181 protein-coding genes, 1 tRNA gene and 1 riboswitch (2 of these 183 cut by a window edge) are annotated in these 230,686 nt (G+C 38.0%); of the genes, 87 read left to right on the plus strand and 95 right to left on the minus strand.

All coding sequences use genetic code 11. From position 1 onward, the window contains the following. The 3 genes in view from argB to argH are tightly spaced (at most 5 nt apart) and all read left to right on the plus strand, a layout consistent with a single transcriptional unit that may run on beyond the window. Nucleotides 1-517: the 3' portion of an acetylglutamate kinase gene (gene argB / locus EWU22_RS11795; RefSeq protein ID WP_130925713.1), read on the plus strand. Its footprint begins 269 nt before the window's first position; the window shows 517 of its 786 coding nt (coding positions 270-786); its start codon lies off the left edge, out of view; it ends in the stop codon at nucleotides 515-517. Then, nucleotides 518-1,606: a M20 family metallo-hydrolase gene (locus tag EWU22_RS11800; RefSeq protein WP_130925714.1), complete on the plus strand. Its 1,089-nt coding sequence runs from the start codon at nucleotides 518-520 to the stop codon at nucleotides 1,604-1,606. Nucleotides 1,607-1,611: 5 nt separating this feature from the next. Then, nucleotides 1,612-2,955: an argininosuccinate lyase gene (argH, locus tag EWU22_RS11805; protein ID WP_130925715.1), complete on the plus strand. Its 1,344-nt coding sequence runs from the start codon at nucleotides 1,612-1,614 to the stop codon at nucleotides 2,953-2,955. Here argH and EWU22_RS11810 read toward each other — a convergent pair. Further along, nucleotides 2,941-3,528 (minus strand): riboflavin synthase, encoded by a 588-nt coding sequence (locus EWU22_RS11810; RefSeq protein ID WP_109325391.1) that lies wholly within the window; start codon nucleotides 3,526-3,528, stop codon nucleotides 2,941-2,943. The genes argH and EWU22_RS11810 overlap by 15 nt on opposite strands. 49 nt (nucleotides 3,529-3,577) lie before the next feature. Here EWU22_RS11810 and EWU22_RS11815 point away from each other — a divergent pair, with 49 nt between their 5' ends. Then, on the plus strand, nucleotides 3,578-4,186 hold the full coding sequence (locus EWU22_RS11815; RefSeq protein ID WP_161566854.1) for a DUF1684 domain-containing protein: 609 nt from the start codon (nucleotides 3,578-3,580) through the stop codon (nucleotides 4,184-4,186). On the opposite strand, the gene EWU22_RS11820 is transcribed toward EWU22_RS11815, so the two are convergent. From EWU22_RS11820 to EWU22_RS11830, 3 genes are all read right to left on the minus strand, one after another. Further along, entirely contained in the window at nucleotides 4,183-4,899 is a 717-nt protein-coding gene (locus EWU22_RS11820) for a head GIN domain-containing protein (protein ID WP_130925717.1), read from the minus strand. The two genes, EWU22_RS11815 and EWU22_RS11820, sit on opposite strands and share 4 nt — an antisense overlap. Nucleotides 4,900-4,965: 66 nt before the next feature. After that, complete coding sequence (locus tag EWU22_RS11825; RefSeq protein ID WP_130925718.1) at nucleotides 4,966-7,401, minus strand: PspC domain-containing protein; 2,436 nt, start codon at nucleotides 7,399-7,401, stop codon at nucleotides 4,966-4,968. A gap of 12 nt (nucleotides 7,402-7,413) precedes the next feature. Continuing rightward, on the minus strand, nucleotides 7,414-7,755 hold the full coding sequence (locus tag EWU22_RS11830; RefSeq protein ID WP_109323570.1) for a PadR family transcriptional regulator: 342 nt from the start codon (nucleotides 7,753-7,755) through the stop codon (nucleotides 7,414-7,416). A 141-nt stretch (nucleotides 7,756-7,896) separates the two neighbouring features. Between EWU22_RS11830 and EWU22_RS11835 the strand changes: the two genes are divergently transcribed. The 4 genes from EWU22_RS11835 to porT all read left to right on the plus strand — a co-directional run bounded on the left by EWU22_RS11835 (nucleotide 7,897) and on the right by porT (nucleotide 11,504). Beyond that, nucleotides 7,897-9,108, plus strand: a complete 1,212-nt coding sequence (locus EWU22_RS11835; RefSeq protein WP_109323575.1) for a sensor histidine kinase — start codon at nucleotides 7,897-7,899, stop codon at nucleotides 9,106-9,108. Then, nucleotides 9,105-10,031 carry an AEC family transporter gene (locus EWU22_RS11840; protein WP_130925719.1) on the plus strand — a complete coding sequence of 309 codons (927 nt, stop codon included), beginning with the start codon at nucleotides 9,105-9,107 and terminating at the stop codon, nucleotides 10,029-10,031. The genes EWU22_RS11835 and EWU22_RS11840 overlap by 4 nt, the downstream gene beginning before the upstream one ends. A 72-nt stretch (nucleotides 10,032-10,103) precedes the next feature. Continuing rightward, a complete protein-coding gene (gene ubiE / locus EWU22_RS11845; RefSeq protein ID WP_130925720.1) occupies nucleotides 10,104-10,829 on the plus strand; it encodes a bifunctional demethylmenaquinone methyltransferase/2-methoxy-6-polyprenyl-1,4-benzoquinol methylase UbiE in 726 nt (241 codons plus the stop codon). 3 nt (nucleotides 10,830-10,832) lie between these two features. After that, nucleotides 10,833-11,504: a type IX secretion/gliding motility protein PorT/SprT gene (porT, locus tag EWU22_RS11850; protein ID WP_130925721.1), complete on the plus strand. Its 672-nt coding sequence runs from the start codon at nucleotides 10,833-10,835 to the stop codon at nucleotides 11,502-11,504. Here porT and EWU22_RS11855 read toward each other — a convergent pair whose 3' ends face one another. Further along, nucleotides 11,505-12,425: a DUF4249 domain-containing protein gene (locus EWU22_RS11855; RefSeq protein WP_130925722.1), complete on the minus strand. Its 921-nt coding sequence runs from the start codon at nucleotides 12,423-12,425 to the stop codon at nucleotides 11,505-11,507. It lies immediately after the preceding gene. A 1-nt stretch (nucleotide 12,426) separates the two neighbouring features. Further along, nucleotides 12,427-14,802 carry a TonB-dependent receptor gene (locus EWU22_RS11860; RefSeq protein WP_130925723.1) on the minus strand — a complete coding sequence of 792 codons (2,376 nt, stop codon included), beginning with the start codon at nucleotides 14,800-14,802 and terminating at the stop codon, nucleotides 12,427-12,429. A gap of 196 nt (nucleotides 14,803-14,998) precedes the next feature. Between EWU22_RS11860 and EWU22_RS11865 the strand changes: the two genes are divergently transcribed. Both EWU22_RS11865 and nagB read left to right on the plus strand, forming a co-directional pair. Then, nucleotides 14,999-15,205 (plus strand): helix-turn-helix transcriptional regulator, encoded by a 207-nt coding sequence (locus EWU22_RS11865; protein ID WP_130925724.1) that lies wholly within the window; start codon nucleotides 14,999-15,001, stop codon nucleotides 15,203-15,205. Between the two features lie 10 nt (nucleotides 15,206-15,215). Next, nucleotides 15,216-17,117: a glucosamine-6-phosphate deaminase gene (nagB, locus tag EWU22_RS11870; protein WP_130925725.1), complete on the plus strand. Its 1,902-nt coding sequence runs from the start codon at nucleotides 15,216-15,218 to the stop codon at nucleotides 17,115-17,117. Between the two features lie 10 nt (nucleotides 17,118-17,127). On the opposite strand, the gene EWU22_RS11875 is transcribed toward nagB, so the two are convergent. From EWU22_RS11875 to EWU22_RS11895, 5 genes are all read right to left on the minus strand, one after another. Then, a complete protein-coding gene (locus EWU22_RS11875; protein ID WP_130925726.1) occupies nucleotides 17,128-20,052 on the minus strand; it encodes an FAD-binding and (Fe-S)-binding domain-containing protein in 2,925 nt (974 codons plus the stop codon). A 15-nt stretch (nucleotides 20,053-20,067) separates the two neighbouring features. After that, nucleotides 20,068-20,733 (minus strand): lysoplasmalogenase, encoded by a 666-nt coding sequence (locus EWU22_RS11880; protein ID WP_130925727.1) that lies wholly within the window; start codon nucleotides 20,731-20,733, stop codon nucleotides 20,068-20,070. A gap of 6 nt (nucleotides 20,734-20,739) precedes the next feature. Next, complete coding sequence (locus EWU22_RS11885; protein WP_130925896.1) at nucleotides 20,740-21,693, minus strand: glycosyltransferase family 2 protein; 954 nt, start codon at nucleotides 21,691-21,693, stop codon at nucleotides 20,740-20,742. Between the two features lie 4 nt (nucleotides 21,694-21,697). Beyond that, nucleotides 21,698-23,290 (minus strand): glycosyltransferase family 39 protein, encoded by a 1,593-nt coding sequence (locus EWU22_RS11890; RefSeq protein WP_161566855.1) that lies wholly within the window; start codon nucleotides 23,288-23,290, stop codon nucleotides 21,698-21,700. Nucleotides 23,291-23,381: 91 nt separating this feature from the next. Beyond that, nucleotides 23,382-25,829 carry a ribonucleoside-diphosphate reductase subunit alpha gene (locus tag EWU22_RS11895; protein WP_109323597.1) on the minus strand — a complete coding sequence of 816 codons (2,448 nt, stop codon included), beginning with the start codon at nucleotides 25,827-25,829 and terminating at the stop codon, nucleotides 23,382-23,384. 519 nt (nucleotides 25,830-26,348) lie between these two features. Here EWU22_RS11895 and EWU22_RS11900 point away from each other — a divergent pair. From EWU22_RS11900 to EWU22_RS11920, 5 genes are all read left to right on the plus strand, one after another. After that, complete coding sequence (locus EWU22_RS11900) at nucleotides 26,349-26,594, plus strand: type B 50S ribosomal protein L31 (RefSeq protein WP_109323601.1); 246 nt, start codon at nucleotides 26,349-26,351, stop codon at nucleotides 26,592-26,594. A 72-nt stretch (nucleotides 26,595-26,666) separates the two neighbouring features. Beyond that, nucleotides 26,667-27,809, plus strand: a complete 1,143-nt coding sequence (locus EWU22_RS11905) for a putative sugar nucleotidyl transferase (RefSeq protein WP_130925729.1) — start codon at nucleotides 26,667-26,669, stop codon at nucleotides 27,807-27,809. A 27-nt stretch (nucleotides 27,810-27,836) separates the two neighbouring features. Next, entirely contained in the window at nucleotides 27,837-28,970 is a 1,134-nt protein-coding gene (locus tag EWU22_RS11910; protein ID WP_130925730.1) for a DNA polymerase III subunit, read from the plus strand. A 2-nt stretch (nucleotides 28,971-28,972) separates the two neighbouring features. Then, entirely contained in the window at nucleotides 28,973-29,899 is a 927-nt protein-coding gene (gene hemC / locus EWU22_RS11915; protein WP_130925731.1) for a hydroxymethylbilane synthase, read from the plus strand. 17 nt (nucleotides 29,900-29,916) lie between these two features. After that, nucleotides 29,917-30,822 carry an SDR family oxidoreductase gene (locus EWU22_RS11920; RefSeq protein ID WP_130925732.1) on the plus strand — a complete coding sequence of 302 codons (906 nt, stop codon included), beginning with the start codon at nucleotides 29,917-29,919 and terminating at the stop codon, nucleotides 30,820-30,822. Here EWU22_RS11920 and obgE read toward each other — a convergent pair. Beyond that, nucleotides 30,819-31,910 (minus strand): GTPase ObgE, encoded by a 1,092-nt coding sequence (obgE, locus tag EWU22_RS11925; RefSeq protein ID WP_130925733.1) that lies wholly within the window; start codon nucleotides 31,908-31,910, stop codon nucleotides 30,819-30,821. The two genes, EWU22_RS11920 and obgE, sit on opposite strands and share 4 nt — an antisense overlap. A 19-nt stretch (nucleotides 31,911-31,929) precedes the next feature. Then, nucleotides 31,930-32,499, minus strand: coding sequence for an adenylate kinase (locus EWU22_RS11930; protein ID WP_109323631.1), 570 nt, complete (start codon nucleotides 32,497-32,499; stop codon nucleotides 31,930-31,932). Nucleotides 32,500-32,800: 301 nt separating this feature from the next. Here EWU22_RS11930 and EWU22_RS11935 point away from each other — a divergent pair, with 301 nt between their 5' ends. The 4 genes from EWU22_RS11935 to EWU22_RS11950 all read left to right on the plus strand — a co-directional run bounded on the left by EWU22_RS11935 (nucleotide 32,801) and on the right by EWU22_RS11950 (nucleotide 39,598). Then, entirely contained in the window at nucleotides 32,801-36,016 is a 3,216-nt protein-coding gene (locus EWU22_RS11935) for a SusC/RagA family TonB-linked outer membrane protein (RefSeq protein ID WP_394364568.1), read from the plus strand. 33 nt (nucleotides 36,017-36,049) lie between these two features. Continuing rightward, nucleotides 36,050-37,822, plus strand: a complete 1,773-nt coding sequence (locus EWU22_RS11940) for a RagB/SusD family nutrient uptake outer membrane protein (RefSeq protein WP_130925735.1) — start codon at nucleotides 36,050-36,052, stop codon at nucleotides 37,820-37,822. A gap of 82 nt (nucleotides 37,823-37,904) precedes the next feature. Then, a complete protein-coding gene (locus tag EWU22_RS11945) occupies nucleotides 37,905-38,831 on the plus strand; it encodes a TolB family protein (RefSeq protein ID WP_130925736.1) in 927 nt (308 codons plus the stop codon). 41 nt (nucleotides 38,832-38,872) lie between these two features. Continuing rightward, nucleotides 38,873-39,598 carry a nitroreductase family protein gene (locus EWU22_RS11950; protein ID WP_161566856.1) on the plus strand — a complete coding sequence of 242 codons (726 nt, stop codon included), beginning with the start codon at nucleotides 38,873-38,875 and terminating at the stop codon, nucleotides 39,596-39,598. On the opposite strand, the gene priA is transcribed toward EWU22_RS11950, so the two are convergent. The 13 genes from priA to sucD form a co-directional block, all read right to left on the minus strand. Further along, nucleotides 39,599-42,100 carry a replication restart helicase PriA gene (gene priA / locus EWU22_RS11955; protein ID WP_130925737.1) on the minus strand — a complete coding sequence of 834 codons (2,502 nt, stop codon included), beginning with the start codon at nucleotides 42,098-42,100 and terminating at the stop codon, nucleotides 39,599-39,601. 61 nt (nucleotides 42,101-42,161) lie between these two features. Beyond that, nucleotides 42,162-42,755 (minus strand): gliding motility lipoprotein GldD, encoded by a 594-nt coding sequence (gene gldD, locus EWU22_RS11960; RefSeq protein ID WP_226998211.1) that lies wholly within the window; start codon nucleotides 42,753-42,755, stop codon nucleotides 42,162-42,164. A gap of 8 nt (nucleotides 42,756-42,763) precedes the next feature. Next, complete coding sequence (locus tag EWU22_RS11965) at nucleotides 42,764-43,534, minus strand: lysophospholipid acyltransferase family protein (protein WP_130925738.1); 771 nt, start codon at nucleotides 43,532-43,534, stop codon at nucleotides 42,764-42,766. A gap of 40 nt (nucleotides 43,535-43,574) precedes the next feature. Beyond that, entirely contained in the window at nucleotides 43,575-45,047 is a 1,473-nt protein-coding gene (gene pyk, locus EWU22_RS11970; protein ID WP_109323640.1) for a pyruvate kinase, read from the minus strand. Nucleotides 45,048-45,145: 98 nt separating this feature from the next. Beyond that, the gene (locus tag EWU22_RS11975; protein ID WP_161566857.1) at nucleotides 45,146-45,409 is read right to left on the minus strand and encodes an HTH domain-containing protein; all 264 of its coding nucleotides are present in this window, start codon (nucleotides 45,407-45,409) and stop codon (nucleotides 45,146-45,148) included. A 137-nt stretch (nucleotides 45,410-45,546) separates the two neighbouring features. After that, the gene (gene porN / locus EWU22_RS11980; protein WP_109323644.1) at nucleotides 45,547-46,449 is read right to left on the minus strand and encodes a type IX secretion system ring subunit PorN/GldN; all 903 of its coding nucleotides are present in this window, start codon (nucleotides 46,447-46,449) and stop codon (nucleotides 45,547-45,549) included. Nucleotides 46,450-46,462: 13 nt separating this feature from the next. Beyond that, entirely contained in the window at nucleotides 46,463-48,058 is a 1,596-nt protein-coding gene (gene porM, locus EWU22_RS11985; RefSeq protein WP_130925740.1) for a type IX secretion system motor protein PorM/GldM, read from the minus strand. Between the two features lie 32 nt (nucleotides 48,059-48,090). After that, on the minus strand, nucleotides 48,091-48,843 hold the full coding sequence (gene porL / locus EWU22_RS11990) for a type IX secretion system motor protein PorL/GldL (RefSeq protein WP_109323648.1): 753 nt from the start codon (nucleotides 48,841-48,843) through the stop codon (nucleotides 48,091-48,093). A gap of 40 nt (nucleotides 48,844-48,883) precedes the next feature. Next, nucleotides 48,884-49,996, minus strand: coding sequence for a T9SS ring complex lipoprotein PorK/GldK (gene porK, locus EWU22_RS11995; protein ID WP_109323656.1), 1,113 nt, complete (start codon nucleotides 49,994-49,996; stop codon nucleotides 48,884-48,886). A gap of 160 nt (nucleotides 49,997-50,156) precedes the next feature. After that, nucleotides 50,157-51,158, minus strand: coding sequence for a PorP/SprF family type IX secretion system membrane protein (locus tag EWU22_RS12000; RefSeq protein ID WP_130925741.1), 1,002 nt, complete (start codon nucleotides 51,156-51,158; stop codon nucleotides 50,157-50,159). Between the two features lie 113 nt (nucleotides 51,159-51,271). Further along, complete coding sequence (locus EWU22_RS12005; RefSeq protein WP_109323661.1) at nucleotides 51,272-52,060, minus strand: uroporphyrinogen-III synthase; 789 nt, start codon at nucleotides 52,058-52,060, stop codon at nucleotides 51,272-51,274. Between the two features lie 91 nt (nucleotides 52,061-52,151). Next, the gene (locus EWU22_RS12010; RefSeq protein WP_130925742.1) at nucleotides 52,152-53,222 is read right to left on the minus strand and encodes a hypothetical protein; all 1,071 of its coding nucleotides are present in this window, start codon (nucleotides 53,220-53,222) and stop codon (nucleotides 52,152-52,154) included. 131 nt (nucleotides 53,223-53,353) lie between these two features. After that, the gene (gene sucD, locus EWU22_RS12015) at nucleotides 53,354-54,232 is read right to left on the minus strand and encodes a succinate--CoA ligase subunit alpha (RefSeq protein ID WP_109323665.1); all 879 of its coding nucleotides are present in this window, start codon (nucleotides 54,230-54,232) and stop codon (nucleotides 53,354-53,356) included. A 143-nt stretch (nucleotides 54,233-54,375) separates the two neighbouring features. Between sucD and recN the strand changes: the two genes are divergently transcribed. Genes recN through EWU22_RS12035 form a run of 4 tightly spaced genes read left to right on the plus strand, consistent with a single transcriptional unit; the run spans nucleotide 54,376 to nucleotide 57,494 of the window. Beyond that, nucleotides 54,376-56,040 (plus strand): DNA repair protein RecN, encoded by a 1,665-nt coding sequence (gene recN / locus EWU22_RS12020; RefSeq protein ID WP_130925743.1) that lies wholly within the window; start codon nucleotides 54,376-54,378, stop codon nucleotides 56,038-56,040. A gap of 7 nt (nucleotides 56,041-56,047) precedes the next feature. Further along, nucleotides 56,048-56,449, plus strand: a complete 402-nt coding sequence (locus EWU22_RS12025; protein ID WP_130925744.1) for a hypothetical protein — start codon at nucleotides 56,048-56,050, stop codon at nucleotides 56,447-56,449. Next, complete coding sequence (locus EWU22_RS12030) at nucleotides 56,424-57,062, plus strand: SCO family protein (RefSeq protein WP_130925745.1); 639 nt, start codon at nucleotides 56,424-56,426, stop codon at nucleotides 57,060-57,062. The genes EWU22_RS12025 and EWU22_RS12030 overlap by 26 nt, the downstream gene beginning before the upstream one ends. After that, on the plus strand, nucleotides 57,063-57,494 hold the full coding sequence (locus tag EWU22_RS12035) for a c-type cytochrome (RefSeq protein ID WP_130925746.1): 432 nt from the start codon (nucleotides 57,063-57,065) through the stop codon (nucleotides 57,492-57,494). Here the strand turns inward: EWU22_RS12035 and lptC are convergent. Next, on the minus strand, nucleotides 57,491-58,036 hold the full coding sequence (gene lptC / locus EWU22_RS12040) for an LPS export ABC transporter periplasmic protein LptC (RefSeq protein WP_109323686.1): 546 nt from the start codon (nucleotides 58,034-58,036) through the stop codon (nucleotides 57,491-57,493). The two genes, EWU22_RS12035 and lptC, sit on opposite strands and share 4 nt — an antisense overlap. A gap of 10 nt (nucleotides 58,037-58,046) precedes the next feature. Beyond that, on the minus strand, nucleotides 58,047-59,366 hold the full coding sequence (locus tag EWU22_RS12045) for a hypothetical protein (RefSeq protein WP_161566858.1): 1,320 nt from the start codon (nucleotides 59,364-59,366) through the stop codon (nucleotides 58,047-58,049). 107 nt (nucleotides 59,367-59,473) lie between these two features. Here EWU22_RS12045 and EWU22_RS12050 point away from each other — a divergent pair, with 107 nt between their 5' ends. Next, on the plus strand, nucleotides 59,474-60,562 hold the full coding sequence (locus EWU22_RS12050; protein ID WP_130925748.1) for a mechanosensitive ion channel family protein: 1,089 nt from the start codon (nucleotides 59,474-59,476) through the stop codon (nucleotides 60,560-60,562). On the opposite strand, the gene EWU22_RS12055 is transcribed toward EWU22_RS12050, so the two are convergent. From EWU22_RS12055 to lhgO, 7 genes are all read right to left on the minus strand, one after another. Further along, entirely contained in the window at nucleotides 60,559-61,698 is a 1,140-nt protein-coding gene (locus EWU22_RS12055; RefSeq protein WP_109325399.1) for a 2-isopropylmalate synthase, read from the minus strand. The genes EWU22_RS12050 and EWU22_RS12055 overlap by 4 nt on opposite strands. A gap of 471 nt (nucleotides 61,699-62,169) precedes the next feature. After that, complete coding sequence (gene ilvC / locus EWU22_RS12060) at nucleotides 62,170-63,213, minus strand: ketol-acid reductoisomerase (protein WP_109323692.1); 1,044 nt, start codon at nucleotides 63,211-63,213, stop codon at nucleotides 62,170-62,172. A gap of 56 nt (nucleotides 63,214-63,269) precedes the next feature. Beyond that, nucleotides 63,270-63,803 (minus strand): acetolactate synthase small subunit, encoded by a 534-nt coding sequence (ilvN, locus tag EWU22_RS12065; protein WP_109323693.1) that lies wholly within the window; start codon nucleotides 63,801-63,803, stop codon nucleotides 63,270-63,272. Nucleotides 63,804-63,810: 7 nt separating this feature from the next. After that, nucleotides 63,811-65,553 (minus strand): biosynthetic-type acetolactate synthase large subunit, encoded by a 1,743-nt coding sequence (ilvB, locus tag EWU22_RS12070; protein WP_109323695.1) that lies wholly within the window; start codon nucleotides 65,551-65,553, stop codon nucleotides 63,811-63,813. 89 nt (nucleotides 65,554-65,642) lie between these two features. Then, the gene (gene ilvD, locus EWU22_RS12075) at nucleotides 65,643-67,319 is read right to left on the minus strand and encodes a dihydroxy-acid dehydratase (protein WP_109323697.1); all 1,677 of its coding nucleotides are present in this window, start codon (nucleotides 67,317-67,319) and stop codon (nucleotides 65,643-65,645) included. Nucleotides 67,320-67,438: 119 nt separating this feature from the next. Continuing rightward, the gene (locus EWU22_RS12080; RefSeq protein ID WP_109323698.1) at nucleotides 67,439-69,202 is read right to left on the minus strand and encodes an ABC transporter ATP-binding protein; all 1,764 of its coding nucleotides are present in this window, start codon (nucleotides 69,200-69,202) and stop codon (nucleotides 67,439-67,441) included. A 77-nt stretch (nucleotides 69,203-69,279) separates the two neighbouring features. Beyond that, nucleotides 69,280-70,479, minus strand: a complete 1,200-nt coding sequence (gene lhgO / locus EWU22_RS12085) for an L-2-hydroxyglutarate oxidase (protein ID WP_109323699.1) — start codon at nucleotides 70,477-70,479, stop codon at nucleotides 69,280-69,282. Nucleotides 70,480-70,711: 232 nt separating this feature from the next. On the opposite strand from lhgO, the gene EWU22_RS12090 reads away from it, so the two are divergent. The 3 genes from EWU22_RS12090 to EWU22_RS12100 all read left to right on the plus strand — a co-directional run bounded on the left by EWU22_RS12090 (nucleotide 70,712) and on the right by EWU22_RS12100 (nucleotide 72,717). Next, complete coding sequence (locus EWU22_RS12090; protein ID WP_130925749.1) at nucleotides 70,712-71,908, plus strand: anhydro-N-acetylmuramic acid kinase; 1,197 nt, start codon at nucleotides 70,712-70,714, stop codon at nucleotides 71,906-71,908. An 8-nt stretch (nucleotides 71,909-71,916) separates the two neighbouring features. Beyond that, on the plus strand, nucleotides 71,917-72,633 hold the full coding sequence (locus tag EWU22_RS12095; RefSeq protein ID WP_130925750.1) for an RluA family pseudouridine synthase: 717 nt from the start codon (nucleotides 71,917-71,919) through the stop codon (nucleotides 72,631-72,633). Between the two features lie 12 nt (nucleotides 72,634-72,645). Beyond that, a tRNA-Arg gene (locus EWU22_RS12100) sits at nucleotides 72,646-72,717 on the plus strand. A gap of 315 nt (nucleotides 72,718-73,032) precedes the next feature. On the opposite strand, the gene EWU22_RS12105 is transcribed toward EWU22_RS12100, so the two are convergent. The 3 genes from EWU22_RS12105 to EWU22_RS12115 all read right to left on the minus strand — a co-directional run bounded on the left by EWU22_RS12105 (nucleotide 73,033) and on the right by EWU22_RS12115 (nucleotide 74,947). Continuing rightward, a complete protein-coding gene (locus EWU22_RS12105) occupies nucleotides 73,033-73,533 on the minus strand; it encodes an SRPBCC family protein (RefSeq protein WP_130925751.1) in 501 nt (166 codons plus the stop codon). Between the two features lie 12 nt (nucleotides 73,534-73,545). Continuing rightward, nucleotides 73,546-73,863 (minus strand): ArsR/SmtB family transcription factor, encoded by a 318-nt coding sequence (locus EWU22_RS12110; RefSeq protein ID WP_130925752.1) that lies wholly within the window; start codon nucleotides 73,861-73,863, stop codon nucleotides 73,546-73,548. A 397-nt stretch (nucleotides 73,864-74,260) separates the two neighbouring features. Further along, a complete protein-coding gene (locus EWU22_RS12115) occupies nucleotides 74,261-74,947 on the minus strand; it encodes an alpha/beta family hydrolase (protein ID WP_130925753.1) in 687 nt (228 codons plus the stop codon). A gap of 1,050 nt (nucleotides 74,948-75,997) precedes the next feature. Here EWU22_RS12115 and EWU22_RS12120 point away from each other — a divergent pair. Then, nucleotides 75,998-78,625, plus strand: a complete 2,628-nt coding sequence (locus EWU22_RS12120) for an outer membrane beta-barrel family protein (protein WP_130925754.1) — start codon at nucleotides 75,998-76,000, stop codon at nucleotides 78,623-78,625. 84 nt (nucleotides 78,626-78,709) lie between these two features. On the opposite strand, the gene EWU22_RS12125 is transcribed toward EWU22_RS12120, so the two are convergent. Beyond that, nucleotides 78,710-79,561, minus strand: coding sequence for a ThuA domain-containing protein (locus tag EWU22_RS12125; RefSeq protein WP_130925755.1), 852 nt, complete (start codon nucleotides 79,559-79,561; stop codon nucleotides 78,710-78,712). Between the two features lie 165 nt (nucleotides 79,562-79,726). On the opposite strand from EWU22_RS12125, the gene EWU22_RS12130 reads away from it, so the two are divergent. Together EWU22_RS12130 and EWU22_RS12135 are read left to right on the plus strand one after the other, a co-directional pair. Beyond that, on the plus strand, nucleotides 79,727-81,748 hold the full coding sequence (locus EWU22_RS12130) for an InlB B-repeat-containing protein (protein ID WP_130925756.1): 2,022 nt from the start codon (nucleotides 79,727-79,729) through the stop codon (nucleotides 81,746-81,748). 13 nt (nucleotides 81,749-81,761) lie between these two features. Then, a complete protein-coding gene (locus EWU22_RS12135; RefSeq protein ID WP_130925757.1) occupies nucleotides 81,762-82,253 on the plus strand; it encodes a PaaI family thioesterase in 492 nt (163 codons plus the stop codon). Between the two features lie 3 nt (nucleotides 82,254-82,256). Here EWU22_RS12135 and EWU22_RS12140 read toward each other — a convergent pair whose 3' ends face one another. The 3 genes from EWU22_RS12140 to EWU22_RS12150 all read right to left on the minus strand — a co-directional run bounded on the left by EWU22_RS12140 (nucleotide 82,257) and on the right by EWU22_RS12150 (nucleotide 85,787). Next, nucleotides 82,257-83,546, minus strand: coding sequence for an acetylxylan esterase (locus EWU22_RS12140; RefSeq protein WP_130925758.1), 1,290 nt, complete (start codon nucleotides 83,544-83,546; stop codon nucleotides 82,257-82,259). Nucleotides 83,547-83,614: 68 nt separating this feature from the next. Then, entirely contained in the window at nucleotides 83,615-85,171 is a 1,557-nt protein-coding gene (locus tag EWU22_RS12145) for a M20/M25/M40 family metallo-hydrolase (protein WP_317127128.1), read from the minus strand. Nucleotides 85,172-85,277: 106 nt separating this feature from the next. Beyond that, nucleotides 85,278-85,787: a hypothetical protein gene (locus EWU22_RS12150; protein ID WP_130925759.1), complete on the minus strand. Its 510-nt coding sequence runs from the start codon at nucleotides 85,785-85,787 to the stop codon at nucleotides 85,278-85,280. 229 nt (nucleotides 85,788-86,016) lie between these two features. Here EWU22_RS12150 and EWU22_RS12155 point away from each other — a divergent pair, with 229 nt between their 5' ends. Further along, complete coding sequence (locus EWU22_RS12155; protein WP_130925760.1) at nucleotides 86,017-86,784, plus strand: glucose 1-dehydrogenase; 768 nt, start codon at nucleotides 86,017-86,019, stop codon at nucleotides 86,782-86,784. Nucleotides 86,785-86,845: 61 nt separating this feature from the next. On the opposite strand, the gene EWU22_RS12160 is transcribed toward EWU22_RS12155, so the two are convergent. Both EWU22_RS12160 and ric read right to left on the minus strand, forming a co-directional pair. Further along, the gene (locus EWU22_RS12160; protein WP_130925761.1) at nucleotides 86,846-89,107 is read right to left on the minus strand and encodes a glycyl radical enzyme family protein; all 2,262 of its coding nucleotides are present in this window, start codon (nucleotides 89,105-89,107) and stop codon (nucleotides 86,846-86,848) included. Between the two features lies 1 nt (nucleotide 89,108). After that, nucleotides 89,109-90,068, minus strand: a complete 960-nt coding sequence (gene ric, locus EWU22_RS12165) for an iron-sulfur cluster repair di-iron protein (protein ID WP_130925762.1) — start codon at nucleotides 90,066-90,068, stop codon at nucleotides 89,109-89,111. 159 nt (nucleotides 90,069-90,227) lie between these two features. On the opposite strand from ric, the gene EWU22_RS12170 reads away from it, so the two are divergent. The 3 genes from EWU22_RS12170 (at nucleotide 90,228) to EWU22_RS12180 (ending at nucleotide 92,538) form a co-directional block, all read left to right on the plus strand. Next, a complete protein-coding gene (locus EWU22_RS12170) occupies nucleotides 90,228-90,665 on the plus strand; it encodes an RrF2 family transcriptional regulator (RefSeq protein ID WP_130925763.1) in 438 nt (145 codons plus the stop codon). A 96-nt stretch (nucleotides 90,666-90,761) separates the two neighbouring features. Continuing rightward, nucleotides 90,762-91,109, plus strand: a complete 348-nt coding sequence (locus EWU22_RS12175) for a hypothetical protein (RefSeq protein WP_231962893.1) — start codon at nucleotides 90,762-90,764, stop codon at nucleotides 91,107-91,109. 82 nt (nucleotides 91,110-91,191) lie between these two features. Then, the gene (locus tag EWU22_RS12180) at nucleotides 91,192-92,538 is read left to right on the plus strand and encodes a hypothetical protein (protein ID WP_130925765.1); all 1,347 of its coding nucleotides are present in this window, start codon (nucleotides 91,192-91,194) and stop codon (nucleotides 92,536-92,538) included. A gap of 68 nt (nucleotides 92,539-92,606) precedes the next feature. Here the strand turns inward: EWU22_RS12180 and EWU22_RS12185 are convergent, their stop codons facing one another. The 11 genes from EWU22_RS12185 to EWU22_RS12235 all read right to left on the minus strand — a co-directional run bounded on the left by EWU22_RS12185 (nucleotide 92,607) and on the right by EWU22_RS12235 (nucleotide 107,876). Beyond that, nucleotides 92,607-93,449 carry a DUF4249 family protein gene (locus tag EWU22_RS12185; protein WP_130925766.1) on the minus strand — a complete coding sequence of 281 codons (843 nt, stop codon included), beginning with the start codon at nucleotides 93,447-93,449 and terminating at the stop codon, nucleotides 92,607-92,609. A 6-nt stretch (nucleotides 93,450-93,455) separates the two neighbouring features. Beyond that, the gene (locus tag EWU22_RS12190) at nucleotides 93,456-96,176 is read right to left on the minus strand and encodes a TonB-dependent receptor (protein ID WP_130925767.1); all 2,721 of its coding nucleotides are present in this window, start codon (nucleotides 96,174-96,176) and stop codon (nucleotides 93,456-93,458) included. 180 nt (nucleotides 96,177-96,356) lie between these two features. Continuing rightward, nucleotides 96,357-98,690: a hypothetical protein gene (locus tag EWU22_RS12195; RefSeq protein ID WP_130925768.1), complete on the minus strand. Its 2,334-nt coding sequence runs from the start codon at nucleotides 98,688-98,690 to the stop codon at nucleotides 96,357-96,359. A 48-nt stretch (nucleotides 98,691-98,738) separates the two neighbouring features. Then, nucleotides 98,739-99,572, minus strand: a complete 834-nt coding sequence (locus tag EWU22_RS12200; protein WP_130925769.1) for an HpcH/HpaI aldolase family protein — start codon at nucleotides 99,570-99,572, stop codon at nucleotides 98,739-98,741. 78 nt (nucleotides 99,573-99,650) lie between these two features. After that, nucleotides 99,651-100,265, minus strand: coding sequence for an SCO family protein (locus tag EWU22_RS12205; protein ID WP_231962894.1), 615 nt, complete (start codon nucleotides 100,263-100,265; stop codon nucleotides 99,651-99,653). Between the two features lies 1 nt (nucleotide 100,266). Then, on the minus strand, nucleotides 100,267-100,848 hold the full coding sequence (locus EWU22_RS12210) for a toxin-antitoxin system YwqK family antitoxin (protein ID WP_130925770.1): 582 nt from the start codon (nucleotides 100,846-100,848) through the stop codon (nucleotides 100,267-100,269). Then, nucleotides 100,805-101,551, minus strand: a complete 747-nt coding sequence (locus EWU22_RS12215) for a YHYH protein (RefSeq protein WP_130925771.1) — start codon at nucleotides 101,549-101,551, stop codon at nucleotides 100,805-100,807. Before EWU22_RS12215 ends, EWU22_RS12210 begins: the two co-directional genes overlap by 44 nt. Nucleotides 101,552-101,781: 230 nt before the next feature. Continuing rightward, complete coding sequence (locus EWU22_RS12220) at nucleotides 101,782-104,205, minus strand: TonB-dependent receptor domain-containing protein (protein ID WP_130925772.1); 2,424 nt, start codon at nucleotides 104,203-104,205, stop codon at nucleotides 101,782-101,784. Continuing rightward, the gene (locus EWU22_RS12225; protein WP_231962906.1) at nucleotides 104,183-105,451 is read right to left on the minus strand and encodes an HTTM domain-containing protein; all 1,269 of its coding nucleotides are present in this window, start codon (nucleotides 105,449-105,451) and stop codon (nucleotides 104,183-104,185) included. Before EWU22_RS12225 ends, EWU22_RS12220 begins: the two co-directional genes overlap by 23 nt. A 64-nt stretch (nucleotides 105,452-105,515) precedes the next feature. Beyond that, a complete protein-coding gene (locus EWU22_RS12230) occupies nucleotides 105,516-106,643 on the minus strand; it encodes an imelysin family protein (protein ID WP_130925774.1) in 1,128 nt (375 codons plus the stop codon). 60 nt (nucleotides 106,644-106,703) lie between these two features. Further along, a complete protein-coding gene (locus EWU22_RS12235) occupies nucleotides 106,704-107,876 on the minus strand; it encodes a DUF4856 domain-containing protein (RefSeq protein ID WP_130925775.1) in 1,173 nt (390 codons plus the stop codon). A gap of 701 nt (nucleotides 107,877-108,577) precedes the next feature. On the opposite strand from EWU22_RS12235, the gene EWU22_RS12240 reads away from it, so the two are divergent. The 6 genes from EWU22_RS12240 to glmS all read left to right on the plus strand — a co-directional run bounded on the left by EWU22_RS12240 (nucleotide 108,578) and on the right by glmS (nucleotide 121,255). After that, nucleotides 108,578-111,712 carry a SusC/RagA family TonB-linked outer membrane protein gene (locus EWU22_RS12240; protein ID WP_193495315.1) on the plus strand — a complete coding sequence of 1,045 codons (3,135 nt, stop codon included), beginning with the start codon at nucleotides 108,578-108,580 and terminating at the stop codon, nucleotides 111,710-111,712. Nucleotides 111,713-111,734: 22 nt separating this feature from the next. Next, entirely contained in the window at nucleotides 111,735-113,585 is a 1,851-nt protein-coding gene (locus tag EWU22_RS12245) for a RagB/SusD family nutrient uptake outer membrane protein (RefSeq protein WP_130925776.1), read from the plus strand. 78 nt (nucleotides 113,586-113,663) lie between these two features. Next, complete coding sequence (locus EWU22_RS12250) at nucleotides 113,664-117,002, plus strand: VCBS repeat-containing protein (RefSeq protein ID WP_231962895.1); 3,339 nt, start codon at nucleotides 113,664-113,666, stop codon at nucleotides 117,000-117,002. Further along, on the plus strand, nucleotides 116,999-118,297 hold the full coding sequence (locus EWU22_RS12255) for a vanadium-dependent haloperoxidase (RefSeq protein ID WP_231962896.1): 1,299 nt from the start codon (nucleotides 116,999-117,001) through the stop codon (nucleotides 118,295-118,297). The genes EWU22_RS12250 and EWU22_RS12255 overlap by 4 nt, the downstream gene beginning before the upstream one ends. Continuing rightward, nucleotides 118,287-119,156: a 3-keto-disaccharide hydrolase gene (locus tag EWU22_RS12260; protein ID WP_130925778.1), complete on the plus strand. Its 870-nt coding sequence runs from the start codon at nucleotides 118,287-118,289 to the stop codon at nucleotides 119,154-119,156. Before EWU22_RS12255 ends, EWU22_RS12260 begins: the two co-directional genes overlap by 11 nt. A gap of 263 nt (nucleotides 119,157-119,419) precedes the next feature. Further along, the gene (gene glmS, locus EWU22_RS12265; RefSeq protein ID WP_130925779.1) at nucleotides 119,420-121,255 is read left to right on the plus strand and encodes a glutamine--fructose-6-phosphate transaminase (isomerizing); all 1,836 of its coding nucleotides are present in this window, start codon (nucleotides 119,420-119,422) and stop codon (nucleotides 121,253-121,255) included. Between the two features lie 154 nt (nucleotides 121,256-121,409). Here the strand turns inward: glmS and EWU22_RS12270 are convergent, their stop codons facing one another. Together EWU22_RS12270 and EWU22_RS12275 are read right to left on the minus strand one after the other, a co-directional pair. Next, entirely contained in the window at nucleotides 121,410-122,279 is an 870-nt protein-coding gene (locus EWU22_RS12270; RefSeq protein WP_231962897.1) for a DUF7687 domain-containing protein, read from the minus strand. A gap of 7 nt (nucleotides 122,280-122,286) precedes the next feature. Then, entirely contained in the window at nucleotides 122,287-122,538 is a 252-nt protein-coding gene (locus EWU22_RS12275) for a helix-turn-helix domain-containing protein (RefSeq protein ID WP_130925780.1), read from the minus strand. Between the two features lie 77 nt (nucleotides 122,539-122,615). Between EWU22_RS12275 and EWU22_RS12280 the strand changes: the two genes are divergently transcribed. Further along, a complete protein-coding gene (locus tag EWU22_RS12280; protein WP_130925781.1) occupies nucleotides 122,616-123,500 on the plus strand; it encodes a DNA adenine methylase in 885 nt (294 codons plus the stop codon). A 186-nt stretch (nucleotides 123,501-123,686) separates the two neighbouring features. On the opposite strand, the gene EWU22_RS12285 is transcribed toward EWU22_RS12280, so the two are convergent. Both EWU22_RS12285 and EWU22_RS12290 read right to left on the minus strand, forming a co-directional pair. Further along, on the minus strand, nucleotides 123,687-124,691 hold the full coding sequence (locus EWU22_RS12285) for a type II TA system antitoxin MqsA family protein (protein WP_130925782.1): 1,005 nt from the start codon (nucleotides 124,689-124,691) through the stop codon (nucleotides 123,687-123,689). Between the two features lie 6 nt (nucleotides 124,692-124,697). Continuing rightward, complete coding sequence (locus EWU22_RS12290; protein ID WP_130925783.1) at nucleotides 124,698-125,045, minus strand: toxin; 348 nt, start codon at nucleotides 125,043-125,045, stop codon at nucleotides 124,698-124,700. Nucleotides 125,046-125,544: 499 nt separating this feature from the next. Between EWU22_RS12290 and EWU22_RS12295 the strand changes: the two genes are divergently transcribed. The 7 genes from EWU22_RS12295 to EWU22_RS12325 are packed head-to-tail and all read left to right on the plus strand — an operon-like array spanning nucleotide 125,545 to nucleotide 132,458. Further along, nucleotides 125,545-127,998 (plus strand): glutaminase family protein, encoded by a 2,454-nt coding sequence (locus EWU22_RS12295; RefSeq protein ID WP_130925784.1) that lies wholly within the window; start codon nucleotides 125,545-125,547, stop codon nucleotides 127,996-127,998. A 5-nt stretch (nucleotides 127,999-128,003) separates the two neighbouring features. Next, nucleotides 128,004-129,023: a zinc-binding alcohol dehydrogenase family protein gene (locus EWU22_RS12300; protein WP_130925785.1), complete on the plus strand. Its 1,020-nt coding sequence runs from the start codon at nucleotides 128,004-128,006 to the stop codon at nucleotides 129,021-129,023. Nucleotides 129,024-129,069: 46 nt separating this feature from the next. Next, nucleotides 129,070-129,990, plus strand: coding sequence for an ABC transporter ATP-binding protein (locus tag EWU22_RS12305; protein ID WP_130925786.1), 921 nt, complete (start codon nucleotides 129,070-129,072; stop codon nucleotides 129,988-129,990). Continuing rightward, the gene (locus tag EWU22_RS12310) at nucleotides 129,980-130,822 is read left to right on the plus strand and encodes an ABC transporter permease (protein ID WP_130925787.1); all 843 of its coding nucleotides are present in this window, start codon (nucleotides 129,980-129,982) and stop codon (nucleotides 130,820-130,822) included. Before EWU22_RS12305 ends, EWU22_RS12310 begins: the two co-directional genes overlap by 11 nt. After that, nucleotides 130,822-131,508 carry a hypothetical protein gene (locus tag EWU22_RS12315; protein WP_130925788.1) on the plus strand — a complete coding sequence of 229 codons (687 nt, stop codon included), beginning with the start codon at nucleotides 130,822-130,824 and terminating at the stop codon, nucleotides 131,506-131,508. Before EWU22_RS12310 ends, EWU22_RS12315 begins: the two co-directional genes overlap by 1 nt. 4 nt (nucleotides 131,509-131,512) lie before the next feature. Continuing rightward, nucleotides 131,513-132,157 carry a flavin reductase family protein gene (locus EWU22_RS12320; RefSeq protein WP_130925789.1) on the plus strand — a complete coding sequence of 215 codons (645 nt, stop codon included), beginning with the start codon at nucleotides 131,513-131,515 and terminating at the stop codon, nucleotides 132,155-132,157. Further along, nucleotides 132,135-132,458: an MmcQ/YjbR family DNA-binding protein gene (locus EWU22_RS12325; RefSeq protein ID WP_130925790.1), complete on the plus strand. Its 324-nt coding sequence runs from the start codon at nucleotides 132,135-132,137 to the stop codon at nucleotides 132,456-132,458. Before EWU22_RS12320 ends, EWU22_RS12325 begins: the two co-directional genes overlap by 23 nt. 104 nt (nucleotides 132,459-132,562) lie before the next feature. Here EWU22_RS12325 and EWU22_RS12330 read toward each other — a convergent pair whose 3' ends face one another. Beyond that, complete coding sequence (locus EWU22_RS12330) at nucleotides 132,563-133,486, minus strand: sugar phosphate isomerase/epimerase family protein (RefSeq protein ID WP_231962898.1); 924 nt, start codon at nucleotides 133,484-133,486, stop codon at nucleotides 132,563-132,565. A gap of 195 nt (nucleotides 133,487-133,681) precedes the next feature. On the opposite strand from EWU22_RS12330, the gene EWU22_RS12335 reads away from it, so the two are divergent. Genes EWU22_RS12335 through EWU22_RS12345 form a run of 3 tightly spaced genes read left to right on the plus strand, consistent with a single transcriptional unit; the run spans nucleotide 133,682 to nucleotide 137,330 of the window. Continuing rightward, the gene (locus tag EWU22_RS12335) at nucleotides 133,682-134,776 is read left to right on the plus strand and encodes a glycoside hydrolase family 130 protein (RefSeq protein WP_130925792.1); all 1,095 of its coding nucleotides are present in this window, start codon (nucleotides 133,682-133,684) and stop codon (nucleotides 134,774-134,776) included. A gap of 2 nt (nucleotides 134,777-134,778) precedes the next feature. Further along, nucleotides 134,779-135,177: an SMU1112c/YaeR family gloxylase I-like metalloprotein gene (gene gloA2, locus EWU22_RS12340; protein WP_109323880.1), complete on the plus strand. Its 399-nt coding sequence runs from the start codon at nucleotides 134,779-134,781 to the stop codon at nucleotides 135,175-135,177. Then, a complete protein-coding gene (locus EWU22_RS12345; RefSeq protein WP_130925793.1) occupies nucleotides 135,174-137,330 on the plus strand; it encodes a DUF4954 family protein in 2,157 nt (718 codons plus the stop codon). The genes gloA2 and EWU22_RS12345 overlap by 4 nt, the downstream gene beginning before the upstream one ends. A gap of 180 nt (nucleotides 137,331-137,510) precedes the next feature. On the opposite strand, the gene EWU22_RS12350 is transcribed toward EWU22_RS12345, so the two are convergent. Further along, the gene (locus EWU22_RS12350; RefSeq protein ID WP_109325407.1) at nucleotides 137,511-139,112 is read right to left on the minus strand and encodes a M28 family metallopeptidase; all 1,602 of its coding nucleotides are present in this window, start codon (nucleotides 139,110-139,112) and stop codon (nucleotides 137,511-137,513) included. A 104-nt stretch (nucleotides 139,113-139,216) separates the two neighbouring features. On the opposite strand from EWU22_RS12350, the gene gcvP reads away from it, so the two are divergent. The 4 genes from gcvP (at nucleotide 139,217) to rocD (ending at nucleotide 147,354) form a co-directional block, all read left to right on the plus strand. Further along, nucleotides 139,217-142,099: an aminomethyl-transferring glycine dehydrogenase gene (gcvP, locus tag EWU22_RS12355; RefSeq protein WP_109323895.1), complete on the plus strand. Its 2,883-nt coding sequence runs from the start codon at nucleotides 139,217-139,219 to the stop codon at nucleotides 142,097-142,099. Between the two features lie 158 nt (nucleotides 142,100-142,257). Beyond that, nucleotides 142,258-144,663, plus strand: coding sequence for a 3-hydroxyacyl-CoA dehydrogenase/enoyl-CoA hydratase family protein (locus tag EWU22_RS12360; protein WP_130925794.1), 2,406 nt, complete (start codon nucleotides 142,258-142,260; stop codon nucleotides 144,661-144,663). 21 nt (nucleotides 144,664-144,684) lie between these two features. After that, the gene (locus EWU22_RS12365; RefSeq protein WP_130925795.1) at nucleotides 144,685-145,860 is read left to right on the plus strand and encodes an acetyl-CoA C-acyltransferase; all 1,176 of its coding nucleotides are present in this window, start codon (nucleotides 144,685-144,687) and stop codon (nucleotides 145,858-145,860) included. Nucleotides 145,861-146,130: 270 nt separating this feature from the next. Next, nucleotides 146,131-147,354, plus strand: coding sequence for an ornithine--oxo-acid transaminase (rocD, locus tag EWU22_RS12370; protein ID WP_130925796.1), 1,224 nt, complete (start codon nucleotides 146,131-146,133; stop codon nucleotides 147,352-147,354). Nucleotides 147,355-147,357: 3 nt separating this feature from the next. On the opposite strand, the gene EWU22_RS12375 is transcribed toward rocD, so the two are convergent. Both EWU22_RS12375 and rho read right to left on the minus strand, forming a co-directional pair. Beyond that, the gene (locus EWU22_RS12375; protein ID WP_130925797.1) at nucleotides 147,358-148,185 is read right to left on the minus strand and encodes a dioxygenase family protein; all 828 of its coding nucleotides are present in this window, start codon (nucleotides 148,183-148,185) and stop codon (nucleotides 147,358-147,360) included. 1 nt (nucleotide 148,186) lies between these two features. Beyond that, complete coding sequence (gene rho / locus EWU22_RS12380) at nucleotides 148,187-149,704, minus strand: transcription termination factor Rho (protein WP_231962899.1); 1,518 nt, start codon at nucleotides 149,702-149,704, stop codon at nucleotides 148,187-148,189. A gap of 309 nt (nucleotides 149,705-150,013) precedes the next feature. Here rho and EWU22_RS12385 point away from each other — a divergent pair, with 309 nt between their 5' ends. Genes EWU22_RS12385 through bioA form a run of 3 tightly spaced genes read left to right on the plus strand, consistent with a single transcriptional unit; the run spans nucleotide 150,014 to nucleotide 153,049 of the window. Then, a complete protein-coding gene (locus EWU22_RS12385; protein ID WP_130925798.1) occupies nucleotides 150,014-151,156 on the plus strand; it encodes an aminotransferase class I/II-fold pyridoxal phosphate-dependent enzyme in 1,143 nt (380 codons plus the stop codon). Next, entirely contained in the window at nucleotides 151,153-151,764 is a 612-nt protein-coding gene (gene bioD, locus EWU22_RS12390; RefSeq protein ID WP_130925799.1) for a dethiobiotin synthase, read from the plus strand. Before EWU22_RS12385 ends, bioD begins: the two co-directional genes overlap by 4 nt. Then, entirely contained in the window at nucleotides 151,742-153,049 is a 1,308-nt protein-coding gene (gene bioA / locus EWU22_RS12395; protein WP_130925800.1) for an adenosylmethionine--8-amino-7-oxononanoate transaminase, read from the plus strand. The genes bioD and bioA overlap by 23 nt, the downstream gene beginning before the upstream one ends. Here the strand turns inward: bioA and EWU22_RS12400 are convergent. Then, a complete protein-coding gene (locus EWU22_RS12400) occupies nucleotides 153,039-153,422 on the minus strand; it encodes a nuclear transport factor 2 family protein (protein WP_161566860.1) in 384 nt (127 codons plus the stop codon). The genes bioA and EWU22_RS12400 overlap by 11 nt on opposite strands. 91 nt (nucleotides 153,423-153,513) lie before the next feature. Next, on the minus strand, nucleotides 153,514-155,124 hold the full coding sequence (locus EWU22_RS12405) for a GMC family oxidoreductase (protein ID WP_130925801.1): 1,611 nt from the start codon (nucleotides 155,122-155,124) through the stop codon (nucleotides 153,514-153,516). A gap of 66 nt (nucleotides 155,125-155,190) precedes the next feature. Here EWU22_RS12405 and EWU22_RS12410 point away from each other — a divergent pair, with 66 nt between their 5' ends. Next, the gene (locus EWU22_RS12410; RefSeq protein ID WP_130925802.1) at nucleotides 155,191-155,772 is read left to right on the plus strand and encodes a HupE/UreJ family protein; all 582 of its coding nucleotides are present in this window, start codon (nucleotides 155,191-155,193) and stop codon (nucleotides 155,770-155,772) included. A 51-nt stretch (nucleotides 155,773-155,823) separates the two neighbouring features. Here EWU22_RS12410 and EWU22_RS12415 read toward each other — a convergent pair whose 3' ends face one another. Together EWU22_RS12415 and EWU22_RS12420 are read right to left on the minus strand one after the other, a co-directional pair. After that, nucleotides 155,824-156,789, minus strand: a complete 966-nt coding sequence (locus EWU22_RS12415; protein WP_109323907.1) for a ribonucleoside-diphosphate reductase small subunit — start codon at nucleotides 156,787-156,789, stop codon at nucleotides 155,824-155,826. 160 nt (nucleotides 156,790-156,949) lie between these two features. Next, complete coding sequence (locus EWU22_RS12420) at nucleotides 156,950-157,555, minus strand: hypothetical protein (protein WP_130925803.1); 606 nt, start codon at nucleotides 157,553-157,555, stop codon at nucleotides 156,950-156,952. Nucleotides 157,556-157,641: 86 nt separating this feature from the next. Between EWU22_RS12420 and uvrA the strand changes: the two genes are divergently transcribed. From uvrA to EWU22_RS12435, 3 genes are all read left to right on the plus strand, one after another. After that, nucleotides 157,642-160,497, plus strand: a complete 2,856-nt coding sequence (uvrA, locus tag EWU22_RS12425) for an excinuclease ABC subunit UvrA (RefSeq protein ID WP_130925804.1) — start codon at nucleotides 157,642-157,644, stop codon at nucleotides 160,495-160,497. 9 nt (nucleotides 160,498-160,506) lie between these two features. Continuing rightward, nucleotides 160,507-161,988: an NADH-quinone oxidoreductase subunit N gene (locus tag EWU22_RS12430; RefSeq protein WP_130925805.1), complete on the plus strand. Its 1,482-nt coding sequence runs from the start codon at nucleotides 160,507-160,509 to the stop codon at nucleotides 161,986-161,988. A gap of 96 nt (nucleotides 161,989-162,084) precedes the next feature. Beyond that, entirely contained in the window at nucleotides 162,085-164,001 is a 1,917-nt protein-coding gene (locus tag EWU22_RS12435) for an amidophosphoribosyltransferase (protein WP_109323911.1), read from the plus strand. 133 nt (nucleotides 164,002-164,134) lie between these two features. Here EWU22_RS12435 and EWU22_RS12440 read toward each other — a convergent pair whose 3' ends face one another. Then, nucleotides 164,135-166,831: a T9SS type B sorting domain-containing protein gene (locus tag EWU22_RS12440; protein WP_161566861.1), complete on the minus strand. Its 2,697-nt coding sequence runs from the start codon at nucleotides 166,829-166,831 to the stop codon at nucleotides 164,135-164,137. 217 nt (nucleotides 166,832-167,048) lie between these two features. Between EWU22_RS12440 and EWU22_RS12445 the strand changes: the two genes are divergently transcribed. From EWU22_RS12445 to EWU22_RS12455, 3 genes are all read left to right on the plus strand, one after another. Next, a complete protein-coding gene (locus EWU22_RS12445) occupies nucleotides 167,049-168,134 on the plus strand; it encodes a PorP/SprF family type IX secretion system membrane protein (protein ID WP_130925807.1) in 1,086 nt (361 codons plus the stop codon). Nucleotides 168,135-168,230: 96 nt separating this feature from the next. Continuing rightward, complete coding sequence (locus EWU22_RS12450) at nucleotides 168,231-170,774, plus strand: SLBB domain-containing protein (protein WP_130925808.1); 2,544 nt, start codon at nucleotides 168,231-168,233, stop codon at nucleotides 170,772-170,774. Nucleotides 170,775-170,783: 9 nt separating this feature from the next. Next, complete coding sequence (locus EWU22_RS12455; protein ID WP_130925809.1) at nucleotides 170,784-171,878, plus strand: Wzz/FepE/Etk N-terminal domain-containing protein; 1,095 nt, start codon at nucleotides 170,784-170,786, stop codon at nucleotides 171,876-171,878. A gap of 72 nt (nucleotides 171,879-171,950) precedes the next feature. Here EWU22_RS12455 and infB read toward each other — a convergent pair whose 3' ends face one another. The 3 genes from infB to EWU22_RS12470 are packed head-to-tail and all read right to left on the minus strand — an operon-like array spanning nucleotide 171,951 to nucleotide 176,537. Beyond that, nucleotides 171,951-174,755 carry a translation initiation factor IF-2 gene (infB, locus tag EWU22_RS12460; protein ID WP_130925810.1) on the minus strand — a complete coding sequence of 935 codons (2,805 nt, stop codon included), beginning with the start codon at nucleotides 174,753-174,755 and terminating at the stop codon, nucleotides 171,951-171,953. 41 nt (nucleotides 174,756-174,796) lie between these two features. After that, the gene (gene nusA / locus EWU22_RS12465; protein WP_109323922.1) at nucleotides 174,797-176,044 is read right to left on the minus strand and encodes a transcription termination factor NusA; all 1,248 of its coding nucleotides are present in this window, start codon (nucleotides 176,042-176,044) and stop codon (nucleotides 174,797-174,799) included. A 16-nt stretch (nucleotides 176,045-176,060) separates the two neighbouring features. After that, nucleotides 176,061-176,537, minus strand: coding sequence for a ribosome maturation factor RimP (locus EWU22_RS12470; RefSeq protein ID WP_130925811.1), 477 nt, complete (start codon nucleotides 176,535-176,537; stop codon nucleotides 176,061-176,063). Between the two features lie 207 nt (nucleotides 176,538-176,744). Between EWU22_RS12470 and EWU22_RS12475 the strand changes: the two genes are divergently transcribed. Next, a complete protein-coding gene (locus tag EWU22_RS12475; protein ID WP_109323925.1) occupies nucleotides 176,745-177,560 on the plus strand; it encodes an enoyl-ACP reductase FabI in 816 nt (271 codons plus the stop codon). A 63-nt stretch (nucleotides 177,561-177,623) separates the two neighbouring features. Further along, nucleotides 177,624-178,136 carry a DUF4833 domain-containing protein gene (locus EWU22_RS12480; protein ID WP_130925812.1) on the plus strand — a complete coding sequence of 171 codons (513 nt, stop codon included), beginning with the start codon at nucleotides 177,624-177,626 and terminating at the stop codon, nucleotides 178,134-178,136. A gap of 221 nt (nucleotides 178,137-178,357) precedes the next feature. Here EWU22_RS12480 and EWU22_RS12485 read toward each other — a convergent pair whose 3' ends face one another. Continuing rightward, nucleotides 178,358-180,316, minus strand: coding sequence for a TonB-dependent receptor plug domain-containing protein (locus EWU22_RS12485; RefSeq protein WP_130925813.1), 1,959 nt, complete (start codon nucleotides 180,314-180,316; stop codon nucleotides 178,358-178,360). 74 nt (nucleotides 180,317-180,390) lie between these two features. After that, a riboswitch (cobalamin riboswitch) is annotated at nucleotides 180,391-180,586 on the minus strand. A 120-nt stretch (nucleotides 180,587-180,706) separates the two neighbouring features. Between EWU22_RS12485 and EWU22_RS12490 the strand changes: the two genes are divergently transcribed. The 3 genes from EWU22_RS12490 to EWU22_RS12500 are packed head-to-tail and all read left to right on the plus strand — an operon-like array spanning nucleotide 180,707 to nucleotide 182,548. Next, a complete protein-coding gene (locus EWU22_RS12490) occupies nucleotides 180,707-181,273 on the plus strand; it encodes a DNA-3-methyladenine glycosylase I (protein ID WP_130925814.1) in 567 nt (188 codons plus the stop codon). 4 nt (nucleotides 181,274-181,277) lie between these two features. Beyond that, nucleotides 181,278-182,009 (plus strand): polyprenol monophosphomannose synthase, encoded by a 732-nt coding sequence (locus tag EWU22_RS12495; RefSeq protein ID WP_109325409.1) that lies wholly within the window; start codon nucleotides 181,278-181,280, stop codon nucleotides 182,007-182,009. Next, nucleotides 182,006-182,548, plus strand: a complete 543-nt coding sequence (locus tag EWU22_RS12500) for a CopD family protein (RefSeq protein WP_130925815.1) — start codon at nucleotides 182,006-182,008, stop codon at nucleotides 182,546-182,548. Before EWU22_RS12495 ends, EWU22_RS12500 begins: the two co-directional genes overlap by 4 nt. Here EWU22_RS12500 and smpB read toward each other — a convergent pair. The 4 genes from smpB to EWU22_RS12520 form a co-directional block, all read right to left on the minus strand. Then, nucleotides 182,545-183,006 carry an SsrA-binding protein SmpB gene (gene smpB / locus EWU22_RS12505; RefSeq protein ID WP_109323933.1) on the minus strand — a complete coding sequence of 154 codons (462 nt, stop codon included), beginning with the start codon at nucleotides 183,004-183,006 and terminating at the stop codon, nucleotides 182,545-182,547. The genes EWU22_RS12500 and smpB overlap by 4 nt on opposite strands. A gap of 59 nt (nucleotides 183,007-183,065) precedes the next feature. Then, complete coding sequence (locus EWU22_RS12510; protein WP_109323934.1) at nucleotides 183,066-183,647, minus strand: OmpH family outer membrane protein; 582 nt, start codon at nucleotides 183,645-183,647, stop codon at nucleotides 183,066-183,068. A gap of 75 nt (nucleotides 183,648-183,722) precedes the next feature. Beyond that, nucleotides 183,723-184,091, minus strand: a complete 369-nt coding sequence (locus tag EWU22_RS12515; protein WP_130925816.1) for a hypothetical protein — start codon at nucleotides 184,089-184,091, stop codon at nucleotides 183,723-183,725. Between the two features lie 2 nt (nucleotides 184,092-184,093). Then, on the minus strand, nucleotides 184,094-186,532 hold the full coding sequence (locus EWU22_RS12520; RefSeq protein ID WP_130925817.1) for a penicillin acylase family protein: 2,439 nt from the start codon (nucleotides 186,530-186,532) through the stop codon (nucleotides 184,094-184,096). A gap of 132 nt (nucleotides 186,533-186,664) precedes the next feature. Between EWU22_RS12520 and EWU22_RS12525 the strand changes: the two genes are divergently transcribed. Together EWU22_RS12525 and EWU22_RS12530 are read left to right on the plus strand one after the other, a co-directional pair. Then, the gene (locus EWU22_RS12525; RefSeq protein WP_130925818.1) at nucleotides 186,665-187,609 is read left to right on the plus strand and encodes a N(4)-(beta-N-acetylglucosaminyl)-L-asparaginase; all 945 of its coding nucleotides are present in this window, start codon (nucleotides 186,665-186,667) and stop codon (nucleotides 187,607-187,609) included. 12 nt (nucleotides 187,610-187,621) lie between these two features. Continuing rightward, nucleotides 187,622-189,454: a glycosyltransferase gene (locus EWU22_RS12530; RefSeq protein ID WP_109323938.1), complete on the plus strand. Its 1,833-nt coding sequence runs from the start codon at nucleotides 187,622-187,624 to the stop codon at nucleotides 189,452-189,454. A 61-nt stretch (nucleotides 189,455-189,515) separates the two neighbouring features. Here the strand turns inward: EWU22_RS12530 and EWU22_RS12535 are convergent, their stop codons facing one another. Genes EWU22_RS12535 through xylA form a run of 3 tightly spaced genes read right to left on the minus strand, consistent with a single transcriptional unit; the run spans nucleotide 189,516 to nucleotide 194,210 of the window. Beyond that, nucleotides 189,516-190,175: a DNA alkylation repair protein gene (locus tag EWU22_RS12535; RefSeq protein WP_130925819.1), complete on the minus strand. Its 660-nt coding sequence runs from the start codon at nucleotides 190,173-190,175 to the stop codon at nucleotides 189,516-189,518. Beyond that, a complete protein-coding gene (locus EWU22_RS12540) occupies nucleotides 190,172-192,877 on the minus strand; it encodes a glycosyl hydrolase (protein ID WP_130925820.1) in 2,706 nt (901 codons plus the stop codon). The genes EWU22_RS12535 and EWU22_RS12540 overlap by 4 nt, the downstream gene beginning before the upstream one ends. A gap of 4 nt (nucleotides 192,878-192,881) precedes the next feature. After that, a complete protein-coding gene (gene xylA / locus EWU22_RS12545; protein ID WP_130925821.1) occupies nucleotides 192,882-194,210 on the minus strand; it encodes a xylose isomerase in 1,329 nt (442 codons plus the stop codon). 175 nt (nucleotides 194,211-194,385) lie between these two features. Here xylA and EWU22_RS12550 point away from each other — a divergent pair, with 175 nt between their 5' ends. Further along, on the plus strand, nucleotides 194,386-196,743 hold the full coding sequence (locus EWU22_RS12550) for a M1 family metallopeptidase (RefSeq protein ID WP_130925822.1): 2,358 nt from the start codon (nucleotides 194,386-194,388) through the stop codon (nucleotides 196,741-196,743). A 76-nt stretch (nucleotides 196,744-196,819) separates the two neighbouring features. Here the strand turns inward: EWU22_RS12550 and EWU22_RS12555 are convergent, their stop codons facing one another. The 3 genes from EWU22_RS12555 to EWU22_RS12565 all read right to left on the minus strand — a co-directional run bounded on the left by EWU22_RS12555 (nucleotide 196,820) and on the right by EWU22_RS12565 (nucleotide 199,767). Then, the gene (locus EWU22_RS12555) at nucleotides 196,820-197,650 is read right to left on the minus strand and encodes a phytoene/squalene synthase family protein (protein WP_130925823.1); all 831 of its coding nucleotides are present in this window, start codon (nucleotides 197,648-197,650) and stop codon (nucleotides 196,820-196,822) included. 1 nt (nucleotide 197,651) lies between these two features. After that, on the minus strand, nucleotides 197,652-199,127 hold the full coding sequence (locus EWU22_RS12560; RefSeq protein WP_231962900.1) for a phytoene desaturase family protein: 1,476 nt from the start codon (nucleotides 199,125-199,127) through the stop codon (nucleotides 197,652-197,654). A gap of 136 nt (nucleotides 199,128-199,263) precedes the next feature. Next, nucleotides 199,264-199,767, minus strand: a complete 504-nt coding sequence (locus EWU22_RS12565; protein WP_109323951.1) for an RNA polymerase sigma factor — start codon at nucleotides 199,765-199,767, stop codon at nucleotides 199,264-199,266. A 196-nt stretch (nucleotides 199,768-199,963) separates the two neighbouring features. Between EWU22_RS12565 and EWU22_RS12570 the strand changes: the two genes are divergently transcribed. Continuing rightward, nucleotides 199,964-202,297 (plus strand): TonB-dependent receptor, encoded by a 2,334-nt coding sequence (locus tag EWU22_RS12570; RefSeq protein ID WP_130925825.1) that lies wholly within the window; start codon nucleotides 199,964-199,966, stop codon nucleotides 202,295-202,297. Here EWU22_RS12570 and EWU22_RS12575 read toward each other — a convergent pair whose 3' ends face one another. The 3 genes from EWU22_RS12575 to EWU22_RS12585 are packed head-to-tail and all read right to left on the minus strand — an operon-like array spanning nucleotide 202,298 to nucleotide 206,308. Beyond that, entirely contained in the window at nucleotides 202,298-203,704 is a 1,407-nt protein-coding gene (locus tag EWU22_RS12575; protein WP_130925826.1) for a murein hydrolase activator EnvC family protein, read from the minus strand. 11 nt (nucleotides 203,705-203,715) lie between these two features. Beyond that, complete coding sequence (locus tag EWU22_RS12580; protein ID WP_130925827.1) at nucleotides 203,716-204,561, minus strand: DUF4292 domain-containing protein; 846 nt, start codon at nucleotides 204,559-204,561, stop codon at nucleotides 203,716-203,718. A 28-nt stretch (nucleotides 204,562-204,589) separates the two neighbouring features. Then, a complete protein-coding gene (locus tag EWU22_RS12585; protein WP_130925828.1) occupies nucleotides 204,590-206,308 on the minus strand; it encodes a tetratricopeptide repeat protein in 1,719 nt (572 codons plus the stop codon). 101 nt (nucleotides 206,309-206,409) lie between these two features. On the opposite strand from EWU22_RS12585, the gene EWU22_RS12590 reads away from it, so the two are divergent. Then, entirely contained in the window at nucleotides 206,410-207,525 is a 1,116-nt protein-coding gene (locus EWU22_RS12590) for an amidohydrolase family protein (RefSeq protein ID WP_130925829.1), read from the plus strand. Here EWU22_RS12590 and EWU22_RS12595 read toward each other — a convergent pair whose 3' ends face one another. From EWU22_RS12595 to ileS, 3 genes are read right to left on the minus strand one after another with little or no spacing between them, the layout of a single operon-like run. Then, nucleotides 207,526-208,608 carry a hypothetical protein gene (locus EWU22_RS12595; RefSeq protein ID WP_130925830.1) on the minus strand — a complete coding sequence of 361 codons (1,083 nt, stop codon included), beginning with the start codon at nucleotides 208,606-208,608 and terminating at the stop codon, nucleotides 207,526-207,528. A gap of 1 nt (nucleotide 208,609) precedes the next feature. Further along, nucleotides 208,610-210,016, minus strand: coding sequence for an MBOAT family O-acyltransferase (locus EWU22_RS12600; protein WP_130925831.1), 1,407 nt, complete (start codon nucleotides 210,014-210,016; stop codon nucleotides 208,610-208,612). A 6-nt stretch (nucleotides 210,017-210,022) separates the two neighbouring features. Next, on the minus strand, nucleotides 210,023-213,424 hold the full coding sequence (gene ileS / locus EWU22_RS12605; RefSeq protein ID WP_130925832.1) for an isoleucine--tRNA ligase: 3,402 nt from the start codon (nucleotides 213,422-213,424) through the stop codon (nucleotides 210,023-210,025). A gap of 174 nt (nucleotides 213,425-213,598) precedes the next feature. Here ileS and EWU22_RS12610 point away from each other — a divergent pair, with 174 nt between their 5' ends. The 4 genes from EWU22_RS12610 (at nucleotide 213,599) to EWU22_RS12625 (ending at nucleotide 216,510) form a co-directional block, all read left to right on the plus strand. Further along, nucleotides 213,599-214,180 (plus strand): 5-formyltetrahydrofolate cyclo-ligase, encoded by a 582-nt coding sequence (locus EWU22_RS12610; RefSeq protein WP_130925833.1) that lies wholly within the window; start codon nucleotides 213,599-213,601, stop codon nucleotides 214,178-214,180. Nucleotides 214,181-214,288: 108 nt separating this feature from the next. Next, nucleotides 214,289-214,756: a hypothetical protein gene (locus EWU22_RS12615; protein ID WP_130925834.1), complete on the plus strand. Its 468-nt coding sequence runs from the start codon at nucleotides 214,289-214,291 to the stop codon at nucleotides 214,754-214,756. 10 nt (nucleotides 214,757-214,766) lie between these two features. After that, on the plus strand, nucleotides 214,767-215,759 hold the full coding sequence (locus tag EWU22_RS12620) for an aspartate-semialdehyde dehydrogenase (protein WP_109323963.1): 993 nt from the start codon (nucleotides 214,767-214,769) through the stop codon (nucleotides 215,757-215,759). Between the two features lie 34 nt (nucleotides 215,760-215,793). Beyond that, nucleotides 215,794-216,510, plus strand: a complete 717-nt coding sequence (locus EWU22_RS12625) for a pyridoxine 5'-phosphate synthase (protein WP_130925835.1) — start codon at nucleotides 215,794-215,796, stop codon at nucleotides 216,508-216,510. A gap of 370 nt (nucleotides 216,511-216,880) precedes the next feature. Here the strand turns inward: EWU22_RS12625 and EWU22_RS12630 are convergent, their stop codons facing one another. Further along, a complete protein-coding gene (locus tag EWU22_RS12630) occupies nucleotides 216,881-217,495 on the minus strand; it encodes a hypothetical protein (RefSeq protein WP_130925836.1) in 615 nt (204 codons plus the stop codon). 228 nt (nucleotides 217,496-217,723) lie between these two features. On the opposite strand from EWU22_RS12630, the gene EWU22_RS12635 reads away from it, so the two are divergent. From EWU22_RS12635 to EWU22_RS12665, 7 genes are all read left to right on the plus strand, one after another. After that, entirely contained in the window at nucleotides 217,724-218,323 is a 600-nt protein-coding gene (locus EWU22_RS12635) for an RNA polymerase sigma factor (protein ID WP_109323966.1), read from the plus strand. Then, nucleotides 218,298-218,510, plus strand: coding sequence for a hypothetical protein (locus EWU22_RS12640; protein ID WP_130925837.1), 213 nt, complete (start codon nucleotides 218,298-218,300; stop codon nucleotides 218,508-218,510). Before EWU22_RS12635 ends, EWU22_RS12640 begins: the two co-directional genes overlap by 26 nt. A gap of 53 nt (nucleotides 218,511-218,563) precedes the next feature. Beyond that, a complete protein-coding gene (nth, locus tag EWU22_RS12645) occupies nucleotides 218,564-219,214 on the plus strand; it encodes an endonuclease III (RefSeq protein ID WP_130925838.1) in 651 nt (216 codons plus the stop codon). Continuing rightward, on the plus strand, nucleotides 219,211-219,783 hold the full coding sequence (gene pnuC, locus EWU22_RS12650; RefSeq protein ID WP_130925839.1) for a nicotinamide riboside transporter PnuC: 573 nt from the start codon (nucleotides 219,211-219,213) through the stop codon (nucleotides 219,781-219,783). The genes nth and pnuC overlap by 4 nt, the downstream gene beginning before the upstream one ends. Nucleotides 219,784-219,939: 156 nt before the next feature. Beyond that, complete coding sequence (locus EWU22_RS12655; protein WP_109323970.1) at nucleotides 219,940-220,323, plus strand: TraR/DksA family transcriptional regulator; 384 nt, start codon at nucleotides 219,940-219,942, stop codon at nucleotides 220,321-220,323. Continuing rightward, complete coding sequence (locus EWU22_RS12660; RefSeq protein WP_130925840.1) at nucleotides 220,324-220,674, plus strand: phage holin family protein; 351 nt, start codon at nucleotides 220,324-220,326, stop codon at nucleotides 220,672-220,674. It abuts the gene before it with no gap. Further along, nucleotides 220,671-221,012, plus strand: a complete 342-nt coding sequence (locus EWU22_RS12665; RefSeq protein ID WP_109323974.1) for a hypothetical protein — start codon at nucleotides 220,671-220,673, stop codon at nucleotides 221,010-221,012. The genes EWU22_RS12660 and EWU22_RS12665 overlap by 4 nt, the downstream gene beginning before the upstream one ends. 104 nt (nucleotides 221,013-221,116) lie before the next feature. On the opposite strand, the gene prfB is transcribed toward EWU22_RS12665, so the two are convergent. After that, nucleotides 221,117-222,191 (minus strand): peptide chain release factor 2 gene (prfB, locus tag EWU22_RS12670; RefSeq protein WP_130925841.1). Its coding sequence is split into 2 segments (ribosomal slippage): nucleotides 221,117-222,130 and nucleotides 222,132-222,191, totalling 1,074 coding nucleotides; the frame shifts between segments, so codons are not numbered across the junction. An 80-nt stretch (nucleotides 222,192-222,271) separates the two neighbouring features. Here prfB and lpdA point away from each other — a divergent pair. Continuing rightward, nucleotides 222,272-223,666, plus strand: coding sequence for a dihydrolipoyl dehydrogenase (gene lpdA / locus EWU22_RS12675; protein ID WP_109323976.1), 1,395 nt, complete (start codon nucleotides 222,272-222,274; stop codon nucleotides 223,664-223,666). On the opposite strand, the gene EWU22_RS12680 is transcribed toward lpdA, so the two are convergent. The 5 genes from EWU22_RS12680 to EWU22_RS12700 form a co-directional block, all read right to left on the minus strand. Continuing rightward, the gene (locus EWU22_RS12680) at nucleotides 223,661-224,287 is read right to left on the minus strand and encodes a 3-keto-disaccharide hydrolase (protein ID WP_109325415.1); all 627 of its coding nucleotides are present in this window, start codon (nucleotides 224,285-224,287) and stop codon (nucleotides 223,661-223,663) included. The genes lpdA and EWU22_RS12680 overlap by 6 nt on opposite strands. A 9-nt stretch (nucleotides 224,288-224,296) precedes the next feature. Beyond that, entirely contained in the window at nucleotides 224,297-225,619 is a 1,323-nt protein-coding gene (locus tag EWU22_RS12685; protein ID WP_109323982.1) for a Gfo/Idh/MocA family protein, read from the minus strand. Between the two features lie 81 nt (nucleotides 225,620-225,700). Beyond that, complete coding sequence (locus EWU22_RS12690) at nucleotides 225,701-228,817, minus strand: efflux RND transporter permease subunit (RefSeq protein ID WP_130925842.1); 3,117 nt, start codon at nucleotides 228,815-228,817, stop codon at nucleotides 225,701-225,703. A gap of 12 nt (nucleotides 228,818-228,829) precedes the next feature. Further along, nucleotides 228,830-230,086 (minus strand): carbohydrate porin, encoded by a 1,257-nt coding sequence (locus EWU22_RS12695; protein WP_231962901.1) that lies wholly within the window; start codon nucleotides 230,084-230,086, stop codon nucleotides 228,830-228,832. A gap of 17 nt (nucleotides 230,087-230,103) precedes the next feature. Further along, nucleotides 230,104-230,686 carry the 3' portion of an efflux RND transporter periplasmic adaptor subunit gene (locus EWU22_RS12700; RefSeq protein ID WP_109323985.1) on the minus strand. 500 nt of this gene lie beyond the right edge of the window, so the window shows 583 of its 1,083 coding nt (coding positions 501-1,083); the start codon falls outside the window, past its right edge — the gene reads right to left on this strand; its stop codon occupies nucleotides 230,104-230,106.

Raw genomic sequence — 230,686 nt, forward strand, 5'->3', positions numbered from 1 at the left:
CCAACTACAATCCAAACAGAAAAATGCCATTGGTTTTACAGGACCCGATGCAGGATTGGTGATTAGTAAAAAAAGGAATCCTTCTCCAATTGATTATGGCTGGGTGGGAGATATTGAACAAGTCAATGGCAAAGCATTAAGTGGATTCATCAATCAGGGATATTTTCCCATTTTTGCTCCCATAACTGCAGATAAAGAGGGCCATTTATTGAATACTAATGCTGATACAATGGCGCAAGCTATTGCTATATCACTAAGCGAGTTTTTTGAAGTGACCTTAACATATTGCTTCGAAAAAAATGGGGTTTTAAGTAATCCAGACGATGACCATTCTGTCATTCCACACATCAATCAATCTTCATTTTTATCATTGAAGGAAGGTGGAATTGTCACAGCTGGGATGATTCCAAAATTAGAAAATGCCATAAAAGCTATTTCTCAGGGTGTTAATACCGTTAAACTCTGCCATGCAAGTCAAGTATTAATCCAGGAAGGTGGCACTAGAATAACAGCATAGATGTATAAAGAATCGGATTTTTTAGAGGCCAAATTATTAATTACTCAACTGATTGCCTGTCCTTCCTTGAGTAAAGAAGAAGCTGGTACGGCTAAAATTATCCATGATTTTTTCGAAAACAAGGGCATTAAATCCGAACAATTCCTAAATAATATTTGGGCAAAAAATGCTCATTTCGACCCAAGTAAACCGAGTGTTTTATTAAACTCTCACCACGATACCGTCAAGGCAAATGCTTCCTGGACGTTTGATCCTTGGACTGCTACAGAAATAGATGGAAAACTCATTGGCTTAGGTTCTAATGACGCAGGAGCTAGTTTAGTTTGTCTAATTCAAACATTTTGTTCCTTCTACGCAGAAGAAAACTTGCCATTCAATTTGGTATTGGCAGCCACAGCCGAAGAAGAGATTTCAGGAAAAAATGGTATTGAAGCCCTTCTTCAATCTCCCGATTTTCCCAAGATTGATTGGGCTATTGTTGGAGAGCCTACAGATTGCCAATTGGCCACAGCAGAAAAAGGACTTATGGTCATCGATGCTGTAGCTCATGGAAAAGCTGGCCATGCCGCTAGAAACGAAGGGATTAATGCAATTTACGTTGCGATGAAGGATATCCAAAAAATTGAAAACTTCCAATTTGAAAAAGTATCCCTTGTATTAGGACCAGTTAAAACCACTGTCACCATCATTCACGCGGGTAAACAACATAATGTCATTCCAGATACCTGTGAATTCAGCATTGATTGCCGAGTGAATGAATGCTATACTTTAGAAGAAGTCCTTGACATATTAAAACAAGAACTAAGCTCTGACTTAATTCCCAGATCCATTCGCTTACAACCAAGTCGTATCGATGAAAATCATGTGATTTGTCAAGCAGCCAAAGCTTTAGGAATAAGTACTTTTGGGTCTCCTACTCTATCAGATCAATCCTTATTGACATGTCCTTCCGTGAAAATCGGACCAGGGCATTCAGGCAGATCTCATACAGCTGATGAATTCATTTACTTAGATGAAATCAAACAAGGGATTCAGACATATCAACAATTATTAACACAATCGATTATCCAATACCAACATAAATCATAAGAAACGTGGCAAAACTTTGGCAAAAAGCAAATCAGACTACAGATGCTAAAATTGAAAAATTTACGATTGGAAATGATCCAATATATGATTTGCAATTGGCACGTTACGATGTATTGGGCTCTTTAGCCCATATTACCATGTTGGCGGAAGTTGGCCTTTTAAAAAAGGAAGAACTTAGTCCATTATGTCAGGAATTGAAAGTCATTTTAGCTTCCATCGAAGCAGGTGAATTTGAAATTGAATCTGGCATGGAGGATGTACACTCTCAAATCGAATATTTACTTACAAAGAAACTGGGTGATTTAGGTAAAAAAATTCATGCTGGCCGTTCTAGAAACGATCAAGTGTTAGTGGATTTAAAATTATTCATGCGGGCTGAAATCCAAGAAATTGCGGAAGCGGTTGAGAAACTTTTCAATCTACTGCTTATCAAAAGTGAAGCTCATAAAAAAGACCTCCTTCCTGGATATACGCATTTACAAATCGCCATGCCTTCGTCGTTTGGTTTATGGTTTGGAGCCTATGCAGAAAGCTTGGTGGAAGATGTAGAATTATTAGAAGCCGCTTTTCGTTTAGCCAATAAAAACCCACTAGGTTCTGGTGCTGGATATGGTTCCTCATTTCCATTAGATCGCCAACTAACAACAGATTTATTAGGCTTTGAAAGTCCACATGTGAATGTGGTCAATGCCCAATTATCTCGTGGTAAAACCGAGTTTTATTTATTAACAGCCATTAGTCAAATTGCTAGTACCTTGAGTAAATTGGCCATGGATGTGTGTTTATACAATTCTCAAAATTTTGGATTCATTGAATTACCTGATTCCCTTACTACAGGAAGTTCCATCATGCCCCATAAAAAGAATCCAGATGTAGCGGAATTATTAAGAGGTAAAGCCAATAAACTGAAAGCACTTCCTAATCAGTTACACTTATTGACAAGTAATTTACCCTCGGGCTATCATCGCGAGTTTCAATTAACGAAAGAATTGTTAATGCCGGCCATTGAAGAAATTATAGATGGTTTGGAAATTACCCACTACCTAGTTGAGCACATGAAAGTGAAATCAGATTTATTAAATCATGATAAATATGACTTGCTGTTTAGCGTAGAAGAAGTGAATCGCTTGGTAGTACAAGGTATCCCATTCCGTGAAGCCTACCAACAAGTAGGAAAAATGATTGAAGAAAAACAGTTTGATGGTAGTCAAAGAAACCTAAATCATACCCATTTAGGTAGTATCGGCAACTTGGGTCTGGATCAAATTCAAGCTCAAAAAGATGTAGCTTACCAACGATTTGGATTTGAAAAGGTTAATCAAGCCATTGCTCGATTAATTGCTAGCTAGCATTTTTTGAACATATTTTCCTACAATATCAAATTCCAAATTGACAGAATCACCTACTTTCAATTGATGAAAGACAGTATGTTCATAGGTGTAAGGAATGATGGCTACAGAAAAATCATATTGACCTGAATGAACAACCGTTAGACTAGTTCCATTAACACAAATTGAGCCTTTGCTTACCGTGATATGTTCTTTAGACTGTGGATATTCAAAATAATATTCCCAAGAGCCGTCTTTAGAAATGATTTGAGTGCAGACTCCTTTCGTGTCTACATGGCCTTGAACGATGTGCCCATCAAATCGACCTGTTGCTGCTAAGCAGCGCTCTAGATTAACTTTTTGCCCTAATTTCAATGCTCCCAAATTGGTCTTGTTGAGGGTCTCTTCAATGGCAGTTACACGGTATTGATGATCCTTAATTTCGACAACAGTTAAACAAACTCCATTATGAGCCAAAGATTGATCTATCTTTAGTTCATCGGTAAATGGTGAGCTAAACCAAAAGTCGATATTGGTTCCTTGAACCAATTTATCTTCGAGGGTACCCATGGCCTCCACAATGCCTGTAAACATCGAATTATATTTTATATTTTTGCCTAAATTCAAAATTACACCCAATCTTATGAAATTCAATAAATGGATTTTGATTCTTGTTCTAGGCGCTATAACCTTAGTGATCATAAGTCTGCCAAAAAATAATGCGGTTAGCATAAGTAAAACCCAAGAAGATTCTTTGGCAGTCTTAAAACATCGAAAAGAAAAAGACATTTCGATGAAAGAGCAAGAGGATTCACCGATCAAGAATAAAGAAACATTTAAAGGTCTTACTTATTTCCCTTTTTCTAGTGCTTGGCAAATAGATTTTGAATTAGAAAAAAACAATAAAGTAGATAAAATTGCTTTGCCCATGAGTGATGGCACCCAAGAAGATATACTTTATATAGGTGACATTAAAGCCCAGATAAATGGACAAGTGGTTCGTTTGAAATTATATCAACATGATAATGGTGATTTTTTCCTTCCTTTTAAAGACAAAACCGCCCCCACAGAAACTTATGGAGGCGGTAGGTACTTAGATATACCCCTAATAAATCTAAACGGTAAAATACTTAAGGCGGATTTTAATTTGGCTTATTTTCCTTTTTGTGCTTACAATCCGGAATATGCTTGTCCTGTTCCGCCAGCGAGTAACCAACTAAATTTTAGGATACCCGCTGGAGAAAAAAACTAGTTTACTTGATTAATGGAAGCTGCCCCTGACAGGTCTTTGCTGATATTAGGTACACCTTTATACGAAACTTTAGATGCTCCAGAAGCGTCAACACGTAAAGTCTTTTGGCTTTGAATACTAACATGACTTGCACCACTAGCCTCTACATCCGTATCACGGGCCATCAAATTAGTACCATCTAAGTGACTTGCACCTGAAGCATCTACATTTAATTTGCCAGCATGTCCACTTATATTCAAATGAGAAGCTCCTGATAAATCCACATTTAATTTATCCGCATTAATTTGATTTAATTGTCCTCTAGATGCTCCACTAAATACAAAACTCATTTGTTCTTCATTGGAAAATCCATCTACATCAACACGACAAGCACCAGAAAATTCTGCATTGGCTAAACGAGGCATGGTGATGACCAAACGAATTCTTTTACGATTCTTACCCCAGTTAAAACCCCAATTGCGGTCTTTATAAGAAACCTTCAAGGTATTACCATCGATGTCTACTTCTAAATCATCTACGTCTTCTTGACGTCCATATGCTGCCAAAGAAAAAGTACTTCCTTTGCTTACTTTAATTTCAAAAGCATGACCTAAATCTAAGTTTTGAAAACCGGATACTTTAAACTTTTTAGAATAATCTTCTGGAGATGCGAATGCCACGATGGACATAAATAATGCTCCCAGGAAAATGAATAAATTGAATTTTGTTTTCATAATTGTTATTAATTTGGAATGTAGAGAAGATGAAACGAAAGATCAAAAGGTTGCATGATCCTCCTATTATTTTTGTGTTTTAATATTTACTTGTAGATTAGACATCGTTGGATAGCTCAAATTAGCATCCATGGATTTGTTACCCGTAATACTCTTAATCACTTGCAAATCCATTTTAGATTGATCTTTTAGGGAAACAATGGCCTTTTGAGCAACCAAATTAGGAGCAATAAGTTCCGAGTTTTGATCAGATGAAGCAATCAATAAATCCGTAGTTCCATCGATATTGACACTATGGAAATTATGTAAAACCACTTCTAATTTAGCCTGATTAAATCCTTTGATTTCTGTTCTGGCATTTCCTCCCAATTCCACTTTAGTAAGCTTAGGAGATTGTATTTCAATCTGAACGCCTGATTGAACTTTGTCCAATTTCAATACCCCATTGAATACTTTGGCTTCTGTTACAAAACTTGGCTTATCATTTCCTTCAAAACGAATTACATATTTATCTCCAGGCACAATTCGAATGCTAGCACCTTCTGTATTTAAGGCTTCGATGCTTTGAAAGTTCTCCAAATCTTTACTGATAGAGAAATTTACACCTACTTCATCCGAAGAAGAACGATCCTCATGGAATGACTCTTCCTTATCCTCAATTGGTTCTCTGTTAATACATGTCAAGCCTTTTTCAGGTGTAAAATTCCACAACGAACCCACAAATAAGTCACCAGTGCTGTCGTTGAAGTAACCTCCATGAATTTCATTTTCAATATAGGATGCAAAATCACGCGTCATACCAAAGCTCTGACCAAAAGGAATCAACACCTTCACACGCATACGCTGGTTTCTAAACTTTTGATTCGTAATTCCAAAATGACTATCAAATGTGATTTTATCATTTTGAATAGAATAGTCGTATTTAATGCTTCTTGCATTTTTCTCTGCATCCAAACGGTCCTTCCCGTTTGATTTCGAAAATTCAATAACTTGAATGGTCGTACCAGAATACCCTTCGATGGTGATTTGTGTCCGAGTAAATCCTTCTCGGTTATAATCATGCATATCTTCATCATCCAAGATCTCATCCACCAATTCTCTGCTACCTAACATTTTTTCCCAAATTGATTCTTGAGATTCCTTTTTGATATCAAATACAAATGGCTTGGAAGGAATACTTATGTCTTTAACTTGATTAATAGAAGCTGTTCTTGAAAAATTTCTTCCAACGGTAGGTAAGGCTACAAATAAACCAACCCATCCAATAATGCACAAAGTAGTAGCGATGTATTTATATGTTCTATTATAAAATTTTCGGTTGGCTAATAAGGATACTCCAGAGATAATAATTGATACCAAAATTGGAAGAATGGCAGCGATAAAAGCTAAATAAGTCCAAGAAGGCAAATCATTGGCTAATAAATACAAAGGAATAGCTTCACCAAAGGCAATTTGAACTTGACCATGATCTAATCCTGAGAATCCAACTGAAGAAAACGTAATTAAGGCAATGATACTACCTAAACCAAATGCTGTTAAAATGATACCAAATGCTATTTGAACTATCCAACGAAGAGCAATAAAAAAGCCCTTAAATGCTCCAAAGAATGCAGCAATTAGTCGAAATGGAACTAATAATATACGAGTCAAAGCACTTTCTTCAGCCTCATCTTCCTTTTGGAAGTTCTTTTTAATGTTGTTTTCAATATTTTCAAGGGTGATAGGTTCACCCGTCATTTCCATTTTATCAGTCAGGGTTTTAGCCTCTGGTGCTATAATTAATATCACCAGATAGGCTACAATTCCTGTTCCAAAAAACAAAACAGATAAAACGGCTAACACACGTAATAGACCTAAATCCCATCCTGTGTAGGCAGCAAATCCGGAGATAACACCACCAATTACTTTCTTTTCAGGATCACGGTAAAATTTACGGAAGGATTTATCTTCTTCTAAATTGATTTCACCAGGGATAGCGATCCAACAGATAACATAAGCCCAGAAGATCACATTAGCTACATGAAATAATGGGATCAGTCCAAAGAAACCTACGATCATACATAAACGTACCCAAATTGGATCAGCATGCAAATAACGAGCCAAACCTGATGCCACACCACCAATCATTTTCCTCGACAAATCACGTCTAAATACTTTTTGGTGAGGTATAGACTTTTCTGAATGAGTTGAATGAGTCTGAGATGAGCTATTTTCTTTCTTATCTTCTTCGCTTTCTAAAGCCTGAAAATCAGCTACTGTTCCTAAAGAAGCAATTAAGGCATTGACATGCTCTAATGAAATGGCCTCTGTTTTTTCGTCTTCCCGAATGCCCCAGAATTTCTCGGCAATTCTTGCTTCAATGTCAGCAATAATCTCTTTTGAACCTTCGAAATTCTCGAAGTAAGCATGGATGGATTTAATATAAGCATCCAATGTGGCAAACGCATCCTCCTCGATATGGAAGATAATCCCTGCGATATTAATTGAAAGGGTCTTTTTCATACAATGATAGATTTATGAATTGGGGGTGGTGGGATTGGTTATCTGAAGTACAGATCCTTGCAACTCATCCCATGTTAAATGAAGTTCTTCTAAAAATTCTCCTCCTTTTTCTGTTAATACGTAATACTTACGTGGTGGGCCTGAGGAAGATTCTACCCATTTATAATCTAAAAACCCGGCATTTTTTAGTCGAGTTAAAAGAGGGTATAAGGTTCCCTCCACTACCATGATTTTTGCTGAGGTTAATTCTTCCAACATGTTGGATGCGTACACCTCGCCTCGCGAAATAATCTGCAGAATACAGAATTCCAAAATTCCTTTCCTCATCTGCACCTTGGCATTTTCAATATCCATCGGTTTCTGTGTTTTAATGTGATACAAAACTACGTAAGGTACTTTGCATTACATAGTACCTTAGAAACTTTTTTTTGATTTTTGGATAAACGGTGACTATTTTGTGATGAATAGCCTTTTTTAGGTTCGAAAAATATCCCCATGTTCAAAGAAGTCTCCTTACCTCTAGCCTTTTACAACCGCGATACATGGCTTAAGGTGGCTTTTTTTGCAGTTTGCGTTTTCATGGCAGGCTTTTCACTCTACTTTACAGATGGTTTAGTGACTAAATTAGAGGAAAGAGAAAAACAGCAAATCGAATTATATGCAGAGACCATTCGTTACGTAATGACGAGTGATGAGAATGCAGATATCAATTTCTTTTTTGAAAGAATTAAAAAAATCAATGAGAACAATACCATACCCGTTATTTGGAAAGATGGTTCTGGGCATTTAAACTCCATCAATATCCCCATGCCTAGCCAGCTTTCTACCGAGGCTAAGCAAGTTATTCTTAAGCAAAAACTGACTGAAATAATTTCAGAAAACAATAAGCCCATCGAAATGGATATGGGTTTTCAGAAAGAATACATCTATTATGGGAATTCCAAACTACTAAAATTATTAAGATACTACCCCCTTTCTCAATTACTGGTTGTATTGATCATTGGATTCCTAGGATACATCTTTTTCTCCTATTCCAGAAGAGCAGAGCAAAATCGGGTGTGGGTAGGTTTAGCGAAAGAAACGGCACATCAATTAGGTACCCCGCTTTCTTCACTAACAGCATGGGTTGAAATTCTAAGGAATGAGCCTAGTATTGATCCGAATATTGTCATTGAATTATCGAAGGATATTCAACGTTTGGAGACCATTACCACTCGTTTTTCTAACATTGGATCAGCACCTATATTAAAAGAAGAGAATTTAGAAGAGCTAATCACTACCTTCTTACAATACTTAAAGAATCGAATTTCCAGTAAAGTACACATTGAAATCATTAGTATGTTAGCCCCTGACCAGGTAGCAAAAGTCAATCGTTATTTATTTGAATGGGTGATAGAAAACATTTGTAAAAACGGTGTAGATGCCATGAGTGGAAGTGGATCCATTCAAATTATTCTTTCAGAGGGGAAAAACAATTTAATCTATATCGACATTTCTGATACCGGAAAAGGAATTTCCAATAAGAATATGTCCAAAATATTTTCTCCTGGATTTAGTACCAAGAAAAGAGGTTGGGGATTGGGACTTACTTTGGCCAAAAGAATCGTAGAGAATTATCATGAAGGAAAACTCATTTTAAAATCCACAGAAATCAATAAAGGGAGTACATTTCGAATTTCCTTGCCTAAGCCACCCATCCACGCATGAATTCCCCCAATTTTGTTTTTGGTTCTGCCTTAGTTGTCATTTCCATTGGCTACGTGCTAAAAAGCTTGGGATTTGTCACAACAGATGATGCCAAAAAGATTTCAAAATTTTTAATGCATACTACTTTTCCTGCCTTGGTATTCTCAACGATGATCAAGGTCCAATTCACTTCTGAATTATTGTGGCTTCCTCTCATTTGCATTGCCTTTGCTATCCTTTGTTCCTTTGTTGGATTTCAGATTTTCAAAAAAGAAGGCCCTGAGTATCGAGGAATCTTAACGATGGGGTGCTCAGGTTATAACCTTGGATTGTTTGCATATCCATTGATCGAAGGAATTTGGGGATGGAAAGGTTTAACATATGCCGCCATGTTTGATATTGGTAATTCATTTATCAATTTCATATTAACCTACGGCATGGGGAACTATTTCTCAGCTAAAGCCAAAAAAGGGAATATGTGGAAGCATGTATTTAAACGTATTATGTCGCTTTTTCCTTTTCAAGCCATGGTGATTGGATTATTGGTCAACCTACTTGAAATTCCCCTACCATTTTTTTTAACTAACATTGTGGATACCATTGCACAAGGAAACAAACCTTTGGTATTACTATTAATGGGGATTTATTTTAGTGTAAGACTCCCAAAAAAATCATTCTTGAAAGTATTTCAAGTACTTGGTATTCGCTATTTATTAGGCCTATCCATAGGCTTACTTTTATTTTATAGCCTCCCCTTTGATGCTCATTTTAGAAATATGATGTTAATCTGCATCATACTTCCTGTAGGCATGACCCTAATTACTTATTCGGATGAACTAAACTTTGATACCTCTATCGCAGGTGCATTGGTTAATTTTTCCATGCTAATCAGTTTTGCACTCATGTGGATATTGGTAGCTGTATTCCAAATGGCTACTGCCTAACCAAATAATTTTGGTAATTTGCAGAAACAAATGCCCCTAATTTACGTTTGGAGTTAAAGCAATTAATCAAAAATGGTAGTACCCTACAAAAATCAATCGCAAGGAAAAAAGGAACAAGTTGCAGAAATGTTCAATTCCATTTCACCCAAATATGATTTCTTAAATCATTTACTTAGTGGTGGAATCGACATTATTTGGAGAAAAAAAGCGATTAATTTGCTAAAAAACAAAGGGATAAAATCGCTATTGGATATTGCAACAGGTACAGGTGATTTTGCCATCGAAGCCTTAAAGATACAGCCTGAAAAAATCACAGGGGTAGATATCTCCCAAGGCATGTTGGATGTGGGAATCGAGAAAATAAAAAGACTGGGATTACAAGATAAAATACAATTGCAATTAGGCGATTCTGAAAAGCTGCCTTTTTCAGATCAAAGCTTTGATGCCATCACCGTGAGTTTTGGTGTTCGAAATTACGAAAACCTAGAGAAGGGCTTGAGTGATATGTTACGTGTGTTGAAACCTGGAGGATATTGCTTGATTCTTGAATTTTCTAATCCAAGAAAATTCCCCATGAAACAATTGTATGCCATCTATTCCAAATTCATTCTTCCAATATTGGGCAGATTGATTTCCAAGGATCCAGCAGCATATACCTATTTACCAGAATCAGTTCAAGCCTTTCCAGATGGTCAAAACTTTTTAGATATTTATCAACGTGTTGGATATGTAAATACTCAATGGATACCCATGACAGGCGGCATTTGTTCCATTTATTTAGGTCAAAAATCAAAATAGGATTTGAAAAAGCTATTGATTCTTATTGTTTTTAGCCTAGTTGGCTTTCATTCTTTGGCTCAAGGGAACAAATACATTCGAATAAACAATGAATTCTATGACGATAAGAGGGTTCACTTTGGTTTCCTTTTCGGATTAAGCTCGAGTAATTTTAGTATGGAGGCTGATCCAAAGTTAGCACCCAGTATTTCGCCTAGAAATTTTGGATTTCAAATTGGAGGTCTAGCCAATTATTCATTTAACCAATTTTTTGAATTAAAATCTGGAATCAATATTGCCCTATATGACCGAGAAATTACCTTTACCCAGCCTAAACCAGCGGAACCTATCAATATAGCGAGAGAGTCTACTTGGTTTGAAATCCCCGTTTTATTGAAATATAAATCCATTCGTAGAATGAATCATCGAATGTATGTCTTAGCAGGCTCCAAATTTGGTGTCGAAGCCAATGTAAAAAAGAATAGTGCTGCTTTAAGTGCTCAAACCGTAGATTTCGCTTTGGAATATGGTTTCGGATTTGAAGGATTTTTCAAATACTTCAAATTCACCCCAGAAATCAGATTTTCACATGGAATAGCCAACTTATATTCAGCACCTTCCGTTGCTACCAATCCTTATTTTAAGGTAAGTAGATTAAACACGCATAATGTAACCTTATACATTAATTTCGAATAATTACTTTAATCCCTTTCTTGCCAATTTAGTATCCACTTTTGTTTCAAAAACACTAACGGCAGAAACACCAAACCATCCAGCCCCTTGTAAGGAGGAATTAGCATTTAGGTTCTGAATATTCGTAGGAATATTAGCAGCAGGTCTAGAAAATAAACCTGCATTATTTAATTCTAGTCGAGCCTGAGAATAAAAGTTGAATTGATCCTGAGAAATAGAATATAGCTCAACCTTAATTAAATCATTTTCCAAATACAATTCTGGAGAAATAGATCTACGAATAGGAAGATTAAATGTTAGACCATCAGATGCTGCTCCTTGTTGGAACGCCCCATCATAGATAACAGATATATTAGACGGGTCATTATATAGCTTGCCATTTTTATAGGTTTTAACTCGGTAGCAATCTCCCAAACCTAAAAAGTCTTTAGCAAAGAATTGAGCATCATATCCCTCTTTGGGTTTATTGTCTCCTCTTTGTCGACCCGAAGCCTCATCAAATTGATATAATAAAGAATCTATTGTAGGTACTCGCCTCATCGTAGCTGAAGCTGTAAATTGCTCATTGGACCAGTTGATGGATAATTGATAAGTCATTCCCATCTTACCTAATATGTCTGTGGCAGCTTTAGGTTGCCAAACATAGGTACCCGCCTGATCTTTTTGTTCCACAAACACATATTCTTGACCCATGTTATCTCGAACCTTTACCTCTGCCCCACTAATTTTAGGACTTACTGTATTATCAAAATAGGCTTGAGATTTAGAAAGCATGATTTTTTGAGGACCTGCTAAGTTTGTCAACGTGGCTTCAACCACGAGGTAGTTATTGGATTTGGGACTTTCTAATTGTACGATATCCTCACAAGAACTTAAAAGCGCAACAAAAAGGATACTTAATATATATATAGCTGTGTTTTTCATGTTAGAACGAGAAGTTATAAGTTACTGCTGGAACAAATGACCCAATAATCGATAGTTGTACAGCCTCCGTTTGAGCTGAATTTGTTTCATTCGGACGAGTATAAACTGAAAAAGGATTTTTCCGGTTGTATAAGTTATATACGGAGAATACCCATTCTGATGTGCCTTTTCCAAACAGGCCTTTTTTGTTTTTCTTGGTAGCAGATACATCTAATCGATGGTAATCAGGTACTCGAATATTACCCCTTGTGCCAGGTATAGTTTGTGGATAGGCAATACCTTCGTAAACATACTTTTGAACTGGAATAGAATAAGGTACCCCTGTAATGTAAGCAAAATTGGCTCCCAATGACCATTTTTCATTTAAGGCATATTGCCCAATCAAATTTAAGGTATGTGTACGGTCATAACGACTTGTATACCATTCGTTATTATTAATCCCCTCAATCTTACGCTCTGTTCTAGCCAAGGTATAACTCAACCAGCCTGTTAGCTTGCCTACATTTTTCTTAACAAATACTTCTAAACCATAGGCCCGACCATCTCCAAACAATAAGTCTTTCTCGAAATAAGGATTTAAAAACAAGTTTGCTCGGTCAGCATAATCAATCTGATTTTGCATTTTTTTATAATACACCTCTACCGAAGCCTCATAATCATTACCGCCTTCTCCATAGTTCTTAAAAAATCCCAAAGCTACCTGATCGGCTATTTGTGGCTTAATATTATTGGTTGAGCTAGTCCATACATCTAAAGGAGTCGATGCTGCTGTATTGGACATTAAATGAACATATTGCGACAAACGGTTAAAGCTTGCTTTGATAGATGACGCCTCATTCAATGTTAAGTTCAATGCCAAACGAGGCTCAAAATTTCCATATGAAGCAATAACCTGATCTGAATTTACTTTATTAATCTGCAAAACATATCCCGATGGATTTTGCGCTGACATAGGAACAGCTATCCGATTATAATATTCTCCATCTAAACTTTGGTAATCATAATGAGAATAACGTAAGCCATATTGTGCCGAAAACTGAGGTGAAATCTTGAGTTCATTTCCAACATAAAAAGAAGTTTCCAATCCTCTTTTATTAGCTTGACCAAACTCCCGCTTCTCTCCAATGGATGAGGCAACTGCCTGACCTGGTTTAAATTCATACGACAGAATCTGACCTCCAAAAGTTAATGTATTATCAGGAGTGATATAATAGGTAAAATCAGGCTTGAAACTCAAATTAACGATATTGGAAGTCCAACGAAAGGAATCATTTGGACGTTTATTTTGTAAGTCAGAATCCAACAAGTAATCATAATTACTATAAAAACTGGTGGCATTTAAAAATAACTTATTAGAAAAGACGTGATTCCATCGAGCTGATAATGTCCCATTACCCCAATTAAAACCAAAACCCGTTCCAAAAACATCTCGGCCAAAATAACCCGACAAAAACACGGTATTTTTAGAATTGATGTTATAATTGACCTTAGCCGTCAAATCATAAAAATTAAATTGGGCATTCGCATTATTACCTGTCAAAAATGGCTTAGCTAATATGTCAATATAGGATCTTCTGGCAGCCACTATAAATGATGCTTTGTCCTTAATTAAAGGTGCTTCTATAGAAAGACGAGAAAAAATTACCCCAATTCCACCATTCACTTCTAATTTTTTTGTGTTTCCTTCTTTCATTTTAACATCCAAGATCGACGAAACACGACCGCCATATTGGGCAGGTATACCTCCCTTAAACAACTTAACGTCCTTTACCGCATCTGGATTAAAGACTGAAAAGAAGCCAAATAAGTGTGAAGAATTGTACACAGGTGCATCATCCATCAAAACTAAATTTTGATCTACTCCCCCACCACGAACATTGAATCCTGTTGCTCCTTCTCCTACGGTGCTAACCCCTGGTAATAATTGAATGGCTCTAACTAAGTCTACTTCCCCTAATAATGCTGGAATCCTTTTGATCGTTTTAATATCAATCTTATTGACTGACATCTCGATACTCTTCACATTTTCATCCACCGCCTTGGCCGTTACTTTGACCTCAGCTAATTCGCTATCAGCAGGTTTTAACTCGACTGAAAACTGTTGGCCCTGATTGGAAAACACAATTTTCTTCTCCACTCGCTCATACCCAGTGTAAGAAAAAACCAAGGTATATTCACCGGGAGCAAGTGTTAAACTATAAAAACCATAGGTATTGCTTTGATTTCCTACTTTGAGCTCTTTGATGTAAACATTAGCACCTATCAATCCTTCTCCATTGGAACTGTCTTTGATATATCCGCTTAAAGTAGCTTTTTGTGCATATATAGTGCTGCAAAACAGACTAAATATGATAATAATGAGATGTCGAAATTTCATTGAATTAGATTATTGAACACTTGAGTATAATGATTGACACAAAGATAAACTTACAATGTGACAATAAAGTTTCAAAAACTTATAATCTGAAAATTTACCCATATTTAATTTTTAAAAATAATTCGGTAACATATTACCGAATTATTTTTATTTTAATTTTTTGTACTACTTTTACATCACAATCAAGAGAAAAACGATGGACTTGAAAGTTTTTGGTGAAATTATCCGAGAAAAAAGAAGCTCACTTCGACTAAACCAAGACGAATTGAGTGAAAAAAGCGGAGTTGCCATTAAAACAATCCATTCCATTGAATTGGGAAAAGGAAACCCAGCCATTAAAACCATTCTTCGATTGTTCGATATACTGGAACTAGATTTAATTGTCATAGCCTCTAAACCTTAATCATTTTACCATGGAACAGGCCATTAGTTTTGAACGAGTACCCACCCACATTTATTCTGATTCAGAAAAAGCTTCCAAAGCCGTTGCTCAAGAAATTGCATCTCTAATTCGTGAAAGAGCCAAAGAAAAGAAACCTGCAGTACTAGGATTGGCCACAGGTTCCTCACCTAAAAAGGTATATCAAGAATTAATTCGAATGCATAAAGAAGAAGGTTTAAGCTTCAAAAATGTGATTACCTTCAATTTGGATGAATATTATCCGATGCAACCAGATGCTATTCAAAGTTATGTTCGCTTCATGAAAGAACAATTGTTTGATCATGTGGACATCCCATTGAATAACATCAATATTCCAGATGGAACATTGGCCATCGAAAAAATCCCTGAATTCTGTCGTGATTACGATGAAAAAATCGAAAAACTTGGCGGATTAGATTTTCAATTATTAGGAATTGGTCGAAATGGACATATAGGCTTTAATGAACCAGGCTCCCTAATTAATTCGAGAACTCGTCTGATGACCTTAGACATTAGCACCAAAATTGATGCAGCTATTGATTTTGGAGGATTAGAGAAAGTGCATAAAAAAGCAATCACAATGGGTATTGATAAAATCATGCATGCTAAGCGTGTGATTTTATTGGCTTGGGGAGAACATAAGGCTGAAAGTGTAGCTCGTGCCGTAGAAGGTCCAGTGACCTCAGACATCCCTGCTTCTTATTTACAACAACATAATAATGCTACTTTCATTTTAGATGAAACAGCTGCAGCGGCATTAACTCGCATCAAAACACCCTGGGTAGTAGATTCTGTCATTTGGGATCGTAAAATGATCAAAAAAGCAGTAACGCATTTGGCACTACAGTTGGATAAGCCTGTTTTAAAATTAACGAGTAAAGATTACAATGAGCATGGTCTTTCCGAACTATTATCCTTGTATGGTCAGGCATATGATATCAACATTGAAGTATTCAACTACTTGCAACATACCATTACAGGTTGGCCAGGTGGAAAGCCCAATGCAGATGATACCCATCGTCCGGAAAGAGCATTCCCAGCCAAAAAGAAAGTCATCATATTTAGTCCACACCCGGATGACGATATCATCTCCATGGGTGGTACATTCCAACGTCTTCATGATCAAGGACATGAAGTTCATGTAGCATATCAAACAACAGGTAACATTGCCGTTGCAGATGATGAAGCGCTTCGTTTTGCTGAATTCGTAGTTGATTTCAATGAAAAATTTGAAAACTCGAATCCAAAAGCCAATAAGATTTACAAAGAAGCTGTTAAGTTCTTAAGAGGCAAGCTTGATTCAGAAATTGATATTCCATCTGTTCGTGAAATCAAAGGTTTGATCCGTAAAGGAGAAGCAAAAAACACGTGTCGCTTCGTTGGAATCAAAAAAGAAAACACCCACTTCTTAGAAATGCCTTTCTATGAAACAGGTACTGTTCGTAAAAATCCGATTGGAGAAGCGGATGTCCAAATCATCATGGATTTAATTGAAGAAATTCAACCACATCAAATTTATGCGGCAGGAGATTTAGCCGATCCACACGGAACCCATAAAGTTTGTTTGGATGCCATTTTAGAAGCTGTTCAACGATTAAAACATCGTGAATACATGAAAAATTGCTGGGTTTGGTTGTACAAAGGAGCCTGGGCTGAATGGGATATCGATCAAATTGAAATGGCTGTTCCTATGTCGCCAGATCAAGTGTTTCAAAAGCGTATGGGTATATTTAAACACCAATCTCAAAAAGATGGGGTTGTATTCCAAGGTGATGACTCGCGTGAATTCTGGCAAAGAGCTGAAGAACGCAACCGTGGAACCGCCAGCATTTACAATAAATTAGGACTAGCTGAGTACGAAGCCATGGAAGCATTCGTACGCTGGAGATTTTAATAAACCACCTCTAAACCAAAGCCTCAAATAAGATTTCGGCGGTATGCTTCGCTTCGCGTTGCGTACCGTCGTGAATCTGGTGACGACAGCTTGTACCTGATGCAGCTATAATTACTTCTGGAGCTTGAGCCCGAACCGTAGGAAAGAGCACTAATTCTCCTATTTGCATCGACAAATCATAATGTTCTTTTTCGTAGCCAAATGAACCTGCCATACCACAGCAACCTGAAGGTATCAATTGTACTTCATAATTCGCAGGCAAGGATAAAGCCTTTTTAGCTGGTACTAAAGAGCTAATGGATTTCTGCTGACAATGTCCATGCAATTTAATTAAACACTTTTCTTGGGTAAACTGATTCGGTGAAATTCGCTTAGTTTCCAATTCCTTGGCAATAAATTCCTCTAGCAATAAAACATTTTTTGCCAATTCCTTCGCTCGATCAACCCAAGCTTCCGATACTAAATCAGGATACTCATCTCTAAAAGTTAATAAGGCTGATGGCTCAATACCCACCAATGGCACTTCTTGACTCACTAAATCACTCCACAACTCCACATTTTTCTGAGCTAATTCCTTGGCTTCGTCCAACATCCCTTTTGATAAAAAGGATCTACCAGAGATTGGGTGGTCTAATGTTCTAACCTCATAGCCCAATGCTTCCAAAAGTAAAACAGCCTTTCTTCCTACTTCAGCATCATTGAAATTGGTAAATTCATCCACAAACAAAAACACGGCCTTATTAGAAGAAATGCTGGGCCTATTTTTCAACCAAGCTCTCAAGGTCTGATTCGCCAACAATGGCATACTTCTGTTTGGATGGAAACCTACAATCCGATTCGCAATGCGGCGCAAAAAGGGAGTACCCATCACTAGGTTATAAGCAAAAGGAATTTTAGATGCTATGGAAGAAATACTAGAGAAATGGCCTACCAACCAACTGCGAATAGGCAAACCTTTTTCTTTTTGGTATTGGTATAAAAACTCCATTTTCAATTTGGCCACATCCACATTAGATGGGCATTCCGATTTACAACCTTTACAAGCTAGGCATAAATCCATCACCTCTTTAATCTCTTCATGGGCAAATCGATTCTCTTGAGGAGAACGGGTTAAGAATTCACGAAGAATATTGGCACGGGCACGAGTGGTTTCTTTTTCATTGCGAGTTGCCATGAATGATGGACACATTGTACCTCCAGAAATAGGCGTTTTTCGGCAATCTCCCGAGCCATTACATTGCTCAGCATGTTGCAATACATCCTGATCTTGATAGCGGAAAGCTGTTTTGAAATCTGGAGTTATTTGACCTGCCTCATAACGCAAAAAGCTATCCATAGGTGGCGTATCCACAATTTTATTAGGATTGAAAATCCCTTTGGGGTCCCACCAAGATTTCAACTCGCGCATCAATTGGTAATTGGACTCCCCAACCATCCAAGGGATAAATTCTCCTCTTAGTCGGCCGTCACCATGTTCTCCCGATAAAGAACCTTTATATTTTTTCACTAAACGGGCTATTTCTTCCGCAATATGGCGGAACATCTTATGCCCTTCTTTAGTCTTTAGATTAATAATAGGTCTTAAATGCAACTCTCCAGAACCAGCGTGTGCGTAATGCACACAATAAAGATTATTCTCAGAAAGAATCACATTGAACTCAGCAATGAAAGCTGGCAAATCATTGACATCCACAGCTGTATCTTCAATTACGGCTACAGCTTTTTCATCGCCTGGTAAATTAGATAATAAACCTAAACCCGCTTTTCTCAAATCCCAAACCTTCTTGACATTCTCACCAGTGATGTATGGAAAATGATAACCAAGGTTTTCTGAAAGCATCGCTTTTTCAACCTCCTTGGCTTGCGACGCTAATTCATTGGGATCATCAGAACGTAATTCCACCACAAGAATAGCTCCAGGATCACCTTCCACAAAAAAACGATTTTGTCTTTGCTCAGGATTGGCTTTGGTACATTCCAAAATATAATGATCCATCAATTCTGAGGCTGAAGGATTAAATTTCAAGGCAATTAAATTAGCTCGTAATGCCTCATCAATCGTATTAAAGTGCGCACATACTAAACCTAAATGCTTAGGTGGAAGCTTGTCGACATGTAATTTAATTTTGGTAGCAAAACAAAGCGTTCCTTCCGAACCCGCCAACAATGCACAAAAGTTAAAGGGTGCTTTCTTTGAATCAAAAGCATCCGTATTCAACAACATATCCACTGCATAGCCCGTATTTCGACGGTGAATACTTGGTTTTGGAAATTCATCTTGAATTTCCTGCTGTCTTTTAGAATCGGAAAGTGCTTCTAAAGTTTTTGAATAAATAGTATGTAAACGCGTGCCCTCTTTTAAACCTTTCAACGTTTCGAAAGGATTTTCAGAGCTAAAGTTGACCAAAGTCCCATCAGACAAATAACCTTCAACTTCCAATACATGGTCGCGCGTGGAGCCATATACAACAGAGTTGGATCCACATGAATTATTGCCCAGCATACCACCTATCATGGCGCGGTTGGCAGTAGACGTCTCTGGCCCAAAAAATAGACCGTGTTTTTTTAACTCAACATTCAACACATCTCGAACCACACCAGGTTCTACCCACACATAGGACTCTTCTTCATTGATTTCTAAAATTCGGTTAAAAAATTTGGATACATCTACAATGAGAGCTTTGCCCACAACTTGGCCGGCCAAAGATGTTCCGGCGGTTCTTGGAATTAATGGTAAAGCATGTTGATCCGCAAATCGAATTATCGTTTCTAAATCCTTTTGAGTTTCAGGAATAACAACTCCTAAAGGCATTTCACGATATGCCGAGGCATCCGTGGCATACAAAGTACGCATCACCGTATCGGTAAATAATGATCCTTGAATTTTCTCAGCTAATTCAGCTAAGACAGGTGTTGTTTCAACAGTAGAAAGCATGAAATCAATATCTAATTAAGAGCGCAATTTAACCAAACCTTGCGTGAGTAACAATTGAGCAAGGATATAAGTGGACATCACCCAAAAGGAATTCCCAGGAAATGAATGATAAAACTTGTTTATAGCCAATAAACTATCTGACAAAACAAATAATATCGCACCACTGAGTATACATTGATAATTCCAAAGTGAAACACTGGATTTTCTTTGTGAAGCGAACCAAAGCATTGTTCCTAAACTAATTGCATAGATAACAACTGGAATAGCTAATGCTAAGTTCATTTGAGGTAAAAGGAGACTCAATAAACCTATTACATAAATCGCCACCAAGACTGTCATCCCATTTACCGGACTTAACACTTTATTGATCTGCTTTTTAAACATCTCAATGTAAATCCATTGCATGATCAAAAAACCACCAAGACCAAGCTGAAAATACAAGGGATTACTACCTGGAATCATCAAAAATACATCTCCTAACCAGGCAAAAAACAAAGCTAACAAGATGGTTGGCTTACGTTCCACATCTTTTGAAACGAAGACATAGGCCATCAACAATAACATGAGGGCTGGTTTAGCAAGGTACCGTACTTGAGAGAGAGAAGGAAAGAGCATTGGAACAATCACATCCATGAAGGCTGCAATTCCATACAACAACAAGAAAATCCTTGGCCCTTTCATTTTATCCTATTTCAGTAGTTTACCTTCACAAATTTCTTGGTCAATAATGTAATTCGGGCGATTTTTCGATTGAAAGAAAATACGTAAGATATATTCACCCAAAATACCAATCGCCAATAATTGAATTCCTCCAAATAAGATGATTACAAATAATAAAGAGGTAAATCCTTCAATCACTTGACCTATAAACAATTTCTTGATTACGACATAAAAGAAATACATCAGCGATGATGCTATGGCTAAGAAACCTGCTGAGGACACAAATTTAATAGGGAACTCGCTAAAGTTAAATATCCCATTCAAAGCCAATTGAACCAACTTAGAAAAGGTATATTTTGAATCTCCAAAGGCACGTTCTTGTCGATTGTACGAGATGCCAATTTGCTTAAATCCAATCCAGGTTCTCATTCCTCGAATAAAACGACTCTCTTCTGGCATTTGATTTAAAATATCCACTACTTTTCTACCTATGAAAGAAAAATCTCCACTATCCAAAGGAATATCTACATTGGCTATTTTCTTCAATATTCGGTAGAAAATAAAATAAGCCATGCGCTTATACCACGGTTCTTTGCGCTTCTCACGAATAGCATAAACCACCTCATATCCTTCCAAATGTTTCGCATAAAACTCTTCCAATAACTCGGGGGGATCTTGTAAATCTCCATCTAACACAAAAACACCTTCTGTGCCTCGAGCTACCGATAAACCAGCTGTAAGCGCCAATTGATGCCCGTGATTACGAGATAATAAAACCACATGGAAGCGAGGGTCAGCTAATGCTAATTGTTTCAACATAGCTCGAGAATTATCTCGACTGCCATCATCAATCAATACGGCCTCTAAACTTATTGGGGATTGATCCATTATCTTGATCAATCGCTCTACGAGTGTTGGTAAATTACTTTCTTCGTTATAAACTGGAATCACGAAGGAAACCTGGGGAATTCCATTTGTCATGCGTCTAATATCTATATTTCCCTTTTTTGAAGTCAAAAATAAGCAATCTTCTGCCATTTTTTTTCTTTAAAAGCACGGAATCTTGAATTAAGGTATCTATTTTCTGAACATATAAATCAGTCGGTTCAAAGTACACATTGGTTAATTGGGCATCACTCACATCCGCCGCTCTTACTTGTAAATGTGCAGAATTCAAAAAATTATTCATTTTTGAAGGATAAATCACGGTATCTCCTACTTGATACTGCTGCTTGATTTTATGTGCGATTTCGATGTAAGGGTTTGACCTTCGATCATGGGCAAAAGTATATTTCTGTACTTTATCCGAATAGAGTGGCAGCAATATTTGAACCAAATAATTCACCTGTATGAATAAAAATATACTGCTCACAATCCGTATCCAAATGGCTTGTTGAAAAGCATATTCTGCCAAACCCACTGAAATAAATATCCCAAATGGGAGTCCAAAACTAGCATAGCGCAAGAAAAAACCGGTAGTTGTACCTGCATGGATGGCTGATAGTATTAATACTAGAACAGGAAAAGCAATCTGGATAATCCCAAATAAGTAGAATGACCTAACTTCTTTAGAAAGGCTTTTTAGCCAAGAGATCACTCCTACGCCGAACAACAACAAGCAAATGGCGCCAATTTTAAATCCATGGCGAACATATAAATCATTGGTCCACAAAAATTGATCCGATAATATGGAAACCGTTCTTTTATACAAATTGCCGGCAGTTGCAGGCTCAATCCACCCAGCTATGGGACCACTATGTTCTAAAAACTCGCGGTATTGCTTGGCGGCATCTGCCTGATATGCTAAAAAATATTGTCCTGGCCCCCATAGCATCCAACTAGCAAATGGAATAATGACTAATATGCCACTTAGGATATGTTTTTGCCAAAATTTCCAAGAGTTTCTTTGGGTTAAAGAGAAAATCAATTGACCCACAAAGACCAAAGCTGTAAGGTATGTGCTGAATAAAGCTGCCAAACTAGTAAGCATCCATAGGATCCACTTTTTACGTGTACTTTTCTGTTGGTTCTCTGCTTGCATAGCAGACCAAAAGTAAAAATTGGAGGCTGTGGTAAAGAAAATGCTGGTGGTATAATTTCTGGCCTGTTGGCTATAAATCACAAAAAATGGTTCTATGACAGCTAAAGCTAATATGATGATTGGAAAGACTCTTGATTGAGGTCGAATTTTTCGAGCCCAGTAGAAAAGTAGCCAAAGCGTCAACATATTAAAAAGGACTGAAACCGAGCGAATGACTCCATCTTCTTTGCCAAACAAAAAGGCAAATAATTTCAGCATCATGTCGTGCACTAAACTATTCCCACTCACATCGCCACGGGCATCTGCGTCTAACCAGGCCTTGATACCTCTAGACTTCCAAAAATCTTCTGGTGTAAATGTCTTTGGAGGAGCTAACATATCCGTCATTCCACCAAAATTGGTATTTCCTACTGCTAAAAGAAGGCTTTGCTTTTCATCTCCAAATAAGCCAAATTGACCAATATGATAGGTTCTTAGGCCCAATGCTAAGAGCATTAAAGCAAAAAAACTCAATACAAAAAGGCCTTTATTTTTCATCGAACACATTTAGCTAGAAAACATAAAAATCACTTGATGTTGCCATCAAGTGATTTTTAAACACAATTTGAAACTGAATAACAGCTTTTTATTAAGAACCACAGGCCTCACATGCTTCAGGATTGTCTAAAGAACAAGTCATATCGGCTCTATTCTGCGATTCTGCTTCGGTGAATGAAGCAGCTGATGCAGCTTGCTGTCTCGCATACTGCATTTCTGATTCATGCACATTATTAGTTTGCTCAATCGCCACTTCTGCTTGTTTTTCGATAGTGAATTTAATGGCATCAGCAGCAGCTTTGGTACGTAGGTAATACATACCTGTTTTCAATCCTAGCTTCCAAGCGTGGAAATGCATGGATGTTAACTTGCCAAAGTTCACATCTTGAATGTGGATGTTCAAGCTTTGCGATTGGCAGATATAGGCTCCGCGATCTGCGGCCATTTCTAAAATCGTTTTTTGCTTAATCTCCCAAACTGTTTTGTATAAATCTTTTAAGTCTTGAGGAATTTCAGGGATATTTTGAACCGAGCCATTCGCAGAGATCAGCTTATTCTTCATACTCTCATTCCACAAGCCTAATTTGATCAAATCTTTTAACAAGTGTTTATTAACAACCGCAAACTCTCCAGACAATACACGACGTGCATAAATATTAGAAGTATACGGTTCAAAACACTCGTTATTTCCTAAAATCTGGCTAGTAGATGCCGTTGGCATTGGAGCCACTAACAAGGAGTTACGAACTCCATTTTCTACAACTAAGCGACGAAGTGATTCCCAATCCCAACGTCCTGATTCTGGAGTTACTCCCCACATGTCGAATTGGAAAACACCTTTAGAGATAGGTGAACCTTCCCATGTAGAATAAGGTCCTTCTACTTTCGCTAGCTCCATGGATGCTTCCATAGATGCGTAGTAAATAGTTTCAAAAATATCCTTATTCAATTGTTTCGCTGCTTCTGACTCGAATGGCATACGTAACATAATGAACACATCAGCCAAACCTTGTACACCTAATCCGATAGGACGGTGACGCAAGTTCGAATTTCTTGCTTCTGGCACTGGATAATAGTTCACATCGATAATCTTATTCAAGTTGCGAGTTGCCGCTTTTGTTACTTCGTATAATTTATCGTGATCAAATGCCAAGATTCCTTGCTCGTTCATTCGAACGTACTTAGGCAATGCCAGTGAAGCAAGGTTACATACAGCTACTTCATCTTTAGAAGTATACTCCATGATTTCAGTACATAAGTTAGACGACTTAATCGTACCTAAATTCTTTTGATTTGATTTTTTATTGGCAGCATCTTTGTACAACATGTAAGGTGTACCTGTCTCTGTTTGTGACTCCAATACTTTAAACCACAATTCCTGAGCTTTTACAACTTGACTTGCTTTTCCAGCCAATTCATATTTTTCGTACAATGCTTCAAACTCTTCACCATAGGCATCAGAAAGACCTGGGCACTCATGAGGACAGAACAATGACCATTCGGCATTTTCTTCCACGCGCTTCATGAACAAATCTGGAATCCACAATGCGTAGAATAAATCCCTAGCACGCATTTCTTCTTTACCGTGATTTTTCTTCAATTCTAAGAAGTCAAATACATCGGCATGCCAAGGCTCAAGGTAGATAGCAAACGATCCTTTACGCTTTCCTCCTCCTTGATCTACATAACGTGCTGTATCATTAAATACACGCAACATTGGGATGATACCATTGGATGTACCGTTGGTTCCTTTGATGTAAGATCCCGTAGCACGGATATTGTGAATACTCAAACCAATTCCACCAGCAGATTGTGAAATCTTAGCAGTTTGTTTTAATGTATCGTAAATACCTTCGATGGAATCATCTTGCATGGTTAACAAGAAACAAGACGACATCTGAGGCTTAGGAGTACCTGCATTAAACAAAGTTGGTGTAGCATGGGTAAACCAACGCTCCGACAATAAATTGTAGGTATCAATCGCAGCAGCAATATCAGCACCATGAATACCAACAGCTACACGCATCAACATATGTTGAGGACGCTCAGCGATTTGACCTTCTAATTTTAATAAATATGATTTCTCTAATGTTTTGAAACCAAAATAATCATAACCAAAATCACGATCATAGATGATAGCTTCATCCAACTCTACCGCATTTTTTTTGATGATATCATAGATTTCCTTCGAAAGAAGTGCTGCATTTTGACCTGTTTTGGGATCTACATACGTATACAAGCGCTTCATTGTTGCCGAAAAGGACTTCAATGTATTCTTGTGTAAGTTAGAGATAGCGATACGTGCTGCCAATACAGCGTAGTCAGGATGCTTGGTCGTTAACGAAGCTGCTGTCTCAGCCGCTAAGTTATCCAACTCCGTGGTTTTAACCCCGTCATAAAGCCCTGTAATCACTTTTCTAGCAACCTCTAGAGGTTGAACAAAAAATGGATCCAAGCTATAGCAAAGCTTCTCAATTCTTGCTGTGATTTTATCGAACTTGACAGATTCACGTCGACCGTCTCTTTTAATTACGTACATACTTTATATATTAGAAAAATTAGCGTCTCAATTATTCAGCATACAACCCTTTTAAAGCACAAAAGATTCCCATTCTAGAAAATTTCTCATCTAAAACATTCAAGTAAATATCACTTGAAAAATGGTTGGCGGTTTTGTTTTTAAGCTTTAACTTCATCCAAGGATTGCATACTCCTTGGGGGGTTGGGCACTACGTAAAATTAGAAAAAAAGAACACCGCTTGCAAACTATTTTTTCTCCAAAAAAAATAAAAAAATAAGGCTTATTTGAAATACAACATTCAAGTAACCTCATGTCAATTCGTTACGACATCTGCGTCTTTGAAAAGTACCAGAAAATATTTTTTAAGATTTTTTTAAGCAATCAATTATTGGCAAAAACCCCGAAAAATTGTTATACATTTTTTTGGTTTTCCTTATTAAATCTTTAATTTTGCATCCCGAATTACCTAAACCTTCATCCCACAGGTTTCATTATCAAACAACAAGACGGCAGGGAATCGTCATTATACTACCCAACATGAAAAAAGACATTCACCCAGAATACAAAGAAGTTGTATTTCACGATTTATCAGCAGATTACAAGTTTTTAACTCGTTCTTGCGTTAATACAACTGAAACAACTGAATTCGAAGGAGCTACTTATCCTGTATTTAAAATTGAGGTTTCTTCTCAATCACACCCTTTTTACACAGGTAAAAACGTGTTATTAGATACTACAGGTCGTGTGGATAAATTCAACAAGCGTTACGCTCAGAAAAACTAATCCAAACAAAAAACATTACCTTGGCCTCCTCGAACTTGTTTCAGGGAGGCTTTTTTATTGTATTTTTGCCGCATGCTGGAAAATGTCAACTTCTACAATGACCCTCTCCTGGTTCAATCCATGAGGCCATTGAGCTATTATCGATCTCTAGATCAATTATGGCTCGGAACCAGCACGATACAGGATAAATGGAAGTCGTTTATACCAAACAGCCACCAGCCTGCAAATACCTATCTTTCTATTTTGGGATCATTACTCCCCAATCAAGCTGTTGTTTCAGCAATCTCCCAATTAGAGCACAATACTGTTTTAGTTCAAGGCCAACAGGTATTAGCCTTTACAGGTTCAGAACCTCGCCCATCGCAAGATTCCCCATTCTCCGACAAACGAAAAGTAGAATACGCAGGAAAGGCCCGTTGGATTCAACATCCTGAAGATCTTTTAATACATCAAGCTGAGGTCTTGCAGCAAGAAATACAGCCTGCCCCATTTGATGTCGAAAAATATCAATCTCTGGGCAACATCATTTTATCTCCATCGAATTGTTTCATACATCCAAGTGCTCAGTTAAAAGGATGCATGCTGGATGCTAGTTCTGGCCCTATCTATGTAGGCGAAGATGTCAATCTGCAAATGGGAACCATCATTCAAGGACCGGTCGCTTTTTTAAAAGGCTCAACAACTAATTTAGGTGCTAAAATCAGACCTAACACCACCATAGGTCCAGGATGCAAAGTGGGAGGAGAAGTAAATCACTCCATCTTTTTCCCCTTTAGTAATAAAGCGCATGAAGGATATATTGGAAGTTCCGTCATTGGCGCGCATAGCAATATGGGAGCTCTCACCAGTAATTCCAATCTAAAAAATGATTTAAAACCTGTTGCCATCTTTGATTATAGCCTATCAAAGCCCAGAAATACAGGTATCATGGCCCTAGGGCTTATCATGGGCGATTTTGTTACAACAGGCATACACAGTAAGTTCAATACAGGCAGCGTCATCGGTTGCCATTGCAATATTAGTAGCCAAGGTTTCTTACCAAAATTTATCCCTTCTTTTACTTGGGGAGAATATCCCAATGCCCAAACCTACCAAATGGAAAAGGCGAAACAAGTAGCCAGCCAATGGATCAACCTAAAACATCAAGCAATTCCTGAAAATCTAGCTCAGGTCATGGAAGAAATTTGGAAAGAGGAGGCTTCTTTCCGAACTTAGCCTTTTCGTTTACTCATTCCAAAAGGCATGCTTTTTAAGGATATTCCGGGCTTATTTGATATCAAAAAAACATTGAGTGCTGCTGTGCAAAATCAGCATATTGCGCATGCTCAATTGTTTCATGGCTCCTATGGAGGACCTCAATTAGCCTTGGCCTTGGCATTTACAAGCTATTTATTTTGTACGAATCGACAAGGGGATGATGCTTGTGGAGAATGCGCGAGCTGTCAAAAAATGAAAAGAGCAGTTCATCCCGATTTGGTATTCCTTTTTCCGACCATCGTTACAAAAAAAGTAAAAGAACCTGAATCTGACTTATTCTTGCCTGAATGGAGAAATTTTATTGCTGATTCTCCCTATCGAACTTTGCCTGAATGGCTGGTTTATTTAGGCGCAGAAGGAAACAAACAAGGGAATTTTCCTGTAGAAGAAACCCGAAAACTGATTCCAAAGATTAGCTTAAAACCATTTGAGGCGCCTTTTAAAGTTGTCATTTTATGGAATCCTGAATCATTAAATGCCTCTTCAGGAAATGCTCTGCTAAAGACTTTGGAAGAACCGCCTTCTACTACCTTATTTTTATTGGTATGTTCTGATCCTCAAAAATTACTCGCCACCATCCTTTCTAGGACCCAACGTGTAAAAATTCCCATGGTAGAAGAGCATGCCATCGCTGATTTTTTAGTGGAACAATCTTCCATTGACCCTGACAAAGCATTGCAATTAGCCCAAAGCGCAGAAGGGAATATTTCTTGGGCATTAGAAAAGTCGAAAACGGAAAATTTAAGTACTTCCACTTGGTTTGCAGAATGGATGCGAGCCATCTATTCCAAAAACTTGAGCAAGTTGGTGATTTTAGCTGACCAGTTTGACGGTTTTGCCAAAGAAGATCAAAAAGGCCTTTTAGAATATAGCCTTCACGTGCTTAGACAATGTCTATATCAAATTTCGGGTGCCCCTCAATTGATAAAATCATTGGAAAAAGAAAAAAAATTCATTGATAATTTTTCAAAGACTTTAAGTCAAGAGAAAATAGAAAAGATGTCTAGTAAAGTTTCGGATGTACACTACCATTTGGAGAGAAACGCCCGTGCCAAAATGGTCCATTTAGACTTATCCTTACAATTTGTCCGCATTTATCATGCACCACAAAAAGCCTAAACATGCAGCATATTAGAATAGGAACTCGAAATTCAGCATTAGCCTTATGGCAAGCAAACCATATTGGTCACTTGCTAGAAAAGGCAGGATTTAGCTATGAACTAATGGCCATTAGCACCAAAGGAGATCAAGTATTAGATCGCTCTTTATCTAAAATTGGTTCAAAAGGGGTTTTTACGGAAGAGTTAGAAACGATGCTCCGAGAAGGAGAAATTGATATTGCTCAACATTCAGCCAAAGATTTGCCCTCACATTTACCAGAAGATTTAGAATTAATAGCATATACCGAAAGAGAAGCTGCACATGATGTGGTGCTTAGTTTAGACCCTAGCTTACGTTTAGATACAGACAAGAAATTAAAAATTGGCACCTCTTCAACACGCAGAAGAGCATTTTTGAAGCATTTCTATCCACAGCATGAAGCAGTAGAAATGCGAGGGAATTTACAAACTCGACTAGAAAAACTGAAACAAGGCACCTGCGATGCCATGCTTCTAGCCTATGCTGGAGTACACCGCATGGATATGAGTGCTTATATCACGCAACATTTAGAAATAGCACAATTTGTCCCAGCCGTGGGACAAGGCTCAGTGGCCATTCAATGTGCCGTTACTTTGGATCCCAGCCTCAAAGAACAAATTAGGGCCGCCTGTAACCATATAGAAACAGAAAAATGCCTGTTGGCAGAGAGAAGCTTATTGTATCAACTAGAAGGAGGCTGTAGTGTTCCCGTATATGGCCATGCTGTTTTAAAAGAGGATTCTCTACAATTAACGGGCGGTGTGCTGAGTTTAAATGGCCAACAAAAAATAGAATTCACACAAATTGGTACTCATCCTGAAATTTTAGGTGAACATTTAGCGGGAGATTTGGTAAATTCGGGTGCTAGAAAAATCCTACAAGCCATTAGGGCAGAGTTAAATCCATAATCTTGTTGAAATTTCGCATGAAAAAGAAAATTTTAATTACCGGTTCCAATGGCTTATTAGGTCAAAAATTAGTGCAATTGCTCGTCAAGCAAGAGGACATTGACTTAATTGCAACAGCTAAAGGTCCCAACCGTCTTGCTTCAAGTTCAGGGTATACCTATGTATCCTTAGATATCACGCAAGAAAAAGAGGTAATGGATATTTTTCAAGCCTATCAACCTGACGTATTAATTCATACGGCAGCCATGACGAATGTGGATACCTGTGAGGTGGATCCAGCAGGTTGCGAATTATTGAATGTAACAGCAGTACGCTATTTAATCCAAGCCTGCGAAGCTCACGACACATTTATGTGTCATTTATCTACTGACTTTATTTTTGATGGTGCACATGGGCCTTATGATGAAGAAGCTCAGCCCAATCCTATTTCCATTTATGGAGAGAGTAAACTAGCTGCAGAAAAACTACTACAAGAATCATCGATTCGTTGGGCTATCGCTAGAACGGTACTTGTATTTGGTATTGTTCAAGATATGAGCCGAACAAACATCATTTTGTGGGTAAAAAAATCATTGGAAGAAGGCAAATCCATTCAAGTTGTTACGGATCAATTCCGCACTCCTACCCTAGCCGAAGATTTAGCCATTGGCTGCTGGTTGATTGCCCAAAAAGAAGCGGAAGGCGTATTCAATATATCGGGTTCTGATTTTCTAACCCCTTATGAAATGGCCATCAAAACGGCTAATTTCTTTACTTTACCTATAGAATTAATAAAAAAAGCCGATTCTTCTACCTTCCAACAGGCCGCTAAGCGCCCACCTAGAACAGGCTTTGTTTTAGACAAGGCAAAAAAACTCCTAGGTTATCAGCCTAGGAGTTTTGATGAGGGAATTGCTATCGTTGCCGAACAAATTCGGGCTTAATCTTCTTCTATGAAAGGGGATTCTTCTTCCGGTGTAGCATCATCATTTTCCTCTTGTAACGACTTAGCTAATAAAGTATCCGCTTGAAACTTCGCGTTTTCTTCTTGTAAGGTTTTCCAAAGAACATCTTTCAATTCCTGAATACCTTCTTGAGTAATAGAGGAGATAAATACTACCGGCAAATCTGCTGGCAAGCTCGCCCTAATTTCTTCCTGCATTTCTGGTATGGATATATCCATCTTGGAAACTACCAAAACACGTTGCTTTTGAAGCAATTCAGGATTAAATTTCTCTAATTCCCCTAAAAGAATTTCGTATTCTTTACCCCAATCTTTAGCATCGGAAGGAATCAAGAAACAAAGAATGGAGTTACGCTCTATATGACGCAAAAAACGCAAACCTAAACCTTTTCCTTCAGAGGCTCCTTCGATGATTCCTGGAATATCAGCTACCACAAATGATTTATAATCGCGGTATGCCACTACACCTAAATGAGGGACTAAGGTTGTAAATGGATAATCTGCAATCTCAGGTTTAGCTGCGGATAAGACAGAAAGTAAAGTGGATTTACCAGCATTGGGAAAACCAACCAAACCGACATCAGCTAACACTTTCAATTCCATAATCACCCAACGATCTTGGCCTTCTTCACCGGGTTGGGCGTGGCGTGGGGATTGATTGGTTGAAGATTTAAAATGAGTATTACCCATCCCGCCTCTTCCTCCTGGAAGTAATAATATCTTTTGACCTTCTTCTGTTACCTCAGCTAAAAACTCATTGCTTTCAGCATCTTTTACGATGGTACCTAGAGGAACTTCAATGAAAATATCTTCGCCTTCAGCACCTGACCTTCTTCCCCCTTCTCCACCTTTGCCATTATCAGCAATAATGTGTTTTTGGTATTTTAAATGAAGTAAAGTCCAAAGTTGAGAATTCCCAACTAAATAGATGTGCCCACCTCTACCACCGTCACCCCCATCTGGGCCTCCTTTAGGTACGTGCTTTTCACGACGAAAATGGGAAGATCCAAACCCTCCTCTACCAGAGCGGACGTTTATCTTTACGTAATCTATAAAATTGGATGTCATAAGGTATTATACCGGGCTATTAACCCTCAATGATGCGGACAATCTGTCCAAATATTTCTTCAATTTCACCAATACCATTGATTCCTTGGAATTTTCCTTGGGAAGCATAGTGTCCAGCAACTGGAGCCGTTTTTTCTCCATATTCCTGCACTCTTTTACGGATTAGTTCTTCATTTTGATCATCTGGTCTACCTGAAGTCTTTCCGCGCTCTAATAATCGTTGCGTCAATTCTTCTTGATTCACTTCCAGCGAAATCATGTGTTTGATGGATAATTGATGTCCTTCTAACAAGGTATCTAAAGCCTCTGCTTGAGCTACTGTTCTAGGAAAACCATCAAAAATAAATCCAGCGGCCCCTTTATTTTCATTCAATTTATTTTCAATCATTCCTATCACTACTGAATCTGGAACAAGAATACCTTGATCCATTAGTTTCTTAGCTTCAAGGCCTAAACTTGTACCTGCAGTAATCTCAGCACGTAGCAAATCTCCTGTGGACAAATGAATTAAACCATATTTATCAATCAATTTTGCTGACTGAGTTCCTTTTCCTGCCCCTGGAGGCCCAAATAGTACAAGATTTAACATAAAGAATGTAAATGGTTGACTGTTAAACAAGATTAAAAATTGAAGGACAAAGGTAATCAATGCCAAAGGATAAAACCACCATTATCTAAAATATACCTTGCCTTTAAAGTCCTGAGTTCAAGAATAGTATATTAAATAAGTGAAATTTTTTTACCCTAATGTGCTAATCTTTAAATTGTAAGGCCTAACTTGCAGGCGATTAAGTCGATAAAAGGCTATTTTTTATAGACAAAATCAAATTTTCACTCAAATCTTTTACTAAATGAAAACAAATTTCTACGTAAGCAGAGTGGTCTTCTTAATGGCTTTAATGTTATCCGTTTCTTGGGTAGCTTGGGGTCAGGACCGAAAAGTATCTGGTACTGTACAGGACGCTAAAGGCGGCGGTATTCCAGGAGTATCCGTCTTAGTTAAAGGTACAACCACCGGTACAACCACCGATGGGAATGGAGCATTCTCCATTACAGTTAAAAGTGCTAACGCTGAATTAGCGGTTAGTTCTGTAGGTTATGTGGCTAAATCTGTTCCAGTAGGAAACAGAACTAGCATCAGCATCACTTTAGATGAAGATGTAAGCCAATTAAGCGAAATCGTTGTTACAGGTTATGCCTCACAACGTAAAAAAGACATCACAGGGGCGGTAGCCGTTGTTAGTTCGAAAGAATTAACTGCAGTTCCATCTGCTTCAGTTACTCAAATGTTACAAGGCCGTGCGGCTGGTGTAACTGTAGGTAATGACAACTCTCCAGGTGGTGGTACTATGGTTCGTGTACGTGGTTTTGGTTCCATCAATAACAACAGCCCGCTGTATGTAATTGACGGAGTTCCTACTCAAGGTACTTTGAACCAAATCAACCCAAGTGATATCGAGTCAATGCAAGTATTGAAAGATGCTTCTGCGGCTTCTATCTATGGTGCACGTGCTGCGAATGGAGTTGTGATCATCACAACAAAACGTGGTGGTGAAGGTGAGCCAAAAATCAACTTTGACATGTACACTGGTACACAAGATGTTGGTAAAACATTGGACTTATTGAACACAAAAGAATTAGGTCAATTCTACTATGAATCTGAAATTGGTGCAGGTAAGCCCGCTGGAACTTCTCCTTCGGCACAATACCGTTTCGGAGCAGATGGTTCACAAACTATCGCAGATTACATCTATCCAAACGTATATGGTTCATTGCCTTCTAATTATACATATACAAATGATATAGCTGATCCAAACTTAGGTAAAACAGCTTTCAATATCACTAAAGCTAACAAGGAAGGTACTGATTGGCAACACGTTATTTTTGGGCCTGCTAAAATCTCTAATTACCAAATTGGAGCAACAGGTGGATCTAAAAACGGTAAATATGCAATCTCTGGTTCATATTTCAGCCAAGATGGTATTTTGAAATATACTAGCTACCAACGTTATTCAGTTCGTGCTAACACTGAATTCAAAAAAGGTAACTTGACTTTTGGTGAAAACTTCACTGTATCATACGACGAGAAAGTAGGTGTTCCTTCAGGAAACAACAACGAATCAAACCCAATCATGTTTGCTATTCGTATTCAACCAATCATTCCAGTATATGATATCACAGGTGGTCCAGTAGGATTAGGTGGTACTAACACTTCTGATTTGAATGGTTTTGCTGGTTCTCGTGGATCTAACTTAGGTAATGCTCCTAACCCATTGGCACGTCAGTGGAGAGAAAAAGATAACCCTACAAAAGGTAGCCACATTTTTGGTAACGTATTCTTAGAATTCGAAATTATCAAAAACTTAAAAGCTCGTACTAGTTTAGGTTTTGAATACAATAACTATAACCAGTCGGCTTATTTGAACCGTGATATTGAAGCTGCTGAGCCAAGATCTGCTAACAGTTTAACTGTTTCTAACTCATATGATCGTGCTGTAACTTGGTACAATACATTGAACTACAACAAAACGATTGGTGATCATACATTCAACGTATTGGTAGGTACTGAAGCTGTTTCTACGTATGCATTTGGTTTCAATGCTGCTCGTTCAAACTTTGCATTTGATGATTTAACTTACCGTTATTTGAACAATGGTTCTGCTGCTGGTTTATCCAATGCAGGTTCTGGTGCTACAATGACTGCTTTGTTCTCTCAATTCGGAAAAGTAAACTACTCATATAAGGATTTCTTATTAGCTGACTTTACTTTACGTCGCGATGGTTCATCTCGTTTCTCTTCTGCATACCGTTATGGTACGTTCCCTGCATTCTCTGTAGGTGCTCGTTTGACAGAATTAGCTTTCATGAAAGATTTGACTTTCGTAAACGACTTGAAAGTACGTGGTGGATGGGGTAAAACTGGTAACCAGTTGATTCCAAACGTATACAATGCTTATACATTGTTTACTCCAAACCCAGATAACAACGCATATGATATCGGTGGTTCTGGTAATGCTATTGCTGCAGGTTTTGATATTTCTCAGTTTGGTAACACATCTGGTCGTTGGGAAACAAATACTTCAACTAACATTGGTTTAGATGCAAGTTTCTTCAACAACAAATTAGATGTTGCATTTGACTGGTATACTCGTACTACATCTGATATGTTAACTCAAGTACCTATTCCAAAAACAGCTGGAACGGCTACTATCCCTTATGTAAATATTGGAGAGGTTAACAATAAAGGTATTGATATCAACGTAACTTACCGCAACCAAATTGGTGAACTTAGATATGCTATCTCTGGTCAATTCAGCCAGTACAAAAACAATGTTGTTAAGTTGAATGATGACCCGAACGCAACTATCTTCGGATTCTCTACTCGTCTTCCAGCAATTTCTGTAACGAAAGCAGGTTTACCTATCGCTAGTTACTATGGTTACATCGTAGATGGTGTTATTAAAGATGACGCTGAAGCTGCGTCTGCTCCTAAATTTGGTACTTATACTCGTGCGGGTGTATTCAAATTTAGAGATGTGAATGGAGACGGTGTTATTACTGCTGCGGATAAAACTATCATTGGTAGCCCACACCCAGACTTCACTTACGGTTTGAACTTAAACTTAGGATACAAAAACTTTGATTTAACTGTATTTGCTCAAGGTGTTCAAGGAAATCAAATTTTCAACTACTTGAAATACTGGACAGACTTCAATACATTCCAAGGAAACCGTTCTAAGGATATGTTATACAACTCTTGGAAGAAACAAGGTGACGTAGCTTTATTACCTCGCTTGAACTCTCAAGATGGTGTAAGTCAGCAAATCTCCTCGTATTTTGTTGAAGATGGTTCTTACATGAGAATCAAGAACATTCAATTAACTTACAATGTACCTTCAAGCGTAGTTAAGAAATTAAAACTAAGCTCACTTCAAGTGTATATTCAAGGTCAAAACTTGTTCACCTTTACTAAATACAAAGGTTTAGATCCAGATATCAACTTGAGAACTTCAGGTAATGACAACCAAGATATCCACATGGGTATTGATGAAGGTGCATTCCCTGTTGCTAAATCATACAATGTTGGTTTAAGAGTAGGATTTTAATCTAGATATCATTTGAAAATAAATCATAAAAAAATGAAAAAGTTAATCACATTCGCATTAGTAGCGATCGTCGGACTGAGCACTTCTTGCTCAGATAGTTTCTTCGACATTCAGCCACAAGGAGCGGCTTCATTAACCTCCTTGAGCAACAAGAATGGAGTGAATGCATTATTGATTGGAGCGTACTCATTATTAGACGGCGTTGGTGCTGGTAATACGGGTCGTCAATCAACGATCTCCAATTACGTATTTGGTGGTATCACTTCTGGTGATGCTGTAAAAGGTACTGATATTGGTGACCAACCAGAGCAAGAGTATATCGAGCAATTTGTTTGGTTATCTGATAACACTTACTTCTTAGGTAAATGGCAACACACATATGATGGAGTAGCTCGTGCTAACGAAGCTATTTTATTAGCCAAAAGCCCAGATGTGAAAGACATGACAGATGCTGAGAAAACGCAAGTAGTTGCGGAAGCTCGTTTCTTACGTGGTCACTATCACTTCGAAGGTAAAAAGATGTGGAACATGATTCCTTACATTGATGAGACTATCTACAAGCGTGATGATCCAAACTCAACTAAAATTCCAAATGACAAAGACATTTGGCCAAACATTGAGGCGGATTTCAAATTTGCTATGGAAAACCTTCCAGCTACTCAAGCTCAAAAAGGTCGTGCTACAAAATGGGCAGCTATGACCTATTTAGCTAAAGCTTATATTTTCCAAAAGAAATGGGCTGCTGCTAAAACTTTGTTAGAAGATGTTTACAAAAATTCAGGTAAGAAGTTAATGACTAACTACCATGACAACTACAGAAACATCACTAATAACAACGCAGAATCAATTTTCGAAGTTGAATTCTCTGTTAATGATGGTTCTACTGGTAACAACGGTAACGCGGGTGATAACTTAAACTGGCCATATTCAGCTAACTCTCCAGGTCGTGGATGTTGCGGATTCTATTTACCATCTCAAAACTTGGTAAATGCATTCAAAACTTCTGATGATGGTTTACCATTAATTGGAGCTAAAGCAGATGGTACAGCTGATACTTACAATGCTATCGACTTACCAAATGACCAAGGTTTCAAATCTAACCAACCATTCACTTTGATGAAGTCTGTACCAGTTGATCCTCGTTTGGATTGGACAGTAGGTCGTCGTGGAGTAAACTTCTTAGACTGGGGTGTAATGCCAGGATACGATTGGATTCGTAACCAAAACTACTCTGGACCATATATTGGTAAGAAATGGATGTATTACTTAGCAGATGAAGGTAGCTCAACTCACTCGACTAACAAGCGTGCAGTTAACAACAACTACCGTTTATTGAAAATGTCTTCAGTTATCTTATGGTTAGCTGAGTGTGAGGCAGAATTAGGCAACTTAAGTGGTGCTGAAACTTATGTAAACATCATCCGTAACCGTGCTAAGAATGGTTCTGTTCAAGATGCTTCTGTGAACTATGTAGTTAATCCTTATCCAACTGGTACATTTGCTGCTAAAGGAAAAGATTATACATTGAATGCAGTACGTATGGAAAGCCGTTTAGAATTTGCAATGGAAGGTCACCGTTTCTTCGACTTAGTTCGTTGGGGAATTGCAGAGCCTTATTTGAACAAATACTTAGCTGAAGAAGCTGTTAATGGTAAAGATATGGCAGGTAACACTTACAATAAAAGAGGTTACTTAGCTGGTCGTAAATTTACTGCTAACAAAAACGAATACTTCCCTCTTCCAAATGATGAGATCTTAAACTCTCAGAAAGATGGAAAACCAACATTGAAACAAAACAACTACTAGTCGTTTATTTCATGTTATTTAAAAAAGTCAGGACAGCCGTCCTGACTTTTTTTTTGTACTTTTTCATACTAAAATCACTACTATGAAATACGCATCAATTCTCGCATTAATTTGTGTTAGCTGGACTGGTCTTTCTCAAATTCCGGCCGGAAAAAGTGTTATTAGTTCCTTGCACATCTATGATGTGAAATCGAAAAAAAGCACTGAAATACTCAAAGAGCATCGTCATTTTGAAGCACCCAACTGGTCTGTTGATGGAACTCATCTACTCATCAATAGCCTGGGCTTGTTAGAAAAAATCAGCCCCATGGGTGAGAAATTAGGCCAATTACCAACAGGTACGATTCAAAAATGCAATAATGACCATGGATATAGTTTTGATGGAAAAACTCTTTATATATCCAGCTCTGACCCAAGCTCAGGCATTAGTGGCTCCCTAATTTTTAAAGTAGAAAATCAAGGTGGCCAACCTATTCGCTTAACCAATCAAGGCCCCTCCTATTGGCATGGTATCTCTCCTGATGGAAAAATCATGGTCTACTGTGCTGAAAGAAACAAAAACTATGATGTATATGCTATGGATACCCAAGGTGGTCCCGAAATAAGACTAACTACTGAAGACGGTTTAGATGATGGCCCAGAATATACTCCTAATGGGAAATACATTTATTTCAACTCTTACCGATCTGGGAAAATGCAAATCTGGCGCATGCGACCAGATGGAAGTCAAGCCGAACAAATGACCTTTGATGATTACTCCACCTGGTTTGCCCATATTCGCCCTAATGGCAAAGAAGCCGTCGTTATAAGCTATATCAAAGATCAGAAACAAAGTCACCCTTTTGGTCATCAAGTAAAACTTCGAATGTTGAATCTGAAATCAAAAAAAATAGAGGATTTGACTGAGGAATTTTATGGAGGACAAGGCACAATCAATGTACCTTCCTGGTCACCAGATGGATCAAAATTTGCTTACGTTAGATATGAACTAGAAGACAAAAAACCTTAATAATCAGGTAATTCTTTATATTTACTTCGAAATATATGTCGATGAATCTATCACAAGCTTTTGATGAAATTGTACAAAGAAGAAGATCAAACAGACGATTTGATACGCAAATTCAAGTACCTGATGAAGTAATTCAAAAAAGTCTTGATCGAGCTATTCTATCACCCAATAGTAGCAATATGCAACTTTGGGAATTCTATTGGATTAGTAGTCCCGAAGAAAAGGCTAAATATGAAAAGCTTTGTTTAGGACAATCCGCTGCACGCACAGCTTCTCATTTACTGGTTTTTGTCACTCGACAAGACCACTGGAAAAAGCATGCGCAGTGGAATATCGAGAAAATTAAAGCTTCCATGACTGGAGAACCTTCAAAATCTGAAAAAAGAGCTTTGGATTATTATGGCATTTTAATGCCCATATTATATCGAACAGATCTATTTGGACTCAGTACTTTAGTCAGAAGAGCCATTACTTTTGTTAAGGGATTTAGTAATCCATTTATGCGATTTGCTGGAATAGCAGACCAACGGGTCATGGTGCATAAATCCTGTGCGTTAGCTGCTCAAACCTTTATGCTTTCTATTGCTGCCGAGGGGTACGATACCTGTCCAATGGAGGGATTTGACGCTAAACTAGTCAAAAGAGCCTTACAACTCCCCAATCAAGCCGAAATCAATATGATTGTGGCAGTGGGCAAAGGAACAAACGAGGGAATTTATGGAAAGAGGAATCGCTTACCGATAGAAGATGTTGTTTTCAAACGTTGATTACAAACAATCCACATCGATAATAATTTGAACACCCTTGCAGGCTGCATGAGAAGATTGAATATCTATTTCCTCTCTCAAGGCTTCTTTAAATTTAGCTAATGCCAATCCTTTTTCAATTTTAATAAGGATCTCCATGGCATATTGATTCCTAATTCGTTCTATCAAAGGTTTTTCAGGTCCTAAAACGCGGCCATGACCAAATTTGTCTTTTAAAGCTAACCCTAAATGTCTAGCTGCCATTTCTACTCGGGCTGCCTCCATATTTCGTAAAGTCAATTTAATTAATCTGCTGAAGGGAGGATAATGATAGCCTTCTCTTTCCACTATTTCCTCCGCATACATAGCCTCATAATTATTCTGCAAAATATGATCAAAAATAGGATGAGTAGGCTGATTCGTTTGAATATATACTTGTCCTTGTTCTTCTCTTCTTCCTGCCCTTCCAGCCACTTGACAAATCAATTGAAAGGCTCTTTCATGTGCTCTGAAGTCAGGAAAATTAATCACTTTATCAGCATCAAAAATGGCTACTGTGGATAATCCTTCAAAGTCCAATCCTTTAGCAACCATTTGAGTCCCTACCAAAACATCAATATTTCCCGAAGTAATTTCTGCTAATAAACTGGTAAATGCCGTTTTGGAGCGGGTAGTATCTAAATCCATCCTTCCAATTCTTGCATCAGGCATATGCAGCTGTAGCTCTTCTTCTAACTTTTCAGTTCCATAGCCCATGGTCTTCAATTGCGTACTTCCACAAGCCGCACAGCGTCTCAATAGACCTTCTCTATATCCACAATAATGACAGCGTAGTTCTTGATCTCTGGCATGAAAAGTCAAACTAACGTCACACTGATTACAAGTCGCAATCCAATCACAATCCTGGCATTGAATGTAAGGTGAATATCCTCTCCGATTTTGAAACAATAAACTTTGCTTTCCCCGATTAAAATTATCTTCTAAAGCAGCAATCAAATCCATTGAAAAACCACCTTTCATTTGCTTCATTTTCTGAGCATACTTGGTGTCTAACAAGGTGATGTGAGGTAAAGTAGCTGTTCCAAACCGTTCTTTAAGTGTAACTAAACCATATTTCCCTTCTTTAGCCTGATAATAGGATTCAATAGATGGAGTGGCAGATCCCAACAATACCTTGGCTCCTTGCTGTTTGGCTAACACAACTGCAACGTCACGGGCATGATAGCGAGGTGCTGGATCTACCTGCTTGAAGGACGATTCATGTTCTTCGTCGACAATCACTAAACCCAAATTGGAAAAAGGGAGAAAAACAGAAGATCGAACACCCACGACAAACGGATATTTGCCTTCAACAATCGACTTCCAAACTTCCACCCGCTCATTATCCGAAAATTTGGAATGATAAATACCTACCTGCTCACCAAAAATACGTTTGAGACGTAAGACAATTTGGGTAGTTAAGGCTATCTCCGGCAATAAATAAAGTACTTGATTCCCATTAGCCAATGCTTCTTGAATCAACTTTATATAAATTTCCGTTTTACCACTCCCTGTAATACCATGCAACAGCACTACGTCTTTATCTTGGAATTGATTTAAAATAGCTTGATATGCCTTATTCTGAGCCTGATTCAAATCAAATGCAGCTGGAATAAAATCTTCCGAATCTTGTCCAAATCGGGAAACCACCACTTCAAAACTCTCAAATACCTGATTTTTCAATAAAGTCTGCAAAGAACTTTCCGATAGCTCAGCTTGAGAAAAACTAGATTTCTCTAGTCCCTTTTGATTGGTTTCAGGATTTCGTAAAACAGGAATAAACTGTAAATAATGTAAAATGATGGCCAATTGTTTGGGCTTCGACTCCAATTGCTGAATGAGCTCCACCAATTTTTCCTTATTTTCAAATGGTTCTGTCAATCGTATTTTACGCATCACTTTAGGCGTATACCGATCTTTCAACTCATCAAAAATTAATATGGCCTGTTTCCCTACCATGGATTTAATTAGGTGATAAGGACTCTTTAATTCAACCAATTGAGCAATCTCATCATAAGACATTGACCCCTTTTCTTGAATGGCATTAAAAACCAATTGCTCCTTTTCATTCAGGGTAATTTCTTCGGAATAAGCTGGATTAATCTGAACTTTTGATTGACTGGAAATCTTCAATCCTGCTGGCAAAGCTATCTGAAAGACCTCTCCAGGGTAGCACATATAATACTCTGCAACCCAATGAAATAATTTAATTTGTGAGGTTGTCACTAAGGGACTCTCATCTAATATTTCTAAAATATATTTAGCTTGATATTGCTTAGGCGGCTGATGATGAACCAATACAATAACTGCCGTCAAAACTTTGGAGGAGCCAAATGGCACGACAACCCGAATACCTGCTTCTACTAAATCAGCCCATTGCCTTGGCACACGGTATGTAAAATACCGTGGAATAGGTAAGGGAAGCAAAGCATCCACAAATACCGTTGATTCCTCTGAAGACGACAATGCTGTTGACTCGTTCATGCTAGCTACAAAGAAAAGGAAAGATTCGTGGACTGGCAAACCTAGATTTAAACCCCAATAATTAAGGTTTCCACTGCAAGGTTTGAATTAGATGCATGGCATCCTTTTTTAAAAACTGAATAACGGGAGCTAAGGAGTCATTTTGTGTAGCAGTCTTTACATAAACGGCACCACGTAAATAATGTTTGACACTATCGGTCGTATAAAATTGAAATGAAGTAGCCACTTCCCCATCCAACTCAATGATGCCCGCTTTTCTACCTGAACGGGTAGTCATGACATATTCTTGAATTCCTCGAGCCTTACCTTGGTGTTTAGATGCCAAAGTGTACGCATCGTTGATAAGGTTAGCTAACTTCTTTCGATCCTTGTTCAAAGGCTTGTAAGTCAGCTGGATAAAAGCATGCCATTGAGGATAATAAATATATAACCAATGAGGCTCTGCCCATGAAACGGTATCGGGCAATACTTGGGCATATTTTGAAACTTCAAAAGTAAATGGATGCCCCTTTTCCACTTCTTGATAGGTCGCCTTAGGCAATATAATTCGATTATATCCTTTTGGGCGCGGTAAATCAGCCTTTTCTTCCTTAGTTTGATCAGAACAAGCAAGAAAAACCCAACTTAACACGACGATGGATATCCAGTGGCGCATAGCCTGATTTATTGAGGTTCGTCTAAAGAATAATATTTCAAGATCGGATCTTGAATAATATGGTACAATTTTTCTCGTAACATAGGAACATCATCCATGGTCAATCCCTTGGTAATAATGGGTGGATGTATTTCAGCACGAATAACCCCGGGACGAATCATCAATGGTTTATCAGAGAAAATTTGATAATTATTAAATAAACTAATGGGTACCAAAGGTATCTGTTGTTGAATCGCCATAATTAAGGCTCCATCTTTCAATGGTTTGGCCATATATGGGTATTTTTTAGAAACGATTCCTCCTTCTGGGAATATTGCAATACTTCTGCCCGATTGTAATGCTTTAAGTGCCTTGGATAGCGATCCTGCACGGCTGGCATTATCCGAACGATTGACCAAAATATTCAATCGTGCATACATATATCCGAATAATGGTAATTTCCCCAATGAACTTTTACCCACAAATGAAGTATAATGCTCTAACAGATAAACAATTACTGGTATATCTAAAAATGAAAAATGGTTGGCGCAAAAAACATAATTCTGCTTTTTATCAGGCACAAAATGATGCTTTACTTCGAAACGAATAAAACTGAAAAAAAAGAAACATTTAGACCAGATGCGCACCAATTTGGCCGCATACTTACGGTAGCTCAACTTTTGAAGTAAAATGAAAATAAAAGGGTAAAAAAGCAGAAAAACTCCAATGAACCAAAACATGGACCAAAGAGTAAAAAGTGCAGTGAAAGGACTAGAAAGAAATGTATTCTTTTTATTCATGCTTTAAACACCAAACAAAATATTAACAATTAGGGGTTGATTATTCAACCACCCCTAATTGTACTGTATTGGTCTTCTTACCCGAATGGGCAGGAATAGACAAGGTCGTTACAAAAACGTCCCCTGCTGATAATAATTGATCTTGCTTTAATTTATCGACCATAGCTGCTACCGTCTTTTCTGCGCTCTCAGCTGATGGATCATAAAAGAATACCTTCACACCCCAAAGTAAGCCCATGGTAGACATTAACTGCTTGTCCGAAGTAAATACATACAAGTCAGCTTTTGGACGGTGAGCAGACAAACGGAATGCCGTATGTCCTGAATTAGTAATACAAAGAATAGCTTTGGCTTTTGAGTCACGAGCTAATCGACATGCACCTGCGATCAAACGATCCGTCAATGCCACTTCTTTTGAACCTTGTGCCAAAGCATGGTTCTTGAAATAAATGGCTACTTCGTCACCTTTAACGACAGAAATGGCATTTTGCTGTTGCTCGACAATTTCATGAATATGTGCCATCGTTTCTACCGCTTTAATTGGGTAAGAACCAGAAGCTGATTCACCACTTAACATGGTGGCAGATGCTCCTTGAAGAACAGCATTAGCTACGTCTGAAGTTTCAGCACGAGTAGGAACTGGATTTTGAATCATGGATTCTAGCATTTGAGTTGCCACAATAACTGGCTTACCAGCTGCTGTACATTTCTCAACCATTACTTTTTGTAAGTAAGGAACTACAGCTCCATCCATTTCCACACCCAAATCCCCACGAGCTACCATGATACCATCAGTAGCTTCAATAATTTCATCTAAATGATCTATCGCCTCAGGCTTTTCGATCTTAGCAATCACACGAGTATTTTTACCGTATGCTTTAATTTTTTCCTTAATATCCCAGATATCAGATGCCTTACGTACAAATGATAAGGCTACCCAATCAACACCATGGTCTAAACCAAAATACAAATCGGCTTCATCTTTGGGAGTTAAGCATGGTAAAGAAACCTTCGTTCCAGGTAGGTTAATACCTTTCTTCGATTTCAAAATACCACCATATACCACTTCTGTTAAAACTTCCTTCTTTTCTTTATCGATGGCAAGTACTTTCACTTCTAAATTTCCATCATCCATCAAAATACGCTCTCCTACATTCACATCTAAATACATAGAGGTATATGTAGTTCCCACTTTCTCAGAAGTTCCAAGTAAATTTTCATCCATGGCAAAGATGAGTTGTTTCCCTGCTTCCAATACCACACCGTTATTCTCCACCATTTGAGTCCTAATTTTAGGGCCTTGCAAATCTTGAAGAATACATAAATTCAATCCTAACTCTTCACTAATCGAACGAACCGTTTTCAATCGTTCTAAATGATCTTCATGAGTTCCGTGAGAGAAATTTAAACGGAATACGTTTACTCCAGCTTTAGCTAATTGAATTAAGGATTCTCTTGATTCAGATACTGGACCTACAGTGGCTACTATTTTTGTCTTGCGTTGATACGACATATATACTTAATTATTCAATTTACCCTGCAAGTTACAGCTTAGTCATCAAAAAATTGAATAATTGTATTAAATCATGTCCAAAATTAGCTGTAATCTGACTAATCTAAAGAATAAACCAATTTATCAGACACAAAAAGTCGCAATTCGAAATCAAACTTGACAGGAGAACTGTATTTATAGCTCTTAATAACTGAGCAAAAGGTAATGGGGGCTCCCATATCACGTAAAATCTCCATGTAGGAATTTAATTGCCGTGGCGACATATGTAAATGTTCGGCAAATGAAGCTGCTGAACCTGTGGATTCATGTTGAATTAATCGATGAATTCGATGTAAACGTTCTATTTGTTTAAGACATTGCATGGTTAGAAATTTAATACCACAATTTCCAATTTTGAATGATAACTCATCACAAAGAAGTTGATAATTCCCCCTAATTATCAAGTAATTGGGCATAAAAAAAGGAGGCCAAAGCCTCCTTCTCATTAGAAAATCTTAGATTAATTTTCCCACATATCGTGTTCTAACTCTAACAACTTATATTCCAATTGCTGAGACATTAATAGACCCTCGCGATCAGAGCTATAAATATCTGTTAAGAATTTATTTTCAGCATTTCCTTTTTTGATAATTCTTGCTTGAAACATTCTCAAATCGAAGGCATCTGCCATATTCTTGTGCTGCGTTTCATTTTCAGCATTATACCAAATACAGTTAGGATTACTTCTAAATAATTTATAAACGTCTTTATAACGGAAAGAAGCTACAGGCTTATCAAATCCAGCTTTTGTTTTCGAAGCAGGAATAATCAAAGTAAGTGCTTGAATATCAAAATACAATCTTGAACGTTGACGATCAATGATAGCATCTTCTTTAATTTCTATAATGGAAAGTTCTTTCGGGAAAAAATATGAATCTAAATTCGCCACCGGCTTAGCGTCAAAATCATCTGTTTTCTTAGTGGCAGCCCCTGGTTTGGTTGTTGTTCCCCAACCATCATCCACTGCTGCTTTTTTATCTCCACCTTCAGCTCCAAAACCAGCCGCTTTTTCTGCTTCAGATAGACTCCCTTCACCTATGGAGTCATCCATGCGAAGTTTTTCTTTAAATTGAGCAGCGGTTAATTTCGTTGCTAATGAATCATTCACATAGGGAATTAAGATTCCCGCTTCTACCCATTCTACTAAGAACTTAGAAATCTCATTATTCACAGAGAAAAATGGTTGATTAATTTTTTCATTCAAATCCATTCTGCGCCATAGACGAGCTTTGTAGTGAATGTTTGCTGGATCAATGGGACGCACTGAATTCAACTTAGATTCATCTACTGGTTTCTCCTGAGCCATGGCACTAAATCCACAGATGAGAGAAACTAACAATAAAAATTGATTAACTGATTTCATATACCGGGTTTTCCTAATCACTCAAAGGGATATTTTTAACCATAGAAACGGGTATGGTTTCAATTGTTCCTTTGAAATTCTTTCTTTGAACTTCTTTTACTTCAATATAATAGCGATCTCCAGGCTGTGCTTGAGAAGCTAACTTAGCAATTGAACCTGAACCAGGTAAATTGGCTATCTCGTCAATTTTTCTTTGACCACGCACTAAAGCTACATAAACCTGAGCCACACGGTAGTTGGCATCTTCTGGATTAGTCGCTTTGAATGACTCATCTGCAATAGCTCTAGCATCTAAGGTTCTTAAACCAGAAGCGCTAGTACCTTTTTTCTCATTTAACTCTCCGCCGTTACCAAAAATGCGTACATCTGGTCTTGGAACACGGCGTACTTTAAACGTTTCTTTTCCTAATAAAGTACCTCCATTATTCACATTTAATGTAATTGTTGCTGAAGAAGGTACCACGGTTACTTTTCCTCTATTTTGGCCTGGTATAACTTCACCACCTTCGGCCGAGAACTGAGGATTCCACAAAGCGCCTAAACCTGGACTCACCACACTTAAGCGGTTAGCACATCCCAAATACAAAGCTGGTAAAGTAGCAGTTTCGATATTATAAGTAGGCTTTAAAACAAAATATTCCTTTTGAATGGATTCCGTTTTTGGACCTGCTGGGCTCATGTAAGCCACCGTAGCTGTGTAGGTCTTTTTAGAAAGTCCATTGGCATCATATCCACCTCCAGATGTTTTGAATTTAATTTGACCACGTCCGTCTACCACAGGAATAGAAGCTCCATTAAAACTCATACGAGGCGTAAAACCAGATGAAGTAGCTGCAATAAACACTTCTGCCTGGTATTCCATACCTGCTACTACGGTATTCGCATTTGCTGAAACTTGGGCAAAAACTTTATCAAACTTGATTTCTTTAGCTCCTACTTTAGATGCCAATTGGCTTAACACCTCGGTTTCATAGCGTCTGACTTCTGCTTGCTTCTGACTTAATGTTGCCAAAGCAGCAGGAACAGGTGTATGTTCAAAATTTAACTCAGCAAAATCTTTATTGGATTGAGCGGCATCGCGACTAGCCACTGGATCATCTTTGGCAGCTAAGGCTAAAGATGGGAATTTAGTACCTGGATCAGCGATAGATTGTAGTTTGGTCACATACTGATCAAACATGGGAACTAAACGATAAGCTTCTCCTTTAGAATTAGCCCCAACCATCAATTCGAATACTTTCTCTTCTTCTTTTGGATTTTTAATCGTTCCTGTTTCTGGATCAATTCCTCCTCCAGTTTCAATCACTTTTGATTTTAATCCATCGATGTGATTCACTAATTCATCTGACAATTTACGTACCTCATTGGCTTTCTTGAGAATGTCCGAATATGCAGCAGGATTAGGAAGATCTTTAATCCGATCTTCAATACCAGTAACCATACTCTTATTCTTAGAACTTGCTGATTGGTTCGCAATTTCCAAACTATTATTTAACAAGGTAAACTTCTGTAATAAAGCATCACTTACCTGTAAAGCTAACAGGGCGGTGAGTACCAAATACATCATCCCGATCATTTTCTGCCGGGGGGTCTCTTTTAAACTTGCCATATACTTATGAGATCAAAGCTAAAGTGGAAAAATTAGCCTTTCATAGCTGTTAACATACTACCATACACTTGGTTCAATGATTGAATATTAGCATTCAATTTAGCTAATTCTGCTTTGAACAATTCTGCATCCTTTTGAGTAGCTGCCATCTGTTCAACAGTCAAATTAACATTACCATAGTAACTATTAATAGCTTTCAAGTGCTTAGTCGCTTCTTGAATCTCTGTTTCATATATTGTATTCAAAGTAGATAATTGATCACCTGCTTTGGCATATTGTTGTGCATATTTAGCTGCTTCAGCAGAAGATACCGAAATGGCCCCTAGTGAACTAGCTGCTTCAGAAACAGATTTATTTAATGTTCCTAATGATTCTGAAGAAGAAGATAGCGACTTTACAAAATCTTGCGTTGCTACTGTTGCCTTGGAAATATCTTGTAAACTATTGGCTGTTTCAGTCAATCCTTTCAAACTCTTTGTCAAACCTTCAACAACCTCAGGACCTAAACCTTTCAAACTTGCTAAAGCATCTACGCCACCTGTAGAAGTAGGTCTAGCTACTGGAGCCCCACCCACTAACTCTGGATAAACCTTTTCCCAATCATAAGATTTCTCTGGTTTTGCTTGTAAGTATAAAACCCCAAACAAAATAAAAATGGCCGCTTCTGTGAACATACCAACCATTAACATTTCGTTGGCTCCATCCCAGTGGACAATTTTAAATAAGGCTCCTACAATTACTACTGCCGCACCAAAACTAGCGATGACATTGATTGATTTTTCCATGTTAAAAAGAATGTAATATAATTTTAAAAAAGAGTATAATTTAGTTTTGCTTAGGACGACCCAAATAGCGCATCATACATCTAAATCCAATATATGAACGTTTGTTTTGTTCTAACTCGTAAGCTCTGGTACCTGTTTCTAAGTAATAAGCAATATCTTTCCATGAACCACCCCGTGTTACTTTTCTTGGCTCATCCGAATCTTTATTGACCGTATTTAAATCCCAAGTCACTGCCACGGCATTATCCGCATAAGCATCTTCACACCATTCGGCTACGTTACCCGCCATATTATACAATCCGAAATCATTGGGATCATAGGCATTGGCTGGAGCAGTATAAGAATAACCATCTGCATCATAATTACCTCTGTGAGGTTTAAAATTAGCTAACAAACACCCTTTGGCATTTGAAATATATGGATTTCCCCATGGGTATTTAGCCGATGCTCTTCCCCCACGTGCTGCCCATTCCCACTCAGATTCAGATGGAAGCTCAAAACGTGGTAAAATAAACTGTCCTTGCTTTCTACGATAATCATTCATCAACTTACTTCTCCACAAACAGAAGTACTTCGATGCTACCCAGCTAACTCCTACTACAGGATATTGATCAAAAGCCGGACTAGAAAAATAATATTCAGTCATCGGATCACCATTATGATAAGTAAAATCACGCTTCCATACAGTTGTGTCTGGATAATATTCCGACATGATTTTATCTTCTCCTAAAACAGAGACTGAATCTTTCAATAAAGCATAGGTAAATTGACGATACTCATGATTGGTAATTTCCGTATCATCCATGTAAAAGGCTGCCACAGTAACTCGCTTATTAAAGTTAACACCGGCATGCGACACCTCTTCGTCTGCTTGACCCATCATATAACTCCCTGAGGGAACTAATACCATTCCGTAAGGTGTAGGTTGGGACCATCCTTTACGAGTAGTAGCTACAATCTCTCCATTCTGAACACCAGGAACCTCTTTATTAGCTTTGCCAATTCCTAAAATTCCTTTACCAGAAGAGCCTTTCTTACTACTTAGCGTCTTAGAACCACCCGAGTTTTTGGATCCACAACTGTTTAAAACAACAGCCATAGCCAAAATCGACAGTCCTACTATTAATCTCTTTTCAACAAATTGAAAATTCATAGAAGCAAATTAAAATTACTGTTTGTTAACGTAACAGGGTTCAAAAAATTGTTTTTACACATATTTACCCTACTCACACTCTTTCAAATTCCTCAAATTTAAAGCATTTTCTAGGAATATTTCAGCAAAAGTACAAAATTTTATACCTTAAATTGAAATCCTATAAAATCTTAAACCTAGGCGTTCTCACTGGAAGACCCTTAATTCCATTGGATTGAAATGAAGGCAATTGAAAACGAACAAAAATCTCATGAGTCAAAGGTGCTTTAACCACCGCTTGCACCATAGCTACATCTAAAGAATAACCAATATCTAGCTTTTGTTGTAATAAAGAGACTCCTGCCATTCCAATGGCAGCATCATTCAATCGAAATGAGCCTCCTAACCAAAATAAATCTTTGTAACCCAACCGAGTACCTAATTCAGGCAAAACTTTACCTGAATAGTAACGCACCTGAGCAAATGGCATCGCAGCCAAACTCTCTGACAAAACAATTTCGGCAGTACCATGAAGTGCTGCCACCATATTTACAGGCATATTACCTTGAGGGGTATCCATAGTAAATTTAGGTGAAGTTAGGTGGTCTGCTGATAAACCAATTTGCCAATTATCCTTCGAATAAAGTAAACCTAACCCAAGATCAAATTGATTTTGGCTAATCACTTTACCTGACAACTGGCTAGCGATAGGATCATTCTCATCTCGAATTCGATAGGCACGACCATCGAACGATTTTCCTTGTAATCCACCTCGTAATCCAAGCGATAGAATTGCTTCTCCTAAAGTATAATGATATGCTAATTGAATTTTCATGGATTGCTGCCCAACGCCCGAAGGTGTTTTATCGGACATCACCAATACACCAACACCTAAATTTAATTTGCTAAATGGTAAAGAAACACTCAGTAACTGAGTTCCTAAATTACCTGGCCCCTCGATACTAGCTTCGTACTGAGTCCATTGATTCCGGTAATGTAATTGTGCAAAGGACGTTCCTCTCAATCCTGCATTTGCCGGATTTTGATTCATGGCATTTAACTGAAACATGCTTAAACCTGGGTCTTGTTGCGCCAGCATCATATTAGGGCTCCAAAATAGCAGCCCAATGCCAAAGCACACAAAAATCCATGAGGGTAAGACTGATTGCTTTTTGAAGCGCATGTTCAATTTTTAGCTTGTTAGGCGATTTGATGGCTAAAAATAAGCATTATTTTCAAACGAGAAAACTCCGTGACAGATATTAACAAAAAAGCCCCGAATCGGGGCTTTTTGATTTAAGCATTTGCTTGCTTGATGTAATGTTCCAAAGCTCCTGTCATGGATGGCGCATTTGGCATCGGGGCTTGTATATCTAATAGTAAACCTGCGTCTGTAACCGCCTGAGCAGTAGTAGAACCGAAGGCGGCTATTCGTGTATTATTTTGCTTGAAATCTGGGAAGTTCTCAAATAAAGATGTAATTCCTGATGGGCTAAAAAATGCTAGAACATCATAGAACACCTCTTCTAAATCCGACAAATCAGCTGAAACGGTTTCGTACATAACAGCCTCCGTTAATTGAAAATCATTGGTTCCCATGTAATCTGGTAAATCCTTCTGACGCTTGTTAGAACAAGGGAATAAGAATTTCTCCGACTTATGCTTTTTGATAATTTCCAATAAATCCAACGCTGTCTTCGTTCCAGTAAACACTTTGCGCTTACGTATAACGATGTATTTCTGAAGGTAATTAGCCGTTTGCTCAGTAATACAGAAATACTTCATGTCAGAAGGCACCTCAATTTTAGCTTCCTTACAAATACGGAAGAAATGATCAATGGCATTACGGCTTGTAAAAATGATAGCCGTATGCTCTAAAATATTAATCTTCTGCTTTCGGAATTCTTTGTAGGCGATACCGCACACCTCAATAAATGGACGAAAATCCACTTTAACACCATACTTTTTCTCAATCTCAAAATAAGGAGACTTGGCATCAGTAGGCGCTGCTTGAGTAACTAAAATACTTTTAACTTTTTTTAACCGCTTGATATCCGGCGTAGCAACGTTAGCTATTTCACTCATAAATCAAATTTGTATTAACTCGACAATCTAGAATAGTCAACTTTATGTTGCAAATATACAAAAAAAAATCTTGATAAACACTCCCTTTAGTCTAGGTGTATTGTGGAAATATCAATTCACGTATTCCAAATAAAATAACGATGGCCTCTGTAATAATCAAATAAGCATATAGAGATAACCTATTGACTGATAGAACCTTATTGAAAACTTGAGTGAAATATATAAACCGAATAAGGAAATACGCATTTAATAAATAAGAAACGATTTCCATATCAATAGAATAGGCTGGACCTTGGTAAACTGCATACAATCCAATTCCTACAAAAACCAAGATAAAGAATTGAATATTAGTTTGTATCGATTTAAAGAAGTGTAGATTGGCAACTGATTTAAGTTTAAATAAATTAGCAAAAAGTTGAAAAATAAAATACTGTAAAATAAAAATAAAGTAGGCCACTAATGTTCTGGAAAAAACAAACCATAAGGATGGCATTAAGGTGCTGTAATTCTCTTCATTTACAAAAAAAGCATCACCAGAACGATACGTAATGCCATTATAAAAAGCCATTAATGATATCAAGAGGCTTAAAATAAATAGCACATATATATTGGCTAAAGAAAATGGACTTTTGACGATTGCATTATCTTTACTCTCCCAATTGACCCAATCTGTAAATCGAAAATAGACTTGAAAATATCGAGGAAATCCAGCGTATAGTAGTCCCAAAAAGGCTAGGAGTACCAAAAATCCTAATGTAAAAAAATGGGTGTAAACAGCTGGAGCTCGATTTAAGAATAATTGAACTTCCCGATTTTGAGCGATTACTTGATCAAATTTTTTTTCAATACTCAAGTCGCCAGGTAAACCCTCCAAGGTGCTACTATAAAAAGTAGCGATAACTTGCTCTTTATCATGCACTTTAAGCAGGCTATCCAATGACATCCTAACTAATTCTCCTTTCTCTAATTTACGCTGAAATGCTCCATCAATAAATAAATGATAGGTTTCTTTGGGTTTAATAGTCAAATAAGCTTGATAGTAATCTCTATTGTTGAGTTGGATAGACTTGGAATGGTAAGCATAATGTTGACTTGGTATATAAGGCAAAAAACTATTCCAAGCTGATTGATAAACTAGCCATTCCTTTTCAATGGAATGCATAGGCTTCCAGACGGCAGCCTTAGCGCTTGCTGTAAAAAAAATGAGTACCAATAAAAAAAATCTGCTCCATCGTAGCACGAGTGCGTGGAATGAAGCAGATTTTTCAATAAAAGGAATCATCCTTTAGTATTTTACTTAGCAGATAATGCTTTCAACATCGTTTCTCCAATATCAGCTGGAGAATATACTACGTGAATACCACATTCTTGCATGATTTTCATTTTTGCCTCTGCCGTATCATCTGCACCACCAATAATGGCACCTGCGTGACCCATACGACGACCTTTAGGAGCAGTTTGACCTGCAATGAAACCAACAACTGGTTTTCTATTTCCATCAGCTTTGATCCAACGTGCTGCTTCTGCTTCCATTCCACCACCAATCTCACCAATCATCACGATACCTTCTGTTTCAGGATCATTCATTAATAATTCTACCGCCTCTTTAGTAGTAGTACCAATGATAGGATCTCCTCCAATTCCAATAGCTGTGGTTTGACCCAATCCAGCTTTCGTCAATTGATCTACTGCTTCATAAGTTAAAGTACCCGATTTAGAGACAATACCCACTTTACCTTTTTGGAAAATAAAGCCTGGCATAATACCCACTTTACATTCTTCAGCTGTCATTACTCCAGGACAGTTTGGCCCAATTAAACGACATTCTTTAGTAGAAATATATTCCTTCGCTACAATCATGTCTTTGGTAGGAATACCTTCTGTGATACAAATAATCACTTTAATTCCAGCATCAGCAGCTTCCATAATGGCATCAGCAGCAAATGCAGGTGGAACAAAAATAATGGATGTATCAGCACCAGCTTTAGCTACAGCTTCAGCAACGGTATTAAAAATAGGACGATCTAAATGCGTTCCTCCTCCTTTTCCAGGAGTTACACCGCCTACTACATTGGTTCCGTAAGCGATCATTTGTTCGGCATGAAAACTACCTTCCGTACCTGTAAAACCCTGAACTATAATTTTGGAATTTTTATTTACTAAAACACTCATTTTGTCTGGTTTAATTATTCTAAGGCGAAAAATTTTTCCAAAGGTACAAATTATTGATAAATTAATTTAAAAAGCTTTAAGAGCGAGTAAATAAATATTTCAACAAATAATTTTACGTAAATTTAAGCTTCCATTTTAGATACATGCTAAGGCACTTAGAGGTTCAAAATTATGCATTGATTGACCAGCTTGATTTACATCTAGCCGAAGGTCTGACTGTCATTACAGGTGAGACTGGTGCTGGAAAATCCATCTTGTTAGGTGCCATTTCTTTACTTCTAGGACAAAGAGCTGATAGTAAAAGCTTATACGATGATCAGAAAAAATGTGTCATTGAAGGTACGTTTTCGGTAGCTGCTTATCCGCATTTGAAGGAAATTTTCCAGCAAGAGGATATTGATTTTGAAGATCCGTGTTTGATTCGTCGAGAAATTAACCCTCAAGGAAAGTCAAGAAGTTTTATCAATGATACACCCGTTACCTTAGAAAGCATGAAGCGTATTGGCCAAGAACTGGTTGATATACATTCACAGCAAGACAATGGCTGGATGGGCCATCCCGAATTTGCATTGGAACTTGTTGATGATTTTACTCAAAATCAATCCTTGAAATCTTCCTATGAAAAGGCTTATAAAGCATACCAAATAGCATTTAGTCATCAAGAACAATTAGCTCAAAAAGCCCGACAGGGAAATCAAGCTATTGATTTTCTCAATTTTCAATGGGAGGAATTAGATAAAGCTCAATTAGTCATTGGAGAATATGAGCAACTGAGTGAGCAACTACAAAAATTGCAAAATTCGGAGCAGATTTTAGAAAAATTAGCGCAATTAGCCAATCATTTAAGTTTGTCAGAATCAGCGGCTATTGAACAAATTGGACAAGCTCGACAATTAAGTCAAAGTTTATCCAAATGGGGACAATCTTTTGAACAATGGAATCAACGAATTCAATCACTTTGGATTGAATTAAAAGATCTTTCTGCTGAGGTAGAAGGTGAAGCTGAATCATTCCAATCGGATCCGATTGAGTTGGAAAAATGTCAAAAAAGACTGGATCTTTTACATCGACTTTTACAGAAATATCAAATAAAAGATATAGAAAGCTTAATCCAATTGAGAGATCAGGTGGAAGAAGAATTAGCGCAGCATGAAAATCTAGATCAGGCTTTATTGGATGCCAATCAAGCTCTTCAATTGGCTGAGAATTTTGCTCAGGAAAAAGCACTTGAATTACATCAGAATCGCGTAAATTCTTTGGATGCCATTGAGAAAACATTGCTTCAATCTCTACAACAATTGGGTATGCCGAATGCCAGTCTTGCCTGGGATATTCAAGCGACAAAACTAAGTAAATCAGGGCAGGATAAGATTCAACTTCTTTTCTCAGCAAATAAAGGTCTAGCACCTAAACCCTTTAAGCAAATAGCTTCTGGTGGAGAATTGAGTCGATTGATGTTATCTATCAAGCATTTATTAGCACAAAAAAGGGCCTTACCTACCTTGATCTTAGATGAAATAGATACGGGAGTTTCAGGTGAAATTGCTATCAAAATGGGTCAAATGTTAACTCAAATGAGTCAAAACCATCAATTGATTGCCATTACGCATTTACCTCAAATAGCAGTTACGGGCCAAACTCACTGGTTTGTGTATAAAAACCATGAAGGTGAAAAAACTGTATCTAGTATTAAAACCTTGTTAGGTGAAGAAAGAATTGATGAAATTGCTAAAATGATCGGTGGCCAATCTGGCTATGTCGATTTGAAAGAAAATGTCCGCAAACTGATGAGTAGTCACCAATCTTAATGAAATTATGATCACGAAATCCATTCCATTTTTCCATATTCTCTTACTACTAGGACTCCTAGCATCATGTAAGCAATCAGAAGAGACGGCAGTAAAGGAATTAAATGATTCTGTCATGACGTTGCATGATGAATTAATGCCGAAAACAGAGCAAATCATTCAACTTAAAGGTAGTTTGGATAGTTTGAGTAATGGCCCCGATTCTGTTCATGTTAAAAAACTGATTCAGTCCTTGGACAAAGCCGACAATGAAATGATGAATTGGATGCATCAATTTTCGATTGATTCCTTGTCGAGCATGGATTTCAAAGCTAAAATCAGCTATCTCCATGAGCAATTGAATAAATTAAAATCCGTAGAAACATTCACAGACTCAACGCTCAATGCTGCCAATCAATATAAAAAATAAGTTTGGAGGAGTATTCATTTTCTCCGTCATGCTATTGACAGGGTGTCAAGATAAGAAAACACTACCCATATTAGGGCATAAAGATACGGAAGTAAAAGGAGGGAAAGTAGACACTGTTTATCATCAAATCCCGGCCTTTCAATTTTTAAATCAAGACTCTACTTGGGTTAGTGATCAAGATTATGATGGGAAAATTTATGTAGCTGATTTTTTCTTTACTTCCTGTCCTACGATTTGTCCCAAAATGAAAACGCAGATGTTGCGCTTATATGAGCGCTATTCAAATGAAAACCAATTAGCCTTATTATCGTTTAGTATAGACCCAGACTTTGACCAACCCCATGTGTTAAAAGCTTATGCTTCAAGGTTGCATATTAAATCCCCTAAATGGAATATGGTAACAGGGGAAAAAGCTAAAATTTATGAATTAGGCCAAAAAAGTTTTATGGTGACTGCCCAAGAGGACAAAAATGAAGCGGGAGGCTTTGTTCACAGTGGAGCATTCATTTTAGTAGATAAGCAACGACATGTTCGGGGTATTTATGACGGAACAAATGAACAAGAAGTCAATCATTTAATAGAAGACATCGAATTATTATTGAAAGAAAAATAAATGAAACGCACTCCATCCATTCTAGGCTTATTGGCCATCGTTACAATACTTATTGTTCAATCGTCCTGTCAAAGCAAGGAAGAGATTTTTAGACAACAATATGTGGTCGAAGGAATGATGCTATATGAAAAACATTGCGAAAACTGCCACCAAAAAGATGGATCAGGATTAAAAGATTTGTATCCTCCCTTAGCTAAAACAGATCTTTGGAAAAGGTTAAATACTAGTCAAATAGCCTGCATCATCAAAAATGGTCAAAAAGATGCCATATTAGTGAATAAAAAAGCTTTTCAAAATTACATGCCGGGGAATAGCAAATTAGAAGCTTTGGACGTTGCGGAGCTTGTTACTTATCTTCGAGATAAATGGGGAAATGATCCACGGATTTTTTCTTTAGATAGTGCTCGAATTGCCCTGAAAAACTGTCCTTAGTCGGTCGGTAAACTCTCAACTGTCAACACTGAATTAGTCACGTGGCGCAAGGAATAATGCGTAAAATCTTGGGCAGCATCCATACCGACACCGTAGATAATTTCTTTCTTCGTCCGTATTTGAACTGGCTTTTCAGTAAAGACCCGTTTTTCTTCTGGCAACCAAGTAAATTCCTCTGTTTTTAATGTTTCTTCTTGTTGTACATTAAAGATTTGAACATTTCCCATTAGTTTATACGAATTTCTTTGCTTAAAAAAATGCGCGGAATCGCCTCTAATTTGGGAGGTAACATTTCCCATTTTATCGTAAAACCATAGTTTCACTTCTTTGGGATATACTCGATCTTCTGAATAAAGGGTTATTTGAGAAGGGGTCACCATTCGAACGACTGTTCTGGCTGAATCGGAATAGACCATATCAATATCCGTCAATTCGGATTTTGGACCTACATAAATCAGATTTTTAGCTGTTTTTTCTTCCCGGCAAGCTAGGGAAACACTGGTGAGAACTAGCAGCAAAAAGAGATTTCTCAAATCGCGCATGGGCTAAGTATTAGTTGAGTTTCACCTTTTGGAACCAAAGGTCACTTAATGTTAAGCCGATGGTAATTCGCTGGTATTGCTCTTCTAATCCATTATCTGCTAATACACCTCTTTTACCTATTTGATAAGCGATATTCAAATAAGATAGATTTCGCAAAGGTAAAGCCACTCCAAGGCTAACATACTTATCTACTGCATATTTACCATTTCCTAAGTAATCATATGGAGTTGATGAATAACTAAATCCAGCACGGTACGTTACTCTTTTGAAATAATTAGATATAGCTTCAAAATCAGGAGTATATTCACCTCCTACCGACCAGCGTGAACTAACAGGGAGTTTTGAAGAACGGCCTAAATTATTGTCTACTTTAGTCCAGTCTGTTCTAGAATAATCTATACCAATCATCCAGTTGGCTAACTTCTCTAAACTAACACCGAAATGCTGAGAAACGGGTAAGTTTTGAGCAAATGGAGTTGATTTATTTAATGTATCTGCATTGATGACGGTTATACCTGATAAATCCATGATGGCAAAACGCTTTAACTGCTTAGAACTAAGCGTTGAGCTAAGATCAAATGAAGTTCCAACATTGATAAACATGTCATTCTTAAGATGCTTACGATAGGCCAATCCTCCTCTAAATAGGAAGTCTGAATAGTCAATGCGATTTTCTAATTGAATTTTGTAGTACTGACCGTCTGAGAGATTTTGGGTAGAAACATTTCGGTTGACAGTTCCGAATAAATAATCGATACCTATACCTACATAAAAATCTTTACCAATTCGTACACCGTTATTAAATGTTAGCTTGGTTACACCACCCTTTCCTGCATAGCTATAAATTAAGCTATCCACACCTAATAAATTTAAACGACGGAATGATCGGGTTTCATACTCCACTGAGGAGTGAGGACGAAAACCGATAGAAGCAGTCCAGCGACTTGAAATCGGTAAAGTTAAATTCAACGAATGATAATTTCCTCCAAAAATTTGCTGGTGTTGACGTGTATCTTGCAGTTCTTTTAATTCAGCTTTGGCGCCAACTTCAAAAACCGTATATCTATTTCTGGCCAAAAGAGCTGGGTTAATCACATTGGCATAAATCCCGTTGGAGTTCGATACACCCAATCCACCCATCATAGCATTACTTGGGCTTCCACCTTCATCTAGTTCACCCATTCCAACATAAGAAAGAGGAGAATTCAAGATAGTTTGTGCTGAAGATTGAAAACTATTTAAGGCACTAAATAATAAGCTAAGTGCTAAAAACAAGGCACGGCTTGTTTTTAAATTAGAATTTTGGATAATCAAAGGACGAAGAATCATAAAATAATTTACCATACAGCTTAGCCTGTAAGTCTGCAAAGGTCGTACTTTTTTTTCACATTCGACTAAGTTATTCTCTATATTTGGGGGCAAAATTGATAATTCAGATGAGAGAAGCATTGGCTAATTGGTATTTATTGGAAAATTCGGCGGAGGATATATTATTTTTTGTTGGGATATTGATTATTGGCCTAGTAATGAGAAGGTTCTTTTCCAATTCCTTTTCTAAAATCATCTTTCGTTTTTTGCCAAATCAATTTATCCAGGTTCAGGATTGTATCCAATTGCTGAGAAAGCCAGTGGAGCTTTTGTTGTTTTGGATATTCCTTTATTTCAGTATTCAATATTTGCATGTTCCTATTGCTTGGCATTTCAATCCAGTTGAGAAATTTGGTTTGTTATTTTTACTTCAAAAAGCCTTTGAAACAGCCGTCATTATCACTTTTACGTGGTTAGTAGTTCGGATGTTGAAAGTGATTATTTTAATTGCTCAACAAAAGTGGCAAGGCGTTGAACAAAAATCAAAGCAGCAATTCATTCCATTCCTGAACGACTTAGGTATGGTATTTATTATTGCGGGCTCAGGATTTGTCCTATTAGGTCGGGTGTTCCAAGTAGATGTGATGGCACTCATTACTGGATTAGGTTTGGGGGGATTAGCCCTTGCCTTGGCTGCTAGAGAAACTTTAGAAAATCTATTTGCTTCATTTACTATATTTTTGGATTTACCCTTTGTGGTAGGAGATAGTATTCAGGCAGGAAGTATTTCGGGAGATGTAGAAAAAATTGGTTTTAGAAGTACTAGGTTGAGAGCCGTGGATGGCAATTTAATTATGATTCCCAATCGATTATTAACGTCTCAATCCTTGGAAAACATGAGTGAGCGTAACTTCCGAAGAGCGAAATACACCCTATCATGTTCTCTTCAAAGTAAACCAGAACAGATAAAATCCATTTTACCTCAAATTGAACAACTTATTTTGGCAGAGCCATTGTGCAAGAAAAAAGCCCCAAAAATTATTTTTGAAGGCTTTGGCACTTATTCTTTAGATATCTCTGTCACGTACTTTGTTCAAACTAGTGATTTTGGAAAATTCCAAAACGTCAAACAAGAAATCAATTTAGGTATTTTAAATTGTTTACATCAAGCAGGTATTAACTTGGTAAGTAGTGCTACTGCACCAAACATGAATTAACCTACAAGTTCTTTCAAATCCTCATCATGAATCATTTTACGCTCGTCAGCCATTAAAAGGAAACGAGTGTATAATTTATCCAATTCAGGCTTTTCTAATTCAAAGCCCAATAATTGCAAACGGTGACGTAAGGCTGCACGTCCTGAACGGGAAGTCAAAAGAATCGCTGATGATGGAACGCCAACATCTTCTGGATTCATAATTTCATAGTTTTGTGCATGTTTCAAGAAACCGTCTTGATGAATTCCTGAGGAGTGAGCAAAAGCGTTAGCACCAACCACCGCTTTATTGGCTTGAACAGGCATTCCCATCAAATTAGACACTAGATTACTGATGGGGAATAAATGCTTTGGATTAATTCCAGTGGTAAATCCTAAGTCTTTATGGACATTCAAAATCATGGCAACCTCCTCTAATGAAGTATTTCCTGCTCTTTCACCGATTCCATTAATGGTCACTTCCACTTGACGAGCTCCTGCCTGTATACCAGCTATAGTATTGGCAGTTGCTAATCCTAAATCATTGTGATTGTGCATGGAGATAGTTGCCTGATGGATATTATCTACATGTTCGAAAAGGTATGAAATACGGTGGTGCATTTGATGTGGCAACAAATAGCCCGTTGTATCGGGTAGATTTACTACGGTAGCACCTGCTTTAATAACTGCTTGAGTTAATTGGGCTAAGAATGGTAAATCCGCACGACCTGCATCTTCAGCAAAAAACTCAACATCTTCTACATATGATTTGGCATATTCAACGGCCCAAATAGCTTGCTCAATAATTTTCTCACGAGTAGAATTGAATTTATGCTTGATATGAACATCAGAAGCTCCAATTCCTGTATGTATACGAGGCTTGCGAGCAGGCTTTAATGCTTCTGCTGCGGCATCGATATCTTCTTTTCTTGCACGAGTCAACCCACAGACTGTTGCCTCCGTAATTACCTCTGCAATGGCTTTTACCGAAGCAAAATCACCAGGTGAGGAAATAGGGAAACCTGCCTCAATGATATCGACACCTAATTTTTCAAGTTCTTTTGCTACTTCAATTTTTTCCTCACGGTTTAACTGACAACCGGGTACTTGTTCTCCATCGCGTAAAGTGGTATCAAATATTTGTATACGATTATTCATAGGGTTTGTTTCTGTTAAATGGTTGGCAAAACTAGCTTTAATTACATTATTTACCAAAAAATAAAAAAGCCACGAAGGGTATTTTTTAGATTAAAAATCCGAACAAATTGAAATACTTAAACACAAATGGATTAAAAATCTAATTAAATTATCCATTCAAGACTAAATCACTTTTTTACAACTAATGCCTAGAATAAAATTTTATTAAATAAAATCAATTTTATTTTACAAAAAATGAATTCCATTGTAAGTCCCAAATTTGAAAAATAAAGATATTACCGTTAAATAAAAAGAAGGATTATCAAGAACTTGAATGTATAGAAGCAATAAAAAAGTTTTGAAAATCGTTTAACGCTCAACGCTGTCAAGGTTTGAAACCTTGACAGCGTTAGAAAAAGGTGAGCGTTTTTTGATTTTTTGGTATAAAAAAAGGGGCAATAAATTGCCCCTTTTTTATTTAACATCAATTGACTAGCTACGCTCAGGACGAAGGCTACGTACCGCAGCACCAGCTCTCCACATTTCTGATTCACGTAACTCAGTTAACTCTGCTTCTAACTTCACACGGTAATCTGGTTGTGAGTTCAAATCAATTGAACGAGCAGCCTCCGCTTGCGTTTTTACTGAATTATACAATTTCTCAAATACTGGCTTAGTAGCCTCTTTGAATGGTCTCCACCAATCCAATGCACCACGTTGTGCTGTAGTAGAACAATTGGCATACATCCAATCCATTCCGTTTTCAGCTACCAATGGCATCAATGATTGAGTCAATTCTTCTACTGTCTCATTGAAAGCTTCCGAAGGAGAGTGACCATTTTCACGTAATACTTCATACTGAGCAGCAAAAATTCCTTGGATAGCACCCATTAAAGTACCACGCTCTCCAGTTAAGTCAGACGTTACTTCTTTATAGAAATCTGTTTCAAACAAATAACCAGAACCTACTCCGATAGCCATCGCAATACATTTCTCACGAGCTTTACCCGTTGCATCTTGATATACAGCAAATGAAGAGTTCAAACCTTTACCTTCTACGAACAAACGACGAAGAGAAGTACCAGAACCTTTAGGTGCAGCTAAGAATACATCCACATCTGCTGGAGGAATAATTCCTGTTTTCTCTTTGTAAGTAATACCGAATCCATGAGAGAAGTACAATGACTTACCAGCAGTCAAATATTTCTTCACTGTTGGCCACATTTCAATTTGAGCCGCATCTGAAAGCAAATAACAGATAATCGTTCCTTTTTGAAGCGCTTCCTCAATTTCAAATAAGTTTACACCTGGAACCCAGCCGTCAGCAACAGCCTTATCATAGGTTTTTCCTTTACGTTGACCCACAATCACATTCAGACCATTGTCTTTCATGTTCAATGCTTGACCTGGACCTTGTACTCCATAACCAATAACTGCGATTGTTTGATCAGCCAATACTTGTCTAGCTTTCTCTAATGGAAACTCTTCTCTTGTTACTACATCTTCAACAACCCCACCGAAATTAATCTTTGCCATTTTCGTTTTTGTTTAATTTATATTCTTTTCTAATTAATCTATTATACTTTCAAATTTTATACAATTTCCCAGTTACCTTCCGGTAAATACTCCACTAATCCTTTTTCTGTTTTACCAACAGCTACACGGCCCGATTTGATATATTCCAATATTTCCCATTGCTTTAAATAAGCATAGAATTCATTGATTTCCTCTTCAGATCCGTTTTTTTCTACCACTACATAGTCTAAACCCCAGTGAACAACTTTAGCATTCCAATCCAAATTAATGGTTTTGACATCCAAAGCTGGTGATCCTAATGGCGTAGCTATTTTGAATAAGGCGATTTCATTGAACACAATTTCATCGTCTAAATAACCAAATACCGCCAATACATCCGTAATCTTTCGTATTTGACGAACCAATTTTTCAACAATCTCCCGATTTTCATTGCGAATAACAATGGTAAAACGAGATACTCCTTTACGCTCAGTTTCTGAAACGGTCAAACACTCTATATTCAGTCTTCTGCGCGTGAATATGATCGTGATACGATTCAATAAACCAATCGTGTTGGTGGTAAATACCGATATAGTGTAAGTTGTTAACATATAATTTCTACTCAAGCATTACTTTAGTCACACAAGCACCCGCAGGTACCATAGGAAATACATTCTCTTCTTTCTCACAAATAATCTCTAATAAATAAGGCTTTTTAGAATTCAACAAAGTATCTAAAGATTCCCCTAAATTATTCCGATCACTTACGGTATGTCCTTCTATTCCAAATCCTTTAGCGATCGTAATAAAATCAGGATTTTGTAGTTCAACAAATGAATAGCGATTATCAAAGAACATCGACTGCCACTGGCGAACCATGCCTAAAAAATTATTATTCAAAATAATGATCTTCACAGGTAAGCCACTTTGTGCAATCGTACCCAACTCTTGCAAAGTCATTTGGAATCCACCATCTCCAATTACGGCAATCACTTCACGCTCTGGAACAGCCACTTTGGCTCCAAAGGAAGCTGGCAAGGCAAAGCCCATGGTTCCAGCACCTCCACTTGTTACAATGGAATTATGCTTTTTGAAACGGTAATAACGGTTGGTAATCATCTGATGTTGACCTACATCGGTTACAACTACCGCTTCTCCTTTGGTCTTATCAGATAATAAAGCTACCGCCTCTCCCATTTTGATTTGATTACCTTCATGATATAAATCTTTCTTGGTAATCTTCTCATACTCTTCATCATCATACTTCTTAAACTCAGCTCTCCACTCAGTATGATCAGCTTTCTTTACCAAAGGTAATAAGGCTTTTAATGCTGCTTTGGCATCTCCTACAACGGGTGCATCCGCTTTCACATTCTTATCTATCTCACTAGGGTCTACCTCGATATGTACGACTTTAGCTTGTTTGGCATAGGTACTTAAATCACCCGTGATACGGTCATCAAAACGCATTCCAATGGCAATCAATACATCACAAGAATTGGTCAAGACATTGGCTCCATAATTACCATGCATACCCGGCCATCCTACAAAAAGTGGATGATCAGCATCCATGGCTGACATACCTAACAAGGTTGTTGCTACTGGAATGCCTGTTTTCTCAACAAATTCCTTTAATTCATTTTCAGCCTGAGAGATTAATACACCATGTCCAGCCAAAATATAAGGGCGTTTAGCTCCATTAATCAATTTAGCTGCCGCCTCCACATGCTCTTCTTTAGGTTCTAATCTTGGCTTGTAAGATATAATCGATTCACATTTCTGGTATTTAAATGGAATCGACATCATTTCTGCTTGAGCAGAACGTGTTATTTCAATTAATACGGGACCTGGTCTTCCTGTTTCTGCAATATAAAATGCTTTGGCAATAATTTCAGGAATCTCATTGGGATCAACAATTTGATAATTCCACTTGGTGATGGGCATGGACATACCGATGACATCACACTCTTGAAATGCGTCTGTACCTAATAGATTAGCTTTCACTTGACCTACTATACATACCAAAGGAGTAGAATCCAACATCGCATCGGCAATAGGTGTTATTAAATTAGTAGCTCCAGGGCCTGAAGTTACCAAACAAACACCTGCCTTATTTAGCATACGCGCATAACCTTGTGCAGCATGGCCAGCACCTTGTTCGTGACGCACCAAAATATGCTTCAATTGATCACGATAATCAAATAAAGCATCATAGGTAGGCATGATAGCTCCACCTGGATATCCGAAAATAGTACTCACCCCCTGCTCTACCAACGATTGCATAACCGCTTGAGCCCCAGTTTTAAAATTTGAGGATTGAGTTGTTGTGGGTTGAGTAGCTTCTATTTGGGTTTTTCCCATGATAACAGTAGGTCTTTATTTTGTTTCAGTTAAACGGTTCGACTAATTTAAGTCATACGCATTTAGAAAAAAATTGAATTGGTCATTTTTTACAAATCAGTGACACAACCTAAGCTGGCTGATGACACATTTTTGATGTATTTTCTCAAAACTCCTGAAGTATGTTCCGAAACCAATGGCTTCCACAACTTACGGCGTTCAGCCAATTCTTCATCGGATACGTGTAAGATAATCTGATTATCTACCGCATCGATCGTAATTTTATCTCCGTCCTTAACCAATCCAATATTTCCTCCTTCTTGCGCCTCTGGCGTCACGTGACCTACGACGAAACCGTGCGTTCCTCCTGAGAAACGTCCATCCGTAATCATCGCCACACTATTTCCTAAACCTGCTCCCATCAAAGCAGAAGTTGGTTTTAACATTTCTGGCATCCCAGGGCCACCTTTGGGTCCTTCATTTCGAATAACGACCACATGACCTGGCTTAATTTCTCCTTTAGAAATAAACTCGATTACCTCTTCTTCGCGCTCACACACCTTAGCTGTACCTTCAAAACGCTCTCCTTCTTTTCCTGTAATCTTAGCTACAGCACCTTCCGTAGCTAAATTGCCATATAATATTTGTAAGTGACCTGTAGCTTTTATTGGTGTAGCTACCGGATAAATAATTTTTTGTGTTTCAAAATTCAAATCTGGAGCATCAGCTAAATTCTCTGCCATGGTTTTACCAGTCACAGTCAAACACTCTCCATGTAAGAAGCCTTCTTGCCACAAATATTTCAAAATAGCTGGCATACCGCCGATAGCCAATACATCTTCCATGTAATATTTACCAGAAGGTTTCAAATCCGCTAACAATGGAGTCCTGTCCGAAATATCTTGAATATCTTTCAAGGTAAATTTAATTCCTGCTGAATGAGCAATCGCCAAATAATGTAAAACAGCATTGGTAGATCCTCCTAATGCCATCACCACTGTCATCGCATTTTCAAAGGCGTGGCGTGTCATGATATCACGTGGACAAATATTTTTCTCCAACAAGACTTTCATTGCCGCACCAATAGCTAAACATTCTTCTTTTTTGCCTTCGTGGGTAGCTGGATAAGTAGATGAATTAGGCAATACTAAACCCATTGCCTCCATAGAAGAAGCCATGGTGTTCGCTGTGTACATACCACCACAAGCACCTGGACCAGGGATAGAATTACGAATTACTCCTTCATAATCCTCATCTGAAATGTTTCCAGCAAATTTCTTACCTAATGCTTCGAAAGCTGAAACAATATCTAATTTCTCTCCTTTATATAAACCCGATTTAATGGTTCCTCCATAAACCAACATGCCTGGACGGTTCAAACGTGCCAAAGCCATCATAGCTCCAGGCATATTCTTATCACATCCAACCACAGCAATTACTCCGTCATACCACTGCGCACCCACTACATTTTCAATGGAATCAGCAATGATATCTCGAGATGGCAATGAATAGCTCATTCCATCGTTTCCATTAGTCATTCCGTCAGACACACCAATGGTATGAAAAATCAAACCCACCATGCCGTTCTCCTGAATTCCTTTTTTCACATGGACCGACAAACCATTTAAATGCATGTTACATGGGTTACCTTCATAACCTGTACTAGCAATTCCAATTTGTGCTTTTTGCATGTCCTCAGAAGTTAATCCGATTCCATACAACATAGCCTTAGCTGCAGGGTTTGTTATCTCTTGAGTAAGAGTTTTGGAGAATTTATTTAATGACATAGTCTTTTGGTATGAAATTTTTTCAAACAACAAATATACACAATCCTATTTGTTCGAAACAAAAGATTCCCAAATAATGTATGGGTAATCAAGGAATTGCAAAATTTTTTAAAGGTTTCTTACAAGCTTTCGCTGGATTTGTTTTCTCCAACTTGCTGACGCCACATGGCATAGTACAAACCTTTGCTTTCAATTAGCTGCTCATGAGAACCTTGCTCAACAATGCGTCCTTTTTCCAACACATAAATTCGGGTAGCATGCATGATGGTCGATAATCGGTGAGCAATCAAAATAGTTAAATGTTCTGCTTCTTGAGAAATGGCTCGGATAGTTTCAGATATTTCTTCTTCAGTCAAGGAATCCAATGCTGAGGTTGCTTCATCAAACACCAATAAATTGGGGTCACGTAATAAAGCCCTTGCAATACTCAAGCGTTGCTTTTCTCCTCCAGACACTTTGACCCCGCCCTCTCCAATTAAGGTATCCAAACCTTTGTCGGCCCGAGCTAACAATGTTTGGCAAGCTGCTTTTTCCAATACCTCTAGGCAATGGGCATCGGTGGCATTGGGATTAACAAACAATAAATTTTCACGAATCGAACCTGAGAACAATTGTGTATCCTGTGTCACAAATCCAATCTTCTTTCTTAATTGATCAAAATCAATGTGTTCCCCTTCCTCTCCATTGTAAAATACTTTTCCTTTTTTGGGACGATATAAACCCACCAATAATTTCACTAAGGTGGATTTTCCTGCGCCAGATGGACCTACAAAGGCGATGGTTTCTCCCCCTTTCACATCAAAACTGATGTTATTCAAAGCTTCGGAATTGGCTGATTGATGCTGGAAACTAACCTGATCAAATTGCAAAGTTTGAATCGAAGCAATGGCTTTAGGATTATCTGGCTTCTTCTCTACAGGAATATTCAAAATTTGTTCAAAATTTTGCAAAGACACTTCCGCTTCACGATAGGTATTCACCACATTACCAATCTCTTGTAATGGATTGAATAGGAAGAAAGAATAGATATTTAAAGAATAAAACTGACCAATGGTGATTTGACCTTGGTAAATCAAATAAATCAACACCACGACCATCAACATGCGTAATAAGTTCACGCATGTACCTTGAACAAAAGCCATAGAACGTACATAACGCACTTTCTTAAGCTCTAACAATAAGATTTTCTCCGTAGTGGCATTCAAATGACGTATTTCCTGGTCTGCCAACCCTAAGGATTTTACTAATTCTATGTTTCGAAGCGATTCAGTCGTGGATCCGGCTAAGGCTGTAGATTCTTTAACAATTTGAATCTGAATGGTCTTAATTTTTCTACTTAATACAGAAGAAACAAAAGCGATTAGTGGCCCTGTCAGTAAAAACAAGGGCAAAATCATCCAATGTACTGAAAAAGCATATACCGAAATGAAAATGAGCGCTATGACCGATTGGAAAAGAATATTAATACCTACTGTGATTAACTTCTCGACGTCAATACGTACTTTTTGCAATTTGCCTAAGGTTTCTCCCGACCGTTGATCTTCAAATGTTTCATATGGTAGCTCTAACGAATGTCGAATGCCATCCGAATAGAGGTTGGCACCTACCTTTTGAGTGACGGTATTGATGACATAATCTTGAAAATTTTTGGCCACTCTAGAGACGAATGCCACACCAACAGATGCCAATGCCAAAGGCCAAATAGCCTGAATAAATTGGTCCATGGTATGCGTATTCGATCGATATACAGCAGCAACATCATCAATGATTTTCCTGAAAATGTAGGGGTCCATCAAGGAAAAAATCTGATTGGTTGCAGCTAGAGCTAAAGCTCCTACTACACGCCAACGATAATGACTTAAATAGGTAAATAATAATTTCATGGGGAGTCGTCTAATGGTGAAGGTAAAATTCTTGAACGTGTTCAAGTGAATTGGGGTTCCCTAAGCCCATAAAATTGTTAAAATCTAGTTAAAGCCATACCTGCCACTGTTTTACCAATAGACAATGAAGAAGTAGCAGCTGGACTAGGTGCATTTAAAATATTGATAATTTTTGCGTCTTCAATGATGGAGAAATCATCCAATAAACCACCATTACGATCGCAAGCTTGGGCGCGCACACCTGCTCCACCTTCCACTAAATCTTGCTCTTGAATTTCAGGAATTAACACTTGTAAGGCTTTAGTAAAGGCTTCTTTAGAGAAGCTTCGGTACATTTCGCCCAAACCAGTTTCCCAATATTTAGTAGCCACTTTCTGAAAGCCTGGCCAGGTTAATGTATTCCAAAGTTCTTTGAAATCTACTCCCAATTTCTTGTACCCTTCTTTTTTAAAGGCCAAAACAGCATTAGGTCCCGCCTCCACACCTCCGCGCATCATGCGTGTGAAGTGCACACCCAAAAACGGGAAATTAGGATCCGGTACGGGGTAGATCAAGTTTTTAACTAAATACTCTTTCTCTTTTCTCAACTTGAAATATTCCCCTCTAAATGGCACAATCCGCACATCCAATGGCTCTCTTTGAGATAATTGGGCCACTTCATCCGAATATAGTCCGGCACAATTAATGATCAATTTGGTTTCATATACCCCTTTGACCGTCTCGACGATGGAATAACTAATTCCTTTAGTAATACCGATCACTTGTTCGTTTAAATGTATGGTACAACCAGCTTGTTGGATTTTTTCGGCCAATTTAGCCGCAACCACTCGGTAATCTACAATCCCAGTTTGCGGTACCCACATCCCCTCTACACCGGTCACATAAGGTTCATATTCTTGCATTTCAGCCAAAGAAAGTTTCTTTAAACCTTCCAAACCGTTTTGTTGACCTCTTTGATATAAATTTTCTAACTGACTTCTTTGTTCGTGATTACTTGCCACCACAATCTTTCCTGTCAATTCAAATGGAATGGATTCTTGCTCACAGAAAGCAATTAATTGATGATAGCCTTCAATACAGTTTTTGGCTTTTAGAGAACCTGGTTTATAATACAATCCAGAATGGATAACACCCGAGTTATTCCCAGTTTGATGTAGAGAAACCATATTTTCCTTTTCAAATAGGGCGATTTGCAAATCGGGTTTTGCTTCTAATAATCGTTGAGCTGTTGCCAAACCAACGATACCTCCTCCAACAATAATTACATCTAAAGCCATGAATGTCAAATTGTTTAAAAATGATACAAATATACGAAATCAGGTGCTGTAATTATCAATTAATTATCACTTGCCTGATAATTAATATCAAAAGGAAAGGCTGTTTTTTTGTAACTTCGCTTGAGATTTGACAACTTTTGAAAAGTTGTCAAATCTACATGTCAAATCTAAGTTCCCATGTAGACCCATTCATAGAATAACCTGCCCATCTATTTTAAACCATCCGTAGAAATTGAACCCACAAATCGCACAGCTGTATCGGATTTCCCAACAACCTAATCGTTTGATTTTAGGTTTGATGTCTGGAACTTCCTTAGATGGTTTGGATTTAGCGCTTTGTCGGTTTAGTGGTTATGGATTAAATACTCAGGTGGAACTAATCAAACACCAAACCATTCCCTATCCTGAGGATTTCAAACAGTACATTCGTGAAGTATTTGCCAAGGAACAAATCTATTTTCCGAGTTTATCTACCTTGAATGCACAAATTGGTCGATTACATGCCCAATATATTTTAGATAGTTTACAAAGCTGGGGAATTGCTCCAAATGAAGTAGATGCTATTGCCTCTCATGGTCAGACAGTAATGCATCGCCCAATCCGTTCCGGGAATTTACCCAACTCTACTTTACAAATTGGCGATGGAGATCATATTGCTCATTTGACAGGGATCATTACTTTATCCGATTTCCGACAAAAACATATCGCTGGTGGCGGCGAAGGAGCTCCTTTGGCAGTGTATGGGGATTATTTTTTATTTTCTAAAAAAGGAGAACATCGTATTTTATTGAATATTGGTGGCATAGGAAATTTCACCTATTTATCAGCCAGTCAAGATCCCAAAGATATTTTAGTAACTGACACTGGGCCAGGCAATACCTTATTGGATGCATATGTACGCCAACATTTTCCTGGATTTAATTATGATAAAGATGCTAGATTAGCTAAACAGGGTATTTTGCATCTTCCTTTGTTGGACTCCATGTTGAATTTACCGTTTTTTTATGAGGCTTTTCCAAAAAGCACAGGACCTGAATATTTCAATCTAGAATTATTAAATCAAGTTATCCAAGAAAACGCTTATTCTTTGACCCCAGTAGATACTTTGAGAACCTTGACAGAATTAACCGCTCAAAGCATCTCTCAAGCTATGCAAAGTTATATTCCCGCAATTCGTACGACAGATTGTCAATTGATTGTTAGTGGCGGAGGAAGTAAAAATCCACTATTAATGGAACGACTGGCCAAGATTAACCCCAACATGCAAGTGACCGAAAGTGATCATTTAGGGATTGCCTCGGAAGCCAAAGAAGCGGTGCTTTTTGCTTTATTAGCCAATGAGACATTGATGGATGATCAAGTAACTCCCAATAGACGACTAGGGGATTCCCCATGGTTAAGTTTAGGAAAAATTAGCCTACCGAACTAAATTTGTCTATGAAATGGAAAATAGAGGACGCTATCCTTTTCGAAAACAGCGATTTTTTTGTTATCAATAAACCCTCTGGAATTGCCACGTTGGATGAGCGCAAGGATGTGTTTGCTCCCAATATCTTACGATTGGCCAAGGCCTATTCAGATGATGCACAAGTAGGACATCGATTGGATAAAGAGACCTCTGGCGCCCTAGTGATAGCTAAAAATCCAGAGGCATATCGACATATTTCTATGCAATTTGAGCATCGGGAAACGGCAAAGCGCTACCATGCTGTGGTAGAAGGTATGCATGATTGGGATGGCATGTTGGTCAACTTACCAATTCTTCCACTGAAAGATGGAATCGTGGTGATAGACCGCGCAAAGGGCAAACATGCCGAAACTTGGTTTCAGACTTTGAAAGTGTTCAAGAATTATACTCTGGTAGAATGTATGCCTATTACAGGACGTATGCATCAGATTCGAATACATTTGGCTTGCTTAAAAGCTCCGATTGTGGCGGATGCCATGTATGGAGGCAAGGATATTTATTTGTCAGAATTAAAAAAGAAGTTTCATCTCAAACAAGATACAGAAGAGCTGCCATTGATACGTCGTGTGGCCTTACATGCTCACAGTTTGAGTTTCAATCTACTTGACGGCAGCCAAATTACCGTGGAAGCTCCCTATCCGAAAGATTTCGGAGTGCTTGTCAAACAGTTGGAGAAGTTTTCGTAATTTTGGCCCTTTGGCTCCGTAGTTCAATGGATAGAATGTAGGTTTCCGGTACCTAATATGAAGGTTCGATTCCTTCCGGGGTCACAAATTGACCAATCAGTCAAGCAATAGGACATTTCAACGAGAGATGTCCTTTTTTATGTCTAATACTTTCTGATATTGAGAAACAAAACATTCAAAAATCACCATTTCCCTACTTAAAAAGACCCAAATATGGCTATTGAACTTAATAAACCTGCATTTTAAATTCATGTAGGTTTCCGGTACCTATGATGAGTCCGGGGTCGCGTTCGACTCGATTCCTTCCGGGGGCACAAATCAAAAGGAACCTGATGGGTTCCTTTTTTAATGGTAAATGGTGAATGGCAAACGATAAATGGAATTTAAAAAAATCTAAGTTCATTTATTCAATAACGATGCTAACAATTGCTCCAAGTTATCAATACTCATTTTAAAGCCTAACTCAAATCCCATCTCAATCATCTTTTCAAAACGAGTAAGCGATTCATTCACAATGGTGATATGGACTTTAGTCATGCCATTTTGCTCACTAAAGTTATACTCCCATGCTGATCCAGGTAATTCCTGGTTTTCTTCTGCATCAGCAAAGGTATTGTACATCTTAAAATTAGTTTTTGGAGTAATAGACGTATATTCTTGTATCGACCACCTTTCTAGCCCTTCTGGACTTACCATGGCATAAAATCTACGTCCTCCAACTTCAAAGTTCATATATTTCGTTTTGGCCGACCACGGCTTGGGTGCCACCCATTGATCTAATAGCTCTTTTTTAGTGAAGGCATCCCATACCAATGGAAGTTCAGCGGCAAATTCCCTCGTGATGTAAACCGTTTTTTCAGGTTTATTGACCGTAAATTCAAATAATAAGTTCGTTTCCATTTTGTTAAATTTTTAAGCCTGCGTTTTCATTTTTTCTAACAACTCATCCAGTTGATTAAACTGGATTTCCCAGATTGCCCTAAACTGCTCCAGCCACTGATCTACCTCTTTCATTTTATATACTTCCAAAGAATAATAAATTTCTCTTCCTTGATGTTCCTGTTTAACTAATTCACATTCGCTCAGTATACGTAAATGCTTGGAAACAGCTTGCCTAGTCGTATTAAAATTTTCGGCTATTGCATTTGGTGTCATAGCCTGCAAAGCAATTAAAGTAAGAATAGCCCTTCTTGTTGGATCTGCAATTGCCTGAAAAATATCTCTTCTCATCTAACAAATTTTATTTGACACCGTTCGTTTGCAAATATATAAGCAACCGTTCGGTTTCGCAAAAAAATGATAACAATATTTATACCGAAGATTTATAAGCTTAGTAGAAACAACCTCCGAACTTAAAAACAAAAAATCCTTCGACGAAATAGTCAAAGGATGCATTACTTCTGAGTTTACTAAAACTTTTAAAGTTTTGATAAAAACATAGCTAAATTAACAATAAGCCTCGGGTAGTAAGATTTAAAGGATTCTTCTTTGTCAAAATAAATCCCATTTATATCTCCATCAAAATATATAATTACTTCATACTTTATATTCAAAAAGATAAATAAATTCTATGAAATAATGAACGATTACATATATACGTAAAAACCGTTTAATCAAAACCTTTTATCTATTGCTTTGACATTAAGACTTTTTCAATTTCTGATTTAACTAGGAGCAAATCACTTTCATTTAAGAGGAAATCGTGATCAACGTCGATAAATGACAATTGAATATGGGAAGATAAGGTATATTGATTAGCGACTTCTCTTCCTCCATAGGAATCTCTTTCTCCTTGAAATATCATCATAGGTTTTTCTACCCAAGCCAAATGCTCCGTACGAAATGCCGCATCTCCATCTTCTGGATGTTTAAATGGATACCCTAAACAAATGATATGATCAACTGCTATCTGATTGGCTATACTACTAATGACAATAGAGCCTGCTGACCTTGCTAAAACAACTAAATGAGATGTATGAGGAGCTATTCCAGCAATGTATTTTGCCACCACCCTCGTCCTAAATTCTAAACTCGAAATACGATTCATGATAAATAACAGGAAATCGACCCATTGCCGCTGAACCAAGACAACATACATAGCACGAAAAAGCGGCAGAAAAATACGATTGATCAACATATTCTCAGAACCTAGCCTTCGCATGAAAGCAAATCGAATTCGATCCATCGGATCAAAAACTACTTCAAATCCGCCTAACTGCAAATTCCCTAAAATCTCCTGATATAAATAACTATCTCTGTCCAGAGCTTCTCGACCCAACACCAATAAATATTTCTTTTTACTCTGTTTCCTCATTAAAAAACGAGTCCTGATAATTAACAGGATTCGGGTTTATAAATTTCGGGTCAATTACGGCACCCTAAACGATTATTCAGGTAGACATTTCTGCCTCAGAAAATTCTTGAAAGTAAATAAAACTTAGTAGTTATAATCTACCATTGAACGTATCGACACTTATGTAAATTTCGCAAATATATTTCAAAATTATTGTCCTGTACTGAGATAAATACAGGACCATCTTCAAAATAAGCTAGACAATTTACGACATCAGATCTTTCAAAAACTGAATACTTAATCTAATAAATTAACAAGTATTAACTATAACTATTCAAAGTCTAGCTTATCTTCAATATTTCAAATTAATTCATGTTAAGACTTGTTAATTACCTACACAATTGCGACGAAAGTTTCATTTTAATCTACGAACAACCCAGCTAGGCCCTCTCGATAATATCCAATTCCTTTACTAATAAGAACAAGATCTAATATAGCCAAATTAGATTTTCACTTTGACAACCTTTTGTTAGTCAACTTGTGAAAAATCTCTAAAAAAATTAAAATAAGGCCTTTTTATACTTTCCAAATAAGAAATCAAAGTACTTACATTCCATAAAAACCACTGGACACAATTTTAGACCTTAAGTAAATTGTTCAATTTTTCATTCCTACCTTTGCTATCCCAAAGGCACATGAGCATGACTATTATTACCATGTGTTGATCAGAATGACTGATGGAAACAGCGTAAAGAAACTGTAAAAATTAAATTAAATTTTAAATATCAAATTAGTACAAATCCAATTTTTCGTTCTCAAATGACATTTTCTTTTCTCAACAATTTCATCTTTCATCTATACATTTCCCAGCTGCGAAGAATAAAAATTCAAACCTGGAAGCCCAATGTACCTTTGCGATACATTTATTAAGAAGACAACCACCGATTAAACCCTAAATAAAATTATCAACCCATTTACTCATTGAAATTTTAAAAAATTAATACCCGTTCTACCCAGATTTTGAATTATTGCAGCCCTTCTAGGTAGACAAAACAGTTTAACAATCAACCCATGAAAAACTACATTTTAACATCCATCATTGCACTGATCTCTTTTTTCAGTTTCGCACAAGGACCTGCAGGTGCCGGCGGAAACAGTGCTCCCAATTTTAATCGTGGCCATATTTTCGGTAAGGTAGTCGATGAGCAAGGTAAACCCGTGGAATTTGCATCTGTGGTATTGCTTAAGACCGTATTAGATCCTGCTACAAAACAAAACAAAGACATTTTAGTAAAAGCTCAACAAGCTGAACTTAACGGAGATTTCAACTTCAAGGAAATTCCAGTGAATGTTCGTCTAAAATTGAAAATCAGTTTTGTTGGGTATAAAAATTACGAAGCTCCCGTTCAATTTGAAATGCCTAAAATGGATCCAAGCTCTGCTCCAAAACCTGGACAAGCACCTGATCCAGCTGTTATGGCAAAAATGATGGCCGCATTTGAAAAAGATTTAGGAAACATCAAATTATTATCTGATTCTAAAGAATTAGAAGCTGTAGTCGTTACTTCTACAAAAGCCTTGTTGGAAATGGACATTGATAAAAAGTCATTCAATGTAGGTCAAAACTTAGTAACGTCAGGTGGTACTGCGGTAGACGTAATGAGAAATATTCCATCCGTTCAAGTAGATATCGATGGAAACGTTAAAGTTAGAAATGCCAGTCCTACTTTATTTATTGATGGAAGACCTACTAGTTTAAGTATGGATCAAATCCCTGCAGACATCATTGAAAAAGTGGAAGTTATTACCAACCCATCTGCTAAATACGATGCTTCTGGTAGTATGGCGGGCATCATCAATATTATATTGAAGAAAAACAAAAAGAATGGTTACAATGGTATGTTGAATTTGAGTGCAGACCGTTTTGGTGGTTCTAGCATCATGGGTAACTTCAGTTATCAACAAAATAAATGGAGCTTGACTTTGATGGGCATGAAAATGAACATGAGAAACAATACCGAAGGAAACAGCCAAAGAAGTAGTAACATTGGTGGAGTTGAGTCAAGTGTTTACCAAGATATCAATAGTAAAAACAAAGGGTCGATGTTTTTCCCTCGTTTCAGTGTTGACTATGCTGCCACAAACAGAACTACGTTAACATTAGCTGGATTCTTTGGTGGTGGTGGAAAGTTTTCACCTACAGAAGATATCAAAATCACTAGTACAGTAAACAACTTTACCACATTTAGCAATCGTTTATCTGAATCATCTAGAGAATTTAACCCTAGTGGTTTACAACTAGGATTCAAACACACATATCCGAAAGCTGGTGAAGAATTGAGCATGGACTTCAACTATTTTGGAGGTACTAACAAAAACGATGCTACATATACTACTCACTATTTGAATAACGGTAATATCACTGGTACTCAAATTCAGAAAAACATTGGATCTGGAAGTAATAACTTCATGACTTTCCAAACGGATTATGTGAAGCCTTTGAAGAATGATGGCAATATTGAAATGGGAGTAAGAGCTCAGCTTTTTGAATTGGTAAATGAAAATAACAATACCTTGAAAGCTGTAGGTTCTGACGTGTACAAAGCCATCCCATCTGCATCTACCAATTATGAAAACAAAAACAATGTATATGCTGCTTATGTATCCGTTTCTGGAAAAACAGCTAACAAAATTTCTTATAAAATTGGTTTACGTGCAGAGAGCTCTAGTTATGATGGAAAATTGTTGAATACCAATCAAACTTTCAGCAATAGCTATCCTTTAAGCTTATTCCCTTCCATCTTCTTGAAAAAAGATTTAACTCCAACCGATCAGCTACAATTAAGTATCACCCGTCGTGTTAGCCGTCCCAATTTCTTCCAGATAATTCCATTTGTCGACTATAGCGACAGTTTAAATATCACCAGAGGAAATGCCAACCTAGTGCCAGAATTTACTACTTCGGGAGAACTTTCTTACAGCAAAACAAAAGGTTCAGCTACTTTCTTATTGTCTGGGTACTATAAGTATACAGATAACTTGATTACTCGTTATTTAAGTCAAGAAATCAACCCGATCAGTGGTAAATTGGATTTAATCAACACATTTGTAAATGCCAATTCAAGTATCAACTATGGTATTGAAGGAACTTACACGAATAAACTTCAAAACTGGTGGGACTTAACAGCCAATGTGAACATGTATAATTCTAAAATCAATACAGCTAACATTGATAAAGCTCAGGTAACAGATGGTCTTTGGACTGTATTTGGTAAAATCAACAATACCTTCCAACTTCCTAAAAAATGGTCTATCCAACTTTCGATGGATTATCAAGGAAAAACTAATATGCCAATTACACAAAACCAAGGACAAGGTGGTGGCGGTGGTGGACCTATGGGACAAGCACAAAGCTCATCTCAAGGATACATTGAACCATTCTATGGAGTTGATTTAGCTATCAAGAAAACATTCTTGAAAAACGATTTAGCTTCCTTGACCTTAGCTGCTAATGATATCTTCAGAACAAGAGGAAACACAAGATACTCTTATGGCGAAGGATTTACTCAGAAATACTATCGATTGTCTAACCCTCAAATGATTCGTCTTACTTTGTCTATCCGTTTTGGACAATTTAACATGAGCAGCATGAAGAAAAACAACAATCAGAACCAAGATGGTATGCAAATGGGTCAATAAGATTTTTGTAGGTTAATGATATTATTCACAAACGGGTCAATCTTTGATTGACCCGTTTTGCTTTTATGATAAACCACTAAGAGTTTAATTCCCTAAAGACCAAAGAATACCTTGTTCAATTAGTTGAGTAAAGGCAGGATTCGCCCATACCTCTTTGGAATGTCCCATAGAAGTATAAAAAGTCTTTCCTTTGCCAACTGTTTTATGCCAAGCTACTGGGTGATATTTTCCCATTCCAAAATTCTTATCCTTCATCCACAACATATTTCCACTAGGTAAAATCTTTTCTCCATCAATAAAATAAATTACTTGAGCATCTTTAGGTTGATTAAAAAAGACATACCATTCGTCATTTCCTTCCCAGGTAGCAAGTAACTTGGCTTTTAAACTAGAATCAACCTTTGCCTCCAAGGTTACTATTGCTTTTTGAAATTGAGGACTTAAAGGATGGTGAGAAAAAGTAGTCCCTAATAGATTATCTACATACCAATTCCAATGATGCGAATTGTCTCCTGCCCCATGAATTCCCATCAATGATCCTCCATTTTCTACATACTTTTCTAAGGCCAATTGCTGTTCATCATTCAATACCCGACCTGTCGAATTATTGAATATGACTAGTTTGAATTTAGCTAATTGCTCCTCATTAAAAACCCCTCCTTCTTCCGTTTCAAATACTGACCAATTATTTTTCTTAGCCATAGCCTGAATGATAGGTTTAGATGCATCGATGGATTCACCGTGTCGAAAACCCGTTGTTTTTGAGAACAATAAAATAGCTGGTTGATTTTCCGCTAAAGTCAAATGTGGTTTTTCTGTTTCATATGATACTGGGAAACCGTTTTGCACTTTGTACATGAACAATGCTCCTAGAGCAAAAAGGCTAATGACCAAGCCCAAAAAAGTCCAAGCAATGATTTTAAAAACTCGTTTCATAGGATATTTTTTTAATTTAAAAACACTCAGATTGGGCTCTCCATTGAGTTGAGCACAGCTAGACGGTTAATTTAATGATAATTGTCAGAATCCAGTAAATTTTCAATAAATGAATAGATATTTACAAGACACTTACATTAACACAGCCGAAATAATATTCCATCCATGTGCAAGAAACAAGTCATTCTCTGCCTAATAGCTCTATTCCTTTTTTCTTGTTCGAAAGAAACCATAGAGCATCGATTATCTGTGGTGGCTGTTCCCAACATAGGAGGAAGCGTTACACCATCTACAGGTACATTTGAGCAAGGTACAATGATCTCTCTATTGGCAAATCCTGCTCCCGAATACCTTTTCAAAGATTGGAGCGGAAGTATTTCTGGAACTTCTAATCCATATAGTCTGAATATGAATTCAGACAAAAGCATCACGGCTAATTTTGAAAAAAGAACTTACCCTTTAAGCATTGAAATAGAGGGGCAAGGAACTGTTCAAGAAACCATCATCAGTACGCAATCCTCTACACCATATTCCTCCGGCACAGTGGTTCAATTAAAAGCCAATCCCGTCGATGGTTGGGTATTTAAAGGTTGGACTGGTGATCTAAGTAGCGAGTCCAATCCCAGTTCTATTCGTGTAGATAAAGCCGTGCAAGTCAAAGCCACTTTCGTAACGGATTACCCCATTAAATTAGATCTAATTAATAAGCCTAGCAGTTTATTTGTTTCTCAAAACTACCCGATTAAGCTAGAAGTAAGCTACAAATCAGGCACAAAGAAAATAGTAGAACAAGGATTTACGAGTTCCCTCCTTGACGATGGCAGCCTGGTAGCAAAGCTAACCAATCAGAACCTCTTAGCGATTAAAAGTGGGCAAATTCAGCTGAAGATAGATCTTGAAAATCTAAGTCAGACTTATCCCATTACCATTAGTCCAGTGGAAGATGTGGCTGATTTTGATGTATTTCTAAAGACACCCGTAAGTTCGAGTAGCATCGTGGTTCCAGTAGTAGTCATTAGTTTTTTACCAACCAAAGACGGCATTAATCTAGATATGAATTTAGCGCCAGACGATTACTGGGAATTAAAGAATTCGACATTACAAGAAGCGAAAAATAGGTTTACAGGAGAATTAAAAATTACCAAATTTGGCATAGAGGAAGGCTCTCGATTTAGACAATACAATACCACTCAAGAGGCTAAGCCCTACGCTGGGTTTAAGGTTATTAAATTTTTCAATGTCTATGAAGTAGAATTCACGAATTATATCACTGGCCTTAAAACCTTTGATTACCATAAACTATTCCAAAAACTAGGAATGGATACCTTAGTTAACCAATACCAAGTGAAAGAGATTTGGTTCAATGCATTTGTCAAAGACAAAATCCCATCTGTGGTCAATTCACCCTATAATGACCCCAATACTTATTATAATTTCCCAGAATCCAATATGTCGAGCCCTACAACAGGTGATGTCTCGAATTCCTATTATTTCCCAAATGATTTACCTATTTACAAAAATACCTACGTCGTATACGGAAACTCTGGCCACCGTGGAGCAGATACCAATTTACACAACCGGGGTCATCAGATAGAGGCTCAAATGAATTATATTGAGAATTTAGTTCATAAGCCCGCCATTGGGAGTGCTCTATTTAAGAATTACTTTGTAGGAATCAAGCCTTCCTCTGGCCTACCGTTAAATCGAGTTGGCATGACTCATTTTCCACCCAATACTTCTGTTGATTATGACTATGATAATACAAATTTGGTCAGTAGTGATATTTTAGATTGGCAAGCCTCTGGAGGAGCAATTACCAAGGTTAATCGGGATCTCTGGAAAAACATCGTTTATCCATATTCTTTCGTAAACAAAAATTACGGTCGCAATCAGACAACGGATTATAGTCAGGATGCCCAAGTAAAGTGGCTAATTTTTTGGTGGCAGTCTATTCCAGGTTTAAACCATAATTTGACCTATAACAATCAAAAACTAACAAATTGGTGGGATCTATTTTACCATTGGGATGAGGCCATCAAAAATGGAAAAGGCTTATATGAAGTCCCAGCAGGAAAGTCGAAAGGCGTTAATTCGACAGCTCAAAATAGGACTCAAAGTAGCGATTTTGAAATTTGTACAGAAAATGAAATACCTTTGAAAAAAACATTTTCATCCCAAATTAAATAAGCGATAACATTATATGAATCCATCTTTTGGCAAGTTTCAAAGAATCATTACCAATCCCATTTTATTCAAGTTTTTTATACTCCAACGCTTATCTGCGGCTTTCTGGGCCGGATTGAATATTCAGCATTTTGATGACAAAACCTGTGTTGTTCGAGTGAAGAAATCCTGGTTTAACCAGAACCCCTTTAATTCCATGTATTTTGCAGTGGAGGCCATGGCCGCAGAAATGAGTTGTGGCATGCTGGCTTTTTCCCAGGTTTATGAAAGAAAACCCGCTATCAGCATGTTGGTTGAAAAAATAGAGGCTTCCTTTTTAAAGAAAGCCTCAGGCATTATTTTATTCACATGTGAAGACGGAGAAGCCATTCAAAACACCATTGAAGCTGCCATTCAAAGTGGAGAAGGCACCAAAATGATTTGCAAGTCGACCGCCACCAACCAAGAAGGAATCATTGTAGCTGAATTCTTATTGACTTGGTCATTTAAGGTAAAAAGCAAAACTTAAGAGCTATTTAATCAGATTACCGGTTAACCAATTCGTCATCTTCTCAACTTGTTCTGGGTAATTCCAATGTCCCGTGTCCAAGGCCAGATACAATTCTTTGGGCGCTGAAATCACATTATAAGCCGCGTACATAGAAGTAGGTGGACAAGTTTCATCGTTAAATCCCCAAGAATAAAAACCAGGAACCTTTAATCTACGAGCAAAATTGACCACGTCATAATAGGCAATAGTTTCTAATTTAGCTTTGGTTTCATTGACAGCTCGACTGTTCTTATCAAAATAATGCGGCCATCCTCCAGCTCGATTAAACAAATAACCGGTCACATCTGCTAATGCAGGATAATAGGCGCCCAAAAATTTCACCCGATTATCTAAGGCGGCAGTTACGATAGATAGAGCTCCACCCTGACTACCACCAGTAACCGCTAAATTTTGGCCATCATATTGAGGCAAAGAAGTTAAAAAATCATTGGCTCTAACACAGCCTACATAGACCCGTTTGTAGAAAAAACGGTCCTTATCATCCATGTTATAGGTTGGATATCCGTTCAAGATTCCTGCTCCTAAATCAGTATACACAGATGGGTCCATATTAACAGGAATACCATGTATGCCAATCTGAAGTGTTATCATTCCTTTTTCAGCATTGGCTATATCCCCGGCATAAGGCCTAACTCCTGCACCTGGCACATGCAACAATGCAGGATATTTCCCAATTTTTTTTGGTACACAAAGGATCCCATACAAGCGAGCCCCCAATCGATAATTTTGAATATTCACATGATAGACATTGGTTTTCTCCGTACATCTTTCTGGCATTAAAGTCATTTTAGCATCCAGAGGAATTTTAGCTAATTCTTGTTTCGCTTTATCCCAAAATGCATCAAAATCGGAAGGGTTAGCCACGGTAGCTTGTAATAAATTAGGAGAGAAACCAACCGTTGCTAGATTTCTGTATTCTTTCCCATCTACCTCGGCAATAACAATGCAACGAAGAAAACCAGCTGAAGTAAGCGTCCCTCCGTCTAATTGAGTGGAGCCATTGGCTAAAACTTGATTATCCTTTTTCCAAGGTTCTTGTTTCTCTGGTCCAATTTCGTAGCGAATTTTGACTTGAGGAATGGGGCTTCCATTTTTGGAAACTACGATAGAAAAATTTACTTTTTCTCCGGGTTTATAAAGCCAATCAGGATGATCTGCGGATACTTGAACTTTAATTTGCTTTTCTGTAGGCTGAGCTAAAGTCAGATGGACAGAAAAAAGTAAACACAAGAGAAAAAGTATTTTTTTCATTTCAATAGGTTTTGTTTAATTAAAATTCACATGATTCTAACATCATTAGAAATGCCCAAGCAGGTTCATTAATTGGTACCACCACTTCGCTTTGATTTCACTTGGCTAGGCCACTTTTGTCCAGCGGGTAATTCAGCCTTTTCGGTAGAAATCTTTTCTGGTTCCTCACAAGCCATGTACACCATAATTGCCGTCAAGATGGCATTACTCTTTACATCATCAAAAACAATTTTATCGTATGTATCTCGGTTAGTATGCCAAGTATATGCGCCATAAGACCAGCTCAAAGAGCTTAAATTGAAACCAGGTGTGCCTACAGCAACGAAAGAAGCAAAGTCAGAGCCTCCCCCACCTGGCGTACCAGGGAAATTGGTTTTAATTCTATTTTTAATTGTATCTGGAGCCGCTGCTAACCATTTACTTAAATAATCCTTTGCTTTGGCAAATCCAGATCCTCCCAAATTCACCACTCGCCCTGTGCCATTATCTTGATTGAATAAAGCTTGTAAGTTTGCCACAACTTCAGGATGGTCCTCCACAAAAGCCCTTGATCCATTTAAACCTTGTTCTTCACTTCCCCAATGTCCCACCAAAATAGTCCGTTTAGGATTTGGATATACTTTTTTCAAAATACGCATAGCCTCCAACATCACCAAGGTTCCTGTGCCATTGTCTGTGGCGCCAGTTGCTCCATCCCATGAGTCTAAATGGGCCGAAAGCATAACATATTCATTAGGCTTTTCTGTCCCTTTGATTTCAGCATGTGTATTAAATGTGGGTACCGTGCCAAGTTCTTTGGATTGGGTATTGACTGTAATTTTGGGTTGATTACCTGATTCAGTTAAACGATATAAAAGACCATAATCTTCCAAGGCCACATTGACCGTAGGAATCTTTCGAGTAAAAGCAGCAAATATTTTATTGACCCCAAACCCGTTTGACCAAGTACTGGAAACAATTCCAATAGCACCTGCTTCTTCCAAAGCTAAAGCTAATTTTGCGTTGGTAAGACCCGTCTTAGATATACGTTTTCTCCAAGCTTCCATTTGAGCCTCCCGCTCTTTCTTCATCGTTTCAAACGATTCTTTTTGAGCAAATTCTTGCCAATTATAATCAGGCCTACCTGTCATTTGAGGCATAGAAATTAAAACAAATTTACCTTTAACTTGAGGCAACCAAGCTTTAAAAGCAACAGAATCCGCTACATCAGCTAAAATGATTGTCTCCCCAGTTTTAGGTTTTTTGGTTGCAGGACTAAAGGCCAATTGGGTTCCTTCTAATGATTTGATCCAGGGCGAAACCATATCAATGGATGATATACCTCGGTCCCAGCCGCGCCAAGTTCCGTAATTTTCTCTTCGAGCATCAATTCCCCATTGTTTGTATTGTTCTATTGCCCAATCGCTCGCTTGTAGCATTTTGGTAGAACCCACTAAGCGTGGACCAATGCCATCAATTAGTTCATGTGCCATTCTCTTGAGATGAGAATTCTCTGTTGCTTCTTTGACAATGGCATTGACAGTGGATGATTGATTTTGTTGAGCCAACAAAGGTGTGGCCATTAGGCTTAAACCAAGCACAAGCTGGCTTAAACTAGAAGTTAAGTTGTTGATAGAAGTTTTCATAGCTTAATAATACAAAAGAATTTCCCTGAAGCCAAAAAATGTATTCAGACAGGCCTATAAGACCTGTTAAACAAAGCTGTGAAAATCTATAATGGAAATTTAAAAACTAACTCTTTCCTAAAAGACTCAAAACATCAGCTATTTCTGTCGGCTTTTGGGTACCAATCAACAACCTACTTCCATCTTTAAATTCCAATTGGAATCCTTGATCTCCCGAGACATTAAATGCTTTTCCTTTTCCAAACATCCCATATCTTAATCCCCATCCTCCATATTCCCAAAGTGGAGAATATTTTCTTACGTAGACTTTTTCAAGTACATCAAATGCATAAAACTTGAATGTAAAATGAAAAGGAAAGAAGCGAACATAAATTCCGTTGGCTTGTATTTGAGTTTCTAGTTTCAACATCAAGAATAATAAAACAAAAACTGCAAAAAAGACATTTGTAATCACTAAGCCTGTATTACTCATAGGATTATCCCCGAAAGTAATTCCCAGAAATAGCTGTTTGTATGTCCCCAACAAAAAAAAGGCACAAAAACCAATTAATACAACCCAAAGCCACCATTGGTTAAACTTTTGAGTCTCTGAAAATAATATCTTTTCTGTAGACATAAGGAAGAAGTTTGGAAGTAGATATTCGACTACGAATGTATCAAATTATTCATTATCAAGTTATTGGACAACATATTTAAATGCCCAATCGTTGTAACGCTGTCAAGGTTCCAAACCTTGCCAGCGTTGGGAAAAAACCTAAGCAAAGTCATACTTTTTTCAACCAATACTTGCCAAATTCGCCCATCATTTCACCATTTATTAGGTAATTTTCAGAAAATCAATTCATATGAAAAAGTTAGAAAATAAAGTTGCCATTGTTACTGGAGCCGGAGCCGGAATGGGCAAAGCCATTGTTATGCTTTTTGCCCAGCAAGGAGCTAAGGTCGTTGCGGGAGATATTAATCCAAGTCGACTTGACGAATTGGCCAAAGAAGTAAAATCTGCTGGTGGAGAAATCAACACAGTTGTTGCTAATATGAGTATTGAAGCCGATATAGACAATCTAATTAATACCGCTGTCTCCACCTATGGAACCTTAGACATTTTGGTCAATAATGCAGGCATTATGGATCATTTCCAACCCGTAGGAGAAGTAGAAAATAGTATGTTGGAAAAGGTTATGAAGGTCAATTTCGAAGGGCCATTTAAAGCCATGAGAAGTGCTGTTAAAATATTCTTAGAAAAAGGAAAGGGAAATATTATCAATGTCTGCTCCATTGGGGGCTTAAAAGGAGGAGCGGCAGGAGCAGTTTACACCTCTAGTAAACATGCTTTAGTAGGACTGACTAAAAGTACGGGGTATTTGTACAGTAAATCAGGAATTAGGTGCAATGGAATTGCACCCGGTGCCGTCAATACCAGTATCAGTGAGACCATTGACATGACTAAAATTACACCTTTAGTCAATGACCGTATTATGACTGGTCTAGCACTCAACCCGAGAGCCGGTGAAGCTTCGGAAATAGCACAAGCTGCCCTGTTCTTAGCCAGCGATGATTCTAGTTTTGTGAATGCGGAAATACTAACTGTTGATGGTGGATGGAGCGCTTATTAATTCATCAATAAAAATCAAAAAAGAGGATATTGACATCAACATCCTCTTTTTTGATTCGTATTTAAATGTGGGTTATCTCACAAGAACCTCCGCTACAAGCCATAGAAGCCAATTCTCCAATATCTTTATATTGAGGTTGATTTAAAATATCTCCAAAGTTCACCTCTCTAAATTCTCTCGTTACGGTTTCCCATTTGTGAAATAGATGAACATCTTTGATGCAATAAATCATTTGTTTTAGATCACCGTTAAAATAGTTCTTTGCAAATTTATTGGCTCGATTTAACCAATACTTTCTTAACAACACTTGTTCACGTGTACCCGTCAAGACCATCGTAGGATCCAATAAAAGATCACATGCTTGCCAAAGGTTATTGTCAAAATAATGTAATCCATCAACAATCAATCCCGAAGCAAATATGGCACCTTTTCCATATAGACTCACCAATTCGTCCAATTCCAACACAGAAGTAAATGGCGCTTGATTAAAGTCTTTATCGCCATAATCTGAGATAAAACTAACAGCAGTAAAGGCTTCTCGATGTTGCCAGATATAGGCAATAATTTCCTCCTTATTATCCATAATGACAGTACAGCTTGTATTATGATTCATGTGTGGATAGGCGCATAGTTCTCTATTGGTTCCTGCATTTACCCAATTTTCCTGAACCAATTGAATCATTTCCAAGTGCTTCACTCCTTTCATATCTTTCTTAAAAAGACCGTCTTTGGGATTCAAAATAGGAACAAAGACGACAAAATCACTTTTTGTATTGGACCAAACACTTTCTTCTAAAAGAAAAGGCATATTTTCTACCAACCAATTGGCCGTGGTACTCTCCTTATTCAATTGCATGATTCTAAAGTATTTTTCAGCATGCTCAGGATGTATCCCACTTGCCGTACCTAAAACCACCGATGCATTTCCAGAAGGTTTCACACAAGTAGTTCTAGCCGCAGGATTTATTCCAATAATATCTGCTACTACCCGATTGGTATCTTTCACCACCTGAGCTCCACGTTGCAGCATAGGGGCATTGAACAAAAATGTATTGTTCATCCAACCAGTTATACTCACTCCCAACAAAGCCTCTCGCTGAAAAATTTGTTCCGTAACGGAACCCAAATAAGGAAAAGAAGTATAGCCCGCTTGCAAAGTGCCTAAGATTGACGCATCCATACAAGCTCGATAAAACGCCTCCTCTGTTTCACATTTTTCGGCATTGATTTCACATAAATTACATCCTTGAATTCCCAATTTGTCTTGATGCTGCGCAATAAAATCGCTAAGCTCTTCATAGGCTATTTGAGAAAAATCAGTCCGCAAAAGAATGGGGATTTTAACGATCTCAAAACAAGGATTAAACATATCAAACCAACTATTGGCAAATACAAAACCAATATCATTTGCGCCATCATTAAGCGACACGATGTAGTCAAATTGCTCTTGTTGCACTTGATTTCTCAGCAAAATTACCGAATTATTGCTCCTTCCTCTTTGTGGATTCTCTTGTCGCCAATTCCCTGTTTTAGCATGAATCATCTCCACATCATTGGGATCAACAATCATGTTCAAGGCAGACCGACGAACCCCACCTGATAATACGGCATCGGAAGCATGACAAATGATATCGAAGGCCAAAATAGGACGAATTTTCTCCCCTTCTATACTGATCCATTTCTCTATCAAATCCTCTATTTTTTCCAAAGATTGCTTCAAGCCATCCGAACCTGGAGCCTTAAAACCTCCTTTGATATAGGCCCCCTTAGGTCGAATTTGGGAATAATCAAATTTCAATTCATATCCAGCAAATTCTGGGAAGGGCTGTTTATCAACAAAATAGGAAGACATCAAGGCCCCTAAGGCATCTGCCCAACCTTCAATATTATCTTCAATAACAAAAGTCTTGGTTCCTTTGATCCGCTTTTGTATCCGACTTAAGTTATCGACAAATGGAATTAGCAATCCTCCTCCAAAACCACATCCTGACAATCCTAAATAGAAAATCTCCTGAAAAATTCGATTTCTAGCAATATATCCTGACGTACAGTTATACATTCGGGTATTATGTTGCTGTATTTGATCATGACGAAATTGTAGATTTCGTTGGGAAGCTAACACTGTTTGATTCTGCATACTTTCTAATGCCGATTCCAAATACGGTTCCAACTCATCTAAACAGCTCCCGTAAGTTAAGCGGTGACCATCCATGATACTTTCACATGCCTCTTCCCAGCGCTCATAGCGACCTTGGGGTTCTAACCATTTGTAGTAATCTGAATACAATTTCAAATCACTCAGAAACTTCTTACCTTGCTGCATATCAATTCGTTAATTCTTTTTCCAATTCCAATGATTGCGGAAAAAGGACATTATTTTCCAAATGAATATGAATATGTAAATCCTCCTCAAAAGCTTGTAACATTTGAAAAAGAACTGTGTAAGTTCCACAAGCATCTTCTGGTAGAAGGTAATTTTGAGTCAGGGTACGAATATTCTCCAAATTGTGACCTACTTGCTCATGTTCCATTTCCATCATGTGAATGGGATTACGTACGGTTCCAAAATGAACAGGCGCGAGCTTTTCATTTGTCTTCTTAGCCAGAGTTAAGGCCTTAATAAAAGGAAATAAAACTTGCTCTTCTTTCATCATATGCATCGTCAATTCTTCTGCTATCTCCACCACTAACTGATATACTCGAATCAATTCAGGATGCCTATCACCGTGAACGCGCTGGACTTTTTCAGCAAAAAGTTGAATATCGGGCAAGTGTTTTCTAACATAAGTATGATGCGTATTAACAATATAATCCGCTAGAAAGTCCAAGGACCAATCTTGATAGGGCACACTTGTTTGGCGTGTGGCCGCTTTAAATTCTTCTATTTGAAATAGCATATCCAAATAGTCCAAAGACTTCTCAGTACAGGCTTGCTTCAAGGTCTTTTTACCTCCACAACAAAAATCTAAGCCCTTTTGAGAGAAAAATGAAGCTAGTCGAAAATCTTGATTCACGAATTCTCCCAATGTCAGCAAGTCTGCTGGCTTAGGCTTTTTTTGAATACGAATCAACCATTCGATAGGTCCATTTTCGATATAATCAAACGTAAATTGATTCCCTCTTTCAGCTAAAAGCTGATAATACAAAGGTTTAGGATCATGATCATTTTGGATTAAAAATGATTCTCCTTCGTCCAATTGATCAAAATGTTCAAAAATAGTGGAGTGCTTTAATCTAGGTTCTAGGTCAGGCACTACCAAGGTAAATTCTTTTATCGTAGGCATCTGTTGATTTGTTTAATGGTGAAATCTGAAAGCAAATATATAATAAAGGACAATATTATCCTTTATTATATATTTATTTATTTTCACCCATTCAAATGCTTCTCCAAAGACCTTTTTTGATGGATATTATTTACTAAATTGAGCCTTCAAAGAAAATTTATGTTTTCAAAAGCAACGGAATATGCTTTAAGAGCTGTAATTTTTATTGCTCAAAAAAGTTCGGAACAACAAAAGCTTGGTTTAGCTGAAATTGCTGATGCGATCCAATCTCCGCAATTTTTTACAGCTAAAATCTTACAAAAATTAACCGTAAATAATCAAGTCATCAGCTCCGTGAGAGGACCCAATGGAGGCTTTTTTATCACGGAGTCTGCCAAACAAAAATCAGTCAAATCGATTGTTGAAGTTATGGGAGAAGGAGAGCTATTTGACAAATGTGTCTTGGGATTAAATCGTTGTTCAGAAAAAAATCCTTGTCCAATGCACGATCAATACAAACCTATTCGAGAGAATTTCATGTATTTATTTGACCATCAAACCATTGAAGAAATGGCGCATGAAATGAATTCAGGAAGTTTTTTCATTCGAAATGACTAAGAATCTGTAAAAAATCATATTTGCTAAAACAAAGTGACATTTTAAAAAAAAGCCATATTAGTTGATTTATTCAAATTCCAAATGCAATTTTGGCCCATGTCAAACAAGAAAATGAAAATTTTTCTGATTGTTTTTGCTACGATTGTCTTAACATTCGTGGGTAAAGGCGCCTTTGCACATACGAATCCCAACTCCATAAAATCCAAATTTAGTCAAAGCCTAAGCGGCAAAGTTCAATACTTTAACGCCATAGAGGAAGAAGAAATTTCGGAAGATTTACACGAAGAGCAAGACAAGGTTTCTAGCCACCTCGCCATTCGGGTCATTTCAACTTCTACCTACGCTTCGGAAGCTGCTTCTGAAATTCCGCATCTTGATAAATTTGCTATCATCAAATCTCGATTACTCGCTTTATTCAAGCAATATAGTAATTACCGAATATAGCCAACAAGCTATCATTCAATCCCTTTAACCATTTTCTTTCCAATTTGATCGGTAAAATTCCGTTCTAACCCATTATTCCGCCATGAAAAAAACCATTATTTTATGGGTAAGCCTAATTGCCTGCTTTTCCACTTTAGCACAAAAAACACCTGATACAGAAGCACTTAAACTAAAACTAAACGAATCTGGATCTCGCTATTTTCAAGTTACATTTTTAAATCAAGCTTGGTTTAGATTCAACGACAATAATCCGGGAACAACCGTAAATGGAAGTCTTCAAAATCAATCTTTTGATATTGGTTTAAGGAGAACCCGAATGCAATTATATGGTCAAATTACAGACCGTACATTCATGTACTTTCAATTTGGTCAAAACAATTTTAATGCCCAATACAATGCAACGGGGAATCGGAAAATTGCTCCATTTTTCCATGATGCCTTAGGTGAATACCGTGTCTCATCTGGTAATCAATTGAAGATTGGAGGAGGATTGAGTATCATTTCTGGGATCTCGCGTTTCTCGCAGCCAAGTATTGGTACTATCATGACGATGGATGTACCCGTATTTGCTCAGACCACTGTGGATCAAATTGATCAATTCTCTAGAAAATTAAGTATTTATGCCCGTGGACAAATTGGGCACTGGGATTATCGATTTATTTTAAGTGATCCTTTCCCTATTACATCCAATGGACAAACCCCACCAGCCATCAGTTCTAGCTATGCTAACTTTTCTCAAAAAGGTCATTCCTTACAACAGCAGGGTTATTTGATCTATCAATTCTTTGATCAAGAAAACCACACTACACCATACATGACAGGCACCTATTTAGGTAGTAAGAAAATCGTGAATTTGGCCATTGGTGGAGCATATCAACCCAATGCTATGTGGCAAAAATCTGCTCAAGGAGATACTTTATACCAAGACATGAAACATTTCGCCATTGAAAGTTTTGTGGATATTCCCTTACAAAATCATGCAGCACTTTCAGCTTACCTAGGCTATTTCAATACCAATTATGGTACGAATTATTTAAGATACAATGGCTCAATGAATCCAGCCACGGGAACTACATTAAATGCTTCAAATTCCATCTCAGGACAAGGACCTGTCTATGGAAACAGCTATCCTATGTTTGGTACAGGGTCGGTGGTATATACCCAAATTGGCTACCTTCTTCCTTCTAGTCGAGCTGATTTATCCAATCGATTTATGCCCTATATATCTGCGACATTCGCTAAATATGACCGTTTAGGGAATAGCTCGACAACGACATTCAATGCCGGTTTAAACTATTTCATCCAAGGACATAAATCGAAATTAAGTTTGGATTTCCAAAGCAGACCCACTTATCAAGTTAATCAAGGTGATGTCAACGCTGGTAATCGTTTAAATAGCCTAACCCTACAATTTCAAGTATTTATTTAAATTGTGTACTCTTTATTACAAAAAAAAGACCCTCTTTTGGAGGGTCTTTTTATGCTCGGCCATAAAAGTTATTCTGGTATCACGCGAACAAACAGAGTATCTGCATTCACTCCCGTAAAAATACCCAGTCCATTATTGATCGTAGTTGGTGGGGTAGAAATATTTTGAGTCGTGTTCCCATTACGCTGATACAATGCCACATAATCGGGATTAAGCTTGAACAATACAATCCGATGATGTCCAAAATATTGAAAACTTTGGCTTCTAATCTCAGCTACTGTCCCTTGTATTGGTTCATTTCTAAATCGAATGTTCGGACGAACTCGGGTAGTATCTACTGGAAATTTGATGATTTCTACTGGATTAGCCTCCAAGTTTTCAACAACAGAAATAAAATAATCATTATCAGGGTTTGACCAAGTCAAGGTAATGGAGTTTTCGGACCCTCCAAAACCACCCGGACGAGTTCCATTATTGAACCCTGGAGTTAAGTTGACCGCTTGTCTTGAAATAATTGTTTTATCAGCTGTATATTGAACGGGCTTTGAAGGAATTTTAGTAATGGCACTAATCGATTTTCCATGGTAGTCAAAATTCAAGCTATAAACCCCTCCTACTTTGACAGTAAAATCTGCTGGTGCCTGATACAATCCACTACCTTTAGAAATTAAAGTAACAGAAGAATTCGGTCCTGTCAATTTTATCGCTAATCCATCAATGGGTACTTCTTTATTAGCAGTAGAATCAGCGGTATATGGAATCTCCTTATGTATTCGAATGGTCACCTGCACCCCAGGTATAAGGTAGCCTTCTACTACAGGCTTAGGATCAGTCTCTTGAACTCCATTTTCAAACTCGGCACAAGAAACAAATAAAATGGATATGAAAAATATAGATATATAACGAAGCATGACAAATTAATTTAGATGTATGGATAAAGTAATGTTGGGTGTGAAACCTAAATAGTTAACATCCGTAACTGACAGATATCGCTCTTGAGTATCTGGGTCTACCACCGTTTGGAATTTTTTATACCAAACATTATTTCGATTGTACACATTATAAATAGACATCGTTAAACTCCCGATTGGGAAATTATAGGTAGCAGCTAAATCCAAACGATGCTGTGCTGGGAATCGATTCCCGTTGGTCGTGGAAGGTTCTGTATAATCTCTCACACTTCCATCCAGCAACGTAACGGAATAGCCTCCAATGATGGATGTATAAGGTTTACCTGTGGCATATAAAAATGACCCAGAAAAATCCCATCGGTTGTATTTGTAGATTCCAACAACTTTAAATTCATGTCTTACGTCAAAATTGGATGGAAATGGGTTAGGTGAAAAAACGGGAATTAATTTATCCGATTTAGCCAACGTGTAGCCAACCCAACCTGTCAAATTCCCAAATTTCTTTTGTAGTAAAACATCAATCCCATGTACGGTTCCTGTACCATTAAAAAATGTTTCACTAGCTACTAGGCCAGCCCCAATTCTAGGAGTAAATCGCAAGGTATATCGGGTATCATTTTGTATGTCCTTATAATAGGCTTCCACATCAAAAAGATAATCCCCCTTTTCATAGCTAGCTCCCAAAATAAAATGCTTCGCTGAAGTAACGGGTAAATCAACTCCGTCCGCCAAGACCCAAAAATTCCGACTTCCACTCAAAATATCCTCTCGCTCCACTTGTTTGGCAAATTGGTAATAATTCCCCATCGCTCCTTTTAATTTAAATTGGCGATTCACAAAGTACTGAGCTGATAATCTCGGCTCTAAATAAATTTTAGAAGTCACGCCAAAATAATTTGCCCTTAACCCAGGAGTTATCTCCAATTTCTGATTCATCAAATGAATCCTATCTTGCAAATAAGCAGAGTATATGAGGCTTTTATTGACCTTGTCAATAATCTTAAGCGTGTCATTTTGGCTATAATTATATTGAATATTCAAATCAGATACTTGAATCCCAAACCCTAGTAAATGAGATTCGGTCAATTGCCCCTCTATGTCCGATTTTAAAGAGAAATCCTTCAAATCATTGTGCTCCAAGGATCCAAATTTAACAGTCTGAGTGGTTCCACTCGTTCTAACAAAATTAGATTGATTGGTATTGTCTCGATAGCTATGAAAATTCGAATAGCTTAGTAAAGTATTGCTATACCATTTTGAAGACCAGTGCCTAGACCATTTAAAAGATGCCCCAGTATTTCCCCATTGTGATAAATCTGAATTGGATAAGCCTCCGCCCCTATTCCCAAATGGCAAAGAGACATTTTGAGAATTATCCATATTATCATTTCCTAAGTAAAAACTTAGGGCCAATACATCTTTTAGGTTGGGGGTAAAGTTCACCTTGGCATTTAAATCATAAAAATAGGATGATGCAACTGCGGACGACTGAAATTGCCGTCGACCAAATCCTCCGCCTCCACCTGATCCACCAAACCCACCAGGAGTATTATTGGATGCTGTTGGTTTTAAGGCGTCAGCAATCTTAGTATACAGTGGCCCTGCCCAAGACCTTCGACCAGCTACTAGAAACGTAAATTTCTTACTTAGAGGTCCTTCTGCCATGATATTAGCCGACATAGCACTTAAATCTCCAATCAGATTTAATTTTCTGTTGTTTCCATTTTTAGAAGTAATTTCCATGACAGATGAAATTCTTCCTCCAAATTTCGATTCAAATCCTCCTTTAAATAATTGAACATCTTTGATCGGATTTGAATTAAAGGCCGAGAAAAATCCATATAAATGGTCTACATAATAAACTGTAAATCCATCATATATCACCAAATTCTGGTCTGGTGTACCTCCTCGAACATACAATCCTGAAGAGTTTTGATTCGCTGCGCTTATCCCAGGCAGTAATTGAAATGCTCTAAAAATATCTTTCTCTCCTACATTAGGCAATTTGGCTATATTCTTGGGGGTTATTTTATACATCCCAATTTGTTCATTAGCCTTCATCACCTCTGTTTTTTCACCGACCACAACCACCTCATCTAACTCCCCTGTGGCTGCATCTAACTCTACTTCTAAATTATTGAAATTCAGCCCTGGTTTTAAGAACACGACCTTGGGCCTATATCCCAAATATTTAACCAATAAACTGGAAGTATCGGATGGAACTTTGGGCAAAGTAAACAATCCATCTACATTGGCTTGAACTCCCATCCTATTGGAAATAATTTGCACCGAAGAGAATGGCAAAGGTTCTCCTGATTTGGAGTCCAAAATCTTACCCGTTATTTTAAAATTTTCTTTTTCAGGCTTTAGGTTTGATTTAGCTGCATATTTGAAATCATTCAAATTCAACTTTTGGGATTTCAATAGGATATGAATAACCCCATTATCATCCATATAGGATTTCAATGGAGTACCTTTTAAGGCTTCTTGAAATCCTTTATCTGCAGGTACGTGATCAAACCAGTATGTGATTTTTTCATTGAGAGACACTCCTTCTGCTATATCTATTTGTAATCCATACTTCGTTTTTAGTAAATCACATATTTTTTTAAGATCTGTAAAATTAAAAAACTCATCATTGATGACTTTAGCACTGGGGTTTTGAGCCCATATAGGTGTAGAAAATAAAAAGGTAATGAGTAACAATAGGGTAACTTTTCTCTTCATGGTCAAATTGGTTTGTCCCCACAAAGTACAATTTTATGTATAGGATATTTGACTAGGGTAGACCAACTAGGTAAACACGACTACCAAATACCTTTACATGCCTGAATGACAATTCTAAGTACTCATTAAAATGAAAAAAGGGCCTGAAATATGATATTTCAAGCCCTTCTGTTTATTTACTTATTTTTTCAACAACCAGATATCAAATACCTTGGAGTGCTGTCGCCAATTTAAATGAGACTCTTCTGGTTCATCAAAGGAAATCGAAATTTTTCCATCGCTGATGAATTTAGGATTAAGTTGAAATTCTTTAAATTCCTCTACCCCTTTATTGTATATAACGGGTCTAACTCGCACTCCATCCACACGCAATAAGGCATCTCCTTGTCCAGAAATTCGAATGGTATAAGATCCCTTAGGATCTAAATCTTCATATTCTAGCTTTGGGAAATTTTGGAATAACTGTGTTGATAAGCGCCGTCTGCTTAATCCATTATCCCACCAAGCCACATCGGTTGCATCTTCTGTTTTCGTTTTTACTCGAGGGCCTTTTAGCTGATCCGAAATGTTATCATAATAACTGCCTGGTCCAGGATTTTCCCAAGTGGCTATGATGTTAATTCGTTCCAACTTTGCCGCTTCATCAGCCATTTTTCGAATCTTTGCAAATTCATCTTCTAACCACCAGCGATTATTTAAAGGGTAATCAATGAAATCAAGTATCGCTCCCCTTTCGGCTCCACTAGCTTTATACTTAGCTACGCTTGTTTGTAGACCAATCGATTGATACAATGCTTCGCAATAGTCCACCACCTTTTGTCTTAACTCTGGTGCTGCAGGTCTTTGAACAGCTTGATTTACTTTCTCTAAAGCTAAACTCATCGCTTTTTCTGATCCCAATACCTTAGCTTGACTCAAAATCAAATTAGCCTCTTTCTCCAAACCTTGTTCATACATTTTTCTCCTTTTAATAAAAGTATCGTAATAGGCACGCATCACTAATTGCTGCCATCTCCAATTTCCTTTTAATTCAGGATGGTTTTTCTCTAAGTTTTGCCAAAATGCAAAGGTTGTTTCTATCCCTCCATTTTCTTCAACAGGTCCTACCCAGTTTCTTTCCAAAGCCAAAATTCCTTCAGCAGCAGCTTCAGCTACCGAATTACCAAAGAAATATCGGGCATATTCCACCATGACTTGACGAACATCCTTTTCCGTATTCCATGCCATTTGACTCCAAATTACTTTATTCACATCATCATGAACACCATCTGAATAGGATAAAAACCCATCCGTAAAAGGAGCAAATCGATTATGAATTTTAGCGTAATAGGATGGCTGAGGATTGGTCACCTCTCTACCTTCAGTTAAGGCAAATGCCTGATCCCAATTCTCCGTAGGGTACTGACAACGAACCGTATGGGTTAAATCTGGGTAATGGCGATGCTGGTATTTTTTGTCTAATCTAAAACGTGTAGATGCCAAATCAGGACTACTTGGACCTGTGACAATACCTGTAAACCAATCTGGTTTATTTTGGTCTAAATAATCATAGAAGTAATTCACTTCTTCATCGTTAAAGCCTTGCAAAGACAACCATACTCCTGCTTTGGGATGGTATTTTTTCAATTCAGCAGCTACTGCTTTTAAAAATGGCAAAACATATTTAGGATGGTTCTCTCCTGGGTCGCCGCCAGGGAAAAATACCCCATCCAATCTTGGACAATTTTTATAAAATTCAATATGCGCTTTCAGTTCTTCTTGGAATTTCTGTGGATCAGCCAAATCTACATCTGCAGGAGTCCAAACCCAGTAATCTAAGTCGTAAGCTTGACACATTTGACTCATTTTAATGTGCATTTCTTCCCGATTAATTTTCATATGCGGACTAGCTGCTCCATCTTGAAAGGGGATATTTTCAATGGCATTCGTCCCAAAAAAGGCTAAATCCCTGAAATAGCGTTCAAACTGTTTAAAATCCCAAGCGTCCCAAGAATTGGCTGTATTTCGATACCCAATTTGATGACCACGAATGGCATACATAGGCGCACTCGATTTTTCATACTTTTTATCAAATAGAATTTTTTGTTTACTTAAATCAGCGGTTCTCAAAAACTCACCAATGGCAAATAAAAGACCTCGCTGATCAGCCCCAATGAACCAGAGCAAATCTCTCCCCCCGATTTGTTGGTGCACTAAACGAAAACCTTCCTTTTGAATAGACGGTTGATCATCTTTGGTCAAAGTAGGTAATGTAAAACCATTAACTTCTTGGCTATTTTGTTGGGCCAACAATAATAAGGGCGATTTATCTTGTGGACTACTCGATAATTTAAGGTTAGTCTTGATAGCAATTTCTTCCTGCAAAACGGCTATCATTTTTTCTTTAAAGGGAGATGCTATGGTGGAAGAAGCGGCAATGCTTGCTTTGGAAAAATCAACAACTTGGGCAAGCAACCCATGATGAAGAAACAAAACAAAGGCAAATAGAAGATTTCGAAAATGAATAATTTTCATAAGGTTTATAGGTAAAAGGTTTAGATTTTATACTGTAATTCGAATTATTTAAATACTTTCTGAATTTACTTGGGTTATTTGTTCTGCTCCATGAATTAACCTAAGTTCATTCATATCTGATTGTAATTTATCGGCAAATAACAACATATCCGAACAGTGCAACATGATATTTGCTCCAGCCTTGACCCAATCTTTTTGCAAGTCCAAACTCCCTCGATAGCCTGTATGTCCACCAACGGAGACACCCAATGATTTCGCCTTTTTAATGATGGAGGTAGATAATTCCATAAATTCTGCTGAACGGTATTCTTCAGGCATTTCGTAAGACGTTGATAAATCATGTGGTCCAATCACAAAACCATCGACACCCGGTCCGTCAATGGAAGGTATTTGCGCAAAAAGCTCCAAGTTCTTAACCGCTGATTCACTTTCGATGTTCAGCAGCAAGGTATTATTACGATTGTGCTGTTGAAGGTATTGAGCTAATTCAGCTGAAGGCTTTTCTTCCCCATGTAAAATTCTAGCTAATTTTTTCCCCTTCAATGGTCGATATTTGACGGCCCCCACCAATTGTAGTACTTCCTCCTCATCTTCTACATAGGGCACTAAAATGGCGCCCGCACCAGCATCTAAAGCCTGTGTAGCTAAATAAGGACTAGGTTCTAAAATACGAACTACGGGATTGATCCCTGCGGCTTTAAAAGCACGGCACATCCAACTTAAGGTTTCAGGGTTATAGGAAACATGCTCTGCACATAAAAACACAAAGTCCAGATGTAGGCTTAGTACCACATCAAAGCTTTTGGGGGAAGTGGAAGTCAATAGAGTTCCATATATAGGACTACCTTTTCTCAAGGCATTCCGAAATTCGTGGCCGATCATTTAAATAGGTTTATTGGCCCAAAGGAAATAAAAATTGACTAATAAATGGACGATTTCTTCCTCTAAATAAAGAGAATTTTAATTTTCGGATAATAACTTTTCCATATCCTTGACACATTGCTCCGCTTCTAAGGGTAAAGTACCATTGTAGACTCCTCGAATTCTGCCATCTCGATCTACTAAAATCATATGTTCCGTATGCAAAAACTCGGAACTGTCCTTGGAATACCCCAATTCTTCTTCTGCAAAATAGGATTTCCGAGCTAAATTATAAATAACAGATTTGGAGCCAGTTAACAAGTGCCAATTGGGAGAGTCTATTTGCTTTTCTTCAGCAAATTTTCTCAAGGTTGGCACGTCATCAATCCAAGGAGTTACCGAATAGGATAATAATTCTACATCAGGATTGGCTCTGAATTTTTTCGCAACAGTCTTCATTTGGGAAATCATTTCAGGACAAATATTTCCACATCGCGTAAAAATGAATTGTGCTAAATGAATTTTTCCTTTGATATTGTCTTGAGAAATAGTTTTTCCATGTTGATCCTTCAAATAAAAATGGTCAATATGGTGTTTAATTCTAATTTTTGCCTCTGTTTTATCCAGAAAATGTGGGCTAAAATCGGGACTATTATAATAAGGAATGGTCGATACTTGATCTCTGCTTTGACAAGCAGCTAAGCTCGTAAGCAAGCTAATTACTAAAGACTTTCTCAGAAATATTTCGACAGTTTTTCGTTCCCAAAAGCCCATAGCGTCTGCCATCCAGGACCAGGTAGTTGGATCTAATTTTCCCATTATCGTAAAACATTTTTTGAGCTCCTTGCTCATGTCCTTTTTCATAATGCATTTCTCTAATTAATTGCCCTTCTATATTCCATTCCCTACAAACTCCTTGGTATTCATCATTGTCAAATTCAAATACACGCATCCGTTTCCCATTCTCCCACCAAGCTTCATAGGTGCCTGTTTTTTTACCGTAGTCATAAGCTCTAATTTCATATAATTGGCCTGATGGATAATACTTTCTCCATATTCCATCTTCTAGCCCTTGCACATAATGTTCCACACTAGCGGTATCTTTTGTATTCGGATAAATTTGAAATAGGGCCCCTGAAAAAACTTCATTGTTCAATGTCATCCTCCCTGCAACCCAAGCGACTTTCGCCTGCGTAGCATTGACCATCATTTCTTCTTTAGGTTGACAGCTTAAAAAACTACTGGCTAGGATACTACTGAGAAACAGTACCCGCACTTCCGTAAAATCCACTTCCATTGATATAGGGATCTGTACTAGTTATATGATAGTGATAAATTCCATTGGGATATTCATCAGTACTATGTGAATGACCATGATATGCATCTAGTGAAGAATTTTGCACCACTTGACCACCTTCTTCAGGACCATAAACAGGAAATCCATCTAGTAAAAACCCTAATAAGGATGACTTTGATGCTTTCACTTGAGTCAAGTATAAAGGCTCAACATGGTAATGATAAGATCCTGTTTGCTGAGGGTGGCCCCAATATTGATCAAATCCGTTTACCTCGTTAGTTAGAGGTTGACTAGGACCTGCATATTGATTAAATAGAGGAACCCCATTGAGCGCTACGCCGATAGGACCTAGTGGTGTGGCCTTGTGTGCTGCGTCTACTTGTGGATTTACAGGTATTTTAAAAGTAAATGATTGAGTAGAAATGGAATTAGGGTTTTTCGCAAAGTTATTGCCTCCAAATGTTTTCCCAGTAAACGCCTCGTACAGTGCGTTTGAACTAGCAAAATAGGCACTTTTATGGTCAGGAACACCCGTAGTTTTAATGGTAATGTAAGTCCCATCATTCGTAATGGAAGTAGCTCCATAAATTTTGGAATACACAGCTGGGACAGCTACGCTCGATGTGGGTGTAATATTTTCACTTGCATTTTTACAGGCTACCCCTAAACTGACAGCGGTAATACAAATTAGGAAAAGTCTCATAGCAGGTTTTATTTTTTGTAAAAGTATCAAGTTCAAATTGAATTAAAACCTGCTGTCATCTCCCCTTGTTGTTCGATGGTCGATTTTATCAACTTATTGATAATTCTACCAAACAAAAAACAGATGCTAACCCTTAATTATCAATGAGTTGATAATTAAACGTGCCATAAAATAATACTGAAATAAAAATCGTTTTCCCAACGCTGTCAAGGTTTGGAACCTTGCCAGCGTTAGAATTTTCCTTGAACTGTTAGATAAAAACTTCGACCATCTGATGGTAAAATTCCAGGTCCTGGATAGCCAGTGGCACGACGAGTGAAATACATGGTATTTGCCAGGTTATTGATATTCGCTTCTACTTTATAGCGACCCAATTGATAAGAAACTCCCGCATCCAAGATGTTATACGCAGGTATTAAACCCACTACTGCAGAAACCCCTCCTTCCCTGGCGTTTGTGGCTTCTGTAAATTGATCGGATAAATACGTGTATTGAAATGAAGCTTTCCATTTTTTATTCCCTACCCTTAATCCTGTTTTCATATTAACCTTGGGCACGAATTCCACTTGCTTCCCTACGATACCTGCAATCTGACTAGCCTTATACTCAGATTGAATATAGGCTATGTTAGCAAATACTACCGCACTCGCCTCCTCTTCCTCAGGAAGTGCCCAGCGTAATAGATCAATTTCACCATAAGATTCTAAGCCCATGATAACCGCCTGACCAATATTACTTCTCCTTCTCAAAACACGATTGCTAGCATCATAAAACTGCACTTCTCCAATTCGGTTATTGTAATTCAAATAAAAAGCACTGATATCAAAATTATACCTGGTTGTTTCATATGTCCTCAAACCTAAATCCACCGAATAACCTTTTTCATCTTTCATATCAGGATCTATCACGGATGAAGGATTCGCAATTCGCATGTCACTGAAGGTGATTGATCGATAATTTTGTGACACATTGCTATACCATTCCAAATGAGAACTTGGCTTATAACTAAAACCTATTCCTCCCAAAACAAAAGATCGTTCATTCGTGCGAGACTCGTTTGTTCTAGTAGCTGAAATAATATTTCCTGCTAAATCAAATTGTATATTACCATAAAATCCATCAGCGCGAGTATGAATGTATTCCCAGCGCAAACCAGGTGTAATGGAGAATTTATCACTTAAGTAAAAGATATTTTCGAAAAACAAGGACGTGTTATTATTGGGAAAACTATAATCATTAGCAATTCCTTCCTTTGAATTAATAAAGTCAAAATCCGCTGATTTACCCCGACTGCCTAGTCCTTGGACACTATGATTGAATCCATGATAAAAACGCGATCCCACCAAAAAGACAAATAATTTTTTCCCAACGTAATAACGCTTCAAATACCTGGCTTCTGCTCCCCAATTGGAAAAATCCCCCGTAATTAAATCTCTTTCTGAATTATCATCGATACTCGCAACCCGATTAGGGCGGAATCCTAAGGATTTACGATAAGCCGAAAGCCCAAAGAATCGCAGATTAAACTCATTTGTTGAATTGAACTTATGATCAAAATGAAGCGCCCATAAATTCCAATTTACCTTAAACCAATTTCGCTCTCGGTTGGTTTGGCGCGGGTTCTCCGCAAACATGGCATCTGTCAGTCCTCCTGGTTGATGTGCCAAATAATTCATGTGCGTAATATCAATTCCTATACTGGTTTTATCTGAGAATCGATAATCAACATCGGCATAAAAATTATAGCTTTCAAAATCTGAATTGGGTCTCCAACCATCTGCTCTTTTGTATTGAAAAAAAGTATAATAGGATAACTTATTTTTTGTGCCGCTTACACTTGTGAAGGCATTATAAAAACCAAATGAACCTACACTTTGTCTTGCAACCAATTCTAGTTTCCTATCAAGTACAGGTTTCTTCATCACAAAATTGATCAATCCACCAAACTGAGTACCATACTGCAAGGAAGCTGCTCCTCGAACAATTTGAATCCTTCCAACTGCTTCAATAGGTGGCGTATAATAGCTCTCAGGATATCCTAATGCATCCGCGCTGATGTCATAGCCATTTTGTCGCACATTAAAATTGGACGTACGATTTGGGTCCAAACCTCTTCCTCCAATACTTAGCTGTAAACCAGCTCCATCATTTTCCCATATATTTAATCCAGCTACCCGAGAAAAAACTTGTCGGGCATTATTCGTGGCCAAATTGGCAACTAATTGTTCGGGTAAAATAACTTCCGTCTTTTTGCCTTCATAAATTCCTAGACTTTCCACAGCGCGCATGCGTGTAAATCCAAAATCCGTTTGCTTTTGTGTAACCAACACCTCATTTAATGTGACATCCAAGGAATCCACAAACAGTTCTAGCGTGATATCTTTATTCTGAATATTAATTTCTTGTTGGATGGAATGAAAATTCGGAGATAAAGTATGAAGGACATGAGATCCTCGGGCTACATTTTTAATGATAAACTCCCCTTTCTCGTTGCTTTGAGTCATCGGATTTCCTTGATTCAAGTATACCTGACATCCAGCTAATGGAATAGCCGCTTTGCGCAAATATATCTTCCCTGAAATATTGTATTGAGCCATTAGCCCAAATCCTACTAAACAAAATGCTAATGTGTTAAAAACCTTTGATCGTATCATTGAAGGGTAATATCCATGTTTTATGAGAAAAAGAATCTTGCTCCTTGGCTAAGTCAGTATGCGGACTTATCATGGGTTTCCCCAATCGTCCATTTAAGGCTACATAAGAATCTACATATACTTGAGGAGAAGTAAAGCCCATATTGGCATAATAATCGCGCAAGTGATGAGCATACTGTAAGATCATATCGGGTTGTGTACTCATCATTTTTTCTTGCAAAGTGCTCAAATGAAGGTTATTATTGACAACGGCTTGCAGGCCATTTGTTCCCTTCACGGTAAACTGAGCATAACCCGCTTTTTCCATGAGCATAACTCGCCAAGAAAATCGATAGCCTTCTTCCGTCCAAAATAATTCGCCAGGGTAGGCCAGATATCGAAATGGGAAAGCCATTTGAAATATAAAAAACACCATAAAGCCCACATGTAGAAATCGGGGAGACTGGTAGCTCAAATTATCATGTAGCCACGTAGATGGTATTCTAAAGATTGATGTTAATCGGTCAATTACTTTTTGATGAAAGTCTGCTGAAAAAAAGATCAAAGCTGCCACCATCATGATGTGCGGAAACATCCCAATGGGAAACAATAAAGCAGTCAGCACGTGAAAAACAATAACGGCTACATATGCCCATATTCGAAACTTTTTATTCCAAAGTAAAAAAGGAATGCTCAAATCATACAGACATCCAAACCAGGAGAACAGGTAAGGAATCCAAGCATAATTAAACAAAAAACCGATAATGGGCATGTCATTTCTAGCAGGCAGCCAAATACTTAGAGGTTGCGCATGAAAAAGCCAGTCACTATTTACCTTGGCCAAACCAGCATAAAAATATAAAATGGCCATCATGAGTTTGATGGAATCAATATTCCATTGAGGAATGAATTGAGCTCGTATATGTTTGTTGCGATAAGAATCTACCGAAAAATAGACCTGAGCGGGTAGAAAAACTAAAAGCAAACAGATTAAACTGATGAAATAATAATGGTTAAGGTAGGTACTTTTATCGATTAATTCGATGTATGAAAAACTAAGAAATAGACCAATGATGGCTACTCGATAAAAAAGCCCGATAGCCACTAAAAAAGCACATAAACCACAAATCAAAAAAAGAACATAGGTATATTCTCCCCATGGTTTGACCCATTCGAAGCCATAAAAGCTAAAAAAATACGTCGGTTTTATGTACAAGGAATCTATCCAACCTTTGGCCCAAAAGCGGATTAAACTACCCATTAACATAAACCCAAAACAAATTCTAAACACAGCCAACGGGGCTGCTGAACTTGTTTTTTTGAGGTAAGAATTAATCCCCATCATTATCTGTATAAGTAATGGTAATGCTCATGGCAGAAGTCATATCCACTTTCAGCAAGCGTACCGTTTTCTGCATCTCGGTGTAAACTGTCACCATCGCCTGGTTATTAGTTTTAACTTCTTCATATAAATTAGGCTTCAATACATCTAATTTTAACTTAGTTGCTTCTAGCTGAGCATTGATGATCTCGCTTAAATTTTTACCTGTGGCACTGTCATTTGCCTTCAAAGCATCTAAATAGGTTTTAATGGATGGGCCTTCGAAACCTGTTTTCACGGCTTTTCCATTGAAAAAATCAACGTAGGCTTGATGTGCTGTTTTTGCCAAAACCAGGGAGATATCTTTTTTATAAAATGCCTCCACTTTTTCTGGAGCTACTACTCCATTTAACATGGCTCCTGAAGGAATTCCAAATTTACCTGATCGAATAAATCGCTCATAATGAAGAACGAAGCCATTAATCATTAAAGAAGTAGAAGAGGAAATATCTAAGCCCGTTTTACTTACATAGGTTTCGCGATAAGTAGTGTTCCATTCATTGATTACTTTATCCAATAATGAATTCATCCTAGTTGTTAACCTTTTGATGTAGGCAATTCGCTTGGTGCCTTCAACTGGAGTCAAATAATATGCTACAATTTCCTCATCAGTTTTAGCCACCCCATTAATTAAAAAATCCAAGGCAGGAAAGCCTTGTTGCGCATACGAAGCCGGAACTTCCAAATTAGCAGCAGGATCTGCTATATTAGACTGAATCCCGATTTCATTGGCGGGATAGATATTAAAAAAATTACGGATCGTTTGCTTTTCTGCTGGTCCAAAATCAAATAGTTCAACTTTCTGCCATTCAATGTAAGCCTCAATCCATGCTGAACGAAAAGCTTGTAAGTTGGCCGTGTTGGGCTGACTAGTAAATGCATCAGACTTGGCTAACATCGCATCTAATTTCAATTTGAAATTAGCATAGGATGGTATAATAACATGATCGGCTAAATGAATGAGAATGGCTTTTCGGTCCTTCCCATCTTCTTGTGGAGTTGGTTCATCGGTTCCCGTTCCATTGCTTCCACATGCCCAAATCAATCCTGTCAATACAATTAATAAATACTTTTTCATTCAATAATTCAGATTAATAAATGCCATGGATTAGATGAATCCATGGCATTATGGTATGTATTATAATTTAAACTTGGTACTAATGGCCTCAGAGGCCGCATTAATTTTATCATTAGTTAAGTCCCAAAAACCATTAGGCGAATTGATTAGGGCATTCAAAATATCATCAGAAAATTTGGCATCAACATTATAAGAAGAACAGAATCGCAAGGAATAAATAAAGCCTAAGCCTTCTCCAATAGCATGTGCACGCGCAGCATCGGTAGTTCCAGACTTCCATTTAGCTAAATAACCTACCGCAGCAGAAGCGATGGCCTTTTCTGATTCATTTCTAATAAAAGCGGCTTGCTTTTTCAATTCAGTTATATCATTATTCACGATAGCGGCACGCCCCTTCAAAAATGCCATGTGAAAATTGGCATAGTTGGCCTTGTTGTATTCCCAGATATAGGAACCCAAAAATGATTCTGATGTTCCACGAACAGCATCTGTAGAACCAGCTAAATAGATCGGATTCAGGGTCAATAAAGCATAGGCCTCATCCCAATTATGTTCTAAGGCAGAATACTTCTTCCCTGAAACCACAGTATAATTATCAGCACTTAAACCCGTATTTAGTAATACATTGCCAATATAATCAATCTGTAAAGCTCCAATTAAGGATTTCTGAATGATTTGGGCTGTTTCAATTCCTTTGGCATCAACTAAATAAGTTCCCAATTTACCAGCTATTCCTTTGGAGGCCGTATTCGCAAAAGAATTACTCACCGTTGCCATTTCTCCAAATAAAGCATCCAATCGAGTGCGAGCTAATTCGGCCTCACTACTGGATTTAGATGATGCTGTAATGCTTCTTAAGGATAATCCCGATGTGTTTAAATCTGTTCCAACAATTTTTAAGCTAGTAATATCTGTAAATGAATTTCCAGAATTGGCAAACATGGTTTTCATTAAATTGGCATCTAAAGCCTTGTTGTCTCGTACGGCGGCTCCAAGATAATAGTTCAATGCTTGGAACATTTTGTATCGAGTGTTTCCAGATTTAAAATCCACGGTGGTATCTCCTTTAGCATCGATGAAATACTGCTTATAAGGAGTGCTTGTAGTTAATAGACTGTAGTCCATTTTTGAACGAAGATTGGGGACCACTTCTGGACTTTTTTCACAGGAAGAAAATCCCAACAATATGGCTAAAAGCCACGCAAAATGCATTTTCAAGTTATTTTTAGGCATGTTAATTGTATTAATTTTATGTAGACTAATTATAAATAATAAACAAAGCTATTTCTTATTTAGAGTAATTCCAAATAAGAAATGGTATTATTTAGAATTATTTTAAATAAAAAATCGTATCCTACTCAAAATCAGCTAGATGGATTAGATCGACACAGGCTCGTCTTAAAAACAATTTCTGTCCTTCTTTAATTGGAAGCTTAATAGAGATTCCTAAAAGACCCATGGTTCTCCTTATAAATGGAGCCAACGGAAATCGAAGGTGATATCCTCTAGGCCATTGGAAAAAAATAGTGTGAATTTATTGGTGTCAAATTAAATTTAGACTTTACGTAACAGCATGTAAAAAACTTTACAAACAATTTCTTAAAAAATTTTAATAAATAGAATTGACCTTTTTCTTGAAAAATTTGAAGTAGCAAAAAAGCCAAACATATATACATATACGTTCAAAAATCTCCTAAGTGCCTGAAAAATGGGTATTTAGAAGCTCACATTTGCGTATAAACTGCATCATTAAAATTGTTAAATATTGTACTATTCCAATAAATTACCGCCAAATAAACCTTTCCGTTAGATAAATAAATGATTTACCACTTGCTTCAAGTAGTAAAATTTCAAAATAGTTACTATATATTTCTGCCTTAATTCCGTCGACCAATAGACCTATTGTGTCGATTAACCATTTAACCATCGTTTGTATGAAAACAAAATTTATTAGCAGTAATGCGGTTTTGCTTTTGGCATTTTTGTTGTCGATGTCATGGATTTCCATGGGTCAAGGCAAAGTGTCTACGGTAACTGGTACGGTTACTGATGAAAAAGGCGAACCGCTCATCGGTGTCAACATCATCCTCAAAGAAACAAGTAAAGGAACTACGACCAATGTTGATGGTAAGTATTCCATTAGCATTACCAACGCTCAAAGTAAATTGCTCTTTTCTTTTGTGAGTTACGAACCTAAAGAAGTAACTGTTGGAAATCAAAGTGTCATTAATGTTAGCTTAAAACCAGATGCCAAAAGTCTATCAGAAGTAGTTGTGGTGGGTTATGGTGTTCAGAAAAAAGCTACCGTTTCTGGTTCAGTTGTTTCTGTCAAAGGAAATGAACTTCAGAAATCACCGAGTGTTAACTTAAGTAACTCATTAGCTGGTAGAATGGCCGGTGTTGTTGCTGTTAACCGTAGTGGTGAGCCTGGTTACGATGGATCTTCCATCCGTATTCGTGGTGCAAACACCCTGAACAATAGTGATGCCTTAATCGTAATTGATGGTATTCCTAACAGAGCGGGTGGTTTAGATCGTATTAACCCAGCGGACATTGAGTCGGTTTCTGTCTTGAAAGATGCATCAGCTGCCATTTATGGTGCTCGTGCTGCCAATGGTGTTATTTTGATCACAACGAAAAAAGGAAAATCAGGTAAACCTGAATTATCTTACTCGTTTAACCAAGGTTTTTCTCAACCAACAGTTGTTCCAGCATTAGCTAATGCCGCACAATATGCAGGTATGTTGAATGACTTGGACATTTACCAATTGCCAGTAAGCCAATGGGCAGATGCTACTAAAGCATATAAAGAAACTGGTGTTTACAATGGCCGCAAAGCCCCTTATTCTCCTACCGACATGAAGTTGTACAACGACGGTTCTGACCCGTGGTTACATCCTAACACTGATTGGTATGGTGCTACTTTAAAAACCTGGTCTCCTCAATCTCGTCACAACCTTCAAATGAGCGGTGGCGGAGAGAACATTAAATACTTGGCTTCTTTGGGATACCAAAACCAAGATGCATTCTACAAAAATTCAGCTACAGGATATCAACAATATGACCTTCGTTTGAATTTGGATGCAAAAATTAATGAAAATGTCAACTTATCCATTGGTGTTTTGGGACGTGAAGAAAACCGTCGCTTCCCAACTAAGCCAGCCAGTGCTATTTTCCGTATGCAAATGCGTGGAAAACCAAACCAGCCAGCTTTCTGGCCAGATGGTCGCCCAGGTCCAGATATTGAAAATGGTGAAAACCCTGTAGTTATTACAACCAATCAGACTGGTTATGACCGTGATAAACAAAGTTATTTCCAAACTAATGGACAATTGGATATCAAGATTCCATTCATCAAAGGTTTGAAATTTACAGGAACAGCGGCTATTGACAAGCGTTTCAGAGATACGAAACGTTGGGAGACTCCATGGACATTATATGAAAAAGGAACAGGCTTCGAAGCGGATGGAGTAACTCCTATCTTAGTAGCTAGTAAGCGTGGTCCAGCTGAACCTCGTTTAACATTGGGTAACGAAACGCAATTAAACATCTTGTTAGGAGGTATTTTCACTTATGAGAGAAAATTCGCTGATCATGGATTAACTGTTTTAGCAGGTACTAACCGCGAAACAATTAATGGCGACAACTTCAATGCTTACCGTCGTTTCTTCATCTCAACGGCTTTAGATCAGATGTTTGCTGGTGGTGACTTGGAGAAAAACAACGGTGGTGGTGCTTATGAAAGAGCTCGTTTAAACTATTTCGGTCGTGTGGCTTATAACTACAAAGAGAAATACTTAGCTGAATTCTTATGGCGTTATGATGGTTCTGATATTTTCCCTCCAGAAACTCGTTATGGTTTCTTCCCTGGTGTTATGGCAGGATGGGTGATGTCGGAAGAGAATTTCATCAAAAACGATTTGCCTGTTATCAACTACTTGAAGTTAAGAGGTTCATGGGGACAAATGGGTAATGACCAAATTGCTACTTACCAATATTTATCTACTTACGGATTTAGATCTTACATTATCGGAAACGTTGAAACTAAGACCTTGTTTGAAACTAAAATCCCGAACAACGATATCAAATGGGAGGTTGCTACTAACTCAGATATTGGTTTAGAAGGAGCTTTATTCAACAATAAATTGACTTTTGAATTAGATTATTTCTACAACAAAAGAACCGATATCCTTTGGGTAAAAAATGCTTCTGTACCACAGTCGACAGGTTTAACTCTTCCAGCTCAAAACATTGGTGAGGTTTCTAACCAAGGATTTGACTTTACTTTGGGATACCGTGACCAAATTGGTGACTTAACATTCAATGTAGGTATAAATGGAGGTTACGCGAAGAACAAAATTTTGTTCTGGGATGAAGCTCCAGGCGCTCCAGATTGGCAAAGAACTACAGGTAAGCCTATGTACACATACCAAGCTTACATCTACGATGGAGTATTCAAAGATCAAGCGGAAATTGATGCGAACACCATCAACTACAAGGCTATCGTAAATACCTTACGTCCGGGTGACATGAAGTACAAAGATTACAATGGTGACGGAAAAATCACTCCAGATGATCAAGTGCGTAATGACTTCACTCAATTGCCTTTATTCCAAGGTGGTTTTAACTTAGGCGCTCAATACAAAGGATTTGATTTGACGGTATTGTTCCAAGGAGCAGCTGGTGCACAACAGTATGTGAGTGCTGGTGAATCTGGAAACATTGGTAACTTCTTATTGGATATTTACCAAAATCGTTGGACAGTAGAAAATCCAAGCAGCGAGCACCCTCGTATCGCTAACCGTAGTGACCAATACTATTCAGGTAACAATACCTATTGGTTACGTAGTAGCGACTACATTCGTTTGAAAAACTTAGAAATTGGATATAATATTCCGGCTTCTGCTTTGGCTAAAATAGGTTTGAAAAACTGTCGTGTTTACACAAATGGTTTGAACTTATTGACGTTTGACAAATTGAAAGTATACGATCCAGAATCAACCAATTCAACAGGACAGTATTATCCTCAGTCAAGAATCATAAACGTAGGTTTAACAGCTACTTTTTAACTCATAAACTATCGTATTCATTATGAAAAAAAGAAACATAATCATTGCACTAGCATTATTTAGTACCGTTTTAACCAGCTGCAATGACGATTTTGTTAACACAAAGCCGCTAGACCAGCTGTCAGAATCAGTTGTTTGGACTGATCCTAACTTGGCAGAAGCTTTCGTAACAGAATTGTACGGAGGTTTGGGCAACGGTGGATTTGACGAGCAAATGCTTGCTTCTCTAACGGATGAAGCATCCTTTACTCACCCGGGACGTGGTATTACTACTATCACGGAATCACGCTCTAACCCAGCTGATATTGGTTGGGTGAATGGTACACTTAGCTGGCAAAACATGTACACCCGTATTCGTGCATGTAATTTGGCCTTGGCTAACTTGAAAAAAGCAACGACCTTCCCTACAACTCTAGTGGAGCGTTTAACAGGTGAAGCTAAATTCATGCGTGCCTATTTCTATCACCAATTAGTTCGTTACTATGGTGGTGTACCTATTGTGGATAAAGCTTATGCTTTAACGGATACCGACTTCCTAACTCAAAGAAATACCATGGAAGAATGTATCAACTTTATCGTGAAAGATTGTGATGAAGCTGCTGCTTTATTAAATGGTAAATCTTTGGCGGGTGGTAGAGGAAGTAGAGCGGCTTGTTTGGCATTAAAATCACGTATCCTTTTATACGGAGCAAGTGATTTATATGATGCAACGACAGCTAAATCTAAATCAACTGCGATGGCTGCTTTTCCTACGCCAGCTCTTTTAGCTTATACTTCTGGCGATCGTGCTGCTCGTTGGACAAAAGCCAAAGATGCTGCTAAAGCGGTATTGGATTTACCTGGATTTGGTAATGCATTAAACTTATCTGCTCCTGCAGAGAAAAATGATGCAATTACGAACTACCAAAATAACTCATTAGCTAAAAATGGCGGAGAAAAAGAACTCATCTTTGCTCGTTATTTTATCAATGCTAAGCAGGAAAATGGTGGTCGTATTGGTTTGTTCAATGGTCCAAATGGCTACCATAACTGGGCTGGAAACGCTCCTATTCAAAACTTCGTAGATGATTACGAAATGATGGATGGCTCTAAATTCTCTTGGTCTAATACTAATCATGCAGCTAGTCCATATGACAATCGTGACCCACGTTTCTATGCAACTTTATTGTATGATGGAGCTAATTGGAAACCAAGAACGGCAGACGTGGCTTCTAAAGACCCATTGAATCAAATTCAAACTGGTCAATATGAACTTTCTTCTGGATCAAGTAAGGTTTCTTATTTTGGTTTAGATACACGTAAGAGTACAGTAGAAGATTGGAATGGTAGTTATACAGGATATTATTTCCGTAAGTTTACCGATCCGAACCCTTCTATTGTAGACCAAAATACTTGGCAACAAATCCCTTGGCCTTTCTTCCGCTATACAGAAGCTGTATTGAACTATGTAGAAGCGTGTATTGAATTAGGTCAAGATGCTGAAGCCCGTACTTGGTTGAACAAAATCCGTTTCCGTTCAGGTATGCCTGCTGTAACAGAAAGCGGTAATGCCTTGCGTGAGCGTTATCGTAACGAGCGTCGTGTTGAGCTTGCCTTTGAAGAACATCGCTACCATGATGCTCGTCGCTGGATGATTGCTACCAACACCCTTGGAGCTAAGGTAAAAATCATCAATGTCTTTGGTGCTTTGAAACCTGGTAAAACAGTTACCTTATATAAGTATGATCCAAGCAGCTTTGATTACTCATATAAAGTAGTTGAAATGGATCCAGGTAAAGAAAACAGAACGTGGTTAGACAAGATGTACTTCTTGCCAATCCAACGTGATGAAATGAACCGTAATAATAAATTGGTTCAAAATCCTGGATATTAATCTAGTATATTTACAAGGAAATGGTAAAGTAGAAATGCTTTACCATTTCCTTTTTTCATTATCTATCTATATTGTCTCGTGAAGAATTATTTTGCTCTCCTGCTTGTTATCATTAGCTTTTCTTGCCAAAAGGCAAAAACAGATCTAGAGAGCAATCCTGAACCTCAACTTTTTCAATTACTCAATCCCGAGCAAAGCCATGTCAATTTTGAAAATAAAATTGAAGAAGGTTTAAACACCAATGTTCTGATGTATGAATACTTCTACAATGGAGGTGGAGTAGCTACCGGGGATTTGAATGGCGATGGAAAACAAGACATTTATTTTTCCAGTAACATGGAAAACAACCATTTGTACCTCAATCAAGGTAATCTGGTTTTTAAAGAAGTAGCCGATGTAGCTGGTGTGACGGGCAGGCCAGGTCCATGGAAAACTGGCGTTTCCATGGTGGATATCAATGGCGATAATAAATTAGATATTTACCTCTGTTATTCAGGAAATTTGCCTCCTGATAAAAAACGCAATCAATTATTCATCAATCAAGGAAATGATGCAGCTGGTGTCCCATTGTTTAAAGATGAGGCCGCTGCCTATGGTTTAGATAGCCCTGCCAACAGTACACAGGCCGTTTTCTTTGACTACGATAAAGACCAAGATCTAGACATGATTTTGGTAAATCACAATCCTAAATCACTACCCATATTAGATGAATCCAGTACCGCGGATTTACTTCGACAAGAAGACCCTAACAGCGGATTAAGATTCTTTATTCAAAAACAAAAAGGTCATTTCGAAGATATGACAACTTCCCTGGGAATTACAAGTTCCTCCCTTTCCTATGGTTTAGCCGTGGGAATCTCGGATGTCAATGCCGATGGATGGTTGGATTTCTATGTTTCCAACGACTATACTATTCCAGATTATTTATACATCAATCAACAAGGTAAAAAATTCAAAAACGTCATTCAGAAAAGCATGGGACATACCTCCCACTTTTCCATGGGAAATGACATTGCCGATATCAACAATGACGGCTTGGCGGACATATTCACCTTGGATATGTTGCCAGAAGATAATATGAGGCAAAAGAATTTGATGGCTCCAGATAATTACGAGAAATTCAATTTCAATGTGGCTGTGGGTTTTGGACATCAATACATGAGAAATATGTTGCAAGTCAACCAAGGCATTGACCCAACGACACAAGAACCTAAATTTCATGAATTGGGGCAATTGGCTGGAATCTCCAATACAGATTGGAGCTGGAGCGCCCTTTTTGCAGATTACGATAATGATGGCTGGAAAGACTTATATATCACCAATGGGTATTTGAGGGATTATACCAACTTGGATTTCCTTAAATACATGGGGGATTATGTTCAAAACAACCAAGCATCCATTCAGAGGCAAAACGTATTGGAATTAGTTCAAAAAATGCCGGCTTCCAACATCAGCAATTACATGTTTAAAAACCAGCAGAATGGCACTTTTAATTCGGTGACCAAAGCCTGGGGAATGGAAAATACCTCCAATAGTAATGGTGCTGCCTATGCTGATTTGGATGGAGATGGCGACTTGGAGCTGATTGTGAATAACATCAACAAACCTGCCTTTATTTTTGAGAATAAAAGCAATGAGCTTAAAAAAGAAAATAAAAACCTTCAAATTGAACTTCGAGGAGAAGGACTTAATACCCAAGGTCTAGGTGCCAAAATCTGGATTTATCAGGGTGGAAAAAACCAATATTTCGAACAAAACCTATATCGCGGATATCAATCGAGCGTTTCACCTTTGCTTCATGTTGGTTTAGGAAGTAAGGCACCCGATTCTCTGTTCATTGTTTGGAATTCAGGTAAATCTCAAGTGATCAAAAAGGTAACAACTGCCAAAATTACCTTAAAAGAATCTGATGCGAAGACCATTGCCTTCAAAGCTAAAAATCAAGAAAGTCCATTATTTGTTCAGGCAAAAACGTTGCAAACTTTTGAAGGTTCTCCAGATGAATTCAATGATTTTAAACGACAAACCCAAATTACCATTCCTTTATCCTATGTAGGACCTTGCCAAAGTACAGGTGATGTGAATGGAGACAAATTAGAAGATCTATTTGTTGGAAATCAGGCTGGCAAAGGAGCTACTTTGTATTTACAACAAAGCTCTGGCGAATTGAAACGAACTCCTTCGGCGATGAGTCAGGACATCGGTTTTGAGGATAGTGATGCCCAGTTTTTTGATGCTGATGGAGATGGTGACCTAGATTTATGGGTAGTCAGTGGTGGCTATGGATTGATGGAAGCCAATGATGCGAAACTGGCTGATCGCTTGTACATCAATGATGGAAAAGGAAATTTCAAAAAATCGACGGTTCCTCTACCTAGTCAAGGAGTTAGCAAATCCACTATTCAAATCATTGATATCAATCAAGATCGATTACCCGATGTATTTGTAGGCGGACGAGTCATTCCTGGAAGCTATCCCGCATGTCCTAAGTCATTTGTTCTACTCAATCAAGGTGCTGGTAAATTCAAAGATATTAGCGCGCAATTTCCTGCTATACAACAGGCAGGAATGGTGACCGATGCAGCTTGGGACGATTTAAATCAAGATGGGAAAAAAGAGCTGGTGTTGGTAGGAGAATTCATGCCGATTAAAATATTTACACTGAATAATAAAGCTTTTGAAGAAAGCACAGCTACGTTCTTCGAAAACTCTCCTCAAGGTTTATGGAATACCATTCGAATTGAAGATTTGAATCGGGATGGAAAGAAAGAAATGTTGGTAGGTAATTTAGGTCTAAACAGCCAATGGAAAGCTTCTACCGAGCAGCCCATGGAATTGCACTATAAGGATTATGACCAAAATGGCTCCATCGATCCTATTTTATGTACCTATGTCAAAGGAGAGTCTGTGCCCTTCATGACACGCGATGAATTATTGGACCAAATGAGTATCATGCGTACTCGTTTCACAGATTATCAAAGTTTTGCTGAGGCCAAATTGTCGGACATTATTACGGAAGAAGAGCAAAAAGGAGAGCAAGTTTGGAAAGCTACTGAATTAAAAACCTCCCTCTTTCAATTGAATTCTAAAGGTCAATTTGAATCAGTCAAATTACCTTGGGAAGTACAAGCCTCGCCTATTTCAGCTATTGCTATACTAGACATTGATGGCCAGCATGATCTGGATATTGTGTTAGCTGGCAATATGCATCATGCCAAATTAAGGATTGGTAAAATGGATGCCAATTCAGGTTTAATCTTAACATCCAAAGGAAACTTAAGCTATGAGGCTGTTTCTCCTCAAAAAGCAGGACTTTGGTTACAAGGCGATGTTCGGTCTATGCAGGTCTTGGGAAATCAATTGTTCATCGGGATTAACCAACGAGGTACCTTCCCATTTAAAGCGGCAAAACGATGAAAAAAATCATCCTCCTTTTATCCTTTTTGGCTTGTTGGGCTTGTCAATCTGAGTCTAAGAAAATCCAATTTTCAGGAACTGAAATAGATAAAGTAGTCCAAGAAATGACAGAAATGATGATTCATGATGTCAGCAATCCTCCCTTGGCTATGCGCTTTTTCTCTTATGCCTGTTTAGCTGGCTATCAGGTCATGACGGAAGCGGATTCTAGCCTGAATGCATTTCAATATCAATTCAATGGCTATCCTTCCTTCACAAAAGATAAACCTGTGGAAGCACCCGAGTTCACAGCTATATTGGCTATGATGGAAGTATCTCAAAAAATGCAACCTTCGGGAGGCCGAATGAAAGAATTTGAAGCGCGTTACATTGATTCTTGTCGTCAACTAGGCTTATCGGATCAAGTCATTGAAACTTCTACCCAAAAAGCCCAAGCAGTAGCCAAAGGAATTTTAGCCTATGCCAAAGCAGATGGATATAATAAGTTGAGCAATTTCCCGAAGTACACTCCCAAGAAAACAACTGGCTCATGGTACAGCACGCCTCCTGGGTATTTTCCGGCAGTTGAACCCTATTTTTACCGCATCCGAAGTTTTAGTTTAGACACAAATAAGATTGAAGAAATCCCAGCACCTGCTCCTTATTCAGAATCCAATTCCTCTAACTTCTATGCTTTAAGTAAAGCGGTTTATGAGGCAAACAAATCGGAGGCTAATTTAAAGATTGCGGCCTTTTGGGATTGTAATCCCTTTGCGCTGAATGACCAAGGCCACTTATTGATTGGCATGAAAAAAATATCCCCCGGAGCCCATTGGATGGGAATTGCAGGAATAGCAAGTGCCAAAAACAATACAAGCTTTGGGAAAAGTCTAGAAATCAGAACGGCTTTAGCCACCAGTTTGATGGATGCCTTTTGGTTATGCTGGAGAGAAAAATACCACAGTCACCGAATCCGTCCAGAAACCGCCATTCGCAAATTAATTGACCCTACTTGGAAACCCTTTTTACAAACTCCGCCATTTCCGGAATATCCAAGTGGACATTCCACAGTATCAACGACAGCGGCCATTGTTTTAACGCATTTTTTTGGCCCTCATTTTGCCTATACAGATACCGTAGAAAAACGCTATGGGATTGATGATCGTTCTTTTACTTCCTTTGAAGCAGCCGCCGAGGAGGCCAGTATTTCCCGTTTTTACGGCGGTATTCATTACATGGACGGCATACAAGCCGGACAAACCCAAGGCCGAATTTTAGGCAAACATTTTTTAACCTTATTGAAACATGAAAATTAAATTATTGCTACTTCTAAGCATCTTCGCTTTTCAATCACAAGCACAAAACGCTTCCAAGGAAGCTTGGGAATCCATGTTTAATGGTAAAGATTTGACAAATTGGACACCTAAAATCCGCAATTCTCCTACCGGAGTCAACTATGGTAATACCTTCCGCGTGGAGGATGGAAAATTGGTTGTACGCTATGATTCTGCTGCCTATCCCAATTTCGATGAGCGATTTGGTCACCTATTTTACAAGAAAAAGTTTGGCTATTACCGCATCCGTTTGAATTATCGTTTTGTAGGAGAACAGGCCATCAAAGGACCAGGTTGGGCTATCAGAAATAGTGGGATTATGGTGCATGGACAAACGGCTGAAAGCATGGGTTTGAAGCAAGACTTTCCAGTATCCATCGAGGTGCAATTATTGGGAGGAAACGGTAAGGATAAAAGAACGACCTGTAATTTGTGTACTCCGGGGACTAATGTAGAAATGAATGGCAAGTTATTTACGCCACATTGCATCAATTCCCAGTCGGAAACCTTTCATGGCGATCAGTGGGTACAAGCGGAGGTACTCGTTTTAGGAGATTCTTTGATTCGTCATTATTCCAATGGAAAAGAAGTTTTAGCTTATCAGAGACCACAAGTAGGTGGCGGAAATGTGAGTGGACAAGATGTGATTTTCGGAAAATCAGGTGAGCTTATCAAAGAAGGAAGTATTTCATTACAAAGTGAAAGCCATCCGGTGGAATTCAAGAACATTGAAATCCTAAATTTGGAAGGTTGCATGAATCCGGAGGCATTGAATTACAAGACTTATTTTGTTAAATCGAAACCAGAAGATTGTCTTTTCAAAAAGAAAAAGAAAAAATAAGCACACTAATTGACCTTTAAATAAGAAAAAAGCCTGCCCTATGGTATCATTTTAAGGAAAAATGAAGATATTGAAAAACCATTAGCGTTTATTCTAAGCCATTTAGCGAACATATAAAAAAAGTACTATTGTTGAAATTCCCAATCGGTAATTTAATACCAGTAAACTTGGTAAAATAAATGAAATTTGGGTAATTTGGCTATTTGGAAAATCACCTTCCAATAGCCTAAAGTAAAATAATTCAATTATAAATTTTATATCGCATGTGTGGAATCGTAGCATATATAGGTCATCAAGCAGCCTATCCGATCATATTAAAAGGTTTAAAAAGATTAGAATATAGGGGCTACGATAGTTCTGGAATTGCCTTATATGGTAATCAAATCGAATCCTACAAAAAGAAGGGCCGAGTAAGTGAGTTAGAAACCTGGAATGCCCCTATTTTGCAAGAAGCACATGCTGGAATTGGTCATACGCGTTGGGCAACCCACGGAGAACCCACCGATGCCAATGCCCATCCACATCAATCCAATAGTGGTAAAATCACTTTGGTGCACAATGGAATAATTGAAAACTATGCCTCATTAAAGGCTGAATTAATCCAAAAAGGCTATACGTTTAAAAGTGAAACAGACACCGAAGTATTGGTTAATTTCATTGAAGACATCCAAATCAACAACCATTCTACCTTAGAAGAGGCCATGCGCATTGCCTTGAAAAGGGTAGTTGGGGCCTATGTCATTATTGTCTTAGAAGAAGGTTATCCAGACAGATTAATTGCTGCCCGAAAAGGTAGTCCTTTGGTGATTGGTGTAGGAGAAGGAGAACACTTTTTAGCTTCGGACGCCTCGCCCATCATTGAATATACCAAGAGCGTTATTTATGTCAATGATTATGAATTGGCTATTATTTCTAAAGATGACATCATCTTAAAAAATCTAGGTAATGAGCCTGTAACACCTTATATCCAACAATTGGATATGGAGTTGGCTCAAATAGAAAAAGGAGGTTTTGATCATTTCATGTTGAAAGAAATCTTTGATCAGCCAGCCAGTTTAACGGATTGTTTACGAGGTAGACTGGATGTTGCGAGCTTAAGTTTAACCTTAGCTGGTGTAGACCAACATTTATCGGTGTTCACCCAAGCGAAACGCATCATCATTGTGGCCTGCGGAACCAGTTGGCATGCTGGCCTGATTGCCGAATACATGATCGAAACGATTTGTCGGATTCCTGTAGAGGTAGAATATGCTTCTGAGTTCCGATACCGGAACCCCATCATACATTCTGGGGATGTGATTATAGCGATCTCCCAAAGTGGTGAAACAGCTGATACATTGGTGGCGATCGAACGAGCCAAGGAACAAGGAGCCTTTATTTTTGGGGTAGTCAATGCAGTGGGGTCATCTATTGCAAGACTTTCTCATGCAGGAGCTTACACTCATGCAGGACCGGAGATTGGGGTAGCCAGTACCAAAGCCTTTACGGCACAATTAACCGTGTTGGCCATGATGGCCTTGAAAATTGGTAAAGCCAAGCAAACATTAACTGATGCCGATTACAAGCATTATTTAGTGGAACTATCTCAAATCCCAGAGAAAGTTCAGGTGATTTTATCCTCTCATGAATTGATAAAAGAAGTCGCTCAAGTTTATGCCGAAGCAAACAACTTCTTATTTTTAGGGAGAGGCTATAATTTCCCGGTAGCCTTGGAGGCAGCCTTGAAATTGAAAGAGGTGAGTTATATCCCATGTTCGGGATACCCATCGGGAGAGGTAAAACATGGCCCTATCGCCTTGGTGGACGAGACCTTACCGACTTTATTCATTGCTACCAAAGACAAATATTACGATAAGATTGTCAGCAACATTCAGGAAATCAAAGCCCGCAAAGGCAAAGTGATAGCCATCATCAATCCGGACGACACGGCCATCCGAGGCGTATCGGATCATGTGATGGAAGTCCCTGAAACCGATGAATTATTGGCGCCATTATTAACAGTCATTCCTACCCAATTAATGTCGTACTACATTGGCGTATTACGCGGATTGGATGTCGATAAGCCAAGAAATTTGGCTAAGAGTGTGACGGTGGAGTAGATCGGGAAGGGTTGACTTCGAGAGCCTCAGCCAACGTTTTTTAGCTTAAATGCTGTTCGACATGTTCCGAAGGGGCATGTAGGACGACAGATATATTCAATTAACTTTATCAGACGTCATTGAGATATAAGTCTGTCTGTATTATTGAGCGCTTTTATTGAGGTTCTGCTACAATCATAAACTCGTCTGCTGGTTCACCATATTGTGTCCATTCATTAACAAGAGAAGGTATCCGATTAATAACTTCTCTGCCAAAAATTACTTCTGTAACTAAACCCATATGCATTGAATCAATGAGTCTACATAGATATGAACGGCCACAAGTCCACCATGTGTAATAATCATCAACTACCAAATAGTGTTTGATTTCACGTCCAAGATTCGTTTTTGCTTCCCAAAGTTCCCAGCCATCCAATTGTGTTTCGTATACACCATCAGCAACCCTACTTCCAAAAGTAGTTGTATAGTAATACTCTTTTATTTCCCAAATTGCTCTTGGATCTTTGATACATGGAAAAGCACCATCTACACGTCTTGATAAAGTTCGAACAGGGAAGTCGTCAACAGTTATAGCAGTAAGTTCTCTTGGGTCATAATCGCATTGAAATGTTCCTTTGTTCGTTTCAATTAACATATTAACTAAGCCTGTTAAGAATGCATAATCTTTTTTTTCACCTGTCTGCTTGTTAAACGGCAATGGACAAGTTGGATTAAGCTTAGCCTTTTGGGAATTAAAAAGTTCTCTTGCTTCATCCTTGTTCATTAGATTGGGTTCAACGTGGTTTATTAGTAATTCGCCACGAAAGCGCATATAATCTAAAATTAATTCCCCCAATGGAGTAAGAGTTTCACCTTGAACTAATCTTGAAACATTCAACCCTTCTGAAATAAAGGTTTCAATAATTTGCTCTTTAGTCGGAATTACAAATCCTGGGCTCGGATTAACTTTTGATTTTCTCTCTGTATAACCAAGTCTTTGATTCAATAATTTAATATTTGCCCAAAACTCTAAGCCTAGGTGCATATATCGTTCATTTGGTCGCATTTAATTTTTTTTCAAATTCATTTATAAAATCCACTAGAGAAACACCTAAGCATTCAACAATCATTTTGAGTTCGATGAGATCTACTCTTCGTTCACCACTTTCAATTTTGCTAATAAATGATTGAGGCACACTTAATTTTTCAGCTAAGTGTGATTGTAGCAAATTATTTCCAACCCTTAAGCTATAAAGGGTTTCAAGTAAAATTTTATACTCTTTTGTATGAATGCTCTTTTTCACGGGATGAAAGTATATCCCAATTTAGGATAACCCAAAATAGGATATTGACATAATTGTTCTTAAGTTCGTCCAAAATTATGAATATGCAATTAACGATTGATTCTAAGTTTGCAACTTTCACGCCGCCTAAATCTCAATTATTAAAGTGGGTTGGGAATAAACAAAAGTTTGCCGGTGAGATTTCTAAGTGCTTTCCTGCTGACTTCAAAACTTTTTATGAGCCATTTCTCGGAAGTGGGGCAGTGATGGCCACTGTTGCTCCGCAAAGAGGTGTTGGTTCTGATATTTTCCAGCCGCTTGTAGAGATTTGGAAAAAGCTTAAGGAAAACCCTAACGAATTAATTGAATGGTATGCTCAAAGAAGAAATCGCATCGAAACCGAAAATCCAGTAAATGTCTATGAGGATGTTAAGGCCTCATTTAATAAAGAACACAATGGCGCAGATTTTTTATATCTAACTAGAACTTGTTATGGTGGAATAGTTAGGTTCAGAAAATCTGATGGATATATGAGCACACCCTGTGGAATTCATACCCCTATACCTGTAACTACATTTGAGAAGCGAGTTCATGAATGGAAAAATAGAATGAAAAATGTAAGTTTCATTCATGCAGATTACAGAGAGGTTTTTAGCCTTGCAAAAAAAGGCGATTTGATTTATTGTGACCCCCCATACTCTCATAGCCAAAGTATACTATACGGTGCACAAGATTTTAAATTAGATGAACTATTTATTGAAATTGATAAGGCAAAATCAAAGGGCGTTCGTGTCGCATTAAGTATTGATGGTAGCAAAAAATCTGGAAATTATTTGTGCGATCTTCCTATACCAGACAAATTATTTGAAGAAGAAATGTTCATATCATTAGGTCGATCTATGCTAAGGAGATTTCAGCTAGAGGGTCAAACACTAGAGTCAGAGTTAGTGTCTGATAGATTGCTGTTAAACTATTCCTTATAAGTTTTGGCGTCTAAATCAGTTGACCACTAAAGTTCCCTCGCTTGGCAAAGTGACAGGCAGATTACGTGGCATAAAAATATCAATACCTCATAAAATCTATTCGAAGTAGAATGATCAATTAACTGAGTCACCCGCGATTTAACCAAACACCCGTTTTAGGCTAGCATAGGCATATTAGATATGTATTCAAATCTGATTTAATTCAAACGCATATTCATAACTGATTACTTTTTTTTCTTTTTCATTTTTCTTCCAAGCTTCTTCCAAATGACTTAATTTGATAATGTCGTTAGTGTTTGTTTCTTTAAATACGCTTGCTACTTTTTCTAAAGTTTCCAATTCAATTTCTGTAAATAGATCCGCATTAAAATTTCGTTCTTTTCTTGCTTTGAACTGTTCTCCTGAGTAACCATTAGGAAATTCTGTAGTAAGAATATCTATTTCATCTTCGTTGGCTAAATACTCAAATATACTTTGAAAATTATTTGGCACAGGCCCCATATCAATGGCTTTGTAACGCACTCCACTAATGGAAAAACAACTTTGTTTAAACATTAAAAAATCGGCATAGAACAAGAGTTTGTTCATCTTGGTTTTAAATGGCGATAGTCTTTCGGAAAAATAAACCACCATTTCAGTAAACTTTTCAAAGTTAGGATTTCTGTATCCTGAATAAATATCTGCCATATGATTGCCTAATAAATATTCTTTGAAATTCAAATTGAAAATGTTTCGTTTTTTGTCGTCTGCCAGTAATTGTGCTTTCTGAATTAATCTGGTTTTGACTTTTTCATCTAACGTGCCACACAATTCCATCATATCAATAAATCTCTTTGGTTCGTCCACCATCTGAATCAATTTGGCATTTGCAACACTGGGCATTTCGCCTGCTTCATATTGACGATAACTGTTTACCCCAAAACCTAAAATCTCCGACATCTTGGCTGCTGATAAACCATACTTCTCCCTAATTCTAATTATTTCGTCTGGAAAGGGAATATTGAATTTGTCCCGATATTGGTTATATACCTGATTCATATTCACTTCATCTATTGATGTGGTGGTAAATTGTTCTCCGCTGTCCTCGCATTTATAATAATGAAAAACAATTTCAAATGTTTCCTTTCTGAAATCCATCGACCTACGTTCCTTAATCAATTTCATTTCATTACCTGTGATTGGACTTTTCATGTTGTTCTATTTTAAAGGATAGTACATTTTGTGCAGTGCCAAGTGAAAGGAAATACAGATAACATTACTACCCACTGCTCCCAATGTAACTTTTATATATACTTCCTTATTCTTGATGGTTTTGCCAAACACCCACATATAAGCACCTCCGTATAGTTTTTCTTCTAATGGGCCTTCGCTGTAATCTTTGGTTTCAAGTGCTTCCAGAATGGCTTTTCGGTCTATGGGTCGAAGTTCTAAATCTACTAGCGCTTGGGCATTTTTGCCTCTCTCGTCACGAAAGAGCACATCCCAAATCTTCATCTTTTCTTTGAAGTCTTTTAAAAAGGATGCTACTTCCGTTTCTGTGATCATACATTGGTTTGGGACTTCAAATTTACAGCTAAATTTCTAATTAAAAACTATAAAGTTGTAATTTTAAATATATTTGTGCTATATATGCAACTATAAAGTGTCTATCTAATCTACTTAAACGAACTCCCAATATTTGTTTGGAGCAAATATTACTATTTTGAAATTTCAGTTCTTTTACACTTGCCCCTAATGCACTTACCCATCCAATTTTACATAAATCAACTAGGCTTTATTTCGTTTTACAAATTCTGAAATTATACAATTTAATTTACAAATAATCCAATAGATAGATTATTTGATGAACGGTTTTGATAGCCAATTGCACAGAATTCCCACCAACGCTGTCAAGGTTTAAAACCTTGACAGCGTTAGGTGCAAACCTAGCATTTTTCAATCAAAAACAAGGGTGTCTCCCTGCAGATTATCAGTAGATCGATATTTTTTTAGCCTTTTGTAGATGCTTGGAATCTTCCTATCTTTAATTCCATAAATCTTCCCTATGAAATCATTTTTCCTGTTCGCTAGTTTAGCGTTGTTTGGCTTTTTTGCCCAAGCCCAAGTCAGTAAAGCTCCTGCCTATCCGCTCATCACCCATGACCCATACTTCAGTGTTTGGTCTTTTACAGACCAATTAAATCAATCTGTTACGCGGCATTGGACTGGCTCTGATCAATCTTTAGTGGGCCTATTGGAAGTAGACGGGAAAACCTATCAATTTCTAGGTGCCTTGCAATATCCCTCCACGGGCATTGTTGCCCATGCCGAAAATAATCAGCCGATCGAGGTGCAATACACGGAAACCAAACCGGCCGAGGATTGGATGACTTCCAACTTCAATGATACCTATTGGAATAAAGGTAAACTGCCTTTTGGCAAAGGCTGGGACAATAAATGGAATACGCCTTGGAACACCAAAAACATTTGGGTAAGACGTGCCTTTGATTTACAAGACATCGACATTGATCAATTAATCCTTCAGCTGCGCCATGATGATGACGTGGAAGTTTACCTAAACGGATATTCTGTTTATTCTTGCGAAAACTGCCATACCAAGCAATTGAAAGATTATCCACTTAGTGATATCATTAAAAGCAAGTTGAAAAAAGGCAAAAACATCTTGGCCATTCATTGCATGAATCCCGTAGGAAATTCTTGGCTGGATGCCGGTTTTGCTAATCAAACACGCTCCACTCAGTCGAACCTAGCGATACAAAACTCCGTTCAAATCACCGCTACACAGACGAGCTACCAGTTCACCTGTGGAACTGTTAAATTACAAGTAAATTTCCTTTCTCCGCTCTTAGCATCCAACCTAGATTTACTTTCAAGACCTGTTTCTTACATCAATTTTGGCATACAATCCACAGATAATAAAACGCATAAAACCAAAATCACTTTTGGCATGTCTTCGGATATAGCTAAAAATGAAAAGGAACAAATGGTCCAAGTAAGCACGGGCAAAAAAGGCAATGTTCGCTATTTGAAAACGGGGCTCAGTCAACAAAAAGTACTCAATAAAGTGGGCGACGATGTTCGAATCGACTGGGGATATGCCTATTTAGCGACTAATCAAGCTAAGCAGCAATTAAAGACGCTTTCTCAATCTCAATTGATGAGCCTTGCCGATGGCAAAAAACCTTCCAGCGAATCGGGCAGTACAGATTATCTGGTTGCCTCATGGGATGTAAACGCCACTAAATCCAATCAAAATTCGAGCATCATGCTGGCTTATGATGATTTGTATTCCATCCAGTATTTCCAGAAAAATTTACAAGCATGGTGGAAAAAGAACTTTGCCAGCATGGATGATTTGCTAGTAAGAGCTGCGCAAGAATATCCGAGTATTCTGAGTCAATGTAAAAACTTCGACAAACAGTTATATCAAGAAGCGCTTCAAGCTGGAGGAAAAGAATATGCGGAACTATGTGTAGCTGCCTACCGACAATCCCTGGCGGCACATAAATTAGTTCGAGGAGAAAAAAATGAGGTACTTTTTCCTCAAAAAGAAAACTTCAGTAATGGTTCTATTTGGACGGTGGACGTCACCTATCCTTCTGCCCCTTTGAGCCTTATCTACAATACCAAATTACTGCGTGGTATGGTGGAGCCTTTGATTTATTACAGTGAAAGTGGCCAATGGAAAAAACCTTTCCCGGCACATGACATTGGTACCTATCCTTTGGCGAATGGACAAACCTATCCGGAAGATATGCCAGTGGAAGAAGCTGGAAATATGATTCTGTTGACTGCGGCCATTTGTAAGGAAGAAAACAGCACTCAAATCGCCAAAGCACATTGGCCTACCCTAACCCGCTGGGTGGATTTTTTAGTTAAAGACGGATTAGATCCTGCCAATCAATTATGTACGGATGATTTTGCTGGACATTTGGACCGCAATGCGAATCTATCCATCAAAGCGATAGTAGGTATCGGGTCTTATGCTCAGATGGCCCGACAAATGGGTTTGAAAAGCACTGCTGACTCCATGCAAAGTATTGCTAAAAAATATGCATTAAAATGGATGGAAATGGCAGAAGAAGGAGATCATTATGCCTTGACATTCAACAAAAACAATACGTGGAGTCAAAAGTATAACCTTGTTTGGGACAAATTATTAGGACTCAATCTATTTCCGAGATATGTGTACGAAAAAGAAATGGCCTACTATTTGAAAAAACAAAACACCTATGGTTTGCCTTTGGACAGTAGAAAAACCTATACCAAAAGTGATTGGATTATGTGGACGGCCACCCTCTCAGACAAACCTGCAGAATTCAAGGCTTTGGTACATCCTATCTATCAATTCATGTTAGAAAGTCCATCGCGCGTACCTTTAAGTGACTGGCATGAAACAACTAATGGGAAACAAGTTGGTTTCCAAGCTAGAAGTGTGGTGGGTGGCTATTTCATTAAAATGTTAGAACAGCGTTGGGCCAAACATAAAAAGAAATAATAGCTATGCAAGAACTTGTTTGTACCACTCCATTTGAATGGAAATACCAAGAATCGGAAAGTCCCAAATTGAAAGATGGCATGGCTATTCTTAAGATTAAACAAGTGGGCATTTGTGGAACAGATTTGCATGCCTTTGAGGGAACACAACCTTTTTTTTCCTACCCTCGCATCTTAGGACATGAATTTGTAGGCGAAATTGTGGAAATTAGTTCTGGTTCAAAAATTCCCATTGGAGCCATCGTCAGTGTCATTCCATACTATTCTTGTGGAAAATGCGTGGCATGTCGACAAGGCAAAACCAATTGCTGTCAGACACTTAGTGTATTGGGAGTACATGAAGATGGCGCTATGAGAGAATATTTGCAAGTTCCTATTGACGCTTTGATCTATGACGAACAACTCAGCCTAGACGAATATACCTTATTAGAACCTTTGTCGATCGGTGCCCATGGGGTTCGACGAGCAGAAATAAAAAAGAATGATTGGGTCTTGGTGGTAGGAGCTGGACCTATTGGATTAGGAGTGATGGAAATGGCGCGCATTGCGGGCGGACAAGTGATAGCTTTAGACGTGAATGCGAGCAGATTAGAATTCAGTAGAAATGTTCTGGGCATTTCACAAACAATACAAGTGGGTCAAGAGGATGTGATGGCGCGTTTGCAAGAAATCACCCAGGGAGATATGCCGCAAGTCATCATTGATGCAACAGGAAATAAAAAAGCCATTGATCATAGTTTTCAGTACATGGCTCACGGAGGTAAATACATTTTGGTAGGTTTACAATTAGACCATGTTCAATTCTCCCATCCAGAATTCCACAAGCGAGAGGGAACATTAATGAGTAGTAGAAATGCCACTCGAAGCGATTTTGAATGGGTAATGGATTGTATGAAAAAAGGATTAATACATACCAAAGACTTCATTACGCACCGTACTAAATTTAAAGATGTATCTACTCATTTTGAATCCTTTTTAGATCCTGCGCAAGCGGTAATCAAGGCGGTTGTTGAGTTTAATTCTTAAAACAATATAAAGGGAATGCTAGTTAGAAAAGCATATTCCATCCTACATGCCTGAGTCCGTCATATCCATACAACACCTTTCCAAAAGCTTTGGCTCATTTCAGGCAGTTAAAGATGTTAGCTTTCAGGTCTTCCAAGGGGATGTTTTTGGATTTCTCGGACCCAATGGGGCAGGAAAAAGTACCAGCATGCGTTGCATGCTTTCTTTGATAAATGCCGACTCTGGAGATATTCGTTTATTTGGTTTGCCAATCAAAGACCATCGGGAGGACATTTTACGCAGGACAGGCAGCATTGTCGAAAAACCTGATTTTTATAAATACCTAAGTGCTTTTCGAAATCTGGATATTTTCGCCCGAATTTCAGGAACCAATTCCAGCAAAAAAGAAATTTATGCTATGTTGGATTTTGTGGGATTGAATGGCCGAGAACACGACAAAGTGGGCGGTTTTTCACATGGGATGAAGCAAAGGCTGGGGATTGCTCAAACGTTGTTACATAATCCCGATTTGATCGTCTTGGATGAACCAACCACCGGACTGGATCCCCAAGGAATCATTGATATTAGAAACTTGATTTTAAGGTTAAAAGATGAACATCAAAAAACCATCTTACTTTCTTCGCATGATTTAAGTGAGATTGAAATGATTGCTAATCGGATGGTCATCATCAACAAAGGTAAATCCATGGTGGAAGGTTCGGTGAAAGAACTCATGTCGACAGAAAACCTCTTCATTCGTTTGGAAGTAGCGCCACAAGAAAAAACCATGATAGTCCTGAAAAATGCTTTTCCAGAGATTCAGATACAAGCAAAAGGAGAAAATCAATTAGAATTTCATTTGAGCCGGAATCAAGTGCCAAACATCAGTCAGCTCTTGAATTCACATGAAATTGCTATTTACTCCTTAGAGTCCAAACGCAGTTTGGAAGATTATTTTATCAAAATCGTACAGCAAGATGCTATTTAAAAGCGTATATAATGAGTTTATCAAGATTGCTGCCAAACCTAGAAGTTACCTAGGGATTGGGGCTATTACGCTGCTGGTGGGGGTGATTTTGTTCGCATTAAAATCGGATGGATTGTCGATTTTATCATTTGTCACTTCCTCATTTGAACAAACCTTAAGTTTTGAAGGCAATTTGCTCAATGGAAATCTGATAGCATTCATCATCTTACAAATGCTTTTGGTTCAAATCCCCTTATTGGTGGCCTTGGTGACTGGCGACTTGATCTCCGGAGAATTTGCCATGGGAACCATCCGTATGGTGATGACTAAACCCATTTCACGAACCACACTCCTACTCTCCAAATTCATTGCAGGAGCCGTTTATACAGCCTGCATCATTATTTGGTTAGGCATCATGGCCATGATCTTTGGAAGAATCTTTTTTGGAACGGGAGATTTGATTGTGTTGAATACTGATGGCTTGGTGATTTTACAGGAGCATGATGTATTATGGAGGTATCTCAGCGGATTTGCTGTGGCATTTTTAGCCCTATTAACAGTGGCATCTTTGTCAATATGCTTGTCCTGTTTTTCTGAAAACTCCATTGGGCCCATCGTAGCAACCATGTCCATTATTATCCTTTTCACCATCATTGGTACCTTGGAAGTTTCTGTTTTTGACTCCATTCGGCCCTATTTATTTACGACCCACATGGCTTCTTGGAGAAACTTTTTTGAAGAACCATTACCTAAAACCGAAATTATCAAATCAGTCATTATTTTGGTGGCGCATATTTTACTCTTCCTAGGCATTTCCATTTATACATTCAACAAAAAAGACATCAGCGCTTAATGAAAATCCTCTTAACCATCAGTCTTTTTATCTGCACGCTTTTCCAAGTAATAGGACAAGATGCGCAAAAAACCATCCAGGCACTTCAGCAAAAATGGAGCCTAGTCAAGGATTATGCGGTAGACCTGAATATTAAATCGAATATCCCTTTGATCAAAATACTTCCAGTAAATGCTACTTTGTATTTTAAGCAAAAAGATCAATTTCATTTGAAATCAAAGGGCATCGCTATTTTACCCAAAAAAGGCTTTGGTGATTTGGCACAATTGTTGGCTCATCAAGATCAATTCAACGCCATCAGTACAGGCAAAGAATTGATCAAAAACAAGGAAACGGAAATCATCACCTTGTTACCTAATGGAGATAGCGAAGATGTTATTTTGGCCAAATTGTGGATAGATAAAAGCAATAACTTGGTACTGAAATCTCAGATTACTTCCAGAAGCAATGGTACGGTTAGCACCGATTATGTCTACGGATCTGAGGCCAAATGGGGTTTACCTGAGCAGCTTATTTTTACGGTGGATGTCAAAAAATTTAAAGTTCCTAAAGGCGTCGTGGTAGATATCAATAAAACCCAAACGGTAGATACGCAAAAACAAGTAGCTAAAACAGGTGATATCACAGTAAAGTTTTCTAATTACAAGATCAACCAAGGAATAGCCTCCACCATTTTCAAAAATTAAATGCATGATAGCTACTCTATCCGACATCGAATCGATGGATAAATCGTTTCGAACGAATTTGATCAACCATTTAAGTGGAGCAAAAGCGGTTCATTTAATGGGAACTTATGATGAGCAGCATCAATCCAATTTAGCCATTTTTAGTAATGTAATCCACATTGGTGCTAATCCAGCCATGTTGGGCGTCTTGTTTCGACCTGTTGGCGCTGATAGTCATAGCTATAAAAACATTCAGGCCAACAAGCGATTTACACTTAATCAAATTCCCCTTTCCATGGTTCAGCAGGCCCATCAGACCTCTGCTAGATATCCATTGCGTACATCTGAATTTGAAGCATGTGGCATAGAAGAAGAGAGAATCTCTGAATTTGATGGGCCTTTTGTTAAGAATAGTTTAGTCAAAATAGGATTAACATGGGAAGAAGAACATTTGATTAAATCAAACCAAACCATTTTAATAGTCGGCAAAATCCAATATATTTCCATTCAAGATTCCATTCTTCTCCCCGATGGCCATATTGATTTGGATGTCGCCCAAAGTGTAAGTGCAGGAGGATTGGACACTTATTATCAAGTAAAGAAATTGGCTCAATTCCCTTATGCCAAGGTTTTGGCAGATGCATCCCATGAACCTAGAAGAAATTCGTGATTACGCGCTGAGTCTACCACAGACAGAAGAAAGCCTCCCATTCGGACCGGATAATTTGGTTTTCAAGGTCAACAATAAAATGTTTTTGTTGCTCTCCTTGGATGAAATCCCTGTGAGATTTAATGTTAAATGTGACCCAGATCGGGCAATTGAACTAAGAGAAGAATTTCCAGATAGTGTTCTTCCAGGTTATCATATGAACAAAAAGCATTGGAATACCATTGTAGTCAATGGCCAACTAACTTTCGCCACCTTGAAAGAAATGATTTCGGATTCTTACTCCTTGGTTTTGAAAAAATAATCCTTCGCTCCGGCCTAACGCTGGCAAGGTTTGGAACCTTGACAGCGTTGCGCATCACAGAGCGAACGATTTAAAAAGTGATTTGTTGTCCAACAAATTGATAACTATCCTAAGGCTTTTCTCAGTAATTCAACACTTTTTCTAACTCCAGAATAGGCATTTTCTTTACCTTCAAATTCAATGGAAATATAGCCTTGGTAATTCACCTTCTTTAAAATATTGACAATACGCTTGTAATCTAATTCCAAGGAATACCATTCGCCTCCTCCGTAATAGGTTTTAGCCTGAACAAAGCTAGCTTTAGGAGCTATTTTCTCAAGTTTATCATAAGGATCTTCCAAGAAGTTTCCTGTATCCATCAATAATCCCAACCAAGGAGAATTTACGGTATCATGAATTCGAAGCATTCCTTCGGGAGTAGAACCTAATCCCCAGTGGTTTTCAAGAGCCAACAACACCCCGCATTCCTCTGCCTTAGCCAAACATCTTTGAATCCCTTCCACACACCATTTGTAGCCATCATCTTCTGTATAACCTGGCAAAATAGGCTCAACTCCTCTGTTTTTCATTAAATCATCAAATGATTTAATCGTATTCCACCGACCAGTATTTAAACGTAAACAAGGAATCCCCATTTTGTAAGCCAACTCAATGCAATGAATCGTATGATCTACGTGTTTTTTCAACTCTTCTTTATCTGGAGTCACAAAACCTTGATGGATGGATAAACAGGTCAATGCAATTCCATTCAAAAATGCATGTTTCTTGATTTTCTGTAAATAAGCATTGTCTTCACTTTCCATTTGTCGGTGCAACACATCGATTCCTTCCAAACCCAAAGCTGCCGCATCATCTATCACCTTTTCAATCGGAAATTTATCGCCCTTAAAATGCCAGTAAGAATAACTGGAAACACTTAACTTAATTTTTGGCTGTAATTTAGGTGCCAAAATTTTATCTTGAATTGAGGGCATGCCCGTGGCTAAGCCTGTCAATAAGGAGGATTGTAAAAAATCTCGTCTTTCCATTTTTATGTTTATAGGTATGATAACCCAATTTAAAATTTTCCTTTGATCAAATGCATGAATTCATTAGAAATTTACGGTCAATGCTGACCTGTAGGCTTCTTTGACAAGAAGCATTCGGTAATAATTTGCCGAAAATTACCTTTTAATATACGTTTCAACAGGCATTTTAGTAAATTTAAACTCTCACCATACTACATGAATCTACTTTATAAAATCCCTACTTATCTTTTTGGACTGTCCATCTATCTTTGTTCCCTTATTTCTTTGGGACAAAATAAAAGCACAAATACTTGGCAAATAACTAATTTCACCAAGCAAGATGCAGTGAATCCCATCCTAAAACCTGACTTAAAACAGCAGTTCTTTTGCCCCGTTCAAGGCAAAACAGTTGGCTGGGAAAATAAAAATGTACTCAATCCTACAGCTTTAATAAAAGATGGAAAAGTGCATTTACTTTACAGAGCCCAAGATTCTTTAGGTACTTCCCGCATCGGCTTAGCCATTAGTGATGATGGTATTCATTTCAAAAAAATGCCTCAACCCATTCTTTTCCCAGAACAAGATGCATTTAAAAAATACGAATGGCCGGGAGGAATTGAAGATCCGCGTATTGTTCAAACAGAAGAGGGAAGCTATCTAATTACCTATACTTCTTATGACGGAAAAACAGCCCGTTTATGCTTTGCCACTTCGACTGATTTAATCCATTGGAAAAAAATGGGCCCCATGTTGAAAGATCCTAAATACATTGACCTTTGGTCGAAATCTGGCGCCATCGTTGTCAAACAAGTAGGCTCAAAAATGATTGCCACGAAAATAAATGGCTCCTACTGGATGTACTTTGGTGATACCGATTTATTCATGGCTCAATCCAAAGACCTGATTCATTGGTCTGTTTTAGAGGATGCCGAAAACAAACAAAGAATTTCAGTGCTTCAACCTAGAAAAGGCTATTTCGATAGTCGACTAGTAGAACCTGGCCCTTACGCATTAGTTAGAAAGTCGGGCATTTTATTGATTTACAACAGCAGTAATGCGGCTAATTTCAATGATTCCAATTTCCCAAAATTCACTTATAGTGCTGCTCAAGCATTATTTAATCTAGATAAACCTTATCAGCTAATCCATCGATCTAACCAACCTTTCATTTGGCCTAATAAGGAGTATGAAAAAATTGGTGAAGTGAATGAGGTCTGTTTTGTGGAGGGTTTAGTTCCGTTTAAATCTCGCTGGTTTTTATATTATGGTACCGCCGATTCAAAAATTGCTGTTGCCACTAGTCCCCAATAAAGATGCTCAACAAAATCCCGCTTTTAGGCATTCATCATGTGGCCATTATCTGCTCCAATTATGCCCTATCCAAACAGTTTTATACCGAAATGTTAGGATTTGACATTATCCGAGAAGTATATCGTCAAGAAAGAGATTCTTATAAGCTAGACCTTAGCTTTCAAGGTGTCTATTACATCGAATTGTTTTCATTTCCAGAAACTCCTGCCCGAGTGTCTAGACCGGAAGCATGCGGACTAAGACATTTAGCCTTTGAGGTATCTAATTTGGATGAAACAATAGCTATTTTACAACAAAAAGGCCTTACTTGTGAAGCAATCCGAATCGATGAATTTACAGAAAAGCGCTTTACTTTCACAAGTGATCCTGATCATTTACCCATAGAATTTTACGAGAGATGAATCGAATAGAAAAGAAACCCATAGCCCATTTAGGCTTCGAATTTGTCAGCAAAAACTACTTGAAAGAGGGTGAAAGCGAATTCGATCTCCGCAATAAAAATATTAAACTCTCTGACTACAGACTTCTGTCTGCACGAGAAATTGAAATCTTAGAAGCCAATTTCAATGAAGCAGAGAATTGGAAAGATATTCAAGTTAAACCTGGCTTTAACCCGCACCTTATTAAAAATTGTCGGTTTTTTGGTATCATCCGAATCGGTATTTTAGAACATGTCTATTTGGAATTCAAAAACCTTAGAATGCCTGTTGGCATTTACAATAGCACCATTATTAGTAGTGATATTGGCGATAATGTGAGCATAGACCGAGTGAATTTACTGTCCAATTATCAAATTGGAAATGAAGTCATGATACTGCAAGTCAATGAATTAGCCACTACTCCAACCGCCAAATTTGGAAATGGTATCGTGAAGGAAGGAGAAGAAGAACGTATTCGAATTTGGCTAGAATTAGGTAATGAAAATGGAGGAAGAAAAGTCATTCCATTTGTGGGAATGCGTCCTGCTGATGCCTATTTATGGACCCAAGACCGAGATGACGACTTGCTTCAAGCCCAATACAAGGCACTTACACAAGCGGAATTTTCTACCAAAAGAGGATATTATGGTCAAATTGGCGACCGAACTGTGATTAAAAACACAGGGATTATCAAGGATGTCAACATGGGTTCAGACACCTACATCAAAGGGGCCAATAAATTAAAAAACTTAACGATTATTTCATACCCAGAAGCCAATACGCAAATCGGGGAAGGTTGTGAAATAGTGAATGGTATTATTCATGAAGGTTGTCGGATTTTTTACGGAGTAAAAGCTGTCCGTTTTATTTTAGCAGCCCATTCGCAGCTGAAATATGGAGCTCGCCTAATTAACTCCTTTCTTGGAAGTAATTCGACCATTTCTTGCTGTGAAGTATTGAATGCGCTTATTTTTCCAGCCCATGAACAACACCACAACAATTCCTTTCTTTGTGCCGCCATCATCAAAGGACAAAGCAACATGGCTGCAGGTGCTACGCTGGGCTCCAACCATAACAGTCGGGGTGCAGATGGCGAATTACAAGCAGGAAGAGGTTTTTGGCCAGGCCTTTCCATTAGCTTAAAACACAATTCTAAATTTGCCAGCTTCAATTTAATTTCCAAAGGGAATTATCCAGCGGAAATTCAAAATCCTCTTCCCTTTTCATTGATTGGAAATGATGAAGCTTCTGGAGGCTTATTAATCATTGCGGCATATTGGTTTCAGTATAATTTGTATGCTTTGGCAAGAAATGCATGGAAGTTTGCGAATCGTGATCAGAGGATCAACAAGAATATGCTTTTGGAATATGATTTTCTGGCGCCTGATACCATAGAGGAAATACTGAATGCCTTAACCTTATTAGAAACTTGGGTGGGCGATTCACTTCCAGAAAAGACGCAAGAAGCAGGTAAAAAATGGCTAGAAAATCCAGCCAATGAAAACGTCAGCTTAGATGTTTGGGCCACAGGTATTGAAAACTCTAAACGCAAGAGCAAAATCGCTAAAAGTTATCGTGCTTACCATATTTTCAAGGATTTAATCTATTACCATGCCTTCCAAGAATGGCTTGGGGCTCATGAAAGAAATCCCAACCTAAGCACATTGGATTTATTGAAAAATGCTTCGAAGCAAAGGATTTCACATTGGGAAAATCTAGGAGGGCAATTAGTCCCTTCAGAAGCTGTGGAAGGACTAAAGACCAATATCCGTACTGGTCAAATTACTTCATGGAATCAAGTTCATCAGTTTTATCAAGAACAAGCTGAGCTATATCCTGATCTTAAATTTCAAAATGCCCTAGCTGCTTTAAAAATCATTCAAACATCCGATTTAGGAGATCCAACTTTCATGCAGCAATGGAAAAATAAGGCCATTGAAATTTCGGCGTTCATTGCCAAAGGGATTGAACGTTCGCGTGCCAAAGATTTCCAAGATCCGTTCCGACAAGCCATGTTTCACAACCAAAAGGAAATGGAAAACGTGATTGGTGATTGGAAAGAAAATGATTTTATCCTACAAGCTCAAAAGACCCATGAAGCGTTTGTCCAGAAAATTATAAATTTTGGATTATAGATGATGAATTATTCTTAATTCTACATTTTTCATTCTACATTCCAAATGAAAAGATTAATGAAAGAAAAAATGGTCAATACTTGAATCCGACCAACCTTTTTCATGCATTGACATATTGATAACACATCAAAAAAATAGCCTCAAATGATATTTGAGGCTATTTTCATATTTATAAAGCTTTTATGGTTTGTTAGAATCCACTGGTAAGCGTTGTTCTCTGTTAGAAATTTCCCAAGCCATGTAGAAAACTAATCGACCTACTTTTTGAATTTGGTCAAATTCAATTTTCTCTACATCATCACCTGGTTGGTGATAATCTTCATGAACGCCATTGAAGAAGAATGCCACAGGAATTTTATGCTTAGCAAAGTTGTAATGATCAGAACGGTAATAGAAACGGTTCGGATCATTGGGATCATTGTATTTATAGTCCAATTCTAAACCAATGTGTTTCTTATTTTGCTCTTCTAATACAGCGCGCAACTGAGAAGACAATTTATCAGAACCAATTTCATAGATATAATCTGGCTTACCAATATGCTCATCATCGTAGCGACCCACCATGTCGATGTTCAAATCACAAACGGTATTCTCCAATGGGAACAAAGGATGATTCGAGTAATACTCAGAGCCTAACAATCCTTTTTCTTCGCCCGTTACTGTCATAAACAAGATACTTCTACGTGGACGATGTCCTTCAGCAGCAGCCTTTCCAAAAGCCTGCGCTAATTCCATCACTGTTACGGTACCTGATCCATCGTCATTAGCCCCATTGTTGATTCGTCCATCTGCCGAAACACCGATGTGATCATAGTGAGCAGTAATGACAACCACTTCTGATTTTTTATCGGTTCCTTCCAAAAATCCAACGACATTGTAGGTGTCTACTGGGCTTTCTGTATTTTCAATTTTCAGTTCAATGATACCCGCTTTGAATTTACTGGCTACTGATTTTTTCTCCGTTGAAACTTTAGTTTTGAATGCTTCAATAGCTGCTACATCTGTTCCTAATAATTGAGCAGCCATCGCAGATGAAATTAATATTACTGGAAATTCAGCATCTTTATTCTGAGTTTCATCTTTCAATACCATACGCTCATTGCCAAAACGCTTCATCATAACCTGACGCTGATTTAATTGAGCACTAAACGATTTCTCATCTTTATCCGTAATGACAATTAAACCAGTAGCTCCGGCAGCTTTGGCTAATTTCATTTTTTCTCTCCAGCCTGTTGCCTTACCAAATGCCGAAGGATCTTTCGAACCAGAAAGCACATAGTTTCCAGCCTGATCTTTGGCTTCACCGTCTATCACCACAACCATGGCACCTTTGGCTTTCAGCTTATCAAAATCAGTAAAAGCACCCTGCTGCACACCATAACCAGCAAAAACGGTCGGAGCTTTTGTTCCAGCTGCCACAGGCGCCAGAGCATAAGCCATAAAATCCGACAAATAGCCATAGGATTTACCCTTAATTTGAGCGGCTACGTTGGTCCATGAACGATTGACTAAATCAACCTTTTGAAAATAACTGCCTTGAACTGGAGCTAGCCCCACAGCTTTAAAATGGTTAGCAATGTAGTTCGCTGCAACTTTTTGTTCAGCTGAACCTGTATTTCTACCTTTCAAGCTATCGGAAGCAATAAAAGTCAAATGTTTTTTCAAATCTTCCGCCTTAATCGTATAGGCATAAGGGACTGGATTTGATTGAGCGACAAGGCTCAATGGGATAAGTTTTGCAACTAAAAAAAGTGCTAAAACCGAATAGTAAGTCTTTTTCATTTTGTTGAGGAAAAATTTAAGTTCGCAAGATAAGAATTGAAAAATAAATCCCATAAAAAGATTAATTTTACAACGTTTTTTCACACAAATTTCGCCTTCATCCTATGATCCCCAATTTCAAATACAGGGAAGATTTTTCATTGCGTCACAACAATTCAAATCCAACTGATATCGCGGCTATGTTAAAAACCATAGGCGTAGATAGTCTGACTACTTTAATTCAACAAACTGTTCCTCAACCTATACGCTTACCGCAAGGTCTACGATTACCGAATCCCAAAACAGAGTTTGAATTTTTACGTGATTTCAAACAAATTATGGGGCAAAATAAAATATTCAAAAGCCATATTGGTTTAGGATATTACGATACCATCGTGCCTTCTGTTATTCTACGAAATATCTTAGAAAATCCATCTTGGTATACTGCTTATACGCCTTACCAAGCGGAAATTGCCCAAGGGCGTTTGGAAATGTTATTAAATTACCAAACCATGATCATCGATTTGACTGGTATGGAATTGGCCAATGCATCGCTTTTAGATGAAGGAACCGCTGCAGCAGAGGCAATGACAATGTTGCACGGACAAAGACCTGCTGAGAGAAATCAAGCGGAATCTATTTTTGTATCTGAACTATGTTTACCGCAAACCATCGATGTGCTTAAAACGAGAGCTGAACCTCTTGGAATCAATGTGGTGGTTGGGAATCATTTGAACATTGATGTTACAGATGCTCAATATTATGCTATCGTTTTACAATACCCTGCCAGCAATGGTGAGGTTTTTGACTATACAGCCCTAATTGAATCAGCCAAAGAAAATGGCCTTCAAGTGGTGGTCGCTGCAGATTTATTAGCTCTAACCATCTTAACTCCTCCAGGTGAAATGGGAGCCGATGTGGTGGTTGGAAGTTCACAGCGTTTCGGTGTACCTATGGGATTTGGTGGACCTCATGCCGCTTTCTTTGCTACCAAAGAAAAGTACAAAAGAAATATACCAGGCCGAATCATTGGAGTATCCATTGATGCCGAAGGAAATAGAGCTTTACGTATGGCGCTTCAAACACGCGAACAACATATCCGTAGAGAAAAAGCGACTTCCAATATTTGTACGGCTCAAGTATTATTATCCATCATGGCAGCGGCTTATGCCATTTACCACGGGCCTGAAGAATTAAAAAACAAAGCCACCAAAATTTATGGACTGACGGAATTATTAGCCGCAGGACTTCAAAAATTGGGCTTTAGCTTAGAAAATACACATCATTTTGATACCATTACTGTTATCACTGGGGAATATACCGAAGAAATTAGAGAATTGGCGGAAGATTCCGAGCGCAATTTCCGCTATTTCAGAAATGATAGCAGTAAATTAAGTATCTCTTTAGATGAAACGACACAAGAAGAAGATGTAGTTGAAATACTTGGTTTCTTCCAACGCGTTAAAATGGAAGGAATCGGAGGAGAAGAAATGAGTATTACTTGGAGAATTCCAGCTAAATTAACTCGTCAATCTGCCTTTTTAAGCCATGAGGTTTTTAACCGTTATCATTCCGAGCATGGCATGTTACGCTATTTAAAATCTTTGGAATCCAAAGATTTATCCATGGTGCATTCCATGATTTCATTAGGTTCTTGTACCATGAAATTAAATGCTACGACAGAGATGATTCCAGTAACGTGGCCTGAACTTGGAAAAATTCACCCATTTGCACCAGCAAGTCAGACACGTGGTTATCAACGATTAATCATGGAATTAAATGATTGGTTATGTGAAATCACAGGATTTGCAGCCATGTCGATGCAGCCTAATTCTGGTGCACAAGGAGAATATGCAGGTTTAATGGTTATTCGTGCTTACCACGCTTCTCGTGGAGATTCGCACCGTAATGTAGCCTTAATTCCTTCTTCTGCTCATGGAACTAATCCTGCTTCAGCGGTGATGGCTGGCATGAAAGTGATTGTTACGGGATGTGATGCCAACGGTAATATTGATGTAGAACAATTACGTGCCAAAGCCATTGAACACAAAGATGATTTGGCTTGCTTGATGGTAACTTACCCTAGTACCCACGGAGTTTTTGAAGAGTCCATCAAAGAAATTTGCAAAATCATCCATGAGAATGGGGGTCAAGTTTATATGGATGGTGCCAATATGAATGCACAAGTAGGATTAACTTCTCCTGCGACAATCGGAGCGGATGTTTGTCACTTGAATTTACATAAGACATTCTGTATTCCTCACGGTGGTGGTGGCCCAGGCATGGGACCCATTGGTGTAGCGAAGCAATTAGTGCCGTTTTTACCTGGGCACGTGATGACAGACTCCGTAGAGGCAAGCAGTCATGGAGCGGTATCAGCGGGTCCAGTAGGTTCAGCCAGTATCTTAGCCATTTCTTATGCCTACATTGCTATGATGGGAGGAGAAGGATTAACTCGTGCTACAGAAACCGCAATCCTAAATGCCAATTATATTAAAGCAAGATTGGAGACTAAGTTTCCAATTCTTTACACAGGTTCACAGGGTCGTTGCGCACACGAAATGATTGTGGATTGCCGACCGTTCAAAGCTAGTGTAGGAATAGAAGCTGAAGACATAGCTAAGCGATTAATGGATTATGGATTCCATGCTCCTACCCTTTCATTTCCTGTTGCTGGAACCTTGATGATCGAGCCAACTGAATCTGAGAACAAAGAAGAGTTAGATCGTTTTTGTGATGCCTTATTGAGTATTCGTGCAGAAATCCAAGAGATTGAAGATGGACAAGCTGACAAGCTAAATAATGTATTGAAAAACGCTCCACATACGCAAAGTGTCGTATTGATTGGAGAATGGAATCGCCCATACAGTAGAGAAAAGGCTGTTTTCCCATTAGCCTATGTGAAGGCAAATAAATTTTGGCCAAGCGTATCTCGCATTGATTCGGCCTATGGTGATCGCAACTTAGTCTGTGCTTGCGAGCCTATTACCAGTTATATGGAGCAATAATATTTTTATTTTTCGTTAACCTCGACAGCGTTTAAAACGCTGTCGAGGTTTAGCGGAAGGATGGATTATTTTATCAAAAAAAATTAGTATGCTTGCATAACATTTCAAAATTTAATTAACTTTACGCGCTTACGTTTTTAATTAAAAACATCATTCTAATGAATCGTTCGATCAAAAAAGTTGCCATTTTAGGTTCAGGCATCATGGGTTCACGAATTGCATGTCACTTTGCCAATATTGGCGTTGATGTATTGCTACTGGACATTGCCCCTAAAGAACTAACAGCTGAAGAAACAGCCAAAGGCCTGAGTTTGACACATCCACTGGTGAAAAACCGAATTGTCAATCTAGCATTTCAACAAACGCTAAAATCAAAGCCTGCTTCATTATACGTTAGTGATTTTGCCAAACGCATCAAACTAGGAAATTTTGATGATAACTTACAAGATATTGCTTCGGCAGATTGGATCATGGAAGTTATTGTGGAGAATTTGGACATCAAAAAATCCTTATTCGAAAAAGTAGATGCTATTCGTACCAAGGGAACTTTAATTAGCTCTAATACTTCAGGAATTCCAATTCATTTAATGGCTGAAGGTAGAAGTGATGATTTCCAAAAACATTTTTGTGGAACGCACTTTTTTAATCCTCCTCGTTATTTGCGTTTATTGGAAATCATTCCTACTCCACAAACCTCTCCTGATGTCATTCAATTTTTGTTGAGATTTGGTCAAACTAACCTAGGAAAAACTACCGTTTTATGTAAAGACACTCCCGCATTTATTGCCAACCGCATTGGTGTATATTCCATGATGCAAACCATGAAAGTGGTAGAGGAATTAGGTCTTACGGTAGAGCAAGTGGACAAACTAACCTCTAAAGTAGTAGGTCGTCCAAAATCAGGTACTTTCCGTTTATCAGATGTCGTTGGATTAGACACTACAGTTCATGTGGCAAATAATTTGTACAAAGCTGTCGCTAATGATGAGAGTAAAGACATCTTTATCTTACCTAAGATGCTCCAGAAACTGATGGAGAATAAGTGGTTGGGGGATAAGACGGGACAAGGCTTTTACAAAAAGACTAAAAATGCACAAGGTAAAACGGAGATTCTAAGTCTTGATTTACAAACATTTGAATATAGAGCTGCTCAAAAAGTTTCCTTCGAAACTTTAGACCGTTCCAAAGCGATCGATTCATTACCAAAGCGATTTGAAATTCTTTTAGCTGGAAAAGATTTGGCAGGAGAATTTTATCGCAGAACCATTTTAGATGGGTTCCGTTATGCCTCTCATCGTATTCCTGAAATTGCGGATGATTTGGTGAAAATTGATCAAGCTATCTGTGCAGGATTTGGTTGGGAAATGGGCATTTTCGAAACTTGGGATGCCTTAGGTGTACAAAAGGGGCTTGACTTGATGCATGAAAATGGCATGGAAGCAGCAGCTTGGGTAGTAGAAATGGTACAAAAAGGGTTCACTAGTTTCTATAAAAATGAAGGCGGGAAACGACTGTACTATGATTTAACTTCAAAAAATTACCGTGCGATTGAGGGAATTGAAAATCAAATTTTCCTTTCCAGCTTAAAACCGGATAAAATAGTTTACCAAAACGACGATGCTACCATCGTTGATTTAGGGGATGATATCATTTGCTTAGAATTTCACTCCAAAATGAATACCATGGGTCAAGGCGTTTTGGAAGGAATTCAAAAAGCCATTGACTTAGCTGAGAAAAATTATCGAGGATTGGTCATCGGAAATGAAGGTGTAGAAGCTTTCTCTGCTGGAGCTAATTTGGGCATGCTATTCATGTTTGCGGCAAATCAAGAGTTTGATGAAGTCAATAATATGATTGCGGTATTCCAAAATACTATGATGCGTGTTCGTTATTCATCCATTCCAGTAGTTGTGGCACCTCATACCCTTGCCCTAGGCGGTGGTTGCGAAATCAGTTTACACGCAGATAGATTAGTGGCACATGCAGAAACCTACATGGGCTTAGTGGAAGTTGGTGTTGGTTTGATTCCAGCTGGAGGAGGAACCAAAGAGATGGCCATGCGTATGGGTGATGCTCGTCAATCAGGCGATGTGGAGTTAAATCGACTTCAACAAGCCTTTATGAATATTGCAACGGCAAAAGTAAGTACATCAGCCTACGAGGCCAAAGAGATGAATTACATTCGTCCTTTTGACCGAATCGTGTTGAACCGTAGCCAACTGATTGCCGAAGCTAAAAGAGAAGCTTTAGCTTTAGCTGATGCTGGATATGTACAAAAACAACTGCGTTCAGATGTTTGGGTAGAGGGGAAACAAGGTTTAGCTCTGTTTAAAGCTGGAATATTCAGCATGAAAATGGGTAATTATATCTCAGAACACGATTCTTTAATTGCCAATAAACTAGCTTATGCTATTTGTGGTGGTGATTTGGACAGCCCTCAAATGGTAACGGAACAGTACTTATTGGATCTAGAAAGAGAAGCATTCTTATCTCTTTCTGGAGAGAAGAAAACATTGGAACGTATCAGTAGTCTTTTAAACGGTGGCAAACCACCAAGAAATTAATCTATTCAAAATCAATTGATTATGAACGCATATATCATTGCTGGTTACAGAACAGCTGTAGCCAAAGCCAATAGAGGAGGTTTTCGTACTGTTCGCCCTGATACGTTAGCAGCCGAAGTTATCAAACATTTGGTGGCTCAAGTTCCCACACTAGACCCTAGTCGTGTAGACGACCTCATTGTAGGAAATGCTATTCCTGAAGCGGAGCAAGGAATGCAAATGGCCAGATACATTTCTCTTTTATCATTGCCTAAAAATGTTCCAGGTTTTATTATCAATCGCTATTGTGGCTCAGGCTTAGAGGCTATTGCTTTAGCTTCGGCTAAAGTGAGCTCAGGTATGGCCGACTGTGTGATTGCTGGTGGAACGGAATCCATGACGATGTTACCTATGCTGGGACATAAGACAGTCTTGAATTATGACTTAGCTTCAGAGCATCCCGACTATTACATTGGTATGGGATTAACGGCTGAGGCTGTAAGTAAAAAATATGAAGTTACACGTGAGGAACAAGATAACTTCGCTTATCAATCTCATGTTAAAGCACTTGCTGCTATCAAAGAAGGGAAATTTGCCTCTGAAATAGTACCTGTTTCTGTAACTGAGAATTATTTTGATGCTAAAGAAGGAAAGAAAAAAACACGTACCTCCATTATTAGTCAAGATGAAGGTCCAAGAGCTGATACTACATTGGAAGCATTGGCTAAACTAAAACCTGTATTTGCTTTGGGAGGTACAGTAACTGCAGGAAATGCCTCTCAAACATCAGATGGTGCGGCTTTTGTGATGGTTGTTTCTGAAAAATTCTTGAAAGAATTGAATGTGCAGCCGATTGCAAGGATGGTAAGTTATGCCACAGCTGGGGTAGAACCTAGTTTAATGGGTATTGGTCCAGTAGAGGCTATTCCAATTGCTTTGAAAAAAGCAGGATTAGTTTTGGATAATATTGATCAAATCGAACTAAACGAGGCCTTTGCAGCACAATCTTTAGCTGTAATTAAAACATTGGGAATAGATCCTAGCCGAGTGAATGTCAATGGTGGAGCCATTGCCTTGGGTCATCCACTGGGATGTTCTGGAGCTAAATTATCCATTCAATTATTCAATGAAATGCGTCGTAGGAATCAAAAATACGGGATGGTCACAGCCTGTGTTGGTGGTGGACAGGGAGTTGCAGGAATTTATGAACTGCTATAAATCCAAATAATTGATTAAGATTATCAAGGTTCAGGTTCCATTTTAGCGAATAAAATGGAACCTTTGTTTTTAAAACAATATGATTTGATATTCTGGTTTGCTATACAGATTTGCTATACAGATTTGACAACTTTTAAAAAGTTGTCAAATCTAAGTTGTCAAATCTAAATTGCCGAATCCAAGTCGTCAAATACAAGCAAATACCAACCAAATTCAAGCCAAGCAAGGACAATCAAAACCACCCCAAATTAACGATAAGCATATTTCGCCATGACCAGCCAAGAATTCATTGAACTAGAAGATAAATACGGCGCCCACAATTATCATCCAATTCCCGTTGTTTTAGAAAAAGGCCAAGGGGCCATCGTTTGGGATGTGGATGGAAAAGAATACCTCGATTTCTTATCTGCTTATAGTGCTGTTAACCAAGGACATTGCCATTCTAGGTTACTAGAAGTCATGATAAAACAAGCGCAACAATTAACCTTAAGTTCCAGAGCTTTTCATAATAACCAACTGGGTTTAGCCGAAAAAAAACTGGCCGACAAATTTGGATACGATAAGGTCTTATTCATGAATACGGGTGTTGAAGCCGGAGAATCTGCCATCAAGTTGACCCGTAAATGGGGCTATGAAATAAAAGGTATTCCAAGTAATCAAGCTCATATTATTGTGGCAGAAGGGAATTTTTGGGGTAGAACCCTAGCAGCCATCTCAGCATCCAATGATCCACAAAGCTATACCAACTTTGGGCCATTTTTACCCGGATTTATCAAAATCCCTTACAATGATCTAGCTGCATTGGAATCCGCTCTAAAAAATCCCAATGTAGCAGGTTTTATGGTGGAACCCATTCAAGGAGAAGCAGGTGTCATATTACCTGATTCTAACTATTTAAAAAAGGCCATCGAACTTTGTCAAGCTGCCCAAGTTTTGTTCATTGCCGACGAAATCCAAACTGGTTTAGGCAGAACAGGTGCTTGGCTAGCCTGTGATCATGAGAACGTTAAACCTGACATTTTACTATTAGGGAAAGCTCTTTCAGCTGGATTCATGCCTGTTTCAGCCGTGCTTTGTCGAGATGAGATCATGCTAACCCTAAAACCAGGAGAGCATGGATCAACCTTTGGAGGAAATCCCCTCGCTTGCGCCATTGCCTCCGAAGCTATCGATATATTGGAGGATGAAAATTTAATTGAAAATGCCCAAATTAGAGGAAATCAATTACTGAGTTTTTTACATGATTTGGCAAAAAAATGTCCACTCATAAGAGAAGTGAGAGGCAAAGGTCTTCTTTGTGCGATTGAAATAAATACAGATGAAGAGAGTCCAATAGCTTGGGAAATCTGCTTATCCATGATGAAATCTGGTTTATTAGCAAAACCTACTCATGGCAATAAAATTCGCTTGGCTCCTCCTCTTTGTATTTCGGAAAATGACATAAAAAAAGCCTGCCAAATAATTGAACAGACTTTCGCAAACTGGAAATCGTAATACTTATTTTATCTCAAAACAACGCATGGAAATACCTCCATAAACCAGCTCATCATAGGTATAATGAACCTCTTCTCCCTTTCTAGCTAAAGCCAAAGCGTATAACATAGGAATATAATGATCGGGGGTAGGAACTGATTCCATTCCTCCCGGTGCTCCTTCGTAGTTAATCAAAGCACTCAAATCCTTATCTTGAATTTTTTGACTTGACCATACATCAAACTCTTGTGCCCAATCATAACCAAATGCCTCTCGACCATTTCCTAAATTGGCCATACTAGCACGTAAGTTGTGAACAATATTACCACTTCCTAAAATCAAAACACCTCTTTCTCGCAAAAACTGTAATTCCTGAGCCAAGCTGACATGATATTCCAAAGGCTGGCCATAATCAATGGAAACCTCAAAACAAGGTAGTTCTGCTTTAGGGAACAAATGACATAACACTGTCCATGCCCCGTGATCCAATCCCCACTCGGTTGTGGCATGAATCTTTGCACTATGAGATGCTAACAAATTGGCATCCTCCGAATCGCCAACTGCTGGATAGGGAAACGTATGTAATGCTGGCGGAAATCCCCCAAAATCATAAATTATCTTAGGCTTCGCACTTGCTTGAACAAAAGTTCCTCGAGTCAACCAATGGGCAGAAATAATTAAGACCGCCTTGGGGCTATTATGCTCCAAAACGGTCTTACCTAATTGATTTAAATGCTGCGTAAAAGGATTATCTGCCAAAGCATTCATGGGACTACCATGACCTACAAACCATACCGGTTGTATGCTATTGGTTTTCTCCAAAGAGAATAATTCCTTAGGCAATATGCTCATCTTATCGATTCATCGATACCAAGAACTCTTCATTGGTTCTAGTACCTTTCATTTGTTGTTGCAAGAACTCCATGGCTTCTACCGAATTCATATCGGACATATGCTTGCGCAATATCCAAACTCGTTGCAATACCGCCGGATCCATTAATAAATCCTCACGACGAGTACCCGATGCTGTAACGTCAATAGACGGATAAATACGACGGTTAGACAATTTACGATCCAACTGTAATTCCATATTACCCGTTCCTTTAAATTCTTCAAAAATCACCTCATCCATTTTTGATCCTGTCTCAATTAATGCTGTAGCAATGATGGTCAAAGAACCTCCATTCTCCACATTGCGAGCCGCACCAAAGAAACGTTTTGGTTTATGCAAAGCATTAGCATCCACACCCCCTGATAAAATCTTACCCGAAGATGGAACCACAGTATTATAAGCACGAGCCAAACGTGTGATAGAATCCAATAAAATAACAACATCATGGCCACATTCAACCATACGTTTTGCTTTTTCCAAAACAATGCTAGCCACTTTCACGTGACGCTCTGCCTGCTCATCAAAGGTCGAAGAAATTACCTCCGCACGAACTGAACGCTGCATATCCGTTACCTCTTCTGGACGTTCATCGATTAACAAAATAATCAAATAAACCTCTGGATGATTCCGAGAAATAGCATTGGCTATATCTTTCAATAAAACCGTCTTACCTGTTTTAGGCTGTGCCACAATCATACCACGCTGACCCTTACCAATTGGGGCAAAAAGATCTAAAATACGTGTGGAATAATTATCCGCCGAAGTAGATAAGTTCAATTTCTCCTCAGGAAATAAAGGTGTCAAGTATTCAAAATTAATACGGTCACGAATCTCATCCGTGGTTTTACCATTCACCGTTTCAATTTTCAATAAAGCAAAGTACTTCTCTCCTTCTTTCGGAGGACGAATTGTTCCTTTAATGGTATCTCCAGTTTTCAAACCAAACATTTTGATTTGTGAAGGTGATACATAAATATCATCTGGTGACGCTAAATAATTATAATCAGAAGAACGCATGAAACCATATCCTCCCTCTTGCATAATCTCTAAAACACCTTCATTTTCAATCAAACCATCCAATTCTTTGATAACTTGATTGTAATTAGAACGTTTGAAATGTGGCTGTGGAGTAACTGGCGCCTCTTCTTTGGGTAATTTCTTTAAGTCCTCTGGACTACCTTGAGCCGAACGAGCTTCCGCACCATTCTCCTCCCCTGTAACAAATGACGTATCTACCAAAAATTCATCCGCTGGAATGATGGCATCGTATTCAATAGGTTCTTCAACCTGGGTGGCAACAGGTGTTGAAGTTGGTTCTTGCTGAACTTGAACAACAGGAGCGGCTTCATCTAGTTGAAAACTAGGTGTTGAAGGATCTTGATCTTCTCCAGTTTTTTTAATTCTTTGCCTTTTCGGGCGCTCAGTAGCAGGTAAATCTTCTTGTACTTTTTTTACTCTCCTGATCGGTTTCTCTTCCATAAAATGGGAAATGATGAATCTTAAATGAATAACAGTCCCGATTCCTTTTCAAAAGGATTTTGTGAAATGCCCAAAAGCAAATTATCTACAAAATTGTGAAACTAACAATAGATGGAATGGAATCTGGAATATTGAATAGAGCGCTTACGATATTGAAGCACAGTGCAATACTACGTTACAACACTGAATTTGTCAAGCCTTTTCTAAGTTTTTTACTCGTTTAATCAATATTTTGGACAAAATTGGGGGATATCTGTAGTATTTCCCCGCTACGGCTCATTATTTTTGTACTTTTATGGCCTGAATATCATGAGCAAGATCCAACAATATTTAGTCGATCAATTGGAAATCCGTCGGAAAGATGGCCTTTTACGGAGCCTACAACACGTGGATCATTTCATCGATTTTTGCTCCAATGACTACCTAGGTTTAGCCAAAAATCAAGAACTAAACCGGTTGATTACCAAAGATTTTGAAAATTGGTTAGCACAAAACAATGGGCAAATTCCCATCAATGGGGCAACGGGTTCTCGACTAATTTCAGGCAATAATTCTTTGGTTGAAAATTTCGAAATAGCTTGTGCACAAATACACCATGCTGAAGCAGCCCTTCTCTTTGGCTCGGGCTTTGAAGCAAATCTAGGCTTACTCTCTTCCATCAGTCAAGCAGATCATGTTGTCTTTTGTGATCAACTCCTTCATGCTAGCATCATTGATGGCATTCGTTTAGGGAAAGGCAAAAAAGTTATATTTAAGCATAATGATTGGGAAGCTCTGTCCACTGAATTGGCCAAATATCCCCATCAAACCAAATGGGTAGTCGTAGAATCCATTTATTCCATGGATGGAGATCAAGCGCCTCTTCAAAAATACATAGAACTCAAACAACTATACGATTTCGAATTAATTGTAGATGAAGCCCATTCTGGTGGAGTACACGGGTTTAAAGGTGCTGGCTTAGTTCAAGAGCTAGGGCTTGTTGATCAAGTATTTGCTCGAGTGATCACTTTTGGAAAAGCATGGGGCAATGCTGGTGCTGTGGTATTAGGCTCTCAAGCTTTGAGACAATACCTTATCAATTTTGCACGTTCCTTCATCTATTCTACAGGTCCTACTCCCGCCCACATATGTGCCTTATTAACCACATTACATTACATACAGATTCAAGATGAACTGCGAGAAAAATTAAAGAAAAACATCACGTTTTTTCAAGAACATAGCTCCCACCCAAATTGGGGAAAAAGCCAAAGTGCCATTCAAACGTTCATAGTTCCAGGCAATCAAGAAGTTAGACGTATCGCCCAACTAGCCCAAGAAAAAGGCTTTGGCTTAAAACCTATTGTTTACCCAACCGTTCCCAAAGGAGAAGAACGCATTCGAATTACCTTAAGTGCCTTGACCCAACAACAAGACATGCTTGATTTAATTCAATTATTAGAATCAAATATATGAGTCAGACCATCATTGTGGCTGGAATTGGAACAGAAATTGGAAAGACTGTTGTTTCAGCAATTCTTACAAAGGCTCTAGAAGCCGACTATTGGAAACCCATTCAATCAGGCGATTTGGACCAAGGGGATGCCTATTGGATTCAGCAATGGGTAAAACACCCTAATCTAACTATTTGGCCTTCTACCTACCGACTAAGCCAACCGCTTTCTCCTCATACTGCTGCTGAATTAGATGGAATAAGCATTGAATTGAATCAATTTCAAAAACCAGCAAGTTCACAACCTTTAGTGATTGAATTAGCCGGTGGCCTAATGGTTCCCATCAATGATCAGCAAACCAATATAGACTTAATACAATCCTTAGATGCTCCCGTAATTTTAGTGAGCAAAAATTACCTAGGAAGTATTAATCATACCTTACTGAGTTTTGAAATGCTAAAACAAAGAGGCATATCCATCTTAGGTATTATTTTTAACGGTCCAGAAAATCCATCTGGAGAAAAATTTATTCTCAATTACACCCAATTGCCCTTACTTTTGCGTGTTAATGAAGAGCAAAAAATAGATGATAGCATCATAGATCATTATGCCCAACAAGTCCATTTATAATTCTTACGTCCAAAGGGATGCTGCCGTTATTTGGCATCCTTTTACACAACACCAGATTGAACCCTTTTCTATCCCCATTACTAAAGGAGAAGGTTGCTGGTTATATGGAGAAAATGAAGAAAAGTACTTAGACGCCATTAGTTCTTGGTGGGTGAATATCCACGGTCATGGGCATCCATATATGGCGCAAAAGATCTATGAACAAGCTCTTAAAATTGAGCAGGTTATTTTTGCTGGCTTCACCCATGAACCTGCTATTACTTTGTCGGAAAGGCTTTTAGCACATTTGCCAAATCATTTCCAAAAAGTATTTTTCTCAGATAATGGTAGTACGGCTGTAGAAGTAGGCGTGAAAATGGCCTTACAATATTTCCATAATCAAGGAATTACTCAAAAGAGGAAAATCCTTGCCTTACAAGACGCCTACCATGGTGATACTTTTGGTGCCATGAGTCTAGGAGCTCCCAGCTCTTTCAATGCACCGTTTCAAGACATGTTGTTTGAGGTAGAGTTCATCTCCCAGCCCAACAATCCTGAAGCATGTATTCAGGACATGAAATCTCGTTTAGCCTCAGCCCCAGATGAATATGCTGCCTTTATTTTTGAACCATTGGTTCAAGGGGCAGGTGGAATGCTGATGTACGAAGCAAGCACATTAGATACCTTAATTCAATTGGCACATGAGCATGGTTTATTATGTATTGCAGATGAAATCATGACGGGTTTTGGCAGGACTGGAAAATGGTTTGCCATGGATTATTTGCATGAAAAACCAGATATCGTTTGTTTGTCAAAAGGACTTACAGGAGGCATGATGGCCATGGGAGTAACTTGTTGTTCCAATGAATTATTCGATAGTTTTTTGTCCAATGACCGTAAAAAGACCTTGTTTCACTCCCATTCATTCACTGCCAATCCACTGGCATGTGCTGCAGCCAATGCAAGTTTGGATTTAATGGAAAAAGAAGAAACTTGGATCAATATTGAACGTATCATGCTCGAGCATCAACAATGGGCAGAATCTCAAAAAAATCACCCTATACTACAAAATATTCGTCAACAGGGTACCATCTTAGCCTTGGATTTGCAAGTAGGTGAAGCCACTGGATACATGCACCCGCTTCGTGATATTGCTTACCAATATTTCATAAAAAAAGGGATCTTATTAAGACCCCTTGGAAATACTCTGTATATTTTGGCTCCATATTGCATCAAAAATGAGGAATTAACACTCATTTATCAGGCGTTAGAAGCATTCGCAGAAGAACTGCGAATTACTTATTGATCTTTAAAGATTGCCAAGAAACCATTTGCCAACGGCCATTCTCAAAAATAAAAACGTCTGTAAATTTTAAACGATTAACAGGCAAAAAGGCTCCATCCTTTTTATTGGTCACATTCACAATACCCGTATTGATACCAATATTACCATAAATTCGCTGAGTAAATTCTTCTGGCTCTATAATCGCATAAATGGTTTTCTGAGAAACGATGGATTCAATGTAAGACGCTTTGGTGTCTTGAGTGCCCGAAGAGTGAATATACACTAAGTCTTTGTGTAAAACTTTGTCTAATCCAGCACCGTCTTGTGCTACCATGATTTTAAATCGATTCAATTCCGCCTCTCTCAGAGAGTTCACATCCGCTTTCTGTGCCATAAGGTAAAAGGTCGTGCAAAAGCACGCTAGTGTTAATAATAGGTTTTTCATAATTCGTTTTTTAAACATAAAAACAATATTCATCATTTTCTTACTCAAAATCAAAATCTAAGATCAAATCCGCTGCTTTTTCAGCAATAGCCATTACCGCAGCGTTGGTATTCCCAGCCACCAATTCCGGCATGACAGAAGCATCTGCTACACGTAATCCTTTCAAGCCACGTACTCTCATATCCGATGGATCTACCACGGCATCTCGACCTATTCCCATGCTACAAGTACCCACTGGATGGTACACACATTCCAAGGCTTCCTGTATGTGATTCAAAATAAATTCCTCAGACCAATCTGATCCTGCAGGATAATTAACTTGATCATTCAATCGCAAAGGCTCAAAAGCCGAGGATAACATAATTTCTTTGGCCAACTTAACTCCCCGAACCAGCGTTGCCAAATCTTCTCCTCCTACATCTGTTAAAAATTGAGGATCAATCAAAGGTGCATCCCAAGGGTTAGATGACCTCAACCCCACATATCCTCTACTTTTGGGTTTCAACAAGGTAGGTAATACTGTATAACCATCGGATAAGGGCAAATTATTCTTATCATACAAGTCGTAGGCCCAAGCAGAAGAAAAATGAAATTGCAAATCTGGACGTTCTGATTGATGAACCGAATCAAAAAAGGCACAAGCCTCTAAAGGACTAGACGATAGTGGCCCTTGATGACTCATGAGATAAGTCGCAAAATTCTTCAAATTCAAGGCCATATTATAGGATTCCCCTTGTGTATTGGCCCTTGTATTCATATTAATAAACACATGATCTGAAAGATTTTGACCTACTTTTGATAAGTTATGTCGACAAGCTATTCCAAAAGATCGTAAATAGGATTCATCTCCAATTCCCGACAAAAGCATAATTTGTGGGCTTTGAAAAGAGCCTGCTGACAAAATCACATCTTTATTAGCCCGATATTCCGACAGATTTTTAGAACCTCGATAATATCCCTGAACCCCCAAGACCTTTTCTCCTTCCATCACTAAAGAGGCTACATGAAATTGGCTAATAATTTTCAAATTGCTGCGTTTCAATGCTGGTGCAATAAAACCTTTAGCTGCTGAGCTCCGAACTCCATCTTGAATAGTAAATTGAAAATAGCCCGCCCCAACCTGCTTTTCTCCGTTAAAATCCCTATTCTCTGGAATCCCAACTTCTTGACAAGCCTCCACAAATGCTTGACCGAATGGACTAATATGTACGGCATTACTTATTGTAATGGGACCATCATGTCCATGGTAATCGTTAGAAAAGAAAGTATTTCTTTCAGATCTTTTAAAATAGGGCAATAAATCTTGGTATGCCCAACCCTTACATCCAGCAGCAGCCCAATCATCAAAATCAGCTGAGTTTCCTCGGATATAGGCCATGCAATTAATCGCGCTGCTTCCTCCTATGGTCTTCCCTCTCGGCTGATATATTTTTCGCCCATTTAGCATAGCTTGTGGTTCCGTATAAAAGTTCCAATCTAAATGGCTTTTTTGCAGTAAGGAATAAGCAGAGGGCATTTCCACACGAGGATCTTGGTTATTTATTCCTGCCTCCACCAACAATACAGAAATGTTGGGGTTAGAAGATAGTCGATTCGCTAAGACGCATCCTGCTGTTCCGGCCCCCACAATGATGTAATCAAAACTAGACATATTTAAATAGGTCGATTTGCTTTATTTTCCTGAATTTCAATAATTTTACACAAAAACCACATAATAATGACCTATTTTAATACCTATTTAACTCTTGGCTTACAACATATTTTAAATATTCAAGCTTTAGATCATTTACTATTTATACTGTCTCTTACATGTATTTACCGATTCTCAGATAGTAAAAACCTATTCTTTCTAATAACAGCTTTTACTTTAGGGCATTCATTAACACTGGCATTAGCTACACTGGGTTGGATTCAAGTTTCCATGCATTGGATTGAATTCTTGATCCCATGCACCATCTTAATATCAGCCATTGGAAATTTTACTTTTAAAGACTCAGGTCTAAAAAAACAAGAAAACTCCATACTAAAATATATTTTGGTTGGTATCTTTGGTCTAATCCATGGCTTGGGTTTTTCGAATTACCTACAAAGTTTATTAGGTAAAGAAAGCTCCATCGTTGGCCCTTTATTTGCTTTCAATGTTGGCTTAGAAATAGGTCAAATTGTGGTAGTAATCAGTATTTTGATTATTTCGAGCTTATTGATTCGATTAATAAAAATCAAAATGACTTCTTGGGTGCTCGTCATCTCAGGTATTGTGATTGGCCTAGTCATCCCCATGATAGTAGAGAGATGGTAAAAAAAAAGCCTCTCAAAATTGAGAGGCTTTTCAATATCGATTATCGATCTACTAAAAGTCTTCGTCTAAACTGAACGACATGGTATCCTTGTCAGACATTACTCCTGATTTTTGATATTCAGCCACACGCTTTTCAAAGAAATTTGTCTTACCCTGTAAGGAAATCATTTCCATGAAATCAAATGGGTTAGACGCATTGTAAAACTTCTTGCATCCTAAGGAAACCAATAAACGGTCAGCAACAAACTCAATGTATTGACACATCAAATCAGCATTCATTCCAATCAAGGAAACAGGTAATGCTACGGTCACAAATTCTTTTTCAATCTCCACCGCATTCGTGATAATTTCATATACACGTTCTTGAGATACTTTATTTTTGATGTGATCTGTATATAACAAACATGCAAAATCACAGTGCAAACCTTCGTCGCGAGAAATCAACTCATTGGAGAAAGATAAACCTGGCATTAATCCACGTTTCTTTAACCAGAAAATAGAACAGAATGATCCTGAGAAAAAGATCCCCTCTACCGCTGCAAATGAAATCAAACGCTCGACAAAACTTTCACTCTCGATCCATTTCAATGCCCACTCCGCTTTTTTCTTAACGCAATCAATGGTTTCGATGGCTCTCAACAAACGATCTTTCTCTTTAGGTTCTTGAATGTAGGTATCTATCAACAAGGAATATGTTTCCGAGTGAATGTTTTCCATCATGATTTGAAAACCATAAAAACATTTAGCCTCTGCATATTGAACCTCTTTCAAAAAGTTATTGGCTAAATTCTCGTTAACAATTCCATCCGAAGCAGCGAAAAACGCCAAAACATGAGAAATAAAATGACGCTCTCCGTCATTCATTTTCTTCCAATCGGCTAAATCTTGTTGTAAATCAATTTCCTCTGCAGTCCAAAAAGAAGCTTCCGCTTGTTTATAAAACTTCCAAATATCGTTGTGTTTAATTGGGAAAAGTACGAATCGGTTGGGGTCTTCCACCAAAAGAGGTTCAGTCATTGTCAGGTTAGATGATTAGGGTAAAACATTATTTCGAAATTAAGCATTTATGCGTGAAAAAAATGGAGAAGTCTCATTAAAAAAATGAAAATTATCAGAATCTCATAGCATGAGCTAATTCTAGCTTATATACCCTAAAATCTTACAATTGTTTTGAAAATTAAAAGAAAAACCCGCCTACTTGAACCACTAATGCAGAGCCATAGGGAGATACTTTACCTGAGGAGGAGCTATAATTTAGATCATACATCACAGATAAATTAATTCCAAGCTTGGATCCAATACCTATACCCACTAATACGGGATTAGAATATCCATAATAGTTACTGGCATTACTGTCCGACAAATTGGAATAATTTTCCACTTGACCCACTAAATAACTCTGACCCAGCAAGGCTGTTAAAGTAGGAATGTACTGTCGAATAAAAATACGCTCGCCTAGTAGATTACTGGTTAACTTTCCAATATTTCCTCCATAATTAACAGAATAATACTGGTAAGTTAATCCTACACCAGCTATGGTATTATTAGCCAATTGATAACCTGCCATGGGAGAAACACCAATACTTGTGGGATTTCCGAAACTCAACCCCGAAAGTCCTCCACCAAAATGCAAGCGTTGGCGAAAGGTTAACTCGCTCACATCGGGTTCTACATCCAAATCTCCTTTGGCCCCCTCTTCTTTAATAACTACTGGTTCCTGGGCCTTAGATTCAAAAATCACACCACAACTGATTAAAAAACAAAGTAAGAATATATGTTTCATGAATATTTTTTTGAGTAAAAACGAAAAAATTGGTGGATTATGATGTTGAAAATACGATTAACAAAATTAAAGGATAATTTTGTTATATGAATCATCCGAATTCGAGTTTGGTAAGCAATCAGGGAATAGAAAATTTAGACCCTAGAACACACATCATCATCAAAGGTGCCCGTGTCCATAATTTAAAAAATTTGGATGTCGCCATTCCACGTAATCAATTAGTCGTTATAACAGGTTTATCTGGCTCAGGTAAATCCTCATTAGCTTTCGACACACTTTTTGCTGAAGGCCAACGTATGTACGTTGAAAGTCTCAATAGCTATGCCCGTCAATTTCTTGGTCGTATGGAAAAACCTGCCGTAGATTATATTCGGGGCGTTTCTCCTGCTATAGCCATTGAGCAAAAAGTCAATACAAAAAACCCTAGATCAACCGTAGGTACTACTACCGAAATATATGATTACCTCAAATTACTTTTTGCCCGAATCGGAAAAACGTATTCCCCCATTTCAGGTGTAGAAGTAAAAAAAGATTCAGTTTCAGTGATTGTGGACTGGATTATGCAATTCCCACAAAAGAAAGTCATCATTCTAGCTCCCCTACTCCGACATGAAGGTCGAGGTCTAAAGAATGAATGTCAATTATTAATTCAAAAAGGATACACACGTTTAAAATTAGGAGATGATATTTTGAATTTGGAGGAGTTAGTGGAGGATGATGCATTATTGAAAAAAATAGATAAAAACTCAGCTGACTTGGCCATTTTGGTTGATCGCCTAATCAGTAAAGCGGACGACGAGGAAACTCAATTTCGCCTAGGGGATTCAGTCCAAACAGCTTATTTTGAAGGTGAAGGAATTTGTTGGGTTGAATTAGAGGGTCAAAAAAGAAAAATCTTCTCTGATAAATTTGAGTTAGATGGAATCTCTTTTGAAGAACCCAGCTTAAATCTGTTCTCTTTCAATAATCCGTATGGTGCTTGTAAAAATTGTGAAGGTTATGGAAAGGTATTAGGTTTAGACCCTGATTTAGTTTTTCCTGATACCGAGCTTTCGGTATACGAAGGGGCGATTGCTCCATGGAGAAGTGAACGCATGAGCGAATGGCTTTATCCATTGATTCGTAATGGAGTTAGCTTTGATTTTCCCATACATCGACCATATAAAGACCTGACAGTTCAAGAGAAGCAATTACTTTGGACTGGAAATAAATATTTTGCTGGATTGACTCAATTCTTTGAGCATCTTGAAAAAGAAACCTACAAAATCCAATACCGTGTTTTGCTTTCTCGCTACCGAGGTAAAACGAATTGCCCAGAATGTTTAGGTTCAAGATTGAGAAAAGATGCAGCTTATGTTAAAATTCAGGAACATTCCATCATTGACATGGTGCTTTGGCCAATCTCCAAAGTCAAAAGCTTTTTTGATAATTTAGAATTGAATGAAGCAGACCAACAAGTTTCTCGTCGAATATTAATCGAAATCAAAAATAGATTGGATTATATGAACCGAGTAGGTTTGGGTTATTTGACATTAAACCGACTTAGTTCAACACTTTCAGGAGGGGAATTCCAACGCATTAAATTGGCTACATCTTTAGGTAGTGCCTTGGTAGGTTCCATGTATATTTTAGATGAGCCCAGCATAGGTCTACATCCAAGAGATACGGAAAGACTTATCTCTGTATTGTTGATGCTCAAGCAAATGGGCAATACCGTGATCGTGGTAGAACATGAGGAAGATATCATGCGTGCAGCAGATCAAATCATTGATATTGGACCAGAAGCTGGTCGACATGGTGGAGAGCTCATGTTCCAAGGAAATTTAGAGGAAGCTTTGAGCCGACATGACCTGACTAGCCATACGATGCAGTTTTTGCAAGGAATAGATAGAATCGAAATTCCTTCCTTCCGCAGAAAGAGTTTGGCTCATATTGAAATCATTGGAGCTAGTGAGAATAATTTAAGAAATGTCTCTGTTAAGATTCCATTAGGAATATTGACAGTAGTTACGGGTGTCAGTGGATCAGGGAAATCAACTTTGATTCGTAAAATATTATATCCTGCACTTTTACGTCAATTACAATTAGGAACCGAAGAAACTGGGAAATTCAAAGAATTAAAAGGGAGTGTTTCTCAGATTGCTAGTGTGGAAATGGTAGATCAACAACCTATTGGTAAGTCTTCCCGTTCTAACCCGGTCACCTATATTAAAGCCTATGACGCCATTCGTGCTTTATATGCTGAATTACCATTAGCCAAAACCAGAGGTTATAAACCATCTCACTTCTCTTTCAATGTAGAAGGAGGCCGTTGCGAAACTTGCCAAGGAGAAGGAGAAATCACCATTGAAATGCAATTCATGGCGGATATTAAATTAGTCTGTGAATCATGTCAAGGAAGTAGATTCAAGCAAGAAATATTGGATATTAAATTTCAAGACAAAAATATTGCTGAAATACTGGACATGACGGTGGAAGAAGGTGTGGCATTTTTCAAAAGTAAAACACCGAAAATTGCCGAAAAGATTGATCCACTATTTCAAGTTGGACTTGGCTATATCAAATTAGGACAGTCATCCAATTCGCTTTCAGGCGGAGAAGCACAACGAGTGAAATTAGCTAGCTTCTTAGGTAAAGGAAACCCCAACAAGGGAAAGACCTTATTTATTTTTGATGAACCGACCACTGGTTTACACTTTCATGATATCAAAAAACTGTTGAAAGCCTTAAATGATTTGGTAGAGCAGGGAGACAGTGTTATCATCATTGAGCATAATATGGAAGTGATTAAATGCGCTGATCATATTATCGATTTAGGACCCGATGGTGGAGAAGCGGGAGGGCAAATCTGTTTTGAGGGCAGTCCTGAAGAAATGGTTAAATTGGAGAATAATCCCACGGCGCACTATTTAAGTCAAAAAATACTAGGCAAAAAACTGTAAGTTTACAATATGTTTTCTCCAGAAATACTTCAATCCTTACCTCAGAAGCTAGATGGAATTAGCCAAGGACTTTCCTTGATGATTCCTGAATTACTTCTTTGCATTTGGATTTTGGTTGGAATATTTGCCGAGTTATTTTTACATGGGAGATCCATTAAATTCTCTACCTCTTGGCGTTATTTCATTACTCAAATTGGCTTATTATTAGCCTTTGTGTTAGCCATACAACGTATGACTACGAGTATGACAGGATTTGCTTCATTTTCCCTATTTTGGATTAATTCGGGTAGTAATTCCATCAATGCCTTACTTTTATTTTTGGCGATAGTTTTAATTCTAGTCAATCAAGCTCAACAAAAAAGTTTCCAGTTTGAAGAGAAAATGGGTTTTTTGTCCATTTTGGGTGGTGCTCTTTTGGTTTCCATAAGTAGCCATTGGTTAAGTATATTTTTAAGCATCGAATGGATGTCTTTGGGGACTTATTTATTAGTAGGTATACGAAAAGACGCGGAAGGGTCTAGAGCGATATTACCCTATGTGTTATTCGGTTTGGCTAGTACGGCATTTTTACTATATGGAATTTCCTTCGTATATGGTATTACGGGAACGATGCATATCACCAATCCGGCGTTTAGCAGAGGTTTATCAACGGCCGACCCCTATTTAGTTGGCCTTGCGCTCACTTTAATCGCCAGTTCCCTTTTATTTAAATTGGCTTGGGCCCCATTTCACCCATGGAGTCCTGATGTGATCGAAAGTTTACCTGCCTCTTGGATGACATGGATCTCAACGGCTCCCAAAATAGCCATTACATTTTTGGGTATTCGATTACTCCATTTTATTCCAATTTCATTAGAAGTCCCAATTGCTTTTTTAGCTATTTTGACCTTATTGGTAGGTAATTTGGGAGCATTAGGACAAAGGAATTCGAAGCGACTCCTTGCTTATTCAGGTATTGCACATGGAGGTTTCATGGCTATGGCTTGGTTATTTCCTAGCCAGCAAGCTACGGAAGTACTCTTATTTTATTCATTAATCTACGGCTTGAGCTCGCTATTAGTATTTTATTTAATTGATGAGGCTCCTTCTGGACCTTATAAATCCCAAGATTTAGAAAATTGGAGTGGATTGGCAAAAAGTCGACCGCTGGCTTCCTTATTTTTATTAATCGGAATGGTGGCTTTGGCCGGTTTACCTCCAGCGGGGAGCTTCATTGCGAAGGTTACTTATTTTTCTTTTTTATGGGAAAAATATCAAAACAGTTCTCAAATTTTAACCTTGGTTTTATTAGTAACGGCTATTTTAACAACAGCTTTAGGAATTTTCTATTATTTAAAGATTCCGTACCAAATTTATTTCAAGAAAAATACGCAAGAAGAAGGCGTAGTTATTTGGAACGAAAATGGAAATATGTGGGTTTATGCGGTATTGGTGGTATTTATTTTGGGAAGCTTCTTAGCCCCTACAGCTATTTGGGATTTCTTAAAATAAGGAAATAAATAATGTACATTTCCGTTGAGCCATCATTTTAATTACTTAGTTTTGTATTCGATTTTGAGTAAAAACCTCTTCTGAAACGCATACCAAATGTCTGATTCAATAAAGCACGAATGTGGAATTGCCCTTATTCGATTGCGCAAGCCCTTTCAGTATTATCTGGATAAGTATAAAACGCCGACCTATGGCCTGAGCAAATTGTACTTGATGATGGAAAAACAAGTCAATCGAGGTCAAGATGGAGCAGGGGTCGCCAATATCAAAATCAATGTTAATCCAGGAAACCGATATATCAGCCGGTACCGCTCAGTAGAGCCACAAGCAGTAGCCGATATCTTCGGAAAAATCAACAAGAAATTCAGGAAAGCACAAAAATTAGCCAAAGATGTGAAGCGTGAAACGGGCATTGACCCGAGTCATGATGCGGCGTGGTGGCAAGAAAATGTAGCCTTTACTGGAGAAGTATTGTTAGGGCACTTACGCTATGGTACACATGGACAAAATGAAATAGAAAACTGTCACCCGATGTTACGTCAAAGTAACTGGAGAAGTCGCAATTTAGTGATGGCAGGTAATTTCAACATGACCAATGTGGATGACTTATTTGACAAATTAGTTTCCTTAGGTCAACACCCGAAGGAAAAAGTAGATACGGTCACTGTCATGGAGAAAATTGGTCACTTTTTGGATGAAGAAAACCAAAGACAATTTTTGAAATATCGAGACCAATATGAAAACCCAGAGCTATCTGATATTCTAGCTGAGCAAATCGATTTAGTTCGTGTATTGGAGCGTTCATGTAAAGATTTTGATGGCGGCTACGCTATGGTCGGTTTAACAGGATATGGCGCATCCTTTGTGGCTCGTGATCCTGCGGGTATTCGTCCTGCATACTATTACATGGATGAAGAAGTTGTGGTGGTAGCGTCTGAGAAGCAAGCTATCAAAACCAGCTTCAATTGCGCTTATGACCAAATTCAAGAAATCACTCCTGGTTCTGCCTTAGTTATTGACATGGATGGCTCCGTAAAAGAAGCTCCATTCATCGATCGTTTAGAGCAAAAATCATGTTCTTTTGAGCGTATTTATTTCTCAAGAGGTTCAGATCCAGATATCTATTCAGAGCGTAAAAAATTAGGTCGATTATTAATCCCTCAAATTCTCGAGGAAGTAAACAATGACCTTAAAAATACCGTATTCTCTTACATTCCCAACACAGCAGAAACTGCATTTTTGGGCATGATTGATGGCTTAGAAGACCATTTAGCTAAAGAGAGAAAACAGGCTATCATGGGAGGTATTCTTTTTGAAAAAGAATTGGAAGAAATGTTGACCTTCCGCCCAAGGGTAGAGAAATTGATTTCCAAAGATGTGAAGGTTCGTACGTTTATTACGAGCGACGAGCAAAGGGACGACATGGTTTCTCATGTGTATGATACTACCTATGAGGTAATCAATAAAGGAGTTGATTCCGTTGTTTTAATTGATGATTCCATTGTTCGCGGAACGACCTTAGAGAAGAGTATTTTAAGTCTATTAGACAAATTGTCTCCAAAGAAAATAGTCATTGTTTCTTCTGCTCCACAAATCCGATATCCTGATTGTTATGGTATCGACATGTCGAAGATGAAGGAATTTGTTGCCTTTAGAGCTGCACTTGCCCTTTTAAAAGAAAGAGGATTAGAAAGTATATTGGATGAAGTTAACTTAAAATGCCTAGTTGCCTTAGAAAATGGTACGGCTCATACCGAAAACTTCGTTAAAGCAATATATGCACCGTTTACCGACCAAGAAATCTCCAATAAAATAGCAGATATTGTTCGTCCTAAGCACATTAAGGCTGAAGTTGCAGTCATTTACCAAACCGTTGACAATTTAAATGTAGCTTGCCCGAATCATTTAGGTGATTGGTATTTTACAGGTAATTTCCCTACCTCAGGAGGAAATCAAGTAGTTAATAAAGCATTTGTCAATTTCATGAAAGGAATTGAGGTAAGAGCTTATTAAAATTTTGTGTAAAAATCCTTAACGCTGTCAAGGTTTTGAACCTTGACAGCGTTGTTTTTTTCAAGCATTTTGAAAAAGAACGAATGAGATTTCGTTCATATTGTCTCCATAAAATCTTTATCAATTAACTGATTTAATACGCCACAACAACAGCTCCACGTAAGGTCATAACACCTTTTTCTGGGAAGTTTTCGGGAGTCGATTGATATTGAATTACCCATGCATAGGTATCTGGAGGAACTAATTGTCCATTGAATTTCCCATCCCAAGATAATTCTGCCGAATTAGAACTCTGCTTAGAAAAAAGCATTTCTCCCCAGCGATTAAATATTTGAACATTGACAATCTGGGTTCTAGCAGGGTTCTTAGGAATCGGATTGAAGGTATCATTTTTCCCATCCCCATTGGGAGTAAATATCGATGGAGCAAAAACCAAAGGTTCGCATTTATCCGGCACCTCATATGTACTAGATGTGATACAACCATCAGCATCTTTAATTTCTACTTGATAAGTACCATTTCGATTAATTTTGGCATAGTTCAAATTCAAGGCACTGACTATGGCTGAATTAGGTGACCAAGCAAAGGTAAAATCTCGACTATTTCCTGCTATTTGTAATATAGCTTGTGGAGTTACTTCATCCATACAAATGAAATAATCCTTTTTAGGAAAGAAATATTCATTGGTTAAGAAATTAACCTGTGTTTTTTTAGTGACAGAACAACCTGTTGCGGTATCAGTCACCACTACTTCATAAGCACCTCCTGGCTTTGGAACAACTATCTCCGGAGTCTTATCTTTTGAACTCCATTCAAAAGTCAAGGTCTTTTGAGGAGGAAGCTTATCTAATTTAACTTTGGCATTATCCTTGCAGATGCTATTATACTCCTCTTTTAAACTAAGAGGCTCCATGATTTGAATATCAAATTCCTGCGCATCCAAAAGAAAATCCTTCACACAAACATTGGAAATAGCTGCTGTAATGACATATTTTCCCGCATCCTTAAATTTGTGTTTCATGACATCCCCTTCATAAGAATAATAAAGCGTTCCTTCTGGATTTAAGGGAACCGTTAAACCTGTATTTGTGGGAAAAGGACTCAGAGTTGTCTTATATATTTTCCATACAATTTTGTCATTGTTCATGGGGTCGCATAGTTTTTTATCGACCTTATAGCTAAAGGTAGTTCCCTCACATGATTGCTTGATGCTCGGCGGGCTACTTGGATTTGGAGGAGAGGGAATGGATGGGGGAAGTCCCAACTGGCTGGTCACATTGGTAGGAAAGGTAACTGCATTCGGTTCATACTTCGCTCGCTTAAGTGAGTCGGCATTACTTATTAAATCATTGGTCTTAGTAATTTTTCCTAAAGTTGAACTTCCTTCAATTGCCACAAAGATGATCGTATTATACACGGGATCAATCTGCAATGCCCCTATTTTAGCTAAAGTATCTAACAATACCCTTTTAGATGCCAAAATGGTATCTGCATTATTTTTGGATATATTAAACTGCAAAATTTGAGAATTGATAGTCTTCCCATCTCCTTGCATCGATACGTAAAGCACTTTTTTATCTTGAGAATATTCCACCCCATAAATGGTAGGTGGCGAAGCTCCTAAATCTAATGTGGTTAAATATGTTGGTTTACCTTTACCAGAAGCATCATAATCAAACAAATCCAACTTGTTGGTTGGAGGTCCAGGAATTACTACAGCCATCTTACTCCAATCGGTTGAAATTTTGGTATAACCAGCTGAACTAGTTAAGCTGGTAGACCCAGAAGGGCTGGTAATAGTTGGAGCAGAAATACCTGCATCAGATACCTTGAAAGTGCGTATGGTATTGCTATTAGCATCTTGAGAAATCAACCAATAAAAACCAGAACCTCCCTGTGAGGCGACTAAACGTTCGGTACTTGGGACAGGACTCAATAATTGATTGATAACAGATAATCCCCCTTTCCCTTTGTTCAGCTTCATATCCACAATACTGTAATAAATCTGATTTTCATTCGCTGCATTTTTCTTCAATGTGAAAATATAATACTCCGATTGGCAGCCTTTACAGGAAGTTTTAGGCATAGTTGTCACCCCTTGAGAATTACTAATATCGCCATTGATTAAAGCAGCAGGATCTTTGGTGTAAGTAATGGGATTATTATTGCGGTCAAAGACTTTTTGACCATCCGTGTAATAGATGATACTGTTAGTTTGATCTGTCATAACAGCCACACCATTAGGCACATTAATTCGGCCAGTGGTGGGAGTTGGGTTATCTGGATTTTCAAATTTCACTCCAGCACTGCTTCCAAAATACCAAGCTGGAGGAGCTTTCAATAATACTTGATTGGGATCTCTCTCCCCACAAATATCAATCTGCATTTTGGCTTCGGCAGAACAACCCGACTGAGGTTCGGTTATTTTCACGGAATAACAGCCTGATTCTCTTACTTTGATGGTATCTGTCGTTTGCCCCTTAGGATACCACAACACCTCAATGGGATAAGACGGCCTCCCCACTTTTTGAAAGGCATTCAAAACCAATTCTTGCCCTAAACAAATCGTTTTTTTTACTTCAGATGTATCTTTTCCCAAATATATGTAAGGCAATTTTCCAATGATTACTTTTTCAGTTAAAACCACAGGAGGAGTATTTGCTACTGGACTTTGGATAGCCACCTTAACCGTATAAGTACCTGGCATGCAATACTGATGTACACCCGTTGCCGAGCTTTTTTTATCACCTGGAGCAGATGGTTCACCAAAATCCCATGAAAAAGTAGTACCTGTTGGAAAATGTTCTGTCAATTCAAAGACAGTTGCCATATCAGGATTAACCCCTTTTTCACAGTTGGCGCATTGAGTAATACAATTGTTGCGAAAAACAATTTTGGGATCCGAAAATGCTCGGAAAGAAACAAGCCAAACCAGAAAAAGAAATAGATACTTTTTAATCATTCAAGAGGTAGGCAAGTACATGGATTAAGCACAAAATAACGTAAAATATTGGTTTTTGAAAAGCTAAGTACTAAATTGCTTGGCTATGCGACGTAAACTCGGATCATACCGTATTGTTTTTTTCTTTTTTGGCGCATTTCTGATGGGTCCATTAAAAGTACTTGCACAAGACCCTCAGCTTTCGCAATTCTATTCAGCTCCGCTTTTAATTTCACCAGCTTTTGCTGGAATTAATAATACATCTAAGATTAATTTCAATCATCGAAATCAATGGCCCAATCTTAGTTCAAGTTATCAATTTTCTTCCTTAACGGCTGATATCAATTTCTCTCATATAAATAGTGGTGTGGGATTGGTGATGACTACGGATAAACAATTTTCCAATTTACAAACGACATCCATTGGTTTACAGTATGCCTATCACATCAATTTAGCGGAAGAAAGTTCTATTTCCGTAGGTATACAAAGTTCCTATGTCAACCGAGGATTAGATTATTCGAATTTGATTTTTGGAGATCAATTTAACACGAACAATGGGAGTATCAATCAAAACAGTGATGACCCTATTCTGAAAAATTGGGAGAAAAATGGGGCTTCTACTAATTACACGGACTTTTCAACAGGAGCTATGTTGAATCTAAGAAACTCATGGGTAGGATTATCTGTACATCATTTAAACACACCAAATCAATCATTATCGAGTAGAACATCCACTATTATTTCACCTGTGGCGATGAAATTTAGTATTCAATTGGGTACAAAGATTATGCTAGAAGACAGTTATTTCGAACAAAATTCTTATCGGGCCCGAAATACTGAAAAAAGCATCAGTCCTGTTTTAAATTACAAACATCAAGGAACATTTGACCAATTGGATTTAGGGGCATATTTGACGCTTTCACCCATTGTTTTAGGGGCTTGGTACCGAGGTGTTCCCATTAAAAAAAGCAGTGATGGAATCATGAATAGTCGAGAATCCATTGTAGCTTTAGTGGGTTACCGACTAGATAATTTCTCGGTTGGCTATTCCTATGATTTAACTATTTCAAACCTAGGTTTACCTTCTGGAGGAGCCCATGAAATTTCGATTGCCTATTTATTTGATTGGGACATATCCTTGAAAAAACCGTATTTAAAGATAAAACGAACTTTGGCTTGTCCTAAATTTTAATTCGAGCCCCCTTTAAGTAAATAATAAATAATAAGCACCTTCAGTAATAAAAAAGGCTTAATTTTGTATAAATACAGTAGTTCATTTCCTTAGTCTATGAGATTTTTCAAAAAAACACAGCATACATATCGCCTCTTCATATTACTATTAGTATGCCTAGTTAGCCTTGCATCATTTGCTCAAACTACGACACAAAGCAAAAAAAATGTAGATGATTTGACAGAAGATGAAGTCGCACAGTTTTATCAAAAAGCTGTGGACAGTGGCATGTCAGAAATGCAAATCGAAAAAGCTGCAAAAGCACAAGGTTACACTGCAGCTGATATTGCAAAAATGAGAGATAAACTTAACAAGCTCACAACTACCCCAAAATCTGGGAATAAAATTGAATCTTCCGAAAACGCAGGAAATAGAGTTACCAATGGAAAATTGAGTAAACCTAAAAAAGATGAAAATTCTACTGAAACTAAAAATGCCAATTCAGTTGAAAATCCTAACACTCCTAATAATCCTAAATTAAAAAAGTCCTTAGACGAACAAATTTTCACACCAGAAGAAAGAATATTTTTAGCACAACCGTTAAACGTGTATAATGATAGTTTAGTTAAAGTCTATAAAGAGTTACAATTAAGAAGATCAAGTGCATTAGAAAAAGTAATATACGGAGCTGATTTGTTTGACACTGAAACCTTAAACTTCGAGCCAGACCTCAAAATTGCCACACCAAGCAATTATCTATTAGGTCCTGAAGATGAACTTAATATTGACATATTTGGAGATGTCCTCGATAATTTCAAAGTGAAAGTCAGTACAGAAGGTACTGTCAAAATCCTCAATTTAAGCCCTATTTATGTAAATGGTTTGAGTATAGATGCCGCATCAAATAGAATTATTGGAAGACTTCGACAATTATATCAGGGATTAAATAAACCAGGAAGTGGTTCATCTGCTCAAGTTACTTTAGGAAATGTACGAAGCATTAGAGTCACATTAACTGGTGAAGTAAAGTTTCCCGGAAGTTATACTGTTTCATCTCTTGCGACCATATTTAATGCGCTATATTTAGCAGGTGGACCCAGTTCAAGTGGATCTTATCGAAATATCCGATTAATTCGAGGGAATAAAACAATTAGAACCTTAGACTTATATGATTTTCTCTTAAAAGCAGATCAAAAAGATAATATTCATTTACAAGATCAGGATATCATTCGAATATCTGATTATGAAACGAGAGTCGAATTAATTGGTGAAGTTAAACGACCAATGATCTTTGAAACAATCAAAGGAGAAACATTAAAAGATGTATTGCGCTTTGCTGGAGGATTTACCAATAAAGCTTATACTTATTCTATTCCAGTTACAAGAAATACTTCAAGAGAATTGAAGCTTATGAATGTAACTCAAGACGAGGTATCTAATTTTTTACCCCAAAATGGAGATAAATATGTCATTGGTGCTATCATTGAAAGGTTTGAAAATAGAGTAGAAATTGAAGGAGCGGTATTTAGGCCGGGTATGTATGCCTTAGAAAACGGAGTAAATACAGTTAAAGAGTTAATTAAACGAGCTGAAGGTGCAAGAGAAGATGCCTTCCTTAATAGGGTTACCATTACTCGCAGACAAGAAAATTTTGAACCTCAAATCATCTCCATTGATTTAGGGAAAATTTTACGCGGGGAAGTAGCTGACATTCCATTACAAAGAGAAGATGTCATCAAAGTATTCAGTATTTCCAATTTAAAAGAGAAAAGAATTGTCAGTATTTTCGGAGAAGTTAACCAAGAGGGTGAGTTTGAATATAAGGAGGGGATGAAGGTTGGAGATTTGATTTTATTGGCTAAAGGTTTCAAAGATGGAGCAAGTTTTTCCAAATTAGAATTAGCTAGAAGAGTTGTAACTCATGGATTAGGCTCTATTTCAGATGATAAAATTGAAATCAAAACATTTAACATTGATGGAAACCTTCAACTATCCAATGAAGGAAATCAATATATATTAACTCCATTTGATATACTATCGATACGTCGATCACCTGATTATGAGGATCAAAGATATATTTCTATTCAAGGAATGGTGAACTATCCTGGGGTTTATGCACTTAAAAATAATCAGAAAAAAATATCAGATTTTATCGAATTATCAGGTGGACTCAAAGCAGGAGCATTTTTAGAAGGAGCTCAATTATACAGACATTCGGAAATTGTTGGGATCAATATTGAAGAAATTATTGCTAATCCAAATTCTAAAGACAACATGTATTTGATGGCTTTAGATTCGGTATATGTTCCAAGAATTGATCAAACAGTTAAACTTTCGGGTGCTCTTCAGAACCCAATTTCTGTAACCTATAAGCCTTACTTTAAATTGAGCGATTATATTTCTGAAGCGGGAGGATTTTCTCCTAATGCGATTAAAAGTCATGTTTATGTAAAAAATCCTAATGGAATTTCTAGTAGGACCAAGAAGTTTCTCTTTTTCAAGAGTTACCCCAAGGTTTTACCAGGTTCAGAAATTATTGTTGATGGAATTCCACTTGGTGCAAAGAAAGGTCTAACTACAGCAGAAATTATGGGTTTAACAACTAGCTTAACCTCATTCTCATTAACCTTGGTTTACTTAATTAATCAATTAGCCAAATAAGCTTCATTAATGTCCAAAGATAGCATACATAATAGTCCAATTGAACAAGAGGATATCTCTATTAACATAGCTGAAATCTTTCAAGCCATCAAATCTCATTTTATTTTAATTGTAGCTATATCGGTAACCTTTGCGGCTTTAGGGGCTGTTTATTCATTAACCATTCCTAATGAATATCAATCCAATGTGAAATTATTACCAGAAATTGATGCTAAATCTAGTGGGAGCAATTTAGGAGGACTTAAATCATTGGCCGGTTTGGCTGGGGTTGATATAGGTGGAGGGTCAGGTGTAGATGTTGTTAGACCAGAAATATATCCAAGTGTATTACAAAGTACTCCGTTTCTTCGAGAAGCATTAAAGAGCAAGGTGTTTGTTCAAAAAAGAAAAAAATGGATGACTGTATTTGATTACATTGTTACTTCCCCAGAACTGCCCCCAATCCAAATCTTCTCCAAAGATAAATCTAAGCGAAAACAAGAAGAGGCTTTAACTATTCCAAAAGAAGGCTTATCACCTGAATTAATCAATCTAAGTCGGTTGGAATTAATAGGAATTACCAATTTAAGAAATAGAATTTCTGCTGAAACGGATAAAAAAAATGGGATGGTAACAATTACTGTCAAATTAACTGATCCTATTGCTACAGCCATGCTTATTAATTTCACTCAGAATTACTTGACAAAATATGTTTCAAGTTATCGAACAGAAAAAGCAAGAAAAGAATTGAAATTTTTACAAGATCGACATGCTGAATCTAGAAAAACGTACGACAATGCTTTAAGTAGATTATCCACTTACAAAGACCAACATCGAAATACTTTCTTACAAGTAGCCAAAGATCAAGAAAAGAAACTCCAATATGAGGTTGATTTGGCATTCAATATCTATTCCAGTATCAGTACTCAAATGGCCGATGCAGCAGTTAAAATACAAAGAGAAACCCCTGTATTTAAAGTATTAGAACCAGCACAAGTTGCCCTTGAAAAATCTGAACCAAAACGAAGTCTAATTACCATTGGATTCCTATTTTTCGGAGTATTTATATCTCTCGTAATTGTATTTTTTAGGACAGTTAATTTGAAACAATTATTAGATAAATAAAACTACTTCCTTTCTATCACAAAAAAGGCCGATTCTTTCGAATCGGCCTTTTTATATTTAATACCTTAAAATCTATTTTAAGGTACGTTTTACTTCCTTCATTTCATAACACTCAATGGTGTCTCCAACTTCTAAATCATTGAAGTTCTTAACAGACAATCCACATTCATATCCAAATTTAACTTCGGCTACATCATCTTTGAAACGTTTCAAGGCTGAAATTTCACCTTCATGAACCACCACAAAGTCACGAATTACACGAATCTTATTGGCACGTTTAACCGTTCCATCCAATACATAACAACCCGCTACTGTACCAATTTTTGAAATTTTGAATACATCACGCACTTCAATATTCGAAGTAATAACTTCTTCAAATGTTGGAGCCAACATACCTTCCATAGCCGCCTTGATTTCATCGATTGCTTGGTAGATAATAGAATAGTTTCTAATTTCAATCTGCTCAGCTTCAGCCAATTTACGGGCATTCACAGAAGGACGAACTTGGAAAGCAATAATTACTGCATCTGAAGTAGAAGCCAAAGCTACATCAGATTCTGAAACCTGACCTACTCCTTTGTGAATAATTCTCACCTGAACTTCTTCAGTAGATAGCTTTAATAAGGAATCAGACAAAGCTTCTACGGAACCATCCACGTCACCTTTCACAATCACATTCAATTCACGGAAGGTCCCGATTGCCTTACGGCGACCAATCTCTTCTAAAGTAATGTGTTTTCTAGTACGTAATGATTGCTCACGTAAAATTTGCTCACGCTTATTAGCAATTTCACGAGCTTCACGCTCATTCTCTAAACAAAGTAATTTATCACCTGCTTGAGGAGCTCCATTTAAACCTAATACTTGAACAGGTGTAGATGGACCCGCTTTTTTAATTTTATTTCCGTGGTGATCAAACATAGCCTTTACACGACCATAGTTATCTCCAGCCAACATCATATCTCCAATGTTCAAAGTACCAGCTTGAATTAAAAGCGTAGTCACATAACCACGGCCTTTGTCTAATTCTGCTTCAATGACAGAACCGATAGCTTTCTTATTTGGATTGGCTTTTAAATCTAGCAATTCTGCCTCCAACAATACCTTTTCCAATAAATCATCAATACCTAATCCTGACTTAGAAGAAATTTCTTGACATTGGTATTTACCACCCCAATCTTCCACTAACATATTCATGGCAGCTAACTCCTCACGAACTTTGTCTGGATTTGCACCATCTTTATCTACTTTAGAAAAAGCAAATACAATAGGTACACCAGCCACCATAGCATGGTTAATAGCCTCTTTGGTTTGTGGCATCACAGAATCATCCGCCGCAATTACAATGATTACAACGTCTGTAATTTTAGCACCCCTTGCACGCATCGCTGTAAAGGCTTCGTGACCAGGCGTATCTAAGAATGTTACTTTCTTACCCGATTCTGTTTGAACCGAATAAGCTCCAATATGTTGAGTAATACCTCCAGCTTCACCTGCAGCTACTTTGGCACGACGAATATAATCCAACAAGGATGTTTTACCGTGGTCAACGTGACCCATGATGGTCACAATTGGTGCTCTTGGAACTAAATCAGCCGGATCATCTTCAATTTCTACTTCAACAGCATCGATTTCTTCTTCTGCTGAAATAAAACTCACTTCAAATCCAAACTCATCTGCAATAATGGTAATCGCTTCGGCATCCAAACGCTGATTGATCGAAACGAACATACCCAAACTCATACAAGTAGAAATTACTTCATTGACAGATACATCCATCAAAGAAGCTAAATCGCTCGCTGAAATAAATTCGGTTACTTTTAAGATTTTTGATTCTTCATCCTCAGCTAATTGACGAGCCTCATCTGCTTCTGCACGCTCTCTACGCTTAACACGTCGCTTATCCGCCCCAAAGCTTTGCTTGTTGGTTGCACCTTGCAAGCGAGCCATCGTTGCTTTAATCTGCTCTTGAATATCTTTATCAGAAAGTTCTTCCTTAGGTCCTCCTGGTTTAGCACCTGGAGCAGCTGGTTTCTTTCCGAAATCCTTTTTCTTGAAGTCGCCTCCTCCTCCAGCTGGTGCCGGACGATTCGAAGTATCATTAGAAACAGGTCTCTTTTCTTCTTTAATAATACGCTTTCTCTTGTGCTTTTTGTCACCCGAGCGATCACTTGGTGTAGGTAATTCAATTTTACCTAATACCGTTAAACCTTTTAGGGTCTCCCCTTTCGCTTCAATCAACTCAATATCTGGTGTGGTTGACTCCACTACTGGAGGAACAACAGGTGCTACTGGAGCTACAGGTTTTGGTTCTTCCTTAACAGGCTCAACCGCTTCTTTAACTGGCTCTACTTGAGCTTCAGGCACAACGGGCACTACCGGCTCAACTACTTTTTCTTCTACTACTTTCGGCGCCTCCACTTGTTTCTCAACTGGCTTTGGCGCAATAGGATGGCCTTTTTTGTCTAAATCGATTCTACCCAAAACTTTTAAACCCATAGGTCTTGGTTCCTCTTCTTGTACTGGTTCAGGTTTTGCAACCTCCACTACGGGAACTTCAACAACTTTAACAGGTTCCGGAGCTGGAGCTACAACCTCTACAACAGGGACTGGCTCAGGTTTTTTCTCCTCGACCGCAACAACAGGTTCTGGCACAACTACTTCTTCAACAGCTTTTTTAGGCGCTTCAGAAGCTTCCAGAATATGATTCGCATCATATTCTCTAGCCAATAAGCTAAGCTGCTCAAAATTTAATTTGGCATTTGGGTTATTATCAATTTTGTGACCCTTAGCAGAAAGAAACTGAAGGATCGTAGACGTCCCCACGTTTATTTGTTTTGCTACAAGGCTCAATCGCATTGTCTTTTCTTCTGCCATAAAAATTACAAAATACTATAATTCATTCAATGTGTTACAACTTACTCAAATTCAGCACGAAGAATCGATAAGATATCTTCGATCGTCTCCTCTTCCAACTCTGTTCTGCGCTCTAATTCTTCTTTAGATAAAGCTAAAACCTGCTTGGCTGTATCCAAACCAATCTTATGTAGCTCATCCAAAATCCAAGCGTCAATGTCGTCAGAGAATTCATTCAATTCTACATCCTCCTCGTCCAATTCATCCTTAGGAACATCACGGAAGACGTCAATTTCATATCCAACTAACTTACCTGCCAACTTAATGTTTTGACCTCCACGACCAATAGCCATAGACACTTGATCCGAGTTTAAGAATACCGAAATACGCTTACGCTCTTTATCAATTGTCATCGAGTTCAATTTCGCTGGACTTAATGTTCTAGCAACTAATAACTCTAAATTATCAGTGAAGTTAATCACGTCAATATTTTCATTCTGTAATTCACGAACGATTCCATGAATACGAGATCCTTTCATACCCACACAAGCTCCAACTGGATCAATACGATCATCGTACGATTCTACAGCTACTTTGGCACGCTCACCTGGTTCACGAACAATCTTACGAATCGTGATAGTCCCATCATATATTTCTGGAATCTCTTGCTCAAACAATCGCTCCAAAAATACGGGTGAAATACGTGAAAGAATAATACGTGGAGTACCATTCGCCATTTCTACCTTATGGATAATTGCTTTAATTGTTTCTCCCTTCTTGAAACGATCCTTAGGAATCATTTCCGTTTTTGGTAAAATCAATTCATTGTCTTCACTATCCAATAAGATCAATTCGCGACCTAAAATTTGGTATACCTCAGAGCTTACTAATTCACCAACTAAGTCCTTATATTTATCATAAAGACTTTCTTTTTCTATATCCTTAATCTTCTGGATCAAGGTCTGACGAGCTGTTTGAACCACACGACGACCGAAATCCTCTAGTTTAATCAATTCAGCTACTTCTTCTCCAATCTCAAAATCGGGCTCGATTAATTTCGCTTCAGACAAAGGAATTTTATCAAAATCCCAAATATCTTCCGAATTATCGTCCACGATTTCACGTGTACGCCACATCTCTAAATCGCCACTCTCGGGATTAATAATCACATTGAAGTTTTCATCGGAACCAAATTTCTTGCGAATCATGGTACGAAACACATCCTCCAAAACCGCAATCATGGACGGTTTATCAATGTTCTTTTCCCGAGCAAACTCTGCAAATGACGAAATTAATTCAACACTGTTCATTGCTATCTCTCTTTTTTTATTGAAATGACACTTGTACTTTAATTTTATCTATTTCTGCCAAAGGAAACCACGTGGATTCTTTTGCCACAATCACGCGATGTTTCAGCGTTTTTTCTGTTAATATTTCAATCGAATCTTCCTTATAAGCTAACAGCACACCTTCTACTTGACCTTCTTTTTTCATCCAAACTTTAACCTTGCGACCAATGTTCTTTTGAAACTGCCAACCCTGCGTTAAAGGAAAATCTAAACCAGGAGAAGAAACTTCTAAATTATACGCTTCCTCAATCCACAAATTCTCTTCGATGTGGTGAGCCAACTTACGGCTCAACAATGCACATTCATCAATGGATATGCCTTCTAAGGTGTCAACCAATATGGTTACTAGACTACGCTTGGCGCCTTGAGAAACCTGCAAATCCACTAAAAAAATAGGACCCTCTCCCACATAAGCCAACAACCACTCCCTAATTTTTTCTGATAAATCACCCATGCTTTTTCAATTGAAAACAAAAAGAGGGATTAAAAACCCCTCTTCATTTCTTAAATTTCCTCTGCAATTTACGCATAATTTTCTAAATAACAACCCATTCAGCAAATAGAATGGTATTTGAGATAGATAAATCCATTCTATTCTGAGAAAAAATTCGTTACTTTGGAGGCAAAATCACAAAATTTCAATCGATCTAGATCGCTTCTTATGGCATATCAATTACTAAAAGGAAAAAGAGGTATTATTTCTGGCGCATTAAACGAAGATTCCATTGCCTGGAAAATTGCAGAAAGAGCTCACGAAGAGGGAGCCACTTTCACCTTGACCAATGCACCACTCGCTATGCGTATGGGCGAAATCAATCACCTAGCTGAAAAATGCGGCGCTAAAGTAATTGGTGCTGATGCCACGTCGATTGAAGACTTAGAAAAATTATACGATGAGTCCATTGAATTTTTAGGTGGACCAATTGATTTTGTACTACACTCCATTGGAATGAGTACTAATATTCGTAAAGGGCGTGAGTATGGAGATTTGAACTACGAATGGTTTTTAAAATCATTGGATGTATCTGCGCTTTCATTTCACAAAATGCTACAAGTAGCTCAGAAAAAAGATGCAATTGCTCAAGGAGGTTCTGTTGTAGCACTTTCTTACATTGCAGCTCAGCGTTCATTCCCTGATTATACGGACATGGCTCAAGCAAAAGCCATGCTAGAATCAATTGCAAGATCTTATGGCTACCATTATGGTAAAGCTAAAGGTGTTCGTATCAATACCGTTTCTCAATCGCCTACCAAAACTACGGCGGGAACAGGTATCAGTGGCTTCAATGCATTTTATGAATATGCTAATCAAATGTCTCCTTTAGGCAATGCTACTGCCGATGAATGCGCCGATTATGTCATCACCTTATTTTCTGATTTAACTCGCAAAGTAACTATGCAAAACTTATTTCACGATGGTGGATTTTCTTGCGTAGGTATTTCTGAGGAAATTGTTGAAAAGATGGAAAAACAATAATCATTTTTTTATTTCATTCTAGGAATTACATTGAATCTACCGTCTGCTTTTATTCGCATTTTTATGTGTCTAGTATGGGGAACAATCCCTGTATTAGCCACAGGTGAAATATTCCCAAATCCACCTGAAAGTGCCATTCGTTTATTCTACATCCAACGGAGCTCTAATTCAAATGTGGTGGTTTATGATGCGAATTTAACAGCCAATAAAGCCCTTCATACCAAAAATCCCGTACACACCTATTGGATTCGATATGCAGAAAAAGGCCAACAAGAAGAGCTGTCTTCCATACAAAAGACCTTGGCCTATGGGCTATATACTAATAAAATAACGAGTGAAATAGAACCTTCCTATGAAGGTTATTTCTTAGCATATCGTAAAAGAAAATTTGTTGTTAAACTCGATCCTAAAGGGGTGCCTATTGCCCTTTTTCCCATCAATGGGAGACTACAAGTATTGAAACGTATCTTTGTTAGTGTGGATGAAAGTAAATTCATGCCTTCCGTTAATTACATAGAATTATTCGGGAAAGACCCTATCTCTGGGAAAGATGTCTATGAGCGGTTTAAACCGTAAAATCATTAACGCTGTCAAGGTTCTAAACCTTGACAGCGTTGGTAAAACTGCCCATTTTTTCTTAAAAAATCCAACGACTTATTGATATTTAATTTAAAAAATCAATGTCTTGATATTAATAAAGTAATATCAATTTTTGGTCGACTTTAAAAGCTGGAAAAAGATAATTTTGCCTAACGCTGGCAAGGTTTAGAACCTTGACAGCGTTGAAAAAAAGGCAATTACCACTGATACTTGAATGCCAGTAATAAATTCATTGGCTGTGTCGAATATCCATATGATTCGACAAAAGCTTGATTGTACAAATTCTTGATTAAGAGATTAAATTGTACATGCTTATTCACCTGATAACTACTTTGGATTTCTGCCCAAACATAAGGTTTCAATTCCTTTGAAACGACACTAAATAATGCCTCATCATATACAAAATCTATCCTTCTTGCTTGCCCATGGTGCAATAACGACACTTGCCATTTAGCATTAATTTGATATCCTAAATTTAACACCAAAGCATGTGCAGGTCGCCTAATCAATGATGAATACGTACTATCTTTCCCAGCAAATTTATTCGTCAAGTTTCCATCCAAAAATGTATAGTTCAAAGTAGAATTAAAGCTACCCTTACGATACCCCCCTTCTACTTCTATTCCTTGCGTATTTTGTTTTGAGACATTAACATATTGACCGTATGGATCTACATTCTTTGATTGAAATACAATCCCATCCTTAACAGAGTTTTGAAATCCTACGATCCTTGCCGACCAAGCTGGCTTAGCAATAGATAATCCAAATTCCAAGGTTGTTCCTAATTCAGGTTTCAATACACTATTACCATAAGGAGAATATAATTGGTACAAAGAAGGCACCTTAAATCCTGAATTGACATTTGCGAACAACTTCCAGCTTTTCGTTAAAAACACATATGGATTGATGGTAAAAGTGGTGAAATCACCAAAATTGGACGACTTATTCCAACGAGTACCCACCTCAATTCCGCCCATATCCCAATTCTTTTGAACTGTGGCATATGTAGCCCAAATAGATTGATTCGCTTTTTCAGGAGCTAATGATGGTGAATCATATCGACCATAAGCACTAATGGAATAGTCGGATTGTAAGGTATTTTGATATCGATACTCAGTACCAGCTAACAATACAAATTCCCTCCCCAATGACCACTTGCCATACCATTCAAGACCTTGACTTTTGCCTTCATAGGTTGAATGTGAAAAATTGGTCCAAGCATTGGCAGCTATAAAAGTAGAGTCATTCGTAAATTCTCGATGAATAACTTCATGGAAAGCACGCAAATACCAGGTAAGATAGTCCCCTTTGTACTGATATTGCATACGTAATGAACTAGAATTTGCTTTGGCTGTATAATCTTTTTCATCTGCATATGGACCAGCATCTAAATTACTTTTATTCGCATTCCATTGGTAATAAACATCCAACCAGGACTTTTCACCAATTGGTCTCGACCAACCCACATGTACCTGCTGTTGGCGAAATCCATCTTTCTCAAATGTTCCCATTGTATCTTTTGCAGCTGAATAACCTTGGCTGATAAAATCTCGAACTTGAATATTCCATAAATTTTTTGCTATTGAACCACGAACTTGAGCCGTCGTATTCAATTCACCTATACTTCCAGCTTGAATTTGAACTTTACCTTGGACCTGCTTTGAACTAGGCTTTTGCGTCACCAAATTAATAACTCCTGCCATGGCATCAGAGCCATACAAAGTAGACTGGCCTCCTTTCAAAATTTCAATTCGCTCCAATGAACTAATATCCAATAAATTCCAATCCATTACTTGCGAAATATGTGACGGATCATTCACAGGAAAGCCATCAATCAATAATAATACGTGTCCTGTGTTAGCACCACGAACATAGATTTCTTGATTAGATCCTGGAGCACTTCTAGCCCCATTAACAGAAATTCCCACTTGACTTTGTAGAACTTCAGCCAAGCTTTTACCTGTCATTTGGTCTAGTTGGGCTCGACTAATTATACTTACTACTTTCCCTGTTTGGTTTAATTTTTGGGGAAACTTAGGCGCAGCAACTTGTACCTCTGACAACAATTGTGAGTCAGCAGATTGCTGAGCAAAAACCACGGCGCTAGGGAATAAGATTACCCCCAATGCCAAGCATTGCGATTTAAAATGAAACATGATGTTTAGCCTCTCGGCTATAAAATTGAAAAAATACTCGAACGCTCAATATCGTCTCATCCTCCGTAATGCGACATCAAGAATCGAAAAAGGCAGGTCTCCTGACTCGTTTTCATCATTTATCTGCCTTCCCAGAAAATCCAGTGGCCTTGATTTGACAAATGTTTTACAAAAACTTACAGTTGCGAGGACAGTTTTGGCTTTTACCAAATTCCCTATTAAGTGAAAATCTTTAAGAAAAAATCACACACCTTAATCTAATGCCAAAGGTAAAAATTATTTTGAAAGAATTGGTTCTACCACTCCTTAGAATTCTGAATTTGTGAATTTATCAGTTTTTAACAAGGCAAATCCCCATAAATTCACTTGCTTGCAACCTAATTGAATGATATGACGAATCAAACTCGATGCGCATGGGTTTCTTCTGACCCTCTCTATATCGCCTACCATGATACTGAATGGGGCAAACCTCTTCATGATGAAAAAAAGCTGTTTGAACTTTTAATCCTAGAAGGTTTTCAATCTGGATTGAGCTGGATTACCATACTTCGTAAAAGAGAAGATTTCAGAGAAGCTTTCAATCAGTTTGATTATCAAGAAATTGCTCAATGGAAGGATGAAAAATTAGAGGAATGTCTCAAAAATCCAAAAATTATTCGAAATCGATTAAAAATCAATGCTGTTAAAATGAATGCGCAAGCATTTATCAAAATTCAGGAAAAATTTGGTAGCTTTGACCGCTACATTTGGGAATTTGTAGGGTTTAGCCCCATACAAAACCACTTCTTCAGCCATCAAGAATTACCTAGCAGTACGGTGCTCTCACTAGCCATGAGCAAATCCCTGAAGAAACACGGTTTCAAATTCGTAGGCCCTACCATTTGCTATTCGTTTATGCAAGCTGCAGGCCTAGTTAATGACCACATTACTGAATGTTTTTGCTACCAAAAAAATTAAATTTATGAATTCGAGGATTGTCATCATCCCGACCTATAATGAAATTGAAAATATCCAAGCCATTATCGAAAAGGTAATGAGCCTAGATCCTTTATTCGATTTACTCATTGTTGACGATGGCTCACCTGATGGTACTGCACAGGTAGTAAAACAGCTACAAACAACTTTTACAGATCGACTTCACATAATCGAACGTCAGGGTAAATTAGGATTAGGAACCGCCTATATTGCTGGATTTAACTATTGTATTGAAAGACAATACGATTATATCTTTGAAATGGATGCTGATTTCTCCCATAATCCCGATGATTTAGTTCGGTTGTATCAAGCATGTGAACAAGGTGCTGACATGTCCATTGGTTCAAGATATATCAATGGAGTTAATGTGGTTAATTGGCCAATAGGAAGAGTATTAATGTCCTATTTTGCTGGATTTTACGTTCGTTCCATTACCGGAATGCCCATCCAAGATGCTACAGCAGGATTTGTTTGTTATCGAAGAAAAGTACTTGAAACAATACCCCTTCACGAAATCAAATTCATCGGCTATGCATTCCAAGTTGAAATGAAATTCACAACTTGGAAATATGGATTCAAAATTATCGAAGTTCCCATCATATTCACCGATCGAACGAAAGGAGAAAGTAAAATGTCTGCCAATATTTTCAAAGAAGCTATCTTTGGGGTTATACAACTAAAAGTCAATAGTTTTTTCAAACGCTACCAAAGACCATGATCTATCCAATTATAAAATCACTGCACATTATTTTTGTGGTAAGTTGGTTTGCTGGATTGTTCTATTTGCCCCGTCTATTGGTATATCACGCAGAATCTCAGGATAAATCGGAACCCGAACGCAGCATTCTTTCTACGCAATTCGAAAAAATGCAGAAGGTATTATTCAATGCCATCATGATTCCCGCCATGTTTTTGACTTGGTTAACAGGTTTGAGCTTGATTTACCTCCAATGGTGGGATGGATTTGGACAACATACTTGGTTACACCTAAAGCTCGGCTTTGTCGTTGGAATAACCATTTACCATTTTTATTGTCGCTATATAATCTTACAATTTCGCCAAAAGAATTTTATTTTCTCTGGCCCCAAACTTCGCCTTTTCAATGAGATTGCGACTATTTTATTGGTTTCAGTCGTATTTTTAGTTGTCGGGAAAAACAGCCTAGATTGGCTTTATGGATTGCTGGGATTCACCCTATTCGGAATACTCATTATGGCAGCTGTAAAGATTGCTAAGCGTTTTAGAAACAAAGCTTAGGTTAATTGCCTAGCCATTTCGCGTTTGACATCCTTCTCCTTGATATCTTCACGCTTATCGAAACTCTTTTTACCTTTGGCTAATGCTATGTTTAATTTGGCATAACCTTTGTCCGAAATAAATAAACGCGTAGGAATGATGGTCAAACCCACATTCTTTAATTCCTTTTGAAGCTTCTTTAGCTCTCTTTTTGACAGTAATAATTTCCGATCTCGAAGCGGTGTATGATTGAAATGCGTCCCTTCCTCATAGGTGGAAATATGCATATTTCTCACATACAATTCATCTTGCATAAAAAGACAATAGGCATCCGTTAGATTAGCTTTCCCTTGACGGATCGATTTAATCTCCGTACCAGTCAATACCAATCCTGCTGTCCAAGTTTCTAAAAATGCATATTCAAAAGAAGCCCTTCTATTCTGGATTTCAACTTTCTTTTGAATTTTTTCTCTTGCCATAATGCTCCAAATAAAAAAGCCACACAGATTCACTGCGTGGCTTTTTCGAGTTTAAAAGATTACTTACCTGTTTTCTTGGCAGCGTATTCTTTGTTCAAACCTTCAATCATTTTTTGAGTCACATCTACAGATGCATCGGCAAATAAAATACCGCCACCTAATTTAGAATAACCCAAAACGAATTCGTATTTGTTCTCTTTATTCACTTTAGTGATATATTCACGAATGTTATTGTATAACTCTTCGTTTTTCTTTGCTTGTTCTTGACCAAGCTCAGCTTGCTTTTGCTGGCTATATTGTTGCAACTCCGCTCCTTTCTTTTTCAAAGTCATGTCAGCTGCTTGTAATTCTGCTTGAGTCATAGCAGAAGCACGTTGTTGAATCGCTTGCAATTCTCCTTGAAGTGCACGTTCTTTTTGACCTAAATCAACTTGTAAACGATATCCTTTATTTTCAAACTCTTTTTGAGCGTCTTTGTAGAATTGGTAATTGTTCAACAGGGAATCAGAATTAACAAAAACGATTCTCTTTCCGTCAGTGGTAGTCGCACCAATTCCTGCAGATGATCCTGATGGTTTAAAGTACAAATAGGCAATGGCAAAAGTTAAAACTACTAACCAAGCATAATGAAGATTTTTCACGGGGTATAATGTTTAAAAATGACTAGGACGTAAAGATACAAGGTCTTATTCAGTTGTCCTAAAAAATTACAATTTTCAATGAGTTCCTCTCAATTTTGAGCCTGCCCAAGACCATAAAGCTCCTGTTAAGCCACCAAATACTCCTGTTACCAAGTATAAAATGACTACACTTCCACCAACTGGTAAAATTTGTGCCATGCGTGAAGGTAAGGTACTAGGGAATTGACTGTCCATCCATACTGCCGCTAATGCCCATAAAACAAAACCCGAAGCCAAGCCAATTAAAAAGGCTGATTTACTAGGTAAAGCTAAAAAGAAGGAAATGATCCCAAAGGCAATCCCCATGGAATACCAAGGTAAATAAGTTTGAACTAATCCTCCCACAATGACCATGATGAGCACCACTGTGAGGGCAAAAGATGTATTCATTTTACGTTGTGCCATAATTACTTAGTTAATATCATTTTTTTACGAATTCGATTGGTTTTTTGGTCAGGCTGATTCAAAAACAAGAGTGGTCTCAACTCTCCTTTTGCCCAAGTATCGATTAAATCATCATAATGGGAGCTACCCGGATTTCCTGATTGTCCACCAGGATATACACCATAGGCATTCGGGTTACCTGATTTGGACAATTCCACCACTAATCTCCAAGAAGGGCCTGTTTTCGTTGTAGAGGCATTCACAATAGACCCGCCTCCACCTATTGGAATATTGAGTCGACTCAATGCATCCATACCTGGTATTAAATGGCGAACCCCAGTTTGCTTATGTTTATACCAAACCCAATCTGCCCCCAATGGACCATGTAGCTTGGTTAAGCTATCGATATTCGCTTGAAAAGACGTACGAATGATATCAGCCATACTTTCCTTTTTATTTTTTGTTTTCACATTGTCCCACCAAATAGCTGTAGGTTCTTCAATAATTAATTTCAACGTTCTATCAACAGTCGGAATATTCATTGGGGCCTTTTCATCTGCATTGAATTCATCATCCCAAAGAGAAGACTGCAATAGAATCACCCAGTTTTCAAAGATGGTTGCTCCAATGGACTCTTTGGAATTTTGCAAATTCCATTTTTTAAGTACATCTAATGCGGCTGCCATTTGAGGGTTGGGATTATTTACAAGTGGCAATAATAATGGCAATAATCGACGTGCTCGAATGTTGAAATTATCGTTTTGCAATCCTCGTAAAGAATCAACAGTTGCTTTACTCATGGCTGTCAAACGCTCATTAATTCTTCTTCCACGTTCGGATGGGGCAAATTGCCATCCCAAGTAATAAGGATAGCTCTTATCCACTGAAAACTGGTTAGCTGAGCTCACAAATCCTCTTGGAGGATTTTTTACATGCGGATCATGATCATGTGGAATATAACCCTTCCAATCTGCTGCTGGATCAGTACCATCGAGTAAATATTTACCCTGTAAATTCGATTTCAAAGGAAATTTGCCATTGACCCAAAGTGCTATATCTCCTTGATTACTAGCAAATACGAAGTTTTGAGCAGGAGCCGAAAAATGGGTAATGGCGGCTTTGTATTCCTCATAATTCGCTGCGCGATTCAACTGATAAAAAGCCGAAACTTCGCTCGATTTTTCCAAGGCAATCCACTTTAAAGCATGACCAACAGGAATATTTGATCGAAAAGGTTTTTCGTGGCTCAAATAAACCACAGGTCCATGGTGAGTAAAAAATACAGTATCTACAAAATCATCTTCTCCTCTTACTTTAAATCGCTCAATCCGCATGGTGGTTTTCTTCCATTTTCCATCGTGCCAATACTCCCGCTTAGATGCATCCTTGAATTTTATTTGATACCAATCCATCACATCAGAACCCACATTGGTAACTCCCCAAGCGATGTTCTTATTAAAACCGGCAATGACATTGGGCGATCCAGGCATCGTGGAACCATACACGTTAATTCCTGGTGCAACCAATTGCATTTGATACCAGATAGAAGGCAACGATAGGGTCAAATGCGGATCATTAGCCAAAATAGGCATGCCTGAAATGGTCTTATTTCCTGCTACCGCCCAGTTATTAGAACCCGTATTAGGGTCTTTTTCTGGAGTTCTCATAGTACTTCCTTGGCCAATAAAATCAGCCGGGGCTGCTGGAATAGGTAGTGGTTTGAAATCCAATGGTGTACCTTCTGGAATGATTGGACTTTCCTCAAAAGGATAATTGGGAAATAAGTGTTCGGCTACTTCCCGACCGTATTTTCTCAAAATATTGGTCATTTTTAAATCATCTGTACCCGAAGCCAAAACAAATGACATATTCTTTAAAAATAGCGCACTTTTTAATGGTTCCCATTTCTCTGGACGATAATTCAACAATTTATATTCCAAAGGTAATGTTCGATCATTTAAGCTTTCTATGTAGGCATTTACCCCATCAGTATAAGCCTCTAATGACGCTTTTGCCAGGGGATCTTCTACCATTCCTTTTAAGGATTGTTCTGCCCCGTAGACAGCACCCATTCTTCGTTGAAATTGATCCGAAGCCATTCCTTTGGACCCCACAATTTCCGATATTCTTCCTCCTGCAAAATGGGTTTGAAATTCCATTTGCCACAAACGGTCTTTGGCAGTCAGATAACCTTGTGCTAAATATAAATCATGGTCATTTTTGGCAAAAACATGGGGTATCGCCATTTCATCATACAAGACCTGAACGGGTTCCAACAAACCTGGAATTTGCAGATTTTCTTCCGTTTGTTCGGAGGCATCTGCTTTTTCTGCATTGACCCAAAATCCATGAAAAGGACTTAGTAATTTACCCATCGGAGGTAAGGTCCCCCAATTGGTATGCAGCGCATAAGTCCAGATTAAGGTAACGATTAAAGGGAAAAAGGATTTAAATTGTCTCATTGATACGTTGGGCACGAATTTGAAGATGAAAATTCAAAGATTTTTTTTTACTTTGGAAAGACAATTTTACACATTTGTTATTCAATCAACAAACAAAATTATTTCTTACGAGGGCGTGGCCATAAAATTTGAATGAAAAGAAGATCATTTTTACAAACTACTGGAATATTGGGACTAGCAAGTCCAGCATTATTAGAACAAAATACGAGCGTCCCAGAACCCATCATCATTGCTACCTGGAAAAATGAAAAAGGTACCCTAGCAGGTTATCAAAAAATCATGGAGACGGGTAAAGCATTAGATGGTGTAGAAGCAGGAGCTTTGGTACCAGAAGCAGACCCCAATGAGACCACGGTGGGTTATGGAGGCTATCCTGATCGTGATGGACATGTCACATTAGATGCTTGCATCATGGATCACCTTGGCAATGCGGGATCCGTCACTTTCTTGGAACATATCATGCACCCCATATCAGTTGCTAGAGCTGTGATGGAAAAAACGCCACATGTGATGCTATCTGGTGAAGGAGCCTTGGAGTTTGCTTTATCACAAGGTTTTAAGAAGCAAAATCTATTGACCGAGAAATCTAAACAAGCATGGCTTGAATGGAAAAAGAAAGCCAAATACGAACCAAAAGTAAACATTGAACGCCATGACACCATAGGATTATTAGCTTTAGGTAAGGCTGGGGAAATCGCTGGTGCCTGTTCTACCAGCGGCATGGCCTTTAAAATGCATGGACGTGTAGGAGACTCCCCGATTATCGGTGGAGCCGTATTTTGCGACGATGAAGTAGGTGGTGCTTGCGCCACTGGTTTAGGGGAATTTGTCATGAAAACCTTGGGGTCTTTTTTAATTGTGGAATTCATGCGACAAGGTAAAAGTCCACAACAAGCTTGTGAAGAGGCGATTATGAGAATTGTCAAACGATATAAATACCAAGAATTTCAAGTTGGCTATCTAGCCATGAATAAAAAAGGGGAATATGGCGCTTATTCTATCCAAAAAGGCTTTAATTTCACTATTACCAAGAATGGTAAAACGGAAGTAATAGAAAGTGCCTCTTACATGTCTTAAATCATTTTCACTATGACGAACGAAGTTAAAACAAGAAAGCCCGTAGTTAAAAAGAAATTCTTAGTCGAAGTAGCTTGGGAAACATGTAATCAAGTTGGTGGAATTTATACAGTTATTCGCACCAAGGTCCCTTCCATGGTTGAAAAATGGGGAGATGATTATGCTTTATTAGGGCCTTATTTCCCCCAAACAGCTGCAGCTGAATTCGAAGCTTTACCTGTAGGAGAAGATACTCCCATGGAAAGAGCCATATTATGGATGAGAGAGCAAGGTTACCAAGTTCATTATGGCAATTGGCTCATTACCGGTAAGCCTAAAATCATCTTATTCGACATAGCTTCCATTTATGATCAAATCAATGCCATTAAAGGTCGAATTTGGGAGAACCATAAAATCTCTACCTTAGGCGTAGAAGAATTAGTGAATCAGACCATTGCATTAGGGGAATTAATCCGTCTATTCATTGGTAAATGGGCCCAGGAAAATCAAAATAAAAAAGACCTAATTGTTCATTTTCATGAATGGATGGCCTCCACTTGTTTACCCGATTTAAAGAAAGAAAAAGTAAAAATCTCGACTGTATTTACCACGCATGCTACCATGCTTGGGCGATATTTGGCAGGAAACGTTCCTAATTTCTATGATGTCATTGATACCTTTGACTGGTACAAAGAAGCTGTCAATTATGGTATTGAAGCGCAAGCTAGTTTTGAAAGACAAGCCGCCCAAAAGGCAGATGTGCTAACTACGGTCAGTGATATCACAGCTAAAGAATGTCAATATTTCCTAGGTCGAATACCAGAGCTCATCTTGCCAAATGGATTAAATATCCAACGCTTTGCGGCTTTGCATGAACACCAAAATTTGCACTCCAAATACAAACAGAATCTTTCTGAATTTGTCATGGGGCATTTTTTCCAAAGTCAAGCTTTTGACCTAGATCAAACCTTATACTTATTTACATCGGGGAGATTTGAATATAGCAATAAAGGTTACGATTTAACACTTGACGCCCTTGCCTTGTTAAATCAAAAAATGAAAGAAATTGGTTCCAAAAAAACAGTAGTGATGTTTTTTGTCACCAAACAGCCTTACCATTCCATTGATCCAGAAGTGTTACACTCCAGAGCTGTCTTGGATGAAATCAGAGAAAACTGCTCAGCCATTGAAAAAGAAGTAGGAGAAAAATTGTTTTTGGCAGCGGCATCTTCCAACAACTTACAACTTCCTGATTTAAATAATTTTGTGGATGAATACTGGCGACTTCGTCTAAGAAGAACGGTTCAAACTTGGAAGTCTACTTCTAGACCCAAAGTGGTGACTCACTTGTTGAAACAAGAAGATGATATCATCCGAAACCTACACCGTACTAATTTATTGAATAACCCTGAAGATAAAGTTAAGATTGTTTACCATCCCGATTTTATCGTTTCTACCAATCCTTTGTTTGGATTGGATTATAGTCAATTTGTTCGTGGATGCCATTTAGGAGTCTTCCCTAGTTATTATGAACCGTGGGGATATACTCCGTTAGAATGTATGGCTAGAGGAGTGCCTACCGTTACTTCGGATCTTTCTGGTTTCGGAGATTATATCATGCAAATCATGCGTGATTATGAACAGTGGGGTGTCAGCGTAGTCAATCGTAAATCTCAAACTTATCAAGAGTCGGTCGAGCAATTGGCTAATAATTTATTCAAATTTACGCAACAGTCTCAAAGAGAAAGAATTACGCAAAGAAACCGAGTTGAGAGTATTTCAGATACTTTTGATTGGTCCAACCTTCGTAGTTATTATGATACTGCTCACGAATTAGCCTTGATGAAAAAAAGGAATAAGGCTTAAGTCATGTTGGATTTTACTTTCAAAAGCCTTGTCGGACTTCAATAGCTCGACAAGGCTTTTTTTATAAGTGTTTGAGTGCTTCTCGCCTACTCAAAGGTGCCAATTCGTGAGATAAAACAAAATCCTTGACCCAAACACCATCCACGCGAGCATATTGCCTTAATGACCAGCCGATGGCTTTCTGGATAAAAAACTCTTTCTCCTTGGATAAGTCTTGAATTAAAACGGACAGCAATATCACATCAGTCTTCAGCTTGTAGGTCAATTGAAATAATAAGCAAACACGCTGCAACCAAAAATTACCAGAGGTCATCCACCGCTGAATCCAATAATCACGTTGATCGGGATGTTTCATCAAATATATTCCCATTACATGAGGACTCAAGACATCCACCACATCCCACCAAGACTGATCTCCTATCCAATCTTCTACCAATTGAGGAATGCGTTCATCCCAGTTCTTTTTCTCTAAAAGCAAATAATCCAAAGCGATGTATTGATATTCCCTTTCTTTCAGTCGAAATAGTTCATTGGCCACTAGAAACCAGTCCAAACCTTTTCCTTCATGTACATACCATTCTTTCAATATCTGATGCCTTTGCGGTTTCTTTATCCCCAAAAAGGGAAACTGATCCCGCATGTATTTCTTCATCCAATGAGCATTCTCCTCATGACGATGAGCTTGCAAAATTTGAACTAAATGTGCTACTGAGTCTATCATCGATTACTTAAATATAGTTTTCCCTGAAGTCCACTATCTGTAATAGGCCAATTAGAAGCATCAAAAGGATTATATCGAATATCCACAAAATTAATTTCATAAAAATTCTTCCATTTGCCCCCCTCTTTATCCAATTGGCGGATTCGATTGGCAGAAACGTTCGTTACTTCTAATTCGATGTGATTTTCTTCCTTCAATATTCCTGCAGGAATCTTTAATTGGAAGGGAATTGACCAAACAATACCTAAATCTTTGCCATTCAATTTTACTTTAACCCAGTCCCGCACTTGGTCAAAATGTAACACTTTAGCTGACTTCAGCTCTTCAGCATTTAACGCAAAATCAAATGTATACTTCGCTGATCCACTGAACTGATGAGTTGAGGTTTCCTTGGTCCAATAATTCAAGTCGTCCATTTGCTGCGAAGGAGGTAAAGTGGGTGCACCATGTACAAAATCCACTTGAATTTTACCCATTGGCTTAATTGCTACTTCACTCTTTTCTATTAATGCCGGAATTTCTCCCCCCTTAAATGTATTTGCAACTCGAATTATTCGGCTTTCACCTGGAGCTAATGCAAGTGGAAGTAACTTTGATTTCGGCAATTTAATTTTCTTTACTTCCTGGGTCAAAGGATTCAGTATTTCTATACTCGCACTAAATTTAGCCAATGAAATATTGCCTTCAGCAAACTGATTTGACAAATTGGTAACAAAATAAGCAAATCCATTTTCTGTTCTTTTCCTAATAAACGAAAGCCCTTGTTCAGCCATCGTCTCCTTGCTCACCGCATGACGAGTCAGCACATCTGCTGGATCAGATAACACCCTTAAAAGAAAACTTTCTCTAGCCTTATTCCAACGCTCCTTTTGTTCATCCGTATAATTCCAAGTACTTGCCACCGAAGGAATATGTTCCAAAAAATAAACAGGCATTCCCTGTTTCACCCAATTAGCCAGAAGCTCCATGGTTTCTAAAGACAGGTGTGTACTTGGCGGAATCAGCAACATTTTATAGGTATTGCCAGAAGGAGCTTTCCACTTTTTAGGAGCAACCACTTGCAAGGTGGTTAACAGATAATCTGACACGTAATCCACTTGAAAGCCTCGATTTTGTAAAGCATTGGACCATTTCCCAAAAGGAGTCTGAATCATCCAATCTCGACTATTGGCATGTAAATCAAGTGCATGTGTTTTACCTGGTGTATTTCTTTGATGCCAAATATCTTCCATGGGAAAATACAACAACAAGTCAGAATCTGTAGGATACTTCTGCAACATGCTTTGACATGTTTCGATGTATTTATTCAATTCTGGCAACGCACCCCAGAAATGACTTTGAGGATTAAAATTGGTACTGGCATAAAACAACCACCCTGGCCAAGCCACTTCAGGTGGAGAATAAGTCGCTCCATGATAAAATACGTGGTTCACCCCTCCTACAAAAACTTCGTCGATGATGGGTTTTACTTGGGCTAAAGAAACCTTAAAGTGATTTCCCAACCATGTAGCAGTTTCACAAGAAACCAGCTTTTTACCCATGATATCAGCTGCTGATGAGGCTAATTTGATATTTCTCAAATCGGGTATACCAAATCGAACACTATCATAATCTGGATCTATTCGATACCCAGGAATGGTGTAAGGCTTACTTCCAAAAAATTCAGTTTCTGGAATATCCACCGAGGCATATAAATCCATCAAATTACCAGGAGAACCATGTGCCTGATCTCGACTTAAAAACCCTTGGCTTTTAATCCATTTGGACCATGGTTTGGTAAATTGATTGAGTAACATATCAGCCAAAGTCCTGTGATAATCTGCCCACACTTGATTTTGAAATTCCCCCTCTGCTTTAGCCTCGGCCAATGCAGGTAAATAATGACGAAGATCGTATCCATTTATCCGTTTAAATTCATCAAATAGTCGAGGACTAAAATTGGCTCCATAAACTTCATATGAATCCGTATAGATAGCTCTTAATGGAGCATGAGATTTTTTTAATACTGCGGCAAAAGGTAGTTTATATGCATCCCAAGCTTCTTGGGAAAAATGATCCATCACCCATCCCTCTCCACCAGGTGCTGCACGTTTGACTTTTTGTTGGGTTAATGTCTGATAAAACAAATAAATAACGGTATTCGGTGTTTTTGCTCTCCAATTTGCCAATTTCCCTTGCTGAAAAATAGGCCATAAATCTTCTTGAAAATGGTTGCCCTGATACGATGTAATCGATATTAATTGGGAGTTGGGAGATTTGTCTAAAGTTGACGAGATAGGAGCTAATTTTTCTCCTTCGGCCAAAGTCATCTGTTGAATTTTGTATGACTTCGCCGCTTCGCTTACTCCAATTTGCGGACCACCATAAGGCCATCCAGTACCTAAGGTTAAATCAATTCCCAGATGTAACCTTTTGGCTTCCTTCAAGACAAAGGCCAATTTAGCATTCCACTCAGGGCTCAAATAATTTAAAAATTGTTTTTCATAACCCTTGGCTCCATAAATAGGAATGATATGCAAACCTCCAAAACCTGCTTTGGAAAAGGCTTCTAAATTATGAGTAATCCCTTTCTCTGAAACAGCACTTCCTGGCCACCACCAATAAGCCCAGGGTTTGGCACTTGAAAAAAGAGCAGGGTCTTTCGGCCCTGCTGCTTGTACATTGCTGTAAATCAACAGCAATAGAAAGAGTATTTTTTTCATTATGTTAGACAAATCTGCCCAATAAATTTTCTAAATATTCTTGTTTACCTGATATCAATGCTGGCTCACCAATTTCAGTGGCAATTTGATATAAGTCTTCTAATTTCAATTTGCCTTGCTCGAATTCAGCACCTTTACCTGAATCAAAACTAGCATAACGCGCTGCTTTCAATCGATCCATTTCTCCATGGGTCAGAATCTTATCAGCAATCAATAAAGCACGAGCAATGGTATCCATGCCACCTACGTGAGCATAGAATAAATCAGCTGCATCCGTCGAATTTCTACGACGTTTTGCATCAAAGTTAATTCCTCCACCAGCTAATCCACCTTGACGTAAAACAATAGCCATGGCTTCAGCCCATTCATAAATATCCGTCGGGAACTGATCTGTATCCCAACCATTTTGATAGTCGCCACGATTTGCATCCAAAGAAGCTAACATACCATTATCTGAAGCCACTTGGCATTCATGGGCAAAAGTGTGACCCGCTAAAGTAGCGTGGTTAACTTCTAGATTTAGGCCAAATTCTGACAATAAACCAAACTCTCTCAAGAATCCAATTACGGTTGCAGAATCATAATCGTATTGATGCTTTGTTGGCTCACATGGTTTTGGCTCAATAAAGAATTTACCAGTAAATCCATTTCTACGCGCATATTCTACACAGGTATGTAACATACGAGCAAAATGCTCACGCTCACGCTTCATGTCCGTATTTAATAATGACATATATCCTTCTCTACCTCCCCAGAAAACATAACCACGACCACCTAATTTGATGGTAGCATCAATGGCTGATTTCAATTGTGCTCCAGCATGTGCCACTACTTCAAAATTGGGATTAGTAGATGCCCCATTCATGTAGCGTTCATTAGAAAACAAATTGGCTGTTCCCCAAAGTAATTGCACGCCACTTTCTGCTTGCTTCTTAGCAAAGATATCAGAGATAAATTCAACTCGACTAGTGAATTCTTTAGGATCAGTAGATTGATCAATAGCATCCACATCATGGAAACAATAAAATGGAGCTCCCATTTTAGTAATAAATTCAAAAGCGGCATCAGCCTTATCAGCAGCACGTTGACGTGGATCAGATGCTACATCCCATGGATAATGATGTGTCCCAGGTCCAAACGGATCAGAACCGTCTCCACAGAATGAGTGCCAATAAGCAATAGCAAAACGAAGGTGCTCCTTCATGGTTTTACCCGCTACTATTCTATTTTCATCATAGTAACGAAATGCTAAAGGATTGTCCGAATCTGCTCCTTCAAATTTAATTTTTTCGATGCCTTTGAAATATTCTTTTTGGCCTATAATCACACTCATGGTTCAACAGTTTAATTTATATCTATAAGCTTCAAAACTACAAAATCTACCCAAGACTAAAATAGCTATCTGTCTTTTTTTTTAGTCTATCCTGCCTAATAATAAACGAAGGCTTTCGAATAGATGAATAAAGAGTAAAATCTTTTTTCTATTTTTGAAAAAAAAGAGCTCATCAATGACAAAAAAACTATTTTTCTTCCTCCTACTTGGACTTTTTGCTAGTCCCATTTTGGGTCAATCTCCCTCTGGAACTTACAATGCCAACAATCGATTCGAACAATTAGAATCTATTCTACCTACGCCAAATAGTTATCGTACTGCCAGTGGTTCACCTGGTAAAGATTATTGGCAACAACGTGCAGATTACGATATCAAAGTAGAATTAGACGATATCAATAGAAAAATCACAGGTTCTGAAACCATTACGTATTTCAATAATTCGCCAGATGAATTACCCTATTTATGGTTGCAATTAGACCAAAATCTATTTGAAAAAGGAGCTGCGGGAAGTACTACAAAAACAGGAGATATCAAAAATGGTATTTCAGCTTCTGCGTTTAAAGAGCTGACTGATCCTAAAAGTTATGGCTATAAAATTACTGCCGTAAAAGATATTAAGGGAAATGCGTTGCGCTATACAATTAATCAAACCATGATGCGTATCGACTTACCTACTCCGGTTAAATCGGGTGCTAGCGTAAGTTTTGCCATTGATTGGAATTACCTAATTACTGAATATTACGGTCGTTCAGGATATGAGTTTTTTGCCAAAGATGGTAATGCCAATTATTTCATCGCTCACTGGTTCCCTAGAATGGCCGTGTATAACGATGTTTACGGCTGGCAACACAAGCAGTTTTTAGGACAAGGTGAGTTTACATTAAACTTTGGAAACTATAAAGTAGCTATCACAGCACCTAATGATATGGTCGTAGGTGCAGGTGGAGAATTATTGAATCCTAACCAAGTGATGACAGCGACCCAATTAAAACGTTGGGATAAGGCCAAAACAGCCACTCGTCCGATTGAAATTGTCAATCAAGAAGAAGCTGAATCTGCTGAAAAAGGAAAACCAACGGGTAAGAAAACCTGGATTTACAAGGCAGACAATGTACGTGATTTTGCATTCACGGCTTCACGTAAATTCATTTGGGACGCTATGCAAGTGGATGTAGAAGGTAAAAAAGTTTGGGCGATGTCCTATTATTCTAAAGAGGGAAATCCGCTTTGGGGTAAATATTCTACGATGGTAGTGGCACATACTTTACGCTCGTATTCTAAAAGAACCGTTGCATATCCATATCCGGTAGCTATTTCATGTCATGCTACATTAGGCGGCGGTATGGAATACCCAATGATCTCCTTCAATGGCGGTCGTCCTGAAACCGATGGTACTTATTCAGAAAATGTAAAGAATGGTATGATTGGGGTTATTATTCACGAAGTTGGGCATAATTTCTTCCCAATGATCATCAATTCAGATGAGAGACAATGGTCATGGATGGATGAGGGTTTAAATACGTTCTGCCAATATTTAGCTGAACAGGAATGGGATCGTAATTTCCCAGCGAGAAGAGGAGAAGCACAAAGCATTGTTCCTTACATGCGTTTGGATTCCAAAAATCAGGTACCTGTCATGGCGAACTCTGAAAACATCATGGATTTTGGAAACAATGCCTACGCTAAACCTGCTGCGGCTTTGAACATATTGCGCGAAACCGTGATGGGTCGTGAATTGTTTGATTATGCCTTCAAAGAATATGCTCGTCGCTGGGCATTCAAACAACCTTATCCAGCTGATTTCTTCCGTACCTTAGAAGATGCTTCTGGAGTAGATTTAGATTGGTTCTGGAGAGGTTGGTTCTATGGAACCGAGCCAGTAAATCAGTCGATTGAAACGGTGGATTGGTATGGCATCGATAACCAAGATCCTATAGCCAAAAAAGCGAAAGACAAAGCAGATTTTACGGCTAAAAGAGAAACTATTTCGAATATCCGCAATAAAACAGATATCAAAGAAACGGTGGTGGAAAAAGAACCTGATATGAAGGACTTTTACAACAGTTATGACCGTTTTGCTACTTCGGATGCAGAAAAGAAAAAATACCAAGATTACTTAGCTTCATTATCCGATGATGAGCGCAAATTGGTAGCTGAAGGAAAGAATTTCTACGTCGTTAATTTCAAAAATAAAGGAGGATTACCGATGCCAGTTATCGTAAAATTAACCTTTGAAGATGGAACGGAAGAAGTTCTTCGTTTCCCAGCAGAAATCTGGCGTTTGAATGATGTACAAGCGAAGAAAATCATCCCTACAAGTAAAAAGGTAGCGAAATGGACACTTGATCCTTACTATGAAATCGCTGATATTGATACAGATGATAATGCATTCCCACGTGAACCTGTTCAACCTACACGTGTTCAGCTGTTCAAAGCTCAGCCAAGAAGCTATGGTGCTGGTCAAGCTAACCCGATGCAAGAGGCACAAAATGCCAAAAAAGCAGCTGGAGCAGTTACAGGATCTAAAAACTAATTTTCCCTGTGGATCAATAAAAAATGTCAACCTCGAAAGGTTGACATTTTTGTTAATAAGCAATTCTCCTTGAGATTTAAACTAAGCCACATTTCATTTTAATAAATATCAACAACTTCTCTCGATCGGGAACACGAACGCGTTCAGCCTTGATTTGTTCAAGAGGTGCCCGTTTAATTCTTTCGAATAATTTGGTATAATATAAATAAGCTAAAAGCACCCCTTTTCTCGCTTCCAAAGGTAGTCGATTTATTCCCCTCAAACCCGCATCAAAATCCAATTGAATATCGGCCTCTATCTCTTTTTTATCTTTTTCCGTCATGTTCAAATAATCGATTCCTGGGAAATACACCCTTCCTCGCTCATCAAAATCAGACTTAATATCACGTAAAAAATTAATTTTTTGAAAGGCTGACCCTAATGCACATGCATCCGACTTCAAGGCATTGTATTGGGATTTATCTCCTTGACAAAAAACATGTAAACACATCAATCCCACCACTTCTGCTGAACCATATATATACCGTTTATAGCCTGCTTCATCATAGTGAGTTTCAAACAAATCAAGCTCCATGGAATACAAAAAGGCATCCACTAACTCTTGCTCCATTTCAAATTCATGATAAACACGTTGGAATGATTCCAAAATTGGATTTAAACTGATTTTTTCCTCTAAAGCCCAATAGGTATCCTGTTTAAATCTATCAAATAGAACCTTTTTATCGTGCTGATGAAACGTATCGACAATTTCATCCGCCAAACGAACAAATCCATAAATCGCATATATTGGATCATGAAACCGACTAGACAAGGTCTTAATTCCAGATGAAAAAGAAGTAGAATAGGCATTGGTCAGCAATTTGGAACATGCCAAAGAAACGCGCTGATATAAATCTATCTGGGTCATGCTATTTTCTTAGGGATTTATCTACTTCATTGGCAACCACCAATCCTGAAATTAAGGATGGGGGTACTCCTGGACCAGGTACAGTCAACTGGCCTGTATAATATAAATTATCTAGTTTTTTATTTTTCAAACTAGGCTTTAAAATAGCAGTTTGGAATAAAGTATTGGCTAATCCATAGGCATTCCCTTTAAATGCATGGTAATCCGACATAAAATCTTGATGGGCATAAGAGCGCTTATACACAATAAAATCCCGAATATTTTCGCCACAATAAGCTTCCAAGCGATCCATTAACTGATGAAAATACTTTTCTCTTTGAGCATCGGTATCTTCTAAATCAGGGGCCACAGGTATCAACAAAAAGACATTTTCACAGCCTTCTGGCGCGACAGATGGGTCTGTTACAGATGGTGCGCTGGCATAAAACAAGGGGTCTGAAGGCCAAGAAGGATCGGTATAAATTTCATGTGAATGAACTGAAAAATCTCGGTCAAAAAATAAGTTATGATGTTTTAGCTTAGGTAAACGCTTGGATATCCCTAAATAAAACAACAAAGAGGAAGGAGCCATGACACGTTTATCCCAATATTCCTCGGAATAATTTCTAAAGTCATCTCCTAATAATTGCTCAACCCAATGGTAATCCGCGCTAGCAACCACCATATCCGCCTCAATTAATCCTTTTGCAGTCTTGACTGCCCGCACATGTTTATTGACAATCTCAAAACCTGTCACCTCGGTGTTATAGGTAAACTTCACATGCTTTTCTTCGGCCAAAGCCACCATGCCATTCACAATTTGATGCATCCCTCCCATGGGATACCATGTTCCCATGGTTATTTCAGCAAAATTCATCAGGCTATACATAGCAGGTGTATTTTGCGAAATAGCTCCCAAAAATAGAATTGGGAATTCCATTAACTTTAACAGGGTACTTGACTTAAAAAACTTACGAATATGCTTGTAAAAAGAAGAAAAGACATCCATTCTTATGGCATCAATCAACAATTTTACGCTTAAAAACTCCGTAATTTTAACAGAAGGACGCCAAACAAAATCCTGAATACCTACGCGGTATTTATAAGCTGCTTGTTTTAAAAACTTATCCAATTGACTGGAAGCACCTTCCTCATAAGATTCAAACAGTGTTTTAATTCCCTCCAAATCTGCAGGAATATCAATGACTTCTGATTCTGATAATATGACGGAATAAGATGGATCTAAACGTTTCAGCTCATAATAATCGGAAGGTTTTTTACCAAATTTACCGAAATAGGTTTCAAAAACATCTGGCATCCAGTACCAGCTTGGCCCCATATCAAAAACAAATCCACCTTCTCTGAAAACGCGAGCTCTACCACCAGGTTCCGCATTTTTTTCCAACACATGAACATCATATCCCTTTTCGGCTAATGCAGTAGCTGCAGAAATTCCTGAAAATCCAGCACCTATAACAATCACCTTTTTCTTTTTCATTCTATCCATTGATTCGAACCTAAACAAATATAACCATCTTTTGAAAGAGCTTAGCAGACTAAAAGAAAAAGCCAGACAAAATCTGACTTTTTACTTGTTTCTTCTGTTAACCAAAAAACTAATCAATTCTGAAATTTTAAGCGTACATGTGTAATTTTTTCTTTAACTCTTTACGAGCAATGTGAATTCGGTTTTTCACAGTTCCAATGGGTAGATCCAATTCTTCCGAAATCTCGTGGTACTTAAATCCGCGAAAATACATCAAGAAAGGTAATCGATACATTTCGTCTGTTTGGTCTAAAGCTTTTTCCAAATCTTCTCGAACAAACTCGCTCAATGCTCCATTGAATTGTAAAGATTCTTGTGAGTTGATGAAGTGTAAATTATCAGTGGTGTCGATAAATGTATTTCTACGAACCATACGCTGATATTGCGTGATGAACGTGTTTTTCATGATGGTAAACAACCAAGCTTTTAAATTGGTCCCTTCTGCATACTTTTCACGATTGGAATATGCCTTCACCAAAGTATCCTGAACTAAATCATTGGCATCATCCATGTCTTTTGTTAAACGTAATGCAAAGGGTTTCAAAAACTTAGAAAAGCTTCCAACCTGATACGTAAATTCAAGAGCTGTCATAAACGTTGTGTTTGTTTTGTTTAACAAATTTATAAAAAGATTAAACAAAACAAATTATTATTTAAAAAAATTATCGTTGCAACACTCGAAGTGGTCGTCCGAAAAAGCTCAATCATCGGTTATCTGTTGATACAATTGGGCAAAAAAATAAATTGAGTGTATATTTAAATCCCCATCTGAAATAGATGGCATTCGCATGAAATTAAAATCCCAGATATTATTTTTCTTCCTGCTGCTACTTTTTCACGAATCTTATTCGCAGAAAAACTGCTTTTGTACCCTGCAAGGAAAAGTATCCTCGATGGAAAACCGCGAAAAAATCAAAGGTGCTTATGTCTATCTTAAAGGCACCAATTTTGCAGTGCAAACAGACTCTCTTGGCTTTTTCTCTCTCAAAAAAATATGCCCAGGCTCTTACACATTAGTATGTGAGATGAGCAGTTATGACCCCGTAGAAATCAAGGTTAACCTCAGCAATCAACACGAAGAAAACATCGCTCTGCACGTACATGATGAACATTTGCAAGAAGTTGTAGTCAGCGGCAAAAGAAATGAAACCAGCGCTCAGATGCGTGGTTCCCTGAGTGCCGAAGAAAGAAAAGAAAGAGATGGTTTGAACCTAGGTGAAATGTTAAAAGGTATTTCTGGAGTTCAGAGTTTACAAACAGGCAGTACCATTTCCAAACCTGTCATCCATGGCATGCACTCAAGTCGAGTAATCATTCTAAATCAAGGTGTACGCCAAGAGGGGCAAAACTGGGGAAGTGAACACGCTCCCGAAGTAGATCCATTCGTTAGCAAAAATATTCAAGTCATCAAAGGGCCGGCAGGATTGCGCTATGGGGGTGATGCTATCGGAGGTATTGTCATGCTAGAGCCGAATGCACTCCCAGACACCAATGGAATAAAAGGAGAACTACAAAGTATATACTTTACCAATGGACGCCAATGGGTAGGCTCTGGAAGTGTAGAAGGAGGATTTAAAGGGGGCAAAGGTTGGGGATGGCGAGTTCAAGGAACCTTAAAAAATGGTGGAAATATTCATTCAGCCAACTATTATTTAGCCAACACGGGAGTTCAAGAACAAAATTTTTCAACGCAAATTGGATACAAATCTCGTCAATTCGGGGCCGATTTATTCTACAGTAGATTCCATACAGTTATAGGTATATTTTTGGGCTCACATATTGGAAATGTAAATGATTTAGAAAGATCCATTGCCTTATCAAGGCCATTAGAACAATTCACCCCCAATGAATTTATTCGAGATATTGATCGCCCTAACCAGGATGTAAATCATGATATGTTGAAATTTAAGAGTTTTTATCAAGTTTCATCGCAGTATAACTTACGAATGACTTTAGCACACCAAACGGATGAACGTTTAGAATTGGATGTGTTGCGAGCTGGTAAAAACATCAACACCTTAAGTTTTCAATTAAGTACATGGAATGGCGAACTCTTATTAGACGGGGCTAACTCCAGTCAATTATGGAAAGGCCAATTTGGTTTAACTTTCTCCCTTCAAGATAATATCACGTCAGGAAATCGCGTAAATTCTCCCACGTTAGTAACGAGCTTATTGCCCAATTATGAGCAAAATAATGTCGGATTATTCGCCATTGAAAGAATGGTCAAAGAAAAATGGGAATTGGAATTAGGCCTTCGTTTGGACCAAAAACAAATCATCACGCACCGTCCCATTAAAAACTATTCCTTCATCATTGATCGAGACGAAAAAAGTTTCACTGGTGTATCAGGAAGTGCTGGCCTAAAATACCATTGGTTAGATAATCTAGAAAGTCACTTTATTCTAGCCAGAGCATTTAGGGCGCCTGGAGCCAATGAATTATTTTCTAATGGGGTACACCATGGTGCCGCTGCTTATGAAATTGGACAACCCAATTTGAAAGGAGAAACAGCCACCAACCTTAGTCTAAATACCCAATATAATGTAGACAAGTGGGATATTGAATTAGGTTTGTACAGCAATCATATACAAGATTTCATCTATTTACGTCCCATGGTCAATAATGGCCAAGCAGTTTATATTGTAACCCTCCGAGGTATTTTTCCAGGATTTACGTATGAGCAAATCAATGCTCGATTCAATGGATTGGATGGTCAAATATCCTACCATATCAATCCTAAAATTTCCTTACAGCAAAAAACAAGTATCGTTAGAGCATTCAATACGAAAAACATGGAATATATGGTCAATATTCCTGCCGACCGATTTGAATATTTAATCCGATACCAATTCAATCATAATAAACAATATGTGAGTGCTGGTGTTACTCAGGTTTCCCGCCAAAGTCGTGTTGAGCCAGGTTCTGACTATGCCGTTCCTCCGGCAGGATATCAATTAGTCCAACTAAATTGGGGCTATCAATTCAAAAATTTAGATGTAGGAATCAGGATTACCAACGCCTTGAATGAATCTTACCGAGACTACTTGAATAGATTTAGGTATTATACGGATGATCAAGGACGTAATATCCAATTGCGAGTAGCCTATAAATTCAGTTAATTACCTTCTTAACCATTGCTCTGGATTCTGGCGAATGGTGTTTTTCCAAACTTGAAAATTTATTTCAGCAGTACCATCATCATCTGATGCTACGCTTCCAATGCGTTGCCCAGTCCGAACTCGCTGTCCTGTTGATACAGAAACATTATCCAACTTACTGTATACAGTAAAGTAATCTCCATGCTGAATGGCAACTACCATATTAATACCTGGAATATTCACCACAGATTGAACAATACCTTCATATACCGAATGTACAGGAGAACCAGGTGCTGTTTGAATATCAATCCCATTGTTGTTAATCATCACACCTTTTAATATGGGATGCTTATGAACCCCAAAGTGATCTGAAATAAAACCTGAAGGAACAGGGAAAGGCATTCTACCTCGTAAAGCTCCAAATGAACTAGCCAATTTAGCCTCCTCCGCATTCATGTAATAAATATTCTTTTCCAATGGCTCTGCTTTAGCCTCTTCTACTTTCTCTGCCACCTTTGCTTTAGCTACCTCTTTTTTATCTTCAGCTGCTTCAATTCTTGTATCAGATTTTGCATCATCCTTACTTGATTTTTCACTAAACTTAGGCAATGTTCCATCGCCCTTTAAAGTAGGTAAGGCAGGTTTATTAACTTCTAATTTCCGAGCTTGTTGAGCTAAACGTAAACGTCGCTCTCTTTCCTGACTTTTTTGAATCTCTCTGGCCACAATTCCCGCAATCAAATTATCCAGTTTACGAATCGCCAGTTTTTTCCGCTCTAATTCGATGCGCAATTTCTTTTCTTGCTGAGTCAAGACCGTGACAACTTTGTCCTCTTTGGTTTTCAATACTTCCAGGTTCTTCTTCTCCTTTTCCTTCTCCACCAATACCTTTTTTTCTTCTGTTTTCTTAAAAATCACTTGCTGTTCTTTAGACATCAAATCCTGACGGGTTTGAAATATCTTATGAGCCTGAGCTTTTCGGTTATTGGTAAACTGCCTCAAATAGTCGAAACGACGAGTAAATTCTCCTAAATTAGAAGAGAGTAACAAAAAACTGAGCTTATTATAAACGGTTGAGGTCTTTTGAGCTTCAAATAACATTTGAGCATACATCCGTTTTAGCTTTTTCAATTTGGCAGCCAAGATGTCGCTTTCCTGACGGAGTTTATTGGCTTCTTGAGCAAGTAATTTTTGGTTTTCACTTAATATGCCAATTTGCTTTTTCTGAACCCCAATCTGCTCCTTCAATACATTTAATTTTCCCAAGGAAACCTTCTTCTTTTTAGATGTTCGGGAAATAATGCTGTTTAACTCTTTAATCTTAGCTAAATTTTCCTTCTTTTGACGCTCCAATTGCTCCCGCTTATCCACTTGTGCATCCAGGGAAAAAGCAAACAATAAACAGAATATAAAAACAATATATTTCAAGGTATTAGGATTTATTTTTTCAGGTATTTAGCTGGAACTTTAAAGGGGAATTCCAAAGGAGTTTCCAATAATTCTACTTTAGAATACTTAATACTAATGAGTGTTTTAACCAATTTATTGTCCTTGTCTTTTACATCCAAGGTAATTTGACTTGAAAAAGGGAATAAAAACTGATTAATCGCTGCAAAATCTTCGTAATCTAGTGTCAGTTTGTTTTCCGTTGGTCCGTCATTGACAAGTAATTTCTTCAGCTTTCTATTCGGTCCTACGTAATTGTCAATTTGAATTCGGCCTTCATCTTGCTTGAGAATATAATTTTCATTTTCACGAATGACCCGAGAATGATTCTTCTTAAATGGCTGATTACCAACAATCAATGATTGCAATATCTCATAGGTAACCTTAAAGCCCATTTTAGTACTTAGGCTATCGTATGTCAAATTAAAATACTCATTGTTAATTTTATGAAAAAACTGAACTCGTTCCTTTGTAAAAAGACCTGTGGCACCTGTAATCATAGAAACAGAGATATTCATCCAGATTAAACTGTCTTTCTTCATCCGAATATCTACTGTATATGTATCTGAGTTGGAATTAGTCTTCCAAAGTACTTTTGATTTGGCCTTTAAATAATTAAAATTCAAATCTTCTGTAGCTACTTTAGGCTCCTCTTCTACAGGCTGCACTTGTACGATATCTGGCTTTTTTTCTACTAACAAAGTAGTGTCTTTTACTACAATCGTATCACTAACTACAACTGCTTCAACAGGAGGAATACTCACCTTTTTCCCACATGATTGGAATAGGATGACGAGTAAAATGAATAACAGATTCTTCCCTTGACTTAAATTTGGCATGCATTTATTTTTACGGCACAAAATTATCTCAATTTTCGATAATTTGCCTCTTCTCAATCTTTTTAAATAAATTAGGACTAGCTCCTTCTAAGCTTTTTGCTTTTTCCCAAGCCTTCACAGCTTCTTCTGATTTCCCAAGGCGAAACAAAATATCTCCATAATGTTCCCACACAGTAGAACTATTTTGTTTTTCATCCTTCAAGGCTAATTCCAAATATTGTAAAGCTTTAGTATAGTCCTTTTGTTGATATAAAACCCAGGCATATGTATCCAAATAAGTCCCATTTTTAGGGAATTTATCGGTCAACATTTTAGCCATTTTTGAAGCCTTATCTAGTTTTTCTTTTCTTAACGATAAATAGTAGCTGTAATTATTTAGTACATGCTCTTCTTCAGGGCTTTTAGTCAATACCTTTTCGAAACTCATATCCGAATCTCGATAATTCCCCAAAGCGTGGTAAGCGTCTCCCATCAAAGCATATAATTGAACATACCAAGAATCCTTCTCTTGAACATAGGGATTGGCTGATTCAAAAGAAGCTAACGCCTCCTTGCTTTTACCTTGCATGTATTGTGCAAATCCCATTTGAAACCATAAAAAACCTTGATTGGGATACGCTTCTAAAGCCTCATGGGCATGAACAATCACACTGTCCAAGGCATTCATTTCAAAATCTAATTGAATAATTCTGGTCCAAACCTCAAACTTCCCTCCCCCATTTCTAGCTGCTTTTAAATAGGCCTTTTGCCCTTCTTGAAACTTGGATACACTCATCCACAAATCTCCCTGCATGGCTACAAAACGAGGTTCTTTAGGAAATGCCGCCACCGCTTTTTGTAGAAAAGCATAGGCTTTATCCCAATCTCCTTGACCCGACATTAACTCAAATGTTTGTAAGCTAACTTGACTGAACAACTCAATGTGCATATCTGAATCAGCCAAACAACGCTCTAAAAAAGATAATGACTCGCTAAAATTCTTTTCATGAACACGGACATTCGCATTCAATAAAGCCACTTGCCCGTCGTTAGGAAAATCAGCCGACAATTGTTCCAAAGCAGATTTTGCTCCTTTCCAGGTACTTAAATGCCACCAATATTCCATTTGTTCCCATGCAAACAATGGCTCTTCGGGATTATTCGCAACAAAATTCACCCCTTCCTGAATGGCCTCTTCCCACTGCTCGTTCTTTAAATAAATGTATTGTTTCGTTCGAATGATCTCAGGAAAATCCCCTATCCATGGTTCTGCTGATTTCAATGCCTTTAAAGCTTCATCCCCTTGATTATTCCAAAGATAAGCTTGAGCTAATCGCAGATTCACATCAGGTTGCATGGAATCATATTGAATCAATTTCAAAAAACAAGCAATGGCTTCTTTCGATTTACGTTCTTGCAAAAGCAGATCACCATACAGCAAACCATAATCCAAAGAATAAGGTGAAAGCTCATTCGCCTTTTGAGCGTATTTAAGAGCATTAATGGTCTTGCCTTGTGCTAAATAAGACTTAGCTAAATAAAATGAAATAGATGCTTCCAGAGGCATTTCCGCTAACAATTGCTCCCATACTAAAATAGCTTCATCATAATCCTCCTTCAAGTAATGGCGCATGCCTTCAGCCATCCATTCTTCTGCACGAGCAGGAGAAAAAGCGGAGCTTTCTTTCTTGACTTTTTTCCCATTATCCTGTGCTAACAGAGTATTGGAAAGCAAGCATACAAATAGTAATAGATAGAGGTATTTCATAAAAGTTCGAATATACCGAAATACACTGAATCCTTTTCAAAATTTCCTATGAAATGCGCTGTATTTGAGCAGAATTGAATAGATTCGTTAAAATAATTCAAATGATGAAACACCTATTGTTCTGCGCATTACTAACAAGTAGCCCTTTATTCGCACAAGAAAAGACCATGAGTTTTGAAGAATATGATCCCGTTTCAACGTTAAAGGTACCAGAACATCAGATTAAACAAGCCAAATATCCGTTTATTGATATCCATAATCACCAATTCAATATGCCGAATCAAGACTTGGCCTATTTATTGAAGCAAATGGATAGCCTTAACATGAAGGTCATGGTTAACCTCAGTGGCAAAGGCTCTCAAAGAGGGGCTGATATAGCAGCAGGAACGGCCTATTTAGCAGAGTCTGCTCGTGCAGGCCGCGAAAAAACCAATAATCGGGTGGTCGTATTTACCAATTTAAGTTTCGCCAATATTGATAGTCCAGACTGGACAGCTAAAACAGTAGCCGCCTTAGAAGCCGAAGTGAAAGCTGGAGCTATGGGTTTAAAGATTTACAAAGACCTGGGCTTAGAAGTTAAAGATTCAAAAGGTAACAGATTAGCCACCAACGATCCTCGATTAGATCCTGTCTGGGCAAAATGTGGAGAATTAAATATCCCCGTTTTAATTCATACAGGAGAGCCTATCTCATTCTTTGATGTACATGATAAAACCAACGAACGCTGGTTAGAATTAAAACAATTCCCGGGAAGAGCAAGGCCTTCTTCTAAATATCCCTCTTGGCAAGTGGTGATGGATGAATTAACAGATATCATCCGCAAACACCCTAAAACCAAATTCATTGCAGCTCACTTAGCTTGGCGAGGCAATGATTTAGCTGAATTGGGCCGTTTATTAGATACCTATCCCAATATGTATACTGAAATTGGTGCTGTTATTCATGAGCTGGGAAGACAGCCAAAAAATGCCCGTAAATTCATGATTCAATATCAAGACCGCGTTTTATTCGGAAAAGACATTTGGGCAACCTCAGAGTATTACACGTATTTCAGATTACTAGAAACGGATGATGAATATTTTCCATACTACCGTAAAAGACATGCATTTTGGCGCATTTATGGACTAGCACTACCCGATGAGGTATTGAAAAAGGTCTATTATAAAAATGCGTTGAACTTACTTCCTAAACTAGATAAAAGCCAGTTTCCTAAATAACTAAGGTAATTTCTCAAGCACTTGATTGAATTCATTCAACCAAATTTGGGCACCTCGTAAGTTCCAATGTGAATCTGATTGATAAAAATTAAGTGCAGCATTTTGTTTCAAAGCCAAACTAGGGTCAATAATCTTGATTCCTAAATTGGGGTGTTTTCTAATTTTCTCCAGCGCTAAATTGGTAGATCCCACTTCAGTTTCTAATACAGCAACAGGATTAGGTATCAAAGAGAATAGGACTTGATCATATCCATGCGACAGATAATAGGTTTCCATCTCCTGAAGATGACGAACCATTAAATCGACTTCGTCCTTCCCGATAGGCCTAAAAGAAGAACCTCTTTTTTGAACATTGATCGTTTCTTCCAAATAAAGAAATTGACCATCTTGTGAAACTTGGACATCAGGATTAGTCCTACCCAAAACCTTCCATGTAAAATCCGCTTTAAGTTCTTTAATCCTTCCTAACAAACCCATACTAAATAGCACAAAATCTAAATTAGACTCCAAGGTAGGATGATAAATGGCACTTTTAACTCCCGCATCAAATCGGTCCAATTGATTCAATAAGATTTCCTTGGTCGACTTATCCATTTCTTTTTCCTCCTTGGCTGCTTGGAAATCTAATCGCCGTCTGGCATCCGACAAATTCATTCGGTCCCACATATTTCTTTCTACACATTCTATTAGCAATACTTTTTTCCTGCTGGAATTAGTTGATATTAGGTGCTGTAGACTATCTGACCAACGAAACATCTGTACAGAATTTACCCGACTGAAATAGGCGGGATTATTCTGAAAGGATCCATATAAATAACTGTCTCCCAAAATGGTTAGATCATAATCTTGGGAGATCAATTTAGATGGTGAAGGAAGTGCCAATAAATGAGTATCCTTGACAATTCGAAAATCAGACAAATAAGAGATTCCATATAAATCCCCGAAACGATATTTATCTGCCCCCCAGGCATCATTTCTCGCATAGCGGACTTGGGTAATCCAATGCATTCCCTTTTCTGAACTACTGATAGCCAGTATAGCGAAAAAGAAAAGAAAGATGAAAAGAGCTATTATTCGACGCATATTAAAACTGGAAGTAGATAAATTGTTTCAAACTAAATACTCCTAAAAAATAAATCGCTATCAATAAAAAACTAAACTGCCATACAAATGTGGCCGCACTGGCTAGTTTTAAAATCCTTTGTCGATACTCCCACCAACTTAAAGAGATAATTAATACCAAAGACAATATGATTTCATTCATGTTCATGGCGATTGCTAAACTATTCCCGCTGCCATGAATTAAGGTTTGGAAAAACTGTTCTACCTCCGTAAAATGCTTCAGCCTAAAAAAGACCCAAGCAAAAGTCACCAAGATGAATGTCAATAAACGATATAACCACTGTACCCAAGCCTGCTTTTGCGCCTCTGAGGCCAAACTTGGAAATACTCGGTTGATACTTAAACCTATGACTTGAAAAATACCGTGTAATGCTCCCCAAATCACAAAATTCCAACTTGCACCATGCCATATCCCCGATAACACAAATACAACCATGATATTGAAATACCATTTTGGAACAGAAACACGGTTTCCCCCTAAGGTAAAATATACATAATCTTTAAACCAAGTAGAAAGCGAGATATGCCAGCGGCGCCAAAATTCAGGCAAGGATTTAGCAAAATATGGAGCGTTAAAATTATCCATTAGTTTAAAACCCATAACACGCGCCGCACCGATAGCCACATCCGAATATCCTGAAAAGTCACAGTAAATTTGAAAAGAATAAAAAACAGCTGCTAAAGCTAATGTTCCACTCGATTGATCCTGGAGGTGCTCATAAGTAGGGTCTACTAATAAAGCTAAACGATCAGCTATCACTACTTTCTTGAAAATACCTGCAGCCATTTGCAATAGCCCTGATTTTACTCGATTCCAATCCCAGCTATGTACTTCATAAAATTGGTGCAACAGATTTTGAGGGCGTTCAATTGGACCTGCCACTAATTGCGGGTAAAACATCACATATAAGCTGTAAATCCCAAAATTCCTCTCCGCTTTCTGATGTCCACGATATACCTCTATCGTATAGCTCATGGCTTGAAAGGTATGAAACGACAAACCTATGGGCAGAATCATTTCCAAAACAGGAAGCTGCACGTGCGTCCCCAATTGCTCAGATAACCAAACAATATTTTGATCAATGAAATGATAGTATTTGAAAATTGCCAAAACTCCAATATTGGCCGCCAAACTTAACGCTAAGAATAGCTTTTTCTGAACACCCTGAAAGCGTTCTAGGTATATTCCGGCAAAATAATCGATGATGATGGTGAAGCCCAGAATTCCCAAATACATGGGCACAAAAGCCATGTAAAAGTAACAGGAGGCTACTAAAAGAAGAAACCAACGAAACTTAGGATGTAATAAAAAATAAGCACTGGTTATAATTCCAAAGAAGACTAAAAACTGCAAGGAATTGAATACCATAGCTTCTTATTTATGAACCGTCACCTTGACCGATAAAGTTGTATCATCCATGGAAATGTCGGATGCTTGATCTATTGAATCTTTCCAATTGATGCTCAATGCCTGAACTTCCTGACAGATATAAGCACCAAATTCTTGAATACTTTCTTCCCAAGCAACATCCCCCTTCAACACATCGATATTAATTTTATCTACCACATCAAATCCAGAATCCTTTCTAAGATTTTGAATTCGATTGACAAATTCACGAGCCATACCCTCTCTTACTAATGAAGGACTCAATTGACTATCCAGAGCAATGGTTAGTCCAGATTCACTAGCCGTTAAATAGCCTGGCATATCCTCCGTTAAAATCTCTACATCGGCCAATTCGATGGAGAAACTTCCTAGCAAAATTGTTCCTTGGGCTTCCAATGCTTGCAGATCTTCTGCAGTCATGGAACTAATCGCCTCGGCTACCGCCTTCATATCTTTACCAAATTTAGGGCCCAATGCCTTGAAATTAGGTTTTACTTTTTTACTCAATACTCCAGCAGCATCGTCCAAATAATTGACTTGCTTCACATTGACTTCTGATTTAATCAAATCTTCCACACGTCGAATTTGGTCACGAACCTGCTCTTGTAAAACAGGTACCAATACCTGTACCAAAGGCTGACGTACTTTTAATTTATGTACTTTACGAATGGAGTGAACTAAAGAACAAATACGTTGGGCTAAGTCCATCGAGGCTTCCAAATCTGGATTTACCCAAGCAGGATTCACTTGGACAAAATCAGTTAAATGTACTGATTCCTTATTACTTAAGTTCTTAAATAGCCAATCTCCGTAAAATGGCGCAATGGGTGACATCAATTGGGCCACTGTTTCTAAGCAAGTGTATAATGTTTGGTAAGCGGCTTGTTTATCAGGGTTTATTCCTTTCTCCGTTGACTCTGGATTCCAGAATCTTCTTCTTGATAAACGAACGTACCAGTTCGACAAATGGTCACACACAAAATCTTGAATAGCGCGTCCAGCCTTCGTAGGTTCATACGTGGCATAGGCATCATCTACTTCCTGAATCAAATGCATTAATTTTGACAATACCCAACGATCTAATTCTGTTAAATTAGCATCCTCTAGTGGATTTTCCTTAGGGTCAAAACCGTCTAAATTAGCGTATAAAGCAAAGAAATTATACGTATTAGTTAAGGTGCCAAAAAACTTATTTCTCACCTCAGTAATACCTGCTAGATCAAATTTCAAGTTATCCCAAGGTTGAGCATTGGTAATCATATACCAACGTGTTGGATCAGCTCCATACTTTTTCAAGGTTTCAAATGGGTCAATGGCATTGCCCAATCGCTTGGACATTTTATTCCCATTTTTATCCAAGACTAAACCGGTAGAAACAACATTTTTAAAGGCCACAGATTCTTCCACCATGCTGGATATAGCATGTAAGGTGAAAAACCAACCACGAGTTTGATCCACCCCCTCGGAAATAAAGTCAGCGGGGTAAGATTCCTTAAATACTTCTTGATTCTCAAATGGATAATGCCATTGAGCAAAAGGCATGGCTCCTGAATCAAACCACACATCAATCAAATCCAATTCACGTGATAATACAGCCCCTGAAGCACTTAATAAATATACTTGATCCACAAATGGGCGATGAAGGTCAGCCGTACCAGCCTGTATGGCAGTTAAAAAATCTTGATTCCCTTTAGCTTGTTCGGCTGTTAATTTTCCTGAAGCTAAAGCCTTTTCCAATTCAGATGTCAATTGCTCCAAAGAACCAATACATATCTCTTCAGAACCATCTTCTGTTCTCCAAATCGGCAAAGGTGTCCCCCAATAGCGCGAACGAGATAAATTCCAATCCACCAAGTTCTCTAACCAATTACCAAAGCGACCTGTTCCTGTAGATTCAGGTTTCCATTGAATGGTTTGATTCAACGCAATCAATTTATCTTTTACAGCCGTAGTTTTGATAAACCAAGAATCTAATGGATAATATAGCACAGGCTTATCCGTTCTCCAGCAATGTGGATAAGGGTGGTCAAATTTCTGTACATTAAATGCCTTATTTTCCGTTTTCAACTGAATGGCAATGCGCTCATCCACCGACAAATACTTATCTCTTCCTTGTTTGATTCTTGCCTGTTCCTTCTCATCATCTGACAAGTAAGCTTCCTTTACAGGCTCCAATGCATAATCACTCACTTCTTGAACAAATTGACCCTGACGATTGACCAAAGGTACTTCTTTACCATTGGCATCAAGGACCATGATGGCAGGAATGCCATTTTGCTGGGCTACTCGGAAGTCATCCGCTCCAAAAGTTGGAGCCGTATGTACAATTCCTGTTCCATCTTCGGTTGTTACGAAATCTCCTAATATAACTCGAAATGCCGGTGTAGCAGGTTGCACATAGGGCATTAATTGTTCGTATTCAATTCCTTCCAAATCCGAACCTTTACATTCTCCTACAATTTGATAAGGAATGGCTTGAGGTTTTTTATCAGCAACTACATAAGCATCAAAATCTCCATTTTCTGCGGTGGCAGTAAAATAGTTCTTTACTAAATCCTTAGCCAGTACTACATGTACAGGAAGAAATGTATATGGATTAAATGTCTTAACTACAACATAAGTAATTCCTTTCCCTGCTGTTAAGGCTGAGTTGGATGGCAAAGTCCAAGGAGTAGTAGTCCATGCCAATAAATAGACAGGATTCCCTTGACTCAATTCAAACAAAAATTGAGATTTTTCGTTTTTAATGGCCTTAAACTGAGCCGTTAAAGAAGTGTCTTTCACATCACGGTAGCAACCAGGTTGATTCAATTCATGAGAAGACAAACCTGTACCTGCAGCAGGCGAATAAGGCTGAATCGTATATCCTTTATATAACAATCCTTTGTCGTAAAGGCGCTTCAATAAATTCCAGACACTCTCAATATAAGGTGTTTGATAGGTTACATAAGGGTTTTCTAAATCAACCCAATATCCCATCTTTTCAGTCAAATCATTCCATTGTCCCGTGAATTTCATGACCGTTTCACGGCACTTTTGGTTGTATTCTTCTACACTGATTTTCTTACCTATATCTTCTTTGGTAATGCCCAACTCTTTCTCTACTTGCAATTCCACCGGCAAACCATGCGTATCCCAGCCTCCTTTGCGTTTTACTTGTTTCCCTTTAAGTGTTTGGTATCGACAAAAAATATCTTTGATGGCGCGCGCCATGACATGGTGAATCCCAGGAGTACCATTTGCTGAAGGCGGACCTTCGTAAAAAGTAAAGCTCGGATGACCAGCACGTGTGGAAATCGATTTCTCAAAAATCTGTTCTTGATTCCAGAAATTTAAAATTTCATCGGCAACTTGCGCGTAATCTAAATTTTTGTATTCCTTGAATTTCACGTATAAAGGGGATTTAATAGTATATGCTAGGCAAAATTGAGGCAAAAATAGTAAAATTTGGGCTGAAATCGTAATATCATCTTCATCTCAAGTCAATTAATCCTATTTAGTTCAACGGATTAATTTCTTTTGATTTTACGCCATTAAAATCCTAATTTGATTCATCTTCGAACTATGAAAAAGAGTGAAATAAGAAATAAGCATCTTGCCCTTCGTAAAACCTGGACAAAGGAAGAATGGGATCTACGTAATTCCCTCATGCAAGATAACTTATATACCTACCTTAGTAACCTTCCAAAAGGCGCCTTGGTGCTCAGTTTTCAATCCATTCTAAGTAAGAGAGAAGTGGATACAAAAACCATCCATGACACCCTACTTCTTCCTCCTTTTAAATTTCAATTGGCTTTCCCTAGAGTCGAGGGTGAAGGGAAGATGTCGGCCTATATAGTGAATGAGAAAACCTCTTGGATTACTTCAAATTGGGGCATTCAAGAACCCGATCCAGATACTTCAGAAAAAATAGAACCTGCGGAAATCCATGTCGTACTTGTCCCATTGATTGGATTTGATTTACAAGGCCATCGAGTAGGTTTTGGTAAGGGTTTTTATGATCGTTTCTTATCAAAATGCCAGCCAGCTTGTTTAAAAATTGGACTGAGCTTAGAGAGTCCAGTTAAGCAGATTGATGACCTTCATGCATTTGATATTCCCTTGGATGTTATAATCAGTTCAGAAGGACTTTATACCTTTCATTGAATTAGTCCAAAAAATCCTTTCTAGTTCAAGATATAAGCCCTAATTTTGCGTTTCCTTAAACATTTTTCTGTGAAAATCAGGCTATTAATGTTGGTTTCCATATGCTTCATGTCCCTACGTTTATTGGGCCAAGAAGAAGTTAAAACTAAATTATACCCCATTGAGCAGATTGAAGGAGGTTGGAGTAAAAAGTTCTCCTACAAAAGGCAAATTATAGAAAGCCCATTGGCCTTACAGATTCCATTATTGGAAGCAAAAGATTCGGAAGTAAGCTATGAATTTTTGACTTATAAACGTCAGAAAAAAAGTGCAGAAATCATTTCGGCTTTTACCACGGGATTTTCTGTTTATACTTTTTTGAGTAAAGGACAGGTATCTGATGGCTTTTATTGGACAGTTGTAGGAAGTGCTGCCGTATTGAATTTATACTTAGGTACGGTGAGTATTAAGCATTTCAAAAAAGCTTTGAAACGCTACAATGAATTAGCGCAAACAGATAGTAAAATCAGTTTGCAAATCAATTCCCATGGGAGCTCTGGAGCTTCTTTGGGACTGGCATGGAATTATCAATTTTAACGATTATACAATGAAAGTTGCAGTAGTGGGCGCCACAGGTTTAGTTGGCGGCGAAATCTTGAAAGTATTAGCGGAAAGAAATTTCCCAGTTAGCGAATTAATTCCCGTAGCTTCGGAACGCTCAATTGGTAAAAAAGTTAGTTTTAAAGGCAAAGAGTATGATGTAGTAGGTTATGACACGGCTATTGCCATGAAACCGAATGTAGCAATTTTCTCTGCAGGAGGAGGAACATCCCTAGCTATCGCTCCTAAATTTGCTGAAGCTGGTATTACTGTGGTAGATAATTCTTCTGCTTGGAGAATGGATCCCACCAAGAAATTAGTTGTTCCGGAAATCAATGCCTCTACATTGACTCCAGAAGACAAAATTATTGCCAATCCTAATTGCTCCACCATACAAATGGTGGTGGTTATGAATCCATTGCACAAAAAATATAAAATTAAACGTGTGGTGGTATCAACTTACCAATCTGTTACTGGTACTGGTAAAGCTGCAGTGGACCAATTATTCAATGAGCGTGCTGGTAAAACAGAATATGACAAAGTTTATCCACATAAAATAGACTTAAACGTGTTGCCACATATTGATGTGTTTTTGGATAATGGCTACACCAAAGAAGAGATGAAAATGGTCAATGAGACCAAAAAAATCATGATGGATGATTCCATTCAGGTTACGGCTACAACAGTACGTATCCCTACGATTGGTGGTCACTCGGAAGCAGTTAATATTGAATTCGAAAATGATTTTGATTTAGAAGAAGTAAGAAATTTATTGGCTCAAGAAGAGGGAGTGATTGTTCAAGATGATCCAAAGAACTTCTTATATCCAATGCCTATCACGGCTCATGGAAAAGATGAGGTATTTGTAGGGCGTATTCGTCGAGATGAAACTCAGCCTAATACCTTAAATCTGTGGATTGTAGCCGACAATTTAAGAAAAGGGGCTGCTACCAATGCCGTACAGATTGCGGAATATTTGGCCAAGCATCAATTAATTTAAAAAAACGGCCGGTTTATCCGGCCTTTTTTATGATATGACAAGACTCAGCGTAAATATTAATAAAATAGCTACCCTTAGAAATTCTCGTGGGGGAAATAATCCAGATTTGATTCAAGTAGCTTTAGACTGCGAACGATTTGGAGCAGAAGGAATTACCGTGCATCCTAGACCCGATGAAAGGCACATTCGATATTCTGATGTTTATGCCTTAAAGAAAGTTATCCAAACGGAATTCAATATTGAAGGTAACCCATTGGAAGAGAAGTTTGTGGAATTAGTATTAGATGTAAAGCCTGAACAAGTTACCTTAGTACCCGATGCACTAGGTCAAATTACATCCAACCATGGCTGGGATACGATAAAACATCAAGATTTATTGATTCGATTAATTGCCACTTTCAAAGCGGCTGGTATTCGAACATCCATATTTGTAGATCCGATCTTAGAAATGGTAGAGGCAGCTAAATCTACTGGTGCTGATCGAATTGAATTATATACGGAACCTTTTGCAGAAGAATTCCCTAATGACCCTACTCATTCGGTTGCCGCCTATCGAAAAGCAGCTTTTCGTGCTCATCAAATAGGCCTAGGAGTTAATGCAGGTCATGATTTAAGTTTGGAAAATTTAGCTTTTTTTAATGCGAATGTTCAACCGTTGGATGAAGTATCAATTGGGCATGCCTTGATATGTGACGCATTATATTATGGATTAGAAAACACCATTCAGCTGTATAAAAGGCAATTGATTTAGGATATTTCTGTTATTTAAAGCGTCCCTTAAACAACAAAAACATCCAACAAAATGATTGAACCCAAAAAATTCATCATTCTAGATTAAAAGCGGTTAGGCATTCGAAAGAACACCTAGCTAATCATCAGCTAATCAGCCTTTGCTGATTTCCTGTTCCTTGTAATGCAAAATTGGGGATATTTAAAACAAATCATCTTGCGATAAATCAAGAAATAAAATTGCTGCGCATCAACTTCTCAAAAAAAATAAAAACAAATAATTCATTATCAACACATTAATTCAAACAACCTATTGAATAATTTATCAGAAATTAGATAATAAAAAAGGGGCAATCTTTCGATTGCCCCTTTTAACGAATAATACGTTTCTGTTAATCTCTTTGGCCTGTCAAAACTACAGCACCACCAGCTACAGACAATTTAATTGCAGCTACTTTTCCATCTGTTCTAGAGAAAATAATATCTGCATCGTATCCTTGAATAGTTGCTGTGTAAACATCAGCATCTTTAGATGGCTTTAATTCAGCTGGCTCAGCACTACCAGCATCAGAAGTTAAGAAAAGCTTGCCTTCTTTAGTGGCAATTAAAATTTTCTTTACATATTCATTCTCTGCCATTTTAAATGACCCAGCATATTCATCTGTAGCTGACTTGGCAGCTTCCTTTTGACCCGCTAAAACTTGTCCTTGAGCATCAATTTTAATCACACTCACTTGACCGTTTACTCGTTCAAAAGTGATGGTTGCGCCCATACTTTCCATGATAAATTCATCTGCTTTCTTACCAGCAGCTAGTTCTGTATCTGGGAAACCCTCTGCAGACATCACTAATTTTCCATCTTTGGGAGTCAATTTAACTGACTTCACGTAAGGATTATCTTGTAATTTATAATTACCAGCATAATCTGTTACAGCTGTCTGCGCATTAGCCGTAAAAGCAAAAAATGCCAATGATAGTCCAATGGCAATATTTCTAAATTTTTTCATTGGGTGTTAATTTTGGTTTGTTTGACAAATCTAATAAAAAAATGATGCTTGCATAACTCTTTCAAGCTTGAAATGACAAAAAAAAATATTAAAAATTTTATATCAATTATGAATAAGCATTTTGATTTATAAAAGTTTTATTTACTTTTGAACCGAAATCAATTCGCCAACCAAACAATAGGAGACCCTGCATGAGATAAAACTCTACGTTAACAATTTTGAATTTTTATGATCAAAAATCAAGTTAACGATGCAGCGTTGGTATCAGCGTACATCCAAGGTGACGACCAAGCGTTTGAAACGTTGGTTAAAAGAAGCAAATCCAAAGTTTACACAACTCTTTATTTAATTGTCAAGGATCGCTATATAGCTGAAGATCTTTTACAAGAAACTTATATTAAAGCTATCGACGTATTGAAGTCGGGTCGCTACAATGAAGAGGGAAAATTTCTGCCTTGGGTTGTTAGAATAGCCCATAATTTGGCCATTGATTATTTCAGAAGAGACAAGCGATATCCTACTATTGTCTTGGAAGATGGATCAAAAGTATTCAACAGTTTTGAATTTGCAGAAGATTCTGCGGAGGAGATACAATTAAAAGAGGATCAAATCGTTAATATCAGAGAATTAATTAAAAAACTGCCTGATGAACAACGAGAGGTCCTTGTGATGCGTCATTACGAAGAATTAAGTTTCCAAGAAATAGCGGCACAAACTCAAGTTAGCATCAATACGGCCTTAGGTAGAATGCGATATGCATTGATCAACCTAAGAAAAATGCTAGAAAAACAAGAGAATGCCTATGACGCAAAGCTTTACCCCAAATGACCTAGTCAAAAACTTGTATGAACCCGAACAAGGGTTTTCAACCGTTTTAAGCTTGGAAGACCAATCGGAATTGGCTTCCCTCCAAAAGGTCAAATTGTCATTAGACAATGCCCTACTAGAACCGCCTAGTAGAACGATTGAGGCCATATTAGCCTACTCAAAGCATCAGATGCCCATTCAATCCTAATGGATGGGCATGCTGGCTTGAAATTTTTCTTACCTTTGTAGAAATCCTTTTTCATGCAAAGAAAAGAACGATTTCAAGCATTTGTAGATCATTTTTCCAGCTCTTTTCCAGAAGCCGAAACGGAATTGCATTATAGCAATCCATATGAATTATTGGTGGCTGTGGTTTTGTCGGCTCAATGTACTGACAAAAGGATCAATCAAGTTACCCCTGCTCTTTTCAGACGCTATCCAAGTCCCAAAGACTTAGCGGAATCTAGTGTAGATGAAATATTTAGCTACATTCGATCCGTCTCATATCCCAATAACAAAGCCAAGCATTTATTAGGTCTAGGTCAAAAATTGATGGATAACTTTCATGGTGAGGTTCCTGAATCCTTAGATGATTTACAAACTCTCCCTGGTGTTGGAAGAAAAACTGCCAATGTTATCGCTTCTGTTATTTACAATCAACCGGCTATGGCAGTAGATACTCATGTCTATCGCGTATCAAGAAGATTAGGTTTAGTTCCTCAAACAGCTACAACTCCACTAAAAGTAGAACAACTATTGGTCAAAAATTTACCTAATGAGGTGATCGCTCGGGCGCATCATTGGTTAATCTTACACGGTCGATATATCTGTTTGGCTCGAAATCCCCAATGTTCCACTTGTCAGATTAGTCATTTTTGTGCTTACTTTGAGAAAAATAAGCTCAAAGCATGATTGTTTCATGGATTAAAGAAAACATTTGGGAGTTTAGTGGGATCATTTGTTCTTTATTGGGGGTTTATTTTTCCATTCAACAGCATTTGGCTGCTTGGATCTGGAACATCTTAGCATCCCTATTATTTGGTATATTATTTTATCAACATGGCCTGTATTCCGACATGGAATTACAAGGCTTTTTCATTGCCATGGGAATTTATGGCTTCTATCAATGGAGAAAAGAAGAGAAAAATTGGAAGGCTGAAAAAAGCACTCGGTTATCCCTCATCTTGGGAATCACATGCTCACTAGCTTATGGATTAATCGCTGGATACCTTCATACTCGATTAACGCATCTGGTATCCTTTGCTTATGTCGATGCAACCTTAACCGGACTAAGTATTTTTGGAACTTGGTTAGCCATTCATAAAAAAATAGAGAATTGGATACTTTGGATTATGGTGGATATCGTCTACGTGATCATGTATATTCAGAAAGCTTTATGGGGAACTAGTTTGCTATATGTACTGTTTATCTTTCTGGCTATCAAAGGACTACACCATTGGAAACAAAATCTTAGGTCATAAAAATTTAAATTCAATTTTGTGTAATAATTATCTATTTCGAATAGATAAATTTATATTTGTGCTACCATTATTAGAATCGAAACTAAATCATTGATTAACAAATACTTGCAAGAGCAAAATATTTATTCAACATTCAGATTAAGCATTATTTAGAACATGGGAAACGAAGAAAAGCAAAGGTATTCAGCAGAAGAATTAAAAGAATTTGAAGATATCATTCTTAAGAAACTAGAAGAAACAAAAGCCGAATTAACGTATTTAAGAGAAACGTTAAGTAAGAAAAATGATCCTGGAACAGATGATACTGCAGGCAATTCCAAAGTAATGGAAGATGGTGCAGATACTGCAGAAAAGGAGAACATGAATCAATTGGCAGTTCGTCAGCAAAAATTTGCTGGAAACTTAGAAAAAGCACTTATGCGAATTAAAAATGGCACCTACGGTGTTTGCGTAGAAAGTGGCAAATTAATTTCTAAAGAGAGATTGCGTTTAGTACCTCATACACAACATTCTATTGAGGCAAAACTTAAACAAAAATAAATGGGCTTATTCGATAACAATAGGTTAGTCGATCTCTTGAGTAATTACCTCAAGACTCAGTTCGAATTGGTGAAGCTAGACATCCAAGAACGAATCGAAGAACTATTGACTCGAATTTTCACCTTTTTCTTAACTGCGTTTGCCGTCTTAATTACTTTATTTTTTGCTCTGATGGCATTAGCAAACTTTTTAAATGCCTACTTAGAAAGTACCTATTTAGGTTACCTGATTGTAGCAGGAATGAGTGCTATTATTAGTTTAATCTTGGTAAGTAATCTGAAAAAACAGGAAAAAAAAGTTGAAGTAGAAGAAAGCAATTCCCTTGAAACTGAAGAAGATATCGAATCATGAGCCGATCAAAAAGCAAGAAAGAAGACCTAATCGCCCAAGCGGAAATATACGAAAAAGAACTTTCCGAAGAAGTTGGTGAAATCAAACAGCAAATCAAAGAAAAAGGCAGTCAAGCTTTATTGATTGGAGGAGTTTTATTAGGCTCTTATTTGCTTTATACACTTGTTTCGGGTTCTGATAAAAAGCCTAAATCAGAGGCAAAGGAAGGTGGTTCATTCATTGGCGGGGCCATAAAATCGTATGCCATCGCTTTAGCGCTATCATTAGCAAAAGATAAACTAGTTGAATTTCTTCAACAGCTTGAAGAAAATAATCAAGAAGTTAAATCAGAAAAATAAAAGGAAATAAGTAGGTTTGACAACAAGATTTGACAACTTTTGAAAAGTTGTCAAATCTATTCAAATCAAAACAAAATCAGATCAAAATACACGACCCCTGATCGTTAATTCCCCATCAAATACGCTTTAATAAAGTCATTGATTTCCCCATCAAGTACAGCATCTGTATTCGACGTTTGATGATTCGTTCGATGATCTTTCACCCTTCTATCATCCAATACATAACTGCGAATCTGGGAACCCCATTCAATTTTTTTCTTTCCTGCTTCTACCTCTGCCCTTGCCGCATTTCGCTTGTCAATCTCAATTTGATATAATTTAGATTTCAATAAACGCAATGCCACTTCCTTATTTTGCAATTGTGATCTTTCTTGCTGACAAGCAATTATAATACCAGACGGCCTGTGGGTTAAACGCACTGCTGTTTCCACCTTATTGACATTTTGCCCACCTGCGCCACCTGATCGAAACGTGTCCCAATCAATATCAGCTGGATTCACATCAATCTCAATCGAATCATCGGCAAGAGGATATACATATACGGAGGCAAATGAAGTATGTCGACGAGCATTGGAATCAAATGGTGAAATACGAACCAAACGATGAACGCCATTTTCGGACCTTAAATTTCCATAGGCAAACTCTCCTTCGATTTCGATAGTCACGGATTTCAACCCAGCCACATCTCCATCATTGGAATCTACCAGTCTAACTTTAAAGCCATTTTTTTCGGCCCACATCGTATACATACGCAACAGCATACTTGCCCAGTCTTGCGACTCTGTTCCGCCAGCTCCCGCATTAATCTCCAAGACTGCGCTCATTTGATCGCCTTCTTCCGACATCATTTTACGAAACTCCAAAGCTTCTAGCTTCTCTTCTAATTTTGCTCCCTCCTGATCTACTTCTATCTCAGAGGCGTCTCCTGACTCATAGAATTCCCAAATGGTTTCCAAATCTTCCATTGAGGAATTAAGTTTATCGAAACCTTCCGTCCAAAACTTCAAGCCACGCATCTCGCGCATGGTGCTTTCTGCTTTCTCTGGATTATTCCAAAACTCGGGATCCAAAGTCACTGTTTCCAATTCGGAAATCAAATATTTTTTGTGATCGTAGTCAAAGATACCTCCTTAAAGCCTCTATTCTGGCTTTCAGGTCATTGAACCTGTCTTTTGTCATACCTAAATGTGTAATTAAGCTACAAATATACCCGCTTTTGTGCTAAATTGCGGACAAATTCATTTAATTCAAGCAATACAATGGCGCAACAATACGATTTAATCGTGGTAGGATCAGGCCCGGGAGGGTATGTAGCCGCGATACGAGCTTCTCAATTAGGCTTAAAATGTGCAGTCGTGGAAAAAGAATCTCTAGGCGGAATCTGTCTAAACTGGGGTTGTATTCCAACGAAAGCTCTTTTAAAATCAGCTCAGGTTTTTGAATACATCAAACATGCTGCTGATTATGGAATTACCGTAAAAGGAGCTGAAGCGGACTTTAACGCAGTTATTCAACGCTCCCGTGGAGTTGCAGATAGCATGAGTAAAGGCGTTCAGTTCTTGATGAAAAAGAACAAAATCGATGTAATCATGGGTTTTGGAAAAATCAAGCCTGGTAAGAAAGTAGAGGTAACTGATGCCGAAGGTAAATCAAGCATCTATGAAGCTAAAAACATCATGATTGCCACAGGGGCACGTGCTAGAGCCTTACCTAACATCCCCATTGATGGAGAAAAAGTGATTGAATACCGCAAAGCTATGAGCTTAAGCAAAAAACCTGATTCTATGGTGATTATCGGATCAGGAGCTATCGGTGTTGAATTTGCCTATGTATATGCTGCCATGGGAACGAAAGTTACCATTGTAGAATTTCTTCCCAATGTAGTTCCTGTAGAAGATGAGGATGTATCCAAAGAATTGGCCAAACAATACAAGAAAATGGGCATCGACATCTTAACTAATTCAAGTGTAGAAAAAGTTGATACCAAAGGAAAAGGTTGTAAAGTTTCCATCAAAACCCCAACAGGAAATCAGGAAATCGAATGTGATATCGTACTATCCGCAGCCGGTGTTATTTCAAACTTAGAAAACATTGGTTTAGAAGAAGTGGGTATCATCGTTGACAAAGGTAAAATCCCTGTGAATGCATGGTATGAAACCAATATGCCAGGCTATTTTGCCATTGGTGATGTTACTCCTGGTCCAGCTTTAGCTCACGTAGCTTCTGCAGAAGGTATCATTTGTGTAGAAAAAATTGCTGGTCATAAAACCGAGGCCTTAGACTATACCAATATTCCAGGATGTACTTATTGTACTCCAGAAATTGCTTCAGTAGGTATGACTGAAAAGAAAGCAAAGGAAGCTGGCTACGATATCAAAGTAGGAAAATTCCCATTCGTAGCTTCAGGAAAAGCCACCGCAGCTGGTGCTCGCGATGGCTTTGTCAAAGTAATCTATGATGCTAAATACGGCGAATTGCTTGGCGCTCACATGATTGGTTACAACGTAACTGAAATGATTGCCGAAGCGGTAGTCGTGCGTAAATTAGAAAGTACTGCTTATGAAATCATGAAGTCAGTACATCCTCACCCGACCATTTCTGAAGCATTTAAAGGTGCTACAGAAGCGGCCTACGGTGAAGCAGTTGATTTATAGTAGTCGAACTTTAATCGACTTATACATTACTTTAGATTTGGGATCATGTGCTTGTATAGCAATGGTCCCATTTTTTATTAATCGCAATTCCTGACCTTTATTTCTTAAAGGACTAGCTGGTTGAGTATAATCCACTACCGTGATTCCATTGATTTTAGTCACGATACGGTTTCCTTTAACGGTAACCAACATATCATACCATTCGTTATCCTTTACGTACACTTCGGCACAATCCACGACATTGTACAAACTAGCTGATCTTCTCCAATCCGTGTGGGAATTATTTACCTGAATCTCATAACCTTGTTTTGGCCAATCTCCTGGTAAAAAATCGGTATGTACATACAATCCTGAGTTTGCTCCTGGGAATGTCATAATACGAGCTTGAACCTCAAAATCTTTAAAATCATGGTTATTAAATGCGCCATCATAGTATAAATGAGCACGCTGTCCTTCTACCACTAAATTTCCATCTTCTACACGAAAGGATTCAGGTCTTTCACTGGCTTTCCAACCATCTAAGGTTTTACCATCAAATAATTCTACCCATTTTCCTTTTTGAGAGAATCCTAAGTTACAAGCCAACAGGCCTATCATTACGGTCAATACAATCTTTTTCATAAACATCTGTTAAATTTTTATACCCCAAGTTTTGTTCAATTTTCTTCCTAATAAAGCGTTTGCTTCGGCATCATTGAATTTTTCCGTCTTCGGATTCCATTCCAATGATTTATTCACCGCATATGCAATGTTACCAATATTACATACTGATGCTGTCCTATGACCAACTTCCACATCACATATCGGCATGGTTCTATTACGAATAGCTTGAATGAAATCTATATAATGATTTTCGCTTTTATACACATGCTTTTCATTCGGTCCAATAACTCGATCTTTCAGTTCTGGTTTAGAAGTTTCTAGTTTCTTTCTTGCACTCCGTAATGTTCCTTCTGTTCCCACAAATTCCACACCACTATTCCATTCCCATGGTTGATGGGTCATGGTTATTCCATTCGCATAGGTATATGTTAAATATGGTTGATCTTTTCCTTGTGGGGCACTTACTTTCACTGGACCTGATTGATCCATATCCAATGCCCATTGAACAATATCAAACATATGAGCCCCCCAATCCGTCATGCCGCCTCCGCCAAATTCTTTGTATTTTCTCCAATTAGGAAATACATCTTGAGAAATGGGTGGAGCTAATTCCGAATTAAATGCTACCGCCTCATTGGGTCCCAACCATTTTTCAAAATCCAATCCTTCGGGAATAGCTTGAGCTGGTAATTGATACGCTTCTGGCGGTGGACCTACATTGACTTTAATGGATTTCACTTCTCCAATATATCCATTACGGATCAGTTCTACTGCCTGACGAAACTCGGGCCAAGAACGTTGCATACTTCCGGTTTGAAATACACGCTTATGTTTGCGAGCGGCATTCACCATAGCTCTACCTTCCCTAACCGTTAATGACAACGGTTTTTCACAATATATATCTTTACCTGCTTCTGCAGCTCTAACGGCCATGGCTGCATGCCAATGATCTGGCGTAGCAATAACAACAGCATCTACATTTTTAGAAGCTAATAATTCGCGATAATCTTGGAAAACGGGAATAGCAGCATAGCTCCCCCAAGAAGGGTTCTTGGCATAATTTTCTTTGACACGGTCCAAGAATAAATTAGCCTTTGCTTGGTAAACCTCACTGATCGCACTGATTCTTACCTGACCTGTTGATAAAAAGGAGTTTGACAATCCTCGTCCTTGTTTACCAGTTCCAATAAATCCCAAATTAAGTACATCACTAGGAGCAAGATATGAACTTCCATCAGGACGCTTACCTCCTAGCACATGCCTTGGAACAATCATGATTGATCCAAAGGCCAAACTGGCTTTCGAAAGAAAATCCCTCCGATTTAAGCCATCGTTACGCTTATTTTTCATTTTCAAATAGGTTATTTAATTGGCATAAATGTAAACGAATTTCACCAAATAAAAAACCTTATTTGTCTGCTCTCAAATCGATTAACGGTTCGACTTCGCCGATCTTACATAATGACGTTTTTTCAAAGCCGAATGATAAATCAATGGGAATACCAAAAGTATAAAAAGCGTAGCTGTAACTAAACCACCGATGATAACTACTGCCAAAGGTTTTTGACTTTCTGATCCAATCCCCGTACTTAATGCCGCTGGCAATAAACCTATCGCGGCCATCAAAGCGGTCATCACCACTGGGCGAGTACGTGCACGGACAGATTGCTGAATAGCTAAAGCTAAATCAGGAAGCTCCTTGGCTTGTTGATTGATTTCTGAAATTAGAATTACCCCATTTTGGATACAAATACCAAACAATGCGATAAAGCCCACACCTGCCGAAATACCAAAATTAATTCCTGTAATATGCAGGGCAAAAATTCCACCAATAACTGCAAAAGGCACATTAATCAACACATAGCCTGCATCTTTAGCATTACCAAACATGATAAACAACAAGACAAAAATCAAAATCAAACTGATAGGAACAACTTGTCCTAATCGAGTTGTGGCACGCACTTGATTTTCAAATTCTCCCGCCCATCCAATGGTGTATCCAGCTGGTAATGTAACAGATGCGTTAACTATTTTCTGTGCCTCCGCTATTGTACTCCCCAAATCACGATCACGCACGGAAAACTTAACTCCAATAAATCGTTTTGTATTATCTCGATAAATAAAAGCTGGCCCTGTGAGTTCTTCAAATTCTGCAATTTCTTTTAATGGAATCTTGGTTCCTTTGATGGTAGGAATCATCAATTTCATAATATCTCGCTCGTCCTTACGGTACTCTTTAGCTAGTCGAATACGAATATCAAACTTTCTTTCTCCCTCGTATTTAATTGATGCTGTTTTACCTCCAATGGACATTTCAATAACGGCTTGAGCATCCTCTTTTGTAACACCGTAAATGGCCATTTTTTCTTCATTCAGCAAAATATTGAATTGCGGTTGTCCAATATTTCGAATGATCCCAACATCTTTTACTCCATCAACATTCTTGATATTTTTAATGACATTGTTGGCTATATCGTCTAATTTATCCAAATCAGGTCCATAAATTTTAACCGCATTTGATGCTTTGAAACCTGCCACTGCCTCCGCCACATTGTCAATTACTGGTTGAGAATAATTGTAGGTAATCCCTTGGTAATTTTTGAGTTTAGAGTCCATCTCATTGACCAATTGATCCACGGTAATTTTCCGACCCCATTCTTCTTTAGGCTTTAAATCTACTTGAAACTGCAAGAAGTTATAACCATTGGGATCTGTTCCATCATTACTTCTTCCTGTTTGAGACAAAATATCATTAACCTCCGGAAATTTCTTTAATTCCTTCCTAATCACTTTGGCCATATTCAAACTATTCGGCAGTGACATACTCATGGGTAATTCGGCAGTAACCCAAAGAGCTCCTTCATTTAAAGGAGGCAAAAATTCTGACCCTAACCATTTTGTTGAAAAAATGGAACAGACAAACAATATACCAGAAATAAGTAATGTGATTTTCTTGTGCGAAAATGTCCAATTAAAGGCATTAGCCACACGTAGATTAATAAAATCAATAAAGAAATTATGCTTTTCTTTGACATTTTTGTTCAACAACACCGAGCTTAAAACGGGTACTAAAGTCAATGTGAAAATCAATGCTCCTAATAAGGCAAATCCTAAGGTATATGCTAATGGGGAAAACATTTTTCCTTCCACTTTTTGGAAAGCAAAAATGGGCAATAAGGCAGAAATAATGATCAGTTTAGAAAAGAAAATAGCCTTTCCTAACTCCGTTCCTGTTTTTTTAATCAAACTCATTTTAGCTAGTCGATTAAAAGCGGGCATTCCTATTTTCTGCGCTCGATGATCTAAAGCAACAAATAGTCCCTCAACCATCACTACCGCCCCATCAATGATAATACCAAAATCGACCGCTCCTAAGGACAAAAGGTTGGCACTCATTCCTTTTAGTTTTAGACAAAAGAAGGCAAACAATAGTGCTAAAGGAATGATGATGGATACGATGACTGTTGTTCGCCAATCTGCCATAAAAATGAAGACGATAACGGTCACTAAAATGATACCTTCCAACAAATTATGCATCACGGTTTTGGTGCAATAGGCCATTAAATTATCACGATCATAAAAAGTGACCATTTTTACATCTGAAGGCAAAATGCTCGTATTCAACTCATCAATTTTCGTTTTTAATCGAGCCAATACTTCCGAAGGATTCTCCCCTTTTCTCATGACAACGATTCCCTCTACCACATCATCGTTATCATTTAAACCTACTTGACCCACTCGAGGCATATTACTTTCTATCACCGAGGCCACATTTTTCACTAGAAGTGGATTACCATTGTTATTATCTACAATCGTATTTTCAATGTCAGAGGAAGTCTTAACCAATCCTATACCTCTAACCACAAATGCTTGACCATTTTTTTCAATAACATCTCCTCCTACATTCAAGTTGGATTTAGATACGGCATTAAATAACTGCAATGGCGTCAAATCATATTTTTGTAATTTGACAGGATCGATAGCTATTTCATACGTCTTCTCCCGACCTCCAAAAGCTACAATATCCGCAACACCGGGCACAGCTCTTAATTGCCGATCAATAGTCCAATTTTGAATCGTTAATAATTCTCTTGAATCTCTTTCTTTGCTATCTAAGGTATATCGAAAAATCTCACCAGTAGGGCCATAGGGTGGCTGAACATCTGGCTCAACCCCATCCGGTAAACTAATGGTTCTCAAGAGGTTGTTGACTTGCTGTCTAGCAAAAAAATCATCCACATCATCTTCAAAAATGATTTTGATTACGGACAAACCAAACATGGTGATACTTCTCACATTGGTCTTTCTTTGAACACTGTTCATGGAAATTTCAATGGGTGTAGTCACAAATCGCTCAACCTCTTCGGCACTTCGTCCATTCCACTGAGTCACCACCACAATTTGCGTATTCGTCACATCGGGAAATGCTTCAATGGGGATATTCAAATAAGAAATAACTCCACCTAGAGTCAAAAGACTCACCCAGAAAAATGTGAAAAAGCGATTCTTTAAAGAGAATGCTAATATATTTTTAATGAACTTATTCATAAAGCTTATTAATTAAAATTCTGTATGTACGCGAAGCCCCCAAACTGTCAGTGGTCCTCGATCAATATTATATCCTGGGTTTATCACCCATTGAAAATCTGGAGAAAGTGTAAATGGACTAGCGGGAACTTGAAAGCTATAAAAAGCTTCTAAAATAGATTCTTGTCCATAAGTAAGATTCCCATCACCAATCATAAAACCATTACCTCCCAACTGTTGATATTTCTGATGTGAAGATGATAGTCCATTGGTTACCCAAGCAATTCCAGCAAAATCCTGTTTTCTATTCCATGATTTTCCCCAAAAATGAACACCCACCGAAATTGATTCATCAATTTCCGTAAAGGCCCAAGTTTCGTTTTTACCATCACTCCAACCATAACGGGCAAATAAGCCCAATACATCAGAATAGCTTAACTCTGCATTTAAGCCATAACCGTATTTCGTCCTGTATGGACTTCTAGTGGATGTAATATCGGGTATTCCTTGAGCCCTATTGGCCAAATCATAGTTTCCCATGGCCGCCTGATTCCGGTAGGCGAGTACTCGAAAAAATCCAGACCAAGATGCATTTACCTGAAATGGTTTGGTCAATTCCAGATTAATCCCATTTGCCTTGTCATAATTATAATCTAAGTCTGGACCATTAGCAGAAGTTGGTACAGCAGAAAAAGACCCTCTTACTTCTGCTTGAGGTGTTTTATACTCCATGTATAAGCCAGAAGTATAACCACGTGTATTGGCAGCATAGTCCCAGCTTCCTTGATTCATCAGAGACCAATTCATAAAATGGGCTCTAGGGTCATGCGAATACGCATTAAAATCAAAGTAATCTGACAAGCCATATTTACCTATCACCAATTTCAAATTTCGATGATGCGAAAGCTCAAAATTTTGTTCCAAAAGTAAGCGTGCCACATAAACCACTGGCTCTGGGTTACCAATTCTAAATGTTTCCCCATTCGTAAAACCTCCCAAACCTTTTGCTTGAGAAAGGCCTTTACCTCCTGATAATTCAGGGTTAAATGTAAAATTGGCTCCTTTCCACAAGGGCGCATCAAAAAACAACGTCGATGTCAGCGACATAGCTCCCTCCTCTTTGTTGATCAAACTATTATCCCCAGAATAGAGCGCATCAAAAGCTCCATGATACTGATACACCGCTGTTTGTTGAAAATGAAAACTCATCTTCCTTTGCGTAGTATCCGACTGAGCCATTAAGCGTATTCCAGTAAATAAAACCAATAAAATGATGCTGTTAAACCGCATTTCTTTTTTGAAATTTATTAATCGTTCAATGCATCATAAATGAGCATTCCATTCTTAGAAATCACTTTTTCGCCCTTTTGCAAGCCGTGCTGGATGTAAGTAACATTTCCCAATTGACGATATACTTCCACTTGTCTAGTTTCAATATTCGCACGATCTTTAAAAATCATGACCCAATTTTTACTCTTATCAAATATGACAGAAGATGATGGTACAGCAATCATTTGGCTATGCTCAGAAAAGCGTACATCCACCATGGCATTCATCTCTGGTTTCAATTTATAATTGGCGTTCGGGATTCTAACACGCACTTTCATAGCTTTTGTTTCTGGATCAATGGCAGAGAAAATTTTATCAATTTTACCTTGATATACCTCATCTGGATAACTCAATGTTCTGACATCTGCCTCATAGCCCACTTGAACTTTAGGGATATCACTCTCATTGACATTAGCCATTGCCCACACTTCATTGATTTCAGCAATAGAAAATAAAGCATCTGATTTGTCTGGACGAATCTGCTCGTTGGGGCTTATTTCTTTTTGAACAATAAAGCCGCTCATAGAAGCCGTCACATTGTAAATGGACCCTTTTTTCAAG

Origin of the sequence: Aquirufa nivalisilvae (genome assembly GCF_004307455.1) — a bacterium.
Lineage (GTDB): Bacteria > Bacteroidota > Bacteroidia > Cytophagales > Spirosomataceae > Aquirufa > Aquirufa nivalisilvae.

Bases quoted from the DNA above. Each gene is read 5' to 3' on its own strand.
- xylA (WP_130925821.1), bottom strand. From the start codon at position 194,210: ATGAGTGTGATTATAGGCCAAAAAGAATATTTCAAAGGCATCGAAAAA.
- EWU22_RS12105 (WP_130925751.1), bottom strand. From the start codon at position 73,533: ATGGAAACGAACTTATTATTTGAATTTACGGTCAATAAACCTGAAAAA.
- lptC (WP_109323686.1), bottom strand. From the start codon at position 58,036: ATGCGCGATTTGAGAAATCTCTTTTTGCTGCTAGTTCTCACCAGTGTT.
- EWU22_RS12175 (WP_231962893.1), top strand. From the start codon at position 90,762: ATGTCAAACAAGAAAATGAAAATTTTTCTGATTGTTTTTGCTACGATT.
- hemC (WP_130925731.1), top strand. From the start codon at position 28,973: ATGCAGCATATTAGAATAGGAACTCGAAATTCAGCATTAGCCTTATGG.
- EWU22_RS12620 (WP_109323963.1), top strand. From the start codon at position 214,767: ATGAAAGTTGCAGTAGTGGGCGCCACAGGTTTAGTTGGCGGCGAAATC.
- EWU22_RS12035 (WP_130925746.1), top strand. From the start codon at position 57,063: ATGAAACGCACTCCATCCATTCTAGGCTTATTGGCCATCGTTACAATA.
- EWU22_RS12200 (WP_130925769.1), bottom strand. From the start codon at position 99,572: ATGATCGGCCACGAATTTCGGAATGCCTTGAGAAAAGGTAGTCCTATA.
- EWU22_RS12150 (WP_130925759.1), bottom strand. From the start codon at position 85,787: ATGTCTACAGAAAAGATATTATTTTCAGAGACTCAAAAGTTTAACCAA.
- nth (WP_130925838.1), top strand. From the start codon at position 218,564: ATGCAAAGAAAAGAACGATTTCAAGCATTTGTAGATCATTTTTCCAGC.
- EWU22_RS12235 (WP_130925775.1), bottom strand. From the start codon at position 107,876: ATGCCTAAAAATAACTTGAAAATGCATTTTGCGTGGCTTTTAGCCATA.
- EWU22_RS12690 (WP_130925842.1), bottom strand. From the start codon at position 228,817: ATGAATAAGTTCATTAAAAATATATTAGCATTCTCTTTAAAGAATCGC.
- ilvB (WP_109323695.1), bottom strand. From the start codon at position 65,553: ATGGGAAAAACCCAAATAGAAGCTACTCAACCCACAACAACTCAATCC.
- EWU22_RS12280 (WP_130925781.1), top strand. From the start codon at position 122,616: ATGAATATGCAATTAACGATTGATTCTAAGTTTGCAACTTTCACGCCG.
- EWU22_RS12160 (WP_130925761.1), bottom strand. From the start codon at position 89,107: ATGCAGCAAGGTAAGAAGTTTCTGAGTGATTTGAAATTGTATTCAGAT.
- EWU22_RS12215 (WP_130925771.1), bottom strand. From the start codon at position 101,551: ATGAGACTTTTCCTAATTTGTATTACCGCTGTCAGTTTAGGGGTAGCC.
- EWU22_RS12660 (WP_130925840.1), top strand. From the start codon at position 220,324: ATGGGCTTATTCGATAACAATAGGTTAGTCGATCTCTTGAGTAATTAC.
- EWU22_RS12255 (WP_231962896.1), top strand. From the start codon at position 116,999: ATGAAAAAAATCATCCTCCTTTTATCCTTTTTGGCTTGTTGGGCTTGT.
- EWU22_RS12285 (WP_130925782.1), bottom strand. From the start codon at position 124,691: ATGAAAAGTCCAATCACAGGTAATGAAATGAAATTGATTAAGGAACGT.
- ilvD (WP_109323697.1), bottom strand. From the start codon at position 67,319: ATGTCATTAAATAAATTCTCCAAAACTCTTACTCAAGAGATAACAAAC.
- EWU22_RS12535 (WP_130925819.1), bottom strand. From the start codon at position 190,175: ATGATAGACTCAGTAGCACATTTAGTTCAAATTTTGCAAGCTCATCGT.
- EWU22_RS12125 (WP_130925755.1), bottom strand. From the start codon at position 79,561: ATGAAACGAGTTTTTAAAATCATTGCTTGGACTTTTTTGGGCTTGGTC.
- EWU22_RS12030 (WP_130925745.1), top strand. From the start codon at position 56,424: ATGCTGCCAATCAATATAAAAAATAAGTTTGGAGGAGTATTCATTTTC.
- porL (WP_109323648.1), bottom strand. From the start codon at position 48,843: ATGGAAAAATCAATCAATGTCATCGCTAGTTTTGGTGCGGCAGTAGTA.
- EWU22_RS12025 (WP_130925744.1), top strand. From the start codon at position 56,048: ATGATCACGAAATCCATTCCATTTTTCCATATTCTCTTACTACTAGGA.
- EWU22_RS12325 (WP_130925790.1), top strand. From the start codon at position 132,135: ATGAACCTAGAAGAAATTCGTGATTACGCGCTGAGTCTACCACAGACA.
- nusA (WP_109323922.1), bottom strand. From the start codon at position 176,044: ATGAACAGTGTTGAATTAATTTCGTCATTTGCAGAGTTTGCTCGGGAA.
- EWU22_RS12245 (WP_130925776.1), top strand. From the start codon at position 111,735: ATGAAAAAAAGAAACATAATCATTGCACTAGCATTATTTAGTACCGTT.
- EWU22_RS12455 (WP_130925809.1), top strand. From the start codon at position 170,784: ATGTCCAAAGATAGCATACATAATAGTCCAATTGAACAAGAGGATATC.
- EWU22_RS12330 (WP_231962898.1), bottom strand. From the start codon at position 133,486: ATGGAAAGACGAGATTTTTTACAATCCTCCTTATTGACAGGCTTAGCC.
- EWU22_RS12120 (WP_130925754.1), top strand. From the start codon at position 75,998: ATGAAAAACTACATTTTAACATCCATCATTGCACTGATCTCTTTTTTC.
- EWU22_RS12635 (WP_109323966.1), top strand. From the start codon at position 217,724: ATGATCAAAAATCAAGTTAACGATGCAGCGTTGGTATCAGCGTACATC.
- EWU22_RS12435 (WP_109323911.1), top strand. From the start codon at position 162,085: ATGTCTGATTCAATAAAGCACGAATGTGGAATTGCCCTTATTCGATTG.
- EWU22_RS12445 (WP_130925807.1), top strand. From the start codon at position 167,049: ATGCGACGTAAACTCGGATCATACCGTATTGTTTTTTTCTTTTTTGGC.
- EWU22_RS12010 (WP_130925742.1), bottom strand. From the start codon at position 53,222: ATGCATTCCATTGAAAAGGAATGGCTAGTTTATCAATCAGCTTGGAAT.
- EWU22_RS12420 (WP_130925803.1), bottom strand. From the start codon at position 157,555: ATGAAACATATATTCTTACTTTGTTTTTTAATCAGTTGTGGTGTGATT.
- EWU22_RS12695 (WP_231962901.1), bottom strand. From the start codon at position 230,086: ATGCGGTTTAACAGCATCATTTTATTGGTTTTATTTACTGGAATACGC.
- EWU22_RS11880 (WP_130925727.1), bottom strand. From the start codon at position 20,733: ATGAAAGGGCCAAGGATTTTCTTGTTGTTGTATGGAATTGCAGCCTTC.
- EWU22_RS12585 (WP_130925828.1), bottom strand. From the start codon at position 206,308: ATGAAATACCTCTATCTATTACTATTTGTATGCTTGCTTTCCAATACT.
- ilvC (WP_109323692.1), bottom strand. From the start codon at position 63,213: ATGGCAAAGATTAATTTCGGTGGGGTTGTTGAAGATGTAGTAACAAGA.
- EWU22_RS12565 (WP_109323951.1), bottom strand. From the start codon at position 199,767: ATGACAGCTCTTGAATTTACGTATCAGGTTGGAAGCTTTTCTAAGTTT.
- EWU22_RS11885 (WP_130925896.1), bottom strand. From the start codon at position 21,693: ATGACAAATGGAATTCCCCAGGTTTCCTTCGTGATTCCAGTTTATAAC.
- EWU22_RS12500 (WP_130925815.1), top strand. From the start codon at position 182,006: ATGATCTATCCAATTATAAAATCACTGCACATTATTTTTGTGGTAAGT.
- EWU22_RS12225 (WP_231962906.1), bottom strand. From the start codon at position 105,451: ATGTTAATGGGTAGTTTAATCCGCTTTTGGGCCAAAGGTTGGATAGAT.
- EWU22_RS11815 (WP_161566854.1), top strand. From the start codon at position 3,578: ATGAAATTCAATAAATGGATTTTGATTCTTGTTCTAGGCGCTATAACC.
- EWU22_RS11865 (WP_130925724.1), top strand. From the start codon at position 14,999: ATGGACTTGAAAGTTTTTGGTGAAATTATCCGAGAAAAAAGAAGCTCA.
- EWU22_RS12525 (WP_130925818.1), top strand. From the start codon at position 186,665: ATGAAAAGAAGATCATTTTTACAAACTACTGGAATATTGGGACTAGCA.
- EWU22_RS12520 (WP_130925817.1), bottom strand. From the start codon at position 186,532: ATGAGACAATTTAAATCCTTTTTCCCTTTAATCGTTACCTTAATCTGG.
- EWU22_RS11900 (WP_109323601.1), top strand. From the start codon at position 26,349: ATGAAAAAAGACATTCACCCAGAATACAAAGAAGTTGTATTTCACGAT.
- EWU22_RS11800 (WP_130925714.1), top strand. From the start codon at position 518: ATGTATAAAGAATCGGATTTTTTAGAGGCCAAATTATTAATTACTCAA.
- EWU22_RS11810 (WP_109325391.1), bottom strand. From the start codon at position 3,528: ATGTTTACAGGCATTGTGGAGGCCATGGGTACCCTCGAAGATAAATTG.
- rocD (WP_130925796.1), top strand. From the start codon at position 146,131: ATGACCAGCCAAGAATTCATTGAACTAGAAGATAAATACGGCGCCCAC.
- EWU22_RS12110 (WP_130925752.1), bottom strand. From the start codon at position 73,863: ATGAGAAGAGATATTTTTCAGGCAATTGCAGATCCAACAAGAAGGGCT.
- EWU22_RS12530 (WP_109323938.1), top strand. From the start codon at position 187,622: ATGACGAACGAAGTTAAAACAAGAAAGCCCGTAGTTAAAAAGAAATTC.
- EWU22_RS12365 (WP_130925795.1), top strand. From the start codon at position 144,685: ATGAACGCATATATCATTGCTGGTTACAGAACAGCTGTAGCCAAAGCC.
- EWU22_RS12270 (WP_231962897.1), bottom strand. From the start codon at position 122,279: ATGCACCTAGGCTTAGAGTTTTGGGCAAATATTAAATTATTGAATCAA.
- gcvP (WP_109323895.1), top strand. From the start codon at position 139,217: ATGATCCCCAATTTCAAATACAGGGAAGATTTTTCATTGCGTCACAAC.
- porM (WP_130925740.1), bottom strand. From the start codon at position 48,058: ATGGCAAGTTTAAAAGAGACCCCCCGGCAGAAAATGATCGGGATGATG.
- EWU22_RS11945 (WP_130925736.1), top strand. From the start codon at position 37,905: ATGAAATACGCATCAATTCTCGCATTAATTTGTGTTAGCTGGACTGGT.
- gloA2 (WP_109323880.1), top strand. From the start codon at position 134,779: ATGCTCAACAAAATCCCGCTTTTAGGCATTCATCATGTGGCCATTATC.
- EWU22_RS12440 (WP_161566861.1), bottom strand. From the start codon at position 166,831: ATGGCAACTGTCTTTGAATTGACAGAACATTTTCCAACAGGTACTACT.
- EWU22_RS12400 (WP_161566860.1), bottom strand. From the start codon at position 153,422: ATGGCACAGAAAGCGGATGTGAACTCTCTGAGAGAGGCGGAATTGAAT.
- EWU22_RS12005 (WP_109323661.1), bottom strand. From the start codon at position 52,060: ATGAGTGAAATAGCTAACGTTGCTACGCCGGATATCAAGCGGTTAAAA.
- EWU22_RS12185 (WP_130925766.1), bottom strand. From the start codon at position 93,449: ATGCTTCGTTATATATCTATATTTTTCATATCCATTTTATTTGTTTCT.
- EWU22_RS12000 (WP_130925741.1), bottom strand. From the start codon at position 51,158: ATGCGCTTCAAAAAGCAATCAGTCTTACCCTCATGGATTTTTGTGTGC.
- nagB (WP_130925725.1), top strand. From the start codon at position 15,216: ATGGAACAGGCCATTAGTTTTGAACGAGTACCCACCCACATTTATTCT.
- EWU22_RS11965 (WP_130925738.1), bottom strand. From the start codon at position 43,534: ATGAATAAAAAGAATACATTTCTTTCTAGTCCTTTCACTGCACTTTTT.
- EWU22_RS12050 (WP_130925748.1), top strand. From the start codon at position 59,474: ATGAGAGAAGCATTGGCTAATTGGTATTTATTGGAAAATTCGGCGGAG.
- EWU22_RS11830 (WP_109323570.1), bottom strand. From the start codon at position 7,755: ATGGATATTGAAAATGCCAAGGTGCAGATGAGGAAAGGAATTTTGGAA.
- EWU22_RS11950 (WP_161566856.1), top strand. From the start codon at position 38,873: ATGAATCTATCACAAGCTTTTGATGAAATTGTACAAAGAAGAAGATCA.
- EWU22_RS12135 (WP_130925757.1), top strand. From the start codon at position 81,762: ATGAATCCATCTTTTGGCAAGTTTCAAAGAATCATTACCAATCCCATT.
- EWU22_RS11890 (WP_161566855.1), bottom strand. From the start codon at position 23,290: ATGAAAAATAAAGGCCTTTTTGTATTGAGTTTTTTTGCTTTAATGCTC.
- EWU22_RS12625 (WP_130925835.1), top strand. From the start codon at position 215,794: ATGACAAGACTCAGCGTAAATATTAATAAAATAGCTACCCTTAGAAAT.
- EWU22_RS11975 (WP_161566857.1), bottom strand. From the start codon at position 45,409: ATGCAATGTCTTAAACAAATAGAACGTTTACATCGAATTCATCGATTA.
- EWU22_RS12080 (WP_109323698.1), bottom strand. From the start codon at position 69,202: ATGAAATTATTATTTACCTATTTAAGTCATTATCGTTGGCGTGTAGTA.
- EWU22_RS12130 (WP_130925756.1), top strand. From the start codon at position 79,727: ATGTGCAAGAAACAAGTCATTCTCTGCCTAATAGCTCTATTCCTTTTT.
- smpB (WP_109323933.1), bottom strand. From the start codon at position 183,006: ATGGCAAGAGAAAAAATTCAAAAGAAAGTTGAAATCCAGAATAGAAGG.
- lpdA (WP_109323976.1), top strand. From the start codon at position 222,272: ATGGCGCAACAATACGATTTAATCGTGGTAGGATCAGGCCCGGGAGGG.
- pyk (WP_109323640.1), bottom strand. From the start codon at position 45,047: ATGTCGTATCAACGCAAGACAAAAATAGTAGCCACTGTAGGTCCAGTA.
- pnuC (WP_130925839.1), top strand. From the start codon at position 219,211: ATGATTGTTTCATGGATTAAAGAAAACATTTGGGAGTTTAGTGGGATC.
- bioD (WP_130925799.1), top strand. From the start codon at position 151,153: ATGAGTCAGACCATCATTGTGGCTGGAATTGGAACAGAAATTGGAAAG.
- EWU22_RS11855 (WP_130925722.1), bottom strand. From the start codon at position 12,425: ATGAAAAACACAGCTATATATATATTAAGTATCCTTTTTGTTGCGCTT.
- EWU22_RS12600 (WP_130925831.1), bottom strand. From the start codon at position 210,016: ATGGTATTCAATTCCTTGCAGTTTTTAGTCTTCTTTGGAATTATAACC.
- EWU22_RS12230 (WP_130925774.1), bottom strand. From the start codon at position 106,643: ATGAAAAAGTATTTATTAATTGTATTGACAGGATTGATTTGGGCATGT.
- rho (WP_231962899.1), bottom strand. From the start codon at position 149,704: ATGGAAGAGAAACCGATCAGGAGAGTAAAAAAAGTACAAGAAGATTTA.
- EWU22_RS12475 (WP_109323925.1), top strand. From the start codon at position 176,745: ATGGCATATCAATTACTAAAAGGAAAAAGAGGTATTATTTCTGGCGCA.
- lhgO (WP_109323699.1), bottom strand. From the start codon at position 70,479: ATGGCTTTAGATGTAATTATTGTTGGAGGAGGTATCGTTGGTTTGGCA.
- EWU22_RS11935 (WP_394364568.1), top strand. From the start codon at position 32,801: ATGGCTTTAATGTTATCCGTTTCTTGGGTAGCTTGGGGTCAGGACCGA.
- EWU22_RS12430 (WP_130925805.1), top strand. From the start codon at position 160,507: ATGTTTTCTCCAGAAATACTTCAATCCTTACCTCAGAAGCTAGATGGA.
- EWU22_RS12480 (WP_130925812.1), top strand. From the start codon at position 177,624: ATGTGTCTAGTATGGGGAACAATCCCTGTATTAGCCACAGGTGAAATA.
- EWU22_RS11930 (WP_109323631.1), bottom strand. From the start codon at position 32,499: ATGTTAAATCTTGTACTATTTGGGCCTCCAGGGGCAGGAAAAGGAACT.
- EWU22_RS12655 (WP_109323970.1), top strand. From the start codon at position 219,940: ATGGGAAACGAAGAAAAGCAAAGGTATTCAGCAGAAGAATTAAAAGAA.
- ric (WP_130925762.1), bottom strand. From the start codon at position 90,068: ATGCCTACGATAAAAGAATTTACCTTGGTAGTGCCTGACCTAGAACCT.
- EWU22_RS12170 (WP_130925763.1), top strand. From the start codon at position 90,228: ATGTTTTCAAAAGCAACGGAATATGCTTTAAGAGCTGTAATTTTTATT.
- EWU22_RS12640 (WP_130925837.1), top strand. From the start codon at position 218,298: ATGACGCAAAGCTTTACCCCAAATGACCTAGTCAAAAACTTGTATGAA.
- priA (WP_130925737.1), bottom strand. From the start codon at position 42,100: ATGAACGAGTCAACAGCATTGTCGTCTTCAGAGGAATCAACGGTATTT.
- EWU22_RS12210 (WP_130925770.1), bottom strand. From the start codon at position 100,848: ATGGAAGTGGATTTTACGGAAGTGCGGGTACTGTTTCTCAGTAGTATC.
- EWU22_RS11895 (WP_109323597.1), bottom strand. From the start codon at position 25,829: ATGTACGTAATTAAAAGAGACGGTCGACGTGAATCTGTCAAGTTCGAT.
- EWU22_RS12295 (WP_130925784.1), top strand. From the start codon at position 125,545: ATGAAATCATTTTTCCTGTTCGCTAGTTTAGCGTTGTTTGGCTTTTTT.
- EWU22_RS12300 (WP_130925785.1), top strand. From the start codon at position 128,004: ATGCAAGAACTTGTTTGTACCACTCCATTTGAATGGAAATACCAAGAA.
- EWU22_RS12360 (WP_130925794.1), top strand. From the start codon at position 142,258: ATGAATCGTTCGATCAAAAAAGTTGCCATTTTAGGTTCAGGCATCATG.
- gldD (WP_226998211.1), bottom strand. From the start codon at position 42,755: ATGCGCCACTGGATATCCATCGTCGTGTTAAGTTGGGTTTTTCTTGCT.
- infB (WP_130925810.1), bottom strand. From the start codon at position 174,755: ATGGCAGAAGAAAAGACAATGCGATTGAGCCTTGTAGCAAAACAAATA.
- EWU22_RS12115 (WP_130925753.1), bottom strand. From the start codon at position 74,947: ATGAGGAAACAGAGTAAAAAGAAATATTTATTGGTGTTGGGTCGAGAA.
- EWU22_RS12220 (WP_130925772.1), bottom strand. From the start codon at position 104,205: ATGATACGATCAAAGGTTTTTAACACATTAGCATTTTGTTTAGTAGGA.
- EWU22_RS12590 (WP_130925829.1), top strand. From the start codon at position 206,410: ATGATGAAACACCTATTGTTCTGCGCATTACTAACAAGTAGCCCTTTA.
- EWU22_RS12045 (WP_161566858.1), bottom strand. From the start codon at position 59,366: ATGATTCTTCGTCCTTTGATTATCCAAAATTCTAATTTAAAAACAAGC.
- EWU22_RS12140 (WP_130925758.1), bottom strand. From the start codon at position 83,546: ATGAAAAAAATACTTTTTCTCTTGTGTTTACTTTTTTCTGTCCATCTG.
- EWU22_RS12470 (WP_130925811.1), bottom strand. From the start codon at position 176,537: ATGGGTGATTTATCAGAAAAAATTAGGGAGTGGTTGTTGGCTTATGTG.
- EWU22_RS12375 (WP_130925797.1), bottom strand. From the start codon at position 148,185: ATGAGCATATTGCCTAAGGAATTATTCTCTTTGGAGAAAACCAATAGC.
- sucD (WP_109323665.1), bottom strand. From the start codon at position 54,232: ATGAGTGTTTTAGTAAATAAAAATTCCAAAATTATAGTTCAGGGTTTT.
- EWU22_RS11860 (WP_130925723.1), bottom strand. From the start codon at position 14,802: ATGAAATTTCGACATCTCATTATTATCATATTTAGTCTGTTTTGCAGC.
- EWU22_RS12350 (WP_109325407.1), bottom strand. From the start codon at position 139,112: ATGAAAAAGACTTACTATTCGGTTTTAGCACTTTTTTTAGTTGCAAAA.
- bioA (WP_130925800.1), top strand. From the start codon at position 151,742: ATGCCCAACAAGTCCATTTATAATTCTTACGTCCAAAGGGATGCTGCC.
- EWU22_RS11920 (WP_130925732.1), top strand. From the start codon at position 29,917: ATGAAAAAGAAAATTTTAATTACCGGTTCCAATGGCTTATTAGGTCAA.
- EWU22_RS12260 (WP_130925778.1), top strand. From the start codon at position 118,287: ATGAAAATTAAATTATTGCTACTTCTAAGCATCTTCGCTTTTCAATCA.
- porN (WP_109323644.1), bottom strand. From the start codon at position 46,449: ATGAAATCAGTTAATCAATTTTTATTGTTAGTTTCTCTCATCTGTGGA.
- EWU22_RS12485 (WP_130925813.1), bottom strand. From the start codon at position 180,316: ATGTTTCATTTTAAATCGCAATGCTTGGCATTGGGGGTAATCTTATTC.
- EWU22_RS12555 (WP_130925823.1), bottom strand. From the start codon at position 197,650: ATGACCCAGATAGATTTATATCAGCGCGTTTCTTTGGCATGTTCCAAA.
- EWU22_RS12315 (WP_130925788.1), top strand. From the start codon at position 130,822: ATGAAAATCCTCTTAACCATCAGTCTTTTTATCTGCACGCTTTTCCAA.
- EWU22_RS11905 (WP_130925729.1), top strand. From the start codon at position 26,667: ATGCTGGAAAATGTCAACTTCTACAATGACCCTCTCCTGGTTCAATCC.
- EWU22_RS12665 (WP_109323974.1), top strand. From the start codon at position 220,671: ATGAGCCGATCAAAAAGCAAGAAAGAAGACCTAATCGCCCAAGCGGAA.
- EWU22_RS11910 (WP_130925730.1), top strand. From the start codon at position 27,837: ATGCTTTTTAAGGATATTCCGGGCTTATTTGATATCAAAAAAACATTG.
- EWU22_RS12415 (WP_109323907.1), bottom strand. From the start codon at position 156,789: ATGACTGAACCTCTTTTGGTGGAAGACCCCAACCGATTCGTACTTTTC.
- EWU22_RS12190 (WP_130925767.1), bottom strand. From the start codon at position 96,176: ATGAAGAGAAAAGTTACCCTATTGTTACTCATTACCTTTTTATTTTCT.
- EWU22_RS11825 (WP_130925718.1), bottom strand. From the start codon at position 7,401: ATGAAAAAGACCCTTTCAATTAATATCGCAGGGATTATCTTCCATATC.
- EWU22_RS12685 (WP_109323982.1), bottom strand. From the start codon at position 225,619: ATGAAAAATAAGCGTAACGATGGCTTAAATCGGAGGGATTTTCTTTCG.
- EWU22_RS12540 (WP_130925820.1), bottom strand. From the start codon at position 192,877: ATGAAAAAAATACTCTTTCTATTGCTGTTGATTTACAGCAATGTACAA.
- EWU22_RS12385 (WP_130925798.1), top strand. From the start codon at position 150,014: ATGAGCAAGATCCAACAATATTTAGTCGATCAATTGGAAATCCGTCGG.
- EWU22_RS12155 (WP_130925760.1), top strand. From the start codon at position 86,017: ATGAAAAAGTTAGAAAATAAAGTTGCCATTGTTACTGGAGCCGGAGCC.
- EWU22_RS12450 (WP_130925808.1), top strand. From the start codon at position 168,231: ATGAGATTTTTCAAAAAAACACAGCATACATATCGCCTCTTCATATTA.
- obgE (WP_130925733.1), bottom strand. From the start codon at position 31,910: ATGACATCCAATTTTATAGATTACGTAAAGATAAACGTCCGCTCTGGT.
- EWU22_RS12580 (WP_130925827.1), bottom strand. From the start codon at position 204,561: ATGCCAAATTTAAGTCAAGGGAAGAATCTGTTATTCATTTTACTCGTC.
- EWU22_RS12595 (WP_130925830.1), bottom strand. From the start codon at position 208,608: ATGCGTCGAATAATAGCTCTTTTCATCTTTCTTTTCTTTTTCGCTATA.
- EWU22_RS11875 (WP_130925726.1), bottom strand. From the start codon at position 20,052: ATGCTTTCTACTGTTGAAACAACACCTGTCTTAGCTGAATTAGCTGAG.
- EWU22_RS12305 (WP_130925786.1), top strand. From the start codon at position 129,070: ATGCCTGAGTCCGTCATATCCATACAACACCTTTCCAAAAGCTTTGGC.
- EWU22_RS11820 (WP_130925717.1), bottom strand. From the start codon at position 4,899: ATGAAAACAAAATTCAATTTATTCATTTTCCTGGGAGCATTATTTATG.
- EWU22_RS12515 (WP_130925816.1), bottom strand. From the start codon at position 184,091: ATGGCACAACGTAAAATGAATACATCTTTTGCCCTCACAGTGGTGCTC.
- EWU22_RS12335 (WP_130925792.1), top strand. From the start codon at position 133,682: ATGAATCTACTTTATAAAATCCCTACTTATCTTTTTGGACTGTCCATC.
- EWU22_RS11940 (WP_130925735.1), top strand. From the start codon at position 36,050: ATGAAAAAGTTAATCACATTCGCATTAGTAGCGATCGTCGGACTGAGC.
- EWU22_RS12680 (WP_109325415.1), bottom strand. From the start codon at position 224,287: ATGAAAAAGATTGTATTGACCGTAATGATAGGCCTGTTGGCTTGTAAC.
- glmS (WP_130925779.1), top strand. From the start codon at position 119,420: ATGTGTGGAATCGTAGCATATATAGGTCATCAAGCAGCCTATCCGATC.
- EWU22_RS12310 (WP_130925787.1), top strand. From the start codon at position 129,980: ATGCTATTTAAAAGCGTATATAATGAGTTTATCAAGATTGCTGCCAAA.
- EWU22_RS12180 (WP_130925765.1), top strand. From the start codon at position 91,192: ATGAAAAAAACCATTATTTTATGGGTAAGCCTAATTGCCTGCTTTTCC.
- EWU22_RS12405 (WP_130925801.1), bottom strand. From the start codon at position 155,124: ATGTCTAGTTTTGATTACATCATTGTGGGGGCCGGAACAGCAGGATGC.
- EWU22_RS12570 (WP_130925825.1), top strand. From the start codon at position 199,964: ATGAAATTAAAATCCCAGATATTATTTTTCTTCCTGCTGCTACTTTTT.
- porK (WP_109323656.1), bottom strand. From the start codon at position 49,996: ATGAATTTTCAATTTGTTGAAAAGAGATTAATAGTAGGACTGTCGATT.
- EWU22_RS12345 (WP_130925793.1), top strand. From the start codon at position 135,174: ATGAATCGAATAGAAAAGAAACCCATAGCCCATTTAGGCTTCGAATTT.
- EWU22_RS11835 (WP_109323575.1), top strand. From the start codon at position 7,897: ATGTTCAAAGAAGTCTCCTTACCTCTAGCCTTTTACAACCGCGATACA.
- EWU22_RS12410 (WP_130925802.1), top strand. From the start codon at position 155,191: ATGACCTATTTTAATACCTATTTAACTCTTGGCTTACAACATATTTTA.
- ubiE (WP_130925720.1), top strand. From the start codon at position 10,104: ATGGTAGTACCCTACAAAAATCAATCGCAAGGAAAAAAGGAACAAGTT.
- EWU22_RS12055 (WP_109325399.1), bottom strand. From the start codon at position 61,698: ATGAATAATCGTATACAAATATTTGATACCACTTTACGCGATGGAGAA.
- EWU22_RS12290 (WP_130925783.1), bottom strand. From the start codon at position 125,045: ATGATCACAGAAACGGAAGTAGCATCCTTTTTAAAAGACTTCAAAGAA.
- EWU22_RS12495 (WP_109325409.1), top strand. From the start codon at position 181,278: ATGAATTCGAGGATTGTCATCATCCCGACCTATAATGAAATTGAAAAT.
- EWU22_RS12240 (WP_193495315.1), top strand. From the start codon at position 108,578: ATGAAAACAAAATTTATTAGCAGTAATGCGGTTTTGCTTTTGGCATTT.
- EWU22_RS12560 (WP_231962900.1), bottom strand. From the start codon at position 199,127: ATGAAAAAGAAAAAGGTGATTGTTATAGGTGCTGGATTTTCAGGAATT.
- EWU22_RS12550 (WP_130925822.1), top strand. From the start codon at position 194,386: ATGACAAAAAAACTATTTTTCTTCCTCCTACTTGGACTTTTTGCTAGT.
- EWU22_RS12610 (WP_130925833.1), top strand. From the start codon at position 213,599: ATGAAAAAGAGTGAAATAAGAAATAAGCATCTTGCCCTTCGTAAAACC.
- EWU22_RS12615 (WP_130925834.1), top strand. From the start codon at position 214,289: ATGTCCCTACGTTTATTGGGCCAAGAAGAAGTTAAAACTAAATTATAC.
- EWU22_RS11840 (WP_130925719.1), top strand. From the start codon at position 9,105: ATGAATTCCCCCAATTTTGTTTTTGGTTCTGCCTTAGTTGTCATTTCC.
- EWU22_RS12095 (WP_130925750.1), top strand. From the start codon at position 71,917: ATGAAATGGAAAATAGAGGACGCTATCCTTTTCGAAAACAGCGATTTT.
- EWU22_RS12320 (WP_130925789.1), top strand. From the start codon at position 131,513: ATGATAGCTACTCTATCCGACATCGAATCGATGGATAAATCGTTTCGA.
- EWU22_RS12630 (WP_130925836.1), bottom strand. From the start codon at position 217,495: ATGAAAAAATTTAGAAATATTGCCATTGGACTATCATTGGCATTTTTT.
- EWU22_RS12195 (WP_130925768.1), bottom strand. From the start codon at position 98,690: ATGAAAATTATTCATTTTCGAAATCTTCTATTTGCCTTTGTTTTGTTT.
- EWU22_RS12145 (WP_317127128.1), bottom strand. From the start codon at position 85,171: ATGAAAACTTCTATCAACAACTTAACTTCTAGTTTAAGCCAGCTTGTG.
- recN (WP_130925743.1), top strand. From the start codon at position 54,376: ATGCTAAGGCACTTAGAGGTTCAAAATTATGCATTGATTGACCAGCTT.
- ilvN (WP_109323693.1), bottom strand. From the start codon at position 63,803: ATGTTAACAACTTACACTATATCGGTATTTACCACCAACACGATTGGT.
- EWU22_RS12490 (WP_130925814.1), top strand. From the start codon at position 180,707: ATGACGAATCAAACTCGATGCGCATGGGTTTCTTCTGACCCTCTCTAT.
- uvrA (WP_130925804.1), top strand. From the start codon at position 157,642: ATGAATCATCCGAATTCGAGTTTGGTAAGCAATCAGGGAATAGAAAAT.